The sequence below is a fragment of the Ruegeria sp. BHSB172 genome (assembly GCF_059613165.1).
On the sequence record NZ_JBXWRZ010000003.1, the window covers coordinates 1 to 195,676 of the forward strand.

Below are 195,676 nucleotides of genomic sequence, written 5' to 3' on the forward strand. Positions count from 1 at the left end.
GATCGCGGTTTCCGCGCGCCGGATATCGGCGGGTGGGTCACCCAGAAACAGGCTGCGGCTGGCCGGGCAGTGATAACGGCGATGGCAGCCCGAGATTTCGAAATAGGTCGCCTCGCCCGGTGTCAGCGGACGGTCGTTCCAAGTGATGTGCGAGGCCGAGGCCTCGGCCCCCGAGGGCGCGATGGGCGCAATCGCGGGATAGTCGCCCGCAAGACCCAGCAGCCCGGCGATGCCCGCCGCCTGAACCTCGGCCACGAGCACGTTCTTGGGAACCCCGGCGCGGAACCCGTCGCGCAGCACTGCGTGCATATGCGCGGTCAACTGCCCGGCCTTGCGCATCAAGGCGATCTCGGCCTCGCTCTTGACCGCACGCTGCCAGTTCACCAACCCGGTCGCGTCGATCAGCGCATCGCGGCCGAACGCGGTCTCAAGGATCCGGTGGCTGGCGGCCGAGTAGTAATAATTGTCCATCTCGACACCCAGATGGGTTGTCCAGCCGCGCTCGCGCAGCAGCGATGCCAGCGACTCGACCGGGTGATGGTCGGGGTGCTGCACATGCTCTTCGGGCCAGTCGTGCAGGTCGTTGGGGTCCAGCCAGGTGGTCTGCGCCGCGCCGGGCTTGTCCTGCGTCCGGCCCCACCACAGGGGCGCGCCGTCGCGCGGGACGATCACCATCTGCGGGACGTAGAAGCTCCAGCCGTCATACCCTGTCAGCCAGGCCATGTTCGACGGGTCCGCAACCAGCAGGGTTTCGACACCCCGCTGGGCCATCGCGGAACGGGTCTTGGCCAGCCGCGCCGCGTATTCTTCCGTCGAGAAGGCCAGCGCGGGTGTCAAAGCTCGATCTCCTGCAGGACCTCGGGTTCGATGACGGTCACGCCCGGCAGCCCATCCGCCAGGTCCTTGGCGGATTGTTCCAGGATCGGGAAGGTCCGGTAGTGGCAGGGGATCACCGTCTTGAAGTCGAAATACCGCCGGGCGGCATAGGCGGCGGCTTTCATATCCATCGTGAAATAGCCGCCCGCCGACAGAATGCCGATATCCGGTTTGTAATAGTCGCCGATCCACTCCATGTCGGCCATGATCGTGGTGTCACCCGAGACATAGACCGTATGACCATCAGCCGACAGGATGAACCCCACCTCGGACCCGCCGGCGCGCGGGCCATCGGGTGTGGCGAAGGTCGAGCTGTGCGAGGCCGGCACCATGTCGACCTTGACCCCGTTCAGGTCGACCCGGCCGCCTTTGTTGAAGCCGATGGTCTCGATCCCTTCGGCCTCGGCCCAATGGGCCATGACGTCGTATTGGCCCACCACCGGAATGTTCAGGCGTTTGGCCAGCGGCAGAACGTCGGCGACGTGGTCGAAATGCGCGTGGGTCAGCAGGATATGCGTGGCGCCTTGGATGGCTGCGTCGTGCTGATCCTCGGGCAGCATCGGGTTGCCGCTCAGCCAGGGATCGATCAGCAGGACTTGTCCCGCCGCGTGAATTCGGAAGCTGCCATGCCCCAACCAGATGATTTTCATGAAAGACCCTCCTGAAACCGGTTCAGGGCCAGCCTAGCATCGGCTATGTAAAAATCCATGGACTGGATGCGAGAAATCGACGGCTATTGCGAGCGCCTGTCGCCGGACTATTGGGCCGAACCCGTAAACGCCGTGTCCAACGCGGCCTTTCTGTTGGCGGCATGGGTGATGTGGCGGCGGGTGCGGGGGCAGGGTCTGCCGTTGGCCAACTTGCTGGTCGCCATTCTGGCGGTGATCGGCATTGGCAGCTATCTGTTTCATACCCATGCGCAAGTCTGGGCCGCGCTGGCGGATACGACGCCGATTCTGCTGTTCATCTTGGTCTATATCTACGCGGTGAACCGGGACATCTGGCAGCTATCCACGCCGAAGGCGGTGGCGCTGACGGCCTTGTTCATCCCCTATGCGGCGTTGACCATACCGGTGTTTCAACTGGTTCCCGGGCTGGGCGGGTCGGCCGCATATGCTCCGGTGCCGTTGCTGATCCTGATCTATGCGTATCTTTTGCGCGTGCGCAGGCCGCAGGTGGCCTGGGGTCTGGCGGTCGGAGCTGCGATCCTGATCGCGTCGATCACCTTCCGCGCGCTCGATGCTCCGCTTTGCGCCCGCATCCCGATGGGAACGCATTTTATGTGGCACATCCTGAACGCCACCATGCTGGGCTGGATGATCGAGGTTTACCGGCGGGCCATGACGGATGCGGTCAGTCCGGCAGACGCCGCGCCACGTAGAACCCATAGCTGACAAAGTCGGAATAGGTTTCGTACAAGTCGATCTCGGCCCGTTCGGCATCGACAATGGCTTTGGCCTGCTCGGAATTGCCATGCCGGTCGAGGAAGGCAGGGAAGCTGCGTTGAAGAGGGAGATAGTAATTGTCCATCCAGCAGTCGGTGCCCAGCGGGAAATAGCCGACAGGTTCATAACCGGCCGTCTCGATCTGGCGGATCTTCTGTCCGGCGGTCGCAACTTCGGGATAGGCGGCATCCCAGTGCCGTGTCAGCGGTTCGGGGCGTTGATCGGTCAGCCAGGTCAGCTCGGACACAGCCAGGACACCGCCGGGTTTCAGGAACCGACGCCAGGCGTTCAGACCGTTTTCGAACCCCATGTTGTAAATCGCGCCTTCCGACCAGATCACGTCAAGGCTGGCATCGTCGAAGGGCAGGTCCTCCATCGACGCCTCAACCGTCTGAATCCGGGCCGCCAGGCCCAAGAACTGGGCGCGTCTCTCCAACTCGGCCAGAAAATCCGGCAGGAAATCCACTGCCGTCACCGATGCGCCTAGATGGCGCGCAAGGCAGAAGGCCGCAGCTCCGGTGCCGCAGCCAATGTCGGCGACCTTCAATCCGGGATCGGCTTGAACGTCCGCCAGCTTCAACGCCATTTCCGTTGCCGCGTCGCTGCCGGGGCCTTGCCGGTCGTTGGGCAGGTGCAGGTCGATCAACAATCGCATGTCATCGGTCATGATGTGTCAATCCTTGAAAGCGCGGGCCAGGTCTTCGGGCAGGTCGAACTCGTCCAGCACGCGTCGGCGCGCCTCAGACGACATCTTGCGGGCGGTCTTTTCGACGATGCGCTGAATCTTTTCGCCCGAGTGTTTCGCGGCGAAGGGTGCAAAATACCATTTCAGAAAGACAAAGCAGATCACGTCCTCCAGCGCCTGAACGTCGTCGTCGCGCTTGATGCCCTGTTTGCGCAACATACGGCGGGCGGCGTCGATCTCGGCCTGATCGTAACCGGCCTCGGACATCAACTCGGCCACGACCTGCGCGTGATGCTCGGCTTGGGCCTTGCGCCACGCCAGATAGCCCGCGCGCCCCTCGGGGTAGGCCGAGCGGGCCAGCTTCCAGCGCTCGACATGCTGGCCGCGGGCGGCGATCTGCAATGGCTCTGATGCGTCGGGGAACAGTCGATGCAACTCGGCGCTCATCCGTTCGCCATAAAGCAACGCAGCGGGACGCCCGTCTTCCTGGGTGGGGTCGGCCGAATTGGCTGCGTCGATTGCGTCCAGAACCTTCTGCTTGCGCTCCGTCATGGCACCTCCTGCGTTCGTCAAACGGGTTCGGCAAACCTGGTTGAGCCAGCCCGATACTGCGTGGTGCATGTACGATAAGGCATCGCGCCACAACAAAAAAGCGCCGACCCGTTCAGGGCCGGCGGCGCCACGAGGGCAGGTAGGGGACTGGGCCGGAAAAAAGGGGAAACCGGCCCGATCCAACAGGGAGGCAAGAACGAAGTCAGTTTCGGGGTGAGGTTTTTTCCTGGCTCACCTGATCCGAAGGGTGCTGATCGGGAAAGGTCAGCGTCGGGGTCAGGTCGCCCATCGGGACACCCAGGGCAAAGGCCGGAGCCGCTGCGGTGGCAAAAACTACAGACAGTGCAATCATGGTCGATTTCATCGGCTTCCTCCGAACTGAACTGTTTCGTTTACAGCATAAGGGGATGCAGCACGCGGACTTCAAGTGAAAAGTGAACGAAACGGTTCACTTTTTTGCGTGGCGGGTATTCTGGATCGGTCTGGCCCCGGCGCCGCCCGACCATTCCCGCACGCAGGCGGTCTTGCGACTGCTGCACCAGACGGGTAAATGCCCCTGTAACGCACACGAGGGTTTCCCATGTCGATTGACCAAAGCACCGCCGCCAAGGTGGCCAAACTGGCCCGGATCAAGGTCGAGGATGATGCGCTGCCGGCGCTGGCCTCGGAGTTCAACACGATCCTGGGGTTCATCGAACAGCTGAACGAAGTTGACGTCGAAGGGGTCGAGCCGATGGTCTCGGTGACGCCGATGCGGCTCAAGCGCCGCGAGGACGTGGTGACCGACGGGAGCATGCAGGACAAGATCCTGTCCAACGCCCCCGACGCGCGCGAGGGGTTTTTCGCGGTTCCCAAGGTGGTGGAGTAAGACATGAGCGATCTGAACAAACTGGGCCTTGCCGAGGCCCGCGACGCGCTGCGCAAGGGTGAAACCACCTCGGTCGATCTGACCGAGGCCTGCCTGACGGCCATCGACGCGGCCGACGCGCTCAATGCCTTCGTCCACAAGACGCCCGAGATCGCGCTGGAGCGCGCCAAGGCGGCCGACGAGCGCATCAAGGCCGGCGACGCGCCCGCCATGTGCGGCCTGCCGATCGGCATCAAGGACCTGTTCTGCACCAAGGGCGTGCCCAGCCAGGCGGCCAGCCGCATTCTGGAAGGCTTCAAGCCCGAATACGAATCCACCGTCTCGCAGCAACTGGCCGATGCCGGCGCGGTGATGCTGGGCAAGCTGAACATGGACGAATTTGCCATGGGCTCGTCCAACGAAACCTCGGTCTACGGCAACGCGGTCAGCCCGTGGCGGCGCGGCAATGATGATGCGCAACTGACCCCCGGCGGTTCGTCGGGTGGCTCGGCTGCGGCGGTCGCGGCCGATCTGTGCCTTGCGGCGACCGGCACCGATACCGGCGGCTCGATCCGTCAGCCCGCCGCCTTTACCGGCATCACCGGCATCAAGCCGACCTATGGCCGTTGCTCGCGCTGGGGCATCGTGGCCTTTGCGTCCTCGCTGGATCAGGCCGGACCGATGACCAAGAACGTGCGCGACGCCGCCATCATGCTCGAGGCGATGTGCGGGCACGACCCCAAGGATTCGACCAGCGCCGACATTCCGGTGCCGAATTTCGAGGCGATGCTGACCGGCGACATCAAGGGCAAGAAGATCGGTATCCCCAAGGAATACCGGATGGACGGCATGCCCGCCGAGATCGAAAAGCTGTGGGCGGATGGCGCCGAAATGCTGCGTGATGCGGGGGCCGAGATCGTGGACATCTCTCTGCCGCACACCAAATACGCGCTGCCGGCCTATTACGTGATCGCGCCCGCCGAGGCCTCGTCGAACCTGGCGCGCTATGACGGCGTGCGCTATGGCCGCCGCGCGACGTTGGCGCAGGGCGATGGCATCACCGAGATGTATGAAAAGACCCGCGCCGAGGGCTTCGGCCACGAGGTGCAGCGTCGGGTCATGGTCGGCACCTATGTGCTGTCGGCCGGTTTCTACGATGCCTACTACAACCGCGCGCGCAAAGTGCGGACGCTGATCAAGAAAGACTTCGAGGACGTATTCGCCGCGGGTGTCGATGCGATCCTGACACCGGCAACGCCGTCGGCCGCCTTCGGTCTGGGAGAGATGAAGGAAACCGACCCGGTTCAGATGTATCTCAACGACGTCTTCACCGTGACGGTGAACCTTGCCGGTCTGCCGGGCATCTCGGTTCCGGCCGGGTTGGACAAGCAGGGGCTGCCGCTGGGGCTGCAACTGATCGGCCGCCCGTGGGAGGAAGGCGACCTGCTGAACACCGCCTACGCGCTCGAATCCGCTGCGGGGTTCGTGGCCAAGCCGGGCAAATGGTGGTAACGGTCGGTCGACCCGACCGCTGCAAGAACGGAGCAGTCCGATGCGCAAACTTCTTGTGATTCCCGTGTGCGCCGTCGCCGCCGCTTGCGATACGGTGGCGCCGGTTCAGGGCACGGAGTTCAATACGCCGCAATACCAGGCCCAGCGCGAGGCGCAACTGGCGGGGCAGGGCGCAGCAGGCAATCCGCTGTTGCCGCCCCCAGCCATCTCGCAGGAGCCATGGTCGGCCGAGTCCTCCGCCGTCACCTATTCCACCGATGGCAGCGCCGCGGATATCGCGAATCAAACGGCCGCAGCGCTCGCCAGTACCTCCACCCAGGCACCGGCCCCGGCAACGGTGACGTCGAGCGGCATTTCGCAAGAACAGGATTTTGCCGCGGTCTCCAGCAGCCGCAGCATTCAGGATGACGCCGCCCTGATCGAGAGAAACCGTCAGACCTATGAGGTGGTCGCCCCGACGGCGGTTCCTCAGCGTGGCGCGGACGGCCAGCCCAATATCGTGCAATACGCATTGTCCACTACTAATCCGGTCGGGGCACAGATCTACAGCCGGTCCGGGTTCAACCTTCAGGCCAAGGCGCAACGGAACTGCGCCAAATACCCATCGGCAGATCAGGCTCAGATCGATTTCCTGGCCAGCGGCGGGCCACAACGTGACCGCAAGGGCCTGGACCCGGATGGCGACGGCTTTGCCTGTGGCTGGGACCCCAGCCCGTTCCGCCGTGTCGTCGGCAACTGATCTCTCGCCGATCTGGCACCCATCCCCCAATTTCGGCCCCCGCCGGGATGGGCTGAAGCCATCTCTGGTGGTTCTTCACTACACCGCGATGAACAGCGCCCGAGCCGCGCTCGAGCGTTTGTGCGACCCGGCGTCCGAGGTATCGGCCCACTATCTGATCGGCTGTGACGGAACACTCTGGCAGATGGTTCGTGAAGAGGATCGCGCCTGGCACGCCGGGGTCGGCGAGTGGCAGGGACAGAGCGATATCAACTCCCGCTCGATCGGGATCGAACTCGACAACCGAGGCGATCATCCTTTCGCCCAGGCGCAGATAAGGGCACTCGAGCGGCTTCTGCCGCAGATCATGACCCGTTGGTCCATACCGGCCGCCGGCGTGATCGGTCATTCGGACATGGCGCCGGGGCGCAAACACGATCCCGGGCCACGTTTCGACTGGATACGACTCGAACGTCAGGGGCTGGCCGCGCCGCGCGCTCACGCCGCCCCTTTGTCGCGGCCCGAGGCCCATTACTTCCGCGCCGTGGCCCAAGCCGCCGGCTATACTGCTGCTGTCGATGATGAAACGCTGCTCGCTGCTGTGCGGTTGCGCTTTCGGCCCTGGGGTAGGGGAGGGCTGGCCCCAGAGGACGTGGCTGCATTGCCGCAGCCGCACCGCCTCGCCTGACCAACCTTCATCTGGTCCAAAATATCCCGGGGTTGAATTGGCCGAAGGCCAAGAAGGGGCTGGCCCCTTGTCGCTTCCATTCCTCTCTTGACGTGCCCGGGTCAGGGGCATACCCAATTCAATGCGCGGAGGGCCGGATGGCCGCTGGGGCCTAGGCCCGAGAGGAAAGTCCGGACTCCACAAGGCAACGGTGCCGGGTAACGCCCGGGCGGGGAAACCCGACGGAAAGCGCCACAGAAAACAAACCGCCATGAGACGCCGAAGGTTCGCCTCCGGCAGATCATGGCAAGGGTGAAACGGTGGAGTAAGAGCCCACCGCGCCGCTGGCAACAGCGGCGGCACGGCAAGCCCCACCGGGAGCAATGCCAAATAGGGTCCCCACGCGGGCCGGTCGGCGTCAGCCGATACCGCCGCTAGGCCTGCCTTGGCCGAGAGGGACCGGGTTGGCAGCTCGAGCCGTGCAGCAATGCACGGCCTAGAGGAATGGTCATCGAAGGGGGCAACCCCGGAACAGGATCCGGCTTACAGGCCCTCCGCGCATCCGCTGCCTGCTGGTATTTTCCGGTGGGGACTCAAGTGCTGGCGGGCCGAAAATTCGCCTCGTTTGCTGTCGTTGCAAGAAATTCCAGGCCTCGGCCGGTTTATTCTGGTATCACGTTTCGAATCCGGTTGACTCGGGCGCGCGAGCGGGTAAAAGCGCACGCTCATAGGAATTCAACCGAAAGGCCCCTGCCTTTTCGGACGCAGGAGATAACCATGGCGAAGCCGACGACAATCAAGATCCGTCTGAACTCGACCGCGGGCACGGGCCACTTCTATGTGACCAAAAAGAACGCGCGCACCATGACCGAGAAAATGACCGTGCGCAAATACGACCCGGTCGCTCGCAAGCATGTCGAGTACAAGGAAGGCAAGATCAAGTAATCTGCCTTTTCAGACGCAAGACGAAAAAGGGTCCTGGCGCGGTCAGGACCCTTTCTTGTTTTCAGGCAGGTTGGTCGCCGGTTCGCCCCTTTCGCGCGTTGCAGTGGTGCATCAGCACGCCGGGTATTCTGTTTGCCTGCGGGTTGCTTTTGCGGCCACCCTGGCCATAGGCTTTGGCAAACCTCCACAAAATGTTGAGCGCCATGAAAAAAATCTTGTTGCCTGCCATCGCCGTTCTGACCCTTTCGGCTTGTGAGGATCCTTGGAACCGGCAGGGTGTCGGGTTCACTGGCATTGATGGCGAACCGCGCACCGTGTCCGACGTCAAAGGCGCCGTCGCCTTTACGCCGCCTGCCACCAACGTCCCGGCCGAGCTTGCCCAGCTTCCGACGGTTCAGGTTCAGACGGACCAGGCAGCGTTTGACAAGATCGCCGGCGTGGCCATCGACAACGGCGGGCGTACGGCCGACACCGCAGTGCAACTAGTCGGCAGCAGTACAGACCTCTTCCTGAGCACGGTCAACGTGAACGGCACGCTGTTTGGTGTTGTCCGTACCGCCAGCAATAGCACCAAGGTGGACAACTCGGTAGGTGCGGCTTTCGGGCGTGAGACCGAACGCTTCACGGGCTGTCTGGCCGCTGGCGATGTCTATCGCAAGGGCAACTCCTCGCGCAGTTCGGGCTTTGCGGTTCCGTTGAACTGTAGCTGATCCGAACGAAATCGAACTTGGGTTCAGGGGCTCTGCCGGTGGGCAGGGTCCTTTTCGTTTGGGAGCGGGGCAAAAAAACGGGCCCGGAATGGGCCCGTTTCCTGACAGGATTCTGCCGCTGGTTACTCACGATTTCCAAGCAGTTGCAGCAGGAACATGAACATGTTGATGAAGTCCAGATACAGGTTCAGCGCGCCCATGATCGCGGATTTGCCCAGCCACTCCTGGTCGCCGTGCGCGGCGTGCTGAATGTAGGTCGCCTTGATGTTCTGCGTGTCATAGGCGGTCAGTCCCGCAAAGATCAGAACGCCGATGATCGACACGGCGAACATGATGGCGGGCGACTGAAGGAAAATGTTGATCACCATGGCCACGATCAGGCCGATCACGCCCATCATCAGGAACGTCCCCATTCCCGAAAGGTCTTTCTTGGTGACATAGCCATACAGCGACAGGCCGGCGAAGGCGATCGACGTGATCAGGAACACCTGGGCGATCGAGATGCCGGTGAAGGCCACGAAAATCCAGCTCATGCTCAGGCCCATCACGGCGGCGAAAGCATAGAAGAACAGCTGGGCGCCGGCGGCGCTGAGGCGGTTGATGGCGGCGCCGAAGGCAAACACCATGATCAGCGGGGCGAACATCACGATCCAGCCCAGGATATTCGGGCTGAGCGTGATCGGGTCGCGGAACACCGACAGCAGCTGCGGGCTGGTGCCAACGGCCCAAGCCACCGCAAACGTGATAAGCATGCCCACGGACATCGTGCCGTAGACCTTGTTCATGTGGGCGCGCAGGCCCTCGTCGATCTGGGCAGTGCGTGCGCCGGCCGCCGTGCGGACGGTGTCGAATTGTGCCATTAAGGGTCTCCCTTGAATCCATTCCGATCCGCGATGCGGACCATTCTGACGGCAAATATCGGAGAGTCGGGCGCATGTTTCAAGGGTCTTGGCGGCAAAACCCTCGGAATTGCGAGCAAAATCGGCACCGCCGCCATCGGCGGTGTCAACGCTGCCAAAATGGGGTCAATAGCGGCCCGAGATCCAGATATCCGGCGCATCCCAAAGGGGGCGTGCGGCCTCGGCCTCGGCCTGCGCGCGGGTGACGCCGATATCTTTCAGCAGACGGGCGTCCAGCCGCGCCAGTGCGCGCCGTTGGCGAGGCAAAGAAACAAGGCGCTGCAGCCATCCGGTTTTGCGCGGCGCCGGCGGGGGGCAGGAAATCGCAATTTGGGTCATGTTTATTGTCCTTTTGTCAGGAAGTGATGGGGGTAGAGCATTCAATCAACTTCCTTGATCTATATGGCGGTCTCTGTCATATATGAAAAATGAATGTTTATGAATTGAAGCATAAGGATTGCTGATATGCGAAATCTCGACATCACGACCCTCAGGTCGTTCGTCGCCGTGGCCGATCATGGCGGCGTCACCCGAGCCGCGGGATTTCTGCACCTGACTCAATCGGCCGTGTCGATGCAGCTGAAGCGGCTCGAGGAACTGCTTGGGCTTGAGTTGCTGGACCGGTCGGGCCGGACGATCGCCCTGACGGCCTCGGGCGAGCAACTGCTGGCCTATGCGCGGCGCATGGTATCGCTGAATGACGAGGTGATGTCGAAGCTGACCGATCAGGCCTATGAAGGCGAGGTGGTTCTGGGCGTACCGCATGATATTGTCTACCCGGCAATTCCCCGGGTTTTGCAGCGGTTCAACGCCGACTTCCCCCGTGTGCGCGTACAACTGGTCTCATCGTATTCGATCCAGTTGAAAGAGATGTTCCGGCGCGGCGAATGCGATGTCATTCTGACGACCGAGGCGTCGAATGGCGATGGCGGCGAAACCATCGCCGAACTGCCTTTGCGCTGGATCGGAGCATCGGGCGGGGCGGCCTGGCGCCGTCGGCCCCTGCCGTTGGCGCTTGGCCGCCGTTGTCTGTTCCGGCCGCAGGTCATCGCGGCTCTGGACGCTGCGGGCATCCCCTGGGAACTGTCGGTGGAAACGGAAAACGACCGCACGATCGAGGCCACGGTCAGCGCCGATCTGGCCGTGCACGCGATGCTGGAAGGGACCGAGGCCGCGCATCTGGAAAAGATCGACGCCGGCGGCGCGCTGCCCGAATTGCCGGCCCACATGATCAACCTGTATGGCGGCGACACGGGCCGAGGACCGGTGGTCGAGGCTCTGGCCGACCTGGTCCGCCAGAATTTCCGGATGCTGCGGGGCGGGCCGCTGCGCGCGGTCGCCAGCTGAGCCGGTCAGGGCGTGATGACGACCTTGCCGGTGGATTTGCGCGACCGCAGCAGGTCCATGCCATCGGCCACCTTTGACAAAGGCAGGACATGGCTGACATGCGGTTTGATGCGGCCCTCGGCATGCCAGCGGAACAGGGTTTCAAAGCTGCTGCGCACGATCTCGGGCCGGAACTTCAGATAGCCGCCGATATAGACTCCGATCACCGTCAGGTTCTTGACCATCAGGTGGTTGGCTGGGATTTGCGGAACCTCGCCGCCGGCGAAACCGACCGGCAACAGGCGACCTTCGGGATTGGTGGCGCGAAAGGCGGCCTTGAATACGTCGCCACCGATCGCATCATAGACGACATCCGCACCGCCCAGGTCCAGCACCCGCTGCCGCAGATCCTCGTCCGCATCGATCAGGTGGTCCGCCCCGGCGGCTTTAGCTACGGTCAGCTTGTCGGTGCCGCGTGCCTGCGCGATCACGGTTGCTCCCATCAGCTTGCCGATCTCGACTGCAGTCAGCCCCACGCCGCCGGCTGCGCCGGTCACCAAAAGCGTCTCGCCCGGCTGCAGGCGGGCGCGGTGATCCAAAGCGATGTGGCTGGTGCCATAGGCGATCTGGATCGCAGCGGCTTCTTCGAAGCTGCAGGACGGCGGCAGCATGACGGCCCGGTCGGCGTCGAACACGCCGAATTCCGCCAGCCCGCCTTGCCCCGAATAGACGGCCACACGGTCGCCCGGGACAAGGTGGACGACACCGGGGCCGACGGCGTCCACGACCCCTGCGATCTCGAGCCCCAGCGTGAACGGGGCAGGGGGTGTGTCTTGATAGGTGCCCTTCTGCATCAGGAGGTCGGCAAAGTTAAGGCCGCAGGCGTGGATCTTGACGCGGATCTGTCCGTGGCCCGGCTCGGGTGTTGCGATGTCGTGCAATACGGCCTGGGCTGTGGCCGAGGGAATTTGGTAGGCGAGCAATTCGTGTCCTCCGTGGTCGCGCTCTAGGCAGGGGCAACCGAGTGAGATTGTCAATCTTCAATGGCGGGTAACGTTCCGGACCTGCGCCGAAATTCCCTGATTCAGAGTGATTTGGCACGCCGGAACGAACGTACAACCGTAAAGTTCTGTTGACCGGCTCCGACTCAACCTTCTTGAAAAGAATCGAAAATGGCGCAATGATGGTTTGCAGAAGTGCTGTTTCGGGGGGCATTTCCGGTGTTGAAGGAGTGTTGTCCAGCGGCGGCCGGTATGGCGGTCTCTGTCGCGTTCGCGTTTTCCCGGGCGGTTGTGTGTAAGATAGGAGTGTACCAATGACCCATCATGTGGATGTCCATGTGGGCAAGCGCGTCCGGCATCGTCGCTGGCTGATCGGAATGACCCAGCAGCAACTTGCAGAGCAGGTCGGTATCAAGTTTCAGCAGATCCAGAAATACGAGACCGGTGCCAATCGGATCAGTGCGTCGCGCCTATGGGACATTGCCGAGGCGCTGGATGTGCCGGTCAGCTTTTTCTTCGAGGGTCTCGAAGACACACAGAAATCCGAAAGTGGCAAAAAGTCGGTTCCTGCCGATCTGATGGGCGACAAAGAGGCGCTCGATCTCGTGCGCTCGTACTATGCGATCCCCGAGAACCAGCGCCGCCGTCTGTTCGAACTGGCCCGGGTTCTCAGCGACGTCGCCTGAGCAGAGGCACTTGACTTTGCGCGGTACCCGCCGCACCAGTCGCGTATGTCTGGTACCGTATTGACCGATCTTGAAGTTGCGGAAAAACTGGCCGACGCTGCGCGTGCGGCCATTTTGCCGTTTTTTCGCCGACCCGACCTAGAGACAGCAAACAAGCAGCAGGGTGGCTATGACCCTGTGACCGTTGCCGACCGGGCCGCCGAGCAGGCTATGCGTGAGGTTCTGGCCGAATTTCGCCCCGAAGACGGGATCCTGGGTGAGGAGTTCGGAACCGTCACTGGAAGCTCGGGCCGGATCTGGGTGCTGGATCCGATCGACGGGACCAGGGGGTTTGTCAGCGGAACGCCGACATGGGGTGTGCTGATCGCGCTGGCGGATTCGACGGGGCCGATGCTTGGCGTCATCGACCAGCCCTATATCGGCGAGCGATTCGTGGGGCACGACACGGGCGCCTTCATGACGGGTCCGCTGGGGCAGGTCAGCCTGTCCACCCGAAAAACCGCCGTGCTCAAGGACGCGATCCTGTTCACGACCTTCCCCGAGGTCGGGGCTGACGACGAGGAACGGGCGTTTCGCGCGGTCGCCGAACAGGTGCAACTGACGCGGTACGGCATGGATTGCTACGCCTATGCGCTGCTGGCGGCCGGACAGGTCGATCTGGTGATCGAGGCCGGTCTGAAGCCCTATGACATCCAGGCCCCCATGGCCGTGATCCGGGCCGCCGGTGGCTTGGTCACCGACTGGCAGGGCGGCCCGGCCCATCTGGGCGGGCAGGTGCTTGCGGCGGCCAACCCCGACATCCACGCGGCGGCGCTGGACCTGTTGCGCCGGGTCTGACGCGGCTTGCCGCCCGGTATCTGTCCGGCTAGGGTTCTGCGGCCGGTTCTTCCGCCCGTTTTCCACCGGCGCGACGCACTCTTGTCATGAGACGGGCGAATCTCAGGAGTGCCAGATGACCGAATTCCTACTGAAAAATGCCGATGTTGTTCTGACGATGGACGACGCCCGGCAAGAACTGGCCGGGGCCGACATACTGGTCCGCGATGGGGTGATCGCCGGGATCGGGCATCGCCTTGAAGCCTCGGGCGAGATCCACGATCTGCGTGGCTGCGTGGTCACGCCCGGGTTGGTGAACACGCATCACCACCTGTACCAGACCCTGACGCGCGCGGTCCCGGCGGGGCAGGACGCGTTGCTGTTCGGCTGGCTCAAGACACTCTATCCGATCTGGGCGCGGTTTGGCCCCGAGCATATGTTCGTCTCGGCGCAGATCGGCCTGGCCGAACTGGCCCTGTCCGGCTGCACGCTCAGTTCGGACCACCTGTACCTGTATCCCAACGGTGTGCGGCTCGAGGACACGATCGCCGCCGCATCCGAACTGGGCCTGCGGTTTCACCCCACGCGCGGCGCGATGAGCATCGGTGAAAGCAATGGCGGTCTGCCACCCGATGCGCTGGTCGAATCCGAGTCCGCGATTCTGAACGACATGATCCGCGTGGTCGATGCCTTTCATGATCCGTCCGAGGGGGCGATGTGCCGGGTGGGGCTTGCGCCGTGCTCGCCCTTTTCGGTCAGTCGCGACCTGATGCGTGACACGGCGCTGCTGGCGCGCGACAAGGGCGTGATGCTGCACACTCACCTGGCTGAAAATGACGAGGATATCCGGTATTCCCAGTCCCGATTCGGGTGCCGGCCGGGTCAGTACGCGCAGGATCTGGGCTGGACAGGTCCGGATGTATGGCATGCCCATTGCGTCAAGTTGGATCGGGCCGAGGTCGATCTGTTTGCGCGGACCGGCACCGGGGTCGCCCATTGCCCATGTTCCAATTGCCGGCTGGGCTCGGGCATCGCACCGGTGCGCGCCCTGCGCGATGCCAAGGCCCGCGTGGGGCTTGGTGTCGACGGGTCGGCCAGCAACGACAACGGCAACCTGATGGCCGAGGCACGTCAGGCGGTGCTGCTGCAGCGAGTCGCCAACGGTGCAGACGCCATGTCGGCCCGCGAGGCGCTCGAGATTGCCACGCGCGGCGGCGCCGATGTTCTCAACCGCCCAGATTGCGGCCGTCTGATGCCCGGTAAGCGGGCCGATATCGCGGTATGGGATATCAGCGGTGTCGAAAGTGCCGGCAGCTGGGACCCCGCAGCGCTGCTGCTTGCCGGCCCCAGCCGGGTCAGACATCTGTTCGTCGAAGGGCGGCAGATCGTCCGCGAGGGGCAGATCACCACCATCGACCTGCCGCGGGTGATCGAACGTCAAAACCAGCTTGCGCGCGCGCTGCAGGCGTGAAGCCCGACCCAGAGCGTTGCCTGTCGCACCGCCAGCGGCCTGCGCTGTCGGGCCGCTCAACCCAGCGCCCGGCGCCCTCGGATCCAGACCTGGGCCACCGCCCGGTCGTCGCCCATCATGATTGTGGGAAAGATGGCCTCCCAGATGTCATTCGCGCCCGCAACGCGCTGTGCGATGGCAGGGGTCGAGGACAGGTCGAGCACGACCAGGTCGGCTTCGAGCCCCGGTGTTACATTTCCAATGCGGTCATCCATCCGCAGCGACCGGGCCGAGCCGGCGGTACCCAGCCAAAGCAACTGCGCGGGGTGCAGGGGATGCCCGCGCAACTGGCCGATCTCATAGGCCGCGGCCATGGTCCGCAGCATCGAGAAACTGGACCCGCCGCCGGTATCCGTGGCCAAGCCGATGCGGTGGCCGTCGCGCATCAGCCCGTGCATGTCGAACAGGCCCGATCCGATGAACGTATTCGAGGTCGGGCAGTGAATCAGCGCGGCGTCGACCTCGCGCAGACGATCGCGTTCGCGTGGCTCCAGGTGGATGGCGTGGCCGTACAGCCCACGCGGGCCCAGCAGGCCGAATCTTTCGTAGGTGTCCAGATAGTCGCGGGCCTCGGGAAACAGCGACCGGACCCATTCTATCTCGTCGGTCTGCTCGCTCAGATGGGTCTGCATCAGGCAGTCGGGATGCTCGGCCCAAAGCGCGCCCATCGCTTCCAGTTGCTCGGGCGTCGACGTGGGTGAAAACCGCGGCGTGATGGCATAAGAAATCCGGTCCACGCCGTGCCATCGGTCGATCAGCGCCTTGGACTGGTCATAAGCCGTCTGGGCGGTGTCTCGCAGGCCGTCGGGTGCGTTGCGGTCCATGCAGGTCTTGCCGGCCACCACACGCTGCCCGCGGGCCTGCGCTTCGGTGAAGAACGCATCGACGCTTTCAGGATGGATTGTGCAGAAACTGCACATGGTGGTGGTGCCATGCGCCGTGGTCAGGTCCAGATAGCGCCCGGCGATTTCGGCGGCGTGGTTCGGGTCGCCGAAGGTCATCTCTTCGGGGAAGGTATAGGTGTTAAGCCAGTCGATCAGCCGCTTGCCCCAGCTGGCGATGATCGCGGTCTGGGGGTAGTGCACATGCGGATCGACGAACCCGGCCAAAATCAGGCGCGCGCCATGGTCATGGGTTTCGGCATCGGGATGCGCGGCCGCCAGCGCTTCGGCCGAACCGAGCGCACCGATCCGGCCGTCTTCGATCAGAACGGCCTCGTGCAGCCGGGCGGCCCGGTCGGGGTCAGCCTGGAAGGGCGACTGCTCGAAACTCAGAACACGCCCTTTCAAAAGCGTTTTTTGCGCCATCGGCTTTGATCTCCGGCTGATTGGAACGGTGTCGCAGCATAAGCCTGCGAAAGATGCGGGTAAATTGCGCCATTGTCATTGTTTTCCTGTAGCTGCTTCTTTTATTAGGGGCCAATCCAACGGACGGGGCAGCGCATGACCACAGGCAATGACGAAATCGTGATCGACCAGCCCCGCGACGAAGATGCCTACGCGCTGGATCGCAACACCGTGGCGGCAATCCTGCAGGCTGTCGAGGACGGAGACCGCGATCGGCTGGTCGAGCTGATGGAGCCGCTGCACGCAGCCGACATCGCCGACCTTCTGGAACAGATCAGCCCCCATGACCGCTCGCAGCTTCTGCATCTGTATGACCGCGAGTTCGACGGCGATATACTGTCCGAGCTGGACGAATCCGTGCGTGAAGAGGTCATCGCCGAATTGCGGCCCGACGTGCTGGCCGAGGCCGTCCGTGAGCTGGAAAGCGACGATGTGGTCGATCTGCTGGAAGACCTCGAACAATCGCAGCAAGAGGCCGTTCTGGAGGCGCTCGAACACTCGGAACGGATTGCGGCGCAAAAGGCGTTGTCCTACCCCGAACACTCGGCCGGCCGCCTCATGCAGCGCGAAGTGGTCATGGTGCCCGAACACTGGACTGTGGGGCAGACCATCGACTTCATGCGCGCGCACGAGGATCTGCCGGACCAGTTCTATCATGTCGTGCTGGTCGATCCGCGGCTCAAGCCGGTGGGGCAGGTCACGCTGGGCCGGTTGATGGCGGCGCGGCGCGATACGCCGCTGCGCGACATCGCCGAGGAAGAATTCCACACCATCCCGCTAACCCAGGACGAAGAAGATGTCGCCTATGCCTTCAAGCAGTACCACCTGATCTCGGCGCCGGTGGTCGATGATGACGGGCGGCTGGTCGGGGTCATCACCATCGACGACGCGATGGAGGTTCTGGACGACGAGCACGAGGAAGACATGCTGCGCATGGCCGGCGTGGACGAGGACTCGAGCCTGTCTGACACCATTCTCGAGACGGCGCGCGGGCGGGCGACCTGGCTGTTCATCAACCTCCTGACCGCGATCTTTGCGTCGCTGGTGATCAACATGTTCGCGGAAACCATCGACCAGATGGTCGCGCTGGCGGTACTGATGCCGATCGTGGCGTCAATGGGCGGCAATGCCGGAACCCAGACGATGACGGTGACCGTAAGGGCCATCGCCACCCGCGACCTGACAGCGAATAACGCCCTTCGTGTTTTGTTCCGCGAGATTTCGGTGGGCGCGTTAAACGGCCTGTTTTTCGGATTGCTGATGGCAGTCGTTGCGAGCTTTTGGTTTGGTATCCCGATGCTGGCGGCGGTCATCGGTCTGGCGATGGTGCTGACGCTGGTGGCGGCGGCGCTGGGCGGCATTGTGATCCCGCTGGCGCTGGACCGTCTGAACATCGACCCGGCCTTGGCTTCGGGGCCGTTCGTCACCACGGTGACCGATGTGGTCGGGTTCTTCGTGTTTTTGGGTCTTGCCGCGCAGGTGCTGCTGTGACCGGGTTGGCCGAGATCAAGGCCGCGGCGCGCAAGGCCGCCTTTGCCCGGCGCAAGGCCGCATTCGATACTCGTCCGCCGGGCACGGCCGGCCGCCTGTCCGAGGTGCTGGCGGGGTATCGCGGCGTGCCCCTGTCAGGCTACATGCCGATCCGCACCGAGATCGACCCGCTGCCCGCCATGGCCGAGGCCGCGGCCTATGGGCCGGTCGGCGTTCCGGTTATCCAGGGGGCCGGGCAGCCGTTGCAATTTTCGCGCTGGACACCGGACGGTCCGCTGAAGGACGGCCCGTTCGGTGCGAAGGTGCCCGAGGTCGATGACTATTTCGATCCCGAGATCGTGATCGTACCCCTAGTGGCCTTCGATGCCCGTGGCGGGCGGCTGGGTTATGGCGGCGGGTTCTATGACCGGACGCTTCAGCGGTTGCGTGCCCGGCGCGCGACCTTGGCGATCGGTTTCGCCTTTGACGCGCAAGAGGCCGACAATCTTCCGTTGGAACCCACCGATCAGCCCCTGGACATGGTCGTCACCGAGAGCCGGGTTCTGAGTTTTCGAACCTAGTTCTCGAAATGGGCGCGCAGATAGTCCCAGGCATCGACTTCGGTTCCGTCCGCCAGCACGCAGACACCGTATTCCGAGCCGTCGGCGTTCTTTCGGATGTGATAGTCGCCGCCGTTTTCTATGCAGAAGGTGGCCGCCGGATTGGCCATCGTGGTTTTGGTCTGCGCCTGGGCGAAGGTTGCAACAAGAACCATGGTTGCCGTCACAATAAGTTTTTTCAATGATACCTCCCGAGGTTGCAAATCAATGAGGGCACGTTTGCACGTTTCTGAAATATTGCAAGCTGGTGATGGTCGGGCTTTTACACGGTTCCGCCTTGTTATTGCCGTCTGCTGCGCCTAGGACCGCGATATGAGAATTCTGTTTTTGGGCGACGTCATGGGGCGCGCTGGTCGAACAGCCATCAAGACCCATCTTCCACGCCTGCGCGAGGAATGGCGGTTGGATTTCGTCGTGGTCAATGGCGAGAACGCCTCGAACGGCATGGGCCTGACCGGCGACCATGCCAAGCTGTTGCTGGACTCTGGCGCCGATTGCGTCACGCTGGGCGATCATGCCTTCGACCAGAAGGACATGCTGCAATTCATCGAAAGCGAACCGCGCGTCGTGCGGCCGGTGAACTTTGCCAAGGGCGCGCCGGGGCGGGGCCACCGCCTGTTCACCGCACCCGGCGGCCGCAAGGTCCTGGTGGTTCAGGTGCTGGGGCAGGTCTTCATGAAACGGCCTTTCGACGATCCGTTTTCGGCCATTGAACCGATCCTCAAATCGCACCCGCGCGGCGGGCAGGCGCAGGCCGTCATCGTCGACATGCATTGCGAGGCGACCTCGGAAAAGATGGCCATGGGGCATTACTGCGACAAATGCGCCAGCCTTGTGGTGGGCACCCATACGCATGTGCCCACGGCCGACGCGCAGATCCTGCCGGGCGGTACCGCCTATCTGACCGATGCAGGCATGTGCGGCGACTATGACTCGGTGATCGGCATGGACAAGCAGGAACCGATGCGGCGGTTCATCACAGGCATGCCCAAGGCCCGGTTCACCCCCGCCAATGGCGAGGCCACGCTGAGCGGCGTTTTCGTGGAAACCGATGACCGGGACGGCCAGGCGAAATCGGTCTGCATGGTGCGTGTGGGCGGGCGGCTGCAACAGGCCGGGCCGTGATCGCATGGCGGGCTTGCCCTGTCCGCTGCAATGCTGGAAACTGTGGCTCAGGCACGGTGGCCGGTTAAGGGTTCGGACAGAAGACCACGAATGAATCTCCTTACTTTGTCAGAAACAGGCAGCGCGATTCTGGCGCTGCTGGTCGTCGCGGGCATGTTCATCATGTTCCTGCGCGAGGTCTACCCGGCCGAGGTCGTCGCCATCGGCGGCGTTTCGGTGATGCTGGTCGCCGGGATCCTGCCGTATCAGAATGCGCTGGCCGTACTTTCCAACCCTGCGCCGTGGACTATTGCGGCCATGTTCATCATCATGGGCGCGCTGGTGCGCACAGGGGCTTTGGACGCTTTTACAGTGACCGCGCAGAAACAGGCCCAGGTCAACCCTCGCATCGCGATTGGATTGCTGATGACATTCGTGGTGCTGGCCTCGGCCGTGGTGTCGAACACGCCGGTCGTGGTGGTGATGATCCCGGTCTTCGTCCAGATTGCGCGCACGCTGAACGTGGCTCCGTCCAAGCTGCTGATCCCGCTCAGCTATGCGGCAATTTTGGGCGGCACGCTGACCCTGATCGGCACCTCGACCAACCTGCTGGTCGATGGTGTCGCGCGGGCGCAGGGTCTGCAGCCCTTCACGATCTTCGAGGTCACGCCCCTGGGCATCATCCTGGTGATCTACGGTATGGTCTACCTGCGGTTCATCGCGCCCCGGCTGCTGCCGGACCGCGACAGCATGGCCAGCCTTCTCAGCGACCGGTCCAAGATGAAATTCTTTACCGAGGCGGTCATCCCCCCCGACAGCAACCTGATCGGGCGCGAAGTGACCGGCGTGCAGTTGTTCAAACGCCCCGGCGTGCGGCTGATCGACGTGATCCGCGGCGACGAGTCGCTGCGGCGCAACCTTCAAGGTGTCACCCTGCAGGTCGGCGACCGGGTGGTGTTGCGCACCCAGATGACGGAACTGTTGAGCCTGCAGCGCAACAAGGAGCTCAAGCGCGTCGATCAGGTCTCGGCGGTCGAAACGCGCACCGTCGAGGTTCTGATCACGCCGGGCTGCCGGATGGTGGGGCGCACGCTGGGCGCGCTCCGGCTGCGCCGCCGCTACGGTGTCTATGTGCTGGCGGTGCATCGACGGAACCAGAATATCAGCGGTCAACTGGACGACCTCATCGTCCGGGTGGGTGACACGCTGCTGCTGGAAGGCGCGCCGGCCGATATTCAACGTCTGGCAGCCGACATGGACATGGTTGATGTCACTCAGCCGTCAGCGCGTGCATTCCGGCGTGGACATGCGCCGATTGCGATCGCCGCATTGCTGGGGATCGTGCTGCTGGCGGCGTTTGGGGTCGCGCCCATCCTGTTGCTGTCGATCCTCGCTGTTGCATTGGTTCTGCTGACCGGCTGCATCGACGCGGACGAAGCGTTCTCGTTTGTCGAAGGCCGTCTGCTGGCGCTGATATTCGCCATGCTGGCCATCGGGGCCGCGCTGGACAGTTCGGGCGCGGTTTCGCTGATTGCGAATGCGATTGCCCCGTCCTTTGCCAAACTGCCGCCCTTCCTGATCGTCTGGGCCGTCTACCTGCTGACCTCGGTTCTGACCGAGCTGGTCTCGAACAACGCCGTGGCGGTCGTGGTCACGCCGATTGCCATCGGTCTGGCGCAGGCGGTGGGGGTCGATCCGCGCCCGCTGGTGGTGGCGGTGATGGTCGCGGCGTCGGCCTCGTTCGCCACACCGATCGGGTATCAGACCAACATGATGGTCTATGGCCCTGGCGGGTACCGTTTCACGGACTTCATGAAGGTCGGGATTCCGCTGAACCTGACGGTCGGGCTGCTGGCCTCGTTGATCATCCCGTTTCTCTGGCCGCTTTGAGTTTTGGCGTTATTTCGCCGTTTCTGGACAGCTAGGCTTGCAAACGGCTGCGGCGCCACGATCTTCTAGACAGGAAACCGGCGACGAGGGGATCGAAGAATGAAAATCGCACATACCCTTCTGGCGGGCGCTGCGTTGTGGGCTGTCGTTCTGAGCGCCGCCCAGGCCGGGACCGTCGAGGGAACCGCCACCTACCGCGAACGGATCGCCGTTCCGCCGGGGGCGACCCTGTTCGTCGAGCTGCAGGATGTGTCGCGGGCCGATGCGCCCGCCGTTACTCTTGCCGCGCAACGCTATGCGTTGACGGGCGTGCCTGCGCAGTTCGAGTTGACTTATGACGACGCGTTGATTCAAGACCGACATCGCTATGTGGTGCGGGCCTCGGTGCATCAGGACGGCAAGCTGCTGTTCACCACCGATACCGCTTACCCGGTTCTGACCAATGATGCCGGAAACTCGGTCGATCTGGTCATGGTCAAGGTTTGGGAACGGGGCGCGGCGATGCTTGAGAACACGCAGTGGATCGCAACCGAGGTGAACGGCGTTGCGCTGGACACCGAGAAACGCCCGCAGATTACCTTTGCCGAGGGCGGAGCCTTTGGGGGAACGGGCGGCTGCAACCGGTTCAGCGGACAGGCCGAGATATCGGGCGAGTCGATTTCCTTCCCCGACAACATGGCCGCAACTCTGATGGCCTGCCCGCCGCCGCTGGACGAGGTTGAGCGGGAGTTCCTTGCCGCCCTGCCAAAGGTCGCAAGCTTTGTTCAGCGCGGGGACACGCTGGTTCTGCTTGATGCGACAGGCGAGCCGGTTCTGCAGTTCCGCCGCGACCAATAGTGCCCAAGGGCCGTCAGGCGACGGCCCGCGACCGTCCCGCGTTGCGCCCCGAGAAGATGCAGCCGCCCAGGAACGTGCCCTCCAGCGCGTTGTAGCCGTGATAGCCCCCGCCTCCGAAGCCTGCGACCTCTCCGGCCGCGAACAGGCCCGGCACCACCTGGCCGTCCGCACCGATCATCTGACTGTCCAGATTGGTCTGCAAACCGCCCAGCGTCTTGCGGGTCAGCACATGCAGCTTGACCGCGATCAGCGGGCCGTTTTTCGGATCAAGGAACTTGTGCGGTTTGGCGGTGCGGATCAGCTTGTCACCGCGATAGTTCCGCGCCGCCAGGATCGCCATCATCTGCGCATCTTTCGAGAACGGATTGTCCACCTGTGAATCGCGGGCTTCGATCTGGGCGCGCAGATGTGCCTCGTCGATCAGGCCACCGCCCAGATGGTTCATCCCGTTCACAAGTTCGGTCAGCGTGTTGGCGACCACGAAATCCTCGCCCTTTTCCTTGAACGCTTCAACCGGCGCGGTGGCCTTCGACCCGGACAGGACCCGCTGGCGGATGACCTCCTTCCAACTGCCCGAGGTGAAATCGGGGTTCTGTTCAGACCCGGACAGGGCGAATTCCTTTTTGATGACCTTCTGAGTCAGGACGAACCAGCTGTATTCATAGCCGGTCTTCAGAATTTCGCGCAGAGTGCCCAGCGTATCGAACCCGGGCAGGCAGGGGGGCTGCAGCCGGTTGCCGCGCGCATCGAACCACATGGAACTGGGACCAGGCAGGATGCGGATGCCATGCTCGGGCCAGATCGGGTCCCAATTGCGCACGCCTTCGGTGTAATGCCACATGCGGTCGCCGTTGATGACGTGCCCGCCGGCCTTTTCGCTGATGGCGATCATTCGACCGTCTACGTGGAAAGGCACACCCGCCACCATGTCCTGGGGCGGTTCGCCCAGACGGTCGCGGGGCCAATTCTGGCGAACCATCTCGAAATTGCCGCCGATCCCGCCGGAGGTGACGATGACCGACGGGGCGTAGACTTCAAACTCGCCAATCTCGTCGCGATTGGTCCTGGCGCCGCGCTGCGCCGTATCGTCGGCCAGAACCTCGCCCGAGACGCCCTTGGCCTCGCCGTTCTGCATGATGATGTGGCTGACCTGATGACGGAACTTCAACTGGACCAGGCCGGCACTGACATGGTCGCGGACCCGGCGGATGAAATGCTCCAGCACGCCCGGACCGGTGCCCCAGGTGATGTGGAACCGCGGGACCGAGTTGCCGTGACCGTCGGCATAGGACCCGCCACGTTCCGCCCAGCCGACCACGGGAAACCAGCGCAGGCCCATCTCGTGCAGCCAGGGGCGCATCTCGCCGGCGGCGAATTCGACATAAGCCTCGGCCCATTTGCGGGGCCAGGCGTCCTCGTCCCGGTCGAACTGGGCGCTGCCCATCCAGTCGCGCAGGGCCAGGTCGCGGCTGTCGCGGATTCCCATGCGGCGCTGCTCGGGGGTGTCGACCATGAACAGACCGCCCAGGCTCCAGAAAGCCTGACCGCCCAGGAAATGCTTGGGTTCCTGGTCCAGCACGATCACCTTTTTGCCGCGGTCACCCAGTTCGGCCGCCGCGGCCAGCCCGGCCAACCCGCCGCCCACCACGATCGCATCAGCAGTGTTTTCGGTCATGCTCTGTCCTTTCAGCGGTGGCGGTACCAGGCGATGAACGGGATCGCGACGGCGTACATGGTGATCCCATAGACGGCCGAGGGCAGGGCCAGCGGGCTGAAGCCGCTTTCGGTTCCGGTGATCAGAGCCGCCAGCGTGATGCCCAGGGTCGAGTTCTGGATGCCGGTTTCGATCGAGATGGTCTTGGCCTCATTCCACGACAGTTTCGCCGCCCGCGCCAGCCCCAATCCGATCAGCAGCAGCGCGAGGTTCAGCGAGATCAACCCGGCGCCCATGATGCCCAGATTGTCGACGAAAAGCTGCCAGTTTCCAGCCAGCGCAGCAATCACGATCAGCACGAACAGGATGGTGGCCAGTTTCGAAAGGGGGCCGTCGATCCGGTTGGCAAAACCGGTTGCAAAATGGCGCAGGCCAACGCCGATGGCGACGGGCAGTGTAGTGATCAGGAACATCGCCAGCGCCAGACCGCTGATCGACACTTCGGGTGCGTCCTCGCCCATGAAGTGGTCGATCGACCAGGCCGCCAGCACCGGCACCGTGACGATCGACAACAGGCTGATCACCGCCGTCAGGCTGACCGACAGCGCCACATCGGCCTTCGCCAGTTTCGACAGGATGTTGCTGGTGACACCGCCCGGGCAAAAGCTGAGCAGCATGAACCCGACCGCAATTGCCGGCGGCAGCGCGAACATCTTGACCGTGACGAAGGCCGCGACCGGCAGCAGAACGATCTGGCAGACCGCGCCGATCGCAAACGGATAGCGCCGGTTGATCACGCGCCGGAAATCTGCCGCCTCAAGCCCGATGCCCAGAGACAGCATGATGATGGCCAGCGAAACCGGCAGGCCCACGTTGATAAGAAGATCCAAAACAACCCCTCCCAAAGTCGTTTCGGACCAACCTAAGCGTGCGGTCCCCGGTCAGGCAACCGCGCCGTTGGGTCACCCGTAGCGCTGGGCGAAACGGCGCAGGATTTCGCCGGGCTGCGTGACCTCGGCGGCATGGCAGCGGTCGATCAGCAGTTGGGCGTCCTCGGGGCGGAAATAGCCGTGGTCCTTGTAGATGTGGATGCGCTGTTCAAAGTCCTTGGCGTCGGCTTCGGGGTGAAACTGTGTGGCATAGACATTCTGGCCCCAGCGGATCATCTGGAACGGGCAGGGATCCGACGCAACCAGATGCACGCAGCCCTCGGGCAGGGCCTGCACCGCCTCTTTGTGGCCGACGAAGGCATCAAAGTCGGACTCTAGACCGGCGGTCAGCGGGTCGCGGGCGCCATCCTCGGTCAAGTGGCAGCGCGACGGGCCGACCGGCTCGCCATAACGGTCCTTGCTGACCGGTGCGCCCAGATGCGCGGCCAGAATGCCCAGGCCATAGCAACAGCCCATGAACGGATGATCGCGCGCCGTGATCTGCGGCATCAGTCCCATGATCGCGCCCTCGATCCGGGCATCCATTTGCGATTTGCTGGCCGGGTCGTCGCTGACGCAGCCCGGTCCGCCCCCCACGATCACACCAGCATAGTCGGTGACGTCCAGCGCCTCGGGCAGGGCCTCGCAATCCAGACGGATGCGGTGGGTGCGCTCGGGCGTCAGACCGGACCGGTTCAGGATCGAAGCATATTCGGCGTCCGAGGCATCGGTTTCGGGGCGCAGCTGCAGGATCAGAAAGCATTTCATGCGCTGCCCTTAGCGCGCGGACCGGCGGTCACGCAAGCCCTCACAGCGGCCAGAACACAAGGATCGCCGGGACCGAAACCGCCACGATCAGAATTTCCAGGGGCAGCCCCATGCGCCAATAGTCGCCAAAATGATAGCCGCCGGGCCCCAGGACCAGAGTGTTGTTTTTGTGTCCGATCGGTGTGAGGAATGCCGCCGAGGCGGCCACCGCCACCGTCATCAGGAAGGGATCGGGCGAAACCTCGAGCGTGCGCGCCATCTGGATGCCCACCGGCGCGGCCACGATGGCGGTTGCGGTGTTGTTCAGCACGTCCGACAGCGTCATGGTCACGACCATCAAAACCGTCAGAATAGCCCAAGCCGGCAGGCCGTCGGTCAGTTGAACCAGCGCATTCGCGATCAGTTCCGTCCCGCCCGAGCTTTCCAACGCGCTGCCCAGCGGGATCATCGAGCCCAGCAGAACCACGACCGGCCACTCGATCTGATTGTAGATCTCGGAGATCGGGATGATCTTGGTCAGCACATAGGCGATCACCACAAGCCCCAGCGCGATGGGCAGGTAGATCAGCCCGATGCTGGCGGCCAGAACGGCAGCGGCGAACAAGCCGATGGCCAGCCATGCCTTGTCATTGGCGGTCACGTTCAGGCCGCGTTGGGCCAGAGGCAGGCAGCCCAGCCACTCGGTCACGTCCGCGCCTCGGTCGCGCGGGCACAGCAGAAGCAGAATGTCGCCCGGCTGCACCTCGGTCTTGCGGACCTGTTCGGTGATGCGCCGACCCTGGCGGGAAATGCCCATCAGGATCGTGTTCTGCCGCCAGGCCAGCCCCAGCCCCTGTGCGGTACGACCCGCGATGCGGGCGCTTTCGGGTACGACGACTTCGATCACTTCCAACCCGTCGCCGGCAGCCGTTAGCAGCTCTTGCCGGCGGGCATCCGAGAAATCCAGGTTCAGCGCGGCGCGGAATTCATCCAGCGCCTCGGGGCTGGCTTCCAGCACCAGCGCGTCGCCTTCCTGAAGGATCGCGTTTGCCGCGCGGCCATAGCGGCGTTTGCCCTCCCGGATCAGGCCGATGATGGCGACGTCGGATTTCTCGGCCATCTCGTCCAACTCGGCGACGCGCTTGCCGATATGAGGCGACCCGGCCGGGACCGTCAGTTCAGCGATGTACTCCGCCAGCGTCTCCGAACTCTCGGTCTGTTCGCCGCGGTTTGGGATCAACCGCCAGCCGATCAGGGCGACGAAGGCCAGACCTGCGATGGCCGCCAGCCCGCCAACAGGGGCGAAATCAAACATCTGGAACGGCTCGCCCAGGGTCTCCTGCCGGATTGACGCGATGATGATGTTGGGCGGTGTGCCGATCAATGTGGCCATGCCGCCCAGAATGGTGGCAAAGCTCAGCGGCATCAGCGACAGACCAACGGGGCGCCCGGCCTTGCGCGCGGTCTGAATATCGACAGGCATCAACAGCGCAAGCGCCGCCACGTTGTTCATGAAGGCGGACAGAACGGCTCCGATCCCGCCCATCAGAGCGATATGCGCACCCAGGCTCCGCGAGGCATCGACCAGCGTGCGGGTGATCAGGAACACCGCCCCCGACCGCACCAGCCCGGCCGAGACCACAAGCACCAGCGCCACGATGATCGTGGCCGGATGGCCGAAGCCGGCAAAGGCGCCTTCAACCGGTACAACGCCCAGGATCACGCCGACCATCAAGGCGGCGAAGGCCACGAGGTCATAGCGGAACCGGCCCCACAACAGCAGACCGAATACGGTAATGAACAGTGCAAAGAGAATGATCTGATCCGTTGTCATTCGGCCACCATAGCGGCGCCGGACCGACGGGCAAGTGGGTGTCTTGATCCTTTGCCCCGCAAACGTCTATATGTGCGCCGAATACCAAATCACGATTACGAGGACGCAACATGGCAGGCCATTCCAAATGGGCCAACATCCAGCACCGCAAGGGGCGCCAGGACGCCGCGCGGTCCAAGCTGTTTTCCAAGCTGTCGAAAGAGATAACCGTGGCCGCCAAGATGGGCGATCCCGATCCGGAAAAGAACCCGCGTCTGCGTCTGGCCGTGAAAGAAGCGAAATCGCAGTCGATGCCCAAGGACAACATCGAACGCGCGATCAAGAAGGCCACCGGTGGCGATGCCGAGGCCTATGAGGAAATCCGCTATGAGGGCTACGGCCCCAACGGTGTCGCGGTCATCGTCGAAACCATGACCGACAACAAAAACCGAACCGCATCGAACGTGCGCTCGACCTTCGCCAAGAACGGCGGCAACCTGGGCGAGACCGGCTCGGTCGGCTTCATGTTCGAGCGCAAAGGCGAGGTGGTTTATCCGGCGTCCGCGGGCGATGCCGACACCATTTTCGAGGCCGCCATCGAGGCCGGCGCAGAAGATGTCGAAAGCTCGGAAGACGGCCACATCATCTGGTGCGCCGACACCGACCTGAACGAAGTCGCCAATGCACTTGAAGCGACGTTGGGTGAATCGGAATCGACGAAGTTGGTCTGGAAGCCGACCACCACGACCGAGCTGGGGCTGGAGGACATGCAGCGCCTGATGAAGCTGGTCGAGGCGCTGGAAGACGATGATGACGTGCAGCGCGTCACCACCAATTTCGAAGCCTCTGACGAGGTGATGGCGCAGCTCTGACGCCACCGCATCACGTTGCCAGAAAACCCGGCCCTTGGGCCGGGTTTTTCAGTTCAGAACCTGCTTTGCAGCCTGTTGCACGGCGCGGGTCAGCGGGGTCAGCGCCGGTGCCAGAATACGCCCGACCTGCCAGGTCAGCGGCACGTCCAGCGGGGCGTCCGGCTCGATCTCGCACAGGCGGCCGTCGGCAATGGCGGACCGTACCAGAGGTTCCGGGTTCATTCCCCAACCCAGACCGGCGGCAGCCGCCGTAACAAAGCCGCTCGACGAAGGCAGAAAATGGGTCGGTGGCGACAGGCGCTTGCCGGTCCGGGTCTCGATCCATGCCTTTTGCAGCATGTCCTTGTGGTTGAAGGTCAGGCAAGGCGCGCGAGAGAGGCTGTGCGGCGTCACACCGTCTGCGAACCAGCGCGCGATGAAGGCCGGGCTGGCCGTGGGCAGGTACCGGAGCGCTCCCAACGGCGTTGCCGCGCAGCCGGGCACCGTCTGGCCGCCCACCGTGATAGCCGCGCTGACCTCGCCGCGCCGCAGCCATTCGGCCGAGTGGTCCTGGTCGTCGATCTCCAAATCAAACAGCATTCCGTCCACCGCCGCCATGGCCTCGATGAAAAAGGCCGACAGGCTGTCGGCCGGGACGGCGATGCGGACCCGGGCCGGGCCGTGCCCTGCATCTAGGGCCAACTCACGCCGCAGTTGCGCTTCGAGCAGACCGATATCCTCGGCATGTCTGGCCAGTCTTTGCCCGGCCTCGGTGCCCGTGCAAGGAGTTCCGCGTCGGATCAGGGACAGCCCGATCCGATCTTCCAGCGCCTTGATCCGTTGCGAGATCGCCGAAGGGGTGACCCCCAGTTCATCGGCCGCGGCCTCGAAGCTGCCCCGCCGCAGGATGGCCGCAAGCGCCGCCAGGTGATTCCGGTCGATTTCCATTAGAAGTTCTAATTTATAATTAGCATCTTTAATTTGATAAAAGGCCACTCGGGCTGTAGTCAACACCTGCGACACAGGAGGTTCCATGACGGCATCCATGTTTTCGGGCTTTGCGCTGGGCTTCAGCCTGATCCTGGCCATCGGTGCGCAGAACGCGTTCGTGCTGCGCCAGGGGCTGCGGCGCGAACACGTCTTTGCCCTGTGCCTGACCTGTGCCATCTCGGATGCGATCCTGATCGCCGCCGGTGTTGCGGGCTTTGGCAGCCTTGCACAGGCCGCCCCCTGGTTCGAGCCCATGATGCGTTATGGCGGTGCGCTGTTTCTGACGTGGTACGGGCTGCGCAGCTTGGCCTCGGCCTGGCGTGGCGGAGCGGCACTGGAACTGGCCGAGGGACAGCGCACCAGCCTGCGGGCGGCACTGCTGACGGTTTTGGCCTTCACCTGGCTGAACCCGCATGTCTATCTGGATACGGTGGTGCTGATCGGGTCGATCTCGGCACAATATCCCGACCGGCTGGGGTTCGCGGTGGGGGCGATGTCGGCCAGCTTCGTGTTTTTCTTTTCGTTGGGATACGGGGCGCGGGTGCTTTCGCCAATTTTCGTCCGCCCGCGGGCGTGGCAGGTCCTAGACCTGCTGATCGGGTTGGTGATGCTGGCCATCGCGTGGAAACTGGTGGCGATGTAAGGGCTTGTTCCCCAGCGGCTTTCGGTGTTCAACCAAATCCATGACAGCTCTCGCCGCCCAATCCCGGCCCCTGGCCGGCATGTTCTGGATGTTCACTGCCGGCCTGTCCTTTGTCGGGATGACCGCCCTGGTCAAATCGCTGGGCACCACGATGGACCCGATCCAGGCCGCCTTCCTGCGCTATGCGTTGGGTCTCGTGTTCCTGCTGCCGGCCGCGCGGGCCATCCTGACGACCCGACTGAACCGCCGCAACCTGACGCTGTTTTCGGTCCGGGGCGCCATCCATGCGGTGGGCGTGATGCTGTGGTTCTTTGCCATGACCCGCATCCCGCTGGCCGAGGTCACGGCCATGAACTATCTTACCCCGGTCTATGTGACGCTGGGTGCCGCGCTTTTTCTGGGCGAAACCATGGCCTTTCGCCGCATCGCCGCCGTGCTGGTGGCCATCATCGGGGCCACGATCATCCTGCGGCCGGGATTTCGCGAGATTTCCGCAGGCCACCTGGCCATGCTGGGCACCTCGCTGATGCTAGGGGGGTCATACCTGCTGGCCAAGGCGATGGTGCGGGATGTGCGGCCCTCGGTCGTGGTGGCACATCTGTCGATCTGGACGACGATCTTCCTGATCCCTTTTGCGATCGCAGTCTGGACGCCGCCCAGCCTTCGTGACATCGGCGTGCTGTTCCTGATCGCCAGCTTTGCCACGGCCGGGCATTACTTCATGACACTGGCCCTGCAGGCCGCACCCGTCGCCGTAACTCAGCCGGTCACCTTCCTGCAGTTGATCTGGGCCACCCTGCTGGGCGCGCTGGTCTTTCACGAAGGTGTGGATATCTGGGTGGTCGCTGGCGGCACCTTGATCCTGGGGGCGGTCAGTTTCATCACTTGGCGCGAGGCCGTGCTGAACCGCAGCGGCTTGACGCCGCCCAGCCTTGCGCCCAAGCTTTGACGGTGGTCGCCTTCCCGTTATTGATTGACGAGTCAATAAAAAGGTCTTAGCGTTTTTCCGACATGGGTCATGTTGGGGGCGCGTATGCCGAAGCTTGGAATGGAGCCGATCCGGCGCGATGCTATCGTCAGGGCGACGATCGCCGAGTTGGGCGCGAAGAAATCGCTGGATGTGACCGTCAGCCAGATTGCCAAGCGGGCCGGCATGTCCAGTGCGTTGGCGCATCACTATTTCGGCGGAAAAGACCAGATATTCCTGGCCGCCATGCGCCGCATCCTGGGCGATTTCGGCGCCGAGGCCCGGTCGGAGCTGAAATCCGCCCCGCCGGACCAGCGCGCCCAAGCCATCATCCGCGCCTGTTTTGCGCCGTCCTGCTTTACCCCCGACGTGATCGCCGCGTGGATGACTTTTTACGTCCTAGCTCAAACCAACGATGACGCGCTGCGCCTGTGGCAGATCTATCAGGCACGGATCCGGTCGAACCTGATCCATGCTTTGCGCCCGTTGATGAGGGACCCGGTCGAGGCGGCCGAGAACATGATCGCCCTGATCGACGGTCTGTACATCCGCGCCGCTCTTTCCGCGCCCGAGGAACCGCAACTGGCCGTTTCCCACGCCATGCGCGTCCTGACGACCTTGCTCGAGGCCGAAAAATGACACAACCCAACATTCTGATCCTGATGGTGGATCAGCTCAACGGAACCCTCTTTCCCGACGGTCCCGCCGAGTGGCTGCACGCGCCCAACCTCAAAAAACTGGCCGCGCGATCAACGCGGTTTGCCAACGCTTACACGGCCTCGCCGCTGTGCGCGCCGGGGCGGGCCAGCTTCATGTCCGGCCAGTTGCCTTCGCGCACGGGGGTCTATGACAACGCGGCCGAGTTCCGCAGCGACATCCCCACCTATGCCCATCACCTGCGCCGCGCGGGCTATTACACCTGCCTGTCGGGCAAGATGCATTTTGTTGGGCCCGACCAGTTGCACGGGTTCGAGAACCGCCTGACCACCGACATCTATCCGGCCGATTTCGGCTGGACCCCGGATTACCGCAAACCGGGCGAACGCATCGACTGGTGGTATCACAACATGGGCTCGGTCACCGGGGCCGGCGTGGCCGAGATCACCAACCAGATGGAGTATGACGACGAGGTCGCATTTCACGCCAAGGCCAAGCTGTATGATTTGGCCCGTGGCAAGGATGACCGTCCGTGGTGCGTGACCGTCAGCTTCACGCATCCGCATGACCCCTATGTTGCGCGGCGAAAGTACTGGGACCTGTACGAGGATTGCGAGCACCTGCTGCCGCAGATCCCGGATCTGGGCTACGACAACCAAGACCCGCACGCCAAGCGCATATTCGACGCCAATGACTGGCGCAGTTTCGACATCACCGAAGAAGACATCCGCCGCTCGCGCCGGGCCTATTTCGCCAATATCTCGTACCTGGACGACAAGATCGGCGAGATCCTCGATGTGCTGGAAACCACCCGGCAAGAGGCGATCATCCTCTTCGTCTCCGACCACGGCGACATGCTGGGCGAGCGGGGCCTGTGGTTCAAGATGAACTTCTACGAAGGCTCGGCCCGGGTGCCGCTGATGATCTCGGCGCCGGGCATGCCGGCCGGCCGCATCAACACCCCGGTTTCGACCGTCGATGTGACCCCGACGCTGGGCGCGCTGGCGGGTGTGGACATGGCCGAGATCGCCCCGTGGACCGATGGCGAAAGCCTGGTGCCGCTGGCCAATGGCGCCGAGCGGACGGCGCCGGTCCTGATGGAATACGCCGCCGAGGCCTCCTATGCACCCTTGGTGTCGATGCGCTATGGTAAGTGGAAATACAACCGCTGCGCGCTGGACCCCGAACAGCTCTTCGACCTCGAGGCCGACCCGCACGAGTTGGAGAACCTGGCCGAAAAACCGGAACACGCCGGAACGCTGCAGACCTTGCGCGCCAAGTCCGAGGCGCGCTGGGATCTGGACCGGTTCGACGCCGAGGTGCGCGCCAGCCAGGCGCGCCGCTGGGTGGTTTACGAGGCGCTGCGGCAGGGCGGCTATTACCCGTGGGACTACCAGCCGCTGCAGAAAGCGTCGGAACGCTACATGCGCAACCACATGAATCTGGACAACCTCGAGGAAAGCCAGCGCTTTCCGCGCGGCGAATGACCTCTTTCAAGATTTGAAGAAAAACCCACTGGTGGCAACGCACGGGACATCCCGCGCCACCGGTCGGGGCCAATGGAGACACGACCATGGAAGCAGATTTCGTCATCGTCGGCGCCGGATCCGCCGGATGTGCGATGGCCTATCGTCTGAGCGAGGCGGGGGCCTCGGTATTGGTGATCGAGCATGGCGGCACCGATGCCGGGCCGTTCATTCAGATGCCGGCTGCGCTCAGCTATCCGATGAACATGTCGATCTATGACTGGGGCTATCAGTCCGAGCCCGAACCCTACCTGAACAACCGGCGGCTGGCCTGCCCGCGCGGCAAGGTGATCGGAGGGTCGTCCTCGATCAACGGGATGGTCTATGTGCGCGGCCATGCGCGCGACTTTGATACCTGGGCCGATATGGGCGCAGATGGCTGGTCCTTTGCGGATGTTCTGCCTTATTTCAAACGGATGGAGAGCTGGCACGACGGCGGTCACGGCGGTGACCCGAAATGGCGCGGCAGCGACGGCCCGCTGCATGTGTCGCGGGGGCCGCGCAAGAACCCTCTGTTCAAGGCCTTCGTCGAGGCCGGGCGGCAGGCGGGCTACGAGCTGACCGATGACTACAACGGCGAGAAACAGGAAGGTTTCGGCCCGATGGAGCAGACCGTCTGGAAGGGGCGGCGCTGGTCGGCGGCCAATGCCTATCTGAAGCCCGCGCTGAAACGCCCGAACTGCGATATCGTACGGGGCCTCGCCACGCGCGTGGTGATCGAGGATGGCCGCGCAACCGGGGTCGAACTGATCCGTGGTGGCCGCACGCAGATCGTGCGCGCCCGGCGCGAGGTGGTGCTGGCGGCCTCGTCGATCAACTCGCCCAAGCTTCTGATGCTGTCGGGGATCGGACCGGCTGCGCATCTTGCCGAGCACGGCATCGACGTGGTCGCCGACCGGCCCGGCGTGGGCGCGAACCTGCAGGATCACTTGGAACTGTATATCCAGCAGGCCTCGCTGCAGCCGATCACGCTGTACAAGTACTGGAACCTGTTCGGCAAGGGCCTGATCGGGGCGCAATGGCTGTTTACCAAGACCGGCCTTGGCGCGTCGAACCAATTTGAAAGCGCGGCGTTCATCCGCTCGAGGCCAGGGGTCGAGTATCCGGATATCCAGTACCACTTCTTGCCCATCGCGGTACGCTATGACGGCAAGGCCGCAGCCGAGGGTCATGGCTTCCAGGCGCATGTGGGGCCGATGCGCTCACCCTCGCGCGGGGCGGTGACGCTGCGCTCGGCCAAGCCCGAGGACGCGCCGGTGATCCGCTTCAACTACATGAGCACCGAGCAGGACTGGGAGGATTTCCGTACCTGCATCCGCCTGACCCGCGAGATTTTCGGGCAGGACGCGTTCAAGCCTTATGCGGGCAAGGAGATCCAGCCCGGCGCTGACGTGCAGACCGACGAAGAACTGAACGCCTTCATCGCCGAACATGCCGAAAGCGCCTATCACCCCTGCGGCACCTGTCGCATGGGCCGGGCCGACGACCCGAACGCGGTCGTCGACCCGCAGGGCCGCGTCATCGGGGTGGATGGGCTGCGCGTGGCGGACAGCTCGATCTTTCCGCAGATTACCAACGGCAACCTGAACGCGCCGTCGATCATGGTGGGCGAAAAGATGTCGGATCATTTGCTGGGCAAAGACCCGCTGCCCCGGGCCAATGACCGGCCTTGGATCCACCCGAACTGGCAGACCGCGCAGCGTTAACCTTTCGTAGCAGCATGGGTTGAATGTCCGGCGCCGGCCGGGCATATCGTGCCCATGTTAAGAATTTGTTTAGCATTTGTTCTTTTTGCTGCGACTGCGAATGCCGCTGACATGCTGACGGGCCGTATCAAGGTCATTGATGCCGATACGTGGGACGTGGGCGGCTTGCGTGTCCGCCTGCACGGGATCGACGCGCCTGAACTCGACCAGACCTGCGAGGACCTAAGCGGAGCGATCTGGTCTTGCGGCGCTTGGGTCACGCATGTGGTCCGGCAGAATTTCGGCGACATGCAAGCGGTCTGCATGCGGCGCGATACCGACCGCTATGGCCGGGTCGTCGCGTCTTGCACGGTGCAGGGCGCCGATGCCGGCGCAATGTTGGTGCAGGCTGGTCTGGCCTTCGCCTATCGAAAATACTCGGTTGACTACATCGCCGACGAAAACCGTGCCGCCGCCGCGGGGGTCGGCCTGCACGCCGGAACGGTGCAGGCGCCCTGGTTGTACCGCGGGCAAAAGCGCAAGGTCGCCAGCAAGGGCTGCGACATCAAGGGCAACATTTCATCCAAGGGCGTGCGAATCTATCACATGCCCGGACAAAGGCATTATGCGCGCACCAGGATCAGCCTGGCAAAGGGCGAACGCTGGTTCTGCTCACCCGCAGAAGCGCGCGCGGCCGGATGGCGCGCTGCGCGGCAGTGAAAAAGTCTGCCAGACAATCCGCATCTTGATCCGCGTCAAAGATGAATCTGATCAGAGGCTTTAGACGTTGATGGCAATATCAAGACAAGGAGCGAAAACATATGTCACATACGCCACATGAACTGGCCGAAGAATTTCCCGACAAGGTCAAGTTGATGAGCCAGCTCAAACAGTCGGACGCGCATTTCGCCCGACTGGCGGATGAATACCATGAGGTCAACCGGGCGGTGCATCGCGCCGAAACCAATATCGAACCGATGGAGGAACTGGCCGAAACCGAGTTGCGCAAGAAACGCGCCGCGCTGAAGGACGAGATTTGGGCGATCCTGTCCAAGGCCACGGCCTGACACCGCGCGGGGCGGGTGACCGACCCGCCCCTCGTATTTTCATGTCACCTCGTAGGGCAGAGTGCCGCGGCTGTTCGCGTCGATTGTCAGGCGCCGTTCCAGCGGCGGCACCGACCGTTGGTGGCACGTCTTGCGTTCGCAGATCCGGCAGGAAATGCCGATCGGCTCATAGGCGCTGGCATTGTTGATGTCGAGATGATCGGCATAGACCAACGCCTCGGCGTGGCGCACCTCGCATCCCAGCGCGATGGCATAGCGCCGCACCGGCGCGCCGAAGGACCCCCCTGATTTCGACACGTCCCGCGCCAGCGAGATATAGCGCACCCCGTCCGGCGTTTCGGCCAGCTGCCGCAGGAAATGGCCCGGAGTCTCGAAGGCCCGGTGCACGTTCCACAGCGGGCAGGCCCCGCCGAACCGCGCAAATTGCAGCCGCGTGGCCGAGTGGCGCTTGGTGATCGTTCCCGCCTGATCGACCCGCACGAAGAAGAACGGAATGCCCTTGGCGCCCGGACGCTGCAGCGTGGACAAACGGTGGGCCACCTGCTCGATCGAGGCGCCGAACCTGTTGCTGAGCAATTCCAGATCGTGCCGATAGTCCCTGGCAGCGTTCAGAAAAGCGCCATAGGGCATCAGGGATGCGCCAGCAAAGTAGTTCGCCAGCCCGATCTTGGCGATTGCGCGGGCCTCGCCGCTTTGGAACTTGGCAAAATCCAACGTGGCCTCCAGCAGCTTGTCCTGGCTGATCAGGGCGACCTGAAGCAACAACTGAAAGACCTGCGTCTGCGGCGCCGCACGCGATGACAGGCGCAGGGTCTTGGTCTGACCGTCATAGCTGCGCAGGGCCCGGATATCCTCGAATGTGACCTGAATGCCGCGCTCTGCGAGGCTTTCCAGCGCGGCCTGCCGAATGCCGCCAGGTCCGTCGGCTCGGGCGGCAAAGCGTTCAGCAGCGCGGTCCACCGCATCGATGTAATTGTCGCAATAGTGGAAGAAATCGCGAACTTCCTCCCAGGGGCTGGCCTGAATGCGCGCGTCCTCGCGGCCCAGTGCTTCGTCCAGCGAGGCCAGCCGTTCGTGGGTCTGCCTGTAGGCTCTGTGCAGTTCGATGAAGGCCCGCGCCAGGGCCGGGGCGTTAGAGGCCGTCAGGCGCAGATCGGCCAGCGGTGGCGTGGCATCGGCAAAGACCGGATCGGCCAGCGCCTCGCGCATGTCCGAGACCAGACGCTCGCTGTCGCCGGTGCTCAACTCGGTCACGTCCATGCCGAATTCCTGCGCCAGCGCCAGAACGACGGTGGTCGAGATCGGCCGGTTGTTGTTCTCCATCTGGTTCAGGTAGGGCAGGGACACGCCCAGCTTGGCGGCGAATTCCTTTTGCGTCAGGGTCAGGCGTGTGCGCATTTCGCGCAGCTTGGCGCCAGCATAGAGTTTCTGAGTGGCCATTGGGTGCCTTTGCAATTATTCTGTTTGGCCAGTCTAACTTTGCAAAGCACGCCTCGCAAGTCTCTCACAAGCCGATTTGCCTTTCGCGCCAGATGACCGAACTGATGGCGATGATGGCGAGGACCGAGGTGGCGAGCATCAACCAAAGCAGAGGCATCGCGCCGGTTTCATGCGTCAGCAGGGCTCCAGCCAGCGCGCTGAGTGCCGCCCCGCCGCCCAGCATGATCGCTCCGCTCAACCCCGAGGCGGTGGCCGCCAGGTGTGGGCGCACCGATAGGGCGCCGGCGGTTGCGTTCGGGATGGACATGCCATTGCCGAGGCCTACGAAGGTCATGAAGCCGAAGAAGCTGAGCGCCGAGCCTTTGTCCAAAAGGAACAGGCCCGCCGAAAGGGCGACCCCGATGGCATTCAGCCAGCACCCCCAGCGCACCATCCGGTTGACACCAAAGCGGACCGAGAAGCGCCCACTGATGAAGTTGCCGAAGAAATAGCCCACCGCCGGTGCGCCGAAATAGATGCCGACCTGGGCTGCCGTCAGGCCGAATAGTTCCGAACCGATAAAAGGTGCGCCCCCCAGATAGGCAAAGAACGCCCCCGAGGAGAATGCCGAGGACAGCGAATACCCCCAAAAGCGGGGCGACATCAGCAGTTCGGGATACTCTCGGAACTGCTGGAGCAGGGTTTTACCGCTTTTGGCCGAAGTTTCCCCGAAATCCAGATAGGTCAGCCCGAGCGCCAGCGCCGCTAGCCCGAACGGCAACCAGAAATTGGCTTTCCAGCCAAAACTCTCTTCGAGAATGCCGCCGATGGCCGGCCCGATCATGGGGACCACGGCCATGCCCATGGTGACATAACCGATCATCGAGGCGGCCTGATCCTGATCGTACATATCCCGTACTGCAGCCCGGCTGAGCACGATGCCGACCACGATGACCGCCTGTGCCATGCGAAAGGTCAGGAAGGTCTCGACATTCGGGGCATAGATGCACCCAAGCGTCGCCAGCAGAAACAGCGCCAACCCCCACAGCAGCACCGGCCGCCGACCGGCCTTGTCCGCGATCGGTCCGATCACGATCTGCAGCACCGCATTGACCAGCAGGTACAGCGCGATCGACAACTGCATGATCTTGTAGTCCGCCCGGAAATACTCTGCCATGAAGGGCAGGCTGGGCAGGAAAAGGTTCATGCTGAGCGCACTAAGGCCGGACAGCAGGACCAGTGTCGCAAGTGTCGGAGGGGAACGATCAGCGGAGGTGGATCTGAACTGCATGGTTCACTCTTAGATCGAAGGTCGCGCAAAGGCCATGCCGCACTGGTGAGGTTAGCCAATTTGCAATTTAGTTGCCGCGCATTGCCAATGGTTTGCAAATTTGCCGAAAAGGGCTTTGGGTGACGCAGAGCTGTCTATATTGTCCCTGCAAAATTCACAGGGGACGATCGAGATGAAGGATATCCTGGCCGAGCTGGAAAACCGCCGCGAGAACGCGCGCCTGGGAGGGGGGCAGAAGCGGATCGACGCGCAGCATGCCCGCGGCAAGCTGACGGCACGCGAACGGATCGAGCTGCTGCTGGACGAAGGCAGCTTTGAGGAGTTCGACATGTTCGTGACCCACCGCTGCACCGATTTCGGTATGGAAAAACAAAAACCTGCCGGAGATGGCGTCGTCACCGGCTGGGGTACGATCAATGGCCGCATGGTCTATGTGTTCAGCCAGGACTTTACCGTGTTCGGCGGTTCTCTGTCGGAAACGCATGCGCAGAAGATCTGCAAGATCATGGATATGGCGATGCAGAACGGCGCGCCGGTGATCGGCATCAACGACTCGGGCGGGGCGCGAATCCAGGAAGGTGTCGCCTCGCTGGCGGGCTATGCCGAGGTGTTCCAGCGCAATATCATGGCCTCTGGCGTAGTGCCGCAGATCTCGGTGATCATGGGGCCCTGTGCCGGTGGCGCGGTCTACAGCCCGGCGATGACCGACTTCATCTTCATGGTCAAGGACACCTCGTACATGTTCGTGACCGGCCCCGACGTGGTGAAAACTGTCACCAACGAGGTCGTCACCGCCGAGGAATTGGGCGGTGCGTCGACGCACACCAAGAAGTCCAGCGTAGCCGACGGCGCTTTCGAGAACGATGTCGAGGCGCTGGCCGAGGTGCGCCGTCTGGTGGACTTCCTGCCGCTGAACAACCGCGACAAGCCCCCGGTTCGCCCCTTCTTCGACGAGCCGGACCGCGTCGAGATGTCGTTGGACACCTTGGTGCCGGAAAACCCCAACACGCCCTATGACATGAAGGAACTGATCGTCAAAGTGGCGGACGAGGGCGATTTCTACGAAATCCAGGAGGATTTCGCCAAGAACATCATCACCGGCTTCATCCGGCTTGAGGGGCAGACCGTGGGCGTGGTGGCCAACCAGCCGATGGTGTTGGCCGGCTGTCTGGACATCGACAGCAGCCGCAAGGCCGCGCGATTCGTGCGCTTCTGCGACTGTTTCGAGATCCCGATCCTGACCTTCGTCGACGTTCCGGGCTTTTTGCCCGGCACCAGCCAGGAATATGGCGGGGTCATCAAGCATGGCGCCAAGCTGCTGTTTGCTTATGGCGAGGCGACCGTTCCCAAAGTGACCGTCATCACCCGCAAGGCCTATGGAGGTGCCTACGACGTGATGGCGTCGAAACACCTGCGTGGCGACTTCAACTATGCGTGGCCCACCGCCGAGATCGCGGTGATGGGGGCCAAGGGCGCCACCGAAATCATTCACCGCGCCGATCTGGGCGACCCAGAAAAGATCGCGCAGCACACCAAGGATTACGAGGATCGCTTTGCCAATCCTTTCGTGGCGGCCGAGCGTGGCTTCATTGACGAGGTGATCATGCCGCATTCGACCCGCCGCCGGGTGTCACGGGCCTTTGCCAGCCTGCGCAACAAGCAGCTGAAAAACCCGTGGAAAAAACACGACAACATTCCGTTGTAGGTTGCGGGGCGCAGGCCCCTTGTCCGCCAGACATTCAGGATTGACCGACACCGCAAAACCATATCATGATCCGCCCGACCCGAAACAGAACCGCGCAGGCAGGCTGCCTTGCGCACGCGACCTCGGAAGGAGGAGCCCGCCCACAGCGGGTCCGAGGTCGCGCTCTTTTCGTTCTGGTTTGGGGGTTGGCCGACCCCGTTCAGGCGCAGCCGGGCAACCAGCTGCCCGTACCTTCGGGGCAACCGGTCGAGTTGAGCGAGGTCCTGCTGGACAACAACCCTGGCGAGCTGTGGCTTCGGTTCCGGTTCATCGCACCCAAGATTGGGGGCGAGGTGGGGCGCATCGGCTATGACGTGGCCGCCAAGGACATGCTGCACCTGTGCCAGACGCTGGTCGTTCCCTATGTCGCGCATCACGATTTGCAACCTGCGCGGGTGGTGATTTCGTTGTCCGACAGGCCGATTCAGTTCGGGGATGTCGCCCCGGACGCAACCCAGTTTTTCGAAGCCTACCGGTTGGAACGATCCACCTGTATCTGGGAGGAGCTTTGACCATGACTCGCCCGATTCATCTGCGTCGAGCCCAACTTTGCACTCTTGCGGCTTTGGAGTTGCCCATGACCCATTCTTCCCGATGCGGACGCCCGCACCGGATTCGCTTGACCGCGGCCCAGGTGCCGCCATGTTGAAACACCGCGGTTTTCCCGGCCGGTTGCCCGGCACCGATTTCCAGTTCACGATTCGGCGCGCAAACCCCAAGGGGGTTACGCCCCTAACGCGGCGCGAGCGGTTCCGTGATCGCAAACCGGCCGATCGTCGCGCCGACGCGGCTTTCATGGAGGCCCTGTGGGAGCATTTCGGGGATCAGCCGTTCGAGCGCGGCAATCTGGATGCCGGTCGCCTGAGCTGGCTGTTCGGCCGCGAAGTCGTTCCGGCCGAAGATCCGTTTGATCCTGCCAGTTATGACGCGTTGTTGAAAATAGATGTCGATGTTGCGCGGCAGTCATTTCCCGACATCTTCGACGGAGCGGCCTAGCTGGTGGATCGGGGTGCCACATATCTGACCCGGGACCATACGCGCGGGTTGGCAATGGACTGTCTGCCCGGGGCCGGTGCGCGCGCCGTGATCCTGCAGCGCGGACGCAGTCCCTTCGGCGCAAATTCGCGCGCCTGCGCAGCGCATGGGCAGGTTTCAGCCGGAAATGAAATTGGAAACAATGAACGCTTGGTGATCAAAATTGTCCAATGCAGAATTATGGGGCCGTGCGGCTCGACTTTGCCTGCGTCGCACAAGCACCTACTATTCCGTACCCCTTCCTTCCGCGGGCAGGCCGATCCTTCCCAGTTCGACCTGTCCGCGGTCTTCTCCTCGTCACCGGCGCGCCCTTCGCGGCAAAATCCTGCGCAGGATCCCTGTGGGGCAAGTCTGATATTGAATAGCAGGCCCGGTTTCGGGCAACTGAACGGCAGTTCGTCAAGAAACCAAAAGGGGCAGATCGAATGCGAGCTTCACGAGTCATTCTTGCGTTGGCGGCATGCGCCGGCATCACCGCCTGCGGTGAAACAATCGGAGAACAGGCGATCCTGGGTGGCGGAGTCGGGGCCATCGGCGCCGCCGTCGTCAGCGCGGACCCGATCGTCGGGGCCGCGGTCGGCGCGGCGGGCAATGTGCTGTACTGCAAAACCCAGAACAACTGTTACTGAAACCTTCATTGCGGGGCGCGCGCCGTCCCGTCCACCATTTGACGACACGCCGTTGCGGGGCACCAGCCCGGCAGCGGCGTTTTCGTTTGTCCAGAACACAAAGACAGAGGACGTTCCATGTTCAACAAGATCCTGATCGCCAACCGAGGCGAGATTGCCTGCCGGGTCATCAAGACCGCTCGGAAAATGGGAATCGGCACTGTCGCCATCTACTCGGATGCCGACAAGCACGCGTTGCATGTGGAAATGGCCGACGAGGCGGTTCACATCGGCCCCCCGCCGGCGAACCAGTCCTATATCGTGATCGACAAGGTGATGGACGCCATCCGCCAGACCGGCGCGCAGGCGGTTCACCCCGGCTATGGCTTCCTGTCCGAAAACGCGAAATTCGCCGAGGCGCTCGAGGCCGAAGGCGTCGTATTCGTGGGCCCTCCGAAAGGGGCGATCGAGGCGATGGGTGACAAGATCACCTCGAAGAAGATCGCGCAGGAGGCCGATGTCAGCACCGTTCCCGGATACATGGGCCTGATCGAGGATGCGGACGAGGCGGTGAAGATCAGCCAGCAGATCGGCTATCCGGTGATGATCAAGGCCAGTGCCGGTGGCGGCGGAAAGGGTATGCGCATCGCCTGGAACGACGACGAGGCGCGCGAAGGCTTCCAGTCGTCCAAGAACGAGGCCGCAAGCTCGTTTGGCGATGACCGGATCTTCATCGAGAAATTCGTGACGCAACCGCGCCACATCGAAATTCAAGTTCTCTGCGACAAGCACGGCAACGGCATTTATCTGGGCGAGCGTGAATGCTCGATCCAGCGTCGCAACCAGAAAGTGGTGGAAGAGGCCCCGTCGCCCTTCCTGGACGAGGCGACCCGCCGTGCGATGGGCGAACAGGCCGTGGCGCTGGCCAAGGCCGTGGGCTATGCCAGCGCGGGCACGGTAGAGTTCATCGTGGATGGCGACAAGAATTTCTACTTCCTGGAAATGAACACCCGCCTGCAGGTCGAGCACCCGGTGACCGAGCTGATCACCGGTGTCGATCTGGTCGAACAGATGATCCGCGTCGCCGCGGGCGAGCCGCTGTCGATCACCCAGGACGACGTCAAGCTGACCGGCTGGGCGATCGAGAACCGGCTGTATGCCGAGGATCCCTATCGCAACTTCCTGCCCTCGATCGGGCGGCTGACCCGCTATCGTCCGCCGCAGGAGGTGGCCGCGGGCCCGCTGCTGGAAAATGGAAAATGGCAGGGCGATGCGCCCAGTGGCGAGACAGCCGTGCGCAACGATACCGGCGTCTTTGAGGGCGGCGAGATCAGCATGTATTATGACCCGATGATCGCCAAGCTGTGCACCTGGGCGCCGACCCGCGAGCAGGCGATCGAGGCGATGCGCGTGGCACTGGACAGTTTCGAGGTTGAAGGCATCGGCCACAACCTGCCGTTCCTGTCGGCGGTGATGGATCACCCCAAATTCGTCAGTGGTGACATGACCACCGCTTTCATCGCCGAGGAATATCCCGATGGGTTCAACGGTGTCGAACTGCCCGAAGGCGACCTGCGCCGAATCGCGGCCTCGTGCGCGGCGATGCACCGGGTGGCCGAGATCCGCCGCACTCGCGTTTCGGGCCGGATGGACAACCACGAACGCAAGGTCGGCAAGCGCTGGGTGGTCACGCTGCAGGGGCAGGAATATGCCGTGCAGGTGAATGCAGACCGCGACGGTGCTACGGTCAAGTTCGAGGACGGCGCCGCCCTGCGCGTCAGCTCGGACTGGACACCCGGTGACCAGCTGGCGGTTCTTGACGTGGACGGCAGCCCACTTGTGCTGAAGGTCGGCAAGATCTCGGGCGGGTTCCGTATCCGCAACCGGGGGGCGGACCTGAAGGTGCATGTGCGCCGGCCGCGCGCTGCCGAACTGGCCAAGCTGATGCCCGAGAAACTGCCGCCAGACACCTCGAAAATGCTGCTGTGCCCGATGCCGGGCCTGATCGTGAAGATCGATGTCGAGGTCGGGCAAGAGGTGCAGGAAGGTCAGGCGCTGTGCACGGTCGAGGCGATGAAGATGGAGAACATCCTGCGCGCCGAGCGCAAGGGGGTGGTGTCCAAGATCAATGCCGGTCCGGGCGACAGCCTGGCCGTCGATGACGTGATCATGGAGTTCGAATAACGTCCATGTGCGCTTGCCCGGGAAATGTGGGTTTTGCCCGTTTTGTCGCCATCTGCACCGTCGGTGCGGATGGTGCGGGGGTGGCAGACCCCTTCTGCCGGGCGGGTCTGAGTCGTCAGCGCCCCTCGCGCCGCTCGCGGACTTCGCGCTCGCGCAGGGGGGTCTTGTCGATGGACCGGCTGATCTCGCGCACGCTCCACGGCGTGGGTTTGCGCAGTTTCACCACCCCGTCCTTGTCGACGAAGACCATCGCGAACCCGCGCGGGCGCAGTTGCGTCCGGATTGGGGATCGCGCTGAAGGGTCGGTGTCGGTCAGAACGATGACGTCACGCTCGCGCATCATGTCTTCGCCGTCCTTCAACATCTCGATCTGCTGTTGGAACCGCGGATCGGCCGGGGTGTCTGCAAACACCACGATGGGCCGGTGGGTCCAGAGAAACTCGCTCAGCTCACTGTCGCCGGCGGGGCGGATGAAGGCGTCTTCTTCCGCGGCCGCGCCGTCCGCCGCCCAGGCGGCGAGGGGCAAAAGTGCTGAAAAAACCAAGGTAATCAAGCGTGTCATTGCGTCTCCCGTCATCCTGAATATAGCCTTTGTCCCGGCGAATGCGACCGACGAAATGACTTTGGGCATCAAAAAAGCATGCGCAGCAGCGCAACGATTGCGTGATCGCGGCAGGCACCAATCCAACCGGATGGAGTTTCCTGGTGGCGGGGTGTTGGCATGGAAGTGATTCTGCACTGCGGTGCGCATCGGTGCGCCACGACGAGTTTTCAAGGTTTCATGGCCGCACATGCCCAGGGACTGGAGAACCAGGGGCTAGTGTACTGGGGGCCTGAACGCACGCAGTCCAATGGTCTCAACAGTCTCGACAAACTGACGCCCGACATCTGCGCGGGTTTGCACCAGGAGTTGGATGCATGCAGACGCCAGGGCGCTCGGCAGGTTCTGATCAGTCAAGAGAACTTTATCGGTTCCATGGTTCGGAACTTCGCCTACGCCTCGCTGTATCCAAATGTACTGGAGCGGGGGCAGCTTCTGGCCCAGGCCTTTGGCGGACGGGTTTCGAAGATTGCGCTGAACATCAGGTCGCTGGACATGTACTGGGCGTCGGCTGCGGATTATTTGCTGACCCGCAAGAACACATCGATAGAACCCGAGCGCTGGCAACGCATCGCAAACGGCAAACGGAGTTGGCGCAATGTCATCGCGGATTTGAGCCGTGCGTTCCCGGGCATTCCTTTTCTGGTTTTGCCCTTCGAGGAGTTCTGCGGGCAACAGCACGCACAGCTTGAGGTTCTGACCGGTCTGTCCGTGCCGGACACGGGCCGGCGCTTTGCGCTCAACGGCACATCCCGGCCGGCCGGGCATGGGCTGAACGCCCAGCAGGCCATGAAGCTGTGCATCGACTATGCCGACGATCTCGCCTGGCTGGCCTCGGGCGCCGACGGCCTTGCCGAATTGATAACCCACACGGGAACACATGATCGCGGGACCGCGCCCGCGCAAACAGGATTGGAACAGAGGATATCGACATGACCGATATGAAGGACTGGCGCGCGCTGGCCGAAAAGGAACTGCGGGGGCGCCCCGTCGAGGACCTGACCAAGACAACGCTGGAAGGGATCGCTGTCAAGCCGTTGTACACGCAGGACGACACCGCCGACCTGCCGCACATGCATTCTTTGCCGGGGTTCGCGCCTTTCACCCGAGGGGTGCGGGCCACGATGTATGCAGGCCGCCCGTGGACCATCCGCCAGTATGCCGGCTTCTCGACGGCCGAGGAATCGAACGCCTTCTACCGCCGCAACCTCGCGGCCGGTCAGCAGGGCGTGTCGGTGGCCTTCGACTTGGCCACGCACCGCGGCTACGACAGCGACCACCCGCGCGTGGTGGGTGATGTGGGCAAGGCCGGTGTCGCCATCGACAGCGTCGAGGACATGAAGATCCTGTTCGATGGTATCCCGCTGGATCAGGTCTCGGTCTCGATGACGATGAACGGTGCGGTGATCCCGATCCTGGCCAATTTCATCGTCACCGGCGAAGAGCAGGGCCACGACAAATCGGTCCTGGCGGGCACCATTCAGAACGACATTCTGAAGGAGTTCATGGTCCGCAACACCTATATCTATCCGCCGGAACCGTCGATGCGCATCATCTCGGACATCATCGAATACACCTCGAACGAGATGCCTAAGTTCAACTCGATCTCGATCTCCGGCTACCACATGCAGGAAGCCGGCGCGAACCTGGTGCAGGAGCTGGCGTATACCCTGGCCGACGGGCGCGAATATGTCCGCGCGGCCATCGACGCCGGCATGGACGTGGACAAGTTCGCAGGCCGCCTGTCGTTCTTCTTTGCCATCGGCATGGATTTCTTCATGGAAATCGCCAAGCTGCGCGCCGCGCGTACCCTATGGCACCGGGTGATGACCGAGTTCGGGGCCAAGAACGAACGCTCGAAGATGCTGCGCACCCACTGCCAGACCTCGGGCGTGTCGCTGCAGGAGCAGGACCCCTACAACAACGTGATCCGCACGGCCTATGAGGCGCTGAGCGCGGTTCTGGGCGGCACCCAGTCGCTGCACACCAATGCGCTGGACGAGGCGATTGCGCTGCCCACCGATTTCTCGGCCCGGATCGCCCGCAACACCCAGCTGATCCTGCAGGAAGAGACGGGCATCACCAACGTGGTCGATCCGCTGGCGGGCTCCTACTACGTCGAAAGCCTGACCAATGAGTTGATAGAAAAGGCCTGGGCCCTGATGGAAGAAGTCGAGGAGATGGGCGGCATGACCAAGGCGGTGGCCAGCGGCATGCCCAAGCTGCGGATCGAGGAAAGCGCCGCGCGCCGCCAGGCGATGATCGACCGCGGCGAAGAGGTGATCGTCGGCGTCAATAAGTATCGCAAGGAAAAGGAAGACCCGATCGAGATCCTCGAGGTCGACAACCAGGCCGTCCGTGAGGCGCAGATCGCCCGGCTGGAACGCATCCGCGCGACCCGGGACGAGGCCGCCTGTCAGGCCGCGTTGGACGAACTGACCCGGCGCGCGAAAGAGGGGGGCAACCTGCTGGACGCTGCCGTCGAGGCCGCGCGTGCCCGCGCAACCGTAGGAGAGATCAGCATGGCAATGGAAAAGGAATTCGGCCGTCATCGGGCCGAAGTGAAAACGCTGGCTGGTGTCTATGGCGCAGCTTACGAAGGTGACGAGGGCTTTGCCGCCATCCAGAAATCGATCGAGGAATTTGCCGAGGAAGAGGGCCGCCGCCCGCGTCTTCTGGTGGTCAAGATGGGCCAGGACGGTCACGACCGCGGGGCCAAGGTGATCGCCACCGCGTTCGCCGATATCGGTTTCGACGTGGACGTCGGTCCGCTGTTCCAGACCCCGGCCGAGGCCGCGCAGGACGCGATCGACAACGACGTGCATGTGGTTGGCATCTCGAGCCAGGCGGCAGGTCACAAGACACTGGCGCCGCAATTGGTGGAAGAACTGAAGAAGGCTGGCGCCGAGGATATCATCGTTATCTGCGGTGGTGTCATCCCCCAGCAGGATTATCAGTTTCTGTATGATCATGGGGTCAAGGCGATCTTCGGTCCGGGGACCAACATTCCCGAGGCGGCGCAGGACATCTTGCGCCTGATCCGCGAGGCCCGCGGCTGATCCCAGGTGCAAGGGGGGCTGTCTGCCCCCTCTGCACGATGCCTGCGGCTTCGTACATTCACCCCCGAGGATATTTAGGGCCAGATGAAGTGTGTGGGCCTGGTGTTTCGTGATATCAGGTGGCATGAGGTAGGGGCTGGGAGGTGGAGGCTCGGTCATGGAACTGGATCATCTTGCAGTGGCCGCTGCGACGCTGGAGGAGGCCGTGGCCCATGTTGAGCAAGCGCTGGGCGTGCAGATGGCGCGGGGCGGCAAGCACGCGGCCTTCGGCACGCACAACTATCTGCTTGGGTTGGACGAAGGCCTTTATCTTGAGGCGATTGCGGTAGACCCGCAGGCCCCCGATCCCGGGCGGCCGCGTTGGTTTGATCTGGATCGGTTCGCAGGGCCGCCCAAGCTGAGCAACTGGATCTGTCGGGTTTCCGATTTGCAGGCCGATCTGGATGCGTTTTCGGTTGATGTGGGGCAGGTCCATGACCTTGAACGGGGCGCCTTGCGGTGGAAGATGGCCGTTCCAGAGTCGGGCCGGTTGCCATTTGACAATCTGTTCCCGGCGCTGATCCATTGGCAGGGCGATCTGCACCCGGCGGGGATGTTGCAAGCCAGTAGATGCCATCTTCGACGATTGGTCGTTTTTCATCCGGACGCGCTGACGATGGCGCGATTGCTAGGTCAGCTTGATCGGGTTGTGTTCGACACCGGGCCGGCCGCGTTGCGGGCCGAGTTCGATACACCCCACGGTGTGCGTGTGCTGGAATGATCGTCCGACCGGCTCGGACCCGGGATGCGGTGGCGATCGCGGCGATCACCAATCGGGTGGTTCGGGACACCCTGGCGACCTTTACTACCGAAGAGCGCAGCCCGGCCAGTATTGCCGAGGACATCGCCGCGCGAGGGCCGGCGTTCCAGGTTGCCGAATGGCGGAACCAAGTGGTCGGGTTTGCCACCTATGGCCGGTTTCGCACCGGTCCCGGCTATGACGCCACGCGTGAACACACGATCATGTTGGACCCGCAGGCGCAGGGGCAGGGGGGCGGTCGAAGATTGATGGAGGCTCTGGAACGGGTCGCGCGGGCGGATGGGGTTCATGTTCTGGTTGCGGGGATCTCGGCCGAGAATCCAGCGGCGGTTTCCTTTCATTCGGCTTTGGGGTTCACGCAGGTCGGGCGCATGCCCGAGGTGGGGTTCAAATGGGGCCGATGGCTGGATCTTGTGCTGATGCAGAAAATTCTTCGTCCGAAATGATTGGTCGCACCTGACAGTCCGGTTTGGGCGCGCTAGGGTGCGCCCATGTCGATCTGGTCCCGCATATCCGAGGCGCTGAGCGCGCTGGCCAAGGGCGAAAGCTTGGCAAAGGTTTTCGAAAAGCTGCGCACTCCTCCCGAAAAGTCCGTGGCCTTCGCCATCGCCGTGATCGCGCTGGGGGCGAAGATGGCCAAGGCCGACGGTCAGGTGACGCGCGACGAGGTGACGGCCTTCCGCGAGGTATTCCGCATTCCGCCCGAGGAGGAAGCCGGCGCCGCCCGTGTTTTCAACCTGGCCCGTCAGGACGTGGCCGGCTACCAGGAATATGCCAGCAAGATAGCTCGGATGTTCTCCGAGGACAGCACGACCTTGTGCGACCTGATGGAAGGGTTGTTCCACATAGCCATGGCCGACGGGTTTTATCACCCCAACGAAAACCGGTTTCTTGAGGATGTGGCCCAGATCTTCGGCCAGTCCGAGGCGCAGTTCAAGGCGCTGCGGGCCAGGTTCGTGCCCGATGCGCCCAAGGATCCCTATACGGTTCTGGGCGTCACCCCGGATATGCCGTTGCCGGAAATCCGCAAGGTCTGGCGCAAGCTGGTGAGGGACACCCATCCCGACGCCATGATGGCGCGCGGTGTGCCGGAAGAAGCGATCCGTCTGGCCGAGAAGAAGATGATCGACATCAACCGCGCCTGGGACGAAATCAACGGCGCGCGGGCCTGAGCGATGCGGCTGGCGACCTATAATATCGAATGGTTCGCCAACCTGTTCGATCGCCACGACAAGCTGGTCGTCGATGATAGCTGGTCGGGGCGGCGCAACGTCACCAAGGCACAGCAGGTCGAGGCCATCGCGACGGTTCTGACCGCGATCGACGCGGACGCCATCCTGATCGTCGAAGCGCCCAATACCGGCAGCAGCCAAAACACCGTGCGCGCCCTGCAGGAATTTGCCGAGGTGTTTGGCCTGCGCACCTCGCAGGCGGTGATGGGTTTCCCGAATGACACCCATCAGGAGCTTGCCCTGATGTACGACCCAGACAGGCTCAGCGCCCGTCACGCCCCGATCGGAGACCGCGAGACGGACGGGTTCGCCGGCGACGCGCCCCGGTTTGACGGTGAATTTCGCATCGACCTGGACATCGACGCGACCGAAGACATCGTCCGGTTTTCGAAACCACCGGTGGAACTGGCCGTCAAAACGGTGGACGGGCTCGAGTTTCGGATGATCGGCGCGCATCTGAAATCCAAGGCGCCGCATGGGGCGGACACGCCCGAGCAGGCGATGCGGATTTCGATTGCCAATCGACGCAAGCAGTTGGCCCAGGCGGTGTGGCTGTCGCATCGGGTCAAGGCGCATCTGGCTGCGCACGAACCGGTGGTTCTGCTGGGCGATCTGAATGATGGGCCGGGGCTGGACGAGTTCGAAAACCTATTCGGGCGATCCTCGGTCGAGATCCTGTTGCAAGCCGGCCTGTTTGACCCCCACGCGGCCCAAGCCTGCCGGCCCCGACCGGGGTGGATCCCGTCGACCGCCCGCTTTCCACGGCCTGAAGAGGGCCAATATCTCGAGGCGCTGCTGGACTACATCATGGTCAGCCCCGATCTGAAGGCACGTCGCACGGTCTGGCGCATCTGGCATCCGTTGCGGGACGAGCATTGCTGGAGCGTTCCCGAATTGCGCGAAGCATTGGTCACCGCGTCCGACCATTTTCCGGTCACTCTGGATATCGACCTCTAGCCCTTTCAACCTGATCGTCCGCCCCTTATCTTGGACGCATGAAGCATCTTGTTCTGACCGTTTCGCTCGCTTTGGCTGCCCTGCCTGCCGCCGCGCAGGAGCCTCAAGGCAAATCCCTGATGGAGCAGGGGGCCGAATTGTTCTTTGAGGGGTTGCGCCGGGAACTGGAACCGGCGCTGGAGGATCTGCGCGATCTGGCTGACCAGTTCGGCCCGGCGATGCAGTCCTTCCTGCAGGAGATGGGCCCGGCGCTGGCCGAACTGGCGGCGCAGGTTCAGGATTGGAGCGCCTATGAGGCGCCCGAGATGCTGCCCAATGGCGACATCATCATCCGCAAGAAGCCCGAGCCGCCTTTGCCGGAAAGCCCCGCACCCGAGGCTGAAGAAGACCGACCCGAGGGCGAAGACGTCACGGATATCTGACCGCCCGGGTCATTTCTGGATGATGACGCGCGGTTCGGATTTCAACGCATCGGCCAGCGAGTTGAACCGTGCCTCGGCGACCTCGTTGAACAGCGGGCTGAGCGAACCGGGCAGATACAGTTCAAGCTCGCGTTTCTTTGGGTAGAACCGTAGCTTGCCGATGGCGGCGTCATTCTGCATCCACAGCATTGCCCCGAACCGCATGGCTTTGCCCAGAATCTCGGCCTGTTGCTGGTCTTTCTCGTCCAGCAGGTCATAGAGCGGCGCGAACCGGTTGCCGTGGCGTTTGTTGCGGTATCTGTGTTGCAGCGCCAGACCGATGAAGACCCGTTCGGAATGCTTCAGCCCGCCAAGATTGGCACGGGTTACGTTGTCAAAGCAGACCTCGGCCCGGTAATCAGGGTGGGCGCGCCAGCTGACGTCATGCAGTAGACATGCGGCCTTGATCAATCGGATTCGGGATTGTGGCGCCGACCGGAACAGCGGCATCACGAAATCGAACAGGTGGCGGCCGAAACCCGGCAGTCGGGCGTCCTTCTGCTCGGAAAACCGGCAGGCCTCGATCAGCGGGTCCCGGTCGCGCAGGATTTGGGGCATCTGTTCATACAGAAGCCCTTCGCGTATGCCATAGCTCGAGATGGCGATGTCCTTGGGTTTGAAGGTGCGGATTAGGCGCGACAGCACATCCATCGCATAGGGAACCAGCGCCATGCGCGAGGCCGACACCCCGGCCCGCGACCGCAGCTTTTCGGCGTCGTTTTTTTCGATGAACTTGATCGTCTCGCGAACCTGCTTGGTGGTCATGCGGTATTCATGCAGCACGTTCAGCGGATAGCCACGGCGCAGCATGTCCAGCCGAGCGAAGGCCCGCCAACTGCCCCCCACAAGGAACAGCCGGTCGCGCTGCGGCCCCAGCTTGTCACGCAGGGCCTCCATGGTTTCCTTGATATGTGCCTTGCGCGCCCGTCGCCCGCCCTTGATATCGCGCAGCTTCAGCGGCCCCAAGGGCGAGGTCACGCAGCGCCCGACAGAGTTGCCGCCGATCTCGGCCAGTTCCATAGAGGCGCCACCGATGTCGCAGATCAGCCCGTAGGCACCGGGCCAGCCCAGAAGCACGCCCTGAGCGGACAGCCGGGCCTCTTCCTCGCCGTCGATGACCGACACGTGCAGGCCAGTCTCGGCCCAGACTTGGTCGCAGAAATCGGGGCCGTCCTCGGCCTCGCGCACGGCGGCGGTGGCCACCACATGAAGGCCGGGTAGGTCCAGATCGCGCGAAAGGTGTTCGAACCGGCGCAGGGCGGCCAACGCACGTTCACGCCCGCGCGGGTTCAATCGCCCGGTTTCCGCCAGCCCGGCGCCCAGTTCGCACATCACCTTTTCGTTGTAAAAGTAGGCCGGCGAGCGCGCCGCGCCGTCAAAGATCACCATCCGCACCGAGTTCGACCCGACATCGACCACTCCGACCCGCGACAGGTCGCGAATCCCCGGGTCGTCGAACAATGGTCTTCCGAATGATCCCCAATCCGGAATCCTGGCTGCAATCTGTTCCATGTTCTTCCCCGGGGTCCCTTCCTGCGCAGGATGCGAAATCAGACCCAAACGGTCAATCGCCGGTGATGGTTTCGTCGACGTCCTTGTTCAGCACGCGGACGGCCAGTGCCCGGGTGATTTCGCGCTTTTCCATCAACGCGACGTGATCCAGTTGGGCCACGACCTCGGCGGCGGTCTCGAACCGGCGGTCCATGTGCTTGACCAGATAGGCGATCACCTCGGGGCCGGGGTTCAGTTGCCGGTCCACGAACAGCTTGGCCAGAACCGCGCCCAGCAGCGCATCGTCGGGCGGGTCCAGGGCCACGTGATGCGCGCCCTCGACCCGGCTTTGCAGATCGGCCAGGGGCAGTTCCCAGAACCTCGGCGCCAACCGTCCGGTCATCAGCAGCGCATGCCCTTCCGCCAGAACAAGGTTGTGCAGGTGAAACAAGGTTTTCTGCCGTTCGATGTCGCCCGCGATCATCGGCACGTCCTCGACCGCGACCGGCGACCGCGCCAGGGCGGGCACCAAATCATGGCGCAGGTCTGCCGCCGACACGATCCGCCCCCCGGTTTCGGCCGCCCAGACATGGGCCAAATGGGTTTTGCCGGACCCGGCTGGGCCGGACAGGACCAGCTTGTTGCCTGGCCATGAATTGGCCGAGATCATAACCACCGCCAGCGCATTGGCCGGTGATACAAAAAAATCCTCGCGTCCCAGCGCGGTCTTGGCTGGAAGATCGAAACTCAGTTGTCTGGCCATTTACTCGCTTTCCCGGTCCAGCTCGTCATGCCCCCGGTAGAGGCGGCCTGCCAGATATTGCGAAGTGGCGAAACGTGCAAGCACGCCCAGCGACGCCGCGACCGGAACCGCGATCAACATGCCCACGAATCCGAACAGCGATCCGAAGACCGACAGGGCCAGCAGCAGCCACACCGGGTGCAACCCGACCGAGCTGCCCACCAGCTTGGGGGTCAGTAAATTGCCCTCGACCACCTGGCCGATGGCGAAGATCCCGGCCACCAGGCCGATCGATGCCCAGTCGCCCCAGAACTGGAACAGCGCTAGGCCGATGGCCAGCGTTCCGCCGATAAGGGCGCCCAGATAGGGAATGAAGGTGACCAGCCCCGCGATGAAACCCACGATCAGGCCGAACTGCAGGCCTACGATCATCAGCGCTACCGCATAGTAGGTGCCCAGGATCAGGCAGACCGACCCCATTCCGCGCACGAAAGACGCCAGCACCGCGTCGATTTCCGAGGCCAGACGGCGGATGGTCGGCGCATGGTCACGGGGCAGAAGCTGGTTGATGCGGGCAATCATGTGATCCCAGTCCAGCAGCAAATACACCGCCACCACGGGCACGATCACCAACAACAGCACCACGTTCACGGCCGATCCCACCGAGGCGACGACCGTTTCGAGGATGTCGCCGGACTTTGCCTTGAGGGTTTCGCTCAGCGACATCAGGAATTGATGCGTGTTTGACTCACTGTCCAGAAGCGCGGGAAACCGCTGTTCGACAAAGGCGCGTAGTTGTTGGAACAGGGTGGGCAGGGTTTCGACCAGATCAGCCAGTTGCGTGATCAGCGCCGGAACCACCATCAGGATTATCAGAAGAAAGGTCAGCACGCCGATAATCGTGATCGTTGCGGTCGCCGCCGCACGCGACAGACCCAGGCGCTCTAGCCGATCGGCCAGGGGGTCGAGGAAATAGGCGATCGCGCCGCCGATGACGAAAGGCAGCAGGACATCTCCCAGCAGCCAAAGCACCAACACGAAAACGGCCGCGGCCACGCCCCAATATTTCAGCTGGTCCCGAACCGGCAACGCCATCATGGTCTCCTGTCTGCAGGCCTGTGGTTGTTCTTGGACGATGCAACCTTGTGATGCAAGCGCTTCATGAGACGGGATTTTGGCGTGGCGGACAAGCGGTGCACCGGTTTCGACGTGGTTTGATCAAAGGCACAGCCGCCTGGCCACGAACCGGCGATTGGGTCATTGTCCGATTGCCCCCGGCGGGGCTTTCGCATAATCACGTGTCCGTGGAATTCTCACCTGCAAGGTAAAAACATGCGCCTCAGCCGTTATTTTCTGCCCGTTCTCAAAGAGAACCCCGCCGAAGCCCAGATCGTCAGCCACCGGCTGATGCTGCGCGCCGGGATGATCAAGCAGGCCGCCGCCGGGATCTATTCGTGGCTACCGCTTGGCTTCAAGGTGCTGCGCAAGCTGGAAAACATCGTGCACGAGGAGCAGATCCGCGCCGGGCACATCCCGATCCAGATGCCGATCCTGCAATCGGCCGACCTGTGGCGCGAATCCGGGCGTTATGATGACTACGGCCAGGAAATGCTGCGCATGAAGGACCGGCACGGCCGCGACATGCTCTATACGCCCACGGCCGAGGAACTGGTCACCGACATCTTCCGCGGCCACGTCAACAGCTACAAGGACCTGCCGCTGACGCTCTACCAGATCCAGTGGAAGTTCCGCGACGAGATCCGCCCCCGTTTCGGTGTGATGCGCGGCCGCGAGTTCTACATGAAGGACGGCTACAATTTCGACCTGACGAAAGAGGACGCGCTTCACGCCTACAACCGCCACCTGGTCAGCTATCTGCGCACCTACGAACGCATGGGCCTGCAGGCGATCCCGATGCGTGCAGACAGCGGCCCGATTGGCGGTGACGACACGCATGAATTCCTGGTGCTGGCCGATACCGGCGAATCCGAGGTGTTCTATGACAGCGCGGTCACCGACATCCGTCTTGGCGAGCGCGACATCGACTATGACGACAAGGCTCAGTGTCAGGCGATCATGGAGGAGTTCACCTCGCTCTATGCCCGCACCGACGAGACCCATGACGAGGCCCTGTTCCGGCAGGTGCCCGAGGAACGCCGCCGCAGCGCGCGTGGCATCGAAGTGGGTCAGATCTTCTATTTCGGCACCAAGTACTCCGAGCCTATGGGCGCCACCGTGCAAGGTCCCGACGGCAAGCAGGTTCCGGTGCATATGGGCAGCCACGGCATCGGCGTCAGCCGCCTGATCGGTGCGATCATCGAGGCCAGCCACGACGACAAGGGCATCATCTGGCCCGAGGGCGTGACTCCGTTCCACTGCGGCATCGTCAACCTGAAGCAGGGCGATGACGAGGCCGACGCGGCCTGCGACAAGATCTACAAGGCGCTGACCGCGCTGGGGCTCGAGCCGCTCTATGACGACCGCAACGAGCGGGCAGGGGGCAAGTTCGCCACGATGGACCTGATCGGCCTGCCCTGGCGTATCACCGTCGGCCCGCGCGGGTTGAAGAACGGAGTGGTCGAGCTGACCAACCGCCGCACCGGCGAAAGCGAAGAGCTGAGCCCCGAGGCCGCCGTAACCCGCATTGCCGAGATCTATGAGCGCACCGCCTGATACCGGTGACTCGCCGCTGATCTCGGTGATCACGGCAACTTGGAACCTGCTGTCCCAAGGGCGTCAGGACACGTTTCGTCGCGTCATCGAATGCATGGCGCGGCAGAATTGCGACCGTTCCGAGCACATCATTCAGGACGGAGCATCGTCGGACGGGACGGTCGAATTTATTCAGGACTTGATCGTCAACGCTCCGCGCACGCGCCTGATCAGTGAACCGGACCATGGCCTGTACGACGCAATGAATCGCGGCGTCGAAGCGGCACGCGGCGAATATGTCCTGTTCCTTAATTCCGACGACTCGTTGGCCGCGGATGATCTTCTGAACCGGGCGGCCGAGCGACTGACCGCGACCCGTCCTGACTATCTATTCGGATCAACCCTTCACCGGTCCGCGGACGGCGGCGAAAAGATGGAAAAACGGATGTCGGTCAAGGCCATCCTTCAGCGTATGCCGTTTTGCCATAACTCTGTTTTTCTGCGGCGAGATGTTTTTCAGGAATTGGGGGGACACGACACTCAGTTCCGCATCGCTGGTGATTATGACCTGATGCTGCGGTTGGTTGCCGGGGGCTATCGCGGCGAAAGGATGGATGAGCCGATTTCATTGTTCTGGGACCGCGGCGAGACCAGCGACCAGCAAGCGACGGGACGGGATTATGCCCGCGTCTGGCAACGGTTCTTTGCCGATTATCGCGCGGCACAAGGCTTGGATCTGGATGATTTTGCAGAGTTCTATCGCCGCGGGCATATGCCGGCAAACCTGCTCATCGAGGTGCTGAGGCGCCAGGAAACGCCGCTGCCGATCCGGCGGGCCGCAAAACACAGCCTTGCCAAATCTCTGCGCCGGTCCGTCCAGTTCTGGCGGCGGTACTAGGACCCGCCCGTCGCCGGACGCGCACGAAGCAGTTCACCATCCGCCCTGTCACCTCGGGCGACTACGACGGGGCGACCCATACGACGGACCAGATCCTTCAATTCGATGTCCAGAAACCGCAACCCGCAAAGCCGTTTTCCGGTCGCTCGGTCCATCAGGCACATGCGCCCGCTTTGGAATGCCAGGCGATAGCCTTTTTCACGCAGCGTGTCGGCAAGACCGGCCCAACTGGCCGCGCCGGCAAACAGCGGTCGAATGACGGCCCGCAACAACGCTGCGGTTTCGCAATCCATGTCCTGAGATATGATCGTCGTGGCTGGCGCACCAACCTGTTCAATTTCCTCTTCAATATTCATGAGCGACCCCCGCTCTTTAAAATGTATTCCCCCACAATCAGGGTGCCAAAATTTCTCAAAAGAAGCAAAATGCGAAACAAAGTTGCTGTGAAAATGTTGCATTTCAAGTTCAGTATACTGCATGAACCTCACATTGACTTCATTCCTGAAACAATAAAGACCTGTCTGAGATGGGCTTCACAACCAGTGGTATAATCGTCTTTCACATATCATCTGATGCTGGAATTTGCGCCCGACGGCTGATTCTGCGCCAACGCGGAAAAGCAGATTTGGCGGCAGGTCGAGAAGCTGATACAGCGGCGCCGAGTGATTGTGAAAGGCAACCCGACCGTGCTGAGTTTTGCCACGATAGTGTATTCCAAGGATTACCCGCTGCTCGAGTTGCAGGCGCGTTCCTTTGCGCGATTTGCTGATCCGGCCAAAGTTGCTTCCATCCATGTGGTTCTGAACGACGTGGACGAAACCGCATTGCAGGCGCGTATCGAGCCCATATTAACGGCCTATGGCCCTCTGCAATCCAAGGTTCGGGTGGTCGGGGGCGATGACATTCTGCTTGGGGCAGGTCAATGCGTCAGGCGCTCACTGGGCGACCGGCTTCTGATTGAAGGACGGCACCGTATCCCTTTCGTGCGAAAGGGGGGCTGGCGCGGCAACAACGGATACCGCACGCAACAGGTGCTCAAGCTGGGCGCCGCACGGATCGCCGAGACGGAGCAGATGGTTATCCTGGACACCAAAAACCTGTTTCTGCGGTCTTTCAATGAGGCAGAATTCTTTGCGGATGGCGGAGCTGCCCGGATTCCGTTCATTTCGGTCAACAGCGATTTTCACCGCAACTGGCTGCGGCAGAGCCTGGACGCTTTGCAGGTCACCGTCCCGGACATTGAGGCGTTGAAGACCACGACGTTTTCGACGCCGTTCCCAGTGCGCAGGTCGTTGGTGTTGGAGGTGTTGGACGAGATCAACGAACGCTACGGTTCGGTGCAGTCGCTCTTCGGGTCGCGCCGGAGACCCTCGGAATTCATGCTGCTGAATGCGTTTTGCCTCCGGTCGGATCTGACTTTGCGCCCGTGGTTCGAGGACGCACCCAGCACCGCGCTGGGGCTGTGGCCGACCTATTCGCAACAGAAGCTGGAAGGCCTGATTGCCAGGATCGACGAACCGGAACTGTTGAGCCTCGGCCTGCACAACCGGGCGGTTTCCATGCTGACACCTGAAACCCGAGATCGCTTGTTCGAGGCCTTGGCGCGACGAGGGATTAGTGATCGTGAGACGACCCAGTCTGTGCTGGATGCAACTTCGTCGCTGGCCGGTTGAACGGGCGCGCGCATCCGGAACCGGCTTGACCATCCAGCCAAATCCCGAAAATGTCCCCACCACAGATTTGCCGGAGCAGGAATGGCCAGAACACCCCCTCCCTTTGCCGCCTTCGAATGGAAGATCGCTTGGCGCTATCTGCGCGCCCGGCGTGCCGAGGGCGGTGTAAGTGTGATGACATGGATCTCGTTGATCGGAATCACTCTGGCCGTTTTCGCGCTGATCGCAACGCTGGCGGTCCGGTCCGGGTTCCGGTCCGAATTCGTGGGCACCATTCTTGGGGCCAACGCTCACGTTACAGTTTACTCGGCCGGAGAACTGGACGCGCACGGGCAGGTGGATCGCACCATCGTTGAATACGACGCCATGGCCGAGCGCATCGCGCAGGTGCCGGGCGTTCAACGCGCCGCGCCGTTGGTCAAGGGGCAGGTCCTGATCACAAACCGAGATCGCAGCAGCGGCGCCGAGGTGTTCGGCATCCGCCCCGATGACTTGCTCAACCTGCCCGGCATCGCCCAAAGCGATCAGGCCTATGGCGATCTGTCCCGGTTCGAGGAGGGAATCGCCATCGGCTCGGGCGTGGCCCGCGCCATCGGCGCCACGGTTGGTGATAGGGTCAAGCTGACCACGCCCAACGGGGTCAAAACCGCCTTTGGCACCTCGCCCCGTGTGAATGCCTATGAAGTCGTCTACGTTTTTTCGGCCGGGCGCTATGACATCGACCGCACCCGCGTCTACATGCCGTTTTCCGAGGCGCAGAGCTTTTTCAACCGCGAGGGCGTCGCCGACGAGATCGAGGTTATGGTCGACGGTCCCGAGGACCTGAACCCGATCCTGATCCCGATCCTCGAGGCGGCGGGCGAGCGGGTGCAGATCTGGACGTGGCTGGATGCGTCGGGTGGTTTTCTGCGCGCGCTCGAGGTCGAGGACAACGTGATGTTCATCATCCTGTCGATACTCGTGCTGATCGCGGCGATGAACATCGTGTCAGGCCTGATCATGCTGGTCAAAAACAAGGGCCGCGACATCGGCATCCTGCGCACCATCGGCCTCAGCGAGGGCTCGGTGCTGCGCGTGTTCTTCATCTGCGGTGCGTTCACCGGGATCATCGGCACCGCGATGGGCGTCATTCTGGGCTGCCTGTTCGCGCTCTATATCGACCCGATCTTCTCTTTCGTGAACTACGTGATGGGCGGCGGAGTTTGGGATCCAGCGATCCGCGGCATCTATGCCTTGCCGGCCGAGCTGCACCTGTCGGACGTGCTCAAGGCGGTTGGGATGTCGCTGGGCCTGTCCTTCTTCGTCACCTACTTCCCGGCCCGCCGCGCGGCGCGGCTGAACCCGGTCGAGGCGCTGCGCTATGAATGATGTGACCTTGCGTCTGACCGGCCTGACCAAGACCTATCTGAAAAGCACGCCCGCCGAGTTGCAGGTGCTGCGCGGCGCCGATCTGGAACTGCGCGCCGGCGAGGCGGTGGCACTTGTGGCACCCTCGGGTGCGGGCAAGTCAACCCTGCTGCACATCGCCGGTCTGCTGGATACGCCGGACTCCGGGACGGTCGAAATCGGCGGGCAGGACGCGACCGGCAAAGGCGACCGCACCCGCACCGCGATGCGGCGGCGGGATGTGGGTTTTGTGTACCAGTTCCACCACCTGCTGCCGGAATTCACCGCGCTGGAAAACGTTGTGCTTCCGCAATTGGCGAATGGCGTATCCGAAAGGGCGGCCAAGGCCCGCGCGATGGATTTGCTGGGCCTTGTCGGTGTCGCCGAACGTGCCGACCACCGCCCGGCGGCCCTGTCGGGTGGCGAGCAGCAGCGGGTGGCCTTCTGCCGGGCCCTGGCCAATGAACCGCGTGTCCTGTTGGCGGACGAGCCAACAGGGAATCTGGACCCGGATACCTCGGATCAGGTCTTTGCCGCGCTGATGGATCTGGTGCGCGAGTCGGGCCTGTCGGCGTTGATCGCCACGCACAATGTTGACCTGGCGGCGCGCATGGACCGGATGCTGCGGCTGGACGGGGGTGTGCTCAGGCCAGCTGAGTGATCGCGACACCCACGGCCATCACCGCGATCCCGCCGGCGCGCATTAGGGTCAACGGGGTGATCTGCGCACCGAAAAGGCCGAAATGGTCGATGGCCGCGGTGCTGATCAACTGGCCCAAAAGCACGAAGAACACCGCGTTGCCCACACCGAAATGCGGCGCGACATGGGTGATCGACAGGACGTAGAAGGCAATAAGAACCCCGGCCAGCAACAGGTGCTTCGGCGTGTGCGCGACTTTGGCCACAGCCTGCGTGCCCGGCCCCAGCAGCATCACCATCGCCGAGGCGGCAAAGGCCACGGCAAACAGGATCACCGCCGCGACGGTCGGCGACCCGATCAACTTGCCAAAGGCCGCATTCAGCGCCGCAAGGATTGGCACGCCGATCCCGGCGGCCAGCATGATGGCTGCGTATTGTGTCATTGCCCCGGTCCTTGTCGCCTGTTTCGTTGATCTGGATCATTGCGGCTTGCACCGGTCCGGGCAAGTCTGCGTTTGCCGGACTGGATGGAGGAACGCGATGAAACTGCTGACATTTGCAACGCTGGCTCTGTTGGCCGCCCCGAGCGTCTGGGCGCAGGACGTCGGGACGGGCGAAGAGCTGTACCTGCATCACTGCGCCACCTGTCACGGGCTGGATGCAACCGGCCATGGCCCGATGGCCGGCGTGCTGGTCATCCAGCCCACCAATCTGACGGCGTTGAGCGGCTCGGACGGCGTTTTTCCCACCGAACGGGTGGTTAAACGCATCGACGGGCGCGATCCGCTGGTCAGCCATGGCAGTCCGATGCCGGTCTATGGCCCCTATTTCGAAGGGCAGGACACCGCGATCAAGGCGCCGACCGGCCAACCGATCCTGACCAGCAAGCCCATTGCCGACCTTGTGGCCTATTTGGAGACTTTGCAGGGCGGATGATTCTCAGCGGCAGATGCCCTGAACCTTTGCACCGCTCCAGGGAAGGATCACGTCGCTCTCGCGCCGGTCGCCGGGCAGGGCGGCAAGGTCGAGATACTTGTCCAACATCTCGTGCAGGCGTCGGGTGCGCGGCGCGTTAGGGTCCAGCGCGCGGCAGCAGACATATTCCTCGACGATGGCCCCTTGCTGTTCAAACCCAAAGTCCAGAAAGTCCGCCGAGTTGTCCAGGTCGAACAGGTATGGATCCTTGCGCCCGCCATGCTCGGCCGCGGCGCGCAAGGGGTGATAGCCTGTCACCGCGCGGTTCTGCCACTGCCAGACATGGGTCAGCTCATGCGCCAGCAGCATCGCGGCCACCAGGTTGATCCGATCGGGATAGCTGGCCATGTAGTCTTCGAGATACCAGTCCCGCGTAAAATACACTTGGTTGAACAGGGCCACGGCCGCGGGTTTTCCGGTAACGGTCTCGGTCTTTATGGGGGGCAGAATGCGTTCGCGGCAGGCCAGCCGAGGGCGGGCCTTGCGCTCATAAGTGATCGCAGCCACCGGGGCCCCCTGGACCAGCCGCACTCGATCCAGGTCCAGCGTGTCGCCCTGCACCTGTGCGGCAAAGGCCTTTTCCCGCTCGGTCAGCGGACGACCGCAGGACAGAAGCGTCAGCGCGACAAGGATCAGAGCCAGCCGGATCATGATGTAAGCCTAGCCCGGCAGGGCAGGGCCGCAAGCGGTTTTCAAAGGCTCATGGCCAGAACCCGGCTGATTTCCGTCAGCGACCGGCCCGATTGATCCATCCATGTGTTGAACGCCGTTTGCACGGCGGTCATCGCCCTTTTCGAGGTGGTGGGCTTGTCAATCACCCCTTCGGCGATCAGGCGGGCCGTGACGTCGCGCGACAGGATGAAACTGTCGCGCCCGGCGAACCGCATCGCGTACTGGGCCGAGGCGCCGCCCAGCCGAGATCCGCGCCGGGCCAGCATCTCGAGCAATCCGACATAGTCGGTCGAGGGCCAGCCGCCCAGCACCTTGCCTGCGCCGCCCTCGGCGCGCAGTTCCAGCAGGAAGGCGGCGTTGTCGCGCACCGTGGCGATCTTGGCTCCATTGCGCACGATGCGGGTATCCTGCAGCAACGCGTCGAATTTTTCGTCATCCATGAAGGCGCAGCGCCCTACGTCGAACCCATTGAAGGCGGCTTCGAATCCGTCCCACTTGGCCTCGATGACCTTCCAGTTGAACCCGGCCTGAAAGATGCATTTGGTCAAGATCGACAACCAGCGATCATCGGGCATCCGGGCCAGTTCGTCCGTTGATTTGGGGCGGGTCAGCTTCTGCTCGAGCGCGTCGATCCCGCCGTGCCGATCAGTCGCCAGACCATAGATTTCGTCGAAATGGTGCATGTGTCGACCCTCCGGCCAGAATGTTGCCCGTTTGTTCCTATTTGTGCAACCCTGGCCTGAATAGGGAGGATATTCAAACGGGCTGAGTCCGGGAAAACCCGGTATTTTTTCATGCGCTGCGAAAGAAATGCTCGACAAATGACGGGAATCGGGTTTGTGATTGACTGGTCAATCAATAACCTGCCGTACCGAAACCGGACGCGCGCGGCAGGATCTTGATGTTCCAACCGGAACGGAGGGGAGGCGGGACCGGCAAATGTTTCAAGTCAGTCCAAGTGTTCACTTTTCTTTTCCGGCCAAATTTGTGCATGTTGCGACATGGTCATGTCATCAGGCATGTCACCCGGCGGGCCAATCCTGCCGGGGTGGGCAAAACAAGGAAGACAGGGAGCAAATCCATGAAAAAACTCAGTGTTAGTCTGCTGGCGGTGGTTGCCGCAGGCGCAGTTCACGCGGCCGAGATGGGCGCGGTGGACGAGCCGATCAAACTGGCCATCAACGAATGGACCGGCCAGCACGTGACCACGCATGTCGCGGGCGAGATGCTCGAGGCCGCCGGCTACAAGGTCGAATATGTGACCGCAGGCATGATGAACCAATTCCAGGCGCTGGCCGATGGTGACATCGACGCAACGCTCGAAATCTGGTCGTCGAACGTGTCGGACGAGTATGCCAAGAAGATCGCCGAGGGCACTGTGGTCGAGATCGGTGATCTGGGCCTGGATGCCAAGGAAGGCATCGCGTATCCGGCGCATGTGGCCGATCTCTGCCCGGGCCTGCCGGCTTGGGAGGCGCTGAATGACTGTGCGCAGGTCTTCGCCACCGCAGAAACGCTGCCGATGGGCCGCCTGGTCGACTATCCGGCCGACTGGGGCACCCCTGGCGCCGATCGTATGGTGGGACTGGATGTGCCGTTCAAAGCCGTGCCCGCCGGATCCGAAGGGGCGTTGATCGCCGAGCTTCGTGCCTCGACCGAGCGCAAGTCGCCGCTGTTGATCACATTCTGGCAGCCGCATTGGGCGATGTCGGCCTATGACGTGAAATTCGTCGATCTGCCGCCGGGTGAAGAGGCCTGTTTCACCGATCCGGCCTGGGGCCCGAACCCCAATGCCGTGAATGACTGCGACTTTGCGCCCTCGCGCATCTTCAAGGCCGCCTGGAACGGCATGGCCGACAAATGGCCGGCGGCCTATGAGATCCTGTCGAACTATCAACTGAGCGTCGAGGATCAGCAGCCGATGATGGGCGCGATCGATGTAGATGGTGGCAAGGTCGAAGAGGTCGTGGCCGACTGGATGGCCCAGAATGAAGACAAATGGCGTCCGGTCGTGGACGCGGCAACCAAGTGAGCCGCCTAAGTGACTGACGCGAATACGCCAGCCATTGCCTGCCGGAATCTCTGGCAGGTCTTTGGCCAAGGTGCGGAGAAAGCCCTGACCGACGCGCTGGCTCGGTCAGGGGACGACGCTGAAAAGGCCGCCGCCGAGCTGCGCGAACACGGGTTCATTCCCGCCGTGCAGAACGCCAATTTCGACGTTCGCGATGGCGAACTGTTCGTCATCATGGGGCTGTCGGGGTCGGGCAAGTCGACCCTCATCCGCTGCATCTCGCAGCTGTTGCCAGGGACGGGCGGTGAAATCCGCATTGACGGCGACAACGTGCGCGGTGCGCCCAAGAAGAAACTGACCGAGCTGCGCCGCAGGAAGATGGGCATGGTGTTCCAGCATTTCGGCCTGTTTCCGCACATGACGGTGGCCGAAAACGTGGCCTATCCGCTGCGCGTGCAGGGCGTGGGGCGCAAGGAACGTTTGGCCCGCGCGCAGGAGGTCATCGCGCTGGTCGGTCTCGAAGGCCGCGAAGAGAGTTTTCCGCGGCAATTGTCGGGCGGGCAGAGGCAGCGCGTGGGCATCGCCCGCTCGTTGGCGGTGAACCCCGATATCTGGTTCCTGGACGAGCCGTTCTCGGCGCTGGACCCGTTGATCCGGCGGCAGCTGCAAGACGAATTCCTGCGCATTCAGGCGACGCTGAAAAAATCCATCGTCTTCATCACCCACGACATTGCCGAGGCGCTGAAGCTGGCCGACCGCATCGCGATCATGCGCGACGGCAAGATCGTGCAGATCGGCACGCCCTCGGACATCGTTCTGCGCCCGGTCGACGATTATGTGCGCGAGTTTTCCAAGGACGTTGCCAAGGGCCAGCACGCCAAGGTCGCCTCGGTCATGCATCCAGGCGATGCCGAGCGCGGTCCGGATGACCCTGGCCTGACCGTCAACATGACGCTGGACGCGGCGTTGGCCCGCTGCATGGCCTTGTACGAGCCGGTGCCGGTGCATGACGAAACCGGCGCGATCGTCGGCACGGTAAATCCTTTGGACCTTGCCGCCGCTTTGCAGGTGGATGACGCATGACCGTTGCAGCTGATGTTCCCACGCCCGCGCGGGCGCACCTGACGGCAGGGGCACAGGCGGCGCTGATCACGCTGATCGTCGGAGCGCTGTGCCTGGCGCTTGAGCCGCACGCGCCCTGGCTGGTCAAATGGCCCGCAACGTGGGAGGTGCCGGCCACGCAATGGGTGGGCGCCTTACTCGACTGGTTTCTGAACGCAATCAAACCGGCGGCCCGGCTGTTTTCCGACCTGATGGCCTATCCGATGAACTGGGCTAATTTCGTGCTGGGCCACACGCCCTGGCCGATCCTGATCGGGCTGGTGACGGCACTCGGCTGGTATCTGGGTGGGTTGCCCATGGCGGCGCTGGGCTTTCTGGGCCTAAGCTTCGTGCTGGCCTCGGGCTATTGGGCCGAGAGCATGAACACCTTGGCGCTGGTGGCTGTTTCGGTCCCGGTCGCGCTGATCGTTGGCAGTGCAATTGGCATTCTGGCCAACGAAGTGCCTCGGGTGAAATCAGTGGTTCAGGCGGTGTTGGACATCATGCAGACTGTACCGACCTTTGCCTATCTGACGCCGTTGCTGCTGCTGTTCGGGTTTGGCCCGGTGGTGGGGCTGATCGCCTCGGCCATCTATGCAGCGCCGCCGATGGCGCGCAACGTGATGCTGGGGCTGGAGCGCGTGGAGCCCGAGATCAAGGAAGCCGCCATCATGTCGGGCGGCACCCGGTTCCAGCAGCTGTTCCAGGTGGAAATCCCGGCGGCGGCGACGCAGATCATGGTGGGTGTGAACCAGTGCCTGATGGCGGCCCTGTCGATGGTGATCATCGCAGCGGTCATCGGCGGGTTTAATGACATCGGTTGGGAGGTCCTGCTGACCATGCGCAAGGCGCAGTTCGGTGAATCTCTGCTGGCCGGCATGGTGATCGTTGTCTTTGCCGTGGTGATTGACCGAATGAGCGGCACCCTAGCCACTGAACGCAATCGTCACGACAACCGCGTTGTCTGGGCGGTTATTGGCTTTGCGGTCCTGTTTACGCTGCTGTTCTGGGCGCGGCTGCCCAACCCGTCCGAGCTGACGCTGCTGGATCCGGTCGCGAAGGCGGTGGACACCGGCCTGACAGCCTTTACCCAGAATAACGGGCCGTGGCTGGATTCGCTCAAGAACAACTCGATGTTCTATGTGCTGCTGCCGTTGCGGATCGGTCTGAGTCAGGCGGTTCTGCCCTTTACCTGGGGGTTCCAGTGGACCCCGGGCATGAGCTATGGCCTGTTCGCCGCCGGTGCGGTGATCGCCTTGCTGATGGCGTGGCGTGGGCACCTGACCGGCGGTCTGGTCACGCTGATCCTGATCGGCATGCTCGAGACGGGCATCGCGAATCTGCCATGGCCCTTCGTTCTGACTGGCGTGGCGGCGTTGGGCTGGGTGGCGGGCGGTTGGCGTCTGGCGGCGCTGTCGGTGGCGCTGCTGAGCACGATCCTGATCTCGGGCCTGTGGGAGAGGGCGCTGCTGTCGCTCTATCTCAGCGGTGCGGCGGTGTTCTTCTGCGCCGTCGTCGGCGGGCTGATCGGCCTCGCCAGCGCGGTCTGGTCGCCAGTCTGGAGGATCGTGCGCCCGATCTGCGACATGCTGCAGACGATTCCCCTGTTCGTGTTCCTGATCCCGGTGCTGATGGTGTTCCAGATCGGCGAGTTCTCGGCCTTTCTGGCGATCTGCGCCTATGCGATCGTGCCGATGATCCGCTACACCCGTCACGGGCTGGTCAACACCCCGGACGAGATGATGGAGGCCGCGATCGCCAGTGGAGCGACCGAGTGGCAGATCATGCGCGACGTGCGTGCGCCCTATGCTGCGCCCACGATCCTTCTGGGGCTGAACCAGACCATTCTCTATGCCTTTGCTATGCTGGTGATCGCGGCGTTGATCGGCACGACCGGTCTGGGCCAGTCGATCTATCTGGCGTTGGGGCAGGCGGATGTGGGGCTGGGCATTTCGGCCGGGGCAGCGATGGCCATTCTGGCGCTGATCGCCGACCGCATGGTTCAGGGATTTGCCGAGGAACGCCGCAAGGCGCTGGGCCTGTAACCCCGGATCGGGGGCGGCGCAGCTGCCCCCGACCACACTTGATTTCGGACAAGGCGGGGCCGTTTTCCCCGGTATTCCGGGTGCAAAACAGGCGGATATGACCATGGCCGGTTGGGGCGCTTTTGTTGCTGCACTTCTGATCTTTCTGCTCAGCCACGCCATTCCGGCGCATCCGGCAGTGCGCGGGCGGCTGATCGGGTTGATGGGGCGCGGACCCTATTTCGCGGTCTATTCCGCGCTGTCGCTGGCGGTTCTGGCCTGGCTGATCGTGGCCGCGGCCAACGCGCCCTATGTCGAGGTCATCCCGCCGCTGGCGATCCTGCGCTGGGTGCCTCTGCTGGTGATGCCCGTCGTCTGCTGGCTGGCGGTGGCCGGGCTGGCGGCGACCAACCCGTTTTCCTTCGGCGGGCTGGGAGGTCGCCCGTTCAACCCCGAGCTGTCCGGTCTCCTGCGGACCACCCGCCACCCGATCCTGTTGGCGATAGTGTTGTGGGCGCTGGCGCATCTGCTGGCCAATGGCAGCTTGGCACATGTGGTCCTGTTCGGCCTGTTCGCGGGTTTCGCCTGGATGGGCATGGCCCTGATCGACAGGCGCAAGGCGCGCGAGATGGGGGCCGATTGGCCGCACCTGTCGCGCAACACAGCACGCCTGTCGCTGCGGCTGCCGCGCCCCTGGCCGAGGCCCTGGGTCTGGTTGGTGGCAGGGCTGGCCTATGCCGCGCTGTTGCACCTGCACGCGCCGGTGATCGGAGTGTCTCCGCTGCCTTGATGCGGTGCTGGAAGGGGCGCCTCATGCGTGCTAATTGAAACAACACAATGAAACCCAGAGAGGTCTGCCGATGCACCTGGCCTATGTCACCACTACCGATCGCGGCGCAACCGACCGCCTGCTGAGCGCGGTTGCTGAACGTCTGCTGGCCAAGGGCGCCCGTCTGGCCGGTGTGGTTCAGACCAACTCCGAATGCGCCGACAGCAGCAAATGCGACATGGACCTGCGCGTGCTGCCGGATGGCGAAACCATCCGTATCTCGCAGTCGTTGGGCAGCCAGTCGCGCGGGTGCCGACTGGACCCGGCGGCGTTGGAGCAGGCGGTGGGCTATGTGACGGCGTCTTTGGCCAACCGTCCGCAATTGCTGATCGTCAACAAGTTCGGCAAACACGAGGCCGATGGCCGCGGGTTCCGCCCCGTCATCGCCGAGGCGCTGTCGCTTGATATCCCGGTTCTGGTCGGGGTCAACGGCCTGAACCGTGACAAGTTCGTGGAATTCACCGATGGTGCGGCGCAGGCGCTAGAACCCGATCTGGACGTCATCGAGGCCTGGTTCGACAGCGTCGCCAACCTGCGGCCTGCCGCCGAATAACAGTTTTCCCGACGTAACGTCCTGAAAACCGGTATTGTTCGGTTTCGCCCCGGCTGCAATCCTCTGCTCCGGATGGGAGGAGGATCAGCCATGTGGCAGAACTGGGCAGGCAACCAGACCAGCCAAATACGGCCCAAGCGGCTGACCACGACCGAAGACCTTCAACAGTTGATCGCCTCGGCCGAAACCCTGCGTCCGGTCGGGGCAGGGCATTCCTTCACCCCGCTGGTTCCGGGCGCGCAGCATATCATTGACCTGACAGCCTTAAACCTGCCCCCCGTGACGCGGGTCGAAGGGGAGCGGGCTTGGGTCAACGCCAATGCCCGGCTGCGCGATCTGTCGCCGGCACTGGCCGAGCACGGCAGGGCCTTCCGCAATCTGGGTGATATCAATGTGCAGACCCTGGCCGGCGCGGCAGCCACGGCGACCCACGGCACCGGGCGCACCCTGCCGTGCCTGTCTGCCGAAATCACCGCGGCCCGGCTGATCGGCGCTGGCGGGCAGACCCTGACCACCGACGATATTCCGCTGAACATGGTGCAGGTTTCGCTGGGTCTGCTGGGCATCGTGACCGAGGCACAGATCAACGTCGTGCCGAAATACAATCTGCGCCGTCGGGTGCGTCTGTCCGACCTGCAGGACACACTGGAGCGCATGCACCAGCATTGGGACGAGAACAGGAATTTCGAGTTCTTCTACATCCCCTTCACCGGCGAGACCGTTGAAATCCGGCACGATATCACCGACGCGCCCAAGACCCGCGCGCCGCGCGATCTGGACATGATCGCCGTCAAGGTTCTGAAGCTGGCGCGCAATGCAGGTCGGTTCAGCCCCGGCTCGCGGCGCGCCCTGCTACGTCTGCTGACGCTGGCCCAGTCCGACGAGGACTACGTCGGTGAAAGTTGGCGCGTTCTGTGCAGCGACCGGCACATCCGGTTCAAGGAAATGGAATACCACCTGCCGCCCGAAAACGCCCGGGACGTGCTGTCCGAACTGATTCGGCGGTTGGAGCGTGACCACGCCGACATCTATTTCCCGATCGAGGTGCGCCAGACCGCGGGCGACGACGCCTGCCTGTCACCATTCCAAGGTGGCCCACGGGTATCGGTTGCCATCCACACCGATGCGAAGGAAGGCCATCTGCGCTATTTCGAGGCGATGGAGCCGCTGTTTCTGCAGGCTGGCGGCCGCCCCCATTGGGGCAAGCTGCACAGCCTGACCTATTCCGATCTGTCGCGCCTCTATCCCGATTTCGATGCCTTCTGCACATTGCGTGAACGGCTGGATCCAAAGGGCAAGTTCCTGACGCCCGCACTGGCCCGGATGTTCCGCCCATGACCGCAGAGTATTTCGAACATCTCACCCAAGCGCTGCGCGATCATGGCGTCGACCGGCCGGTTGCCGTCGTCGATATGGACCGGGTCGAGGCGAATTGCGACGCTGCCCGCGCGGGGTTGGGCCACGGCTTGCAGGCCCGGCTTGTGGCCAAATCGCTGCCGTGCCTGCCTCTGCTGGACCATATTCGCGCCCGGATTTCCACAACGGGCCTGATGAGCTTTTCCGAATCCATGCTGTCGGCCCTGCTGGCCGCCGAGCCGGACACCGATCACCTGCTGGGCAAACCGCTGCCGGTCACCGCCGCCCGGCGGATTCTTGAGACGCATCCCGACGCCGCCCGGCGGGTGCAGTGGCTGATCGACGCGCCACAGCGGCTGGACGCGTATCTGTCGCTGGCCGCTGACACGGACCAAACCCTGCGCCTGTCGCTCGAGATCGACGTGGGCCTGCACCGCGGTGGCTTGGCCGCCGATCAGGTCGCAGGCGTTGCGGCGCGGATCGCGGGTCATGCCCATGCCGCTCTGTCGGGGCTGATGGGGTACGAGGTGCATTTGGCCAAACTGCCTGCGTTGCTCCGACGCCGCGCGCGGCGAGCCAGTGCGAAAGCCTATGAGCAGGCGGTCGCTGCGCTTGGGCAGGGGGCGCAGGGGCTGTGCCTGAACACCGGCGGCAGCCTGACCTTCCAAGATCCGGCCACGCGGAGCCCGGCGACCGAGGTCGCCTTTGGGTCGGTTTTGGTGAAACCTTCGGATTTCGACCACGCATCGACGCAGGCGTTTTCGCCCGCTCTGTTCCTGGCCACGCCGGTTCTCAAGGTGATGCCGCGCAACCCGGTGCCGGGGATCGACCTGCCCGGACTGCGCCGGACCAACCTCGCCATTTCCGGTGGGCACTATCTGGCCAGCCCCGTCTGGCCCGACGGGTTCGGCTATTCCGGCGTGTTCGGGCGTTCAAGCAATCAAGAGGTCTGGGTGGGTCCCAAAACAACCAAGGCGCAGCCCGGAGATATCGCCTTGCTGCGCCCCAGTCAGAGTGAAGCGGTTTTGAACCAGTTCGGCACGGTTCTGGCCCTGCGGCAGGGGCAGGTCGTGGCCGAATGGGCCTGCCTGCCCAATTGACGGTCAGATCGCCAGATATTCCTCCCGCAGCTGGGTGTTTTCCAGCACTTCGTCCGCGGTGCCGTCAAACACGATGCAGCCGGTGTCCAGAATGATTGCCCTGTCGGCCAGTTGCAGCGCGCGTACGGCGTTCTGTTCGACGATGATGGTTGTCATGCCCTGCTGCTTGATGTGGATCAGCGTCTTTTCGATCTCGTCCACGATCACCGGGGCCAAGCCCTCATAGGGTTCGTCCAGCAGCAGCACCTTGATGTCCCGGGCCAGCGCGCGGGCGATCGACAGCATCTGCTGTTCGCCGCCCGAAAGAGTCACACCCTCTTGCTTGCGCCGTTCGCCCAGACGCGGGAACAGCTCGTAGATCCGTTCCAGCGACCAGCCGATCGGGGGGGCGATCTGGGCCAGCTGCAAGTTCTCCTCGACCGTCAGGCCTGGGATGATCCGCCGATCTTCGGGCACAAGACCCAACCCGGCGGCGGCGGCCTCGTAGCTGGTCATGTTGTGCAGCGGCTTGTGGTCCAGCCAGATTTCGCCGTGGCGCACCTCGGGCTCGCCCACGCGCGCGATCGAGCGCAGAGTCGAAGTCTTGCCGGCCCCGTTGCGCCCCAGCAGGGCGAGGATCTCGCCCTCGTGGACGTTGAAGCTGACGCCTTGGACGATGTAGCTTTCGCCGTAGTACGAATGCATGTCCCACACCGACAGGAACGCGGGCGCGGTGCTGGCCATGTTGGCGTTTTTCGAAAAGTCAGGTTTCTCGTTCATAGCTTTTCCTCACGCCGCCTCGCCCAGATAGGCTTCTCGGACCTTGGGGTTTCCGCGGATGTTTTCGGGGGTGTCTTCGACCAGCGGCGTGCCCTGCGCCAGAACGGTGATCCGCTCGGCCAGGCTGAACACCACATGCATGTCGTGCTCGATGATCGCGATGGTGATGTCGCGCTCATCCTTGATTTGCTTCAGCAGGTCGATGGTGTTGTTGGTGTCGGCCCGTGCCATACCGGCTGTGGGCTCGTCCAGCAGCAGCAGGCGAGGCTTCTGGCTGAGACACATGCCGATCTCGAGTCGCCGCTTGTCACCGCGCGACAGCGAGGCTGCATGCATGTGCCGTTTGTCGGCCATGTTCATCTCTTCCAGCATGGCCTCTGCCTGTGCGACCACCTCTTTCTCGTTGGCGATGGTCTCGTAGGCGTGCATGCGGAATGCCCCGTCTCGCATCGCGAAGATGGGGATCAGCATGTTCTCCATTACGGTCAGTTCGCCAAAGATCTCGGGGGTCTGGAACACCCGGCTGATGCCCATCTGGTTGATCTGGTACGGCTCGCGCCCCAGCACAGACTGGTTGTCGAACAAGACCGAACCGGTATCCGGGATCAGCTTGCCCACCAGGCAGTTCAGCAGGGTGGACTTGCCCGCCCCGTTGGGGCCGATGATCGCATGGACCGAGTTCTCCTCGACGCTCAGGTTCACGTCCGTCAGGGCCTTGAGGCCGCCGAAGCGCTTGCTGACATCTTTTACTTTCAGAATTGCCATTGACGCGTTCCCTTATTCTGCCGGCTCGGTTTTGCCTTCGCGGGTGTCGTCCCCGCCAACGCTTTTGCGGCGGATCCAGTTCAGCAACCGCTGACCGCCCTCGACCAGCCCGCCGGGCAGGTAGATCACCACCAGCATGAACAGGATGCCCAAGGTCAGGTGCCAGCCCTTGCCGATGAACGGGTGGATGATGAACACCACCGCGTCCTCGAGCCCGTCGGGCAGGAAGGCGAACCAGCCGTGCAGGACGTTGTCGTTGATCTTCGAGAAGATGTTCTCGAAATACTTGATGAAGCCAGCACCCAGAACCGGTCCGATCAGAGTACCGGTGCCGCCCAGGATGGTCATCAGAACGACCTCGCCCGAGGCGGTCCATTGCATCCGCTCGGCGCCGGCCAGCGGGTCCATCGCGGCCATCAGGCCACCGGCCAGGCCGGCATACATGCCCGAGATCACAAAGGCTGCCAGCGTGTAGGGCTTGGAGTTCAGCCCGGTATAGTTCATCCGCTGCTGGTTCGACTTCACCGCTCGCAGCATCATGCCAAAGGGCGAGCGGAAGATGCGGATCGCCAGGTAGAACACCACCATCATGATCACCGCGCACAGATAGTAGCCCGCGTTGAAGTCAAAGCTCCACGCGCCGACATCCATCGTGTAGGTCGCGCGCATCGGCAGGCCGAACAGATGCGGCAGATCGGGCGCATTGGCCCCCTGCAGGATCTGCGGATCGTCGGCATAGACCTGCAGGCCGGTTTCCCCGTTGGTCAGGTTGAACTTGGGGTTCGACAGCACCGAATAGGCCAGCGCAAAGCTCATTTGCGCGAAGGCCAGCGTCAGGATCGAAAAGTAGATCCCCGACCGGCGCAGGCTGACATAGCCGATCAGAACCGAGAACAGCCCGGCGACCACGACGCTCAACGCGATGGCTGGAATGACGTTGTAGCTGAGCAGCTTGAACATCCAAACGGCCGAGTAGGAACCCACACCCAGAAAGGCCGCGTGGCCGAAGGACAGGTATCCGGTCAGGCCGAACAGGATGTTGAACCCGATGGCAAAGATGCCGAAGATCACGAACCGCTGCATCAGGTCCGGATAGCCCGCATTGAACTGTGCCATGGCGCTGTCAGTGGGGAAGGGGTTCAGGATGAAGGGGGCCAGCAGCGTCAGGATTGCGACGACGATCAGCAGGCTTGTGTCTTTCTTGTTCAGTCCCAGCATGGGTTATTCCTCCATCACGCCTTTGCGGCCCATCAATCCCCGCGGACGGGTCAGAAGAACGATGATCGCGACCAGGTAGATGATAATCTGGTTGATGCCCGGGATCGTGGTGGTCGCCCAGGTGGTCGAGGCAAAGCTTTCAAGGATGCCCAGAAGGAACCCGGCCAGAACCGCACCGGGTAGCGAGCCCATGCCGCCGACGACCACGACCACGAAGCTGAGCACCAGAAAGTCCATGCCCATGTGATAGTTGGGCGGGTTCAGCGGCCCGTACATCACGCCCGCGAGGCCAGCCACCGCGGCGGCGATGCCGAACATGATGGTGAACCGGCGGTCGATGTTGATGCCCAAGAGGCCCACGGTTTCTCGGTCGGCCATGCCGGCGCGCACCACCATGCCGAAGGTGGTGAACTGCAGGAAAGAGAACACGCCTCCGATGATCACGACCGCGAACAGGAAATAGACCAGTCGCCAGATCGGATAGATGATGGCATTCGGGTCAAAGCCAAGCGCCACGCCCAGATCGACGGACCCGCTCAGCGCGGCAGGCGGCGGGGTCTGGATCGGGTTGGCGCCGAAGAAATACTTGATGATTTCTTGCAGAACGATGGCCAGGCCGAAGGTCACAAGGATCTGATCTGCATGGGGACGCTTGTAGAAATGCTTGATCAGGCCGCGTTCCATCACGTAGCCGACCATCAGCATGATCGGGATCGCGAACAGGATGGCCAGTGGCACGGACCAGTCGATGATGGTCGCGCCCAGCTCGGGGCCGAACCAGCTTTCGACATAGGGGGTCTTCACCTTCAGCGGGTTGCCCAGAAAGTCGGTCTGGGTCTCATCGACCACCTCGTAGCTGAGGTTGAAGATCTTCTGAAGCGTGACGGCACAGAAGGCGCCGATCATGAACAAAGCCCCGTGGGCGAAGTTCACCACGCCGAGCGTGCCGAAGATCAGCGTCAGCCCCAGCGCGATCAACGCATAGGCCGAGCCCTTGTCCAGCCCGTTCAGAATTTGCAGTAGGATTGCGTCCATTGTCCTTACCTTTGACTGGTCCCGGCAGCTCTCCCCGGTCATGAGACCGGGAAGAGCCGTGTTGCGGACTCAGAGATTTCCTTGTGGAAAATCTCGTGCCGGGGTTATGCGCCCGGGTTGCACTTGCCCAGTTCGCCGCCGGCGAACATCGGGTGGTCGGGTGCGTATTCCACCTGCGCGCGCGGCGTGATCTCGACGATCTCGAGCGTGTCATAGGCGTTGGTCGGGTTCATGTTGCCACGCACGACCAGCACGTCCTTGAAGCACTGGTGGTCGTCGGCGCGGTACAGGGTCGGACCATTGCCCAGCCCGTCGAACTCGAAACCTTCCAGGGCCTCGACGACGCCGCAGGGGTTGAAGGTGCCGGCGCGCTCGCACGCATCCGCATAAAGCAGAACCTGGGCATAGCAGGTCTGAGCCGAGTTCGACGGCGGCTTGCCGTATTTCTCGCCGAAGGACTTCACGAAGGCCTTGGTGCCCTCATCCTGCAACTGCCAGTTCCAGTTCATCGAACCCAGCACGCCCTTGATGTTCTCGCCCGCACCGGCGGCCATCAGTTCCGAATAGAGCGGAACGACGATCTTGAAGTCCTTGCCGTTCACGACCTTGTCGAGCAGGCCGAACTGGATCGCGTTGGTCAGCGAGTTGACCATGTTGCCGCCGTAGTGGTTCAAAACCAGCACGTCCGCGCCCGAGTTCAGAACCGGCGCGATGTAGGACGAGAAGTCGGTCGATGCCAGCGGGGTCTTGACGGTGTTGACCGTCTCCCAGCCCATCGCCTCGGTCGAGGCCACGATCGACTCTTCCTGGGTCCAGCCCCAGTTGTAGTCGGCGGTCAGGTGATAGGCCCGACGGTCGGAACCCATTTCCTTGGCCAGCACCGGCGCCAGCGCCGCGCCCGACATGTAGGCGTTGAAGAAGTGACGGAAGCCGTTCGCCTTCTTGTCCTTGCCGGTGGTGTCGTTGGCATGCGTCAGGCCGGCCATGAAGATCACGCCCGCCTCTTGGCAGAGGCCCTGAACGGCCACGGCCACGCCCGAGGACGAGCCGCCGTTGATCATGATCGCGCCATCTTTTTCGATCATCGACTTGGCCGATGCGCGCGCCGCGTCCGACTTGGTCTGCGTGTCGCCGGTGACGAACTCGACCTTCTTGCCCAGGATGCCGTTGCCTTTCAGCGCCTTCGACGTGAAGGTGTTCAGGCAGCCGCCGTCGCCTTCGCCGTTCAGATGCTCGACCGCCAGCTGCTGCGCCAGCAGTTCGTCATTGCCTTCTTCGGCATAGGGGCCGGTCTGCGGCACGTTGAAGCCCAGCGTGACCGATCCGCCCGTGGGTTCGTTGGTATAGGCCGCGGCCGACGAGGCGGTGAAGATCGTCGGCAGAGCCAGACCGGCGCTTGTGACGGCACCAGATTTCAGCACGCCGCGACGCGTGACAGATTTGTTTGACATGAATTCCTCCCATTCAGCGGGTTGCGCCCTCGGGCTCCTCTTCCGTCGGGTAAAACACAACCTCGCAAGCCGAGTATGGGGGGCAGAAGGAAAATTCCCCAACAAGTGGCTGGAAAGGAAATATTATTTTGTAAAAAAGTGAACTGTCCATCGAGGAGAGTTGTAAAGATCGGCAAGAGGATTCGGATTATCCCGCTGTTGCAAATCGGTTTCCTCGAAAACTTTTGTGCCGTCCGGCGACAGAACCGTCGGTGCCTTCCTACAAGCTTGGCAGGCATTTTGCGGTGTGCAACCGCATGCTTTGCCGCGGCGCGCATGTTTTCCCGGCCATTGACGCAATGTCGGGCGGATTCGCGTCATCCAGACGCGCGCCCCGGACACCATTTCCAACAAGCTCGAGTGGAGATGGTGGGCGACCCTGGAATCGAACCAGGCGTGCGTCTCCGCGAGGGAGTTACAGTCCCCTGCCACACCTTGCGGCCTGTCGCCCACTGTCAGGCGTTGCACCTGACGTGGAGGCGTGATTACTAGCGCTCAAAAGCAGCGTCAACAGGAAAATTTCGCGTTGGCGCAGGAAACATCCTTCCCGGCCCGGAGGCCAGCAAAATGAAGAAACCGAAGTGGGTGATCGAGAAAGAACAGGCGCGCAAAGCGGCGGCGTCCGAAACAGTCTGGCTGTTCGGATTGCACGCCGTGCGCGACGCGCTGATGAACCCCAAGCGGCAGAAACTGCGCCTGATCGTGACCCGCAACGCGCAGGACAAGCTGGCGGATGCGATCTCGGAGGCCGGACTGCAGCCCGAGGTCGTCGACCCGCGCAAGTTCACGGCACCAATCGACCCGGGCTCGGTGCATCAGGGCGCGGCGCTTGAGGTCAAGCCGCTGGAATGGGGGGGGCTTGCCGAGAATTGCATCGGGCGCAAAAACCCTCGGGTGCTGCTGCTGGACCGCGTGACCGATCCGCACAATGTGGGCGCGATTCTGCGCTCGGCCGAGGTTCTGGGCGCCAGCGCGGTCATCGGCACACGCCATCACTCGGCGCCGGAAACCGGTGCCCTGGCCAAGACCGCCAGCGGGGCGCTGGAGCGCCAACCTTACCTGCGGGTGCGCAACCTTGCCGACGCGATCGTCAAGTTGCAGAATATGGGGTTCCTGGTTCTGGGCTTGGATGGTGAGGCCGATCAGACCATCGAGGCGGCGCTGGACGGCCGGCGCGATCAGCCCGTGGCCCTCGTGCTGGGGGCCGAGGGGCCGGGGTTGCGGCAAAAGACCAAGGAAACCGTGGATGAACTTGTCAAAATCGATGCGGCGGGCGGTTTTGGTTCGCTGAACGTCTCAAATGCTGCGGCGATTGCCCTATATGCGTCTCAGCCGCACTGAAAGGAGACAGCCATTCCCGCCCCGTCCAAGATTGCCACATGCTGTTATTGCGGTACCCGCGCCGCACTGGTCCTGAAAGGCCGCGAGCGGCATGAGTTGAGCTGTTCCAGTTGCGGCGCCCCGCTGCATGAGCTCAAGATGCTGCCGCGCAAGAAAGCACCGGAACCCGAGCCGCGCAAGACGGACAGCGTGGCAGTGCGGCGCAACGTGCCGATCAAAAACAAGCGCCGAAAAAAGAAAAAAGGCCTGCTGTATCGTGTGCTCGACGAAGCCTGGGATGTTATCGAGGACGTTTTCGATTGAACGCAGCGTGACACGCGGCTTCACAACTGCGTCAAGGGGGTTTCGCGGCGCGAAAAAAGTTGCATCTTGAAGCGCCTATTGCCCTCAAACTGTGACTGCTATGCTGACTCGACGCTCTGTCCTTACCGGTCTTTCCCTAGCCTGCATGGCCCCGACCACGCTGTGGGCGCAAAAGCGACCGGTGTTCTTTGAAACTGCAAGCGGCGCGATGGCGGGCTTTGATACCGTGTCCTATTTCCGGGACGGTCGCCCCGTTCGGGGCAAGCCAGACATCGTGGTGATGTGGAAGGGAGCGGCGTGGCATTTTGTTTCTCAAGAGAATCGAGAGGCGTTCGAAAGCAATCCACGGGCCTTCGCTCCGCGGTTTGGCGGCTATTGCGCCTTCGCCATGGCACACGGTCAGCTTAGCAGCACGGACCCGACAGCCTGGAAAATTGTGGACGGGCGCCTGTACCTTACACATTCACCCGAGATCGAGAGGGTATGGGAGGCGAACATGGCGGAATACATCCGCAAGGCCGAAGTGAACTGGCCTGACATCTTGTATCGATGACTGGAGAACGTGCGCCGAGATCAAGCTGTCATCACAAAATTGCGCGCAGCCCCTTTTTTTTCCTTAACTCATGCCTAAATGTCACAGTGACCGCGGAATGGAACTGCCGCGGGTCATTTCACTGTCCCTCGTTCCAACAACTGGCGCTCAAGGTATCCTTGGGCGCTTTTTTCTTTTCCAAGTCACGGCTAGGCTGCAGCCATGACTGACTATTCCGATGACTTCCTCAGATCCGTCCTGAAACGCACCAAGGTGGTAGCGGTCGTTGGCGTGTCGATGAATCCGGTGCGGCCCAGCTATTACGTCGCGCGCTACTTGTCGCTCAAGGGGTACAGGGTGATTCCAGTCAATCCCGGCCATTCCGGAGCTGATCTTTTCGGTGAAACCGTTCGGGCTTCGTTGGCCGAAATCTCGGAACCTGTTGACATGGTGGACATTTTCCGCAGGTCCGAAGCCGTTCCCCCGATCGTGGACGAGGCATTGGCCACTTTTCCCGACTTGCGCACGATCTGGATGCAGATCGGTGTCGAAAACGCCGAGGCCGCCGCGGTGGCGCAGGCGCGCGGGGTTGATGTGGTGATGAACCGCTGCCCCAAGATCGAATATCAACGCTTGTTCGGAGAGCTGCGTATGGGCGGGTTCGCCACGGGGATCATCTCGTCCAAGCTCTAGCTGCTCAGTTGACCGCCGCCGGTCTCAGCCGGGCCACCTGCTCTTGCCGTCGTTTCTCCAGCACGATGTCGCGCGGGACCCATTCGTACCGCGAGTCCTTGCGCAAGGGCGCCCAGAAAAGAATCCCGCCATAGCGCCAGGGGTCCAGGACGACTCCATCATACATCGAAGTGCCGCGGCGGCTGATGATCGCCGTGCTGTGATCTATTCGGAACGGGTTGTCGGCATTGGCGATCGCGCGGTGGAGGGTCAGCGTGTGAAACTTCTCTTGGTTCAGGCGGCGTTCCATGTCCTCGGCCCAGTGCCAGCACAGCCCGCGCGGCCGCAGCCCCTTGTTGACCTTGGCATTGTGGATCAGCGGCGGATCGGTGATCTGGTATTCCTGCGCCAGCTGCGCGGTGTAGGCGTAGGCGATTCGAGCCGCGCGCTGGGCCTCTTCGGGGTCCACCTCGGGCCCCAGCGCCCGGATCTGGGCTGCCAGACGCGCGACATCGTCGCTGCGGGCGGGCGGCGCGGACGTGCATGCGCCAAGCCCCAGAATGGCCAGCATCGTCATTGTCCAGATCATGGGTTTGAACATGCCTGCGTCCCTTGTCGACCCTGCGCCCGACAGGCGCTTCGGTCAACCAGTATAGGGCGCGGACGCTATTGGTGAAAGCCGGGTGTCAGCCCCGGTCGCGTGCGGCCTTTTCGGCGATGCCGCTGGTGCCTTGCCGCCTGGCAAGCTCGGCCAGAACGTCCTCCAGCGCCACGTCGCGTGCGGCCAGCATGACCAGCAGGTGATACAGCACGTCGGCGGCCTCGGATGTCAGCCGGTCGCGGTCGCCCTTCACGGCTTCGATGATCGCCTCCACGGCTTCCTCGCCGAACTTCTCGGCGCATTTCTCGGGGCCTTTGGACAGCAGCTTGGCGGTCCAACTGGATTCGGGGTCCGCGCCCTTGCGGGATGCGATCGTGGCGGCCAGATCATCCAGTATGCTCATGTCAGCCTCATGGGGATACCCGCAGCGGCCATGTGTTCCTTGGCCTCGCGGATCGTGTATTCGCCGAAATGGAAGATCGACGCCGCAAGCACCGCGCTGGCCCCACCTTCGGTCACGCCTTCGACCAAGTGGTCCAGATTACCCACGCCGCCCGAGGCGATCACCGGCACGTCGACCGCGTCCGAGATCGCGCGGGTGAGGGGAATGTTGAACCCCGCCTTGGTGCCGTCGCGGTCCATCGATGTCAGCAGAATTTCGCCAGCGCCCTTGGCGACGACGGTTTTGGCAAATTCGACGGCGTCGATGCCGGTAGGTTTGCGCCCGCCGTGGGTGAAGATCTCCCATTTGCCGGGGCTGACGGTTTTGGCGTCGATGGCGCAGACGATGCACTGGCTGCCGAACTGGTCGGCAGCTTCGGCGATCACGTCGGGGTTGGACACGGCGGCCGAGTTGAAGCTGACCTTGTCGGCCCCCGCCAGCAGCAGCGCGCGCACGTCATCCTTGGTACGCACGCCGCCACCCACTGTCAGCGGTACGAAGCACTGCTCGGCCGTGCGCTGAACCACGTCGAACATGGTGCCGCGGTTTTCGTGGGTGGCGTGGATGTCAAGAAAGCAGATCTCGTCAGCGCCGGCGGCGTCATAGGCCTTGGCCGATTCCACCGGATCGCCCGCGTCGCGCAGGCCCACGAAGTTCACGCCTTTGACTACGCGGCCATCGGCGACATCCAGACAGGGAATGATGCGGGTTTTTAGCATGGGGTGGTTATAGCCCTGGGGATTCTGTCGGCGCAATTTGTTTTGGAGGGGCAGGGGGCTGTCTGCCCCCTCTTGGCCTGCGGCCAATTCACCCCCGAGGATATTTCGGGCCAGATGAAGCGGTCAGTCGCGCAATGCTGCCAGCGCTTGGCGCAGATCAAGCGCTCCGTCATAAAGCGCGCGACCTGAAATCGCGCCGTTCAAGTTTGCGCCGCAGTCGCGCAGCGCGATCAGGTCGTCCAGCGAACTGACCCCACCGCTGGCGATCACCGGGATCGAGACTGCCCGGGCCAGGTCGGCCGTGGCCTCGACATTGGGGCCTTGCATCGCGCCGTCGCGGTTGATGTCGGTGTAGATGATCGCCGCCACGCCCGCGTCTTCAAAGCTGCGCGCCAGGTCGGTCACCATCACGTCGGTTTCCTCGGCCCAGCCCTTGGTGGCGACGCGTCCGTTGCGTGCGTCGATGCCGACGGCGACCTGGCCGGGAAAGGCCTTGGCCGCCTGACGGACCAGATCGGGGTTTTCCACCGCAACCGTGCCCAGAATCACCCGGGCCAGCCCTTTGTCCAGCCAGGTCTCGATCGTGGCCATGTCGCGGATGCCGCCGCCCAGCTGGGCCGGTACCTCGCAGGACTTCAGGATCGCCTCGACCGGGGCGGCGTTCACGGGTTCCCCGGCGAAAGCGCCATTCAGGTCCACCAGATGCAGCCATTCACAGCCGGCTTCGACAAACGCGCGGGCCTGGGCGGCGGGGTCTTCGTTGAAGACTGTGGCCTTGTCCATCTCGCCGCGCAGAAGGCGCACGGCCTGGCCGTCTTTCAGGTCGATTGCGGGGTAGAGGATCATGTCGGGCGGCCTTCTCGTGACTGGTACTGGCGCGGGATATGGCACAGGCGGGGCAGGGGATGCAACGCGACGCAAAGTCAATCTTGCCGGAACGGGTGCCGGCGGTCAGACTGCCTGCAAAACAGGGAGGACACCATGAACAAACTTGCTCTGGCCGCTGCTGCGGCGCTGGTCACCATGGCCACTGGCGCACGTGCCGATGACCCGGTCGACGGGCTTTGGAAAACCCAGCCGGGGGATACCGGCGGATATCTGCACGTTTCGATCAGCCCTTGCGGCAGCGCCGTTTGCGGCATCATCGACAGCGCGTTCGACAAGGACGGAAACCAGCAGCTGGATTATGAGAACCTGGGCAAGAACATCATCTGGGACATGGTCGCGGATGGCGGAGGCAGCTACAGCGGCGGCAAGATCTGGGCACCGGACCGGGACAAGACCTACAACTCCAAGATGTCGCTGGACGGTCAGAACAAGCTGACGGTCAAGGGTTGCGTTGCGGGCGGCCTGATCTGTCGCGGCCAGGCCTGGACCCGCGTGCAGTAACCGGTCAGGGGGCCCAAGTCAGGAAGTTTCCGATCATCCTCAGGCCCACATCCTGGCTTTTTTCAGGGTGAAACTGCATCCCGATCATCGTGTCGCGGCCGATTACGGCCGTGACCGGCCCGCCATAGTCCACATGGGCCAGACGCTGCGCCGGATTGGCGACGCGGAAATGGTAGGAGTGGACGAAATAGACATGATCGCCTGAGTTGACGCCGTCGAACACCGGGTGCTCGCTCTCGATCACCAGATCGTTCCACCCCATATGCGGAACCTTAAGCGTTCGGTCCGTGGGCTCGATCCGCACCACGTCTCCGGTCACCCAATTCAGGCCTGGCGTGTCGGTATATTCGCGGCCCGTGGTCGCCATCAGCTGCATGCCGACGCAGATACCTAGGAATGGGCGGCCTTTCTGCTCGACCGCTTCGACCATCGCATCGTGGATGCCCTTGTGCCCGCGCAGCTCGGCCTCGCAGGCGGGAAAGGCGCCGTCGCCGGGCAGCACCAGCCGATCGGCGCGCGCCACCACATCGGCGTCCGAAGTCACGACGACCTCGCCCGCGTCCAGCTCGCGCGCCATGCGTTGAAACGCCTTTTCCGCCGAGTGCAGGTTGCCGCTTTCGTAGTCGATGATCGCGGTCAGCATCTAGAGCGCGCCTTTGGTGGATGGAATCGCATCCCCTTTGCGCGGATCGGTCTCGACCGCTTGGCGCAGGGCGCGGGCGACGGCCTTGAACGCCGCCTCGGCGATGTGGTGACTGTTGAACCCGTGCAACTGGTCGATATGCAGGGTGATGCCGCCATGGGTGGCCAGCGCCTGAAAGAACTCGCGCACCAACTCGGTGTCGAAACTGCCGATCTTGGGTGTCGGCAGGTCCACGTTCCAAACCAGAAACGGTCGGCCCGACAGGTCCAGCGCGCAGCGCACCTGCGCGTCATCCATCGGCAGGTGGCACTCGCCATACCGCCGGATGCCTTTCTTGTCCCCCAGCGCCTGCGTCAGCGCCTGACCCAGCGCGATGCCGGTGTCTTCGACGGTGTGGTGGTCGTCGATGTGATAGTCGCCCTTGGCCCGGATCGTCATGTCGATCAGGGAATGCCGCGCCAACTGGTCCAGCATGTGATCGAAGAACCCCACGCCGGTCTGGTTGTCATAGGTGCCGGTGCCGTCGAGGTTGACCTCGACCGAAATCGCGGTCTCGGCGGTCTTGCGGCTGATCGAAGCTGTGCGCATTGGCGAAATCCTCTTGCTACAGGGGCGCTTATAGACGGGGACGGGCGGGGGATTCCAGTCAGATCGTTTCGGTCGCGGCCAACTGTTGCAAGGGATTGCACCCGGCTGCCCGGCGTGCCAGCTTGCGCGCAAGGAAACAAACAAGGTCATTGCAAATGTCCACCTGCGTCTTCATCCAGATCCGCTGCAAACCCGGCACCACCTACAAGGTCGCCGAAGAAATCGCGCTGCGCGAGATTCATTCGGAGCTGTATTCGACCAGCGGAGAATGGGACTTGCTGCTCAAGCTCTACATCCCCAAGGACCAGGACGTGGGGCATTTCATCAACGAACGGCTGCTGGACATTCCCAACATCGAACGGTCGCTGACCACGATGACGTTCAAGGCGTTCTGACAACGCACACCGATCCGGCCGATATGCGGCTGGGTCGGACCCGACTTTGTGTTCGGAAAAAGCTGACATCTGGAGCGGGCGATGAGATTCGAACTCACGACCCTTACCTTGGCAAGGTAATGCTCTACCCCTGAGCTACGCCCGCAAACAGATATCTTGTATGACCTTTCGGTCCTCGTTGGAGCGGGCGATGAGATTCGAACTCACGACCCTTACCTTGGCAAGGTAATGCTCTACCCCTGAGCTACGCCCGCGCCGTCGAGTGAGGCGTGAACTATAAATTCTGGCGGAAAGCTGCAAGAGGAAAAACGCACGAAAACCGAAAAAATTTTCCGACGGAACAGCGCCGCGCGGCCGTTCAAAACCTGAAACACCCGGCTGAGACGATAGTGGAGGTGAAATGAGGGGCAGGGTCGAGAATTTGAAGCTTGTGGCCTTGGCAGGCGCAATCCTGCTGGCGTTGATGGCCGGTCAGCCGGACAAGCACCGCCAAGATCACAGGGAGTCAAGGGTTGTGATGCAAGTCCGGACACTGGCGTCCAACAGCTGACAGGGTTTCGTCGTCAGACTTTTGCCACTTTCTAAATTTAGTGTATTCGTTAATCTCTATTTGTCCGCAATCCGTGTCGTGATGCGTTCGTCCCGGATAGCTCGGAAGGAGTTAGTGATGCATAAGATTTCTTCAATTTCGCGGGTCGTGGCGACATCGATATTGCTGGCCGGGGCGGTCGGCTTCGTTGCGGTTGTGGCCACGCCTGACATTGCGATTGCCAAGAACGGAAATGGCAACGGCAACGGTGGGGGCAAAGGCGGCGGCAACGATGGCGGCAAGGGCAAAGGAGCCGACAAGGCCGGCGACCGCGGAAGCGCCAAGAGCGGCAATTCCGGGCGCAGCAACGCCAGCAAAGGCAAATCGGGTCAGGGCAAAGGTTTCTTGTCCGGATTGGGGCTGTCCAAGCCCAAAACCGAGCGCAAGTCAGCCAAATCGAATAACCGCAGCACCGGGCAGAACGGGTTCGTGGCGAAACTGGACAACCTGTTCAAAGGGAAAAAGAAGGCCGAGACACCGGTCCGGAAGGCAAGGGTCGCGCCCGTGACTACGGTGGTGGAAGAACCCTATGTCAAACCCAGCAAACACGGCAAGATCGCGTCCGAACTCAAGGGATTGAATGCTGCTCATGCCAGCCAGACGGCTTTGATGAACGCGGCCCCGAACAGCATGCCGGGGAAGCTTTACAGCTATCAGCAGAGCATACTCGGTTTCTCTGGCGCGGCCGAGGATCTTGAACAGCGCGAACGGGAATTGGCCGACCTGCAAGGCTTGACCGACTCTGAGATCGAAGACCAGTTCGCGCCGACCGAGGAAGAAGCCGCCGAAGGCATCACCGCGCAGGAAAAGTATGAAGCCGCCGTGGCCGAGGCCGAACAGGCCGTGACCGAGGCCGAAGACGCGCTGGCCGAGGCTGATGATCCGCGAGAGGCGCTGGACACGCTGACCGGCGGCCGCGACCTGTCGGATCCGGCGTTGCATGAACTGCACGACCTGTTGGGCCTGCCGGCGCCGATCGAGCAGGACGACGAGGTTTCGATCGACGACACGCCGGACCAGTTGCCGCAACAGCCCGTCGCGGAAACCAGCGACGGCTGAACGGGTAGAAACGAAAAAAAGGCGCGCCGTGGGGCGCGCCTTTTTTGTGACGATACTGGTCACTCCAGTTCGATCAGCAGGTCCTTGGCGTCGATCTGGCCGCCGGGCTGGACATGCACCGCCTTCACGGTGGCGTCGCGCTCGGCATGGATGCCGGTTTCCATTTTCATCGCCTCGATGGTCAGCAGAAGGTCGCCTTCCTTGACTTCCTGGCCTGCGGTCACGGCCACGGTCGACACCACGCCCGGCATTGGTGCGCCGACATGGTTGGCGTTGCCCGGCTCGGCCTTCGGCCGCTGAATGGTCGAGGCCTGGACCATCCGGTTGGGCACCCGGATCACGCGGGGCTGACCGTTCAGTTCGAAGAACACCTTCACCTCACCTTTTTCGTCGGTCTCGCTGATCGCCTGGCACCGGATTTCCAGCGTCTTGCCGGGGTCGATCTCGGCCGAGATCTCCTCGCCCGGCTCCATGCCGTAGAAGAATGTCTTGGTCGGCAGGGTGCGCACCGGGCCATAGATCCGGTGACGGCCCATGTAGTCCAGGAACACCTTGGGATACATGAGGTATCCGTTCAGGTCCTCGTCATCGACCTCCTTGCCCTCCAGCAGTTTCGATAGCTCGGCGCGGGTGGCCTCCAGATCGATCGGCGGCAGGTGTTTGCCGGGGCGTTCGGTATTGGGTTTTTCACCCTTCAACACCTTCTTGACGATCTTCTCCGGGAAGCCGCCGGGCGGCTGGCCCAGGTTACCGCGCATCATGTCGATGACCGAGTCGGGGAAGGCGACATCGACATCGGGGTCTTCGACCTGCTCACGGGTCAGACTCTGGCTGACCATCATCAGCGCCATATCGCCCACCACTTTCGAGGACGGCGTCACTTTGACGATGTCGCCGAACATCTGGTTCACGTCCGCATACATCTGCGCCACCTCGTGCCAGCGTTCCTCCAGCCCCATCGACCGCGCCTGCGCCTTGAGGTTGGTGAACTGGCCGCCCGGCATCTCGTGCAGATAGACCTCGGAGGCGGGGGCCTGCAGCCCGGATTCGAAGGCGGCGTACTGGGCGCGCACCGCCTCGAAATAATCGCTGATCTCGCGGATCGCCTTGATGTCCAGCCCGGTGTCGCGGTCGGTGTGGCGCAGGGCCTCGACCACAGTGCCCAGCGTCGCCTGGCTGGTATTGCCTGAGAAGCTGTCCATCGCGCAGTCCACCACGTCCACGCCCGCCTCGCTGGCCGCCAGGATGGTGGCGCTGGCGATGCCGGCGGTGTCGTGGGTATGGAAATGGATCGGCAGGCCGACCTCTTCTTTCAGTGCGCGGATCAGAACCCGCGCGGCGGCGGGTTTCAAGAGACCGGCCATGTCTTTAAGGCCCAGAACATGGGCACCGGCATCGCGCAGTTCTTTGGCCATGCCGACATAGTATTTCAGGTCATACTTGGCGCGGTTCGGATCAAGGATATCGCCGGTATAGCAGACGGTGCCTTCGCAGATCTTGCCGTTCTCGATCACCGCGTCCATCGCCACGCGCATGTTCTCGACCCAGTTCAGAGAGTCGAACACGCGGAACACGTCGATGTTCTTGGCGGCCTGGCGCACGAACTCCTGCACCACGTTGTCGGGATAATTGGTATAGCCCACCCCATTGGCGCCGCGCAGCAGCATCTGGGTCATCAGGTTGGGCATGGCCTCGCGCAGGTCGCGCAGGCGCTGCCACGGGCATTCCTGCAAAAAGCGATAAGCCACGTCGAACGTTGCCCCGCCCCAGCATTCGACAGAGAACAGCTGCGGCAGGTTCGCGGCATAGCTGGGTGCCACGCGGATCATGTCGATCGAGCGCATGCGGGTGGCCAGAAGCGACTGGTGCCCGTCGCGCATGGTGGTGTCGGTGATCAGCAACTGGCGCTGGGCCTTCATCCAGTCGGCCACGGCCTGCGGGCCTTTCTGTTCCAGCAGGTTGCGTGTGCCCATCAGCGGTTCGGCCTTGGGCGCGGGGGGCTTCGGTTCTTTCAGGTCGGCACGCGGGCGCGGGCGATCCTTGGTCTCGGGATGCCCGTTGACCGTGATGTCGGCGATATAGGTCAGAACCTTGGTGCCCCGGTCGCGGCGCTTCTTGAACTGGAACAGCTCGGGCGTCTCGTCGATGAACTTGGTGGTGTATTCGTTCGACAGGAAGGTCGGGTGCTTCAGCAGGTTCTCGACAAAGGCGATGTTGGTTGAAACGCCGCGCACGCGGAACTCGCGCAGGGCGCGGTCCATGCGGGCGATCGCCTTTTCCGGCGTGGGCGCCCAGGCGGTGACCTTGGTTAGCAGCGAGTCGTAATACCGCGTGATCACCCCACCGGCATAGGCCGTGCCGCCGTCCAGCCGGATACCCATGCCCGTGGCCGAGCGATAGGCCGTGATGCGTCCATAGTCGGGGATGAAGTTGTTGAGCGGATCCTCGGTGGTCACACGGGTCTGCAGCGCGTGGCCGTTGAGGCGGATCTCGTCCTGGCTGGCCTTGCCGGTGGCCTCGGCCAAGGTCTTGCCCTCGGCGATCAGGATCTGCGCCTGCACGATGTCGATGCCGGTGACCTCTTCGGTCACGGTGTGTTCGACCTGGACGCGGGGGTTCACCTCGATGAAGTAGAACTTGCCGGTCTCCATATCCATCAGGAATTCCACCGTACCGGCGCATTCATAGTTCACATGCGCGCAGATGCGGCGGCCCAGGTCGCACAGTTCGACGCGTTGTTCTTCGGTCAGATACGGGGCAGGGGCGCGTTCCACGACCTTCTGGTTGCGGCGCTGGACCGAGCAGTCGCGTTCATACAGGTGATAGATCTGCCCGTGCTTGTCGCCCAGGATCTGCACCTCGACATGGCGGGCGCGAGTGATCATCTTTTCCAGATAGCCCTCACCATTGCCGAACGCGGCCTCGGCCTCGCGGCGGCCTTCCAGAACCTTCTCCTCCAACTCGTCTTCGGAATAGATCGGGCGCATCCCGCGGCCGCCGCCGCCCCACGACGCCTTGAGCATCAGCGGATAGCCGATCTCGGCCGCTTCCTTGCGGATCGCGTCCATGTCATCGCCCAGAACCTCGGTCGCCGGGATCACCGGCACGCCGGCGGCAATCGCTACCTTGCGGGCGCTGGCCTTGTCGCCCAGGGCGCGCATGGTTTCAGCTTTGGGGCCAATGAAGGTGATGCCGTTTTGCACGCAGGCATCCACGAAATCGGGGTTTTCCGACAGCAGGCCATAGCCCGGGTGGATGGCGTCAGCGCCGCTTTCCTTGGCGACGCGGATGATCTCGTCGATCGACAGATAGGCCGCGACCGGGCCCAGACCCTCGCCGATGCGATACGCCTCGTCCGCCTTGAACCGGTGCAGGCCCAGCTTGTCCTCCTCGGCATAGACGGCAACGGTGCGTTTGCCCATCTCGTTCGCGGCGCGCATTACGCGAATGGCAATCTCACCCCTGTTGGCGATCAGGATTTTCTTGAAGTCAGTCATGGCAAGTCCCGGTCTTTTGCATTTGGCCGTGTTAATAGACCGAGTTTGCACGCAGATATATCTGTAGTTCTGGGTAGAACCGGCATGTTATCGCTCGCAAACGCCGCCTATTGCGGCGTTTTATGGCACGTGCTGCATCGCGGCATCAATGTTTGCGGTAACATCCGGAAGATCTTTTAGCGTTGCGGCGCCCAATTGTCCCATATTTGCAAGCATATCCTGCCGCAGAATGTCGATGACATGGGTCGGGCCGCGCGCGCCCAATGCTGCAACGCCATAGAGGAAAGCCCGCCCCAGCATGACCAGATCGGCGCCCAAGGCGCGCGCCCGCAGAATATCCAGCCCGCCCGAAACGCCGCTGTCGAAGATCAGCGGCAGGTCGGTCGCGGCGCGGATTGCGGGCAGCATGTCGATGCTGGCCGGCGCGCCATCGAACTGGCGACCACCGTGATTCGACACCCACAGAGCGTCGATCCCGGCCTTCTTCAGCCGCTCGGCATCATCGGGGCGCAGCACGCCCTTTATGATGAGCGGCCCCTGCCAGTGGTCGCGCAGCCACTTGACATAATCCATGCCCGGAGAGGTCCTGAGCAGGTATCCAATATGCGCCGTGGGCGGCAGGTTGGTGGTGCCGTCGATATATTTGTCCAGCGTGCGCATCCGGGGCTTGCCGTGACGCGCCATGCCCCAGGCCCAGGCCGGGCGGGCGGCGATCTGCGCCAGCAGGCGCGGCGTCAGGCGCGGCGGATGGGTCAGGCCCGAGCGGGTCTGCCGTTCCCGGCGCGAGGCCACGGGCACATCGACCGTCAGCACAAGAGTGCCGAACCCGGCGGACCGGGCGCGGTTCAGCAGGTCGGTACGAATCTCGGGGTCCTTGGGCGGGTACAATTGGAACCAGGCGTCGGGGCCGATATGCGGGGCCATGTCCTCGGGGCTTTGGCTGGCGACAGTGGACAGAACATAGGGAATGCCCGCCTGCGCGGCGGCGCGGGCCATCAGCGCTTCGGCTCCAGGCCAGACCAGCCCGCACATCCCGATCGGAGCCATGCCGAAGGGCAGGGGGTAGTCGCGCCCCGAAAAGCGGGTGCCGGTGTCGAATTCCAGCGGGCCTTTCAGGATGGCGGGCAGAAACCCGATGCGGTCCAGCGCCGCCCGGTTGCGTCTGAGCGCGGTCTCAGCCCCGGTGCCGCTGTCGACATAGTCCCAGACAAAGCGCGGCAGCCGACGGCGTGCGCGGCGTTTCAGATCCTCGATCCCCGGATAGGTGCTGTGCAGGTCCATGTCGATTGATCCGACCTGAGGCCCGATTCGGCAAGGGTTTCGGACAGATGCACCCCAAGCCCCGCAGCAATGCAGCCATCGGATGGAAAATCTGAAAGATCGTGCGAACAAGTCGTGAACAAACCCTTTCCCTCGGCGCGCTTCCGGCTTAGTTTGGGCGCATGAGCAGTTTCGATGAAAATGACGCCTTCGAAGGCGCTTCGCTGTCGGCCCGCGCCATGGCCGCGCTTCGGCCCGAGGCGGACTACTTGAATGAATTGAACCCGGCGCAGCGCGAGGCGGTCGAGCTATTGGATGGCCCAATCCTGATGCTGGCCGGGGCGGGAACCGGCAAGACCAAGGCCCTAACCACCCGCATCGCACATCTGCTGAACACCGGGCGGGCCCGCCCGAACGAGATTCTGGCCGTGACCTTCACCAACAAGGCCGCGCGCGAGATGAAGGAACGGGTCGGCCGCCTGCTGGGCCAGCCCGCCGAGGGAATGCCGTGGCTGGGCACCTTCCACTCGATCTGTGTCAAGCTGCTGCGCCGCCATGCGGAACTGGCGGGCCTGAAGTCGAACTTCACCATTCTGGATACCGACGATCAGCTGCGCCTGCTCAAGCAGCTGGTGCAGGCGGCGAACATTGACGACAAACGCTGGCCCGCGCGGATGCTGGCCGGCATCATTGACGACTGGAAGAACCGCGCCCTGACGCCCGACAAGGTGCCCACCGCCGATGCCGGGGCCTACAACAACAAGGGCGTCGAGCTTTATGCCCAATACCAGACTCGCCTGCGTGAGCTGAACGCGGTGGATTTCGGCGACCTGCTGTTGCACATGGTCACCATCTTCCAGACCCACGCGGACGTGCTGGAACAATACCAGCGTTGGTTTCGCTACATCCTCGTGGACGAATACCAGGACACCAACATCGCCCAATACCTGTGGCTGCGGCTGCTGGCGGGCGGGCACAAGAACATCTGCTGCGTGGGCGACGACGACCAGTCGATCTATGGCTGGCGCGGGGCCGAGGTGGGCAACATCCTGCGGTTCGAAAAGGACTTTCCCGGCGCCCATGTGGTGAGGCTGGAACAGAACTACCGCTCGACCCCGCACATCCTGGCCGCCGCCTCGACCGTCATCCGCGGCAATGAAAGCCGTCTGGGCAAGGAGTTGTGGACTGCTGCAAAAAACGGCGAAAAGGTCCGACTGATCGGCCATTGGGATGGCGAAGAAGAGGCCCGCTGGATCGGAGAACAGATCGAAGACCTCGTTAGTGGAAATTCTCCAATAGCTAAACGCAGGCAAAACTCTCGATCAGAACAAATGATGAGGGAAGTGGAGCGTCTTGATGAGCTGGGTGCACTGCGAAAGCTAAATAGCAGAGAGCAGGTACTTGAGCAGCTAAAGGAGCACGACAGCTTCTTTGCGGACGAAGGCTTTTGGGCGGAAGAAAACAACAAGGACCTCGTTTGGGAATTAACAATGCGGAAACGGGAAGGGCTTTCTTTGGAGGAGCCTTTCCAAAAATTTGATCTCGATGAAATCGCCATCCTCGTGCGCGCCAGCCACCAGATGCGCGCCTTCGAGGACCGCTTCCTGACCATCGGCCTGCCCTACAAGGTGATCGGCGGCCCGCGATTCTATGAACGAATGGAGATCCGGGATGCCATGGCCTATTTCCGGCTGGTGGTTTCCCCCGAGGACGATCTGGCCTTCGAGCGGATCGTGAACACCCCCAAGCGCGGCCTGGGCGACAAGGCGCAGCAGACGATCCAGCGCACCGCGCGGGATCATGGCGTGTCACTGGTTCAGGGCGCGCGGATCGCGGTTGAACAAGGGCTGATCAAGGGCAAGGGCGCCGCGGCCCTGCGCGAACTGGTCGACGGGCTGGCGCGCTGGAACGCGATGACCCGCGGCCCCCGGATCGAGATCGAGGATGATGCGGTCATCGACGACGGCACTGCACCTGTTCGCTACGGCCCGCCCGAGGTGTCGCATATCGAACTGGCGCAGATCGTGCTGGACGAATCCGGCTATACCGCGCACTGGCAGAACGACAAGACACCCGAGGCGCCGGGCCGGCTGGAAAACCTCAAGGAACTGGTCAACCAGCTGGACAATTTCGAGAACCTGCAAGGATTCCTGGAGCATGTCAGCCTGGTAATGGACAACGAACAGGACAGCGGTGGGCCCAAGGTCTCGATCATGACCCTGCATGCCGCCAAGGGGTTGGAGTTTCCGGCCGTGTTCCTGCCGGGGTGGGAGGACGGGCTGTTTCCCTCGCAACGGTCGATGGACGAAACCGGTCTTAAGGGGCTCGAGGAGGAACGGCGGCTGGCCTACGTCGGCATCACCCGCGCCGAAGAGGTCTGCACCATTTCCTTCGCCGCCAACCGGCGCGTGTTCGGGCAATGGCAGAACGCGATGCCCTCGCGCTTCATCGACGAGTTGCCCGAGGATCATGTCGAGGTGCTAACGCCTCCGGGCCTATATGGCGGCGGTCAGATGTCGGCAGGCATTGAAACGCGCGCGGCGCAGGCCAACGTCTACAACTCGCCCGGCTGGAAACGGATGCAGGCGCGGCAGGGCCAATACGGCATGTCGCAGCCGCGCGAGTCCCGCAACACCGTGATCGACGCGACCGCCGTCGCCAGCTTCACGCTGGGCGAGCGGGTGTTCCACCAGAAGTTCGGCTATGGCGGCGTGGTCGGGATCGAGGGGGACAAGGTTGAGGTCGAGTTCGACAAGGCCGGGACAAAGAAGGTCGTCGCCCGCTTCCTGACCGCCAAGGACGACGTGCCGTTCTGATCCAGCGGAATGTGCCTGCCGGCACATGCTAGATTTGTTGTTTTGCGCCCGGGCATGCCCGTGGCGCCTTTTTCATGCCCGAAAGAAAAAACGGCGGTTCCCAGGGAGGAGGAGGGGAACCGCCGTTCTTGGCAACATCAGAGCAGGGAGGAGGAGAGCCCTGATGCATCCGAACCCGGGTTTTGCCCGGTATCTGAAGCGCGCGGTGACACCAGGGAGGAGGAGGGGTGCCACCGCGCTCTTTTCACATCGGGAAGGGAGGAGGAGAACCCGATGCATCCGTTCCCGGGTCTTGCCCGGTATCTCGAAGTGCGCGGCGACGTCAGGGAGGAGGAGGACGCCGCCGCGCGCTTTCAACATCAGGGCAGGGAGGAGGAGAGCCCCGATGTATCGGCTTCCGGCAGGTTGGGGCCGGTATAGGGTGCGGCAGCACCAGGGAGGAGGAGAGATGCTGCCGCTTAAATACAGGTCCTATGGGAGGAGAAGTGGACCTGATCTCGTTATTTCGTTGCGCTCAGCGCGCGTACTGTTCCTCGGCGGCCTGCATGGCCAGGCGACGGATCATCGAGCGGTGCAGGCCCAGGTCGGCCAGTTCGCGATCCGACAGCTCGGACAGTTCGTTCAGAGTTTGGCGGTACAGGCGGTACCGTGCGAAACGGGTTTTTGCAGCTTCGATCAGCGACGCGAAGCGGAATGCCGAGGCGCCTTTGACTGCGCTGTTGGTGGATGCGACTGCCATGTTCGTTACCTAATCCGTGTGAGTGACTGCCGCGTGTCCACGGCGTTTTCTTGAAACCGAAAATAAGCGAATGCTGCGGGTGCACAATACCGAGCACTCTCAATGCCGCTATGCAGCAAATGCATAGATTGACGGGAGAATCCTCACTGCAGCCCAAAGATGCCAATAAAATATGGGTTTTTCGCAGATGCCCTGTGTGTGTCACGACGTGGGGCAAAAGCCGCCTTGTCAATTTTGCCAAAAATTTACGCGCGAAAAGTTGAGATTTCAGCGTTCTTGAGATGCCTTGAACTCGGGCAGGCCACATCAATGGGTGTGCATGGGATCAAACGGGAGATGCGGGATTTCGTGGGATCGACCTGGAAAACGGCTTGGTCTGCCGGACTGAGAGGCGCAGTGATTCGGGTCGATCAGGGAGATTTCGCTAAAAAATCCGGTTTTGGTGATGAGCATCTGAAGAAAGTTGGGAATTCATGGGAAAAAGTTCTCAGTGAAGAAATGGTCCATATATTGTGTGCATTGTGAATATGCCTACAAATAGAGGTGCAAATGAGCTGTTTGTAGATTGGTGGAATGAGTGGTATTCCAGTGTGGATTTGGATTCGGAGAAAATTTCTCATTGATTTCCATGAATTCCCATGGCATCCCTTATACATCCGATGAGGACGAGGCACATGGGGCGCCAAACGACCCCGAACCAAATAACAAACAGGTTTCATACAGGCATCTCGCTTTCATCACTCAACAGATCCGGCGCGCGGGCGAGCAGACATCCCCCCAGGTGGCGCGCGCAGCTGGACATCCCGCAAAGCGGGTCAATGCGGCGGGTTGATCAGTGGCAGCAGATCAACCCGCCGTTTTTCATCCGGGGGATACGATTTTTGGTGGGGCGCAAGCGAAAGGGACAGTCGTCTTGGCGCGCAGGTTCAGAGGTGAAAGCCACCACAAGGTGGACGCGAAGGGCAGGGTGTCGATCCCGGCCTCATTTCGCCGCGTGCTCGAGGCCTCGGACCCCAACTGGCAGCCGGGCGGCAATCCCGAACTGGTGATCGTCTATGGCGACCATCGCCGTAAATACCTTGAATGCTATACGATGGAGGCGATCGACGAGGTCGATGCCAAGATCGACGCGCTGCCGCGCGGTTCGATGCAGCGAAAGATGTTGCAGCGCCTGTTCCACGGACAGTCCTTCCCGACCACAGTCGATGAAACCGGACGCCTTGTTCTGCCGGCCAAGCTGCGCAACAAGATCGGGCTTGAGGGCGAGGCGTTCTTCATCGCCGCGGGCGACACGTTCCAGATCTGGAAGCCCGAGACTTACGAGGCCGAGGAACTGGCCGCTACCGAAGAATGGCTGGACGACCTGCCCGAGGATTTCGATCCGATGCAGTTCCTTGATGGCATCGAAGGTGCGTGACGGCATGGCCGGCGCGGATCACACTCCCAGCGACAAGCCCCATATTCCCGTTCTGCTGCGCCCCTTGCTGGACGCGGTCCAGCCGGTTTCGGGCACTTGGCTGGATGGTACCTTTGGTGCGGGCGGATACACGCGAGGGCTGCTTGAGGCCGGCGCCGACAAGGTGATCGGTGTCGATCGGGACCCCTTGGCGTTTGAAATGGCGGCGGATTGGGCAGCGGAATATGGCGACCGGCTGGTGATGCAGCCGGGTGTTTTCTCTCGAATGGATGAATATGCCAGCGACCTTGACGGCGTGGTGCTGGATCTCGGCGTCTCGTCCATGCAGCTGGACCAGGCCGAGCGTGGCTTTTCCTTCATGAAGGACGGCCCGCTGGACATGCGCATGAGTCAGGAGGGCGAAAGCGCAGCCGATCTGGTCAACACCGCCACCGAGGCGCAACTGGCCGACATCCTGTTCCACTATGGCGAAGAGCGCGCCAGCCGTCGCATCGCGCGCGCCATCGTCAAAGCCCGTGCCGAGGCACCCATCACCACCACCCTGCGTCTGGCCGAAATCGTCGAATCCTGTCTGCCGCGCGCCAAACCCGGGCAGTCCCACCCGGCCACGCGGTCATTCCAGGCGCTGCGCATTGCGGTGAATGCCGAATACGAAGAACTGTTTCAGGGCCTGATGGCCGCCGAGCGCGCGTTAAAGCCGGGCGGGCAACTGGCCGTTGTCACCTTCCACTCGGTCGAGGACCGGATGGTCAAACGTTTTTTTCAATCGCGCGCGGGCAAGACCGGCCGTGCCAACCGCTATGCGCCCGAGATCCGGCAGGATCAGCCGCAATTCACGTTGAAGACCCGCAAGGCCATCGGCCCCGATGCGCAGGAGTTGCAGGACAACCCGCGCGCACGCTCGGCCAAGTTGCGGGTTGCTGTTCGTACCGATGCTCCGGCGGGGGAAATTGATGCCCGCGCCATCGGCATGCCCATAATCGGGGGAAAGGCAAGATGAAGAGTATTCTGTTTGCGTTGACTGCCTTGGGCGTTTTCGGGTTGGCCCTGTGGGCCTATCAGGAAAACTACCGCACCCAGCAAGTATTGAAGGAAACCCAGTCCTTGCAGCGCCAGATCGGCGCGGCGCAGGCGCGACTGGCAATATTGCAGGCCGAATGGGCCTATCTGAATCGCCCCGACCGCCTGCGTGAATTGGCCGACTTGAATTTCGAACGTCTGGGCCTGCTGCCGCTGCGCGCCGAGCAATTCGGGCGCGCCGACCAGATCGCCTATGCCGAGGATCCCGACCTGCCCATCGCCGACCCGGTCGAATTGCAGGCGATCACCGACACTCAGGCCCTGGGCGAGGTGCAAATCCCATGACGCGCACACCCCTCCGTCCGCTTGCCCGCATCCTAGAGGCCCGCGCCCGCGGTGAAAACCCCAAGGTGATCGAGCGCGAGAACATCCGCCGCCGCCATGAAGAGATGAAAGACCGCGCCCGCGCCCGCGCCGAGGGGCGGTTGTTGGTTCTGGGCGTGTTCTTCTTTTTGGCCTTCGGTGTCGTGGGGTTCCGCATGGGCGTTTTGGCCACGTCCGAGGCGCAGGAACCCGTCGCCAGCGCCCCCGGCGCCTCGATCGCCATGCAGCGGGCCAATATCGTAGACCGGCACGGGCGGATCCTGGCCACCAATCTGGATACCTATTCGGTTTATGCCCAGCCGCCGCTGATGATCGACCCGATCGGCGCCGCGGAAAAGCTGGCCGCGATCTTTCCCGATCTGGACAAGGACCGCCTGATCAAGGACTTCACCGGCAAGCGCAAATTCCTTTGGATCAAGAAACGCATCTCACCGGAACAAAAGCAGGCAGTTCATGACATCGGCGATCCGGGGATCCTGTTCGGCCCGCGCGAGATGCGGCTCTATCCCAACGGCCGGCTGGCCGCGCATATCCTTGGCGGGTCGGGCTTTGGGCGCGAAGGCGTCTCGGCTGCCGAGGTGATCGGTGTGGCCGGGGTGGAAAAACAGTTCGACGACTATCTGCGCGACCCGGCCAACGGCAACAAACCGCTACAGCTGTCACTGGACCTGACCGTTCAGGCGGCGGTGGAACAAGTTCTGGACGGCGGCATGAAGATCATGAACGCCAAGGGCGCTTCGGCCGTGCTGATGAACGCCCATACCGGCGAAGTGATCGCTGCTGCGTCGCTGCCATCGTTCGACCCGAACGACCGTCCGCGCCCGCCGACCTCGGGGTTCGATCCTTCGGACAGCCCGCTGTTCAACCGCTATGTGCAGGGTGTTTACGAGCTGGGCTCGGTTTTCAAGATCTTCACTGCCGCGCAAGCGGTCGATCTGGGTCTGGTCAATGCCGACACGATCATCGACACCTCCGGTCCGATGAAAATCGGGCGTTTCCCGATCGGCGAATTCAACGGCAAGAATTACGGCAAGATCAGCGTCGCCGATGTGATCGTGCACAGCTCGAACCGCGGCACGGGGCGGTTGGCGCTGCAGATCGGTGCCGAGCGCCAGCAACAGTTCCTGGACGCGCTGGGCATGTTCGACCCCACGCCGTTCGAGATCGTCGAGGCCAAGGGCGGTGTACCGCTCAAGCCCAAGAAATGGGGTGAACTGAGCACCGTCACCATTTCCTACGGCCACGGCCTGTCGACCAGCGCGATGCATCTGGCGGCGGGCTATGCCGCAATCGCCAATGGCGGGCATTATGTCAGCCCCACGATCCTGCGCCGCAATGGGCCGCAATACGGGCCGCGCGTGATGTCGGAAAATGCCGCACAGCAATCGCTGATGATGCTGCGCAGGGTGGTAACGGACGGAACCGCCAGCTTTGGTGACGTGCCGGGTTATGCCGTGGCCGGGAAAACCGGAACCGCCGACAAGCCCAAGCCGCGCGGCGGTTACTATGATGACAAGGTGATCGCTACCTTCGCCTCGGTCTTTCCGGCCTATGACCCGAAATATGTACTGATCGTTGCGCTGGATGAACCGTCGATCCTGGCCTACGGCGAAAAGCGCCGCACGGCAGGCTGGACGGCGGTGCCCGTGGCGGCCGAGCTGATCGGCCGCATCGCGCCGCTGCTGGGCTTGCGTCCGCGGCTTGAGCCTGAGGATCGCGCTGCTATAACGCTGACCTCGAACTAGGCAGTCCGACAGAGGTGGGTCATGGGCGCAAGGTCAAAGAAACTCAGCCAGCTGGCCCTGACCGCGCGCGGCGGTGCCGACCCGGAGATTACAGGGCTGGCCGTGGACAGCCGTCAGGTCAAGGACGGCTTTCTGTTCGCGGCGCTGCCGGGGACGCGCGTGCATGGGGGCGAATTCATCCAATATGCCCTGCGTATGGGGGCTGCCGCCATCCTGACCGATGCCGAGGGCGCGCGGATCGCCGCTGATGAACTGGCCGGCTCGGACGCCGCCCTGGTGGTGGTGCAGGACCCGCGCCAGACGCTGGCCTACAGCGCCGCATTGTGGTTCGGAGCGCAGCCGCGCACCATGGTGGCGGTCACCGGCACCAACGGCAAGACCTCGATTTCGACCTTCGTGCGCCAGATCTGGACCGAGCTGGGCCACATGGCCGTCAATCTCGGCACTACAGGAGTCGAAGGCGCCTGGACGGCACCGCTGGCCCATACCACGCCCGAACCCATCACCCTGCATCGCTGTCTGGCCGAGGCCGCGGTGGCGGGCGTGACCCACGCCGCGATGGAGGCCTCGTCGCATGGGCTGGACCAGCGCCGGCTGGACGGCGTGCATTTGACGGCGGCGGGGTTTTCGAATTTCACCCAGGATCACCTGGACTATCACGCGACGTTCGAGGCGTATTTCGCCGCCAAGGCCGGCCTGTTCGACCGGGTTCTGCCGCAGGACGGAACGGCGGTCATCAACATGGATGACCCGAAAGGGGGCGCGATCCGTGATATTGCGGGATCACGCGGTCAGACAGTTCTGACCGTGGGCAGCGGGGATGTCGACCTTTGCCTTTTGAATCAACGGTTTGATTCCACCGGGCAGGATTTGCGCTTTGCCTGGCGCGGCAAGACCTTCCAGACCCGGCTGAACCTGATCGGTGGGTTTCAGGCCGAAAACGTTCTGCTGGCCTGCGGGCTGGTCATCGCCAGCGGAGACGAGGCTGAACATGTCTTCGACACCCTGCCGCATCTGACTACGGTGCGGGGGCGGATGCAGTTGGCCGCGACCCGCAGCAACGGCGCGGCGGTGTTCGTCGATTACGCACACACGCCCGACGCTGTGATCACCGCCTTGCAGGCGCTGCGCCCGCATGTGATGGGCCGGTTGATCGCCATCGTCGGCGCGGGCGGCGACCGGGATGCGACCAAGCGCCCGCTGATGGGCCGCGCCGCGGCCGAGAACGCCGATATCGTCTTTGTCACCGACGACAACCCGCGCTCGGAAGACCCCGCCGCCATCCGCGCCGCGGTGATGGCCGGGGCCCCCGACGCGACCGAGGTTGCCGACCGGGCCGAAGCCATCCTGCGCGGCATAGATGCATTGCAACCGGGCGATGCGCTGCTGATCGCGGGCAAGGGGCACGAGACCGGGCAGATCGTGGGTGACCAGGTTCTGCCGTTCGATGACGTGGAACAGGCCAGCATCGCCGTGGCCGCACTGGACGGGAGGGTCGCATGACACTCTGGACCGCATCCGAGGCCGCCGCCGCGACGGGCGGACGGGCCACGACCGATTGGCAGGCGCGCGGCGTGTCCATCGATACGCGCACGCTGCAACCGGGCGACCTGTTCGTGGCGTTGAAAGCTGCGCGCGACGGGCATGATTTCGTGGCGCAGGCGCTGGAAAAGGGGGCCGCCGCCGCGCTGGTCTCGCGGGTGCCCGATGGTGTGGCCCACGATGCGCCACTGTTGATCGTCAATGACGTACAGACCGCGCTCGAGGCGCTGGGCCGCGCCGCCCGTGACCGGTGCAAGGCCCGCGTGGTCGGGGTGACGGGCAGTGTCGGCAAGACCTCGACCAAGGAGATGCTGGCGACCATCCTGTCGGATCAGGGCCGCACCCATGCCAGCGTCGCTAGCTACAACAACCATTGGGGTGTACCGCTGACTCTGGCCCGGATGCCGCGCGACACCGAATATGCGGTGATCGAGATCGGCATGAACCACCCCGGCGAAATTGCACCCCTCGCGCGGCAGGCCCGCCCGCATGTGGCGCTGGTCACCACGGTCGCCGCGGTTCACCTCGAGGCGTTCGAGTCGGTTGCCGGCATAGCCCATGAAAAGGCCGCCATCTTCGAAGGATTGGAGGCCGGCGGCGCCGCAATCGTAAACGCCGACCTGGATCATACCGACATCCTGCGCACCTGCGCCGCCCGACATGGCGCTGTGATCGTGGATTTCGGCCGCACCGCGTCGGATTACCGTTTGATTGACGTGACCCAGTCGCCCACAGACATCCACGTGACCGCCGAGGCCTTCGGCCGACCTATTTCCTTCGACGTGCAATCGGCGGGGACGCATTTTGCCATGAACGGCCTGGGCGCGCTTGCCGCCTGTGTCGGGCTAGGTGTCGATCTGGACGCGGCCATTGCCGGCCTGGCCAAATGGGCGCCGGTTACAGGGCGGGGCGTGCGCGAGATGGTGACATTGCCGGATGGCGGGCAGATCGAACTGCTGGATGACAGTTACAATGCCAATCCGACCTCGATGGCGGCGGCGCTGGATGTACTGGCGGCGGCGCAGGGTGCAAGGCGCATCGCCTTTCTGGGCGACATGAAGGAGCTGGGATCACAAGAGCGCGCCATGCACGCAGCGCTGGCGGATGTGCCTGCCATGGTACGGATCGACAAGGTGCATTGCATCGGGCCGCTGATGCAGGCGCTGCACGAGGCCTTGCCCGAGGGCAAGCGTGGCCTGTGGTTTGAAACCAGCGCCGAAATGGCCCGGCATCTACCGGGTCTGGTTCAGGCGGGCGATGCGGTTCTGGCGAAGGGCTCGCTCAGCATGGCGCTGGCACGGATTGTTGACGGGCTGCGGAAAATGGGGCAAGTGGGCGCGCTTGACGCATGACCACCCATGACCGCCGTGTGAGAAAGGCTTTTGGATGCTGTATTGGTTGACCGCCCTGTCGGATGGAGGGGATTTTTTCAACCTCTTCCGCTATATCACGTTCCGCGCAGGCGGCGCCTTTCTGACGGCACTGATCTTTGGCTTTCTGTTCGGCAAGCCGTTGATCAACGTCCTGCGCCGGAAACAGGGCAAGGGCCAGCCGATCCGCGATGATGGCCCCGAAGGGCATTTCTCCAAGGCCGGCACACCCACGATGGGCGGGCTGCTGATCGTGGGGGCACTGGTGACGTCGACCCTGTTGTGGGCGCGTTGGGACAACCCCTATGTCTGGATGGTTCTGTTCGTCACGCTGGCCTATGCGGCCATCGGATTCGCGGACGACTATGCCAAGGTGTCCAAGCAGAATACCAAGGGCGTTTCCGGCAGGATGCGCCTTGCTTTGGGCATCATCATCGCCGCGCTGGCCGCGCTGTGGGCGACTCTGCACCACCCGGAGATGCTGCAGAACCAGTTGGCCGTGCCGATCTTCAAGGACACGCTGATCAATCTGGGTATCTTCTACATTCCGTTCTCGATCGTGGTGATCGTGGGGGCGGCGAATGCCGTTAACCTGACCGACGGGCTGGACGGGCTGGCCATCATGCCCGCGATGATCGCGGCCTCGACTTTGGGTGTGATCGCCTATGCGGTCGGACGCGTCGACTTTACCGAATATCTGGACGTGCATTATGTCCCCGGCACGGGCGAGATCCTGATTTTCACCGCCGCGCTGTTTGGCGGCGGGCTTGGGTTTCTGTGGTACAACGCGCCGCCCGCCGCGGTGTTCATGGGGGATACCGGATCGCTGGCCTTGGGCGGCGCATTGGGCGCCATCGCGGTCGCCACCAAGCACGAGCTGGTTCTGGCCATTGTCGGCGGCCTGTTCGTGGTCGAGGCGCTGAGCGTGATCATCCAGGTGCTGTATTACAAACGCACCGGGCGGCGGGTGTTCCTGATGGCGCCGATCCATCACCACTATGAGAAAAAAGGCTGGGCCGAACCGACCATCGTGATCCGATTCTGGATCATCTCGCTGATCCTGGCGATGATCGGTCTGGCGACGCTGAAAGTACGGTAAGGCTCCCGCCGGGCGCAGCAGGCCTGCGGCCCGCCTGTACCCGTTGGGCCCGGCTCGCGCCAAGGGCGCGAGCCTGACGCCGCCCTTGCCAAGGGTCAATTCTTCGGTACAGGGTGGCGGCGCATTGGCAGATGGAAGAAGGTGCGCGGCATGATCCCGGTCAAAGGGTTTTCAGGACATAAGGTTGCGGTTCTGGGGCTGGGGCGGTCGGGCCTGGCCACGGCGCGCGCATTGCGGGCGGGCGGAGCCGAGCCAGTGTGCTGGGATGACAACCCTGCCGCGCGCGAAAAGGCCGAGACCGAGGGGTTCATGTGTCAGGACCTGCGACGGCAGGGCGCCTTTGACGCGATCGCCACCTTGATCGTTTCGCCCGGCATTCCCCATCTTTATCCCGAACCGAACCCGGTTGTTGCCGCCGCACTGCAGGCTGGCGTACCGGTCGACAATGACATTGGTCTGTTCTTCCGCTCGTTGGGCGGTGCCGAATGGGACAAGTTCGATGTGCCGCCGCGTGTGGTCGCCGTCACCGGTTCGAACGGGAAATCGACCACGGCCGCGCTGATCCACCACATCCTGACCCAGTCGGGGCGCGAGGCGCAGCTGGCGGGCAATATCGGGCGCGGGGTGCTGGATATCGAGCCCGGCGGCGATGGATCGGTGGTGGTGCTGGAACTTTCCAGCTATCAGACCGAACTGGCGCGTGCGCTGACGCCCGACGTGGCGGTGTTCACCAATCTCTCGCCCGACCATCTAGACCGGCACGGGGGCATGGGCGGCTATTTCGCCGCCAAACGCCGCCTGTTCTCCGAAGGTGGCCCTGACCGTGCCGTGATCGGCGTGGACGAGATCGAAGGCGCGTTTTTGGCAGGGCAACTGGCCGAAGGGCCCGGCGACGACCGGGTGATCCGCGTCTCGGTGGCGCGCAAATTGGCCGGCCCGGGCTGGCAGGTCTTTGCCCGCAAGGGATTCCTGTCGGAATATCGCAAAGGGCGGCAGGCCGCTTCGATCGACCTGCGCGGCATCAAGGGCCTGCCAGGCACCCACAACCATCAAAATGCGTGTTCGGCCTATGCTGCCTGCCGCGCGCTGGGGCTGGCGCCCAAGATGATCGAGGACGCGATGCACAGCTATCCGGGTCTGCCGCACCGCAGCCAGATCATCGCTGAGGCGAATGGCGTGACCTTCGTAAACGATTCCAAGGCCACCAATGTCGACAGCGCGGTCAAGGCGCTGGGCGCGTTCAAGAAGATCCGCTGGATCTGCGGCGGGCTTGAGAAAGAGGGCGGCATTGCCGCGCTGAACGACGCGACCGACGAGGTTCTGTGCGCCTATGTGATCGGGCGGGAGGCGGCCGCGTTCGCCATGCAGTTGTCGGTCGAAACCCGCGTCTGCACCACCATGGCCGAGGCGGTGGAGCAGGCCATGTGCGACGCCGCGCCGGGTGAAACCGTACTGCTAGCCCCCGCGGCGGCCAGTTTCGACCAGTACGACAATTTTGAACAGCGCGGCGATGATTTCGTGGCGCAGGTGAAACAGCGGTTGTGATCCCGACATTTGCAATGAACCGCCGATTGCGCCAAGGTGAACCGCCATCGGCTTGACGCGCCTCAAAAATCCAGATTTGCGTCAGGCGAAACAGACACGAGGTCAAAACGATGCCGAACCGTAAGCTTTCCCTTATCCTGCCCGCGCTTCTGACTGTGGCGGCCTGCGCCGATGTCGGCGCGAACTACCAGCCTATCGTCGATGGTCCGGTCAGCCCCAACTACAACGCTGACCTGGCCCAGTGTCAGGCCCTTGCGCGCCAGCAGGGCACCGTCGACGCCAATACCGCGCGCAGTGCCGCGGTCGGTGCGGCCGGGGTGGCCGGCACCAAGGCCATCATCGACGACAGCGCCAGCGATCTGGGCCGTGCGGCCGTGGCCGGTGCATTGGTGGGCGCGGGCGCCAGCGCCATTTCGAACACGCAAAAGCAGGAAGTCATCGTGCGCAACTGTATGCGCGGCCGCGGCTACAACGTCGTAGGCTAAACGCGAGCGGCGATTGCTTTTCCGGCGGCGTGGCCCGAGGACCACGCCCACTGAAAATTGTATCCGCCTAGCCATCCGGTGACATCCACCGCTTCGCCAATCGCAAAGAGGCCGGGGACATCCCTGGCCTCCATCGTTTTGGACGACAGGCCATCCGTGTCGATGCCGCCCAAGGTGACCTCGGCGGTGCGGTACCCCTCGGTGCCCGAGGGGGTCAGCACCAAGTCGGACAGCGCATCGGTCAGTGCCTGCAGTGCCGCATCCGATTGATCGGCCAGGTTGCCTGGCATCGGGATGTGGGTGCTCAGATACTCGACCAGGCGGGCGGGCAGGTGACGTGCCAGTTCGGTGGTCAGTGCCTTGCGGCCCGCGCTTTGCCGCCGCGCGCGGAGCAGGTCCAACAGGGACAACTCGGGGATCAGGTTGACCCGGATCGCCTCGCCCTCGCGCCAGTACGAGGAGAGTTGCAGCACCGCTGGCCCGCTCAGGCCGCGATGGGTGAACAGCAGCGCCTCTTCGAAACTTGCGCGCGTATTCGACAGTCGCGCGGGGACGGAAACTCCGGACAGGTCCTTGAACCGCCCATCCGGAAAGGTGAACGGCACCAAGGCCGCGCGGGTTTCTGTCACGCGCAGGCCGAACTGTGCAGCAATGTCATAGGCCAGCCCAGTCGCACCCATCTTGGGGATGGATTTGCCCCCTGTGGCCACCACCAGGTTGGCACAGCTCAGGTCGTGCCGCGCGCCCTCGCGCTCGACCGATAGGGAAAATCCGGTTTCAGTCTTTCGCAGATCGCGCAGCGACGTATGCAACCACAGCTCGGCGCCCGCGCGGTCCATCTCGGCCAGCAGCATGGCGATGATCTGCTTCGATGAGCCGTCGCAGAACAGCTGCCCCAGCGTCTTTTCATGCCAGGCGATGCCGTGGCGGCCTACGAGGTCGATGAAGTCCCACTGGGTGTATCGTGCCAGGGCCGATTTGCAGAAATGCGGGTTCTGCGACAGAAAGTTCTGCGGCCCGGCGTGGAGGTTGGTAAAGTTGCACCGCCCACCGCCCGAGATGCGGATCTTTTCCCCCGGCGCCTTGGCGTGGTCGATCACCAGAACACGACCGCCGCAATGGGCGGCGCACATCATGCCGGCGGCTCCGGCGCCCAGTATGATCGTGTCAAATCGCATCCCCCGCCCTTGGCGCGGATTGACGCCAATGACAAGAGGAAGAGGCTGGCCTGAGGTGCATTTTCCCTGTAGACTCTTGAACAGATCCCGAAAACGGGACGGTAACGAGGCAGATAGTGGCGGTATCTCATGACTGAGATGGTGTATGGCGCGGTCCAGGACCAGCGCGGTGAACCGATCCTTCCGAAATGGTGGCGGACGATTGACCGCTGGACGATGTCCTGCGTGCTGATCCTGTTTGCGATCGGGCTTTTGCTGGGGCTGGCCTCATCGCCGCCGCTGGCGCAGCGCAACGGGTTCGATCCGTTCCACTATGTCGAGCGGCAGGCGTTGTTTGGATCGCTGGCGCTAATCGCAATGCTGCTGACCTCGATGATGTCGCCCACGTTGGTGCGACGGCTGGCGGTTCTGGGCTTTCTGACGGCCTTCGTGGCGCTGGCCTTTCTGCCGATCTTCGGGACCGATTTCGGCAAGGGGGCGGTGCGCTGGTATTCGCTGGGCTTCGCCTCGGTCCAACCGTCCGAGTTTCTGAAGCCCGGCTTCATCGTCGTGGCCGCCTGGCTGCTGGCCGCGGCGCAAGAAATCAACGGTCCGCCGGGGCGGCTGTGGTCCTTCGCGCTGTGCCTTTCGATCGTGGGCATGCTGGTGATGCAGCCTGATTTCGGTCAGGCCTGTCTAATCCTGTTCGGCTGGGGCGTGATGTATTTTGTGGCCGGCGCGCCGATGTTTCTGCTGTTGGGTATGGCGGGGGCGGTCGTCTTGGGTGGCATGTTCGCCTACGCCAATTCCGAACATTTCGCCCGGCGCATCGATGGTTTCCTGAACCAGGAAGTCGATCCCACCACCCAGTTGGGTTATGCCACCAACGCCATCCGAGAGGGCGGCCTGTTCGGCGTTGGCGTGGGAGAGGGGCAGGTAAAATGGTCGCTGCCCGATGCGCATACCGATTTCATCATCGCCGTGGCGGCCGAGGAATACGGCCTGATCCTGGTGCTGATCATCATCGCGCTTTATGCGCTGATCGTCGTGCGCTCGCTGCTGCGGTTGATGCGCGAACGTGACATGTTCATCCGTCTGGCGGGCACCGGTCTGGCCTGCATGTTCGGTGTGCAGGCGATGATCAACATGGGCGTCGCCGTGCGCCTGCTGCCGGCCAAGGGCATGACACTGCCCTTCGTCAGCTATGGCGGCTCGTCGCTGATCGCGGGCGGCATCGCGCTGGGCATGCTTCTGGCCTTCACCCGCACCCGCCCACAGGGCGAACTGGGCGACATTCTGCGCGGACGGAGCTGATGACGAACCCTTATTTGCTGATCGCGGCTGGCGGAACCGGGGGCCACATGTTCCCCGCTCAGGCGCTTGCTGAGGCCATGGTGAACAAGGGTTGGCGCGTGCGCCTGTCCACCGACGCGCGCGGCGCGCGCTATACGGGCGGTTTCCCGCATTCTACCGAGATTGTCGAGGTGTCCTCGGCCACATTCGCCCGCGGCGGGCTGGCGGCCAAAGCGCTGGCCGGTCCCCGGATCGCGGCCGGAGTTGCCGGGATGACGGCCCAGTTGCTGCGCAACAGGCCGGACGTGGTGGTGGGGTTCGGCGGCTACCCGTCGATCCCGGCGCTGAGCGCGGCGGTGATGCTGCGTCTGCCCCGCATGATCCACGAACAAAACGGCGTTCTGGGGCGTGTGAACCAGCTGTTCGCCACCCGCGTTGCGCATGTGGCTTGCGGCGTCTGGCCCACCGACCTGCCCGAGGGCGCCCACGGTATCCACACCGGCAACCCCGTCCGGGCCGCCGTGCTGGAGCGCGCCGCCGCGCCTTACATCCCGCCCGGAGATTACCCGATGTCGGTGCTCGTGATGGGCGGCAGCCAGGGCGCCCGCATCCTCAGCGACGTGGTGCCCGGCGCCATCGCGGCACTGCCCGAGAGCCTGCGCCGGTACATCCGCGTTTCGCACCAAGCGCGCGAGGAGGATGCCGAGCGGGTCACCGCTTTCTACGCCGAACACGGGATTCTGGCCGAGGTCCAACCCTTCTTCCACGACGTCCCCCGCCGCATGTCCGAGGCGCAACTGGTGATCAGCCGCTCGGGTGCGTCGAGCGTGGCTGACATCTCGGTGATCGGGCGGCCCTCGGTCCTGATCCCCTTTGCTGCAGCAGCAGGCGATCACCAGACCGCCAATGCGCGCGGGCTGGTACAGGCGGGCGCGGCGATCATGATCCCCGAAAAGGCCCTTGACGTTCCCGCCCTGACCGAGCAAATCGCACTGGTTCTGACCAACCCCGAAGCCGCACAGAAAATGGCCCATGCCGCCCTGTCTGTCGGGGCGCCCGACGCGACCGAGCGTCTGGTGGCCCTTGTCGAACAGCTGGCGCAGAAGGAGACCCCATGAATCCAGCAACCAAACTGCCGCAGGATGTCGGACCGATCCATTTCGTGGGCATCGGCGGCATCGGGATGTCGGGCATTGCCGAAGTGCTGCTGAACCTTGGGTATCAGGTGCAGGGATCCGACCTTAAAGCCTCGAAGATCACCGACCGTCTGGCGTCGCTGGGGGCTGAGATTTTTGTGGGTCAGCGGGCTGAAAACCTCGACAATGCCGCGGTGGTTGTCGTTTCGACGGCGATCAAGCCGGGCAACCCAGAACTGGACGGCGCCCGTGCATTGGGCCTGCCGGTGGTGCGCCGTGCCGACATGCTGGCCGAGCTGATGCGGCTGAAATCCAACATTGCCATCGCCGGTACCCACGGCAAGACCACGACCACCACCATGATGGCCGAGCTGATGGTGGCGGGCGATTTCGACCCAACCGTCATCAACGGCGGCGTAATCCATGCTTACGGCTCGAACGCGCGGATGGGGCAGGGCGAATGGATGGTGGTCGAGGCCGACGAATCCGACGGCTCGTTCAACCGGCTGCCCGCGACCATCGCCATCGTGACCAATATCGACCCCGAGCACATGGAGCATTGGGGCGACTTCGACCGGCTGCGCGCGGGCTTTCACGATTTCGTCTCGAACATCCCGTTCTACGGTCTGGCGGTATGCTGCACCGACCATGCCGAGGTTCAGGCGCTGGTGGGCCGCATCACCGACCGCCGCGTGCGCACTTATGGGTTCAACGCCCAGGCCGACGTGCGTGCGGTCAACCTGACCTACAAGGGCGGCATTGCGCATTTCGACATCCACCTGCAATACGAGGACACGGTGATCGAGGGCTGCACCCTGCCGATGCCGGGCGATCACAACGTCTCGAACGCGCTGTCGGCCGTGGCCGTGGCACGTCATCTGGGCATGAAAACCGCTGAAATCCGCGATGCGCTGGCCAATTTCGGCGGCGTCAACCGCCGCTTTACCAAGGTGGGCGAGGTGAACGGCGTCACCATCATCGACGATTACGGCCACCACCCGGTGGAAATCGCGGCGGTGCTCAAGGCCGCGCGTCAGGCGACCGAAGGCCGTGTGATCGCCGTGCATCAGCCGCACCGCTATTCGCGTCTGTCTAACCTGTTCGACGATTTCTGCGCCTGTTTCAACGACGCCGATGTCGTGGCCATTGCCGAGGTCTTCTCTGCCGGTGAGGATCCGATCGAAGGCGCCAGCCGCGATGATCTGGTGCAGGGCCTGATCCGTCACGGCCACCGCCACGCGCGCGCGCTGCTGGACGAAGGCGACCTGGAGCGTCTGGTTCGCGAACAGGCCCGGCCCGGCGACATGGTCGTCTGCCTGGGCGCGGGCACCATCAGTGCCTGGGCCAATGCGCTGCCTGACCGGCTGAAGGTAAAACAAGCCGTTTGACGTTAGCAGGCATTTGGGTGCACAACTTGCGGATGTGTTCCTGCCCTGGCATGTGACTCATTTGCGGAGAGAGCCATGGATTATTCCGTTTTCTTTGCCGCCCTTTGGGTGATCTGCGCCACTGTCGTGGCGCTGTTGCCGATGCGCCTGCAATTTCCGCCGGGCATCGTACTACTGATCTGCGCACCAGTTCTGATCGTCTGGCTTGGCGTGGCCCATGGCTGGTTGATCGGAGCGCTGGCCTTTGCCGGGTTCGTATCGATGTTCCGCAACCCCATCCGGTATTACTGGCGAAAATGGTCGGGCCGCGAGGTGGGGCAATGAGTTGGTCGATCGCACTGGCCGCCCTGTGGGGCGTCGCCGCCAATGTGCTGGCCATGATCCCCAGCAAGGACAACCACTGGACCCGCGCCTATGCGCTGATCGCGGTGGGCATCCCGATCCTGGGCTATGTCACTTACGAAAACGGCCCGTGGGTCGGCCTGTTCGTTCTGGCCGCCGGCATGTCGGTGCTGCGTTGGCCCGTGATCTACCTTGGGCGATGGCTGCGGCGGCGGATTTGAACCTGCGTCTTGGAACGGGCTTGCCACGCCCCACCGAATCCGCGATCTAGCCTCAATGACCACTTTGCCAACGCCTCAAGGCCGCCTGACGCCGAACCGACCTCTGAACGACCTCACCTGGCTGCGTGTTGGCGGCCCGGCGGATTATCTGTTTCAGCCGGCTGACCTTCAGGATTTGCAGGCTTTCCTGCGCGATCTTCCGTCCGAGGTGCCGGTGTTCCCGATGGGCGTCGGCTCGAATCTGATCGTCCGCGACGGCGGGCTGCGGGCCGTGGTGATCCGACTGGGGCGCGGCTTCAACGGCATCTCGGTCGAAGGCACCACAGTCACCGCAGGGGCGGCCGCACTGGATGCGCATGTCGCGCGCAAGGCGGCGGATGCGGGGGTGGACCTCACCTTTCTGCGCACCATCCCCGGTTCCATCGGTGGGGCCGTGCGGATGAATGCCGGTTGCTACGGCAGCTATACGGCGGATGTTCTGAAATCGGCCACCATCGTCACCCGGCAGGGCGAGTTGGTCGAGCTGACGCCGGCCGACCTGAACTTCCGCTATCGCCAGTCCGACCTGCCCGAGGGTGCGGTGTTGGTGTCGGCCACGTTCCAGGGCCCGGCGGGTGACCCGGCTGACCTGCACGCCCGGATGGAGGCGCAGCTGAAAAAGCGCGACGAGACCCAGCCCACCAAGGACCGCAGCGCCGGGTCGACCTTTCGCAATCCGGCCGGGTTTTCCTCGACCGGGCGGGTCGATGATGTGCACGACCTGAAGGCCTGGAAGGTGATCGACGACGCCGGAATGCGCGGCGCCCGACGCGGGGGCGCACAGATGAGCCCCAAGCACTCGAACTTCCTGATCAACACCGGAAACGCCACCGCCGCCGACCTCGAAGGGCTAGGCGAAGAGGTGCGAAAAAAGGTTTACGAAACAAGCGGGATCACGCTAGAGTGGGAAATCATGCGGGTCGGTGATCCGCTGACAGATTAAAGCCCCGACCGTCAGACCAAAACAGGCAAATTCAGGCGACGGATCAAAGGCATAACGAAATACGGACCACCAGATAAGGTCCGGGGACATTGAGGCGCACGAACGTGGGTAGGTCGAGCAGGACAAACCCCAAAGTGGCGGTATTGATGGGCGGCCCCTCGGCGGAACGCGAGGTGTCTCTCAGCAGCGGGCGCGAATGCGCAGCCGCCCTTGTGGGAGAAGGGATCGAGGTCGTCGAACTGGACGCCGGTCCTGACCTTTGTGCGCGCTTGCAGGACATCAAGCCCGACGTTGTCTTCAACGCCTTGCATGGCCGCTGGGGCGAGGATGGTTGCGTGCAGGGTCTGCTGGAGTGGCTGCGAATTCCCTACACGCATTCAGGCGTGTTGGCTTCGGCGTTGGCCATGGACAAACAGCGCAGCAAAGAGGTATTCCGCGCGACCGGCCTGCCGGTGGCCAACAGCTTGATCGTTCCGAAATCGGACGTGATGGCGGGGCACGTCATGCCCGCGCCATATGTGGTCAAGCCCAACAACGAAGGATCGAGCGTCGGGATCTACCTTGTTTTCGAGGGGTCGAACGACCCGCCGCAGCTGTCGTATGACATGCCCGAACAGGTCATGGTCGAGCAATACGTGGCCGGGCGCGAGCTGACGGTCACCGTGATGGGCGACCGCGCCCTGACCGTGACCGAGATCCTGACCGACGGCTGGTATGACTACGACGCCAAATACAAGCCCGGCGGGTCGCGCCACGTGCTGCCCGCCGATATCCCGCCGCGTATCTTCGAGCTGTGCATGGATTATGCCCTGCGCGCGCATCAGGTTTTGGGGTGCCGGGGCGTCAGTCGCACCGACTACCGCTGGGACGACGCCAAGGGCGAAGACGGCCTGTTCCTACTGGAGACCAACACCCAGCCGGGTATGACCCCCACCTCGCTGGTGCCTGAACAAGCCGCGCATCTGGGCATGACCTTCGGTCAGCTCTGCGCCTGGATGGTCGAGGACGCTTCATGCGATCGTTGACTGCCTCGCGCGCGCCGGACGTCTATCGGCCCAAACCCCTTGCGGGGCCGGATGCAACATTTCAGGCTGGCGGCAATGCAAAGGCCCAGTCTGATCCCAAGCTGCGCCTGCGCGGTGGGCGTCTGTTCCGCCGTCGCACCGGGCGTGCCGATCCCGCCCCTTCGCGCCTCAGCTACCGTCTGCAGCGCTGGATGCTGACTCCAGGCATCCGGCGCGGCCTCAAGATCGGTCTGCCTCTGGGCGCTCTGGCCGCCGCCGTTGGTCTGTTCTTTGCCGACGAGACCCGGCGCGAAGCACTGACTGCGCAAGTCGACGGCGTAATCACCGCTTTCCAGGAACGTCCCGAATTCATGGTCAAGCTGATGGCGATCGACGGCGCGGGTTCCGACCTGTCCGATGACATTCGAGAGGTGGTGCCGCTCGATTTCCCCATCAGTTCGTGGGATCTGGATGTCGAGCAGATCCGCGACACGATCACCGGGCTGGATCCGGTGAAGTCGGCCAGCGTGCGGATCCGGCCGGGCGGTATCCTGCAGGTGGACGTGGTCGAGCGTCAGCCGGTCGTCGTATGGCGCACGCGCGAAGGCCTCGAGCTGCTGGACGAAACCGGCGCGCATGTGGCGTCGATCGCCCGCCGGACGGAGCGGCCCGATCTGCCGCTGATCGCGGGCGAGGGTGCTGACAAGCATGTGGCCGAGGCGCTGGAACTGCTGCGCACCGCGCGCGGCCTGGGCGACCGTGTGCGCGGCCTGCTGCGGGTGGGCGAACGGCGCTGGGATCTGGTTCTGGACCGCAACCAGCGCATCATGCTGCCGACCGAGCGCCCGGTGCGTGCGCTGGAGCGGGTTCTGGCAGTGAACGAGGTTCAGGATCTTCTGGAACGGGACGTGGCCGTGGTCGATATGCGGCTCGGGTCGCGCCCGACCATTCGGATGACCGAAGCCGCCAGCGCAGACTGGTGGAATACAAAAGTGACAACGGGTAACGGGCAGTGAATACGATGATGACCGATCTTTATCAGTCTCAGCGCGCGATGCGCCAGATGCGCCAGCAGGCCATGCAGCGGGGGGTGGTCGCGATCCTCGATGTGGGGACATCCAAGATCGCCTGCCTGGTGCTGCGGTTCGACGGAACCGGTCGGCTGAGCGAGGACAATTCGATCGGCTCGCTGGCCGGGCAGACCGGGTTTCGGGTCATCGGCGCGGCCACCACCCGGTCGCGTGGGGTGCGGTTCGGCGAGATCACGGCCATGCAGGAAACCGAACGCGCCATCCGCACAGCGCTGCAGGCGGCGCAGAAGATGGCCGACATCCGGGTCGATCACGTGATCGCCTGTTTCTCTGGGGCCAATCCACGCTCGTATGGACTGGACGCGCAGGTGGACCTGGACGGGCACGAGGTCACCGAGGCCGAGATCGGTCGCGTTCTGAATGCTTGCGACGTGCCCGACTATGGGGCGGGGCGCGAGGTGCTGCATGCCCAGCCGGTGAATTTCGCGCTCGACAACCGCTCGGGCTTGATCGACCCGCGCGGGCAGATGGGGCAGACGCTGGCCGTGGACATGCACATGCTGACCGTCGATGCGGTCGCCATCCAGAACCTGGTGCGCTGCATCAAGCGGTGCGATCTGGAGTTGGCGGGCATTGCCAACTCGGCTTATGTGTCGGGAATTTCGGCGCTGGTCGAGGACGAGCAGGAACTGGGCGCCGCCTGCATCGACATGGGCGGTGGATCGACCGGCGTGTCGATCTTCATTAAAAAACACATGATCTATGCCGACAGCGTACGCATGGGCGGCGATCACGTGACCAGCGACATTTCGATGGGGCTGGGGGTCTCGACCACCATCGCCGAACGGATCAAGACCTTCAATGGCGGCGTTCATGCCACTGGCGCCGATGACCGCGACATGATCGACATCGGCGCGGACACCGGCGACTGGGAACACGACCGACGCACCGTCAGCCGTGCCGAACTGATCGGCATCATGCGCCCCCGCGTCGAAGAGATTCTGGAAGAGGTCCGCCTGCGGCTGGACGCCGCCGGGTTCGACCACATGCCCAGCCAGCAGATCGTGTTGACCGGAGGAGGCAGCCAGATTCCCGGCCTCGATGGGCTGGCCAGCCGCATTCTGGGCCAGCGGGTCCGCCTGGGGCGGCCTCTGCGGGTGCACGGCCTGCCGCAATCGGCCACGGGGCCCGGCTTTTCCTCGGCGGTCGGATTGGCCCTGTTTGCCGCGCATCCGCAGGACGAATGGTGGGATTTCGAAACCCCGGTCGACAGCTCGGCCGTGCGCCCGTTCCGCCGTGCCGTGCGCTGGTTCAAGGACAACTGGTAAGGATGCTCAGCCCGGCCAGGCAAAGCTTCTGGCCGAGCGCATCATAGCCTCCATCGGGGGCGAGAACTTGCGGCCGGGAACGGTGATCATCGCCACCTCCCGGCTCACCTCGGGCTCAGTCAGCGGGCGCTGGACGAGGCCGGGCAGGGTCACCGAATATTCCGGCATGAAGGCAAAACCGATCCCGGCCAGAACCATCGCCTGCACCCAGTCCTCGCGTTCCGAACGAAACCGGGCATACAGCTCGACCCCCTTCGAATCGCAGACCGACATGACCATTTCGCGCAGTTCGCAGGCCAGCCGGTCGACGTAGTCCTGCCCCGAAAGCTCGGCCAGCGTTATGGCGTTCTTGCGCTGCAGCCGGTGCTCGGGCGGCAGAACCACCACATAGCGCTCGGAATAGAGAGGGTGGACGCGGAACCTGTCGCGGATGTCGTCGCCCGCCGTCATCACCACCGCGTCCAGCTCGTCATCGGCCAGAAGGCTCTCCAACTCCGATACTGGGGCTTCCCTGACCGCCAGTTCCATGCCGGGGTGGTCGTGCTTGAAGGCGGCCAGAAATCGCGCCAGCCGCACATGCCCGATCGTCGGCATCACGCCAAGGCGGATCGGTGTCTTTTCCAGCAGGCGAAAGTTGCGGGCCAGAACCCGCGTGGCCTCGGTCTCTTCGAGGATGTGTTCGAGATGCGGCAGCATAGAACGGCCGAACTCGCTGAGCAGGATGCGCCGCCCCTCGCGGTGAAATACCGGCGCGCCCAGCTCCTCCTCCAGCGCCTTGATGCCCTTGGTCAGCGCCGGTTGCGACACGTCGCATTCCTCGGCCGCCTTGGTGAAATTAAGCGTCCGCGCCGCGGTCAGGACATAGCGGATCTGGGACATCTCCATGGCAACCCTCCCCTCGAAGACCACAGGGCAAGGATACAACACCCGGGCCAAACCGTCAGTTATCGAATGATAACGGTGCGCCCATAGTCCCGTGCGCCGGGTTCTGTTGAAATGCCCTCATTGACAGAAACGGTTTGTGAGAGGAGCACGAAATGCCTGTATTCATGGTGGAAAGAAATCTCAAGGGCATCAGCATGGAGGACCTCGCAGGCGCGCAGAAGGCAGCGATCGGGACGGCCGAGACCATGCGCGCCGGCGGTGACCAGATCCGCTATATCCGCTCGACCTTCTCGCCGGGCGACGGCCGTTGCATGTGCCTGTTCGAAAGCGACACGCCCGCCCAGGTGGCGCGGCTCAACGACACTGCCGGCCTGCCATATACCCAGATCGTCGAGGCGCTGGACCTGACTCCCTGAAAAATCAACGATGTGCGGCGGTTTTCGCCGCGCATTTGACCCGATTGCACGGTGACAGGATCAAGAGGCCGTGTTAGAGATTCACTCAGCACCCGGACAAGAGGTGCAGACCGAAGGCCGAGCAGGCTTTCTGAGAGTTCGGATACGTGACCTCCCCCCGCAACCCGGCGTTGCGGGCCGTTGGCGTGTTGTGTTGCCTCAGCTTCAACCCGCAACATCTGCCAGAGTCGGCGAAATACTGCAAGCGCGGGTCTGTTTTCTTCCATATTTTGTGGCAATTTTGCGTTTTTGGCGTGACGTTTGCCAATTCGGATTGTAGGATTGCAGATGGATAGGCAAGAAAATCCCGCATTGGCGGACATATAACAGGCGGACAGAGCATGACATTAAATCTTTCGATGCCCGGGCAGGATGAACTGAAGCCACGGATCACGGTATTTGGCGTTGGCGGGGCAGGCGGCAATGCCGTCAACAACATGATTGAAAAGCAACTCGACGGCGTGGATTTCGTGGTGGCCAACACGGACGCGCAGGCACTGCAGCAAAGCCGCTCTTCGGCGCGGGTGCAGTTGGGCATCAAGGTGACCGAGGGGTTGGGCGCGGGCGCCCGGGCTTCAGTGGGTGCCGCCGCCGCCGAAGAAAGCATCGAGCAGATTGTCGATCACCTGGCCGGCGCGCATATGTGCTTCATCACCGCCGGTATGGGCGGGGGCACCGGCACCGGCGCCGCTCCGATCATCGCGCAGGCCGCGCGTGAACTGGGCGTGCTGACCGTGGGCGTGGTGACCAAACCCTTCCAGTTCGAGGGCGCCAAGCGCATGCGTCAGGCCGAGGACGGCGTCGAGGCGCTGCAGAAGGTTGTTGACACGCTGATCATAATCCCCAACCAGAACCTGTTCCGTCTGGCCAACGAAAAGACCACGTTCACCGAGGCTTTCTCGATGGCCGATGACGTGCTGTACCAGGGCGTCAAGGGCGTGACCGACCTGATGGTACGTCCGGGCCTGATCAACCTCGACTTCGCCGACGTCCGCGCGGTGATGGACGAAATGGGCAAGGCCATGATGGGTACCGGCGAGGCCGAGGGCGAAGACCGCGCCATCCAGGCCGCCGAAAAGGCCATCGCCAACCCGCTGCTGGACGAAATCAGCCTCAAGGGCGCCAAAGGTGTTCTGATCAACATCACCGGCAGCCATGACCTGACCCTGTTCGAACTGGACGAGGCCGCCAACCGCATCCGCGAGGAAGTGGACCCCGAGGCCAACATCATCGTCGGCTCCACTCTGGACCCCGAGATGGAAGGCAAGATGCGCGTATCGGTCGTGGCCACCGGCATCGACGCCAGCGACAGCGCCGCCGAGGCTCCGGCGCCGCGCCGGTCGATGGCAGCGCCGCTGAGCCGCGCCACCTCGGCCGAGCAGGAAGTCCCTGAAGTCGAGGCCCAGCCGCGCCCGGCCGAAGTTGCCGAGGCGGCCGAGAACATCGCGCCGACCCTGTTCGAGTCGATCGAGGAAGTAGAGTTCAAAGAGAGCTTCTACGACTCGGGCACCGAAACCGCGTCGGATGACGATGATCTTCCGCCGCCGGCCTACCAGCCAAGCGCAGCCGAAACCGGGCCGGTGCCCCAGCCGGTCGAGGCTGCAGCCGATCCGGTGCATTCACATGCGCCGGGCACCCCTTCGCCGCAGGCCATGCAGCGGTTGCAGGCCGCGGTCCAGAAAGTGCCGAGCGAGTCGCAGCGCCTGAACGCGCAGCGTCCGCAGGCGTCGGCACAACCGCCGCGCCCTGCGGCTGAGGAGCGGCCGCGTTTCGGCTTCAACCGCCTGATCGATCGGATGACCGGACATGCCTCGGACACCCCCGCGCAACCTGTCCGTCAGCAGCCCGCATTGCGCCAGACTGACGCCACGGCACCTGCGCAAGACGCGGCCGACCCGGATCAGGAACGGATCGAGATACCGGCCTTCCTGCGGCGTCAGGCCAACTGATCGCGGTAACAAATTCTGTGGAAGGGTCGCCGGTTGGCGACCCTTTATTTTTAGTTTTCAGATATTTACACGCGGATCGGCAGGCTTTTGCCGATCGTTCGCAAAACTGTTTCATTCGGTTACAAAGAGTGAGTTGAGGTGCTTCCGGTGCTTCCTTAACTGAGTGGCAACACGGCCGTTTCGGGTCGGACACCGCTCACAGAGGTCCCATTTGCAACAGACGCTCAAATCTTCGGTCACGTTCAAAGGCGTGGGTTTGCATAGCGGCAAGCCCGCGACGATGGTTCTTAAGCCGGCTGCCGCCGGGCACGGTATTTGGTTCAAGCGGACCGATATCGAACTGGGCAATGCAATGATCCCGGCGATCTATGACGTTGTTGAGCGGACCCAGCTGTGCACGCGGTTGGTCAATGATGCGGGCGTCTCGGTGTCTACTGTTGAACATATCATGGCAGCCTTGGCCGGATGCGGCATCCACAATGCCCTGATCGAGATCGACGGCCCCGAAGTCCCGATCATGGATGGCTCGTCGATTGAATTCGTGCGCGGCATCATGTCCAAGGGTGTACGCCGCCAGGCCAGCCCCGTTCTGGCTTACGAGGTGCTCAAGCCGGTCGTCGCCGAGCGCGAGGGCGCGCGGGCGTCGATCCGTCCGGCGGACGGCTTGATCATCGAGTTCCACATCGATTTCGAAGACGTGGCCATCGGACGGCAGGCCAAGATTCTTGACATGCGCAACGGTGCCTTTGCCCGCGAACTTTCCGACTGTCGCACGTTCTGTCGCCGCTCGGATGTCGAAGCGATGCGCGAAAACGGTCTGGCTCTGGGTGGCACACTGGACAACGCTGTCGTGGTGCAGGGCGACTCGGTTCTGACTCCGGGCGGCTTCCGCCGTGCGGACGAAGCCGTGCGTCACAAGATGCTGGATGCGCTGGGGGATCTGTATCTGGCCGGCGGCCCGATCTTCGGCCATTTCGTCGGCGAGAAATCCGGCCACGCGATGACCAACACGCTTCTGCGCAAACTGTTTGAAACGCCCGGCGCGGTGCGCCCGGTTCTGTGCACGCCTGAACAGGCAATGCAATTGCCGGGGCAGGGTCTGGCCTTTGCGGAAATCCCGCAGGTGGCCTGATCTGTCCCGTCTTGGCGACAATTCCGTCGCGGGTCGTTTAAGGCGTTTTGCACCGGAATTTTATATGCTAGACCAAAGCCCAATCCGGGGTTACCCAAAGAGACAAGACGACTAGGATGGGCGGTATGGTTGGCTTCAAGGCGGCAGTCAGGCTTGCGGGCGTGATTCTTCTGGCGGCTACTTTGACGGCATGCGGCAATGCGGGCGGCTTGTTTGGAAACAAGGGGGCCGACCGGTCCCAAAACCTCGAAGGCTATACCCCCGAACAGATTTTCACCCGTGGCGAATTCGAGTTGTCGCAGAATAGGCCGGATGACGCCGCCTGGTACTTCTCGGAAGTGGAGCGCCTGTACCCCTATTCCGAATGGGCCAAGCGGTCGCTGATCATGCAGGCCTTTGCGTTCCATTCGGACAAGAATTATGAGGAAAGCCGCGCCGCCGCGCAGCGGTATATCGACTTCTACCCCACCGACGAGGACGCGGCCTATGCGCAATACCTTCTGGCGCTCAGCTATTATGATCAGATTGACGAGGTCGGCCGCGACCAGGGCCTGACCTTCCAGGCGCTACAGGCCCTGCGAACGGTGATCGAGGTCTATCCCGACAGCGAATATGCCACCTCAGCGGTGCTGAAGTTCGATCTGGCTTTCGACCATCTGGCGGGCAAGGAAATGGAGATCGGGCGCTATTATCTGCGTCAGGATCACTATACCGCCGCAATCAACCGCTTCCGAGTAGTGGTCGAGGATTTCCAGACCACCACCCACACCGCCGAGGCGCTGTACCGCCTTGTCGAGGCCTATCTGGCCCTGGGGCTGGTTGACGAGGCGCAGTCGGCTGGTGCGATCCTTGGCTACAACTACCAGTCGTCCGAATGGTATGATGCGGCTTACAAGCTGCTGACGTCGCGCGGGCTTGAACTCAAGAGCCGCGGCAACAACTGGCTCAGCCAGATCTACCGCCAGACGATCAAGGGCCAGTGGTTGTAATCGCCATGGTCACAGGCTTGGGACGCTGACGACCCGATGCTGCGCGCCCTTGATATCCGCGACATGCTGATCATCGACCGGCTGGAACTGAACTTTCAGCCGGGCCTGAACGCGCTGACCGGCGAGACGGGCGCCGGCAAGTCGATCCTGCTCGACTCTCTGGGCTTCGTGCTGGGCTGGCGCGGGCGGGCCGAACTGGTCCGGCAAGGGGCCGCGCAGGGCGAGGTCGTGGCCGAGTTCGAACTGCCCGAGGGCCATCCCGCCCATGCGATCCTGGCCGAGGCTGGTTTGCCCGGCGGGTCGGAACTGATCCTGCGCCGCGTCAACACTGCCGATGGGCGCAAGACCGCTTGGGTCAACGACCGCCGCTGCTCGGGCGAGGTGCTGCGCGCGCTGTCGGAAACCTTGGTCGAACTGCACGGCCAGCATGATGACCGCGGCCTGCTGAACCCGCGTGGTCATCGCGCTATGCTGGACGCCTATGCCGGGGCCGAGCCGCAATTGACAGCTGTGCGCGCCGCCTGGGCTGAGATGGCGCGCGCCCGCAAAGCCCTGGCCGAGACCGAGGCCGCCGTGGCCGCCGTGCGCAGCGAAGAGGAATTTCTGCGGCATTCCGTTGCCGAACTCGACAAGCTTGATCCGCAGCCGGGCGAGGACGCCGAACTCGACGCCCGCCGCCGGATGATGCAGGGGGCCGAGCGCATCCGCGACGACGTGGCCCGTGCCTTTGCCCTGCTGGGCGGTGACGGGGCCGAAGGGGCGATGGCGGATGCCGTGCGCTGGCTGGAAGGTGTCGCCGACCGGGCCGAGGGCCAATTGGACGAGCCGATCGCCGCCCTGGGGCGTGCCCTGATCGAATTGGGCGAGGCGCAGGATGGCGTAACCTCCTGCCTCGAGGCGCTGGACTTCAACCCTGTCGAGTTGGAGCAGACCGAGGAACGCCTGTTCGCCATCCGCGCGCTAGCCCGCAAACATGACGTGGCGCCAGATGACCTGAGCGGTTTCGCCGACACGCTACGCGCCCGTCTGGGCCAGCTTGAGGCCGGAGACGCCGACCTGGCCGACCGTCGCGCTGCGGTTCAGGCCGCGCAGGCAGCCTACGACGCGGCCGCCGAGGCACTCAGCGCTCTGCGGCGCGAGGCTGCCGGCCGGCTGGACGCGGCGGTAATGGCCGAGCTTGTGCCGCTCAAGATGGAGCGTGCGGTGTTCCAGACCCAGATCACACCCACCGAGTCCGGACCCGAGGGGCAGGACGCCGTGGCCTTTACCGTCGCCACCAACCCGGGCGCGCCGTCGGGTCCGCTCAACAAGATCGCCTCGGGTGGGGAGCTCAGCCGCTTTCTGCTGGCTCTCAAAGTGTGCCTGTCGGGCGACGACAGCGCCCGCACCATGATCTTTGACGAAATCGACCGCGGGGTGGGCGGCGCCACCGCGGACGCCGTGGGCCGCAGGCTTGCGGCGCTGGCGCAGGGCGGGCAGGTGCTGGTGGTAACCCATTCGCCGCAGGTTGCGGCTCGCGCGGCTCATCACTGGCGGGTTCAGAAACACGTGACAGACGGGCAGACCCTGTCCACTGTCCTACCGCTGTCCGAGCCGGACCGGATCGACGAGATTGCCCGCATGGTCTCGGGCGACACCATAACGCCCGAGGCCCGTGCCGCCGCCCGCGCGCTGCTGCAGGCCTGATGCCATCCTGCCGCTGTGTGCCGCGGGCTTCACCAGCTTGCGACTTTTCTCTGCGCAGTGCGTGCGTTACCAAGGGTCATCACCCAACCCCGCCGAGGGACAATGACCCAGTCCACCCGTTCCGTGCTGCACTACCAGCTCCAACAGGCCTTGGCCGCGCTCAAGGACGCCTGGCGGGTCATGCGCCGTCGTGGTCCCAGCCAGGTCCAGTTCTGGTTCATCGCGCTGGCCATCGGCATCGCCGCAGGGTTCATGGCGTTGGGGTTTCGCAAGGGCATCACCGCCTTGCAGGCCTATGTCTACCAGACAGAGGACATCCTGCGCCTGCACAGCCATGCCGAAGGGCTGCCATGGGTCATGATCCTGGTCATTCCCATCGTAGGTGGACTGGTGGTGGGGGTAATCCTGCACCTGTTTACCGATGACGGCCGCGTGCGCTCGGTTGCCGACGTGATCGAAGGCGCCGCCGTCAACGATGGTCGGGTCGAAACCAAGGCCGGCATCGCCTCTTTCCTCGCCTCGCTGATCACGCTCAGCACCGGAGGTTCGACCGGACGGGAAGGGCCGGTGGTGCACATGGCCGGCGTGATCTCGACCTGGGTCAGCAACCGCATCCATGCCGACGGCATCACCGGGCGCGACCTGTTGGGCTGTGCCGTCGCTGCCGCCGTCTCGGCCAGTTTCAACGCCCCTATCGCCGGGGCGCTGTTCGCGCTCGAGGTGGTGTTGCGCCATTTTGCCGTCCATGCTTTTGCGCCGATCGTGATCGCCTCGGTGGCGGGCACGGTCATCAACCGGCTGGAATATGGCGACGTGACCGAATTCATTCTGGAAACGCCGGGATCGTTGCAATTCTACGTCGAGCTTCCGGCCTTCCTGATCCTCGGGCTGGTTTGCGGGCTGGTGTCTGTGGTGCTGATGCGCGCAATCTTCTTTGCCGAGGATTTCGGTAACCACGTCCAGACGCGCCTGTCACTGCCGCGCTGGTTGCGCCCGGCGGTGTCCGGGGCGATGCTGGGGGTTATTGCCATCTGGTTCCCGCATATCATCGGCGTGGGCTACGAAACCACGATCCGCGCCCTGACCGGCGATCTGGTGCTGACCACCGCCATCCTGTTCGCGGTGGTGAAAACCGCCGCCGTCGCCATTACCATGGGCGGACGCATGGGGGGCGGTGTGTTCTCGCCCTCGCTGATGATCGGGGCGCTGACCGGTCTGGCCTTCGGGCTGATCGCGACCGGTCTGCTGCCGGACGTGTCCGGCACGCACACGCTCTATGCCTTCGCGGGCATGGGGGCGGTGGCGGCGGCGGTGCTGGGGGCGCCGATTTCGACCACGCTGATCGTGTTCGAGCTGACCGGAGATTGGCAGATCGGGCTGGCTGTGATGGTATCGGTTTCGATGTCCACCGCGCTGGCTTCGCGGCTTGTCGACAGGTCGTTCTTCCTGACCCAGTTGGAGCGCCGGGGCGTGCATCTGGCGGCCGGGCCGCAGGCCTATCTGCTGGCGATGCTGCGGGCCGGTTCGGTGATGCGCCCGCTGGGTGATCCGCGCTCGATCACCGAAAAACAGGCGCGGGAGCTGATGGATCAGGGGCTTTGCATTCCGGCCAGCGCCACGCTCGAGGCGGCGATGCCTTATTTCGACCGTGACGAGATCGCCTGTCTACCGGTGGTGGTGCCCGAAGACGACGGATCCGAAACCCCGGTGGGAGCGCTTTATCATGTCGATGCACTCAAGGCGTACAACCGCGCGCTGGCCGCCACGGCAGCCGAGGAACATTCGTGACCCTGCGTGGGTGTCAGATCTGCTCGACCTTCACCGATTCGAGCCGGTAGAACGCGATGTAGTCCTTGATTTCAGACACGGCCGGGATCGGGTTCTCATAGCTCCAGGCCGCGTTTTCGGTGACCGAGGATTTGTTGACGATCGAAAAATGCGTGGCGTCGCCCTTGTGCGGGCAGTGGGTCACCTTGTCGGTCTTGTCCAGAAAGGCCATCGCGATGTCGTCGCGCGGGAAATAGATGACCGGCGGCAGATCGCCCTCCGACAGCTCCAGTGCGTTGGTGGTCTCGCCCAGAATGGCGCCGCCTGAACGGACGCACCATTTTCCGGGCGCCTTGCGGATCGTGATATCTGCGGTCATTTCTGCTCCTTCCCTCGTCGTCGCGGCCTTTGATCATTCCGGCCTGAAGTCTACCCGTCCATGTAACACTGTCATGTCACAACGGTGCGGTCGCGGCATCCAACCACAGTTGCGCGTCGGGCGACAGCCTTGGGCGGATCTTTTCCGCAACGTCCCGATGGTAGGCGTTCAGCCAGTCGCGTTCTGCTGCGGTCAGCATGTCGGACACGATCAGGCGCCGGTCGATCGGGACATAGGTCAACGTACGCCAGCACAGCATCGCCCGTTCGCCGTCACCGCCGGACAGGGCGGGCGCTTCTTCCACGACCACCAGGTTTTCCAGCCGGATGCCGAACGCACCCTCGCGGTAATAGCCCGGTTCATTGGACAGGATCATGCCGGGCTGCAGCGGCACATGGCTGACGCGCGACAGGCGCTGCGGGCCTTCATGAACGCTGAGATAGGCACCGACACCGTGACCGACGCCGTGGTTGAAATCCTGACCCGCCTGCCACAACGGAATACGCGCCACACATTCGATGTCACGCCCGGCCAGCCCCACCGGCCAGCGCAGCATCGACATGGCGATCATTCCTTTCAGCACGCGGGTAAAGCAGGCCTTCTCCTCATCGCCGACGCTTCCGATGGCAATCGTGCGGGTGATGTCGGTGGTGCCGTCCAGATATTGCCCGCCGCTGTCCAGAACCAGCAGATGCCCGTCTTCAAGCCGGCTGTCGGTGTCCTCGGTCACCCGATAGTGCATGATGGCGCCATTCGGCCCGGTGCCCGCGATCGTGTCGAACGAGATGTCCTGCAGCGCGTTGTCGCGCCGCCGGTTTTCCTCGAGCCGGGTGACGACCTGGGTCTCGGTCACACTGCCCGGTGCCTGCGCATCCAGCCAGCACAGGGTCTCGATCACCGCCACCGCGTCGCGCAGATGCGCGGCGGCACTGCCCGCGATTTCAGCCGCGTTCTTGCAGGCCTTGGGCAGGGCGCATGGGTCGCCGCCATCCACGGCGCGCTCGGCCAGCACGTCGACCACGGCCTGAGGCACGGTGCCCATGTCCACCTGAACCGCGCCTTCCAACGCGCCGACGGCCTCCAGAAACGCTTCGGGCGGGTGCACCGACACCTGCGGCCCCAGATGTTGGTCCAGCCCGGTCAGCTTCTGCGCCGCCATGAACAGGTCCACCCGCCCATCGGCGTGCAGAATGGCAAACCCGTGCGCTACCGGATTGTAGGCGATGTCAGACCCGCGAATGTTCAGCAGCCACATGATCGAATCCGGCAAGGTGATCACGGCTGCGCTGCGCCCCGCGTCCGCCAGGCTTTTTGCCAGGCGCGTGATCTTGCTCTCGGCGCTTTCGCCCGCGAAGTCCAGCGGATGTGGCTTTGCCGGGTTCATCGGCGGCGCTGGCTGGTCCACCCAGATGCGGTCGACAAGGTTGTCACAGCGCACCAGCTCGATCCCGCTGCCGGCCAGCGCGGCTTGCGTGTCGTGGATCTGTCCCGCCGCGTGCAGCCACGGATCGAACCCCACCTTGCCGCCCTCGGGTAGGTGCCGTTTCAGCCAGTCGGCCAGAGATACTTCGGGCCAGGGCACCGGCGTGAACTCCTCGGCCACCTGCGCCTTGACCTGGGTACGGTAGCGGCCGTCGACGAACACCCCGGCAACGTCGCGTAATGTCACGCAGAACCCAGCTGTTCCAGTGAATCCGGTCAGCCAGGCCAGCCGCTCGTCATGAGGGGCCACATATTCGCCCTGATGCGCATCGGCGCGCGGCACAAGGAACCCGTCCAATCCTTCGCGCACCAACTCAGCTCGCAACGCCGCCAGTCGCGGTGGCCCCTGTTCCGGCCGCGCCGTCACTTCGAAGGATTGGAACATTTGTATCTCCCTCAATCCGAGGCGGGCCATGGCCCACCTCAGTTTGGTTTTTTCAAGAAGGGTCCCGCCCGGGGCAAGGCCTGGCTCAGCCGGCCTTCCGAATGCCCATCACGCGGGCCCGCGCGCGCGGATCGCTGTCGAACAGGGCGGCCAATTGCTCGGTCATCGCCCCGGCCAGCTGTTCCACATCGGTGATCGTCACCGCGCGGTCGTAATACCGGGTCACGTCATGGCCGATCCCGATGGCCAGCAATTCGACCATCTTGCGCTTTTCGACCATGGCGATCACGTCGCGCAGGTGTTTTTCCAGGTAATTCGCCGGATTTACGCTCAGCGTAGAATCATCCACCGGAGCCCCGTCCGAAATCACCATCAGGATCTTGCGCTGCTCGCGCCGGGCCAGCATCCGCCGATGTGCCCATTCCAGCGCCTCACCGTCGATGTTTTCCTTCAGCAGGCCTTCTTTCATCATCAAGCCCAGATTGGCCCGCGCCCGCCGCCAGGGCGCATCCGCCCCCTTGTAGACGATATGCCGCAGATCATTCAGGCGGCCGGGCTGCTGTGGGCGGCCATCGTTCAGCCACGCCTCGCGCGCCTGTCCGCCTTTCCAGGCCCGGGTGGTAAAGCCCAGAATCTCGACCTTCACGTTGCAGCGTTCCAGCGTGCGTGCCAGAACATCGGCACAGATCGCCGCGATGGAAATCGGGCGCCCGCGCATCGATCCCGAGTTGTCCAGCAGCAGCGTCACCACGGTGTCGCGGAATTCGGTGTCTTTCTCGACCTTGAAGCTCAGCGGTGTCGTCGGGTTCGCAACAACCCGCGCCAGCCGACCGGCATCCAAAATGCCTTCCTCGCGGTCGAACTCCCAACTGCGGTTCTGCTGCGCCTGCAGTCGGCGTTGCAGCTTGTTGGCCAACCGGCTGACGGCGCCCTTCAGCGGCTCCAGCTGCTGATCCAGATAGGCCCGTAGCCGCTCCAGCTCCGCGGGTTCGGCCAGCTCCTCGGCGGCGATCTCCTCGTCATGAGTGTTCAGATAGACCTTGTAGTCCGGGTCGGCCTCGGACGCCGGCGGAGGGGCGGGCGGCTCCAGCGGCGCTTCGCCCTCGGGCATCTCGGCCTCTTCGCCCATCTCGTCCTCGGCCATCTCATCCATCGAGACCTGCGCCTGCGACTGGTCTTGCTGCTCTTCCTGCGTCTGTTCAGGAGTGGCGTCGGCGTCCTGCTCGTCCTGTTCGTCCTGGCCGGTGCTGTCGGGGTCGGGCTGCTCCTCGGCCTCTGCCTCGGCCGGGTCCTCCTGGTCTTCGTCCAGTGCGTCCGGGTCTTCGCCCAACTGATCGCCATAACCCAGATCGTCGATCACTTGGCGGGCGAATTTGGCAAAAGCGGTCTGGTCCGACAGGATTTCGTTCAGGTTCTCCAATGTGCCGCCGGCCTGTTCCTCGATAAACCCGCGCCACAGTTCCATGACATTCGCGGCCGCCGGCGGGAGATCGCGCCCCGTGGCCAGGTGCCGGATCAGATAGCCCGCGGCGACGGCCAGCGGAGCCTCGGACGGCTGCTTGCACTGGTCATAGCCCCGCCGCAGCGCCTCGTGGTTGATCTTGACGTCGATATTGCTGGCGGTGCCCGGCATGTCGCGGGCGCCCATGGCTTCGCATCGGGCAGTTTCCATCGCCTCGTACAGATCGCGGGCCATGTCGCCCGGCGGGGCGTAACGGGCATGGGTGGCCTCGTCATGGTACCGGCGCTGCAACGCCAGCGCATCCGCCGTGCCGCGCGCCAGCAAAACCTCTTCGCGCGTCATCCGGCGCGACACTTGAGGCAAGCGCATCGTCTCGCCCGACAAACCCGACGGATCGACGGTGTAGCTGACCGACAGGTCCGGGTCGTCAGCCATCACCTTGGTGGCCTCGGCCAAGGCCTTCTTGAAGGGATCAGCGGGGTTGTCGTTCTTCTGCACCATCTCTCTCAGCCCTCATTCAAGCGCCGCCCGACCGCGACGACTGGCCCCGCCTTCATCTGGCCCAAAATATCCCCGCCGGAGGCATTGCGCCCGGCACGGGCGCAAATCCAGCATTACCCCAAGCTGACGCTTGCGGCGCTTTCCGGCAGTTCCTCATCAAAACACCGCTGATAGAACTCGGCAACCGTCTCGCGCTCCAACTCGTCGCACTTGTTCAGGAACGACAGGCGGAAAGCATAGCCCACGTCGCGGAAGATCTCGGCATTCTGGGCCCAGTTGATCACGGTGCGCGGGCTCATGACCGTGGACAGATCGCCATTCATGAAAGCGGTCCGGGTCAGGTCGGCCACGGTGACCATCTGGCTGACGGTCTTGCGGCCCTTCTCGGTGTTGTAATGCGGCGCCTTGGACAGCACGATCATCACCTCGGCATCGTGACTTAGATAGTTCAGCGTCGCTACCAGCGACCATCGGTCCATCTGCGCCTGGTTGATCTGCTGCACGCCGTGATACAGGCCGGTGGTGTCGCCCAAACCCACGGTGTTGGCGGTGGCGAACAGGCGGAAATAGGGGTTCGGTGTGATGATTTCGTTCTGGTCCAGCAAGGTCAGCTTGCCGTCATGCTCCAGAACCCGCTGGATCACGAACATCACGTCGGCGCGGCCGGCGTCGTATTCATCGAACACGATGGCCACCGGGTTGCGCAGCGCCCATGGCAGGATGCCCTCGTGGAACTCGGTCACCTGTTTGCCGTCGCGCAGCTTGATCGCATCCTTTCCGATTAGGTCGATTCGGCTGATGTGGCTGTCCAGGTTGACGCGAACTGCAGGCCAGTTCAGACGCGCGGCGACCTGTTCGATATGGGTCGATTTGCCGGTCCCATGATAACCCTGGATCATTACCCGCCGGTTGTGCGAGAAACCGGCCAGAATGGCCAGCGTCGTCTCGGGGTCGAACTTGTAGGTCGGATCGATCGCCGGCACACGGTCGCTTTGCTCGGCAAAGCCCTTGACGACCATGTTCGTGTCAATACCGAACACGTCCCGGACCGAGATCTCTTCGGTCGGTTTTGCGTTTATGTCGATTGATCCGTCAGCCATGCGCTTTGTCCTCATTCCTTGGCCCGTTCACCGGGGTCGAGCCCGTGTGTGGTGCAACATATTGCGGGCAAGGGCAAGGGAAAGCCGAGTTTGCCGAAAGAGAACCGGGCGATTGCCTTCGGCGGCCTTCGCGGCTGCATCGCGAACCCGGAAATCTGCACCGTGCAGCGGCGGCGTGGCGCTATTTGTTGACTCGTCAAAAGGAATATCGTGCAGTATGTGCGTTTGTTAGCGAGGTTTCGCCGTGTCATTGGTCATTTCTGGCCCGTCGGTCATTAATTTCCCGTCGGGAGCCGATACGTTTGCCGTCGATTACAATGCCTCACGATCTGTTTCCTGGAGCGTCACAGTGCTTGGTGACGGGCCATTGGATCCGTCCGATTATTCCGTTTCCATCGACGCCAACGGTTTGTTGACCATCGACTTGACACCGGGGGTCGACATTCCTTCGGGTACATCGCTGTCGCTTCGGATCGACGCGACCACCGGCCGCCCCGGAAACGGGAACAATGCAAGCCTTGGCGTGACCGTGAACCTCCCTGCTGGTGTCGTGCCCTGTTTCGTTGCCGGAACCCTGATCGAGACCGCGCACGGACCACGCCCAGTCGAAGATCTTGCCGTTGGCGATCTCGTGCGCACCTCACGTGGAGAATTGCTGCCGATCCTCTGGATCGGGCAACGAACACTGTCAGCAAACCAGCTGGAACTGAGCCCGAATTTCAGACCGATCTGCATAGGCAAGGACGCTTTGGGGCCCGGCAGGCCGTCGCGCGATCTCTACGTCTCACCGCAGCATCGCATCGTGCTCGAAGGGTGGATGGCCGAGCTTCTGTTCGGCGAAGCTCGGGTTTTTGCGGCGGCGGTCCATCTGGTCAACGATGGGACCATTCGCCGGACCCTGCCCAAATCGCCGGTCACCTATTACCACATCGCCTGTCCGCGCCACGCCGTTCTGATCTCGAACGGGTTGCCGACCGAAAGCCTTTATCCCGGCGATATGGTGCTTCAGGCGTTTGGGACAGGGGTGGCGGCCGAGCTGCTGGCCTTGTTCCCTGAACTGGCCCACCCAACCCCTACAGCCGCGTTGCGGACCCGGTTGCCCTGCCTCAAAAGGCGCGAAGCCTCGGTGGCGGGAAAAGCGCTGATCCAGTAGGTCGGCCAGACCTGTCCCGACAAAAAAACCAAAATTAATGCCAACGTGCGCGCTTCGCGGTATGCTTGCAGAGGTTTCAGTGCCGCCCGGACAACGAACGGCCGTGGAATCCACTTTGCTTGAACATTTGAATTAAGGGAGTGAGAACTTGAGAACCTTGAATTGGAAGCGGCGCTTTGCCGGCGCAGTTTTGGGGGTCAGTCTGGCGCTGCCGGCTGCGGCCCAGGACAAGCCTATGAATTTTCTCATCATCTGGGGCGATGACATCGGGTACTGGAACGTTAGCGCTTATAACCAAGGCATGATGGGCTACGAAACGCCCAACATCGACCGGATTGCAAACGAAGGCATGTTGTTCACCCATGCCTACGGGGAACAGTCCTGCACGGCAGGGCGGGCCAGCTTCGTGACCGGCCAGTCCGGTTTCCGGACCGGGCTTCTCAAGGTCGGGTTGCCGGGCGCCAAAGAGGGGATCAGCGAAAAGGACCCCACCATTGCCGAATACATGAAGTCCAAGGGCTACATGACGGGTCAATATGGCAAAAACCATCTGGGCGACCTGGATGAACACCTGCCCACCAACCACGGTTTCGATGAATTCTTCGGCAATCTCTACCACCTGAACGCGGAAGAAGAGCCCGAGAATGTCGATTATCCCAAGGATCCCGCCTTCCGCGAGCAATTCGGCCCACGCGGCGTCATCAAGTCCAGCGCCGACGGCAATATCGAGGATACCGGCCCGCTGACACGCAAGCGGATGGAAACCATCGACGAAGAGGTGACCGCCGGTGCGCTCGACTTCATCGACCGGGCGGTTGAACAGGATAAGCCGTTCTTTTTGTGGTACAATACGACGCGTATGCACATTTTCACGCACCTCAAAGAGGAAAGCCAGGGCGTGACCGGGCTGGGGGTCTACCCTGATGGCATGGTTGAGCATGACAAGATGGTCGGCCAGATGCTGGACAGGCTCGACGAGCTGGGCATCGCTGACAACACGGTGGTGATGTATTCCACCGACAACGGCGCCGAGGTCTTCAGCTGGCCCGATGGCGGTACCACTCCGTTCCGGGGTGAAAAGAACGACAACTGGGAAGGCGGCTATCGCGTTCCGCTGCTGTTGAAATGGCCGGGTGTGATCGAACCGGGGCGCAAGTCGAACCAGATCATCAGTCACCTGGACTGGTTCCCGACGTTCATGGCCGCGCTGGGGGATGCCGACATGAAAGAGGTCATGCTGACCGAAGCACCCTTTGGTGAAGGCAACGAGCCGGTGCACCTGGACGGCTACAACTTCCTGCCATACTTCAAAGGCGAGACCGAAGAAGGCCCGCGCAAGGAGTTTCTCTATTTTTCGGATGGCGGTGACCTGGTGAACCTGCGGTACGGGCCGTGGAAGGTCGTGTTCGCCGAACAGCGGGCACATGGGTTCGATGTTTGGCAGGAACCGCTGACCTTCCTGCGGTTGCCCAAGCTCATAAACCTGTATTCGGACCCGTTCGAACGGGCCGAGCACGAGTCCATCGGCTACTCGCAATGGCGGCTCGAGCGCGCCTTTGCTCTGGTGCCGGCTCAGGCTTTCGTGGCTCAGTTCCTCGAAACCTTCAAGGACTACCCGCCGCGTCAGGAACCTGCCAGCTTCTCGATCGATCAGGTTCTGCAGACGTTGCAGACCAATCAGGGCGGCTGACCCAATTCACAGAAAACATGAAGGGCGCCCAATCGGGCGCCCTTTTTTCATTGAAAGGCTGAGGCTTTACTTGAAATTGCGGCTGTCCTTGATCTGGTCCCAGGCCCAGACCACTTCCTGCAATTGTTCTTCCTGACTTCGGTCGCCGCCGTTCATGTCGGGATGCAGCACCTTGATCAGCTTCTTGTAGGCCTTGCGCACTTCGGCCTTGGTCCAGGTGTCCTTGGCTTCGAGGATCTCGATCGCCCGGCGTTCGGTGGGCGGCAAGCGGCGGCCCGTGGCTTCGCGGCCCCGGTTCTTGGTGGCCTTCTCGCCCAGCACCTGATGCGGGTCCTCGATGCCAAGGCGGGCCCAGGCGCGCGCCTCAGGGTCGCCCATCGGTTTGGTCTCGCGCTCCCACACCTTGTCCTTGGACCGCTGCGCGTTCAGCTCGGCCTCGGTCGTTCCGTCGAAGAAATTCCACTTCTGGTTATACTCGCGCACGTGCTGCTGGCAGAACCAGAAATAGTCATCCAGCACGTCGGGCGCCTTGGGCGCGCGGTATTTCCCCGGTTCGTTACAGCCTTCGTGATCGCAGACGCGGGTCGATGTTTCGGATGCGCCCGACATGCCCCGGCGGCCGCGCGGGTTTTTCTTCTTGGCACTGGACACCGAGATGTCGAAACCGAAGGGATCAGGTTTTACCATGTGCTCATCCTCACGAACGCGTCTTTTCGACTCGGAGGCAGCAGTTTAATCTAAGTGACCGAAAGTAGAAGAGGGGCGCGGCAAATTATTTGTCCACGAGCACGAAAATGACCATGACCGAGGAAATTCGCACCCGCCTGCAGGCGGCTTTCGACCCCTATGAGCTTGAGGTCGTGGACGACAGCGAAAGCCATCGCGGCCATGCCGGGTTTCGCGAAGGCGGCGAAAGCCATTTCAACGTCCGCATCCGCGCCGCGGCCTTTGCCGGTCAGTCCCGTGTGGCCCGCCATCGTGCCGTGCACAAAGCGCTAGGAGACGTCGTGCCGCGCATCCACGCGCTGGCGCTGGACATTGGCGACTGATTGCGCCACGGCCGGCGGAAGGCGATCAGAGCGCTGGCAAGCAACTGGCGCATGCTCGAAATCCGTGCATCCAGCCAGGCGGTGTGGCGGTAATGGTTCAGTTGCCCCGGGTATCTTTTTCGGCCTCGTCCGGCTTGGCCTCGGGGGTGTCTTTGTCCGGCTTCGACGTCAGCGGCGGGTCGTCATTATCCTGCGCGATCGGGGCCGGTGCGTCGGGGCCGGGAACCGGACGCGCCAAGGGAGTATCGTCCTGTTCGGGCGGGGTCAGAAAGGCCTCGGCTTCATCGGCCGGCACTTCGGTCTCGACCGCCCGCCGGAACACCAGAACATTGCGCCAGTTCGTGGTGCTGCCGGTCAGTCCGACCCGCTCTTCGCTGGGCAGCAGTTCGGCGCTCTGATATTCCCAACCTTCCGCGCCCATCTCATTCAATAGCTGCTCGATGGTGACGGCAAACCGGCCCTCGGGCGTTTTGACCCCTTTGGCCTTGGTGCCTTTCTTGGGGGCCGGGACGACCTTGTATTCGTAACGCTGCATACACAACCTCAAAATTGTTGAAGGGGTTATAGCAGCGTGTTCCCCAAACGCCATAGCACCACTTGTATGACGACCGCACTATATAGGCAGATTTTTCCATTTGGATACTCGGTAAAGGTGCATTGATTGACATACTCGCCTGACACGCGTCTACTAATTGACGTTGGGTTAATTAGTTTGGGGGGGTGTTATGGCTCGAGCGATTGCGTATCGCGGCGTTGACATACCGAACACATCTGTATGGTTTGGTTTTGTGCAGGTCGCAAACTCGGGGAGGATCGTTATTTCGGATGGGTTTCGGAAAACGATCTACGAAGGCAGTTTCAGGTATGATGCGGCAGGGCGCGTGTCCGGAACCATGAACAAGATCACCGAGTTTGCGGGTGGTCAGAAACTATACACTGTGACTGGAATTGGCGCGAGTGCCGCAGCGCTGTACAATGCAATCCAGATACAAGCGAACTTTCAAAAAGCGGCAGCAATTGTTCTTGCAAAAAGCGATAGCCTAACCGGTTCGTTGTTTGCTGATAGTATTAAGTCATTTGCCGGAAATGACATCGTCAACGCTCGGGATGGAGACGACACGGTGTGGGCCGGAAGTGGTAACGATGTCGTCCGAGGTGGACTAGGAAACGACACCGTTTTTGGCAACCAAGGCAATGACAGACTAATTGGTCAGGCTGGAGTGGACAAACTCGTCGGACAGTCCGGGAACGATGTCCTTTCTGGCGGCAGTGGCGACGACGTACTGATCGGTGGCGGCGGCAGCGACCGAGTTTATGGCGGTGCCGGCAACGACATTCTGAACGGCGGGAGCGCCGCGGATATTTTGAGAGGCGGCGGCGACAATGATACTCTCATTGGTGGATCTGGTAACGACAACCTAGCTGGGGGTTCGGGAGACGACATCCTGCAGGGCGGTGCCGGTCGTGACATCCTTGCCGGAGGTGCCGGTGCGGACCAGTTCGTATTCAAAGCTGTTTCCGAGTCGCGTGTTGGAGGAACGAAACGGGACGTCGTTACAGATTTCGTTCAAGGGGAAGATGTTATTGATGTTTCCGCTATCGATGCAACGTCGCAACCTTTGGATCAGGCTTTTACGTTTATTGGAGAAGCCGCGTTCTCTGGCACCGAAGGTGAATTGCGTTTCGTCAAAAACACGACAAGCGGAGTTACAGTCGTGAGCGCGGATATCGATGGGGATGGCTCTGCCGATTTCCAAGTTCAATTGACTGGTATCTTCGATCTGAACCAGACGGATTTTATTCTGTAGGGATGTTTCCGCAGCAGCCAGCGTCATTCTTGTTGCAGCGAGAATCATAGATCGCCAACAATGACCGCCCTGACCGACGGTTTTCGTCGCCTATCAGCGCCGAAGGCGATGCCACGATCAAGAACCGTTCGGCAACGGGTAGCTTTCGTTCAATCGAGCCGGGCCCGTGTTTGCAAGACTGTTGACTACAAACCGGACAAACCCAGTTGCCCGGCCTGTACAAACCGAAAGCCCTTATTGGCCCAGCTTCTGCGCAACCAACTGGTTGACTGCCTTGGGGTTGGCCTTGCCGCCGGTGGCCTTCATCACCTGTCCGACGAACCAACCGGCCAGTTTCGGGTTCACCTTGGCCTTCTCGACCTGGGCCGGGTTGGCGGCGATGATCTCGTCCAGCGCAGCCTCGATGGCACCGGTGTCCGTCACCTGCTTCATGCCGCGCTCTTCGACGATCTGCGCCGGGTCGCCGCCTTCTGTATAAACGATCTCGAACAGCTCCTTGGCGATCTTGCCCGAGATGGCGTCCGAGGCGATCAGGTCGATGATTCCACCCAGCTGTGCGGGCGAAACCGGCGAGTCGGTGATGTCGCGGTCGTCTTTCTTCAGGCGGCCAAACAGCTCGTTGATGACCCAGTTCGCGGCCAGCTTGCCGTTGCGGCCCTTGGCGACCTCTTCGAAGTACACCGCCGATTCAACCTCGGCGGTCAGCACTGATGCGTCATAGTCGGTCAGGCCAAAATCGTTGATGAAACGGGCCTTTTTCTCGTCCGGCAGCTCGGGCAGCTTGGCGGCGATGTCATCGACCCAGGTCTGCTCGATTTCCAGCGGCAGCAGGTCGGGATCGGGGAAGTAGCGATAGTCATGCGCCTCTTCCTTGGACCGCATCGAGCGCGTCTCGCCCTTGTCGGGATCATACAGGCGGGTTTCCTGCTCGACCTTGCCGCCGGCCTCGACGATGGCGATCTGGCGACGCGCCTCGACCTCGATGGCTTGCTGGATGAAGCGCATCGAGTTCATGTTCTTGATCTCGCAACGCGTGCCCAGGTACGAAAAGTCCTGCGTTTCCATGTATTTCTCATAGTCGCCGGGGCGGCAGATCGACACGTTCACGTCGGCCCGCAGGTTGCCGTTCTGCATGTTGCCGTCGCAGGTGCCCAGATAGCGCATGATCTGGCGCAGCTTCGCGATATAGGCGGCGGCCTCTTCCGGCCCGCGGATGTCGGGGCGGCTGACGATCTCCATCAGGCAGACGCCGGTGCGGTTGAGGTCGACGAAGGACATGTTCGGATCCATGTCGTGGATCGACTTGCCCGCGTCCTGCTCCATGTGGATACGCTCGATCCGCACCTTGCGCGCGGTGCCGTCGCCCATCTCGACCAGCACTTCGCCTTCGCCCACGATCGGGTGATACAGCTGGCTGATCTGGTAGCCCTGCGGCAGGTCAGGGTAGAAATAGTTCTTGCGGTCAAAGGCCGATTTCAGGTTGATCTGCGCCTTCAGGCCCAAGCCGGTGCGCACGGCCTGGGCCACGCAAAATTCGTTGATCACCGGCAGCATGCCCGGCATGGCCGCATCCACGAAGGACACGTTCGAGTTCGGCTCGGCCCCGAATTTGGTCGATGCCCCCGAGAACAGCTTGGCATTGGACGAGACCTGCGCGTGCACCTCCATCCCGATCACCAGTTCCCAGTCGTGCTTGGCACCGGCGATGGTCTTGGGTTTGGGCAGTTCATAGGTCAAGTCGAGCATGGCGCGCCTCATTTCCGCAGAAGTCTAGGCCTGCGTATTAGGCCCGGACCGTCCAAGGGGCAAGGGGCAAAGGCGCGGGGAGCGCGAATCTCAGGGGGTGTTCAACTGCAGGCCCGAGGGTGTGAAGGTCACGACAGTCCCGTCGCGCAGCTCGTCGCTGAACAGGTCGCTGATGGCGTGCAGGGCGGCGCGGTGTCCTCGCGCGGCGTACCGTTCGGGCGATTGCACTCGGACCGAGTTGTTGAACCCGTTCGCCGCGTGCGCCCAGATCAGCGGGTGCAACTCGGTCAGGTGGTCGCGGATCAACCATTGGGCGGCGTCGGCGATGCGGCTGCGCACCAGAGCGGCCTGTTCGTTCAGACATTTGCCACTTTGCATGATCAGGGCGCAATAGGACGCCAGCAGGTTGACCGTCTGCTGGTCGGGCCTGCGGGCGACGATGTCGGACAGGCCCTGCAGGAAATAGTCGGTGTCCAGGCGGGCACAGGCGATCTCGTCCATCGCGATGGCGTCGAACTGGACCCAGGCGTATCCGCCCGCGCCCCAGATTGATTGTGTGTTGGCTGCGGCGCGCAGGGCCCGCAACTCCAGTTCCTCGTAGCTGCCAAACCAGCGGGGCAGCAGATGGCAGCCCATCGCGCGCATGTGCCGGGGGTTGTACGGATCCAGCGCGATCAACCGTTCATACCGGTCCGCGACGCGTCGGGTGCCGGCCGGTTGCCCGCCCAGCAGGGCACAGTCGGCCGCAGCCATGATCGGGCTGTCGGCTGTTGCTGGCCGCCATCGCGACAGGATGGCACCGGCGCGATCGAAATGTGCCGCGCAGCGGGCCCGGTTCAACGGTGGAAGCGTTGAAACCTGTGCGGTCCCCCGCCATGCCCATGCAAGATCGATATGGGCCAGGGCTACGATCAGCGCGATGATCGGGTCGCCGGGGTGGTCCTGCATCACGCCTTCCAGTTCCGAAATTCCGGCCAGCACATCATACTCGGCAAATGCCTTGCCGTCGGATAACGCATGTTCAACCGCCAGAACCACATCCGAACGTGCGCCGAAGGCCAACAGGTCTGCCACGGGAGCCCCGTCGGGTGCCGTGGCGCGGGTTTGGTCGGCCGTTCGGATTTCGGCGGACAGCTCGGCCCAGCGATCCTGGCGGGCCAGATGGCGGCCCCGATCGATCCGATCCTGTCCGGTTGGCACGTCAGTCTGCGCGACGGGAATGTTCAGCCGGCCGACATGGTGCAGGCAGTCCGCAGCGGGATCGACCTGCGCGACGCGCTGATGCGGCGTAGATTGGAGAAATCCTTTGAGGGGCGCAAGCCCCGCCCTGAAAGACCGGAACATGAGGAACACTCGGACTATTTGAAACTCGTAAAAAACCAAGTCCCAGTCTGCTGGGGAAATGTGCAAAATTCAAGATGTCGGGCGCAGGTGCGCAAAAACGGCGATGGATCAGGTTCAATGGGCCTGGAAACAGCGGTATCGTTTCAGAAAACCGTGAAATGATGCCGGTCGACCCGGAAACCGGCCTGTTGCAGCGCCTGTTCAAGCTGTTTGTGCGGCGGAAGGGCCTCGTCCGGCAGGCGCAACCGCTTGCCGTTGGTCAGCACCATCGAAACGCGCACCGAAAAGTCCCAGCGTGTGTCGAAGCGGAAGAAGTCGATCTCGGTCAGGTCGATCTCGCCCTGCCGTGCGCCCGAATGCCAGCGCAGTTTTGCAGGCCCCAGGTTCAGCCCGGCATCGGTGTCGCGCAGCACGTCCCACAGCGCGGGCAGGGTGCCCAGCGCCAGCAACCCAATCAGCCACCAAGCCGCGTCGAAAATCAGCACAAGTGCCAGCAGCCCCGCATAGACAGCGGCCAGAATGGCGATGCTGCGGGGCGACCGGTTGTGGCGGGTAAAGCGGAACCCAGAGCCTTCGGGCGCCGTCATGCCTCGAGGATGCGCGAGATCATCTCGGTCGTGTCGCGCGACAGGTTCGGGGTTTCGGCGATGCGAGTCAGGTGGGCGCGGATCAGGTCCTGACGGTCGGCGTCATAGCGTTTCCAGGTCTGGAAGGCGGTGCACATGCGCGCAGTGGTCTGCGGGTTGACCGGGTCCAGCCGGATCAGCCAGTCGGCCAGCAAGGCGTAGGACGCGCCGCTGGCATGGTGGAACCCGGCGTGGTTCATTGCCAGTCCACCCATCAGCGCACGGAACCGATTGGGGTTCTTCCAGTTGAAATCGGGATGCTCGGACAGGGCGCGGGCGATCCGCGGCGCATCGTCCGGTGCGGCCAGCGAGGCTTGAAGCCCGAACCATTTGTCCAGAACCAGCCGGTCGTGGTGCCACTGGTCGTAGAATGCCGCCAGTTCCGCCTGACCTTTGCCGGCCCGCAGCAGGCAAGACAGGGCGCTGAGCTGCAGGGTCATGTTGTCGGCCTTGGCATAGACCTCGGCCGCCATGGCGCCGCCGTCCAGCCGGGTGGTCAGCGCCAGCGCGGCGCTGCCCAATGCGCGCTTTCCAGCCTGTTCGGCATCGGGCGAATAGGGGCCGTCCACCAGCGCCTCGGAGTGCAGGCGGGGCAACAGGTCCTGCATATGTTGGGCGGTGGCTTGTCGTAGGGTCTCGACCGCGCGCCAGATCGCCATCGGGTCGGGCGTTTTGCCCTGTTCGTGCAGCGCGGCGGCCAGTTCGGATTGCGTCGGCAGACCCAGCATCAGTGCACGATAGGCCGGGTCCAGATCGGCGTCGCGCAGAACGGCCAGCAAGCCATCCAGATATTCGGCATCGGGGGCCGCGTCCTGTGTGATCATGCGCAGCAAGGTGTCCTGCGCCAGCGTCCGTCCGGCCTCCCACCGGTTGAACGGATCGGTGTCATGGGCCAGCAAAAACGCGCGTTCGGCGTTGGGTCGGTCATGCTCCAGGATCACCGGCGCCGAGAACCCCCGCAGGATCGAGGCGACGGGCCGCGTGGCCAGCCCATCGAAGGTGAAGCTCTGGCGCACTTCGGTCAGTTCCAACACCTCGGTGCCGCGCACCTCGCTGCCATTGGGACCCAGCAGGCCCACGGCCACGGGGATCACCTGCGGCAGCTTCTCGGGTTGGCCGGGCGTGGGTGGGGTGCTCTGGGACAGGGTCAGGGTATAGGTGCCGTCGGCCCAAACCTCCTCGACTCTCACCCGGGGCGTGCCGGACTGGCTGTACCACCGCTTGAACTGGGTCAGGTCGCGGCCGGTCGTGTCCTCGAACACTTTCAGCCAGTCCTCGATCGTACAGGCCTGCCCGTCGTGGCGTTCAAAATACAGGTCCAGCGCCTTGGAATAGGCCTCGTCCCCCACCAGCGTTTTCAGCATGCCGATCACCTCGGCGCCTTTTTCATAGACGGTCGCGGTGTAGAAGTTGTTGATCTCCTGAAAGCTCTCGGGGCGCACGGGGTGCGATAGCGGCCCGTTGTCCTCGGGGAACTGGCGCGCGCGCAGGTCGATCACGTCATGGATGCGCTTGACCGGGGCCGAGCGCATGTCAGAGGTGAACTGCGCGTCGCGGAACACGGTCAGCCCCTCTTTCAGGCACAGCTGGAACCAGTCGCGGCAGGTGATGCGGTTGCCGGTCCAGTTGTGGAAATACTCATGCGCGATGATCGCCTCGATCCGTTCGAAATTGGCATCGGTCGAGGTTTCAGGGCTGGCCAGCACCGCAGACGAGTTGAAGATGTTCAGCCCCTTGTTCTCCATCGCGCCCATGTTGAAGTCATCCACGGCGACGATGTTGAACACGTCCAGATCGTATTCGCGGCCATAGACGTCCTCGTCCCATTTCATTGACCGCTTCAGCGCGTCCATGCCAAAGGCGCATTTGCCCTCATCCCCGGGGCGGACCCAGAGGTTCAGATCCACATGCCGGCCCGAATTGGTGGTGAAGCTGTCGGAATGGGCAACCAGGTCTCCGGCGACCAGAGCGAACAGATAGGCGGGCTTGGGCCAGGGGTCGGTCCATTCGGCCCAGCCTTCGCCCTTGCCCGTCGGGTTGCCGTTGGACAGCAGCACCGGCAGGTCACCGTTGATGCGAACGGTGAAGGTGGACATCACGTCGGGCCGGTCGGGGTAGAAGGTGATCTTGCGGAATCCCTCGGCCTCGCACTGGGTGCAATACATGCCGTTGGACATGTACAGCCCTTCGAGCGCGGTGTTGTTGCCGGGGTCGATCTCGACCTCGGCCTCCCAGATGAACGGCGCGTCGGGGACGCTTGCGGTCAGGCCCTTTTCGGTGACATCGGGGGTGATCGGGGTGCCGTCGATACTGGCGCGGATCAGCTTCAGCTCTTCACCATGCAAAAAGAACGTGCGGTCGGTGGCCTGCGGATTGGGGCGGAACGCGATGCGCGATGTCACGCGCGTTGCATTCGGCGCCAGATCGAAGATCAGGTGAACGCTGTCGACGATGTAACCGAACGGCGAGTAGTCCTTGAGGTAAATCGTTGTGGGGGCGGCGTCACGCATCGGGGGCCTCTGGTGTATGGATGTTGGGCGCGAAGTTAGGTGGATCATGAATTGGCTGCAAGGCGATCGAAGCCACGGGTGGCCCGGGGATGTCGATTTTTGGTAAAAAAATTTTACCAAAAATTGAACGCAGAAGTTGCCTATCGGAAACGCTCGGCTTATTTGGTGAACTAGACCAATGTTACGACAGGGCGGGAGATTCGATTCATGAGCGGCAGACAAGACCGGCACGGGCTGAACGTAGACACGGTTCTGGCCGAATTCATTGAGCAGCAGGCGCTGCCGGGAACCGGGGTGGCCCCCGATGCGTTCTGGGCGGGCCTCGCGCGGATGGTGGCCGAGTTGGGGCCGCAGAACCGCGAATTGCTGGACAAGCGCGCCGAGATCCAAAGCCGGATCGACGCATGGCACCTGGCCCGCAAGGGGCAACCCATCGACATGGCCGAGTACCAAGCCTTTCTGCGCGAAATCGGCTATCTGCTGGATGAAGGCCCCGATTTCCAGATCGACACGGCGAATGTCGACCCCGAGATCGCCGCGACGCCCGGCCCGCAGCTGGTGGTGCCGATCACCAATGCGCGTTTTGCCCTGAACGCGGCCAACGCCCGCTGGGGCAGCCTGTATGACGCGCTCTATGGCACCGACGCAATGGGCGACCTGCCGCAAGGGAGCGGCTATGACGCGGCCCGCGGTGCGCGGGTCATCGCCTGGGCCAAGGCGTTTCTGGACGAGGCAGCACCGCTTGCCCAAGGCAGCTGGGCCGATGTATCCGGTCTGAAGGTCGAAGGCGGCGCATTGGTTCCGGCGCTGGCCGAGCCCGGGAAATTCGTGGGCTTCGGCGGCCGAGCCGAGGCCCCGGACTTCTTACTGCTGAGGAATAACGGCCTGCACATCCAGATCATGATCGACCCGTCCAGCACCATTGGGGCCTCGGACCCGGCGGGCATTTCCGATGTGCGCCTGGAGTCGGCCCTGTCCACCATCATGGACTGCGAAGATTCGGTGGCTTGCGTCGATGCCGAGGACAAGGTCGTGGCCTATGGCAACTGGCTGGGCCTGATGAAAGGCGATCTGACCGAAGAGGTCACGAAGGGCGGCCGGACATTTACCCGCAAACTGTCCGAGGACATCGCCTTTACCCGGCCCGACGGATCGGCCGGTAGCCTGAAGGGCCGATCGCTGATGCTGGTGCGCAATGTGGGCCACCTGATGACCAACCCCGCCGTGCTGGACGCCGAGGGCAACGAAATCGGCGAGGGACTGATGGACGCTCTGTGCACCACGCTGATCGCGATGCACGACCTGCAGCGTGATGGCGGCAACTCGGTCCACGGTTCGGTCTATGTGGTCAAGCCCAAGATGCACGGACCCGAAGAGGTGGCGTTTTCGGTCCGGATCTTCGACATGGTAGAGGACATTCTGGGCCTGCCGCGCAACACCGTGAAACTGGGCATCATGGATGAGGAACGCCGGACTTCGGTAAACCTCAAGGAATGCATCCGCGCCGCGAAATCGCGGGTGGCCTTCATCAATACCGGATTCCTCGACCGGACGGGGGATGAAATCCATACCTCGATGGAGGCCGGGCCGATGCTGCCCAAGGGCGACATGAAGAATACGCCATGGATCCAGTCCTACGAGGATCGCAATGTCGATATCGGGCTGGCCTGTGGCCTGAAGGGGCGGGCGCAGATCGGCAAGGGCATGTGGGCCATGCCCGACCGGATGGGCGAGATGCTTGAGGCCAAGATCGGCCACCCCATGGCCGGTGCGACCTGCGCCTGGGTTCCGTCGCCCACCGCAGCGACCCTGCACGCGACCCATTACCACAAGGTGGACGTCTTGGCCCGTCAGGACGAGATCGCCGCCGGAGGCCCGCGCGGCACGCTGGACGATCTGCTGACCATCCCGCTGCTTGGCGGCCGCAACCTCAGCGACGACGAGATCACCCGCGAGATCGAGAACAACGCACAGGGCATCCTGGGATACGTCGTACGCTGGGTCGATCAGGGCGTCGGCTGCTCGAAGGTGCCCGATATCAACGACGTGGGTCTGATGGAGGATCGCGCCACCTGCCGGATCTCGAGCCAGGCGCTGGCCAACTGGCTGCATCATGACGTGATCAGCGCCGATCATGTGATGGCCGCGATGAAGAAGATGGCCGCAGTGGTTGACCGTCAGAACGCGGACGACCCGGCCTATCTGCCCATGGCACCGGGTTACGACGGCATCGCCTTCCAGGCCGCCTGCGACCTGGTGTTCAAGGGGCGGGTGCAGCCCTCGGGCTATACCGAGCCGGTCCTGCATGCGCGACGGCTGGAACTGAAGGCCCGTCAGGGCTAGAACCGGGACAGACCACCGCAGACAGAGGACAAGATCATGTCGGTTTCACTCAGAAAGGCCCGCACCATCATTCGCAAAACCCTTGAGAAAGGGCGCGAGATGGACCTGAAACCCCTGTCGGTGGTGGTGCTGGACGCTGGCGGCCATGTCATCGCCTTCGAGCGCGAGGACGGCGCGGCCCCCGGCCGGTTCGCGATTGCCCATGGCAAGGCCTATGGATCGGTCATGCTGGGCATGGCAGGCACCGCCCAGATGCAGCGGGCCGAGGCGCAGGCCTATTTCATGGCCGCGGTGAATGGGGTCTATGGCGGTCAGGTCGTGCCGGTGCCGGGCGGTGTGCTGTTGCGCGACCGCAAGGGCGCTGTGATCGGGGCCGTCGGCGTCACCGGCGACACCTCGGACAACGACGTGGTTGCAGCCATGGCCGGGATCGATGCCGCTGGGCTGACCGGCGAGACCTGATCGGTTGGTGCTGCCGTCACGCACGCGGCAGATCGTTCGGGAAATCCGTCCAGCGCTCTGCGGAAATCGGAAACGATATGTGCGTATCTGAACACGTCCTTGCGCCATGGTGCAGGGCGTGTTTTCTTGCACGTTACTGAAGGGGCGGATAATTTCCGACCAGTGCATGTAAAACAGCAAGGTAGCGGAATGTCCCGACCCGTCGTTGGCATCATCGGCAATTCTTATCTGATGAACGACCAGTATCCCACCCATGCCGGTGGAACGATGAATTCGGACGCGGTCGCGAATGTTTCGAACTGTCTGCCGCTGCTGATCCCGGCGGACCCGCGCTATGTCGACGTGGCCGAGCTGCTTGAGGTTTGCGACGGTTTCCTGCTGACCGGTGGCCGCCCTAACGTTCACCCCGAGGAATACGGCGAGCCGGCAACTGACGCGCATGGTGAATTCGACCGGGCGCGTGATGCAATCACCCTGCCGCTGGTGCGGGCTTGCGTGGAACGCGGCCAACCCTTTCTGGGCATCTGCCGAGGGTTCCAAGAGGTCAACGTGGCCATGGGCGGCACTTTGTACCCGGAAATCCGCGATCTGCCCGGCCGGATGAACCACCGCATGCCGCCCGATGGCACGCTGGAAGAGAAATTCGCCCTGCGCCATGTGGTCAAGCTGACGGAGGGCGGGGTTTTTCACCGACTGTTCGGCGCCAGTGAGGTGATGACCAATACGCTGCATGGGCAGGGCATCAAGACGGTGGGCAAGGGCGTGGTGATCGACGGCCACGCGCCGGATGGTACGCCCGAGGCGATCTATATCCAAGATGCGCCCGGGTTTACCCTGTCGGTGCAATGGCACCCGGAATGGGATGCCGCCAATGACCCGGTGTCGCGGCCCCTGTTTCAGGCCTTCGGCGACGCCGTTCGGGCCTGGGCTCGGGGAAACAAGGCTGCACCCTATCAAATGACGGCCTGATTGCCTTCCGGGCTCGTGCTAGGCGACGGTTGTCCGCCAGCTGTTGTTATTTGGGCATGGTGTCAGGAGTATTTTGGTAAGCGACCCCATGGGCGTTGCGAATTCCTTGATGCAACAGCAGGCTGTTGCTGACGTCAGCCCTGTTTCGGCGCAGGCGGCGGTTTTGAGGGAATTTACCGATGTCAAACCTTGGACAATTTGCCTTCCCGGTAGGACGCTGGGTGGTGCCGATGTTCACGGCGGCAGTCTTGTCGTCGGAAGCGTTTGCGCAACAATGCGGTTCTTTGGGCGATTTGGTTTATATTGGACGAACCCGGGACTCTGCCTCTTCGGTTTGGTTGTCTGCAACGGGGCAGGGAAATTTCCGACTGGAAGCCGCCCAAGGCAATTCGACGGTCGACACGTGGAGCAGTTCGCGGAAGGGTGTTCATCTTTCGCTTTCGCCCTTTGTCTCCAATGGTAGCGGTGGCGTTCACCGGCTTTTAAGCAAGGTGGTGCGCCAAATGGCAATGACTGCCTGATTGATACGCAAAACCAGAAACGTGATTGGACCTTGCCGGGCGGGGGTGGGGGTAACGGTGGCGGCAACGGCGGCTCGGGCGGTGGTGGTGTCGCCACGACAGCGGTGCCGCGCACGAGCAGTGGCAATGGCCGACGTGACTACTACCCAAGGTCTGCATGCGTTCAGGAGGCGTCGGGTAAGCTGGACCCGGCGCTGTGCGACCCGGTCGTCGGTCCACCACTGACGCCGGGACGGGAATGGGCGCCGCCCACCCCCTGGAACGTGTAGTCTGATTTCACCTATACCGAAACCCAAGACACTCGGGGCTTTCGGGACACGGATATTTCAGACAGTTATTTCGCAGCGGGTATCGATCGGCTTGTTCGCGAGGACTTGGTGCTTGGCTTTCAGGTCGAATACGAAAACACGAACACGCAAGGCTTCAGTGGTCAGCTTGCGAAGGATGTGAGTGGGGTGTCTGTGGGCCCCTATTTTTCATGGCGCGCCAGCGAAACCTGGGTTTTGACCGGCGTTGCAACATATGGCCGGTTTACAACGGACGTTTCAGTGTTGCAGCTGGATGGCAGCTTTGATCGTTCGCGTTGGCGGGCAAACCTCGAGGCGATCGGCCAGTATGAAGCTGGGGCTTTTGTTTTGCGCCCCTCCCTTGCCTTTGACTACTATGACTATGGGCCGCGGAATTTGAACTGAGCGGTAGCTTGGCGGGAAGTCCCACGAACATCATGAGCGAAGTCGGCGGCGCGCGGTATGGTGCCCTGACACCCGAGTTGGAGATTAGTCGGCCCTTCATGACCTCGAGATCCATCATGTCGCCTTACGTTTCAGTCAGCGCATCTTACTGGATAGACCGGGTAAATTTTGGTTTTGAAACGGCGGGGGCTGAATTAGACGATCTGACCTGGGCCACACGTCTGGGTGTGCGGGCGCAAGCCAGCGATGCCGTGTTTCTCGAAGCCTCGGTCGGATACCTGAGCCTGTTCGAGGCCGATCTCGATTCAACCGAAGCGTCCATCTATCTTTCTGTGAACTTTTAGCCCCTGTGCGGTCACGCTTGAAAAAGACCGGCTAGGGCGATCATGCCGGTCTTTTTCATTTCATACCAGAAGGTTGAACTGTTTGTTGAGCGGCAGGGATCGGGCGCGCTGGCCGGTCAGGTCAAACAGCGCGTTGCCCAGCGCCGGCATCGAGGGCGGCGTGCCGGGTTCGCCCGCTCCACCCATGAAGCGATTGGTTTCCAGAACCTGAACCTCGACCTGCGGCGCGGTGTGCATGCGCAGCGCGTCATAGTCGTGGAAGTTCATCTGCTCGACCTCGCCGTCGGCAAAGGTGATTTCGCCATAGCATGCCGCCGACAGGCCATACATCATGCCGCCGAACATCTGCGCCTTTACGTTATCCGGGTCCAGCGCCAGCCCCATGTCGCAGGCGATCCAGGCCTTGCTGATACGGATGGTGCCGTCTTCGTCCACCACCTCGATCACCTGCGCGACCGGGGTACCGAAGCTGTAGGTGAAGGCCACGCCGCGCCCCACGCCATCTGGGGTCTTGCCCGTCCAGCCGGACATGTCGCGCACCGCCTCAAGGCACCCGGCCGAGGGCGCATGTTCGTCGCGCATCAATTCCAGCCGGAACTCCAGCGGGTCGCGTCCGGCGGCATGGGCCATCTCGTCGATGAAGGTCTCGTGGAAGAAGCCGTTGTGGCTGTTGCCGACCGAGCGCCAGAAACCTACAGGGATCTTCAGTTCGGCGATGTGGCCGCTCATGCGATAGTTCGGCACCGCGTAGGGCTGATTGAAGAACCCTTCGACCAGCACCTTGTCCGGGCCGGCGCCGGGCATTCCGGTGTAGCGCTCGACGGCTTGCTGCGTGCAGGACTGCGCTGCGACCGCACCGTCGATGAGCACTGCCTTGCCATCCTGAACCGCGCCGCGCATCCGCGCCATCGCACCGGGGCGGTAGTAGTCGTGACGCATATCCTCTTCGCGACTCCAAGTCGTCTGGACCGGAGTGCCGGGCACCGCCATGGCAACCTTGGTTGCGATTTCGCCGAAATCCAACTCTCCGCGGCGACCGAACCCGCCACCCAGATAGGTGGTGTGGATTTGGACTGCTTCGGTATCCAGACCCGCGGTGTTGGCAACGCGGAACTGGATCAGCGTGGGGGCTTGGTTCCCGCACCACAGTTCCAAGGCGTCGCCGGTAAACAGCGCGGTGGCGTTCATCGGTTCCATCGTGGCGTGGGCCAGGTAGGGGACAGTGTATTCAGCTTCGATCACTGTTGCGCCTTCGGGAACGGTGCTGACATCGCCGTCATCGCGCATGGTCGAGTTGGGATCGGCGTCGAAGGCCTTGGCGATCTCGGTAAAGATGGCTTCGGTTTCAGGGGGATAGGGGGCCTCGCCCCAATCGACGTCGATGGCCTCGACCGCCTGGTTTGCCAGCCAGGTGTTGGTGGCAATCACCGCAACGCCATTGCCAAGATCGACGATCTTTTCGACGCCCGGCATCGCGCGGGCGGCGCTGTCGTCAAAGCCGTACATCTGACCGCCGAGCCTGGGGTTCATCCGCACGCTGGCGAATTTCATGCCCGGAAGGCGCACGTCAACGCCGAACTGGGCCGTGCCGGTGGCCTTTTCCACCATGTCAAGACGCGGCAGGGTCCGGCCCAGATAACGCCATTCAGACGGGTCGCGCAGGGGCGCCTCAATCGGATCCATCTGCGCCACGTCGGCAGCCAGCTCGGTATAGGCGATTTTGCTGCCATCAGGCGCGATGACGTGGCCCGAGCCGGTTTTCAACTGGTCGCGGTCAATGCCCAGCCGGTCGGCAGCCGCCTGTTTCAACGTTTCGCGGGCCGAGGCGCCGGCCGCGCGCATCCGCTCGAACCCGTCCTTCATCGAGGTCGAGCCGCCGGTGACCTGCAGGCTGAGCGCCTTGCCGATCACGCCCAGGGCCTCTCCCAGGTTGTGCTGGAAGTTCGAGACGTCATAGCCCTTGTTGGGCAGGCTCTCGCCGATCAAGGCCGAGTTGTAATAGGCCGCCGCCGCAGGCCCGTGCAGAACGGTGACCTGATCCAGATCCACGTCCAGTTCTTCGGCGATCAGGGCGGCCCAGGTGGTTTTCACGCCCTGGCCCATCTCGGCGCGGGGCGCAAACAGGGTCACGCCATTCTGATCGATCAGGATGAAGGGGTTCAGGGCCGCTTCGCCCTCGCCCGGCTTCAGCGGGTTCTTGGCGGGGCGATTGACGTAATAAACGCCGAAGGCCACGCCGCCGACGATGGCGGCAGACCCGATCAGGAAAGTGCGGCGCAGGATTTTTCCGATGCTGGCCATGGATCAGGCCTCCTTCAGCTTGGCGGCGGCGTCGTGGATCGCGGCGCGGATGCGGGGGTAGGTGCCACAGCGGCACAGGTTGCCCTGCATCGCCTCGTCGATCTCGGCATCCGTGGGGGCGGGGTTTTCGGCCAGCAGCGCGGCGGCCTGCATGATCTGCCCCGACTGGCAATAGCCGCATTGCGCGACCTGGTGGTCGACCCAGGCCTGCTGGATCGTGGCTAGGTTGTCGGGCGTTCCCAATCCTTCGATCGTGGTGACCTCGCCCCAGACATCCGACAGGGCGACTTGGCACGAGCGGACGGCTTCGCCATCGATATGCACCGTGCAGGCTCCGCAGGCGGCCACCCCGCAGCCGAACTTGGTTCCGGTCAGGCCCACCTCATCGCGCAGCACCCACAACAGGGGCACGTCGTCTGGAAGATCGACCTGATGCGTCTTGCCGTTGATCGTCAGCGTGGTCGCCATGGCGCACCTCTTTTGGCTGTGGCTAGTTGGTGACATAATTTATGAAAAATGTCAGTGCGTCAATTGACAATTTCGCGCGAAACTGTCAGAGGTCAATTCATGGCGGAAAAACTGGATGATACACGGGCAAAGGCGATCCTGACTTCGGCGTTTCAGGCCTTTTCCGCCTATGGGTTCCGCAAGACCTCGATGGACGACATAGCGCGTGGCGCGGGCATGTCCCGTCCGGCGGTCTATCTGCACTACAAGAACAAAGAGGCCATCGTTCGCAGCCTGACGCAGGCGCATTACGCCGAAAAAATCGCGGCGGTGGCGCAGGCGTTGCAGGGCGAGGGAACGGTGTCGGAAATTCTGGCGCGGGCGATTGACGCGCAAATCGCCGGGATGGCGGCCATCCTGGCCTCGCCGCATGGGCTTGAAATGCTGGATACCAGCAAGTCCACCGCTGCCGACATCGTGGCCGAGGGTGAGGCGGCGCTGGCGGATCTCTACGCCGAATGGCTGAAGCGCGAACTGGCGGCGGGTCGAGTGCGACTGCCGGACGGTCCGGCCGAGACCGCGCGGACCATCACCGCCGCGCTGAAGGGGATCAAGATGACCGCCTCGAACGCCGAGGAGTTCGAGCAGCGCATCGCCCAGCTGACCGCGCTGATCGGCGCGGGGCTTGAGGTCAGGTAACCCGCTGCCGGATCTTGTATTCCGGTTTGTCCCACAAACGGTTTTGCATGATGTCCGCCAGGACCTCTACGGCGCGCGTCACGTCGCCTTCGTCGATATACAGCGGCGTGAAGCCGAACCGCATGATGTCGGGCGCGCGGAAATCCCCGATCACGCCGCGGGCGATCAGGGCCTGCATCGCCGCGTACCCGTCGGCAAAACGGAACGAGACCTGGCTGCCGCGCATTGCGGGGTCGCGGGGGCTGGCCAGTTCCAGATCGGGGCAGGTGGCCTCGACCTGCTGGATAAACTGTTCGGTCAGAGCGATGGACTTCGCGCGCACATCATCCATGTCGGCCATGTCCCAGATATCCATCGCGGCGGCCAGCGCGGTCATCTGGATCACCGGCGGCGTGCCGACGCGCATGCGCTCGATGCCTGCGCCGGGGCGATAGTCCAGGTCGAAGGCAAAGGGGGCCTCGTGTCCCAGCCAGCCCGACAGGGCCGGGCGCGCGGTGTCGGCCCATTTCGGCGCGACATAGATGAAGGCGGGGGCGCCCGGACCACCGTTGAGGTATTTGTAGGTGCACCCCACCGCAAAATCGGCGTTGCACCCGGCCAAGTCCACCGGGATGGCCCCGGCAGAGTGGGCAAGATCCCACACCGTGATGACGCCGCGTGCATGGGCCAGCTCGGTCAGCGCCTTCATGTCATGCATGCGGCCGGTGCGATAGTCGACCTCGGTCAGCATCAGCACGGCGACTTCATCGGTAATGTGCTCTGCCACGGCCTGGGGGTCCACGACCCGCAGCTCGTACTCCTCGCCCAGCGAGCGCAGCAGCCCGTCAGCCATGTAAAGATCGGAGGGAAAGTTGCCATTGTCGGACAGGACCACCTTGCGCCCCGGGTTCAGCTCCAATGCCGAGGCAACCGCCTGATAGACCTTGATCGACAGCGTGTCGCCCACCACGACCGTGCCGGACGCGGCGCCGATCAAGCGGCCGATCCGATCGCCCAGGTCGGTCGGCATACCCATCCATCCGGCCTTGTTCCACCCGGTGATCAGCATCTGGCCCCATTCCTCGGTCAGCATTTTCTGCACCTTTGCGGCCGCCGCCTTGGGCAGAGGGCCCAGCGAATTGCCGTCCAGATACAGAACTCCTTCCGGCAGGTTGAACATGGCTTTGGTGGCGGCGAAATCGGTCATGCTGGATCCCTAGGGTTTTTCTTCTTCGATCTGGGGGTATCGGATCGACGCTGGACTGTCCATGATCGGGTGGTCAGGGGTCGATAGCCCGATTTCGGGTTGCGACACCTTGGGGTTTTGCCATCCTGTCCTGAAAACGGTAGGACGTAAGTCGGAAGCGACAATCTGCCCGTGATTGTCGCGACAACGAAGGGATGCGAATGCGCCGTATCGACTTACCGCCACTGTGGCTTGTGGGCTTTGCGGCACTGGCTTGGTTGCAGGGCCGCTATCTGTCGTTCGGCCTTTCGCTGGAAGGCTGGTTCACGGACCTGCTGAGCGGGCTGTTGATCGGTGCAGGCATCCTGCTGGCGGTTCTGGCAATCGTCGAATTCCGCCGCCACCGTACGACGGTCATTCCGCATGAAACACCCTCGGCGCTGGTGCAGTCGGGCATTTACAAGCGCAGCCGCAATCCGATCTATCTGGGCGATGTCCTGATCCTTGCCGGGTTGATCCTGCGCTTTGATGCCGTGTTGTCGATGGTGTTGGTTCCGGTCTTCGTCTGGGTGCTTGAACGGCGGTTCATCCTGCCCGAGGAAACCCGCCTTCGCCGCATCTTCCGTGCGGATTTCGCGCGCTACGAACGCAAAACCCGGCGCTGGATCTGAGATGCGCCGACCCGTGACACAACGTAATGAATGCTGCGCTTGCGAAATAATGTTGCGCGGGATACATGATTGCTTAACAGGAAATACCGATCAGCCGCTCGGACAGAGTGATAATTAGGGGGACTTGCCGGTGAAAATAGGCACGCCAAAGGAAATACTAAAGGGCGAGAACCGGGTCGCGATGACTCCGGAGTCGGCCGTTCAGTTGCAGAAACTGGGCTATGACTGCGCGATCGAGAAAGGGGCCGGCGCGGCCGCCGGGTTCTCGGACGAGGCTTACGAGGCCGTCGGGGTTGAGATCGTCAAGACCGCGGCTGCGCTGTGGAAAACGGCCGACATCATCGCCAAGGTGCGCGTGCCCACCGAAACCGAACTCAAGCGTCTGACCAAGGGCAAGACGCTGATCTCGTTCTTCAACCCGGCCGGGAACGAAGAAGGGATGGAACTGGCCAAGGAAAAGGGCGCCAACGTCATCGCGATGGAGATGGTGCCCCGCATCAGCCGCGCGCAGAAGATGGATGCGCTGTCGTCGATGGCCAACATCGCCGGCTATCGCGCCGTGATCGAGGCGGGCAACAATTTCGGCCGGTTCTTCACCGGTCAGGTCACCGCCGCGGGCAAGGTGCCGCCGGCCAAGGTTCTGGTCGTGGGCGCCGGCGTGGCCGGTCTGGCCGCGATCGGCACGGCCGTCAGCCTGGGTGCTGTGGTCTATGCGTTCGACGTGCGCCCCGAAGTGGCCGAACAGGTCGAATCCATGGGCGCCGAGTTCGTCTATCTGGATTTCCAGGACGATCAGGACGGCGCGGAAACCGGCGGCTATGCCAAGCCTTCCAGCCCCGAGTTCCGCGAGGCGCAGCTGGCCAAGTTCCGCGAGATGGCGCCCGAAATGGACATCGTCATCACCACGGCGCTGATCCCCAACCGCGAGGCGCCCGAGCTGTGGACCGAGGACATGGTTCAGTCGATGAAACGCGGCTCGGTCATCGTGGACCTCGCGGCCGAGAAGGGCGGCAACTGCAAGCTGACCGTTCCGGACGAAAAGATCGTTACCGACAATGGCGTCACCATCATCGGCTATACCGACTTCCCCAGCCGCATGGCGACGCAGGCCTCGATGCTGTACGCCACCAACATCCGGCACATGATGACCGATCTGACGCCCAACAAGGACGGGCAGATCGTTCACGACATGGAAGACGACGTGATCCGCGGAGCGACCGTGACCCACGAAGGGCAGATCACCTTCCCGCCACCACCGCCCAAGGTGCAGGCCATCGCGACCAAACCCAAGGCCGAGGTCAAGGAACTGACGCCTGAAGAAAAGCGCGCGCAAGAGATCGCGGCCTTCAAGGCGCAGACGAAACAGCAGGTGACGCTGCTGGGCGTGGGCGGTGCGCTGATGCTGTTGGTGGGGCTGGTGGCTCCGGCCAGCTTCATGCAGCACTTCATCGTTTTCGTGTTGTCGGTCTTCGTAGGCTTCCAGGTAATCTGGAACGTCAGCCACAGCCTGCACACGCCGTTGATGGCGATCACCAACGCGATTTCCTCGATCATCATCGTGGGAGCGTTGATGCAGATCGGGTCGGGGTCTTTCCTCGTCATTCTGCTGGCGGCGCTGTCAATCTTCATGGCCGGGATCAACATCTTCGGCGGTTTCCTCGTAACCAGGCGCATGCTCGCCATGTTCCAGAAATCTTAAGGAGGCCGGGCACATGGAATTTGGCTTCACCACCGCCGCCTATGTCGTTGCGGCTGTTCTGTTCATCCTTTCGCTCGGCGGTCTGTCGAACCAGGAAAGCGCCAAACGCGCGGTCTGGTACGGCATCGTCGGCATGGCGCTGGCGGTGTTCGCCACGCTGGTCGGCCCCGGATCGGGCCTGTGGCCACTGTCGCTGCTGCTGATCATCGGCGGCGGCCTGATCGGTCAATACGTGGCGCAGCGCGTCCAGATGACTGAGATGCCGCAGCTTGTGGCCGCCATGCACTCGCTGGTGGGTCTGGCGGCCGTATTCGTCGGCTACAATGCCCATTTCGAGATCAAGAACGTCGCCGAAGTCTTTGCGATCGTTGACGCGGCCAAGGATGCCGACCTGTCGGATCTGGGGGCCTTCGCGAAACTGATCGCCAAGAAAACCCCGGCCGAGCTGGCCATTCTGCATGTCGAGCTGTTCCTGGGCATCTTCATCGGTGCGATCACCTTTACCGGTTCGGTCGTGGCCTATGGAAAGCTGGCCGGCAAGGTCACCTCGGCGGCAACCAAGCTGCCGGGCGGGCATGCGCTGAACGCGGCGGCGGCCGGCCTCTCGCTGATCTGTCTGATCTGGTACACCGCTTCGGGTGGCTTCTTCCCGCTGTTCCTGATGACGCTGGCGGCGCTGTTCATCGGTTATCACCTGATCATGGGCATCGGCGGTGCCGACATGCCGGTGGTAGTGTCGATGCTGAACAGCTATTCGGGCTGGGCTGCGGCGGCTATCGGTTTCTCGCTGGGGAACGACCTGCTGATCGTGGTCGGTGCGCTGGTTGGCTCGTCGGGTGCGATCCTTTCCTACATCATGTGCAAGGCGATGAACCGCCATTTTGTCAGCGTGATCCTGGGCGGCTTCGGCGGCCCGCAGGGCGAACAGATGGCCGTGGAAGGCGAACAGGTGGCCATCGACGCCGAAGGTGTCGCCGCAGCGCTGAACGATGCCGACAGCATCATCATCGTGCCGGGGTATGGCATGGCGGTGGCACAGGCGCAGCAGTCGGTTAGTGAACTGGTGCGCAAGCTGCGCGCCAAAGGCAAGAACGTGCGCTTTGCCATCCACCCCGTTGCGGGCCGCCTGCCGGGCCACATGAACGTGCTGCTGGCCGAGGCCAAGGTACCCTATGACATCGTGCTGGAGATGGATGAGATCAACGATGATTTCCCGGACACGGACGCTGTCATTGTCATCGGCTCGAACGACATCGTGAACCCGGCCGCGCAGGAAGACCCGAACTCGCCCATCGCGGGGATGCCGGTGCTCGAAGTGTGGAAGGCCAAGCAGGTGATCGTCTCGAAACGCGGGCAAGGCACCGGGTATTCGGGTATCGAAAACCCGCTGTTCTACAAGGAAAACACCCGCATGTTCTATGGCGACGCCAAGCAGTCGCTGGACAAGCTGCTGCCAATGATCGACTGATCCGCGGCCCATATCCTTGGAAAAGGCGCCCCTCGCGGGCGCCTTTTTCCGTTTCAGGGTATGATGCCACAGCAACCCCCAACGGCACGAGGTGTTCCATGCAGAAGGTAAACGGCATTGGCGGTGTGTTCTTTCGCGCCCGTGATCCGAAGGCTCTGTCGCAATGGTACGAGGCCCATCTGGGCGTCAACCACTATGACCCTGTCCCGTGGAAGCAGCGCGAAGGCTACACCGTTTTTGCCCCTTTCGCCGAAGATACGGACTATTTCGGTGATGCGGCGCAACAATGGATGATCAATTTCCGCGTCGACGATCTGGCGGCCATGGTCGACCAACTGCGCGCGGCTGGAATCGCGGTGGAGACCCGAGACGAATGGAACAGCGAGATCGGAACATTCGCCCGCTTGAACGACCCCGAGGGCAATCCGATCGAGCTCTGGCAGCCAAATCAATGAGATAGCCGGCTTGTATACCGCGGTATCCATGTAAGTATATGAAATAAAATGAGAATTGATGAAATCAGCCGGTGTCGTATAGTGCCCGGAACACAAGGAGCCGTTCATGACGCCAATCGAGGATCATCCGCTGCGCTATACGTTAGCCAATGAATTGCACGCGCGGCCGTTCCCCGTTGCGCAGGCCCCGTGCACGGTTGTCTTCCTTGCGATCAAAAAACCGGTCGCCGCGGTGGCGCGCGACCGAGCCGAAGATATGGCCCACCTGATCGACCTGTTGGACCGCCACGGGGCACAGCATCCGCAGCCCGATGCCACCCACTATGCCGGCCAGATCGGGCGGCATTGGTTGAAGTGGGAGCACCACACGGAATTCGTGACCTACACGGCCATCACTCAGAATGTCAGCGAGCGCGCCTTCAACCCCGCCGATTTCGAGGTATTCCCCCCCGACTGGCTGATGGCCAGTCCGGGGCAGCGTGTGACCTCGATCATGCTGCGGGTGGTGCCGCGCCCGGATGACGGGGCCACGCAAGCCGCGCTGGCGGACTGGTTCGAACCCGAAAGCTTGGCTGTGTCACAGGTGCTGGACGACTCGGCGATCTGCGCCAGCGATTTTCGCATCGACCCGGCGGGCCACATGCGGTTTGCCCTGTTCGTGTCCGAGGGCACCGGGCGCAGGCGCACCGGCCGGATCATCCAACGCCTGTGCGAGATCGAGACCTACAAGGCGATGTCCATGTTGGGCTTTGCCCGGGTCAAGGCCCTGATGCCCCAGATCGGCGAGTTGGACCGGCAACTGACCCAGCTGATGGGCGAGATGACCAAGGACACGACCCATCCTGACGATCTGTTGCCGCAATTGCTGGCCACGTCGACCGAGCTCGAGACGCTGTCGGCGCGTTCGGCTTTTCGCTTTGCCGCGACGGGGGCCTATGAGGCCATCGTGCACCAGAGAATCGAGGCGCTGCGCGAGGATCGCTTTCACGGGCGTCAGACATTCGCCGATTTCATGATGCGCCGCTATGACCCGGCCATGCGCACGGTAAAGGCGACCGAACGGCGACTGCAGGCGCTTTCGGACCGGGCCATTCGCGCCGGTGACCTGCTGCGAACGCGCGTCGATGTCGAGCGCAGCGCGCAGAACCAGGCTTTGTTGGAGAGCATGGACCGCCGGGCGGATCTGGCGCTGCGCCTGCAGCACACGGTCGAGGGTCTTTCAGTGGTGGCCATCAGCTATTATGCCGTGTCACTGGTCAGTTACCTGCTGTATCCGTTGACCAAGGCGGGGATCAGCAAGGGGATGTTGACCGCAGGCGTGACGCTGCCTGTTGTGGCGCTTGTCTGGTTGGCCGTGCGCCGTATCCGCCGCAAGCTGGAATAGGGCGGCTTGCCAACCCGCACGGCGCCTGTATTGCTGCAAGGCAGGCAATTCACTGGTGGGGCAGGGCAAATGATCGGATTGGTTTCAGCCTGGCGGGCCGTGGCCGCCATGTTCATCCTGAACGGCGCCCTGTTCGGCATCTGGGCCTCGCGCATTCCGGCCGTCCGTGACCGTCTGGGGCTGAGCCACGAAGAGCTGGGCTATGGCCTGCTGTTCATGGCGGCTGGGGCGGTGTGTTCCTTTCCAGTCACCGGACGCCTGACCGACAGGTTCGGAGCGGTGACAGTGACGCGGGTGATCGCGGTTTTGTACACAGCATCACTGATCCTTCTTGCGGCCGCCGACAGCTTCGCCATGCTGGCTGCGTTCCTGTTCATCTTCGGGGCCTTCCACGGCTCGATGGATGTGGGCATGAACGCCTGGGCCGCCGAGGTCGAGCAGGCCTACGCCAAACCGGTGATGTCCTCGTTCCACGCGATGTGGAGCCTCGGCGCCGGGTTGGGAGCGCTCAGCGGCTACGGCGCGGTTCAGCTGCAGCTTGACGTGTTGCCACATTTCTTGCTGGCCGGCGGGGCAACCGTGGCGCTGGCGCTTGCCCTGTCTTGGGTCCGATGGACGTCGCGGCGGGTGCAGTCCGACGGCAACGCCATCTTTGCCTTGCCCAGCGGGGTTCTGGTTCTGGTCGGGCTGACCGCGATGTGCGGCGCGTTGGGCGAGGGCGCGGTGGCCGATTGGAGCGCCATCTTTCTGCGGGATGTCACGGGTGTGGCTGAAAGCGTTGCGGCATTGGGCTATGCCGTCTTTTCGGTGTCCATGGTTGCAGCTCGGCTCCTGGGTGGGCTCGTGATAGCCCGGTTCGGCCCGGTGCCGGTGGCCCGGGTCAGCGGAGCCTGCGCGGCCTTGGGCGTGTTCCTGGTGGTATCGGCCGGGGGGGCGGTCGGGGCGCTGGCTGGATTCGCGATGATGGGCGTGGGCTATGCGGTGATCATGCCGCTGGCCTTCAGCCGAGCCGCGAACGACCCGCATGTCCCGCCGGGGCAGGCCATCGCCAGTGTCGCCACTTTGGGGTACGGAGGTCTTCTGATCGGTCCGCCGCTGATCGGGCTTCTGGCGGGGATCTTATCACTGCGGCTGGCCTTTGGCGTCCTGCTGCCGCTGGCAGTTGTGATCGTTGTGTTGGCCGGCGCGCTTCGGCGCGCCGACTGACTTTTGTTCAGCGTCCGCGGATCCGCGGATCGAGCGCATCGCGCAAGCCGTCGCCCAGATAGTTCACGCTGAGAACGGTCAGCGAGATCGCCAGGCCGGGCCAGAACACACGCTCGGGGTATTGCTGCAGATAATCAACACCATCGAACAGCAGCCGGCCCCAGGTGGGGAAATCAGGCGGGAAGCCCAGCCCCAGGAAGGACAGCGCGCTTTCGGTGATGATCGCCGTGGCGATGCCCAGCGTGGCCGACACCATGATCGGAGACAGTACGTTGGGCAGGATATGCCGGGTGATGATCTGCGTGTTGCTGGTGCCGATCGAGCGGGCGGCCAGAACGAATTCGCGTTCCTTGATCGCCAGAACGTCGCCGCGCACGATCCGCGCCGTAGGCATCCACGAGGTGATGCCGATGGCGCAGACGATCAGGATGAAGATCCCACGCTCGAGCCCGAACGCAGCGGACAGAGGCTCGCGGAACAGCAACATCATCACCAGCAGCAGCGGCAGCAGCGGCAGGGCCAGGAACAGGTCGGTCAGGCGCATCAGCGGCCCGTCTAACCGTTTGAAGAACCCGGCGACCACGCCGATGAACGACCCAAGAAACAGCGCCAGCAGCATCGCGGTGATGCCGACCGAGACCGAGGTCTGCCCCCCCGACATCATCCGGGCCAAGATGTCCCGGCCCAGCTGATCGGTACCGAACGGATGGGCCCAGCTGGGCCCCTGGTTGCGGGCACGGATGTCGATCTGGGTCGGGTCGATGGTCCACAGGAACGGGCCAAGATAGACGGCCGCGACGATGAAGATGAACAGCATCGCGCCGATCATGGCGCCCTTGTGGGTCTTGAACTGGTCCCACACGTCGCGCCACTGGCTGCGGGGCGGGGCGGTGAATTCCTCGACCACGTCCGCGGCGGGCAGAGCGGTCGAAGCGGGCGCAAGCCCTTCGTCGGGGACAAAGCGATCCTTGTCAGTCATAGCGGATCCTCGGGTCCAGAATGCCATAGAGAACGTCGGCGATCAGGTTGAACAGGACGATCAGCACGGCAAAGATGAAGGTCAGGGTCTGCACCATCGGCAGGTCGTTGGCCTGGATGGCGCCGATCAGCAGCTGTCCGATGCCGTTCACCTTGAATACCTGCTCGGTAATGATGGCGCCGCCGAAGATCGACGGAATCCCCAAGGCGATCACGGTGACCACCGGGATCATCGAGTTGCGCAGGACATGCACCATGACGACGGTGTACTCACTCAAGCCCTTGGCGCGGGCGGTACGGACGTAGTCCTGGTTCAAGTTGTCCAGCATCGAGGCGCGCATGAACCGGCTGAGCTGCGCGGTGATCTGCAGCGCCAGCACCATCACCGGCATGATCATCTGTTTCAGCTGAACGACGAAGCTGTCCCAGTCATTGACCACATGCGTCGTGTCATAGATCGACGGGAACCAGCCCAGCTGGACCGAAAAGATCACGATCACCAGCACCCCCGAGAAGAACGGCGGGACCGAGAAGCCGACCATCGACACGAAGGTGCCCATCTGGTCGAACCATGAATACTGGCGATAGGCCGAATAGATGCCGATGGGCAGCGCGATCAGGATGGCGACCACATAGGCGGTGCCGACAACCCACAGGGTCTGCGGGATGCGCTGAACGACGATGTCCATGACGGGCGAGCGGGTCTGCCACGAAATCACCCGCAGGTCACCTTCGGAAAAGGTAGTGCCAAAAATGTGATCGACCAGAACCTGAGGTTCAATCCAGAAGAACTGCACGATCCATTTCCAGAACCGGACATGCATCGGCTGGCCGAGGCCAAGCGCCTCGCGCATCTTCTCTTTGACTTCGGGCGGAACGGTCAGCGGAACCTGCGCCATCGGGTCGCCGGGGGCGAGTTCGAGCAGCAGGAAAATGACGAGACTGATGAACAACAGCGTCGGAACGGCCAGGATCAGTCGTCGAATGGTGAAGTTGAGCATTCAAAGGCGCCTTTGTGCATGCGTCTTTTCGTTGGGGTGGATGCAGGTAACCGCGCCCCGATAGACACCGGGGCGCGGCAGTGCAAGCCTGACGCTTAGGAACCGGTCTTGCGGTACCAGTCAGCGATGTTCCACAGCTCGCTGTCCCACACGTTCAGAACGACGCCACCCAGCGTGTTCGAATGTGCCGACAGGCGGCCACGGTGCACCAGCGGGATCATCGCGCCGCCCATTACGGCCATGTCGTTCAGCTTTTTCGCGATCTCGGCGCGGGCTTCCAGGCCGGCGGTCTGGGCCAGCTGGGCATGCAGCGCGTCATATTCCGGGTCGCACCAGCGCGAGATGTTCTCGCCCTGCCACTGAGTGTCCGGACGCGGAGCCTTGTCGCACAGCATGTTGCCCAGATACGACTGCGGATCTGTGCCGTTGAAGGTGTTGGCGTACATTTCAACGTCGGCATAGAACTTCTGGAACGTGTCGGGCGAGCCCGGATCACCACCGAAGAAGACCGAGGCGTTGATGTTGCGCAGTTCGGTTTCGATGCCGATCTGGCTCCACCATTCCTTGATCAGCGCCTGGAAGTCCTGACGGACGGCGTTGGTCGAGGTCTGGTATACAACTTTCAGCGGAACACCGTCTTTTTCGCGGATGCCGTCGCCGTTGGTATCGACGATCCCGGCATCATCCAGCAGCTTCTTCGCGCCTTCGATGTCCTGCTTGTCGCAGGTCATGGTGGTCGAGTTGAACGCGGCCGGAGCCGGCACCCAGTTGCAGGTAACTTTGCCTGCCTGGCCATAACCGATCTCAACCAGCAGCGGACGATCGATTGCCAGCGACATGGCGTTGTACACCGCCGGGTCGGTCAGGAACGGGTGCGGGTGCTTGGCCGTCGAACGTTCGCCTTCCGGCAGTTCGGGGGACGGGTTGGTCTGGTTCAGCATGATGCGCTCGACCAGCGGGCCAAAGCCTGCCACCGGAGTGCCCTTGCCGCCTTCTTGCATTTGCGCGATCACTTCGGGCGCCAGCTGCAGGTTCCAGGCATAGTCGAACTCGCCGGTTTCCATCACGGCGCGACCCGCAGCGGTTGCATCGCCGCCGCCCTTGAACGTCACTGTCGCAAAGGCAGGCTTGTTCGGATCACGATAGTTGTCGTTGGCTTTGAAGGTGATCACGTCGTTCGGCTTGAACTCGGTGACGACAAACGGGCCGGTGCCGATCGGATTGAAGTTCTGTTCGGTGCATTCCGGCGCCTTGGCGCCCATGCAGTTTTCGAACTGGGCCTTCTGGATGATCGGGCTTTCCCCGCCAACGAACGGGCCATAGGGGAAGGGGGTCGGCTTCTCGAAGGTGACCTTGACGGTCAGATCGTCGAGCGCCTCGACGCTGGTGACGCCTTCGAACTTGGTCACCTGCGCACATCCGCCCTCCGGGTCCATGCAGTAGTCGGCGGTGAACTTGACGTCCGCCGCGGTGAAGGGCGAGCCGTCCGACCAGGTGATGCCGGGCGCGATCTTCCAGGTGATCGAGGTCAGATCCTCGCTGACACCGCCGTTTTCGACTGTGGGGATTTCGGCCGCCAGGTAGGGCACCATGTTGCCGTCCTGGTCATAGCGGGCCAGCGGTTCGATCACCAGCGAGGCCGCCTCGACATCCTTGGTGCCACCCGACAGGAACGGGTTCAGGATCGAGGGCGCCTGCCAATAGATGATGCTGACATTGCCGTCCGATCCGCGCTCGGCCATGGCCATCGGGGCCATCGCCGTGCTTGCAATCGCACCGAGCAAAAGGGCTTTGATTTTCATCATACACTCCATGTTGGACACATTCGTGTCTCGATTATTCCGCAAGGCCTGCGGACTTGGCGTTGCCGCGCGTGGGGCAAGCTGCTGTAACGAAAAGAAAAAAGGTTTCGCTTATTGCGGCCTGCACAGGTTTTCCGGCGCGGTTACGCGGGGTATCGAAACAGAGTTTTGGAAAATTGCAAGCCTTGCCGCAGCGAAATCGGGCAATGGGTTTGACTTTTCCCACTTCGCCGCCTTAGCGTTTGGCACTCAAATCGAACAAGCCCTCAAGGAGAGCGCGCGCGTGCTGGACCAGCCTATTGCCGATATCAGAAAACTTCGCGTCGAGTTTCAGACCAAGGATGGACCGGTCGTCGGGGTCGAGGATGTCTCGTTCGAGGTCCATCCGGGCGAAACCGTCTGCATCGTGGGCGAATCGGGGTCGGGCAAATCGGTGTCGTCGCTGTCGCTGATGCGGCTGGTGGAATTCGGCGGCGGCAAGATCGCGGGGGGCGAACTGCTGTTCGACCGACGCGACGGGCGCAAGCTGGATCTGGCCAAGTCCGATCAGGACCTGATGAAGCAGATTCGCGGCAACGAGATCGGGATGATCTTCCAGGAACCGATGACCGCTTTGAACCCGGTCTTCACCGTGGGCCGACAGCTGACCGAGGGCCTGCGGATCCACAAAAACATGTCCAAGGCACAGGCCGAGGCGCGCGCGCTGGAGCTACTCAAGCAGGTCCGCATCCCCGAGCCCGAGCGGCGCCTCAAACAGTACCCGCACGAATTGTCAGGCGGGATGCGACAGCGGGTGGTGATCGCCATGGCGATGGCCTGCGAGCCGCGCCTGCTGATCGCCGACGAGCCGACGACGGCACTGGACGTGACGATCCAGGCCGAGATCTTGGCCCTGATGGACCGGCTCAAGCGCGAAACCGGCACGGCGGTCATGTTCATCACCCATGACATGGCCGTGGTCGCCCAGATGGCCGACCGCGTCGTGGTCATGTATCGCGGCAACAAGGTCGAAGAGGGCACCGTCACCGAGATTTTCGAAAACCCCCGACACGACTACACCAAGGCCTTGCTGGCCGCGGTGCCCAAGCTGGGCGAGATGCGCGGCAAATCCGCGCCCGAACCGATGAAGCTGCTGGGAGTCGAGGGCCAGAACATCGCTCCGATTCCCGGAACCGAGGACGTGCTGCTGACGGTCCGCAACCTGACCACGCGCTTCCCTGTCAAGGGCGGGCTGCTGCGCCGCACGATCTCGAACGTGCACGCGGTCGAGGATGTATCGTTCACTCTGAACCGGGGTCAGACGCTGAGTCTGGTCGGTGAATCCGGCTGCGGAAAGTCCTCGGCGGGGCGGTCGATCCTGCGGTTGGTCGAGCCGCTGTCGGGCGAGGTGGACCTCGATGGCGTCGACATCATGAAACTGGACCAGAAGGGCCTGCGCAAGGCCCGGCTGGACATGCAGATGATCTTTCAGGACCCGTTCGCCTCGTTGAACCCGCAGATGCAGCTGGTCGATCAGGTCGCCGAGCCGATGCGCAATTATGGCGTGGCCTCGGGGTCGGAATTGCAGGACCGTGTGGCGCAGCTGTTCGACAAGGTGCACCTGCCGCGCAGCTTCATGCGCCGGTACCCGCACGAGATGTCGGGCGGCCAGCGCCAGCGTATCGCCATCGCGCGCGCCCTTGCGTTGAACCCCAAGCTGATCATCGCCGACGAGGCCGTTTCGGCACTAGACGTATCGGTGCAGGCGCAGGTGCTGAACTTGATGATGGAACTGCAGTCCGAACTGGGGCTCAGCTATCTGTTCATCAGCCACGACATGGCCGTGGTTGAACGCGTCAGCCACCATGTCGGGGTGATGTATCTGGGCCGGATCGTCGAACTGGGCCCGCGGGCGCGGGTGTTCGAGAACCCTCAGCACCCCTATACCCAGGCGCTGATGAAGGCGGTGCCGATCGCGGACCCGAACCAGCGAAAATCGGAAAAAGACCTGAATTTCAAACCGATCCCGTCGCCCATTCATCCGATCGACTATCAGCCCGCGCCGTCTGAATACCGTGAGGTCGAGCCGGGGCATTTCATTCTGACCACCGACAGCGGGTATTGATCCCGATGGCGCGGCGCCTGACACCGCTCGAGATCATGACGCGGCTGATTGCGTTCCCGACGGTCAGCCGCGACAGCAACCTGCCTCTGATCGACTGGGTCGGGGACTATCTGGCAAGTCATGGCATCGAAGCCCACCGCTGGCCCGATCCCGACCAGCCGCACAAGGCGGCTCTGTTTGCCCATGTCGGGCCTTGGGACGAAGGTGCCGTCGTTCTGTCAGGTCATACCGACGTGGTGCCGGTGGACGGGCAGGCCTGGGACAGCGATCCCTTCACGGTCACCGAGCGCGAAGGCAAGTATTTCGGGCGCGGCACCTGCGACATGAAAGGGTTCGACGCGCTGGCGATCTGGGCATTGGTCGAGGCGCATCACGCGGGCGTGGCTCGCCCGCTGCAACTGGCGTTGAGCTTTGACGAAGAGGTCGGCTGTACCGGCGCTCCGCCGATGATCGCGGCGATGCAGAAGGTTCTACCCAAGGGCTCGGCGGTGATCGTGGGGGAACCGTCGATGATGCAGGCGGTGACCGGGCACAAAGGCAGCTATGGCTATGACACGCATGTGGTGGGCTACGAGGTCCACAGTTCGCGCCTGCACGAAGGGGTGAATGCCATCATGCAGGCGGCCCCCTTGATCGACTGGGCCAATCAGCAGAATGCAAAGAACATGGCCGCGCAACCCGGCGCGCTGGCGGCGGTGTTCGACCCCCCTTGGACGACGTGCCATGTGGGCATGATCCGGGGTGGGACGGCGCATAACATCACGGCCAAGGATTGCTGGTTCATGATGGATTTCCGCGTGGTGCCCGGCGAAAGTGCCGCCGCATGGCGCGACGCCTATTTTGCGCAGGTGCGCGCGGTCGAGGCGCGGATGCAGCAGGTCCGCCCCGAGACGCGGATCGACGTGACGCCCAGCTTTGCTGTTCCCGCGCTGGTCCCCGAACCCGAGGGCGAGGCCGAGGCTCTGGTCCGCTCGCTGACCGGCGACAACGCGACCCATGTCGTCAGCTATGGCACCGAGGCGGGGCAGTTCCAGGAGGCCGGCTATTCGGCCGTGATCTGCGGGCCGGGCGACATCGCCCAGGCGCACAAGCCCGACGAATTCATAACCGTTGCCCAGTTCAATGCCGGGCACCAATTCATGCAGCGGTTGGTTCAGAAACTGGCCGCCTGATTTTTTTGTCCCAGCCCAAGGCTTTAGGCTTGGATGTTGGTAGTGGAGGAAACGTGCATGCCCGTCAGAAACCGTTTTGCCGAATTGCATCCCGAAATCACCGCGTGGCGGCGTGACATTCACCAGAACCCCGAGATCTTGTACGACACCCACCGCACCAGCGCGCTGGTTGCGGAAAAGCTGCAGGAATTCGGCTGCGACGAGGTGGTGACGGGGATTGGCCGCACCGGTGTGGTCGGCGTGATCAAAGGCAAGGTCGACACCAAGGGCCGGGTGATCGGCCTGCGGGCCGACATGGACGCGCTGCCCATGCAGGAGCAAACCGGGCTCGACTATGCCTCGCAAACGCCGGGGGCCATGCATGCCTGCGGCCATGACGGACATACGGCAATGGTTCTAGGGGCCGCGAAATACCTGGCCGAGACACGCAATTTCGACGGCACGGCGGTGGTGATCTTTCAACCGGCCGAAGAAGGCGGGAACGGCGCCGAAGCGATGTGTCGGGACGGGCTGATGGACCGTTTTGGCATCCAGGAGGTCTATGCCATGCACAACGTGCCGGGCCTGCCCACGGGGCAATTCGCCATCCGCTCGGGGCCGTTGCTGGCGGCGGCGGACGAGTTCGACATCCATCTGGAAGGGCGCGGCGGGCATGCGGCCAAGCCGCACGAAACGGTGGACACCACCGTCATGCTGTCGCACCTTGTGGTGGCGCTGCAGACCATCGTGGCGCGCAACGCCGATCCGACTCTGCAGGCGGTGCTGTCGGTCACCTCGGTCGAGACATCTTCGACCGCGTTCAACGTGATCCCGCAAGCGGCGCGCGTGCGTGGCACGGTGCGCACCCATTCCAACGAGATGCGCGACCTGATCGAGCGCCGCCTGACCGAGGTCACGCAGAGCGTCGCGGCCGCGATGGGCGGAACTGCGCAGGTAACCTATACCCGTGGCGTGCCGGTGACGATCAACGCCGAAGTGCCCACACAGCACGCCGAGGCAGCAGCCATCGCCGTGGGCGGCAGCTGCCTCGAGGCACCGATGGTAATGGGCGGCGAGGATTTCTCGTTCATGTTGCAGGAACGGCCGGGTGCGTTCATAGTTCTGGGCAATGGTGACAGCGCCGGGCTGCATCACCCTGAATACGATTTCAATGACGAAATCATTCCGATTGGATGCTCATGGTTTGCCGAAATGGTCGAAAGCCGGATGCCGGCGGCCTGAGGCTTTGAAGGAGAGAGAAGACGAAAATGCCAGTCAAGAACCGATTTGCCGAATTGCAGGACGAAATCACCGCATGGCGACGAGATCTGCACGAAAACCCCGAAATCCTGTTCGAAACACACCGCACCAGCGCGGTGGTGGCGGAAAAGCTGAAGGAATTCGGCTGCGACGAAGTGGTCACGGGGATTGGCCGCACCGGGGTGGTCGGCGTGATCAAAGGCAAGGCCGACACCAAGGGCCGGGTGATCGGCCTGCGGGCCGACATGGACGCGCTGCCGATCCACGAGGCGACGGGCCTCGACTATGCTTCGAAAACACCGGGGGCAATGCATGCCTGCGGCCATGACGGACATACCGCCATGCTGCTCGGCGCGGCGAAATACCTGGCCGAGACCCGCAACTTCGATGGCACCGTGGTGTTGATCTTCCAGCCCGCCGAAGAGGGCGGAGGTGGCGGCCGCGAGATGTGCGAGGACGGCCTGATGGACCGCTGGAACATCCAGGAGGTTTACGGGATGCACAATTGGCCGGGCAAGCCGGTCGGCAGCTTTTCGATCCGGCCGGGGGCTTTCTTTGCGGCGACCGACCAGTTCGACATCACTTTCGAGGGGCGGGGCGGGCACGCAGCCAAGCCGCACGAGACGGTGGACACGACCGTAATGGCGGCGCAGGCCGTTCTGGCGTTGCAGACCATCGCGTCGCGCAATGCCGATCCGATCGATCAGGTCGTCGTCTCGGTCACCTCGTTCGAGACCTCGTCCAAGGCGTTCAACGTGATCCCGCAGAAGGTGCAGATCAAGGGCACCGTACGCACCATGAGCAGCGAAATGCGCGACCTGGCCGAAAAGCGGATCAAGGAAATCTGCGCGGGCGTCGCGGCCACGTTCGGCGGCACTGCCGACGTGACCTACATGCGCGGCTATCCCGTCATGGTGAACAGTGACGAACAGACCGATTTTGCGGCCCAAGTGGCCAAGTCGGTCTCGGGCGATTGCGAGGTCGCACCGTTGGTCATGGGCGGCGAGGATTTTGCCTACATGCTGGAAGAGCGCCCCGGAGCCTATATCCTGGTCGGCAATGGCGACACGGCGATGGTTCACCACCCGGAATACAATTTCAACGACGAGGCGATCCCTGCCGGGTGCAGTTGGTGGGCCGAGATCGTCGAACAGCGGATGCCCGCAGCCTGATTCCGTAGCGGGGGCGCAGGCCCCCGCTGCCGTTTGCGGTCAGGGGCCTGCGCCCTCCAGGCCCAGTTTGTCACATAGCGTACCAACAACCGCATCCAGAGCCGATTTCTGGGTATTCACGCAGGACTGCGCCGCCGCTTGCGCTGCTGCCAGCGCCGATCTGTCCGACAGCCAAAGCGCGACTGCCCCGCTCAGGTCCGAGGCCGAGAACACTTCGACCGCGCCACCGCTGTCCACCAGCGGGGCAAATGTCTCGGCGAAATTGTAGTAACCCCGTCCGGTGATCACCGCGGCCCCGGCCTGTGCGGGTTCGAACGGGTTGTGGCCGCCAATCTCTTTCAGCGACCCGCCCAGAAAAACGATCGGGCACAATGCGTACCACGTTCCGGTTTCGCCCAGCGTATCGGCCACATAGACCTGTGTGTCGCGGGTGATCGGCTGCCCGGCGCTACGCAGGGCGTGGCTTTGACCCGCAGCATCAACAAGGGCGCAGACCTCGCCCCGCCGTTCAGGGTGACGGGGGATCAGCAGCAGCAGCAGATCGGGCCAGCGGTTCAGCAATTCGGCATGGGCGGCCAGAACGGTCTCTTCCTCGCCTGCATGGGTCGAGCTGGCGATCCAGACCGGCCGCGCGCCGATCTGGGCGCGGATCTGCGTCAGCATGTCTTGATCCACCGGCAGCGGATCGGACATGGCCTTGAGGTTGGTTCCGGGTTGCACCCGATCGACGGGCGCCCCCATGGCGATCAGGTTTGCGGCCGTGCGGTCGTTTTGCGTCAGGAACAGGCGGAACTGGCTCAGGACATAGCGGGCGGTGTCGGGGCGCTTCTTCCACCCGGCCACCGATTTCTCGGACAGGCGTGCGTTCAGCAGGGCCAGGGGCGTCCCGCGCCGGGCGGTCTCGACGATCAGTCGTGGCCAGATCTCGCTTTCGACAAAGACGCCGGCATCGGGCCGCCAGTGATCCAGAAACCGCGCCACCGGGCCAGCGCTGTCCAGCGGGGGGTATTGGTGGCGGGTGCGCGGCGGCAGACGTTTTTCCACCAGCGAAGCCGAGGTCGGGGTGCCAGAGGTGATCAGGAACTGCGCATCGTCGATCCGTTCGCTCATGCGCTTGATCAGGCTCAGAACCGACAGGCTCTCACCCACGCTGGCCGCATGAAACCAGATCAGCCGACCGTCGGGGCGGGGCTGGCTCGCATGGCCCAGCCGCTCGCGCTGACGGATTTCAGAAACACCCGCCGACTGCAGCTTGGCGCGAACGGTGCGCCAAGCCAGCGGCATGGCGAGGGATGTCAGCGCGCAGTACACGCGGTACAGCGCCGTGGGTCGCCCCGACAAGTCTGACATGTCAGCCGCCCGTGTGGCTCATGTGACGGCTCATCTGGCCATCGATCTTTTGGCGGGAATAGTCGAAATCATGGCCCTTGGGCTTGAGGGTGATCGCCGCCCGGATCGCCTGTTCCAACGGCTCTTCGCTGTCGGGGTGGTCGCGCAGGGGCGCGCGCAGGTCGGCCATGTCCTCTTGCCCCAGGCACATGTACAACTCGCCCGTACAGGTCAGGCGTACCCGGTTGCAGCTTTCGCAGAAATTATGGCTAAGCGGTGTGATGAAGCCGATCTTCTGCCCGGTTTCCTCCAACCGGACATAGCGCGCCGGGCCGCCCGTGCGCTCGGCCAGATCGGTAACAGTATAGTGGTTTTCGTACTCGGCCCGCACGTCTTTCAACGACCAGTATTGATCCAGCCGATCCTCGTTGCCGATGTCACCCATGGGCATGACCTCGATCCAGGTCAGGTCCATGTCGCGCTCGGCGCACCATCGTGTGATCTTGGGCAGTTCTTCCTCGTTGAACCCTTTCAGGGCCACCGCGTTGATCTTCACGCGCAACCCCGCCTTCTGCGCGGCATCGATTCCGCCCAAGACCTGTTTCAGCCGCCCCCAGCGGGTGATCTGGGCGAACTTGTCTTCGTCCAGCGTGTCGAGCGAGACATTCACCCGCCGCACCCCGGCGGCATACAGGTCGTCGGCGAACCGGGCCAGTTGCGAACCATTGGTGGTCAGTGTCAGCTCTTTCAGCGCGCCGGTGTCCAGATGCCGGGTCATCGAGTCGAAGAAACTCATGATCCCACGGCGCACAAGCGGTTCGCCCCCGGTGATCCGCAGTTTTTCCACGCCCAGCCGGATGAAGGTCGAGCACATCCGGTCCAGTTCTTCCAGCGTCAGCAGCTCTTTCTTGGGCAGAAAGGTCATGTTTTCCGACATGCAATAGACACAGCGGAAATCGCAGCGGTCCGTGACGGAGACGCGGAGATAGGTGATTGCGCGGGCAAACGGATCGATCAGCGGAGCAGTCATGCTCAATAGGTAAAGCGGGTAATGCGATACGGCAAGTCGCAACTGCGCTCGAGGGGTGGAACACGGGCGCGGGCAGGGGTAGGTTGGTTGCATGCGATACCTGTTTATCCTCCTTCCTGCGTTTCTGACCGGCTGCGATGCGGTGCGGCAGACCTTGGACCGGTCGCCAGAAACGCCGACCGTTAAACCGGATGCGGTGGTCACGGAAACCGAGGTCGTCGCGGCACAGCCCGTTGCGGCGGCGCAACCCGGTTGGAGCGGTGCGAAACGCACGATCGCGGGGCTAGGCGATCCGAACAAACCGGGGCGCTGGCTGGAAACGCCATTGGTGCAGGTCGAGCGGAATGGCAGGGTCGTGGTGACGAAGACCGGGGCGCAGGCCTATGTGACGCTGGTTCCCGCGTCGGGCCCCGAGGGCGGCGGCGGGCGGCTCTCGCTCGAGGCGATGCGCGCTCTGCTGGTACCGTTTGACGAGCTGGTCGAGCTGGACGTCTATTCCGATTGACTTTTCAGGTACTTGCCGGCCTCTTTGCGAGCAAAGGGCTTCATCGCATCACCGTGCGCGGCCAGAAACGCCCGGACCCGGTCGGGGTCATGTTTCGACAGGTCGCGCAGCCACCAGGCCACCGCCTTCTGGATGAACCAGTCGCGATCGGGGACATAGCCGGCGGCCCAACTCAGAATACGGTCGCGGCGCTGCAGATCTTCGGGCTTGGGGTGGTTCTGCTTGGTCCAGGGCAGGGTGGCGACCAGTGCCGCGCGTCGGGTCCACATGTGATCCGAGGTGGTCCAGCTTTCGACCTGATCCAGCCGCGAAGGGTCAGCCCACAGGCGCTTTTGCATGGCCATGCTGGCATGATCGGCGACCGCCCAGGCGTCGAAATCGGGCAGCCAGCTTTGCAGCAGGTCCCAAACCGCCTGATCGGGACGGATGCGCGCCTGCGTCAGCAGCTTGGCGGCTGCCAGCCGCGCCTCGTGGATGTTGGTCTGCCACAGCTGATCGGCCAGCGCGACACGGGCGTCCACGTCCATCTGCTGCCGCCAGCTCTTGGTCAGATCATTCAGCACAGGGTTCGGTACGCCAAGATAGGGGCGATCGACCTTGTGATAGGCCGCCATCTGGGTGGCTCGGTCCGGGTCGGCATGCGCCTTGATCTGGTCCAGAGGGCTTTCCGGCATGACGGCTTACTCGACCGTGACGGATTTCGCCAGGTTACGCGGCTGGTCCACATCGGTGCCCTTGGCGACGGCCGTGTGATAGGCCAGCAGCTGCGCGGGCACCGAATACAGGATCGGCGCGACCGAGGCGTGGGCATGCGGCATACGGATCGTGCTCCAGACCCCGTCTTTGGCATCGGCGATCCCGTCGTCGTCCGAGACCAGAATGACCTTGCCCTTGCGCGCCATGACCTCTTGCATGTTCGACACGGTCTTGTCGAACACCGCATCGCGCGGGGCCATCACCACCACCGGCATGTGCTTGTCGATCAGGGCGATGGGGCCATGCTTCAGCTCGCCCGAGGCATAGCCTTCGGCGTGGATATAGCTGATTTCCTTGAGTTTCAGCGCGCCTTCGAGGGCCAGCGGGTACATCAGGCCGCGTCCCAGGAACAGAACGTCGCGCGCCTCGGACAGGCGCTGCGCGGATTTCCGGATCGCCTCCTCCTGGTCCAGCGCGGCGTTCAGCAGCGTCGGCAGGCCGCGCAGCGCCGCGGCGTGATCGGCCAGCGCATCGTCGTCCAGCGTGCCCCGGTCGGCCGCGGCCTTGAGCGCCAGCATCAGCAGAACGCTCAGCTGGCAGGTGAAGGCCTTGGTCGAGGCAACGCCAATCTCGACCCCGGCATGGATGGGCAGCGCCACGTCGCTTTCCCGCGCGATCGAGCTTTCGGGGACATTGACCACCGACACGATCTTGTCAGCCTTGCCCTCGCAATAGCGCAGCGCGGCCAGGGTGTCGGCGGTTTCGCCCGACTGGCTGACGAACAGCGCCAGCGTGCGGTCAGTGATTGGCGGTTCGCGATAGCGGAACTCGCTGGCGATATCGACCTCTACGGGCATCCGGGCCAGTTGCTCGAACCAGTATTTTGCGGTCAGGCAGGCATAGAAGGCCGTGCCGCAGGCCACCATGGTCAGGCGGTCCAGCTTGGAGAAATCAAGATCCGCATCCGGTAGAACCACCCGGTCGCTGCCGGTGGGCAGGTACGAGCGGATCGCCTCGGCCACCACCACCGGCTGTTCGGCGATTTCCTTGGCCATGAAATGCTTGTGTCCGCCCTTGTCGGTTCGGGTCTGATCCAGCTGGATCTTGCGGATCTCGCGATTTGCGATTTCGCCCGCCTCGTTGCGGATCTCGATCGAATTGCGGGTGACCACGGCGCGGTCGCCTTCCTCCAGATAGGTGATCCGGTCGGTCAGCGGCGCCAGCGCGATGGCGTCCGAGCCGACGAACATCTCGCCATCTCCGTGCCCGATGGCCAGCGGCGAGCCCTTGCGGGCGGCGACGATCAGGTCATCCTCGCCGTCGAACAGGAAGGCCAGCGCGAAGGCGCCTTGCAGCCGGTCGATGGTCTTGAAGGCGGCCTCGACCGGGCCCAGCCCCGATTTCATGTAGAATTCGGTCATCAACGCGACGGTTTCGGTGTCGGTCTCGGTCTGGAAATCGATTCCGTTCTCAGCCAGTTCGGCCCGCAGCTCGCGATAGTTTTCGACAATGCCGTTGTGGACCACGGCAACCGGTCCGGCCTGATGCGGGTGCGCGTTGCTGACCGAGGGTGCGCCATGGGTCGCCCACCGCGTGTGCCCGATGCCCGACTTGCCAGGCAGGGGGTCATGCACCAGCAGGTCGCTGAGATTGACCAGCTTGCCCACCGCGCGCCGACGGCCCAGCTTGCCGCCGTTTATGGTTGCGATGCCCGCACTGTCATAGCCGCGGTATTCCAGCCGTTTCAGTGCTTCGACCAGAATGGGCGCCGCTTCGTGCTTGCCCAATACGCCAACAATTCCACACATTTACTCAGGCTCCCTTGTCCCGGCGTGCCTTTTTCGCCTTCAGCATCTCGAACAGCTTGCGGGCATAGCCCGGCTTGTTTTCCTGTTTGGCGCGACCCACCGCCAGGGCGTCGGGTTCGACGTCGCGGGTCACGATGGTGCCGGTGGCCGTCATCGCGCCGCTGCCCACGGTGACCGGGGCCACCAGCATAGTGTTCGAACCGACAAAGACGTTCTCGCCGATCGTCGTGCGGTGCTTCATCACGCCGTCATAGTTGCAGGTGATGGTGCCCGCGCCGATATTCGTACCCGCGCCCACCGACGCATCGCCGACATAGCTGAGGTGATTGACCTTGGCGCCCTCGTCGATCTGGGCATTCTTGATCTCGACGAAATTGCCAATACGCGTGTTCTCGGCCAGTTCCGCCCCAGGGCGCAACCGGGCATAGGGGCCGACTATGGCGCCGCGGCTGACATGGCAGCCTTCCAGGTGCGAAAACGCCCGGATCGTCGCGCCGCTTTCGACGGTGACACCGGGGCCGAAGACCACGTTTGGTTCGATCACCGTGTCGCGGCCGATCACCGTATCGGCGGCCAGATAGACCGTCTCGGGGGCCATCAGGGTGACGCCCAGATCCAGCAACTCGGCCCGGGCGCGGGCCTGGAACACGGCGTCGGCGGCGGCCAGATCAGCGCGCGAGTTCACGCCCAGCGTCTGCGCCTCGTCGCACGAAACGGCGGTGACCTTCAGGCCGCGGTCGCGCGCGATCTCGACCACGTCGGTCAGATAGTATTCGCCCGAGGCGTTGTCGTTTCCGACCGCGTCGATCAGGTCGAACAGGGTGCCCGCGTCACAGGCCAGAAGGCCTGAGTTGCAGAAGGTTATGGCGCGTTCTTCATCTGAAGCATCCTTGAACTCGACGATCCGCTCCAGGGCGTCGCCGTTCATCACCAAACGGCCGTACCGGGCCGGGTCGGCGGCCTCGAAGCCAAGGATCACCAGATCGTTGTCAGCCCGCGCGGCGATCATGCGCTCCAGCGTGTCGGGCTGCAGAAACGGGGTGTCGCCGTACAGAACGACCACGTCGCCGATGAACCCGTCCAGCGCCTCGCGCGCTTGGGCGACGGCATGGGCGGTGCCCAACTGTTGGTCCTGCACGACGATGCGCGCGTCTTCATCCTCGGCCTGCGCGACCTTGGCCACCGCCTGCGAGCCGTGGCCGGTGACGATGACCGTGCGTTCGGGTGCCAGGACCGAACCGGCGCGCATGGCGTGCACCAGCATCGGAACCTGGGCGATCGGGTGCAAAACCTTTGGGATGTCCGAATTCATCCGGGTGCCTTTTCCGGCGGCAAGGATGACAAGGGCAGTGCTCATGAATGCGTTTTCTCTTTTGTTTTGTCGCGGTCCGTTTTATCCGCTGGGGGCAGGGGCGCAAGCCGTTCGGCCATCAAACAAGATTGCCGTTTGCAACACGACATGGCGGAAAACTGCCGAGCAAGGAGACAAAATGCGCACGGTCATCTTCGATCTGGACGGGACTTTGGCCGATACGTCGGGCGATCTGCTGGCGGCGGCGAACCATTGTTTCCGGCAGATGGGGCATGGTGATGTGCTGGTGCACGGGCAGGATGCTGCGGTGGCTTTGCGCGGCGGGCGGATGATGCTGACCCATGGGCTGAAACGCGTGGGCGCCTATGACGAAGAGACCGTGAACGCCTATTACCCGGTCCTGCTCGAGGCCTATGGACAGGCTATCGACACCCACACCACCTTCTATCCCGGCGCGCTGCAGGCGGTCGAAGCGCTGAAAGCCGCCGGATACGGTGTCGGCATCTGCACCAACAAGCCCGAGGCGCTGGCCGAGCTGCTGATGACACGGCTGGGCGCGCGGGCGCTGTTCGGCTCGCTGGTGGGGGCGGATACGCTGCCGGTGCGCAAGCCCGACCCCGCCCCGCTGCGTGAAGCCGCGCGCCGGGCCGGGGGACATCCCGACCACTGCATCCTGGTGGGCGACTCGGATACCGACAGGAACACGGCCCGTGCCGCCGGGGTGCCGTCGATCCTTGTGACCTTCGGCCCGTCAGGCGATGACATGGCTGCGCTGCAGCCCGAGGCGCTGCTGCACCATTTCGACGATCTGCCCGCAATCGTCGCCGAGCTTGTGGGCGCGGCGGCCTGATCTCTTGACCCGCGCTGCGACTGGCCTCACAAACGACGCCATGACCGAGCGATTTTCTGGCAGTTTCACCCAGCAGGAGCCAATCCCCGACGCGGCGATCGAGGCGGCGCTGGCCGTTCTGCGCCACGGGCGGCTTCACCGCTACAACGTGGCCCCCGGAGAGGTGAGCGAAACCGCCCTTCTGGAACAGGAATTTGCCGTGCAGATGGGGGCGAAATACTGTCTGGCCGTGTCGTCGGGCGGCTATGCGCTGGCCACGGCCCTGCGTGCCGTGGGTGTCCAGCCGGGGGACGCGGTTCTGACCAACGCCTTCACGCTGGCCCCTGTGCCGGGGGCGATTGCTTCGGTCAATGCGCGCCCGGTTTTTGTGGGCGTGACCGAGGGGCTGACCATCGATCTGGACGATCTGGCGGCCAAGCTGGACCGCGCCAAGGTTTTGATGCTCAGCCACATGCGCGGGCATCTGTGTGACATGGACCGGTTGATGCAGATGTGCGACGCAGCCGGGGTGACGGTGATCGAGGATTGCGCCCACACGATGGGCGCCGTCTGGCGTGGGCAGTTGTCCGGCCGGCAGGGAGCGATCGGCTGCTATTCCTGCCAGACCTACAAACATGTGAACTCGGGCGAGGGTGGTCTGTTGATCACCGATGACGAGATGCTGGCGGCCAAGGCCACGATGCTGTCGGGCTCGTACATGCTGTATGAACGCCACCTTGCGGCGCCGGCTCCCGAGGTTTTCGAGCGGATCAAGTACACCACGCCAAACGTGTCGGGGCGGATGGACAATCTACGCGCGGCGATCCTGCGCCCCCAGTTGCGCAATCTGGACCAGCAGGTACGGCGCTGGAACGAACGCTATGCCGAGATCGAAGCGGGCCTGCGCGGCACGCCCGGCCTGACCATCGTCGAGCGGCCTGCGGAGGAAAGATATGTAGGCTCGTCGATCCAGTTCCTTCTGCTGGATTGGGCGTCTGAGCAGATCGCCGAGGTTTTGAGGCGCTGCGCCGATCGCGGGGTCGAGTTGAAGTGGTTCGGCGGGGCCGAGCCAACCGGGTTTACCTCGCGCTATGACAGCTGGCGTTATGCCGAGTCGGAACGGATGCCCGAGACCGACCGGATTCTGCGCGGGGTCATCGACATGCGCGTTCCGCTCACCTTCTCGCTGGACGATTGCCGCCTGATTGCCGGCATCATCCGCGCCGAGGTCGGCGCCGTTTTCCAACAGTAATTCAATAGAGTGCGCCATGCGGCGCACGCCCGAACCCTGCAAAAGCCACCCGAGGGGCGGCTTTTTCATTTGGGTCACGCGATGATTGACCGCGAGGGGAAAGGTCTGTATCAGTTTATTGAACACCTGTTCATTAACGCGAGAGAGGAGAGCGCGGATGTTCACGGCGACAATGCAATTCGATCTGGGTGAAGATGTGAACGCGCTGCGCGAGATGGTGCACCGCTGGGCGCAGGAGCGGGTCAAGCCGATGGCGGCCGAGATCGACAAGACCAACGCCTTTCCCAACGAACTGTGGAAGGAAATGGGTGACTTGGGGCTGCTGGGCATCACCGTGCCCGAGGAATACGGCGGGGCGGGCATGTCTTACTTGGCCCATGTCGTGGCTGTCGAGGAGATCGCGCGGGCCTCGGCCTCGGTTTCGTTGTCCTACGGGGCGCATTCCAACCTGTGCGTCAACCAGATCAAGCTGAACGGCAACGAAGAGCAGAAGAAGAAATACCTGCCGCGCTTGGTTTCGGGCGACCATGTGGGCGCACTGGCCATGTCCGAGGCCGGTGCCGGGTCGGACGTGGTCTCGATGAAGCTGCGCGCCGAAAAGCGCAATGACCATTACCGCCTGAACGGCAACAAATACTGGATCACGAACGGCCCGGATGCCGATACGCTGGTCGTCTATGCCAAGACCGACCCGGAGGCCGGGTCCAAGGGCATCACGGCCTTCCTCATCGAGAAAGAGATGAAAGGGTTCTCGACCTCGCCCCATTTCGACAAGCTGGGGATGCGCGGGTCGAACACGGCCGAGCTGATCTTTGAAGATGTCGAGGTGCCGTTCGAGAACGTTTTGGGCGAAGAGGGCAAGGGCGTTGCCGTGCTGATGTCAGGCCTCGACTATGAACGGGTGGTTCTGGCCGGGATCGGTACCGGAATCATGGCAGCCAGTCTGGACGAGATCATGCCTTACATGGCCGAGCGCAAGCAGTTCGGCAAACCGATCGGAACCTTCCAGCTGATGCAGGGCAAGATCGCCGACATGTACACGGCGATGAACTCGGCGCGTGCCTACATCTATGAGGTGGCCAAGGCCTGTGACCGGGGCGACGTGACCCGTCAGGATGCGGCGGCGTGCTGCCTCTATGCGTCCGAGCAGGCGATGGTTCAGGCCCATCAGGCGGTGCAGGCGATGGGTGGGGCCGGATTCCTGTCGGATGCGGCGGTCAGCCGGATCTTCCGCGATGCCAAGCTGATGGAGATCGGCGCGGGCACCAGCGAGATCCGCCGGATGCTGATCGGCCGTGAGCTGATGAACGAGATGCTATGAAGAAAAACGCCTCGCCGACGAGGTCACGGCGAGGCGTATCCGATCGAAGGATCAGAAGCGATGGACGTAGGACACGCCAACCAGCCACGGATCGACCTCGGCCTTGCCGATGTTCGCGCCGTTCAGCGTGACGTCCGAGTCGATGTCGAACCAGCGGACGTTCAGGCGAACCGCGCCCTTGTCCGTGACCATGTAGTCCAGACCGGCTTGCAGCGACACGCCGAACGAGTCGTCGACCTTGAGATCGCCCAGCGGCGATTCCTCGTCGAAGAAGATGGTGTAGTTCAGACCGGCACCGACATAGGGCTTCCAGGCACTGTTGGTCGGGAAGTGATAGTTCAGCGACAGGGTGGGCGGCAGGTGCTTGACGCTGCCGGCATCGACGCTTCCGCCCAGCGTGACGTCATGCTTGAACGGGGTTGCGGCCAGCAACTCGATGCCCAAGTTGTCGCGGATGAAATACTCGGCGGTGAAGATCGGGCGGGTGTCCGAGTCGATGTCGGTGCTAAATCCGGCCAGCGTACCGTTGTCGGATTTCGGGTCCAGGTACCCGATGCCGATACCCAAGGTCCAGTCGCCCTCCGACTGGGCGAAGGCGGGGGCCGACAGGGCGGCGACGGCGGCGGAAAGCGCGAGGATGGCGAGTTTCTTGGTCATTTTCATGCCTTTGGGTTAGTTGACGCGCCCAGTGTTTCAGGTCGGTCGGGTCGGGACACTGATCTGAGTCAAAATCTGCCTTTTGTTTTGTTTGAGAAAATGCGTTCAAGGCATAAGAAATTAAGGGGTAAATCCATTGCATCCCACTAGACGCATACCAGGTTTGCACCGGGGTGGGGGCTGGGTGATTCCGCCCGGGTTGAACATGGCGCGTCAGTGCCTCTCGCAGCCAGCCGAGCAGGTGGCTATCCTTGATCTATCTTCTGTGGTTACGACCGAGATCACCTATGGTGAACTTGAACAAATGACCGATCGGCTGGCGCGCGGGTTGCTCCGCAGAGTGCAACCCGGCGACCGGGTCGGCGTGCTGCTCAGTCAGTCACCGTGGTGCGCGGCCGCGCATCTGGCCATCTGGAAGATAGGGGCAATCTCGGTGCCGTTGTTCAAGCTGTTCAAGCGCGATGCCCTAGCCTCGCGCATCGGCGATGCGGGGGCCGGGTATGTGCTGACCGACGGCGAGGGCGCCGATATGTTGGGCGATCTGGCGCAGCCGCTGATCGTGTCAGAACTGGGGGCGGACGGGCCCGCCGTGGATTTTGCTGACACCGGTCCCGAGGACCCGGCGGTGCTGATCTATACCTCGGGCACGACGGGCAAGCCCAAGGGGGCGCTGCATGGGCACCGAGTGCTGACTGGGCATCTGCCGGGCGTGTCCATCAGCCACAACCACCTGCGTGCGGGCGACTGCCTGTGGACACCGGCCGACTGGGCCTGGATCGGCGGGTTGTTCGACGTGCTGATGCCGGGGCTGGCGCTGGGCATTCCGGTCGTCGCTGCGCGGCTCGACAAGTTCACCCCCGAGGCCTGCGCGGAGGTGATCAAGCGCGGCGGCGTGCGCAACGTGTTCTTTCCTCCCACGGCGCTGCGGATACTCAAGGCTGCGGATATAGATATCCCCGGCCTGCGGTCCGTGGCCTCGGGTGGCGAGCCACTCGGCGCGGAAATGTTGGCGTGGGGGCAGCGGGCCTTTGGCCTGGCGATCAACGAATTCTACGGCCAGACCGAATGCAATATGGTCGTCTCGTCCTGTGCCGAGGATTTCCCCGCGCGCCCGGGCTGTATCGGCAAGCCAGTGCCGGGCCACGAGGTCGCGGTGATCGACGCCGCAGGCAAGCCGACCGACGCCGAGGGTGATGTGGCCATCCGGCGTGGCTCGGCCTCGATGCTGCTGGAATACTGGAACAACCCGCAGGCCACGGCCGAGAAGTTTCGCGGCGATTGGCTGGTCACCGGTGACCGCGGCGTGTGGGAGGGCGACTATCTGCGCTTTGTCGGCCGCGAGGATGACGTGATCACCTCGGCGGGATACCGCATCGGCCCGGCCGAGATCGAGGATTGCCTGCTGACCCATCCGGCGGTGGCCACCGTGGGCGTGGTCGGCAAACCCGACCCGCTGCGGACCGAGATCGTGAAGGCCTATGTGGTGCTGAAACCGGGGTCCGAGGCCTCGGAACAAGAGCTACAGGATTGGGTCAAGGACCGTCTGGCACATTATTCCTACCCGCGAGAGGTGGCTTTTGTGCAAGACTTGCCTTTGACCGTGACGGGGAAAGTCATTCGCAAGGAATTGAAACGTCGCGCGTCCGAGGAGATGTGCCATGGCAGATAAATCCAGCGTCCGGACCGGAGTCGAGTTCAGCGCGACCGTCATCGCGGTTATTGGGGCCTTTTGGGCCGGAAAGACCTATTTCGAAACCTGGATGCGAGACACGATCGACAAGGCGGTCGAAGAAAAGGTTGCCGTCATCGAAAAACTGCAAGTGGCTGATCTGCTGATTTTTTACGGCTACCCGGACGAGGCCATATCGGAATTGCGCAAGATCGCCGGTCGGGTCGCCAGGCTGGATGCCGAAGATAAACGCAGGATCGCGTTTTATGACAACTATCTGGATGCGGTGGCCGACTCGGAGGGCACGCTGAAATACGAACCGGAAATCCGGATGCTGCACGACGTCTTCAGCAACGAGATGCAGACCGATGGCTGGCATGACGAGAAGCTGGCCTATGTCGCGATGTTCCTGCCTGAGGCGCAGGCGGATGACGGGTATTTCGGTCGTCAGGTCGTTGGGCGGCTCAAACTCGCGGTCAACCAATACGAGGCAGACGACGACTATGAGAGCCTTGGGAGCGCCTATCGCAACCTGTCGCTGGCCTATCTGTGCCGCGGAGAACAGGACAAGGCCGTCGAGGCGATGGAAATGGCGGCCGAGATGCAGCCGTTCGAATATTATTTCATGGTTCCGATGTGGGATCTCGAGGATTTCCTCGAAGAGCCGGAAATCAAGAAGCTGGACACCGTCTGCTCCAGCAACGTGTCGCAGGGCTATGCGCGCATCATGCAGAGCTTTGGCGTCAGCGAAAACCCCGTTCGCGAATTTCTGAGAGAGTATACCAGATGAAGCTGCGATCTTCCGCTTTGCCCTCGTCCGATGGCTTTAAGCAAAACCGTGCCGCGCACCTTGAGGCGTTGGCGCAGATCTCTGACGCCGCCGAGGCCGCGCGCATGGGCGGGGGCGAGAAATCGCGCGAACGCCATGTGTCGCGGGGCAAGATGCTGCCCCGGCGGCGGGTGGCGAACCTGCTGGACCCGGGGTCTCCGTTCCTGGAAATCGGCGCGACGGCGGCGCATGGCATGTATGACGGTGCGGCCCCTTGTGCCGGTGTCATTGCGGGCATCGGCCGGGTGCAGGGGCAAGAGGTCATGGTGGTCTGCAACGACGCCACCGTGAAGGGCGGCACCTATTATCCGATGACGGTCAAAAAGCACCTGCGCGCGCAGGAGATCGCCGAGGAAAACCATCTGCCCTGCATCTATCTGGTCGACAGCGGCGGCGCGAACCTGCCCAACCAGGATGAGGTCTTTCCCGACCGCGACCATTTCGGCCGCATCTTCTACAACCAGGCACGGATGAGCGCCAAGGGCATCCCGCAGATTGCTGTGGTGATGGGCTCGTGTACCGCGGGCGGCGCCTATGTGCCGGCCATGTCCGACGTCACGATCATCGTCAAGGAACAGGGCACGATCTTTCTGGCCGGCCCGCCGCTGGTCAAGGCGGCGACGGGCGAGGTCGTCAGCGCCGAAGACCTGGGCGGCGGCGACGTGCACACGCGCCTTTCGGGTGTGGCCGATTATCTGGCTGAGGATGATGCCCACGCGCTGGCTCTGGCCCGCCGAGCCGTTGGCTCGTTGAACCGGAACAAGCCGCAGACGGTGGATTGGGCCAGCCCCGAAGACCCGGCCTATGACCCCGAGGAAATCCTGGGCGTTGTCCCGGCCGATCTGCGCACGCCGTACGACATCCGCGAGGTGATCGCGCGCTTGGTCGATGGCTCGCGTTTTGACGAGTTCAAGCCTCGGTTCGGCGAGACGCTGGTGACCGGCTTCGCCCATGTCAAAGGCTGCCCCGTCGGGATCATCGCCAACAACGGCGTGCTGTTTTCCGAGGCCGCGCAGAAAGGCGCGCATTTCGTGGAACTGTGCAGCCAGCGCAAGATCCCGCTGGTTTTCCTGCAAAACATCACCGGGTTCATGGTGGGCCGCAAGTACGAGAATGAAGGCATCGCGCGCCATGGCGCCAAGATGGTGACCGCCGTGGCCACCACAAGCGTGCCCAAGATCACCATGCTGGTGGGCGGCTCTTTCGGGGCCGGGAACTATGGCATGGCGGGGCGCGCCTATCAGCCCCGTTTCCTGTGGACGTGGCCGAATAGCCGTATCTCGGTCATGGGTGGCGAGCAGGCCGCCGGTGTTCTTGCAACGGTCAAACGCGACGGGATCGAACGGCAGGGCGGCACATGGTCGGCCGAGGAAGAGGCCGAATTCAAACGCCCGACGCTCGAGATGTTCGAGGAGCAGTCGCACCCGCTCTATGCTTCTGCCCGGCTGTGGGATGACGGCATCATTGACCCGCGCAAAAGTCGCGATGTGCTGGCCCTGTCGATGAGCGCCGCACTGAACGCACCCATCGAGGACACGCGCTTTGGCGTGTTCCGGATGTAGAAGGGGCGGTTCGATGCTGGAAAGTTTGAAAGAAAGATACCCTGGGGCCGAGACTTTTCAGTTCGGCGACAGCCGGGCATTGTGCGACGACTTGCTGGCTCTGGTCCGCTCGGGGCGCAAGACCGCGACATGTGGCGCGTTGCGTACCTTTGCGGCGGGTGGCGAGGCAATGCCGCAGGTTGGCCGCCGCGACATCGCTTTGGACTGGGACGGACAGCCCGCGCTGGTCATCGAAACGGTCGATGTGACGGTCCGGCGCTATTGCGAGGTGGACGAGGCGTTTGCCCTGGCCGAGGGCGAAAACGACAGCCTGAAAGGCTGGCGCGAGGATCATCGCAGATATTTCGAAAGAAACGGCGGCTTCGACCCAAGGATGGAGTTGGTCTGCGAACGGTTTCGCCTTGTGGAAGATCTGGCAGGGAAAGGGTAACGGCCATGTTTGACAAGATCCTGATCGCCAACCGGGGCGAGATTGCCTGCCGGGTCATCGAAACTGCGCACAAGATGGGCGTGGCCTGCGTTGCCGTGTATTCAGATGCGGACGCGGCCGCCAAGCATGTGCAGATGGCGGATGAGGCCGTGCATATTGGCGGAGCGGCTCCGGCCGACAGCTATCTGAAAGGCGACGTGATCATTCAGGCCGCGCTGGACACCGGCGCGCAGGCGATCCACCCAGGGTACGGGTTTCTGTCCGAGAACCCCGATTTCGTAGATGCAGTTCAGGCGGCGGGCCTGATCTTCATCGGCCCCTCGGCGGATGCAATCCGCAAAATGGGTCTGAAGGATGCCGCCAAGGCGTTGATGGAGCAGGCTGGCGTCCCGGTCGTGCCCGGCTATCACGGCGATAACCAGGACCCCGAGCATCTGGCCGGTGCGGCCGACACGATCGGCTATCCGGTTCTGATCAAGGCGGTGGCCGGCGGTGGTGGCAAGGGGATGCGGCTGGTCGAGAAACCCGCGGATTTCGCGGCCGCCCTGGACAGTGCCCGGGGCGAGGCCAAGACCGCCTTTGGCAATGATGCCGTTCTGGTCGAGAAATTCGTGGCCAAGCCCCGCCATATCGAGGTTCAGGTCTTTGGCGACGGCACCAATGCCGTGCATCTGTTCGAGCGTGACTGCTCGCTGCAGCGCCGCCACCAGAAGGTGATCGAGGAAGCACCGGCCCCCGGAATGACGCCCGAGATGCGCGAAGCGATGGGCCGGGCGGGCGTGCGCGCGGCCGAGGCCATCGGCTACAAGGGCGCTGGCACCGTGGAGTTCATCGTCGATGCCTCGGACGGTCTGCGCCCCGACCGCTTCTGGTTTATGGAGATGAACACCCGCCTGCAGGTCGAACACCCGGTGACCGAGGCCATCACCGGCATCGACCTGGTCGAATGGCAGTTGCGGGTTGCGGCGGGGGAAAGCCTGCCCAAGCGGCAAAGCGAACTGTCGATCAACGGCCATGCCTTCGAGGCCCGGCTCTATGCCGAGGACGTACCCAAAGGGTTCCTGCCCGCGACGGGCACCCTGACCCATCTGGAGTTTCCGCACGGCTGCCGCGCCGACAGCGGCGTGCGGGCGGGCGACACGATCAGCCCATGGTATGACCCGATGATCGCCAAGGTGATCGTGCACGGCCCGACCCGCGCGGTGGCATTGGAACAACTGCACCGCGCGCTGCGCCAAACGCAGGTGGCGGGAACCGTCACCAACCTGTCTTTCCTGGGCGCACTGACCCGGCACGCCGGGTTTGCGGCAGGCGATGTCGATACCGGGTTGATCGGCCGCGATCTGGACGATCTGGTGCGCGAAACCGCCGTCAGCCCGGCAATGACCGTTGCGGCCGCGATGGCCGCGACCGGACTGGACAAACCCGCCGAGGACACCGGGTTTACCCTCTGGGCCCCGCTGCACCGGGCGCTTCAGCTGAAGCGCGACGGCGAGGTTCTGGATCTGGACGTCCAGGTCGCAGGGCCGGACCGGCAGGACTGGCAGGTGGGCGGGACCACCGTGATCGCCGAACGGGTCAATGGCCGCTGGATCATCGACGGCCAGCCGATGCCGCCGGTTGCGATTGCAGGCCACGATGTCACCGTGTTCGACGCCTATGGCGTGAGCTTCGAGGTACTGGACCCGCTGGACCGCGACGTCAGCGCCGCCGGTGATACCAACGTGGTCGAGGCTCCGATGCCTGGGCTGGTCAAGGCGGTATTCGCCGCGCCGGGACAGGCGGTGAAGGAGGGCGACCGGCTGGCCATCCTCGAGGCGATGAAGATGGAGCATTCGCTGCTGGCCGCCCGCGACGGTGTCGTGGCCGAGGTTCTGGCCGAGGCCGGATCGCAGGTCGAGGCCGGCGCGGCGCTGGTCCGGCTGGAAGACGACTGAAACCCTGAACGCCCGCCCTGAACGGGGCGGGCCGGGACTGAACAGGAGGGCACCGCCATGGCGGAACGTGTCGAGATTTTCGAAGTGGGGCCGCGCGACGGGCTGCAGAACGAAAAGCGCGAAATCCCGGTTTCCGAGAAGATCGCGCTGGTCGACTGCCTCAGCCGGGCGGGGTTCAGCCGGATCGAGGTGGCCAGTTTCGTTTCGCCCAAATGGGTGCCGCAGATGGCCGGCAGCGCCGAGGTTCTGGCCGGGATCACCCGCGCCCCCGGCGTGCGCTATGCCGCGCTGACCCCGAACATGCGCGGCTATGAGGACGCGCTGGCTGCCGGGGCGGATGAAATCGCGGTGTTTGCCTCGGCCTCCGAGGGGTTTTCCAAGGCCAACATCAACGCGACCATCGCCGAATCCATCGAGCGGTTCGTCCCGATCCTCGAGGCGGCGCGCCATATCGACCTGCCGGTGCGGGGATACGTCTCTTGCGTGACCGACTGCCCCTATGACGGGCCGACGCCGCCTGCCAAAGTGGCCGAGGTGGCCGACCTGCTGTTTTCGCACGGCTGTTACGAGATCTCGCTGGGCGACACGATCGGCCAGGGGACACCCGACAGCATCGCACGGATGCTGCTGGCGGTGCGTGAATATGTGCCCGCGACCCGCCTGGCCGGGCATTTCCACGACACCAACGGGCGCGCGATTGACAATATAGACGCTTCGCTTGCGCTGGGCGTCCGGGTGTTCGACGCAGCCGTGGGCGGATTGGGCGGCTGCCCCTACGCACCGGGCGCGGCCGGGAATGTGGCCACCGAAGCCGTGGCCGCGCATCTGGAGCGGCTGGGCTATGACACCGGACTGGACGCCGCCGTGCTGAACGAAGCGGCGGAAATGGCCCGCGCAATGCGGGCGGGATAAGAGGCTGACATGTTTGAGACCATCTCGATCTCCACCGACCCGCGCGGGGTTGCCACGCTGACGCTGAACCGGCCGGAAAAACACAACGCGATGTCGTCGCAGATGATCGCCGAACTGACCCGGGCCGCCGCGCAACTGGGGAAAACCGACGACGTGCGTGTCGTAGTTCTGACCGGCGCGGGCAAGAGCTTCTGCGCTGGGGGTGACTTGGGCTGGATGCAGGCCCAAATGGCCGCCGATCCCGAGACCCGCTTTGTCGAGGCACGCAAGCTGGCCGAGATGCTGAACGCCCTGAACACCCTGCGAAAACCGTTGATCGGCGCGCTTCAGGGCAACGCCTTTGGCGGTGGCGTGGGCATGGCCGCGGTCTGCGACGTGGCCGTCGGCGTGGACAGCCTGAAGATGGGGCTGACCGAAACCCGGCTGGGGCTGATTCCGGCCACCATCGGCCCCTATGTCATCGCCCGCATGGGCGAGGCCCGCGCGCGGCGCGTGTTCATGTCGGCCCGTCTGTTCGACGCGGCCGAGGCGGTATATCTTGGTCTGCTCGCGCGGGCCGTTCCGGCGGATGAGCTGGATGCCGCGATCGAAGCCGAAGTGCAGCCCTATCTGTCCTGTGCGCCGGGCGCCGTGGCCTCGGCCAAGGCGTTGGTTCGGGACCTCGGGCCGCGCATCGACGACGCGGTGATCGACCACACGATCCGGGCGCTGGTCGACCGATGGGAAACGGACGAGGCGCATGAGGGAATCAGCGCTTTCTTCGACAAGCGAAAACCTTCATGGAATAGTGAGGTTTGACCGTCCGCGACCATTTGAAGCCAAGGGCTTGCGCCTAGTGCAGCGCTGGGCGTTGGCAAGCCGAATATTCGGTGCCATGCGCGCTTGTGCTCGGTTGACCCTCTGACCCCGCGCGGATAGAGAATGTCCAGTCAACACGCCAATTGACGGCGCGTCTCGTTCGGGATGCGCAGGAAAGGAGCCACTCGTGGAAGAGCTGTTGCGGGAATATCTCCCGATCCTGGTGTTTCTGGCCGTCGCCGTGGGCCTTGGAATCGTCCTGATTCTGGCCGCCGTCGTTCTGGCAGTCCGCAATCCCGACCCCGAAAAGGTCAGCGCCTATGAATGCGGGTTCAACGCGTTCGACGATGCGCGGATGAAGTTCGATGTCCGATTCTATCTGGTTTCGATCCTGTTCATCATCTTCGACCTTGAGATTGCGTTCCTGTTTCCCTGGGCCGTGGGCTTCAAGGATATCAGCGATGTCGGCTTCTGGTCGATGATGGTGTTCCTGGGCGTTCTGACCATCGGCTTTGCCTATGAATGGAAGAAGGGGGCCTTGGAATGGGAGTGATGACGGGTGCAAACACCGCGGGCGTTGACAAGGAAGTCGCCACCCAGGCCCTGAACGCCGAGTTGCAGGACAAAGGGTTCCTGCTGACCTCGTCCGAGGACATCATCAACTGGGCGCGCACCGGCTCGCTGCACTGGATGACCTTCGGCCTGGCCTGCTGCGCGGTCGAGATGATGCACACCTCGATGCCGCGCTACGATGCCGAACGCTTCGGCATCGCGCCGCGTGCATCCCCGCGCCAGTCGGACGTGATGATCGTGGCAGGCACTCTGACCAACAAGATGGCGCCGGCTCTGCGCAAGGTCTATGATCAGATGCCCGAGCCGCGCTATGTCATCTCGATGGGATCCTGCGCCAATGGCGGCGGGTATTACCACTATTCCTATTCGGTGGTGCGCGGCTGCGACCGCATCGTTCCGGTGGACATCTACGTTCCCGGCTGCCCGCCGACCGCCGAGGCGCTGCTGTATGGTCTGTTGCAGTTGCAACGCAAGATCCGCCGCACCGGCACCATCGTGCGCTGAGGAGGAACCCTGATGAGCGAAGCACTCAAGGAACTTGGCGCACTGATCGAAATCAAGCGGCCCGACTGCGTCCTGTCATGGGACGTCAGCTTTGGTGAGTTGAGCGTCGATGTGGCCCCGTCGAACCTGGTTGAATTCGTCGAGTATCTGAAGTCTGACCAGAACTGCAAATTCTCGACCCTCGTCGACATCACCGCCGTGGACTATCCCGAGCGGGCCAAGCGGTTCGACGTCGTCTATCACTTCCTCTCGATGTATCAGAACCATCGCATCCGGCTGCGGGTCTCGGTCCGCGAGGACGAGATGGTGCCCTCGATCGTCGATGTGCACCCGTCCGCCAACTGGTTCGAGCGCGAAGTGTTCGACATGTTCGGCATCCTGTTCTCGGGCCATCCGGACCTGCGGCGCATCCTGACCGACTACGGGTTCCGGGGATACCCACTGCGCAAGGATTTCCCGACCACCGGTTACACCGAGGTTCGCTATGACGAGGCGCAGAAGCGCGTGGTCTATGAGCCAGTCTCGCTGGTTCAGGAATTCCGCCAGTTCGACTTCATGAGCCCGTGGGAGGGTGCGAATTACATTCTGCCGGGGGACGAAAAGCAGGAGACCAAGTAAATGGGCGGCATCTGGTGGCTGATCCTTTCGGCGCTGACCATCATCCCGATGGTCAAGCTTCTGCCGTTTTTCGGGATCAACAAATACTGGGCGCTGGCCTGTCTGGTTCCCTTCGGCACGATCGCCCTTTTGTGGTGGATGGGTCTGAAGCTGCAGGAACTGGAGCGCCGCTGAGATGCTGACGATGCTTGGAGAACTGGTTGTAATTGGGGCTCTGGGCGCGTTGTTGGCCGGGGCGGCGGTGAAAGCGGCAGACGCCGAAAGGGTCCGGGTTCGGGCCGAGGCAAAGAAGAAAAACCGGGGGCGGCGCTGAGGCCCTCGCTTGCCGGACCGGTCCGGCACGAACGGAACAGCCGGGGTTGATCCCCGGACAGGAGAGACACGATGATGGATGGCGGCAAGGGCTTCGAAGACGCTCTGACGGGCGAACAGAAGATCCGCAACTTCAACATCAATTTCGGCCCGCAGCACCCTGCGGCCCATGGCGTTCTGCGTCTGGTGCTGGAACTGGACGGCGAGATCGTCGAACGCTGCGACCCGCATATCGGCCTGCTGCACCGTGGCACCGAAAAGCTGATGGAAAGCCGGACCTATCTGCAGAACCTGCCGTATTTTGACCGTCTGGATTACGTGGCGCCGATGAACCAGGAACACGCCTGGTGCTTGGCCATCGAAAAGCTGACCGGGGTCGAAGTGCCGCGCCGCGCCTCGCTGATCCGGGTTCTGTATTCCGAGATCGGGCGCATCCTGAACCACCTGCTGAACGTGACGACACAGGCGATGGACGTTGGCGCGCTGACCCCGCCGCTATGGGGCTTCGAAGAGCGCGAAAAGCTGATGGTGTTCTATGAGCGCGCCTGCGGCGCCCGCCTGCACGCCGCCTATTTCCGCCCCGGTGGCGTTCACCAGGACCTGCCGCCCGAACTGCTTGACGATATCGAGGCCTGGAGCCATGCTTTCCCCGCTGTTCTGGATGATATCGACGGCCTGCTGACCGAGAACCGCATCTTCAAACAGCGCAACTGCGATATCGGTGTCGTAACCGAGGATGACATCCAGAAATACGGATTCTCGGGCGTGATGGTGCGCGGATCGGGCCTGGCCTGGGACCTGCGACGCGCGCAACCCTATGAATGCTACGACGAATTCGAGTTCCAGATTCCCGTCGGCAAGAATGGGGACTGCTATGACCGCTATCTCGTCCGCATGGAGGAGATGCGCCAGTCGGTGTCGATCATTCGTCAGGCCATCTCCAAGCTGCGCGACTGCCCCGGAGACGTTCTGGCGCGCGGCAAGATCACCCCGCCGAAACGCTCGGACATGAAGACCTCGATGGAAAGCCTGATCCATCACTTTAAGCTGTACACCGAAGGCTTCCACGTTCCGGCGGGCGAAGTCTATGCCGCCGTCGAAGCGCCCAAGGGCGAGTTCGGCGTCTATCTGGTCGCCGACGGCACCAACAAGCCGTACCGCGCCAAGCTGCGCGCGCCGGGCTATCTGCACCTGCAAGCCATGGACCACGTCGCCAAGGGCCACCAGCTGGCCGACGTCGCCGCGATCATCGGCACAATGGATGTCGTATTTGGAGAGATTGACCGCTAATGCTCCGCCGCCTGCACCCCGAACAACCCGAAAGCTTTGCCTTCACGCCCGCCAATCTGGACTGGGCCAAGGCTCAGATTACCAAGTACCCCGAGGGCCGTCAGGCCAGCGCGGTCATCCCGCTGCTGTGGCGCGCGCAAGAGCAGGAGGGCTGGCTCAGCCGCCCGGCCATCGAATATGTGGCCGAGATGCTGGACATGTCCTACATCCGGGTGCTTGAAGTTGCATCCTTCTACTTCATGTTTCAACTGCAACCAGTTGGTTCCGTTGCGCATATTCAGGTTTGCGGCACCACGTCCTGCATGATCTGCGGGGCCGAGGATCTGATCGCGGTCTGCCGCGAAAAGATCGCGCCCAAGCCTCATCAGCTGTCGGCGGACGGCAAGCTGAGCTGGGAAGAGGTCGAATGCCTGGGGTCGTGCTCGAACGCGCCGATGGCGCAGATCGGCAAGGACTACTACGAGGATCTGACCGCCGAGAGCTTTGCCCGCATCATCGATGATCTGGCTGCCGGCAAGGCGCCGGTTCCGGGTCCGCAGAACGGGCGCTATGCCGCCGAGCCCAAGGGCGGCTTGACCAGCCTGAAACAGTACGAGGCCGGCAAGTCCAAGTACAATGCCAGCGTTCAACTGGCCGCCGATCTGGGTGATACGGTCAAGCGCATCGATGGGACCGAGGTTCCGATCCTGACGCCATGGCTGGGCAAGGACGGCAAGGCCGCCGGCGCGAAAGCCGCGCCCAAGCCGCCCAAGGCGGCGGACCCGGGCAAGCCCGCGGCCCGTCAGGCCGCGCCCAAGAAATCCGCCAAGGCCGAGCCATCTTCGCCCGAGGGCGCCGCAGCTAGGCCCGCAACCGCCGAGACTCAGCCCGAAACGCTGACTGGTCCTCGTGGCGGCAAACCCGACGATCTGAAGCTGCTGAAGGGCGTAGGCCCGAAGCTCGAGCAGACGCTGAACGAACTGGGCTTTTACCACTATGACCAGATCGCGGCCTGGACGCCCGAACAGGTGGCCTGGGTAGATGCAAGGTTGAAATTCAAGGGCCGGATCGAACGCGACGGCTGGATCGAACAGGCGGCCAAGTTGGCGGCCGGCGAGGAAACCGAATTTGCCAAACGTGCCAAGAAAGAAGGCACTTACGAAGACTGAGAGACGGTGCCCGATACGGGCATCGGAGTGTGATGGACAAGGACAAGGAACAGGCCATCGCCCGCAAGGGCCGACATATCGGCGTGGTCATCGCGGTGACCATGCTGATGTGGCTTGCCGTGACCCTGTTCATCGGCCCGGCGCTGGAACTGCCGGGACGCTATGCGCTGCTGTTTGATTTCGCCGCGATCGCGGCTTTCATCTATGCGGGCGTCAACATTTTTCAACTCTGGCGCATGCGTCAGGACAGCCAAAGGTAACACGCGATGCTGAAGGATCAGGACCGGATCTTTACCAACATCTACGGGATGCACGAGCGCACGCTGAAGGGCGCCCAGGCCCGCGGGCATTGGGACGGCACCGCTGACCTGATCGCTAAAGGGCGCGACTGGATCATCCAGACGATGAAGGATTCGGGATTGCGCGGGCGTGGCGGCGCGGGCTTTCCGACCGGTCTGAAATGGTCGTTCATGCCAAAAGAAAGCGATGGCCGTCCGTCTTACCTTGTTGTGAACGCTGACGAATCCGAACCGGGCACCTGCAAGGACCGCGAGATCATGCGCCACGATCCGCACACGCTGATCGAAGGCTGCCTGATCGCGTCGTTCGCGATGAACGCGCATACCTGCTACATCTACATCCGGGGCGAGTACATCCGCGAGCGCGAGGCGCTGCAGGCCGCCATCGACGAGGCCTATGACGCCGGCCTGCTGGGCAAGAACGCGGCCGGCTCGGGCTGGGATTTCGACCTGTTCCTGCACCACGGCGCTGGCGCCTACATCTGCGGCGAGGAAACCGCGCTGCTGGAAAGCTTAGAAGGCAAGAAGGGCATGCCGCGCATGAAGCCGCCGTTCCCGGCGGGGGCGGGTCTGTATGGCTGCCCGACCACGGTGAACAACGTGGAATCCATTGCCGTCGTGCCCACGATTCTGCGCCGCGGTGCCGACTGGTTCGCCGGTTTCGGCCGCCAGAACAACGCGGGCACCAAGCTTTTTGCGATCTCGGGTCACGTCAACAACCCCTGCGTGGTCGAAGAGGCGATGTCGATCAGCTTCGAAGAACTGATCGAGACCCATTGCGGCGGCATCCGCGGTGGGTGGGACAACCTGTTGGCCGTGATCCCCGGTGGCTCGTCCGTGCCTTGCGTGCGCGGCGAGAACATGCGCGATGCGATCATGGATTTCGACTATCTGCGCAACGATCTGGGCTCGGGGCTGGGAACGGCGGCTGTGATCGTGATGGACAAGTCCACCGACATCATCAAGGCGATCTGGCGCCTATCGAAATTCTACAAGCACGAAAGCTGCGGCCAGTGCACGCCCTGCCGCGAAGGCACGGGCTGGATGATGCGCGTGATGGATCGCCTTGTCCGCGGCGAGGCCGAGCTGGAAGAGATCGACATGCTGTTCGAGGTGACCAAGCAGGTCGAAGGCCACACGATCTGTGCACTGGGGGACGCGGCCGCATGGCCGATCCAGGGCCTGATCCGCAACTTCCGCGAAGAAATCGAAGACCGCATCAAGGCCCGCAAATCGGGCCGTATGGGTGCGATGGCGGCGGAGTAGATCCGATGGAAGTATATTCCGAATACTCGCACGCGATTGCCGCGCTGGTGATCTTTACGCTGGTGGTCCTGCTGCTGGCGCCGTTCTCGGCGCTGGCCAAGCAGGGCAAGGGCCTGGCGCCAGGGGCGACGCCGGAACAGAACTATGCCGACAGTGCCTATCGTCTGAACCGCGCCTATCTTAACGGAACCGAAACTCTGCCCGCGTTCCTGACCGTGACTCTGGCGGCCATGCTGCTGGGGGTCAGCCCGGTCTGGGTGAACTGGCTGGCCTCGATCGCCTTGGTGGCGCGTCTGGTGATGCTGGTGGTTCATATCCGCGGCATTGGCAAACCGCACAGCGGCCTGCGAAGCGTTCTGTACGTTGTGGCCTGGGCATGCATGGCTGTGCTGGGCGTCATGGCTTTGGTGGCGGCGATCTGATGGCAAGGCTGATCCCTATTCTTGCCCGTGGTTGGGCCATTGCTCCGTTGACCGGTGTTTTGGCGGTTCTGGCGGTGCTGTCGGCCTGCGGTGGCAAGGCCGAGGATCGCGTGCTGTTCGATGGGCAGGCATTTCGCTCCAAGGCGAAGGCGGTCGACAAGAAAAGGTCGCCGGCCGATTTCACCGTGACGGTCAAGGGCGTGTCGGCTTCGTTGGACGGCGCGCGCGAAGCGGGGCGCTATGAGGCCACGCGGTTCTGTGTGCAGAATTTCGGGTCTTCCCGCATCGCCTGGAAAATCGGACCGGATGCCGAGCCGCAGACTCTGCGGATCGACAATGACAGCCTGACTTTTGCCGGGAAGTGTCAGCGGCCATGACCCATGCCATGTCATATCAGGTTCCGGCAGGCCGCGCGTTATTGCATAGCGGTCGAGGGAAGTGTCGTCTTGGGGAACCCAAGACGAAAGGATATGTCATGAAAGCTGCGAAACTTGCCGCCGTTGCCTGCGTCGTCGCGCTGCCTGCCGTGGCCGGAGCCAAACCGCCCTTGCGCGAAGTTAAAGAGATCGACGACTCGCTCTACTACATCGCCATCGCCAACGAGATTTCAGAAATCTGCCCGACAATCAGCGGGCGTCGTCTGAAGGCGATAGGCGTGATGTGGGGGCTGCGATCCAAAGCGAACCAGCTGGGATATTCGGATGCCGAGATCCGGGCCTATGTGGAATCGGATGCAGAAAAGGCGCGGATGCGCGCCAAGGGCGAGGCATACCTGGCTCAGAACGGCGTAAGCTATGCCGACACCGAAACTTTCTGTGCGCTGGGGCGCAGGGAAATCGAAAGAAACAGCGCCATTGGCGTGTATTTGAGGGCGAACTAGACCATGTCTGACCTCCGCAAGATCGTGATCGACGACAAGGAAATCGAAGTCGATGGTGCAATGACCCTGATCCAGGCCTGTGAACAGGCCGGGATCGAAGTGCCGCGTTTCTGCTATCACGAGCGCCTGTCGATCGCAGGCAACTGCCGCATGTGCCTTGTCGAGGTCGTGGGCGGCCCGCCCAAGCCCGCCGCCTCGTGCGCCATGCAGGTGCGCGATCTGCGCCCGGGGCCGGAAGGCCAGCCGCCGGTAGTCAAGACCAACTCGCCCATGGTCAAGAAGGCCCGCGAAGGCGTGATGGAGTTTCTGCTGATCAACCACCCGCTGGATTGCCCGATCTGCGACCAGGGCGGTGAATGCGATCTGCAGGATCAGGCGATGGCCTATGGCATCTCGGCCAGCCGGTTTCGCGAGGCCAAGCGCGCGGTGGACGATCTGGATCTTGGGCCGCTGGTGGGCACCGCCATGACCCGCTGCATCAGCTGCACCCGTTGCGTCCGCTTCACCACCGAGGTGGCGGGGGTCGATCAGATGGGGCAGACCGGTCGGGGCGAAGACGCCGAGATTACGACCTATCTGAACCAGACGTTGGACTCGAACCTTCAGGGCAACATCATCGACCTGTGTCCGGTGGGCGCGCTGACGTCGAAGCCTTATGCGTTCACCGCCCGTCCGTGGGAGCTGACCAAGACCGAATCAATCGACGTGATGGATGCTCTGGGCTCGAACATCCGGGTTGACACCAAGGGCCGCGTCGTGATGCGCATTCTGCCACGCAACCATGACGGCGTGAACGAAGAGTGGATTTCCGACAAGACACGCTTTGTCTGGGACGGGCTGCGCCGCCAGCGGCTGGACACGCCCTATATCCGCGAGAACGGCCTTTTGCGCCCGGCCAGCTGGACCGAGGCGCTTGCGGCCGCGGCGGACGCGATGAAGGGCAAGACCGTGGCCGGCCTTGTCGGCGACCTGGTTCCGGTCGAGGCCGCCTTTGCCCTGAAGCAGATGATCGAAGGGCTGGGTGGTAAGGTCGAGTGCCGAACCGACAATGCCCGCCTGCCCATCGGCAACCGCTCGGGCTATGTCGGAAATGTGGCGATCGAAGAGATCGATACCGCGAAAGAGATCATCCTGATCGGCACCAACCCGCGGCACGAAGCCCCGGTGCTGAACGCGCGCATCCGCAAGGCGTGGCTGGCCGGGGCCACGGTCAAGGTGATCGGTCCGGCGGTGGATCTGACCTATGACTATGACCATTTGGGTGAGGACCGCGCGGCTCTGGCCAAGGCAAAGGCAGGCAAGGATGCCATCGTGATCGTCGGGCAGGGCGCCGTGACCGAGGCCGACGGCCTAGCCGTTCTGGCTGCGGCCCAGGCCTTGTCGGGCCGCCTGTTCGTGCTGCACACGGCTGCGGCGCGGGTTGGTGCGATGGATGTGGGCGCCGTCACCGAAGGAGGAATCGAGGCAGCGATCGATGGGGCCGAGGTGATCTACAACCTCGGGGCCGACGAAATCGAGATCGAGGACGGCCCCTTCGTGATCTATCAGGGCAGCCACGGTGACCGCGGTGCCCACCGCGCGGACATCATCCTGCCCGGAGCCGCCTATACTGAGGAAAACGGGCTGTTCGTGAACACCGAAGGCCGCCCGCAATTGGCGATGCGCGCCGGGTTCGCCCCGGGCGAGGCCAAGGAAAACTGGGCGATCCTGCGGGCGCTTTCGGCCGAGCTGGGGCAGGCGCTGCCTTACGACTCGCTGGCGCAGCTGCGCACGGCGCTGGTCGCGGCGGTGCCGCATCTGGCGCAGATCGACCAAGTGCCCGAGAACGAAATGCAGCCGCTCGAGGCCGGGTCGTTGGGGCAGGCGACCTTCCGAACTGTGATCAAAGATTTCTATCTGACCAACCCGATCGCGCGGGCGTCGCAGCTGATGGCAGAGCTTTCGGCGCTGGCCAAGGCGCGCGGCAACCAGAAGATCGCGGCGGAATGAGTCTGGCGGCGTTCATACGGCAGAACAACGGCGCGCCGTTGCCCGCCGGCTCGTATGACGGGGCGGCGGCCGCGTCGTGTGCGCGACCGTTGAAACGGAAGAAAAAAGGTGGCGTACGGGCGGCGGATGCTGTTTACACCGACACGCCAAACCAACCGCTTGCGGTGCGAGTCTCTGGCCGTCGGGCTGGGCTTGGCGGCCACGGCGGCAAACGGAATACCCACGGTGTGAGGACCAATGGCTGAATTCTTTGACACCCCGGGCGGAATAGCCCTGATCATAC

The 195,676-nt window shown here is 63.1% G+C and carries 190 protein-coding genes, 3 tRNA genes, 1 other RNA gene and 1 pseudogene; 128 read left to right on the forward strand and 67 right to left on the reverse strand.

Annotated elements, in window-relative coordinates; genetic code table 11:
- Both AC2FM3_RS02060 and AC2FM3_RS02065 read right to left on the reverse strand, forming a co-directional pair.
- Window positions 1-837, reverse strand: an 837-nt coding sequence (locus AC2FM3_RS02060; RefSeq protein WP_496678673.1) for a M24 family metallopeptidase, incomplete at its 3' end; no start/stop codon positions are given.
- Window positions 834-1,526 (reverse strand): metal-dependent hydrolase, encoded by a 693-nt coding sequence (locus AC2FM3_RS02065; protein ID WP_496678675.1) that lies wholly within the window; start codon window positions 1,524-1,526, stop codon window positions 834-836. The genes AC2FM3_RS02065 and AC2FM3_RS02060, both read right to left, overlap by 4 nt.
- A gap of 57 nt (window positions 1,527-1,583) precedes the next feature.
- Here AC2FM3_RS02065 and AC2FM3_RS02070 point away from each other — a divergent pair, with 57 nt between their 5' ends.
- A complete protein-coding gene (locus AC2FM3_RS02070) occupies window positions 1,584-2,270 on the forward strand; it encodes a ceramidase domain-containing protein (RefSeq protein ID WP_496678677.1) in 687 nt (228 codons plus the stop codon).
- On the opposite strand, the gene AC2FM3_RS02075 is transcribed toward AC2FM3_RS02070, so the two are convergent.
- The 3 genes from AC2FM3_RS02075 to AC2FM3_RS02085 form a co-directional block, all read right to left on the reverse strand.
- Entirely contained in the window at window positions 2,230-2,988 is a 759-nt protein-coding gene (locus tag AC2FM3_RS02075; RefSeq protein ID WP_496678678.1) for a class I SAM-dependent methyltransferase, read from the reverse strand. The genes AC2FM3_RS02070 and AC2FM3_RS02075 overlap by 41 nt on opposite strands.
- Before the next feature lie 6 nt (window positions 2,989-2,994).
- Window positions 2,995-3,558: a DUF4202 domain-containing protein gene (locus AC2FM3_RS02080; protein WP_496678679.1), complete on the reverse strand. Its 564-nt coding sequence runs from the start codon at window positions 3,556-3,558 to the stop codon at window positions 2,995-2,997.
- 202 nt (window positions 3,559-3,760) lie between these two features.
- Window positions 3,761-3,922, reverse strand: coding sequence for a hypothetical protein (locus AC2FM3_RS02085; RefSeq protein ID WP_496678680.1), 162 nt, complete (start codon window positions 3,920-3,922; stop codon window positions 3,761-3,763).
- A gap of 216 nt (window positions 3,923-4,138) precedes the next feature.
- On the opposite strand from AC2FM3_RS02085, the gene gatC reads away from it, so the two are divergent.
- The 7 genes from gatC to AC2FM3_RS02120 all read left to right on the forward strand — a co-directional run bounded on the left by gatC (window position 4,139) and on the right by AC2FM3_RS02120 (window position 8,957).
- Entirely contained in the window at window positions 4,139-4,426 is a 288-nt protein-coding gene (gene gatC / locus AC2FM3_RS02090) for an Asp-tRNA(Asn)/Glu-tRNA(Gln) amidotransferase subunit GatC (RefSeq protein WP_496678682.1), read from the forward strand.
- Window positions 4,427-4,429: 3 nt separating this feature from the next.
- Window positions 4,430-5,917 (forward strand): Asp-tRNA(Asn)/Glu-tRNA(Gln) amidotransferase subunit GatA, encoded by a 1,488-nt coding sequence (gene gatA, locus AC2FM3_RS02095; protein ID WP_496678684.1) that lies wholly within the window; start codon window positions 4,430-4,432, stop codon window positions 5,915-5,917.
- 40 nt (window positions 5,918-5,957) lie between these two features.
- Window positions 5,958-6,656: a hypothetical protein gene (locus AC2FM3_RS02100; protein WP_496678686.1), complete on the forward strand. Its 699-nt coding sequence runs from the start codon at window positions 5,958-5,960 to the stop codon at window positions 6,654-6,656.
- On the forward strand, window positions 6,595-7,323 hold the full coding sequence (locus AC2FM3_RS02105; RefSeq protein WP_496678687.1) for an N-acetylmuramoyl-L-alanine amidase: 729 nt from the start codon (window positions 6,595-6,597) through the stop codon (window positions 7,321-7,323). The genes AC2FM3_RS02100 and AC2FM3_RS02105 overlap by 62 nt, the downstream gene beginning before the upstream one ends.
- Before the next feature lie 125 nt (window positions 7,324-7,448).
- Window positions 7,449-7,864, forward strand: an RNA gene (gene rnpB / locus AC2FM3_RS02110) — RNase P RNA component class A.
- A gap of 215 nt (window positions 7,865-8,079) precedes the next feature.
- Window positions 8,080-8,247: a 50S ribosomal protein L33 gene (rpmG, locus tag AC2FM3_RS02115; RefSeq protein WP_005630270.1), complete on the forward strand. Its 168-nt coding sequence runs from the start codon at window positions 8,080-8,082 to the stop codon at window positions 8,245-8,247.
- A 191-nt stretch (window positions 8,248-8,438) separates the two neighbouring features.
- A complete protein-coding gene (locus tag AC2FM3_RS02120; protein ID WP_496678690.1) occupies window positions 8,439-8,957 on the forward strand; it encodes a hypothetical protein in 519 nt (172 codons plus the stop codon).
- Between the two features lie 122 nt (window positions 8,958-9,079).
- Here AC2FM3_RS02120 and AC2FM3_RS02125 read toward each other — a convergent pair whose 3' ends face one another.
- Both AC2FM3_RS02125 and AC2FM3_RS02130 read right to left on the reverse strand, forming a co-directional pair.
- The gene (locus AC2FM3_RS02125) at window positions 9,080-9,817 is read right to left on the reverse strand and encodes a Bax inhibitor-1/YccA family protein (RefSeq protein WP_496678691.1); all 738 of its coding nucleotides are present in this window, start codon (window positions 9,815-9,817) and stop codon (window positions 9,080-9,082) included.
- A 165-nt stretch (window positions 9,818-9,982) separates the two neighbouring features.
- A complete protein-coding gene (locus tag AC2FM3_RS02130) occupies window positions 9,983-10,195 on the reverse strand; it encodes a DUF1127 domain-containing protein (RefSeq protein WP_496678693.1) in 213 nt (70 codons plus the stop codon).
- Window positions 10,196-10,321: 126 nt separating this feature from the next.
- Between AC2FM3_RS02130 and AC2FM3_RS02135 the strand changes: the two genes are divergently transcribed.
- Window positions 10,322-11,203, forward strand: a complete 882-nt coding sequence (locus AC2FM3_RS02135) for a LysR family transcriptional regulator (protein WP_496678694.1) — start codon at window positions 10,322-10,324, stop codon at window positions 11,201-11,203.
- Window positions 11,204-11,208: 5 nt separating this feature from the next.
- Here AC2FM3_RS02135 and AC2FM3_RS02140 read toward each other — a convergent pair whose 3' ends face one another.
- A complete protein-coding gene (locus AC2FM3_RS02140) occupies window positions 11,209-12,165 on the reverse strand; it encodes an NADPH:quinone oxidoreductase family protein (RefSeq protein ID WP_496678696.1) in 957 nt (318 codons plus the stop codon).
- Between the two features lie 332 nt (window positions 12,166-12,497).
- Between AC2FM3_RS02140 and AC2FM3_RS02145 the strand changes: the two genes are divergently transcribed.
- From AC2FM3_RS02145 to AC2FM3_RS02155, 3 genes are all read left to right on the forward strand, one after another.
- Window positions 12,498-12,869 carry a helix-turn-helix domain-containing protein gene (locus AC2FM3_RS02145; RefSeq protein WP_149774650.1) on the forward strand — a complete coding sequence of 124 codons (372 nt, stop codon included), beginning with the start codon at window positions 12,498-12,500 and terminating at the stop codon, window positions 12,867-12,869.
- Between the two features lie 45 nt (window positions 12,870-12,914).
- Window positions 12,915-13,706, forward strand: coding sequence for a histidinol-phosphatase (gene hisN / locus AC2FM3_RS02150; RefSeq protein ID WP_496678698.1), 792 nt, complete (start codon window positions 12,915-12,917; stop codon window positions 13,704-13,706).
- Window positions 13,707-13,821: 115 nt separating this feature from the next.
- Window positions 13,822-15,156, forward strand: a complete 1,335-nt coding sequence (locus AC2FM3_RS02155) for an 8-oxoguanine deaminase (RefSeq protein ID WP_496678700.1) — start codon at window positions 13,822-13,824, stop codon at window positions 15,154-15,156.
- A gap of 56 nt (window positions 15,157-15,212) precedes the next feature.
- Here AC2FM3_RS02155 and guaD read toward each other — a convergent pair whose 3' ends face one another.
- Window positions 15,213-16,502 carry a guanine deaminase gene (gene guaD, locus AC2FM3_RS02160; RefSeq protein WP_496678701.1) on the reverse strand — a complete coding sequence of 430 codons (1,290 nt, stop codon included), beginning with the start codon at window positions 16,500-16,502 and terminating at the stop codon, window positions 15,213-15,215.
- A gap of 135 nt (window positions 16,503-16,637) precedes the next feature.
- Between guaD and mgtE the strand changes: the two genes are divergently transcribed.
- Window positions 16,638-18,032 carry a magnesium transporter gene (gene mgtE, locus AC2FM3_RS02165; RefSeq protein WP_496678702.1) on the forward strand — a complete coding sequence of 465 codons (1,395 nt, stop codon included), beginning with the start codon at window positions 16,638-16,640 and terminating at the stop codon, window positions 18,030-18,032.
- The gene (locus AC2FM3_RS02170) at window positions 18,029-18,592 is read left to right on the forward strand and encodes a 5-formyltetrahydrofolate cyclo-ligase (RefSeq protein ID WP_496678704.1); all 564 of its coding nucleotides are present in this window, start codon (window positions 18,029-18,031) and stop codon (window positions 18,590-18,592) included. Before mgtE ends, AC2FM3_RS02170 begins: the two co-directional genes overlap by 4 nt.
- On the opposite strand, the gene AC2FM3_RS02175 is transcribed toward AC2FM3_RS02170, so the two are convergent.
- Window positions 18,589-18,813, reverse strand: coding sequence for a putative hemolysin (locus AC2FM3_RS02175; RefSeq protein ID WP_496678705.1), 225 nt, complete (start codon window positions 18,811-18,813; stop codon window positions 18,589-18,591). The genes AC2FM3_RS02170 and AC2FM3_RS02175 overlap by 4 nt on opposite strands.
- 130 nt (window positions 18,814-18,943) lie before the next feature.
- Between AC2FM3_RS02175 and AC2FM3_RS02180 the strand changes: the two genes are divergently transcribed.
- The 3 genes from AC2FM3_RS02180 to AC2FM3_RS02190 all read left to right on the forward strand — a co-directional run bounded on the left by AC2FM3_RS02180 (window position 18,944) and on the right by AC2FM3_RS02190 (window position 22,462).
- Window positions 18,944-19,756, forward strand: a complete 813-nt coding sequence (locus AC2FM3_RS02180) for a TIGR00282 family metallophosphoesterase (protein ID WP_496678706.1) — start codon at window positions 18,944-18,946, stop codon at window positions 19,754-19,756.
- A gap of 90 nt (window positions 19,757-19,846) precedes the next feature.
- Window positions 19,847-21,625: an SLC13 family permease gene (locus AC2FM3_RS02185; protein ID WP_496678708.1), complete on the forward strand. Its 1,779-nt coding sequence runs from the start codon at window positions 19,847-19,849 to the stop codon at window positions 21,623-21,625.
- 99 nt (window positions 21,626-21,724) lie between these two features.
- On the forward strand, window positions 21,725-22,462 hold the full coding sequence (locus tag AC2FM3_RS02190) for a YbaY family lipoprotein (protein WP_496678709.1): 738 nt from the start codon (window positions 21,725-21,727) through the stop codon (window positions 22,460-22,462).
- A 13-nt stretch (window positions 22,463-22,475) separates the two neighbouring features.
- On the opposite strand, the gene AC2FM3_RS02195 is transcribed toward AC2FM3_RS02190, so the two are convergent.
- The 4 genes from AC2FM3_RS02195 to AC2FM3_RS02210 all read right to left on the reverse strand — a co-directional run bounded on the left by AC2FM3_RS02195 (window position 22,476) and on the right by AC2FM3_RS02210 (window position 27,626).
- Complete coding sequence (locus AC2FM3_RS02195) at window positions 22,476-24,137, reverse strand: FAD-binding dehydrogenase (protein WP_496678710.1); 1,662 nt, start codon at window positions 24,135-24,137, stop codon at window positions 22,476-22,478.
- 11 nt (window positions 24,138-24,148) lie between these two features.
- Window positions 24,149-25,006 (reverse strand): bile acid:sodium symporter family protein, encoded by an 858-nt coding sequence (locus AC2FM3_RS02200; RefSeq protein WP_496678712.1) that lies wholly within the window; start codon window positions 25,004-25,006, stop codon window positions 24,149-24,151.
- A gap of 72 nt (window positions 25,007-25,078) precedes the next feature.
- Complete coding sequence (locus AC2FM3_RS02205; RefSeq protein ID WP_496678714.1) at window positions 25,079-25,813, reverse strand: glutamine amidotransferase; 735 nt, start codon at window positions 25,811-25,813, stop codon at window positions 25,079-25,081.
- Window positions 25,814-25,853: 40 nt separating this feature from the next.
- Window positions 25,854-27,626: an SLC13 family permease gene (locus AC2FM3_RS02210; RefSeq protein ID WP_496678716.1), complete on the reverse strand. Its 1,773-nt coding sequence runs from the start codon at window positions 27,624-27,626 to the stop codon at window positions 25,854-25,856.
- Between the two features lie 110 nt (window positions 27,627-27,736).
- Here AC2FM3_RS02210 and AC2FM3_RS02215 point away from each other — a divergent pair, with 110 nt between their 5' ends.
- Window positions 27,737-28,477 carry a YebC/PmpR family DNA-binding transcriptional regulator gene (locus AC2FM3_RS02215; protein ID WP_496678717.1) on the forward strand — a complete coding sequence of 247 codons (741 nt, stop codon included), beginning with the start codon at window positions 27,737-27,739 and terminating at the stop codon, window positions 28,475-28,477.
- Window positions 28,478-28,525: 48 nt separating this feature from the next.
- Here AC2FM3_RS02215 and AC2FM3_RS02220 read toward each other — a convergent pair whose 3' ends face one another.
- Entirely contained in the window at window positions 28,526-29,404 is an 879-nt protein-coding gene (locus tag AC2FM3_RS02220; RefSeq protein ID WP_496678719.1) for a LysR family transcriptional regulator ArgP, read from the reverse strand.
- Window positions 29,405-29,489: 85 nt separating this feature from the next.
- Between AC2FM3_RS02220 and AC2FM3_RS02225 the strand changes: the two genes are divergently transcribed.
- The 7 genes from AC2FM3_RS02225 (at window position 29,490) to AC2FM3_RS02255 (ending at window position 35,991) form a co-directional block, all read left to right on the forward strand.
- Window positions 29,490-30,089 (forward strand): LysE/ArgO family amino acid transporter, encoded by a 600-nt coding sequence (locus AC2FM3_RS02225; protein ID WP_496678721.1) that lies wholly within the window; start codon window positions 29,490-29,492, stop codon window positions 30,087-30,089.
- A gap of 40 nt (window positions 30,090-30,129) precedes the next feature.
- Window positions 30,130-31,038: a DMT family transporter gene (locus AC2FM3_RS02230; protein ID WP_496678723.1), complete on the forward strand. Its 909-nt coding sequence runs from the start codon at window positions 30,130-30,132 to the stop codon at window positions 31,036-31,038.
- Window positions 31,039-31,122: 84 nt separating this feature from the next.
- Window positions 31,123-31,695 carry a choline-binding transcriptional repressor BetI gene (gene betI / locus AC2FM3_RS02235; RefSeq protein WP_496678724.1) on the forward strand — a complete coding sequence of 191 codons (573 nt, stop codon included), beginning with the start codon at window positions 31,123-31,125 and terminating at the stop codon, window positions 31,693-31,695.
- Window positions 31,692-33,200, forward strand: coding sequence for a choline-sulfatase (gene betC / locus AC2FM3_RS02240; RefSeq protein WP_496678725.1), 1,509 nt, complete (start codon window positions 31,692-31,694; stop codon window positions 33,198-33,200). The genes betI and betC overlap by 4 nt, the downstream gene beginning before the upstream one ends.
- Before the next feature lie 86 nt (window positions 33,201-33,286).
- Window positions 33,287-34,945: a choline dehydrogenase gene (gene betA / locus AC2FM3_RS02245; protein ID WP_496678726.1), complete on the forward strand. Its 1,659-nt coding sequence runs from the start codon at window positions 33,287-33,289 to the stop codon at window positions 34,943-34,945.
- 54 nt (window positions 34,946-34,999) lie between these two features.
- The gene (locus AC2FM3_RS02250; protein ID WP_496678728.1) at window positions 35,000-35,644 is read left to right on the forward strand and encodes a thermonuclease family protein; all 645 of its coding nucleotides are present in this window, start codon (window positions 35,000-35,002) and stop codon (window positions 35,642-35,644) included.
- Between the two features lie 101 nt (window positions 35,645-35,745).
- Window positions 35,746-35,991 carry an HP1242/YdcH family protein gene (locus AC2FM3_RS02255; protein ID WP_496678730.1) on the forward strand — a complete coding sequence of 82 codons (246 nt, stop codon included), beginning with the start codon at window positions 35,746-35,748 and terminating at the stop codon, window positions 35,989-35,991.
- 39 nt (window positions 35,992-36,030) lie between these two features.
- On the opposite strand, the gene AC2FM3_RS02260 is transcribed toward AC2FM3_RS02255, so the two are convergent.
- A complete protein-coding gene (locus AC2FM3_RS02260) occupies window positions 36,031-37,431 on the reverse strand; it encodes a helix-turn-helix domain-containing protein (RefSeq protein ID WP_496678732.1) in 1,401 nt (466 codons plus the stop codon).
- Window positions 37,432-37,495: 64 nt separating this feature from the next.
- Window positions 37,496-38,701, reverse strand: coding sequence for a multidrug effflux MFS transporter (locus tag AC2FM3_RS02265; protein ID WP_496678733.1), 1,206 nt, complete (start codon window positions 38,699-38,701; stop codon window positions 37,496-37,498).
- 172 nt (window positions 38,702-38,873) lie between these two features.
- Here AC2FM3_RS02265 and AC2FM3_RS02270 point away from each other — a divergent pair, with 172 nt between their 5' ends.
- The 5 genes from AC2FM3_RS02270 (at window position 38,874) to AC2FM3_RS02290 (ending at window position 44,272) form a co-directional block, all read left to right on the forward strand.
- The gene (locus AC2FM3_RS02270; protein ID WP_496678735.1) at window positions 38,874-40,406 is read left to right on the forward strand and encodes an acyl-CoA carboxylase subunit beta; all 1,533 of its coding nucleotides are present in this window, start codon (window positions 38,874-38,876) and stop codon (window positions 40,404-40,406) included.
- 185 nt (window positions 40,407-40,591) lie between these two features.
- Window positions 40,592-40,957: a DUF6497 family protein gene (locus AC2FM3_RS02275; protein WP_496678737.1), complete on the forward strand. Its 366-nt coding sequence runs from the start codon at window positions 40,592-40,594 to the stop codon at window positions 40,955-40,957.
- Window positions 40,958-41,087: 130 nt separating this feature from the next.
- The gene (locus AC2FM3_RS02280; RefSeq protein WP_496678739.1) at window positions 41,088-41,441 is read left to right on the forward strand and encodes a hypothetical protein; all 354 of its coding nucleotides are present in this window, start codon (window positions 41,088-41,090) and stop codon (window positions 41,439-41,441) included.
- 464 nt (window positions 41,442-41,905) lie between these two features.
- On the forward strand, window positions 41,906-42,109 hold the full coding sequence (locus tag AC2FM3_RS02285) for a hypothetical protein (RefSeq protein WP_149774774.1): 204 nt from the start codon (window positions 41,906-41,908) through the stop codon (window positions 42,107-42,109).
- A gap of 117 nt (window positions 42,110-42,226) precedes the next feature.
- A complete protein-coding gene (locus AC2FM3_RS02290) occupies window positions 42,227-44,272 on the forward strand; it encodes an ATP-binding protein (protein WP_496678741.1) in 2,046 nt (681 codons plus the stop codon).
- 115 nt (window positions 44,273-44,387) lie between these two features.
- Here the strand turns inward: AC2FM3_RS02290 and AC2FM3_RS02295 are convergent, their stop codons facing one another.
- Window positions 44,388-44,834, reverse strand: a complete 447-nt coding sequence (locus tag AC2FM3_RS02295; protein WP_496678743.1) for a DUF4174 domain-containing protein — start codon at window positions 44,832-44,834, stop codon at window positions 44,388-44,390.
- Window positions 44,835-44,993: 159 nt separating this feature from the next.
- Between AC2FM3_RS02295 and AC2FM3_RS02300 the strand changes: the two genes are divergently transcribed.
- The 7 genes from AC2FM3_RS02300 to AC2FM3_RS02330 all read left to right on the forward strand — a co-directional run bounded on the left by AC2FM3_RS02300 (window position 44,994) and on the right by AC2FM3_RS02330 (window position 51,342).
- On the forward strand, window positions 44,994-45,809 hold the full coding sequence (locus AC2FM3_RS02300; RefSeq protein WP_496678745.1) for a hypothetical protein: 816 nt from the start codon (window positions 44,994-44,996) through the stop codon (window positions 45,807-45,809).
- Window positions 45,806-47,932, forward strand: coding sequence for a methylmalonyl-CoA mutase (scpA, locus tag AC2FM3_RS02305; protein WP_496678746.1), 2,127 nt, complete (start codon window positions 45,806-45,808; stop codon window positions 47,930-47,932). The genes AC2FM3_RS02300 and scpA overlap by 4 nt, the downstream gene beginning before the upstream one ends.
- Before the next feature lie 157 nt (window positions 47,933-48,089).
- A complete protein-coding gene (locus AC2FM3_RS02310) occupies window positions 48,090-48,692 on the forward strand; it encodes a VOC family protein (protein WP_496678748.1) in 603 nt (200 codons plus the stop codon).
- On the forward strand, window positions 48,689-49,177 hold the full coding sequence (locus tag AC2FM3_RS02315) for a GNAT family N-acetyltransferase (protein WP_496678749.1): 489 nt from the start codon (window positions 48,689-48,691) through the stop codon (window positions 49,175-49,177). Before AC2FM3_RS02310 ends, AC2FM3_RS02315 begins: the two co-directional genes overlap by 4 nt.
- Before the next feature lie 45 nt (window positions 49,178-49,222).
- Window positions 49,223-49,903, forward strand: coding sequence for a TerB family tellurite resistance protein (locus AC2FM3_RS02320; protein WP_496678751.1), 681 nt, complete (start codon window positions 49,223-49,225; stop codon window positions 49,901-49,903).
- Window positions 49,904-49,906: 3 nt separating this feature from the next.
- Window positions 49,907-50,920: an endonuclease/exonuclease/phosphatase family protein gene (locus tag AC2FM3_RS02325; RefSeq protein WP_496678753.1), complete on the forward strand. Its 1,014-nt coding sequence runs from the start codon at window positions 49,907-49,909 to the stop codon at window positions 50,918-50,920.
- A 38-nt stretch (window positions 50,921-50,958) separates the two neighbouring features.
- Window positions 50,959-51,342 (forward strand): hypothetical protein, encoded by a 384-nt coding sequence (locus AC2FM3_RS02330; RefSeq protein ID WP_496678755.1) that lies wholly within the window; start codon window positions 50,959-50,961, stop codon window positions 51,340-51,342.
- A 9-nt stretch (window positions 51,343-51,351) separates the two neighbouring features.
- Here the strand turns inward: AC2FM3_RS02330 and AC2FM3_RS02335 are convergent, their stop codons facing one another.
- Genes AC2FM3_RS02335 through AC2FM3_RS02345 form a run of 3 tightly spaced genes read right to left on the reverse strand, consistent with a single transcriptional unit; the run spans window position 51,352 to window position 54,709 of the window.
- On the reverse strand, window positions 51,352-52,893 hold the full coding sequence (locus AC2FM3_RS02335) for a Ppx/GppA family phosphatase (RefSeq protein ID WP_496678757.1): 1,542 nt from the start codon (window positions 52,891-52,893) through the stop codon (window positions 51,352-51,354).
- A 52-nt stretch (window positions 52,894-52,945) separates the two neighbouring features.
- On the reverse strand, window positions 52,946-53,635 hold the full coding sequence (locus AC2FM3_RS02340) for an HdaA/DnaA family protein (protein ID WP_496678758.1): 690 nt from the start codon (window positions 53,633-53,635) through the stop codon (window positions 52,946-52,948).
- Window positions 53,636-54,709, reverse strand: coding sequence for an AI-2E family transporter (locus tag AC2FM3_RS02345; protein ID WP_496678760.1), 1,074 nt, complete (start codon window positions 54,707-54,709; stop codon window positions 53,636-53,638).
- Window positions 54,710-54,946: 237 nt separating this feature from the next.
- On the opposite strand from AC2FM3_RS02345, the gene proS reads away from it, so the two are divergent.
- Window positions 54,947-56,287, forward strand: a complete 1,341-nt coding sequence (proS, locus tag AC2FM3_RS02350) for a proline--tRNA ligase (RefSeq protein ID WP_496678761.1) — start codon at window positions 54,947-54,949, stop codon at window positions 56,285-56,287.
- Entirely contained in the window at window positions 56,271-57,164 is an 894-nt protein-coding gene (locus AC2FM3_RS02355) for a glycosyltransferase family 2 protein (RefSeq protein WP_496678763.1), read from the forward strand. The genes proS and AC2FM3_RS02355 overlap by 17 nt, the downstream gene beginning before the upstream one ends.
- Here the strand turns inward: AC2FM3_RS02355 and AC2FM3_RS02360 are convergent.
- Window positions 57,161-57,643 (reverse strand): hypothetical protein, encoded by a 483-nt coding sequence (locus tag AC2FM3_RS02360; protein ID WP_496678765.1) that lies wholly within the window; start codon window positions 57,641-57,643, stop codon window positions 57,161-57,163. The two genes, AC2FM3_RS02355 and AC2FM3_RS02360, sit on opposite strands and share 4 nt — an antisense overlap.
- A 183-nt stretch (window positions 57,644-57,826) precedes the next feature.
- Here AC2FM3_RS02360 and AC2FM3_RS02365 point away from each other — a divergent pair, with 183 nt between their 5' ends.
- The 3 genes from AC2FM3_RS02365 (at window position 57,827) to AC2FM3_RS02375 (ending at window position 60,884) form a co-directional block, all read left to right on the forward strand.
- Window positions 57,827-58,837: a DUF6492 family protein gene (locus tag AC2FM3_RS02365; RefSeq protein ID WP_496678767.1), complete on the forward strand. Its 1,011-nt coding sequence runs from the start codon at window positions 57,827-57,829 to the stop codon at window positions 58,835-58,837.
- 81 nt (window positions 58,838-58,918) lie between these two features.
- The gene (locus AC2FM3_RS02370) at window positions 58,919-60,205 is read left to right on the forward strand and encodes a lipoprotein-releasing ABC transporter permease subunit (protein WP_496678769.1); all 1,287 of its coding nucleotides are present in this window, start codon (window positions 58,919-58,921) and stop codon (window positions 60,203-60,205) included.
- Window positions 60,198-60,884, forward strand: a complete 687-nt coding sequence (locus AC2FM3_RS02375; RefSeq protein WP_496678770.1) for an ABC transporter ATP-binding protein — start codon at window positions 60,198-60,200, stop codon at window positions 60,882-60,884. Before AC2FM3_RS02370 ends, AC2FM3_RS02375 begins: the two co-directional genes overlap by 8 nt.
- Here AC2FM3_RS02375 and AC2FM3_RS02380 read toward each other — a convergent pair.
- Entirely contained in the window at window positions 60,868-61,305 is a 438-nt protein-coding gene (locus tag AC2FM3_RS02380; protein ID WP_496678772.1) for a DMT family transporter, read from the reverse strand. The genes AC2FM3_RS02375 and AC2FM3_RS02380 overlap by 17 nt on opposite strands.
- Before the next feature lie 97 nt (window positions 61,306-61,402).
- Here AC2FM3_RS02380 and AC2FM3_RS02385 point away from each other — a divergent pair, with 97 nt between their 5' ends.
- Window positions 61,403-61,798: a c-type cytochrome gene (locus tag AC2FM3_RS02385; protein ID WP_496678774.1), complete on the forward strand. Its 396-nt coding sequence runs from the start codon at window positions 61,403-61,405 to the stop codon at window positions 61,796-61,798.
- A 3-nt stretch (window positions 61,799-61,801) separates the two neighbouring features.
- Here AC2FM3_RS02385 and AC2FM3_RS02390 read toward each other — a convergent pair whose 3' ends face one another.
- Together AC2FM3_RS02390 and AC2FM3_RS02395 are read right to left on the reverse strand one after the other, a co-directional pair.
- Window positions 61,802-62,488 carry a hypothetical protein gene (locus AC2FM3_RS02390; RefSeq protein WP_496678775.1) on the reverse strand — a complete coding sequence of 229 codons (687 nt, stop codon included), beginning with the start codon at window positions 62,486-62,488 and terminating at the stop codon, window positions 61,802-61,804.
- A gap of 41 nt (window positions 62,489-62,529) precedes the next feature.
- Window positions 62,530-63,192 (reverse strand): DNA-3-methyladenine glycosylase I, encoded by a 663-nt coding sequence (locus tag AC2FM3_RS02395; RefSeq protein WP_496678777.1) that lies wholly within the window; start codon window positions 63,190-63,192, stop codon window positions 62,530-62,532.
- Window positions 63,193-63,590: 398 nt separating this feature from the next.
- On the opposite strand from AC2FM3_RS02395, the gene AC2FM3_RS02400 reads away from it, so the two are divergent.
- The 7 genes from AC2FM3_RS02400 to AC2FM3_RS02430 all read left to right on the forward strand — a co-directional run bounded on the left by AC2FM3_RS02400 (window position 63,591) and on the right by AC2FM3_RS02430 (window position 71,483).
- Window positions 63,591-64,541 (forward strand): ABC transporter substrate-binding protein, encoded by a 951-nt coding sequence (locus tag AC2FM3_RS02400; RefSeq protein WP_496678778.1) that lies wholly within the window; start codon window positions 63,591-63,593, stop codon window positions 64,539-64,541.
- Between the two features lie 9 nt (window positions 64,542-64,550).
- Complete coding sequence (locus tag AC2FM3_RS02405; protein ID WP_496678780.1) at window positions 64,551-65,603, forward strand: quaternary amine ABC transporter ATP-binding protein; 1,053 nt, start codon at window positions 64,551-64,553, stop codon at window positions 65,601-65,603.
- On the forward strand, window positions 65,600-67,666 hold the full coding sequence (locus tag AC2FM3_RS02410; RefSeq protein WP_496678781.1) for an ABC transporter permease: 2,067 nt from the start codon (window positions 65,600-65,602) through the stop codon (window positions 67,664-67,666). Before AC2FM3_RS02405 ends, AC2FM3_RS02410 begins: the two co-directional genes overlap by 4 nt.
- 103 nt (window positions 67,667-67,769) lie before the next feature.
- On the forward strand, window positions 67,770-68,435 hold the full coding sequence (locus AC2FM3_RS02415; protein WP_496678782.1) for an NnrU family protein: 666 nt from the start codon (window positions 67,770-67,772) through the stop codon (window positions 68,433-68,435).
- A 70-nt stretch (window positions 68,436-68,505) separates the two neighbouring features.
- Entirely contained in the window at window positions 68,506-69,027 is a 522-nt protein-coding gene (locus tag AC2FM3_RS02420; protein ID WP_496678947.1) for a DUF2478 domain-containing protein, read from the forward strand.
- Window positions 69,028-69,117: 90 nt separating this feature from the next.
- Complete coding sequence (locus AC2FM3_RS02425; protein ID WP_496678784.1) at window positions 69,118-70,365, forward strand: D-arabinono-1,4-lactone oxidase; 1,248 nt, start codon at window positions 69,118-69,120, stop codon at window positions 70,363-70,365.
- Window positions 70,362-71,483, forward strand: coding sequence for an alanine racemase (locus AC2FM3_RS02430; RefSeq protein WP_496678786.1), 1,122 nt, complete (start codon window positions 70,362-70,364; stop codon window positions 71,481-71,483). Before AC2FM3_RS02425 ends, AC2FM3_RS02430 begins: the two co-directional genes overlap by 4 nt.
- 3 nt (window positions 71,484-71,486) lie before the next feature.
- On the opposite strand, the gene AC2FM3_RS02435 is transcribed toward AC2FM3_RS02430, so the two are convergent.
- The 7 genes from AC2FM3_RS02435 to AC2FM3_RS02465 form a co-directional block, all read right to left on the reverse strand.
- Window positions 71,487-72,242 carry an ABC transporter ATP-binding protein gene (locus AC2FM3_RS02435; RefSeq protein ID WP_093964811.1) on the reverse strand — a complete coding sequence of 252 codons (756 nt, stop codon included), beginning with the start codon at window positions 72,240-72,242 and terminating at the stop codon, window positions 71,487-71,489.
- A 9-nt stretch (window positions 72,243-72,251) separates the two neighbouring features.
- A complete protein-coding gene (locus tag AC2FM3_RS02440; RefSeq protein ID WP_496678788.1) occupies window positions 72,252-73,007 on the reverse strand; it encodes an ABC transporter ATP-binding protein in 756 nt (251 codons plus the stop codon).
- 12 nt (window positions 73,008-73,019) lie between these two features.
- On the reverse strand, window positions 73,020-74,225 hold the full coding sequence (locus AC2FM3_RS02445) for a branched-chain amino acid ABC transporter permease (protein ID WP_496678790.1): 1,206 nt from the start codon (window positions 74,223-74,225) through the stop codon (window positions 73,020-73,022).
- Window positions 74,226-74,228: 3 nt separating this feature from the next.
- The gene (locus AC2FM3_RS02450) at window positions 74,229-75,260 is read right to left on the reverse strand and encodes a branched-chain amino acid ABC transporter permease (protein WP_170340251.1); all 1,032 of its coding nucleotides are present in this window, start codon (window positions 75,258-75,260) and stop codon (window positions 74,229-74,231) included.
- A gap of 104 nt (window positions 75,261-75,364) precedes the next feature.
- A complete protein-coding gene (locus AC2FM3_RS02455; protein WP_496678792.1) occupies window positions 75,365-76,711 on the reverse strand; it encodes a substrate-binding protein in 1,347 nt (448 codons plus the stop codon).
- Window positions 76,712-76,834: 123 nt separating this feature from the next.
- Window positions 76,835-77,071 carry a hypothetical protein gene (locus AC2FM3_RS02460; protein WP_496678794.1) on the reverse strand — a complete coding sequence of 79 codons (237 nt, stop codon included), beginning with the start codon at window positions 77,069-77,071 and terminating at the stop codon, window positions 76,835-76,837.
- A gap of 46 nt (window positions 77,072-77,117) precedes the next feature.
- Window positions 77,118-77,201: transfer RNA gene (locus AC2FM3_RS02465), tRNA-Tyr, on the reverse strand.
- A 116-nt stretch (window positions 77,202-77,317) separates the two neighbouring features.
- Between AC2FM3_RS02465 and rlmB the strand changes: the two genes are divergently transcribed.
- The 4 genes from rlmB (at window position 77,318) to AC2FM3_RS02485 (ending at window position 79,619) form a co-directional block, all read left to right on the forward strand.
- Window positions 77,318-78,091, forward strand: coding sequence for a 23S rRNA (guanosine(2251)-2'-O)-methyltransferase RlmB (gene rlmB, locus AC2FM3_RS02470; protein WP_496678796.1), 774 nt, complete (start codon window positions 77,318-77,320; stop codon window positions 78,089-78,091).
- 12 nt (window positions 78,092-78,103) lie between these two features.
- On the forward strand, window positions 78,104-78,394 hold the full coding sequence (locus AC2FM3_RS02475; protein ID WP_496678949.1) for a hypothetical protein: 291 nt from the start codon (window positions 78,104-78,106) through the stop codon (window positions 78,392-78,394).
- 145 nt (window positions 78,395-78,539) lie between these two features.
- Window positions 78,540-78,947, forward strand: a complete 408-nt coding sequence (locus AC2FM3_RS02480) for a YHS domain-containing (seleno)protein (protein WP_496678798.1) — start codon at window positions 78,540-78,542, stop codon at window positions 78,945-78,947.
- A gap of 201 nt (window positions 78,948-79,148) precedes the next feature.
- Window positions 79,149-79,619, forward strand: coding sequence for a CoA-binding protein (locus tag AC2FM3_RS02485; RefSeq protein ID WP_496678799.1), 471 nt, complete (start codon window positions 79,149-79,151; stop codon window positions 79,617-79,619).
- Between the two features lie 4 nt (window positions 79,620-79,623).
- On the opposite strand, the gene AC2FM3_RS02490 is transcribed toward AC2FM3_RS02485, so the two are convergent.
- The 4 genes from AC2FM3_RS02490 to hisA form a co-directional block, all read right to left on the reverse strand.
- Window positions 79,624-80,199, reverse strand: coding sequence for a hypothetical protein (locus tag AC2FM3_RS02490; RefSeq protein WP_496678800.1), 576 nt, complete (start codon window positions 80,197-80,199; stop codon window positions 79,624-79,626).
- Between the two features lie 85 nt (window positions 80,200-80,284).
- Complete coding sequence (locus tag AC2FM3_RS02495) at window positions 80,285-80,602, reverse strand: phosphoribosyl-ATP diphosphatase (protein ID WP_496678801.1); 318 nt, start codon at window positions 80,600-80,602, stop codon at window positions 80,285-80,287.
- Complete coding sequence (gene hisF / locus AC2FM3_RS02500; RefSeq protein WP_496678803.1) at window positions 80,599-81,360, reverse strand: imidazole glycerol phosphate synthase subunit HisF; 762 nt, start codon at window positions 81,358-81,360, stop codon at window positions 80,599-80,601. The genes AC2FM3_RS02495 and hisF overlap by 4 nt, the downstream gene beginning before the upstream one ends.
- Before the next feature lie 123 nt (window positions 81,361-81,483).
- Window positions 81,484-82,206, reverse strand: coding sequence for a 1-(5-phosphoribosyl)-5-[(5-phosphoribosylamino)methylideneamino]imidazole-4-carboxamide isomerase (gene hisA / locus AC2FM3_RS02505; protein WP_496678804.1), 723 nt, complete (start codon window positions 82,204-82,206; stop codon window positions 81,484-81,486).
- 135 nt (window positions 82,207-82,341) lie between these two features.
- Here hisA and AC2FM3_RS02510 point away from each other — a divergent pair, with 135 nt between their 5' ends.
- Window positions 82,342-82,749 carry a DUF2147 domain-containing protein gene (locus tag AC2FM3_RS02510; RefSeq protein WP_496678805.1) on the forward strand — a complete coding sequence of 136 codons (408 nt, stop codon included), beginning with the start codon at window positions 82,342-82,344 and terminating at the stop codon, window positions 82,747-82,749.
- A 4-nt stretch (window positions 82,750-82,753) separates the two neighbouring features.
- On the opposite strand, the gene hisH is transcribed toward AC2FM3_RS02510, so the two are convergent.
- Window positions 82,754-83,392: an imidazole glycerol phosphate synthase subunit HisH gene (gene hisH / locus AC2FM3_RS02515; RefSeq protein ID WP_496678807.1), complete on the reverse strand. Its 639-nt coding sequence runs from the start codon at window positions 83,390-83,392 to the stop codon at window positions 82,754-82,756.
- Window positions 83,393-83,980, reverse strand: coding sequence for an imidazoleglycerol-phosphate dehydratase HisB (gene hisB / locus AC2FM3_RS02520; protein WP_496678809.1), 588 nt, complete (start codon window positions 83,978-83,980; stop codon window positions 83,393-83,395). It lies immediately after the preceding gene.
- A gap of 155 nt (window positions 83,981-84,135) precedes the next feature.
- On the opposite strand from hisB, the gene AC2FM3_RS02525 reads away from it, so the two are divergent.
- On the forward strand, window positions 84,136-84,375 hold the full coding sequence (locus AC2FM3_RS02525) for an Lrp/AsnC ligand binding domain-containing protein (protein ID WP_149774720.1): 240 nt from the start codon (window positions 84,136-84,138) through the stop codon (window positions 84,373-84,375).
- A 70-nt stretch (window positions 84,376-84,445) separates the two neighbouring features.
- Here AC2FM3_RS02525 and AC2FM3_RS02530 read toward each other — a convergent pair.
- Together AC2FM3_RS02530 and AC2FM3_RS02535 are read right to left on the reverse strand one after the other, a co-directional pair.
- Window positions 84,446-84,520 (reverse strand) — tRNA-Gly (locus tag AC2FM3_RS02530).
- Window positions 84,521-84,554: 34 nt separating this feature from the next.
- Window positions 84,555-84,629: transfer RNA gene (locus AC2FM3_RS02535), tRNA-Gly, on the reverse strand.
- A 413-nt stretch (window positions 84,630-85,042) separates the two neighbouring features.
- Here AC2FM3_RS02535 and AC2FM3_RS02540 point away from each other — a divergent pair.
- Window positions 85,043-86,023 (forward strand): hypothetical protein, encoded by a 981-nt coding sequence (locus AC2FM3_RS02540; RefSeq protein ID WP_496678810.1) that lies wholly within the window; start codon window positions 85,043-85,045, stop codon window positions 86,021-86,023.
- A gap of 59 nt (window positions 86,024-86,082) precedes the next feature.
- On the opposite strand, the gene AC2FM3_RS02545 is transcribed toward AC2FM3_RS02540, so the two are convergent.
- Together AC2FM3_RS02545 and AC2FM3_RS02550 are read right to left on the reverse strand one after the other, a co-directional pair.
- Window positions 86,083-89,520 carry a pyruvate carboxylase gene (locus tag AC2FM3_RS02545; RefSeq protein ID WP_496678811.1) on the reverse strand — a complete coding sequence of 1,146 codons (3,438 nt, stop codon included), beginning with the start codon at window positions 89,518-89,520 and terminating at the stop codon, window positions 86,083-86,085.
- Window positions 89,521-89,640: 120 nt separating this feature from the next.
- Entirely contained in the window at window positions 89,641-90,801 is a 1,161-nt protein-coding gene (locus tag AC2FM3_RS02550) for an alpha-hydroxy acid oxidase (RefSeq protein ID WP_496678813.1), read from the reverse strand.
- 161 nt (window positions 90,802-90,962) lie between these two features.
- On the opposite strand from AC2FM3_RS02550, the gene AC2FM3_RS02555 reads away from it, so the two are divergent.
- Window positions 90,963-93,596: an ATP-dependent helicase gene (locus AC2FM3_RS02555; RefSeq protein ID WP_496678815.1), complete on the forward strand. Its 2,634-nt coding sequence runs from the start codon at window positions 90,963-90,965 to the stop codon at window positions 93,594-93,596.
- Window positions 93,597-94,110: 514 nt separating this feature from the next.
- On the opposite strand, the gene AC2FM3_RS02560 is transcribed toward AC2FM3_RS02555, so the two are convergent.
- The gene (locus AC2FM3_RS02560) at window positions 94,111-94,335 is read right to left on the reverse strand and encodes a DUF1127 domain-containing protein (protein WP_496678817.1); all 225 of its coding nucleotides are present in this window, start codon (window positions 94,333-94,335) and stop codon (window positions 94,111-94,113) included.
- 159 nt (window positions 94,336-94,494) lie between these two features.
- Between AC2FM3_RS02560 and AC2FM3_RS02565 the strand changes: the two genes are divergently transcribed.
- The 10 genes from AC2FM3_RS02565 to AC2FM3_RS02610 all read left to right on the forward strand — a co-directional run bounded on the left by AC2FM3_RS02565 (window position 94,495) and on the right by AC2FM3_RS02610 (window position 104,942).
- Window positions 94,495-94,860 (forward strand): hypothetical protein, encoded by a 366-nt coding sequence (locus AC2FM3_RS02565; protein ID WP_496678819.1) that lies wholly within the window; start codon window positions 94,495-94,497, stop codon window positions 94,858-94,860.
- A gap of 424 nt (window positions 94,861-95,284) precedes the next feature.
- The gene (gene mraZ, locus AC2FM3_RS02570) at window positions 95,285-95,752 is read left to right on the forward strand and encodes a division/cell wall cluster transcriptional repressor MraZ (RefSeq protein WP_496678821.1); all 468 of its coding nucleotides are present in this window, start codon (window positions 95,285-95,287) and stop codon (window positions 95,750-95,752) included.
- A gap of 4 nt (window positions 95,753-95,756) precedes the next feature.
- Window positions 95,757-96,752 (forward strand): 16S rRNA (cytosine(1402)-N(4))-methyltransferase RsmH, encoded by a 996-nt coding sequence (rsmH, locus tag AC2FM3_RS02575; RefSeq protein ID WP_496678950.1) that lies wholly within the window; start codon window positions 95,757-95,759, stop codon window positions 96,750-96,752.
- Window positions 96,749-97,117, forward strand: a complete 369-nt coding sequence (ftsL, locus tag AC2FM3_RS02580) for a cell division protein FtsL (RefSeq protein WP_496678822.1) — start codon at window positions 96,749-96,751, stop codon at window positions 97,115-97,117. Before rsmH ends, ftsL begins: the two co-directional genes overlap by 4 nt.
- Window positions 97,114-98,901 carry a peptidoglycan D,D-transpeptidase FtsI family protein gene (locus tag AC2FM3_RS02585; protein WP_496678824.1) on the forward strand — a complete coding sequence of 596 codons (1,788 nt, stop codon included), beginning with the start codon at window positions 97,114-97,116 and terminating at the stop codon, window positions 98,899-98,901. Before ftsL ends, AC2FM3_RS02585 begins: the two co-directional genes overlap by 4 nt.
- A gap of 21 nt (window positions 98,902-98,922) precedes the next feature.
- Window positions 98,923-100,404 (forward strand): UDP-N-acetylmuramoyl-L-alanyl-D-glutamate--2,6-diaminopimelate ligase, encoded by a 1,482-nt coding sequence (locus AC2FM3_RS02590; RefSeq protein ID WP_496678826.1) that lies wholly within the window; start codon window positions 98,923-98,925, stop codon window positions 100,402-100,404.
- Window positions 100,401-101,795 carry a UDP-N-acetylmuramoyl-tripeptide--D-alanyl-D-alanine ligase gene (locus tag AC2FM3_RS02595; RefSeq protein WP_496678827.1) on the forward strand — a complete coding sequence of 465 codons (1,395 nt, stop codon included), beginning with the start codon at window positions 100,401-100,403 and terminating at the stop codon, window positions 101,793-101,795. The genes AC2FM3_RS02590 and AC2FM3_RS02595 overlap by 4 nt, the downstream gene beginning before the upstream one ends.
- 34 nt (window positions 101,796-101,829) lie before the next feature.
- Window positions 101,830-102,912 carry a phospho-N-acetylmuramoyl-pentapeptide-transferase gene (gene mraY / locus AC2FM3_RS02600; protein ID WP_496678829.1) on the forward strand — a complete coding sequence of 361 codons (1,083 nt, stop codon included), beginning with the start codon at window positions 101,830-101,832 and terminating at the stop codon, window positions 102,910-102,912.
- A 150-nt stretch (window positions 102,913-103,062) separates the two neighbouring features.
- Entirely contained in the window at window positions 103,063-104,457 is a 1,395-nt protein-coding gene (murD, locus tag AC2FM3_RS02605) for a UDP-N-acetylmuramoyl-L-alanine--D-glutamate ligase (protein WP_496678830.1), read from the forward strand.
- 110 nt (window positions 104,458-104,567) lie between these two features.
- The gene (locus AC2FM3_RS02610; protein WP_496678832.1) at window positions 104,568-104,942 is read left to right on the forward strand and encodes a glycine zipper family protein; all 375 of its coding nucleotides are present in this window, start codon (window positions 104,568-104,570) and stop codon (window positions 104,940-104,942) included.
- Here AC2FM3_RS02610 and AC2FM3_RS02615 read toward each other — a convergent pair.
- Window positions 104,939-106,120, reverse strand: coding sequence for a BaiN/RdsA family NAD(P)/FAD-dependent oxidoreductase (locus AC2FM3_RS02615; RefSeq protein ID WP_496678833.1), 1,182 nt, complete (start codon window positions 106,118-106,120; stop codon window positions 104,939-104,941). The two genes, AC2FM3_RS02610 and AC2FM3_RS02615, sit on opposite strands and share 4 nt — an antisense overlap.
- A 129-nt stretch (window positions 106,121-106,249) precedes the next feature.
- Here AC2FM3_RS02615 and ftsW point away from each other — a divergent pair, with 129 nt between their 5' ends.
- The 9 genes from ftsW (at window position 106,250) to ftsA (ending at window position 114,824) form a co-directional block, all read left to right on the forward strand.
- A complete protein-coding gene (ftsW, locus tag AC2FM3_RS02620) occupies window positions 106,250-107,413 on the forward strand; it encodes a putative lipid II flippase FtsW (RefSeq protein ID WP_496678834.1) in 1,164 nt (387 codons plus the stop codon).
- Complete coding sequence (locus AC2FM3_RS02625) at window positions 107,413-108,510, forward strand: UDP-N-acetylglucosamine--N-acetylmuramyl-(pentapeptide) pyrophosphoryl-undecaprenol N-acetylglucosamine transferase (RefSeq protein WP_496678836.1); 1,098 nt, start codon at window positions 107,413-107,415, stop codon at window positions 108,508-108,510. The genes ftsW and AC2FM3_RS02625 overlap by 1 nt, the downstream gene beginning before the upstream one ends.
- Window positions 108,507-109,916 carry a UDP-N-acetylmuramate--L-alanine ligase gene (gene murC / locus AC2FM3_RS02630; protein ID WP_170371540.1) on the forward strand — a complete coding sequence of 470 codons (1,410 nt, stop codon included), beginning with the start codon at window positions 108,507-108,509 and terminating at the stop codon, window positions 109,914-109,916. Before AC2FM3_RS02625 ends, murC begins: the two co-directional genes overlap by 4 nt.
- 75 nt (window positions 109,917-109,991) lie before the next feature.
- Window positions 109,992-110,240 carry a DUF2484 family protein gene (locus AC2FM3_RS02635; protein WP_490359448.1) on the forward strand — a complete coding sequence of 83 codons (249 nt, stop codon included), beginning with the start codon at window positions 109,992-109,994 and terminating at the stop codon, window positions 110,238-110,240.
- Complete coding sequence (locus AC2FM3_RS02640) at window positions 110,237-110,479, forward strand: DUF2484 family protein (protein WP_170357288.1); 243 nt, start codon at window positions 110,237-110,239, stop codon at window positions 110,477-110,479. Before AC2FM3_RS02635 ends, AC2FM3_RS02640 begins: the two co-directional genes overlap by 4 nt.
- A 55-nt stretch (window positions 110,480-110,534) precedes the next feature.
- Window positions 110,535-111,461: a UDP-N-acetylmuramate dehydrogenase gene (gene murB / locus AC2FM3_RS02645; protein WP_496678838.1), complete on the forward strand. Its 927-nt coding sequence runs from the start codon at window positions 110,535-110,537 to the stop codon at window positions 111,459-111,461.
- A 104-nt stretch (window positions 111,462-111,565) separates the two neighbouring features.
- Window positions 111,566-112,486 (forward strand): D-alanine--D-alanine ligase, encoded by a 921-nt coding sequence (locus AC2FM3_RS02650; RefSeq protein WP_496678840.1) that lies wholly within the window; start codon window positions 111,566-111,568, stop codon window positions 112,484-112,486.
- On the forward strand, window positions 112,474-113,481 hold the full coding sequence (locus AC2FM3_RS02655; RefSeq protein WP_496678842.1) for a cell division protein FtsQ/DivIB: 1,008 nt from the start codon (window positions 112,474-112,476) through the stop codon (window positions 113,479-113,481). The genes AC2FM3_RS02650 and AC2FM3_RS02655 overlap by 13 nt, the downstream gene beginning before the upstream one ends.
- A gap of 8 nt (window positions 113,482-113,489) precedes the next feature.
- Complete coding sequence (gene ftsA, locus AC2FM3_RS02660) at window positions 113,490-114,824, forward strand: cell division protein FtsA (RefSeq protein ID WP_496678843.1); 1,335 nt, start codon at window positions 113,490-113,492, stop codon at window positions 114,822-114,824.
- A 6-nt stretch (window positions 114,825-114,830) separates the two neighbouring features.
- Here ftsA and AC2FM3_RS02665 read toward each other — a convergent pair whose 3' ends face one another.
- A complete protein-coding gene (locus AC2FM3_RS02665) occupies window positions 114,831-115,709 on the reverse strand; it encodes a LysR family transcriptional regulator (RefSeq protein ID WP_496678845.1) in 879 nt (292 codons plus the stop codon).
- Between the two features lie 152 nt (window positions 115,710-115,861).
- Between AC2FM3_RS02665 and AC2FM3_RS02670 the strand changes: the two genes are divergently transcribed.
- The 6 genes from AC2FM3_RS02670 to AC2FM3_RS02695 all read left to right on the forward strand — a co-directional run bounded on the left by AC2FM3_RS02670 (window position 115,862) and on the right by AC2FM3_RS02695 (window position 123,708).
- Window positions 115,862-116,125: a DUF4242 domain-containing protein gene (locus AC2FM3_RS02670; RefSeq protein WP_068347630.1), complete on the forward strand. Its 264-nt coding sequence runs from the start codon at window positions 115,862-115,864 to the stop codon at window positions 116,123-116,125.
- Window positions 116,126-116,505: 380 nt separating this feature from the next.
- Window positions 116,506-118,113 (forward strand): cell division protein FtsZ, encoded by a 1,608-nt coding sequence (gene ftsZ / locus AC2FM3_RS02675; protein ID WP_496678847.1) that lies wholly within the window; start codon window positions 116,506-116,508, stop codon window positions 118,111-118,113.
- A gap of 211 nt (window positions 118,114-118,324) precedes the next feature.
- A complete protein-coding gene (lpxC, locus tag AC2FM3_RS02680) occupies window positions 118,325-119,245 on the forward strand; it encodes a UDP-3-O-acyl-N-acetylglucosamine deacetylase (RefSeq protein ID WP_496678848.1) in 921 nt (306 codons plus the stop codon).
- A gap of 125 nt (window positions 119,246-119,370) precedes the next feature.
- Window positions 119,371-120,234 carry an outer membrane protein assembly factor BamD gene (locus AC2FM3_RS02685; RefSeq protein WP_149774745.1) on the forward strand — a complete coding sequence of 288 codons (864 nt, stop codon included), beginning with the start codon at window positions 119,371-119,373 and terminating at the stop codon, window positions 120,232-120,234.
- Between the two features lie 36 nt (window positions 120,235-120,270).
- Window positions 120,271-121,920: a DNA repair protein RecN gene (gene recN, locus AC2FM3_RS02690; RefSeq protein ID WP_496678851.1), complete on the forward strand. Its 1,650-nt coding sequence runs from the start codon at window positions 120,271-120,273 to the stop codon at window positions 121,918-121,920.
- A 102-nt stretch (window positions 121,921-122,022) separates the two neighbouring features.
- The gene (locus AC2FM3_RS02695) at window positions 122,023-123,708 is read left to right on the forward strand and encodes a chloride channel protein (protein WP_496678853.1); all 1,686 of its coding nucleotides are present in this window, start codon (window positions 122,023-122,025) and stop codon (window positions 123,706-123,708) included.
- 13 nt (window positions 123,709-123,721) lie between these two features.
- On the opposite strand, the gene AC2FM3_RS02700 is transcribed toward AC2FM3_RS02695, so the two are convergent.
- From AC2FM3_RS02700 to cobS, 4 genes are all read right to left on the reverse strand, one after another.
- Window positions 123,722-124,066, reverse strand: coding sequence for a DUF427 domain-containing protein (locus tag AC2FM3_RS02700; protein WP_496678854.1), 345 nt, complete (start codon window positions 124,064-124,066; stop codon window positions 123,722-123,724).
- A gap of 76 nt (window positions 124,067-124,142) precedes the next feature.
- Window positions 124,143-125,933, reverse strand: coding sequence for an aminopeptidase P family protein (locus AC2FM3_RS02705; RefSeq protein WP_496678856.1), 1,791 nt, complete (start codon window positions 125,931-125,933; stop codon window positions 124,143-124,145).
- A gap of 85 nt (window positions 125,934-126,018) precedes the next feature.
- Window positions 126,019-127,896, reverse strand: a complete 1,878-nt coding sequence (gene cobT / locus AC2FM3_RS02710; RefSeq protein ID WP_496678857.1) for a cobaltochelatase subunit CobT — start codon at window positions 127,894-127,896, stop codon at window positions 126,019-126,021.
- Window positions 127,897-128,009: 113 nt separating this feature from the next.
- Window positions 128,010-128,996, reverse strand: a complete 987-nt coding sequence (cobS, locus tag AC2FM3_RS02715; RefSeq protein ID WP_496678859.1) for a cobaltochelatase subunit CobS — start codon at window positions 128,994-128,996, stop codon at window positions 128,010-128,012.
- Window positions 128,997-129,363: 367 nt separating this feature from the next.
- On the opposite strand from cobS, the gene AC2FM3_RS02720 reads away from it, so the two are divergent.
- Window positions 129,364-130,149 carry a Hint domain-containing protein gene (locus tag AC2FM3_RS02720; RefSeq protein WP_496678861.1) on the forward strand — a complete coding sequence of 262 codons (786 nt, stop codon included), beginning with the start codon at window positions 129,364-129,366 and terminating at the stop codon, window positions 130,147-130,149.
- Window positions 130,150-130,384: 235 nt separating this feature from the next.
- Complete coding sequence (locus AC2FM3_RS02725) at window positions 130,385-131,839, forward strand: arylsulfatase (protein ID WP_496678862.1); 1,455 nt, start codon at window positions 130,385-130,387, stop codon at window positions 131,837-131,839.
- A 66-nt stretch (window positions 131,840-131,905) separates the two neighbouring features.
- Here AC2FM3_RS02725 and AC2FM3_RS02730 read toward each other — a convergent pair whose 3' ends face one another.
- On the reverse strand, window positions 131,906-132,526 hold the full coding sequence (locus AC2FM3_RS02730; RefSeq protein ID WP_149774752.1) for a J domain-containing protein: 621 nt from the start codon (window positions 132,524-132,526) through the stop codon (window positions 131,906-131,908).
- 107 nt (window positions 132,527-132,633) lie between these two features.
- Between AC2FM3_RS02730 and AC2FM3_RS02735 the strand changes: the two genes are divergently transcribed.
- On the forward strand, window positions 132,634-132,888 hold the full coding sequence (locus AC2FM3_RS02735; RefSeq protein ID WP_490360767.1) for a BolA family protein: 255 nt from the start codon (window positions 132,634-132,636) through the stop codon (window positions 132,886-132,888).
- 97 nt (window positions 132,889-132,985) lie between these two features.
- Here the strand turns inward: AC2FM3_RS02735 and AC2FM3_RS02740 are convergent, their stop codons facing one another.
- Window positions 132,986-133,423 carry a DUF4177 domain-containing protein gene (locus AC2FM3_RS02740; protein WP_496678864.1) on the reverse strand — a complete coding sequence of 146 codons (438 nt, stop codon included), beginning with the start codon at window positions 133,421-133,423 and terminating at the stop codon, window positions 132,986-132,988.
- 358 nt (window positions 133,424-133,781) lie between these two features.
- Between AC2FM3_RS02740 and AC2FM3_RS02745 the strand changes: the two genes are divergently transcribed.
- Window positions 133,782-134,696 (forward strand): calcium-binding protein, encoded by a 915-nt coding sequence (locus AC2FM3_RS02745; RefSeq protein ID WP_496678865.1) that lies wholly within the window; start codon window positions 133,782-133,784, stop codon window positions 134,694-134,696.
- 234 nt (window positions 134,697-134,930) lie between these two features.
- On the opposite strand, the gene gatB is transcribed toward AC2FM3_RS02745, so the two are convergent.
- Together gatB and AC2FM3_RS02755 are read right to left on the reverse strand one after the other, a co-directional pair.
- Window positions 134,931-136,442 carry an Asp-tRNA(Asn)/Glu-tRNA(Gln) amidotransferase subunit GatB gene (gene gatB / locus AC2FM3_RS02750; protein WP_496678867.1) on the reverse strand — a complete coding sequence of 504 codons (1,512 nt, stop codon included), beginning with the start codon at window positions 136,440-136,442 and terminating at the stop codon, window positions 134,931-134,933.
- Window positions 136,443-136,532: 90 nt separating this feature from the next.
- The gene (locus AC2FM3_RS02755) at window positions 136,533-137,516 is read right to left on the reverse strand and encodes a hypothetical protein (RefSeq protein WP_496678869.1); all 984 of its coding nucleotides are present in this window, start codon (window positions 137,514-137,516) and stop codon (window positions 136,533-136,535) included.
- Window positions 137,517-137,546: 30 nt separating this feature from the next.
- On the opposite strand from AC2FM3_RS02755, the gene AC2FM3_RS02760 reads away from it, so the two are divergent.
- Window positions 137,547-137,948, forward strand: coding sequence for a hypothetical protein (locus AC2FM3_RS02760; protein WP_496678871.1), 402 nt, complete (start codon window positions 137,547-137,549; stop codon window positions 137,946-137,948).
- Here AC2FM3_RS02760 and AC2FM3_RS02765 read toward each other — a convergent pair.
- Together AC2FM3_RS02765 and pepN are read right to left on the reverse strand one after the other, a co-directional pair.
- On the reverse strand, window positions 137,930-138,373 hold the full coding sequence (locus AC2FM3_RS02765; protein WP_496678872.1) for a hypothetical protein: 444 nt from the start codon (window positions 138,371-138,373) through the stop codon (window positions 137,930-137,932). The genes AC2FM3_RS02760 and AC2FM3_RS02765 overlap by 19 nt on opposite strands.
- The gene (gene pepN, locus AC2FM3_RS02770) at window positions 138,370-140,922 is read right to left on the reverse strand and encodes an aminopeptidase N (RefSeq protein WP_496678873.1); all 2,553 of its coding nucleotides are present in this window, start codon (window positions 140,920-140,922) and stop codon (window positions 138,370-138,372) included. The genes AC2FM3_RS02765 and pepN overlap by 4 nt, the downstream gene beginning before the upstream one ends.
- Window positions 140,923-141,129: 207 nt before the next feature.
- Between pepN and AC2FM3_RS02775 the strand changes: the two genes are divergently transcribed.
- The 6 genes and pseudogenes from AC2FM3_RS02775 to AC2FM3_RS02800 all read left to right on the forward strand — a co-directional run bounded on the left by AC2FM3_RS02775 (window position 141,130) and on the right by AC2FM3_RS02800 (window position 146,253).
- The gene (locus tag AC2FM3_RS02775; RefSeq protein ID WP_496678875.1) at window positions 141,130-143,265 is read left to right on the forward strand and encodes a malate synthase G; all 2,136 of its coding nucleotides are present in this window, start codon (window positions 141,130-141,132) and stop codon (window positions 143,263-143,265) included.
- A 36-nt stretch (window positions 143,266-143,301) separates the two neighbouring features.
- Entirely contained in the window at window positions 143,302-143,727 is a 426-nt protein-coding gene (locus AC2FM3_RS02780; RefSeq protein ID WP_496678876.1) for a GlcG/HbpS family heme-binding protein, read from the forward strand.
- A 189-nt stretch (window positions 143,728-143,916) separates the two neighbouring features.
- Window positions 143,917-144,696, forward strand: a complete 780-nt coding sequence (locus AC2FM3_RS02785; RefSeq protein ID WP_490360757.1) for a gamma-glutamyl-gamma-aminobutyrate hydrolase family protein — start codon at window positions 143,917-143,919, stop codon at window positions 144,694-144,696.
- A gap of 179 nt (window positions 144,697-144,875) precedes the next feature.
- Window positions 144,876-145,217 (forward strand): hypothetical protein, encoded by a 342-nt coding sequence (locus tag AC2FM3_RS02790; protein WP_496678878.1) that lies wholly within the window; start codon window positions 144,876-144,878, stop codon window positions 145,215-145,217.
- Between the two features lie 296 nt (window positions 145,218-145,513).
- Window positions 145,514-145,909: pseudogene (locus AC2FM3_RS02795) on the forward strand (autotransporter outer membrane beta-barrel domain-containing protein); the annotation flags it as partial.
- A gap of 32 nt (window positions 145,910-145,941) precedes the next feature.
- Window positions 145,942-146,253, forward strand: a complete 312-nt coding sequence (locus tag AC2FM3_RS02800) for a hypothetical protein (RefSeq protein ID WP_496678880.1) — start codon at window positions 145,942-145,944, stop codon at window positions 146,251-146,253.
- Window positions 146,254-146,313: 60 nt separating this feature from the next.
- Here AC2FM3_RS02800 and AC2FM3_RS02805 read toward each other — a convergent pair whose 3' ends face one another.
- Window positions 146,314-148,554, reverse strand: a complete 2,241-nt coding sequence (locus AC2FM3_RS02805; RefSeq protein WP_496678882.1) for a xanthine dehydrogenase family protein molybdopterin-binding subunit — start codon at window positions 148,552-148,554, stop codon at window positions 146,314-146,316.
- Window positions 148,555-148,557: 3 nt separating this feature from the next.
- Window positions 148,558-149,022, reverse strand: coding sequence for a (2Fe-2S)-binding protein (locus tag AC2FM3_RS02810; protein ID WP_496678884.1), 465 nt, complete (start codon window positions 149,020-149,022; stop codon window positions 148,558-148,560).
- Between the two features lie 99 nt (window positions 149,023-149,121).
- On the opposite strand from AC2FM3_RS02810, the gene AC2FM3_RS02815 reads away from it, so the two are divergent.
- The gene (locus AC2FM3_RS02815; RefSeq protein WP_496678885.1) at window positions 149,122-149,700 is read left to right on the forward strand and encodes a TetR/AcrR family transcriptional regulator; all 579 of its coding nucleotides are present in this window, start codon (window positions 149,122-149,124) and stop codon (window positions 149,698-149,700) included.
- Here AC2FM3_RS02815 and kynU read toward each other — a convergent pair.
- Window positions 149,693-150,886: a kynureninase gene (gene kynU, locus AC2FM3_RS02820; protein ID WP_496678887.1), complete on the reverse strand. Its 1,194-nt coding sequence runs from the start codon at window positions 150,884-150,886 to the stop codon at window positions 149,693-149,695. The genes AC2FM3_RS02815 and kynU overlap by 8 nt on opposite strands.
- Before the next feature lie 200 nt (window positions 150,887-151,086).
- Here kynU and AC2FM3_RS02825 point away from each other — a divergent pair, with 200 nt between their 5' ends.
- From AC2FM3_RS02825 to AC2FM3_RS02850, 6 genes are all read left to right on the forward strand, one after another.
- Window positions 151,087-151,536: a methyltransferase family protein gene (locus AC2FM3_RS02825; RefSeq protein WP_496678888.1), complete on the forward strand. Its 450-nt coding sequence runs from the start codon at window positions 151,087-151,089 to the stop codon at window positions 151,534-151,536.
- Window positions 151,537-151,666: 130 nt separating this feature from the next.
- The gene (locus AC2FM3_RS02830) at window positions 151,667-153,235 is read left to right on the forward strand and encodes a Re/Si-specific NAD(P)(+) transhydrogenase subunit alpha (protein ID WP_496678890.1); all 1,569 of its coding nucleotides are present in this window, start codon (window positions 151,667-151,669) and stop codon (window positions 153,233-153,235) included.
- A gap of 13 nt (window positions 153,236-153,248) precedes the next feature.
- A complete protein-coding gene (locus AC2FM3_RS02835; RefSeq protein WP_496678892.1) occupies window positions 153,249-154,703 on the forward strand; it encodes an NAD(P)(+) transhydrogenase (Re/Si-specific) subunit beta in 1,455 nt (484 codons plus the stop codon).
- A 98-nt stretch (window positions 154,704-154,801) separates the two neighbouring features.
- Window positions 154,802-155,158 carry a VOC family protein gene (locus AC2FM3_RS02840; protein WP_496678893.1) on the forward strand — a complete coding sequence of 119 codons (357 nt, stop codon included), beginning with the start codon at window positions 154,802-154,804 and terminating at the stop codon, window positions 155,156-155,158.
- Between the two features lie 106 nt (window positions 155,159-155,264).
- Complete coding sequence (locus tag AC2FM3_RS02845; RefSeq protein WP_496678895.1) at window positions 155,265-156,542, forward strand: DUF3422 family protein; 1,278 nt, start codon at window positions 155,265-155,267, stop codon at window positions 156,540-156,542.
- Window positions 156,543-156,611: 69 nt separating this feature from the next.
- Window positions 156,612-157,748 carry an MFS transporter gene (locus AC2FM3_RS02850; protein WP_496678897.1) on the forward strand — a complete coding sequence of 379 codons (1,137 nt, stop codon included), beginning with the start codon at window positions 156,612-156,614 and terminating at the stop codon, window positions 157,746-157,748.
- A 7-nt stretch (window positions 157,749-157,755) separates the two neighbouring features.
- Here AC2FM3_RS02850 and AC2FM3_RS02855 read toward each other — a convergent pair whose 3' ends face one another.
- The 3 genes from AC2FM3_RS02855 to AC2FM3_RS02865 form a co-directional block, all read right to left on the reverse strand.
- The gene (locus AC2FM3_RS02855; protein ID WP_496678899.1) at window positions 157,756-158,727 is read right to left on the reverse strand and encodes an ABC transporter permease; all 972 of its coding nucleotides are present in this window, start codon (window positions 158,725-158,727) and stop codon (window positions 157,756-157,758) included.
- Window positions 158,720-159,727, reverse strand: coding sequence for an ABC transporter permease (locus tag AC2FM3_RS02860; protein WP_496678900.1), 1,008 nt, complete (start codon window positions 159,725-159,727; stop codon window positions 158,720-158,722). The genes AC2FM3_RS02855 and AC2FM3_RS02860 overlap by 8 nt, the downstream gene beginning before the upstream one ends.
- 95 nt (window positions 159,728-159,822) lie before the next feature.
- The gene (locus AC2FM3_RS02865; RefSeq protein ID WP_496678901.1) at window positions 159,823-161,529 is read right to left on the reverse strand and encodes a peptide ABC transporter substrate-binding protein; all 1,707 of its coding nucleotides are present in this window, start codon (window positions 161,527-161,529) and stop codon (window positions 159,823-159,825) included.
- A 283-nt stretch (window positions 161,530-161,812) separates the two neighbouring features.
- Between AC2FM3_RS02865 and AC2FM3_RS02870 the strand changes: the two genes are divergently transcribed.
- From AC2FM3_RS02870 to AC2FM3_RS02885, 4 genes are read left to right on the forward strand one after another with little or no spacing between them, the layout of a single operon-like run.
- The gene (locus AC2FM3_RS02870) at window positions 161,813-163,633 is read left to right on the forward strand and encodes an ABC transporter ATP-binding protein (protein WP_496678903.1); all 1,821 of its coding nucleotides are present in this window, start codon (window positions 161,813-161,815) and stop codon (window positions 163,631-163,633) included.
- Between the two features lie 5 nt (window positions 163,634-163,638).
- Window positions 163,639-164,805 carry an acetylornithine deacetylase gene (gene argE, locus AC2FM3_RS02875; RefSeq protein WP_496678905.1) on the forward strand — a complete coding sequence of 389 codons (1,167 nt, stop codon included), beginning with the start codon at window positions 163,639-163,641 and terminating at the stop codon, window positions 164,803-164,805.
- Window positions 164,806-164,862: 57 nt separating this feature from the next.
- Window positions 164,863-166,026, forward strand: a complete 1,164-nt coding sequence (locus AC2FM3_RS02880) for a M20 aminoacylase family protein (protein ID WP_496678907.1) — start codon at window positions 164,863-164,865, stop codon at window positions 166,024-166,026.
- 26 nt (window positions 166,027-166,052) lie between these two features.
- Window positions 166,053-167,216 (forward strand): M20 aminoacylase family protein, encoded by a 1,164-nt coding sequence (locus tag AC2FM3_RS02885; RefSeq protein WP_496678909.1) that lies wholly within the window; start codon window positions 166,053-166,055, stop codon window positions 167,214-167,216.
- A gap of 39 nt (window positions 167,217-167,255) precedes the next feature.
- Here the strand turns inward: AC2FM3_RS02885 and AC2FM3_RS02890 are convergent, their stop codons facing one another.
- Both AC2FM3_RS02890 and moaA read right to left on the reverse strand, forming a co-directional pair.
- Window positions 167,256-168,566 (reverse strand): 3-deoxy-D-manno-octulosonic acid transferase, encoded by a 1,311-nt coding sequence (locus AC2FM3_RS02890; protein WP_496678911.1) that lies wholly within the window; start codon window positions 168,564-168,566, stop codon window positions 167,256-167,258.
- Window position 168,567: 1 nt separating this feature from the next.
- On the reverse strand, window positions 168,568-169,575 hold the full coding sequence (gene moaA / locus AC2FM3_RS02895) for a GTP 3',8-cyclase MoaA (RefSeq protein WP_496678912.1): 1,008 nt from the start codon (window positions 169,573-169,575) through the stop codon (window positions 168,568-168,570).
- A gap of 91 nt (window positions 169,576-169,666) precedes the next feature.
- On the opposite strand from moaA, the gene AC2FM3_RS02900 reads away from it, so the two are divergent.
- Complete coding sequence (locus AC2FM3_RS02900) at window positions 169,667-170,080, forward strand: hypothetical protein (RefSeq protein WP_496678913.1); 414 nt, start codon at window positions 169,667-169,669, stop codon at window positions 170,078-170,080.
- Here AC2FM3_RS02900 and AC2FM3_RS02905 read toward each other — a convergent pair.
- From AC2FM3_RS02905 to glmU, 3 genes are read right to left on the reverse strand one after another with little or no spacing between them, the layout of a single operon-like run.
- Entirely contained in the window at window positions 170,068-170,754 is a 687-nt protein-coding gene (locus AC2FM3_RS02905) for a DNA alkylation repair protein (protein WP_496678915.1), read from the reverse strand. The two genes, AC2FM3_RS02900 and AC2FM3_RS02905, sit on opposite strands and share 13 nt — an antisense overlap.
- Before the next feature lie 6 nt (window positions 170,755-170,760).
- Window positions 170,761-172,584, reverse strand: coding sequence for a glutamine--fructose-6-phosphate transaminase (isomerizing) (glmS, locus tag AC2FM3_RS02910; protein ID WP_496678917.1), 1,824 nt, complete (start codon window positions 172,582-172,584; stop codon window positions 170,761-170,763).
- Between the two features lie 4 nt (window positions 172,585-172,588).
- On the reverse strand, window positions 172,589-173,941 hold the full coding sequence (gene glmU, locus AC2FM3_RS02915) for a bifunctional UDP-N-acetylglucosamine diphosphorylase/glucosamine-1-phosphate N-acetyltransferase GlmU (RefSeq protein WP_496678918.1): 1,353 nt from the start codon (window positions 173,939-173,941) through the stop codon (window positions 172,589-172,591).
- Window positions 173,942-174,074: 133 nt separating this feature from the next.
- Here glmU and AC2FM3_RS02920 point away from each other — a divergent pair, with 133 nt between their 5' ends.
- From AC2FM3_RS02920 to AC2FM3_RS02930, 3 genes are all read left to right on the forward strand, one after another.
- Window positions 174,075-174,746 (forward strand): HAD-IA family hydrolase, encoded by a 672-nt coding sequence (locus tag AC2FM3_RS02920; RefSeq protein WP_149776861.1) that lies wholly within the window; start codon window positions 174,075-174,077, stop codon window positions 174,744-174,746.
- A 40-nt stretch (window positions 174,747-174,786) separates the two neighbouring features.
- The gene (locus AC2FM3_RS02925; protein ID WP_496678920.1) at window positions 174,787-175,977 is read left to right on the forward strand and encodes a DegT/DnrJ/EryC1/StrS family aminotransferase; all 1,191 of its coding nucleotides are present in this window, start codon (window positions 174,787-174,789) and stop codon (window positions 175,975-175,977) included.
- A gap of 157 nt (window positions 175,978-176,134) precedes the next feature.
- Window positions 176,135-177,298 carry an isovaleryl-CoA dehydrogenase gene (locus tag AC2FM3_RS02930; protein ID WP_496678921.1) on the forward strand — a complete coding sequence of 388 codons (1,164 nt, stop codon included), beginning with the start codon at window positions 176,135-176,137 and terminating at the stop codon, window positions 177,296-177,298.
- 51 nt (window positions 177,299-177,349) lie between these two features.
- Here AC2FM3_RS02930 and AC2FM3_RS02935 read toward each other — a convergent pair whose 3' ends face one another.
- The gene (locus AC2FM3_RS02935) at window positions 177,350-177,955 is read right to left on the reverse strand and encodes an OmpW/AlkL family protein (protein ID WP_496678923.1); all 606 of its coding nucleotides are present in this window, start codon (window positions 177,953-177,955) and stop codon (window positions 177,350-177,352) included.
- A gap of 205 nt (window positions 177,956-178,160) precedes the next feature.
- On the opposite strand from AC2FM3_RS02935, the gene AC2FM3_RS02940 reads away from it, so the two are divergent.
- The 19 genes from AC2FM3_RS02940 to nuoG all read left to right on the forward strand — a co-directional run bounded on the left by AC2FM3_RS02940 (window position 178,161) and on the right by nuoG (window position 195,393).
- On the forward strand, window positions 178,161-179,624 hold the full coding sequence (locus AC2FM3_RS02940) for an AMP-binding protein (RefSeq protein WP_496678925.1): 1,464 nt from the start codon (window positions 178,161-178,163) through the stop codon (window positions 179,622-179,624).
- Window positions 179,614-180,414, forward strand: coding sequence for a hypothetical protein (locus AC2FM3_RS02945; protein ID WP_496678926.1), 801 nt, complete (start codon window positions 179,614-179,616; stop codon window positions 180,412-180,414). The genes AC2FM3_RS02940 and AC2FM3_RS02945 overlap by 11 nt, the downstream gene beginning before the upstream one ends.
- Window positions 180,411-182,015: a carboxyl transferase domain-containing protein gene (locus AC2FM3_RS02950; RefSeq protein ID WP_496678927.1), complete on the forward strand. Its 1,605-nt coding sequence runs from the start codon at window positions 180,411-180,413 to the stop codon at window positions 182,013-182,015. The genes AC2FM3_RS02945 and AC2FM3_RS02950 overlap by 4 nt, the downstream gene beginning before the upstream one ends.
- Window positions 182,016-182,028: 13 nt before the next feature.
- Window positions 182,029-182,445, forward strand: a complete 417-nt coding sequence (locus AC2FM3_RS02955; RefSeq protein WP_496678929.1) for an ASCH domain-containing protein — start codon at window positions 182,029-182,031, stop codon at window positions 182,443-182,445.
- Between the two features lie 5 nt (window positions 182,446-182,450).
- Window positions 182,451-184,382 carry an acetyl/propionyl/methylcrotonyl-CoA carboxylase subunit alpha gene (locus tag AC2FM3_RS02960; RefSeq protein ID WP_496678931.1) on the forward strand — a complete coding sequence of 644 codons (1,932 nt, stop codon included), beginning with the start codon at window positions 182,451-182,453 and terminating at the stop codon, window positions 184,380-184,382.
- 57 nt (window positions 184,383-184,439) lie between these two features.
- A complete protein-coding gene (locus AC2FM3_RS02965; RefSeq protein ID WP_005984063.1) occupies window positions 184,440-185,294 on the forward strand; it encodes a hydroxymethylglutaryl-CoA lyase in 855 nt (284 codons plus the stop codon).
- Between the two features lie 9 nt (window positions 185,295-185,303).
- A complete protein-coding gene (locus AC2FM3_RS02970) occupies window positions 185,304-186,092 on the forward strand; it encodes a crotonase/enoyl-CoA hydratase family protein (protein WP_496678932.1) in 789 nt (262 codons plus the stop codon).
- A gap of 187 nt (window positions 186,093-186,279) precedes the next feature.
- Entirely contained in the window at window positions 186,280-186,645 is a 366-nt protein-coding gene (locus tag AC2FM3_RS02975; protein ID WP_093964903.1) for an NADH-quinone oxidoreductase subunit A, read from the forward strand.
- A complete protein-coding gene (locus tag AC2FM3_RS02980) occupies window positions 186,636-187,169 on the forward strand; it encodes a NuoB/complex I 20 kDa subunit family protein (protein WP_093964904.1) in 534 nt (177 codons plus the stop codon). The genes AC2FM3_RS02975 and AC2FM3_RS02980 overlap by 10 nt, the downstream gene beginning before the upstream one ends.
- 12 nt (window positions 187,170-187,181) lie before the next feature.
- Window positions 187,182-187,787 carry an NADH-quinone oxidoreductase subunit C gene (locus AC2FM3_RS02985; RefSeq protein WP_496678933.1) on the forward strand — a complete coding sequence of 202 codons (606 nt, stop codon included), beginning with the start codon at window positions 187,182-187,184 and terminating at the stop codon, window positions 187,785-187,787.
- Window positions 187,788-187,961 carry an NADH dehydrogenase gene (locus tag AC2FM3_RS02990; protein ID WP_068347518.1) on the forward strand — a complete coding sequence of 58 codons (174 nt, stop codon included), beginning with the start codon at window positions 187,788-187,790 and terminating at the stop codon, window positions 187,959-187,961. It abuts the gene before it with no gap.
- Between the two features lie 213 nt (window positions 187,962-188,174).
- The gene (locus tag AC2FM3_RS02995) at window positions 188,175-189,389 is read left to right on the forward strand and encodes an NADH-quinone oxidoreductase subunit D (protein ID WP_496678951.1); all 1,215 of its coding nucleotides are present in this window, start codon (window positions 188,175-188,177) and stop codon (window positions 189,387-189,389) included.
- The gene (locus AC2FM3_RS03000; protein ID WP_496678935.1) at window positions 189,389-190,537 is read left to right on the forward strand and encodes an NADH-quinone oxidoreductase subunit E; all 1,149 of its coding nucleotides are present in this window, start codon (window positions 189,389-189,391) and stop codon (window positions 190,535-190,537) included. Before AC2FM3_RS02995 ends, AC2FM3_RS03000 begins: the two co-directional genes overlap by 1 nt.
- Window positions 190,538-190,569: 32 nt before the next feature.
- The gene (locus tag AC2FM3_RS03005) at window positions 190,570-190,797 is read left to right on the forward strand and encodes a DUF5337 domain-containing protein (protein WP_496678937.1); all 228 of its coding nucleotides are present in this window, start codon (window positions 190,570-190,572) and stop codon (window positions 190,795-190,797) included.
- A gap of 6 nt (window positions 190,798-190,803) precedes the next feature.
- Entirely contained in the window at window positions 190,804-192,102 is a 1,299-nt protein-coding gene (nuoF, locus tag AC2FM3_RS03010; RefSeq protein ID WP_496678939.1) for an NADH-quinone oxidoreductase subunit NuoF, read from the forward strand.
- A 5-nt stretch (window positions 192,103-192,107) separates the two neighbouring features.
- Entirely contained in the window at window positions 192,108-192,524 is a 417-nt protein-coding gene (locus tag AC2FM3_RS03015) for an MAPEG family protein (RefSeq protein WP_496678940.1), read from the forward strand.
- Entirely contained in the window at window positions 192,524-192,901 is a 378-nt protein-coding gene (locus AC2FM3_RS03020) for a hypothetical protein (protein WP_496678942.1), read from the forward strand. Before AC2FM3_RS03015 ends, AC2FM3_RS03020 begins: the two co-directional genes overlap by 1 nt.
- Complete coding sequence (locus AC2FM3_RS03025) at window positions 192,898-193,404, forward strand: DUF5333 domain-containing protein (RefSeq protein WP_496678944.1); 507 nt, start codon at window positions 192,898-192,900, stop codon at window positions 193,402-193,404. The genes AC2FM3_RS03020 and AC2FM3_RS03025 overlap by 4 nt, the downstream gene beginning before the upstream one ends.
- Window positions 193,405-193,407: 3 nt before the next feature.
- A complete protein-coding gene (gene nuoG / locus AC2FM3_RS03030; RefSeq protein WP_496678945.1) occupies window positions 193,408-195,393 on the forward strand; it encodes an NADH-quinone oxidoreductase subunit NuoG in 1,986 nt (661 codons plus the stop codon).
- The last annotated feature ends 283 nt before the right edge of the window (window positions 195,394-195,676 follow it).

What these genes read in the sequence shown, in the direction of transcription:
- AC2FM3_RS02080 (WP_496678679.1), bottom strand. Translation starts at nt 3,558, where the DNA reads ATGACGGAGCGCAAGCAGAAGGTTCTGGACGCAATCGACGCAGCCAAT.
- AC2FM3_RS02730 (WP_149774752.1), bottom strand. Translation starts at nt 132,526, where the DNA reads ATGGTAAAACCTGATCCCTTCGGTTTCGACATCTCGGTGTCCAGTGCC.
- AC2FM3_RS02300 (WP_496678745.1), top strand. Translation starts at nt 44,994, where the DNA reads ATGGAAGTGATTCTGCACTGCGGTGCGCATCGGTGCGCCACGACGAGT.
- AC2FM3_RS02865 (WP_496678901.1), bottom strand. Translation starts at nt 161,529, where the DNA reads ATGAAAATCAAAGCCCTTTTGCTCGGTGCGATTGCAAGCACGGCGATG.
- AC2FM3_RS02700 (WP_496678854.1), bottom strand. Translation starts at nt 124,066, where the DNA reads ATGACCGCAGATATCACGATCCGCAAGGCGCCCGGAAAATGGTGCGTC.
- AC2FM3_RS02625 (WP_496678836.1), top strand. Translation starts at nt 107,413, where the DNA reads ATGACGAACCCTTATTTGCTGATCGCGGCTGGCGGAACCGGGGGCCAC.
- AC2FM3_RS02190 (WP_496678709.1), top strand. Translation starts at nt 21,725, where the DNA reads ATGAAAATCGCACATACCCTTCTGGCGGGCGCTGCGTTGTGGGCTGTC.
- AC2FM3_RS02210 (WP_496678716.1), bottom strand. Translation starts at nt 27,626, where the DNA reads ATGACAACGGATCAGATCATTCTCTTTGCACTGTTCATTACCGTATTC.
- AC2FM3_RS02655 (WP_496678842.1), top strand. Translation starts at nt 112,474, where the DNA reads ATGCGATCGTTGACTGCCTCGCGCGCGCCGGACGTCTATCGGCCCAAA.
- gatC (WP_496678682.1), top strand. Translation starts at nt 4,139, where the DNA reads ATGTCGATTGACCAAAGCACCGCCGCCAAGGTGGCCAAACTGGCCCGG.
- AC2FM3_RS02920 (WP_149776861.1), top strand. Translation starts at nt 174,075, where the DNA reads ATGCGCACGGTCATCTTCGATCTGGACGGGACTTTGGCCGATACGTCG.
- AC2FM3_RS02725 (WP_496678862.1), top strand. Translation starts at nt 130,385, where the DNA reads ATGAATTTTCTCATCATCTGGGGCGATGACATCGGGTACTGGAACGTT.
- murC (WP_170371540.1), top strand. Translation starts at nt 108,507, where the DNA reads ATGAATCCAGCAACCAAACTGCCGCAGGATGTCGGACCGATCCATTTC.
- betC (WP_496678725.1), top strand. Translation starts at nt 31,692, where the DNA reads ATGACACAACCCAACATTCTGATCCTGATGGTGGATCAGCTCAACGGA.
- AC2FM3_RS02560 (WP_496678817.1), bottom strand. Translation starts at nt 94,335, where the DNA reads ATGGCAGTCGCATCCACCAACAGCGCAGTCAAAGGCGCCTCGGCATTC.
- AC2FM3_RS02230 (WP_496678723.1), top strand. Translation starts at nt 30,130, where the DNA reads ATGACAGCTCTCGCCGCCCAATCCCGGCCCCTGGCCGGCATGTTCTGG.
- AC2FM3_RS02425 (WP_496678784.1), top strand. Translation starts at nt 69,118, where the DNA reads ATGTGGCAGAACTGGGCAGGCAACCAGACCAGCCAAATACGGCCCAAG.
- AC2FM3_RS02420 (WP_496678947.1), top strand. Translation starts at nt 68,506, where the DNA reads ATGCACCTGGCCTATGTCACCACTACCGATCGCGGCGCAACCGACCGC.
- scpA (WP_496678746.1), top strand. Translation starts at nt 45,806, where the DNA reads ATGACCGATATGAAGGACTGGCGCGCGCTGGCCGAAAAGGAACTGCGG.
- AC2FM3_RS02485 (WP_496678799.1), top strand. Translation starts at nt 79,149, where the DNA reads ATGACTGACTATTCCGATGACTTCCTCAGATCCGTCCTGAAACGCACC.
- AC2FM3_RS02695 (WP_496678853.1), top strand. Translation starts at nt 122,023, where the DNA reads ATGACCCAGTCCACCCGTTCCGTGCTGCACTACCAGCTCCAACAGGCC.
- gatA (WP_496678684.1), top strand. Translation starts at nt 4,430, where the DNA reads ATGAGCGATCTGAACAAACTGGGCCTTGCCGAGGCCCGCGACGCGCTG.
- hisN (WP_496678698.1), top strand. Translation starts at nt 12,915, where the DNA reads ATGTCTGGTACCGTATTGACCGATCTTGAAGTTGCGGAAAAACTGGCC.
- AC2FM3_RS02790 (WP_496678878.1), top strand. Translation starts at nt 144,876, where the DNA reads ATGTCAAACCTTGGACAATTTGCCTTCCCGGTAGGACGCTGGGTGGTG.
- AC2FM3_RS02860 (WP_496678900.1), bottom strand. Translation starts at nt 159,727, where the DNA reads ATGCTCAACTTCACCATTCGACGACTGATCCTGGCCGTTCCGACGCTG.
- AC2FM3_RS02955 (WP_496678929.1), top strand. Translation starts at nt 182,029, where the DNA reads ATGCTGGAAAGTTTGAAAGAAAGATACCCTGGGGCCGAGACTTTTCAG.
- AC2FM3_RS02315 (WP_496678749.1), top strand. Translation starts at nt 48,689, where the DNA reads ATGATCGTCCGACCGGCTCGGACCCGGGATGCGGTGGCGATCGCGGCG.
- AC2FM3_RS02825 (WP_496678888.1), top strand. Translation starts at nt 151,087, where the DNA reads ATGCGCCGTATCGACTTACCGCCACTGTGGCTTGTGGGCTTTGCGGCA.
- AC2FM3_RS02925 (WP_496678920.1), top strand. Translation starts at nt 174,787, where the DNA reads ATGACCGAGCGATTTTCTGGCAGTTTCACCCAGCAGGAGCCAATCCCC.
- AC2FM3_RS02900 (WP_496678913.1), top strand. Translation starts at nt 169,667, where the DNA reads ATGCGATACCTGTTTATCCTCCTTCCTGCGTTTCTGACCGGCTGCGAT.
- AC2FM3_RS02155 (WP_496678700.1), top strand. Translation starts at nt 13,822, where the DNA reads ATGACCGAATTCCTACTGAAAAATGCCGATGTTGTTCTGACGATGGAC.
- AC2FM3_RS02905 (WP_496678915.1), bottom strand. Translation starts at nt 170,754, where the DNA reads ATGCCGGAAAGCCCTCTGGACCAGATCAAGGCGCATGCCGACCCGGAC.
- AC2FM3_RS02565 (WP_496678819.1), top strand. Translation starts at nt 94,495, where the DNA reads ATGCCAATAAAATATGGGTTTTTCGCAGATGCCCTGTGTGTGTCACGA.
- AC2FM3_RS02880 (WP_496678907.1), top strand. Translation starts at nt 164,863, where the DNA reads ATGCCCGTCAGAAACCGTTTTGCCGAATTGCATCCCGAAATCACCGCG.
- AC2FM3_RS02460 (WP_496678794.1), bottom strand. Translation starts at nt 77,071, where the DNA reads ATGACGCGAATCCGCCCGACATTGCGTCAATGGCCGGGAAAACATGCG.
- AC2FM3_RS02495 (WP_496678801.1), bottom strand. Translation starts at nt 80,602, where the DNA reads ATGAGCATACTGGATGATCTGGCCGCCACGATCGCATCCCGCAAGGGC.
- AC2FM3_RS02815 (WP_496678885.1), top strand. Translation starts at nt 149,122, where the DNA reads ATGGCGGAAAAACTGGATGATACACGGGCAAAGGCGATCCTGACTTCG.
- AC2FM3_RS02970 (WP_496678932.1), top strand. Translation starts at nt 185,304, where the DNA reads ATGTTTGAGACCATCTCGATCTCCACCGACCCGCGCGGGGTTGCCACG.
- AC2FM3_RS02545 (WP_496678811.1), bottom strand. Translation starts at nt 89,520, where the DNA reads ATGACTGACTTCAAGAAAATCCTGATCGCCAACAGGGGTGAGATTGCC.
- AC2FM3_RS02260 (WP_496678732.1), bottom strand. Translation starts at nt 37,431, where the DNA reads ATGGCCACTCAGAAACTCTATGCTGGCGCCAAGCTGCGCGAAATGCGC.
- AC2FM3_RS02360 (WP_496678765.1), bottom strand. Translation starts at nt 57,643, where the DNA reads ATGCAGTATACTGAACTTGAAATGCAACATTTTCACAGCAACTTTGTT.
- AC2FM3_RS02615 (WP_496678833.1), bottom strand. Translation starts at nt 106,120, where the DNA reads ATGCGATTTGACACGATCATACTGGGCGCCGGAGCCGCCGGCATGATG.
- AC2FM3_RS02705 (WP_496678856.1), bottom strand. Translation starts at nt 125,933, where the DNA reads ATGTTCCAATCCTTCGAAGTGACGGCGCGGCCGGAACAGGGGCCACCG.
- AC2FM3_RS02390 (WP_496678775.1), bottom strand. Translation starts at nt 62,488, where the DNA reads ATGATCCGGCTGGCTCTGATCCTTGTCGCGCTGACGCTTCTGTCCTGC.
- AC2FM3_RS02335 (WP_496678757.1), bottom strand. Translation starts at nt 52,893, where the DNA reads ATGGAACAGATTGCAGCCAGGATTCCGGATTGGGGATCATTCGGAAGA.
- AC2FM3_RS02320 (WP_496678751.1), top strand. Translation starts at nt 49,223, where the DNA reads ATGTCGATCTGGTCCCGCATATCCGAGGCGCTGAGCGCGCTGGCCAAG.
- gatB (WP_496678867.1), bottom strand. Translation starts at nt 136,442, where the DNA reads ATGCTCGACTTGACCTATGAACTGCCCAAACCCAAGACCATCGCCGGT.
- AC2FM3_RS03015 (WP_496678940.1), top strand. Translation starts at nt 192,108, where the DNA reads ATGGAAGTATATTCCGAATACTCGCACGCGATTGCCGCGCTGGTGATC.
- AC2FM3_RS02205 (WP_496678714.1), bottom strand. Translation starts at nt 25,813, where the DNA reads ATGAAATGCTTTCTGATCCTGCAGCTGCGCCCCGAAACCGATGCCTCG.
- AC2FM3_RS02370 (WP_496678769.1), top strand. Translation starts at nt 58,919, where the DNA reads ATGGCCAGAACACCCCCTCCCTTTGCCGCCTTCGAATGGAAGATCGCT.
- AC2FM3_RS02510 (WP_496678805.1), top strand. Translation starts at nt 82,342, where the DNA reads ATGAACAAACTTGCTCTGGCCGCTGCTGCGGCGCTGGTCACCATGGCC.
- AC2FM3_RS02345 (WP_496678760.1), bottom strand. Translation starts at nt 54,709, where the DNA reads ATGGCGTTGCCGGTTCGGGACCAGCTGAAATATTGGGGCGTGGCCGCG.
- ftsZ (WP_496678847.1), top strand. Translation starts at nt 116,506, where the DNA reads ATGACATTAAATCTTTCGATGCCCGGGCAGGATGAACTGAAGCCACGG.
- AC2FM3_RS02330 (WP_496678755.1), top strand. Translation starts at nt 50,959, where the DNA reads ATGAAGCATCTTGTTCTGACCGTTTCGCTCGCTTTGGCTGCCCTGCCT.
- betI (WP_496678724.1), top strand. Translation starts at nt 31,123, where the DNA reads ATGCCGAAGCTTGGAATGGAGCCGATCCGGCGCGATGCTATCGTCAGG.
- AC2FM3_RS02745 (WP_496678865.1), top strand. Translation starts at nt 133,782, where the DNA reads ATGAACAAGATCACCGAGTTTGCGGGTGGTCAGAAACTATACACTGTG.
- mraY (WP_496678829.1), top strand. Translation starts at nt 101,830, where the DNA reads ATGCTGTATTGGTTGACCGCCCTGTCGGATGGAGGGGATTTTTTCAAC.
- AC2FM3_RS02285 (WP_149774774.1), top strand. Translation starts at nt 41,906, where the DNA reads ATGCGAGCTTCACGAGTCATTCTTGCGTTGGCGGCATGCGCCGGCATC.
- AC2FM3_RS02270 (WP_496678735.1), top strand. Translation starts at nt 38,874, where the DNA reads ATGAAGGATATCCTGGCCGAGCTGGAAAACCGCCGCGAGAACGCGCGC.
- AC2FM3_RS02085 (WP_496678680.1), bottom strand. Translation starts at nt 3,922, where the DNA reads ATGAAATCGACCATGATTGCACTGTCTGTAGTTTTTGCCACCGCAGCG.
- AC2FM3_RS02810 (WP_496678884.1), bottom strand. Translation starts at nt 149,022, where the DNA reads ATGGCGACCACGCTGACGATCAACGGCAAGACGCATCAGGTCGATCTT.
- AC2FM3_RS02430 (WP_496678786.1), top strand. Translation starts at nt 70,362, where the DNA reads ATGACCGCAGAGTATTTCGAACATCTCACCCAAGCGCTGCGCGATCAT.
- AC2FM3_RS02415 (WP_496678782.1), top strand. Translation starts at nt 67,770, where the DNA reads ATGGCCGGTTGGGGCGCTTTTGTTGCTGCACTTCTGATCTTTCTGCTC.
- cobT (WP_496678857.1), bottom strand. Translation starts at nt 127,896, where the DNA reads ATGGTGCAGAAGAACGACAACCCCGCTGATCCCTTCAAGAAGGCCTTG.
- AC2FM3_RS02540 (WP_496678810.1), top strand. Translation starts at nt 85,043, where the DNA reads ATGCATAAGATTTCTTCAATTTCGCGGGTCGTGGCGACATCGATATTG.
- AC2FM3_RS02525 (WP_149774720.1), top strand. Translation starts at nt 84,136, where the DNA reads ATGTCCACCTGCGTCTTCATCCAGATCCGCTGCAAACCCGGCACCACC.
- AC2FM3_RS02740 (WP_496678864.1), bottom strand. Translation starts at nt 133,423, where the DNA reads ATGCAGCGTTACGAATACAAGGTCGTCCCGGCCCCCAAGAAAGGCACC.
- AC2FM3_RS02765 (WP_496678872.1), bottom strand. Translation starts at nt 138,373, where the DNA reads ATGACGGCGCCCGAAGGCTCTGGGTTCCGCTTTACCCGCCACAACCGG.
- AC2FM3_RS02265 (WP_496678733.1), bottom strand. Translation starts at nt 38,701, where the DNA reads ATGCAGTTCAGATCCACCTCCGCTGATCGTTCCCCTCCGACACTTGCG.
- hisA (WP_496678804.1), bottom strand. Translation starts at nt 82,206, where the DNA reads ATGATCCTCTACCCCGCAATCGACCTGAAAGACGGCCAGGCCGTGCGC.
- AC2FM3_RS02395 (WP_496678777.1), bottom strand. Translation starts at nt 63,192, where the DNA reads ATGCACCATTTCGACGAAATCTATGGTCTGGCGACTGATCGGCACGGC.
- AC2FM3_RS02930 (WP_496678921.1), top strand. Translation starts at nt 176,135, where the DNA reads ATGTTCACGGCGACAATGCAATTCGATCTGGGTGAAGATGTGAACGCG.
- AC2FM3_RS02105 (WP_496678687.1), top strand. Translation starts at nt 6,595, where the DNA reads ATGGCGACGGCTTTGCCTGTGGCTGGGACCCCAGCCCGTTCCGCCGTG.
- kynU (WP_496678887.1), bottom strand. Translation starts at nt 150,886, where the DNA reads ATGACCGATTTCGCCGCCACCAAAGCCATGTTCAACCTGCCGGAAGGA.
- AC2FM3_RS02180 (WP_496678706.1), top strand. Translation starts at nt 18,944, where the DNA reads ATGAGAATTCTGTTTTTGGGCGACGTCATGGGGCGCGCTGGTCGAACA.
- rpmG (WP_005630270.1), top strand. Translation starts at nt 8,080, where the DNA reads ATGGCGAAGCCGACGACAATCAAGATCCGTCTGAACTCGACCGCGGGC.
- AC2FM3_RS02965 (WP_005984063.1), top strand. Translation starts at nt 184,440, where the DNA reads ATGGCGGAACGTGTCGAGATTTTCGAAGTGGGGCCGCGCGACGGGCTG.
- AC2FM3_RS02735 (WP_490360767.1), top strand. Translation starts at nt 132,634, where the DNA reads ATGACCATGACCGAGGAAATTCGCACCCGCCTGCAGGCGGCTTTCGAC.
- hisB (WP_496678809.1), bottom strand. Translation starts at nt 83,980, where the DNA reads ATGCGCACAGCTTCGATCAGCCGCAAGACCGCCGAGACCGCGATTTCG.
- AC2FM3_RS02070 (WP_496678677.1), top strand. Translation starts at nt 1,584, where the DNA reads ATGGACTGGATGCGAGAAATCGACGGCTATTGCGAGCGCCTGTCGCCG.
- AC2FM3_RS02410 (WP_496678781.1), top strand. Translation starts at nt 65,600, where the DNA reads ATGACCGTTGCAGCTGATGTTCCCACGCCCGCGCGGGCGCACCTGACG.
- AC2FM3_RS03005 (WP_496678937.1), top strand. Translation starts at nt 190,570, where the DNA reads ATGGACAAGGACAAGGAACAGGCCATCGCCCGCAAGGGCCGACATATC.
- AC2FM3_RS02455 (WP_496678792.1), bottom strand. Translation starts at nt 76,711, where the DNA reads ATGTCAAACAAATCTGTCACGCGTCGCGGCGTGCTGAAATCTGGTGCC.
- AC2FM3_RS02850 (WP_496678897.1), top strand. Translation starts at nt 156,612, where the DNA reads ATGATCGGATTGGTTTCAGCCTGGCGGGCCGTGGCCGCCATGTTCATC.
- murD (WP_496678830.1), top strand. Translation starts at nt 103,063, where the DNA reads ATGATCCCGGTCAAAGGGTTTTCAGGACATAAGGTTGCGGTTCTGGGG.
- AC2FM3_RS02665 (WP_496678845.1), bottom strand. Translation starts at nt 115,709, where the DNA reads ATGGAGATGTCCCAGATCCGCTATGTCCTGACCGCGGCGCGGACGCTT.
- AC2FM3_RS02960 (WP_496678931.1), top strand. Translation starts at nt 182,451, where the DNA reads ATGTTTGACAAGATCCTGATCGCCAACCGGGGCGAGATTGCCTGCCGG.
- AC2FM3_RS03025 (WP_496678944.1), top strand. Translation starts at nt 192,898, where the DNA reads ATGACCCATGCCATGTCATATCAGGTTCCGGCAGGCCGCGCGTTATTG.
- AC2FM3_RS02120 (WP_496678690.1), top strand. Translation starts at nt 8,439, where the DNA reads ATGTTGAGCGCCATGAAAAAAATCTTGTTGCCTGCCATCGCCGTTCTG.
- AC2FM3_RS02805 (WP_496678882.1), bottom strand. Translation starts at nt 148,554, where the DNA reads ATGGCCAGCATCGGAAAAATCCTGCGCCGCACTTTCCTGATCGGGTCT.
- AC2FM3_RS02935 (WP_496678923.1), bottom strand. Translation starts at nt 177,955, where the DNA reads ATGACCAAGAAACTCGCCATCCTCGCGCTTTCCGCCGCCGTCGCCGCC.
- AC2FM3_RS02555 (WP_496678815.1), top strand. Translation starts at nt 90,963, where the DNA reads ATGAGCAGTTTCGATGAAAATGACGCCTTCGAAGGCGCTTCGCTGTCG.
- rlmB (WP_496678796.1), top strand. Translation starts at nt 77,318, where the DNA reads ATGAAGAAACCGAAGTGGGTGATCGAGAAAGAACAGGCGCGCAAAGCG.
- AC2FM3_RS02945 (WP_496678926.1), top strand. Translation starts at nt 179,614, where the DNA reads ATGGCAGATAAATCCAGCGTCCGGACCGGAGTCGAGTTCAGCGCGACC.
- ftsW (WP_496678834.1), top strand. Translation starts at nt 106,250, where the DNA reads ATGACTGAGATGGTGTATGGCGCGGTCCAGGACCAGCGCGGTGAACCG.
- AC2FM3_RS02985 (WP_496678933.1), top strand. Translation starts at nt 187,182, where the DNA reads ATGAGCGAAGCACTCAAGGAACTTGGCGCACTGATCGAAATCAAGCGG.
- AC2FM3_RS02855 (WP_496678899.1), bottom strand. Translation starts at nt 158,727, where the DNA reads ATGACTGACAAGGATCGCTTTGTCCCCGACGAAGGGCTTGCGCCCGCT.
- AC2FM3_RS02480 (WP_496678798.1), top strand. Translation starts at nt 78,540, where the DNA reads ATGGCCCCGACCACGCTGTGGGCGCAAAAGCGACCGGTGTTCTTTGAA.
- ftsA (WP_496678843.1), top strand. Translation starts at nt 113,490, where the DNA reads ATGACCGATCTTTATCAGTCTCAGCGCGCGATGCGCCAGATGCGCCAG.
- AC2FM3_RS02885 (WP_496678909.1), top strand. Translation starts at nt 166,053, where the DNA reads ATGCCAGTCAAGAACCGATTTGCCGAATTGCAGGACGAAATCACCGCA.
- AC2FM3_RS02220 (WP_496678719.1), bottom strand. Translation starts at nt 29,404, where the DNA reads ATGGAAATCGACCGGAATCACCTGGCGGCGCTTGCGGCCATCCTGCGG.
- AC2FM3_RS02585 (WP_496678824.1), top strand. Translation starts at nt 97,114, where the DNA reads ATGACGCGCACACCCCTCCGTCCGCTTGCCCGCATCCTAGAGGCCCGC.
- AC2FM3_RS02445 (WP_496678790.1), bottom strand. Translation starts at nt 74,225, where the DNA reads ATGCTGGGACTGAACAAGAAAGACACAAGCCTGCTGATCGTCGTCGCA.
- AC2FM3_RS02835 (WP_496678892.1), top strand. Translation starts at nt 153,249, where the DNA reads ATGGAATTTGGCTTCACCACCGCCGCCTATGTCGTTGCGGCTGTTCTG.
- recN (WP_496678851.1), top strand. Translation starts at nt 120,271, where the DNA reads ATGCTGCGCGCCCTTGATATCCGCGACATGCTGATCATCGACCGGCTG.
- AC2FM3_RS02145 (WP_149774650.1), top strand. Translation starts at nt 12,498, where the DNA reads ATGACCCATCATGTGGATGTCCATGTGGGCAAGCGCGTCCGGCATCGT.
- AC2FM3_RS02440 (WP_496678788.1), bottom strand. Translation starts at nt 73,007, where the DNA reads ATGGCAATTCTGAAAGTAAAAGATGTCAGCAAGCGCTTCGGCGGCCTC.
- AC2FM3_RS02135 (WP_496678694.1), top strand. Translation starts at nt 10,322, where the DNA reads ATGCGAAATCTCGACATCACGACCCTCAGGTCGTTCGTCGCCGTGGCC.
- rsmH (WP_496678950.1), top strand. Translation starts at nt 95,757, where the DNA reads ATGGCCGGCGCGGATCACACTCCCAGCGACAAGCCCCATATTCCCGTT.
- AC2FM3_RS02590 (WP_496678826.1), top strand. Translation starts at nt 98,923, where the DNA reads ATGGGCGCAAGGTCAAAGAAACTCAGCCAGCTGGCCCTGACCGCGCGC.
- AC2FM3_RS02130 (WP_496678693.1), bottom strand. Translation starts at nt 10,195, where the DNA reads ATGACCCAAATTGCGATTTCCTGCCCCCCGCCGGCGCCGCGCAAAACC.
- AC2FM3_RS02635 (WP_490359448.1), top strand. Translation starts at nt 109,992, where the DNA reads ATGGATTATTCCGTTTTCTTTGCCGCCCTTTGGGTGATCTGCGCCACT.
- ftsL (WP_496678822.1), top strand. Translation starts at nt 96,749, where the DNA reads ATGAAGAGTATTCTGTTTGCGTTGACTGCCTTGGGCGTTTTCGGGTTG.
- AC2FM3_RS02185 (WP_496678708.1), top strand. Translation starts at nt 19,847, where the DNA reads ATGAATCTCCTTACTTTGTCAGAAACAGGCAGCGCGATTCTGGCGCTG.
- AC2FM3_RS02785 (WP_490360757.1), top strand. Translation starts at nt 143,917, where the DNA reads ATGTCCCGACCCGTCGTTGGCATCATCGGCAATTCTTATCTGATGAAC.
- AC2FM3_RS02640 (WP_170357288.1), top strand. Translation starts at nt 110,237, where the DNA reads ATGAGTTGGTCGATCGCACTGGCCGCCCTGTGGGGCGTCGCCGCCAAT.
- mgtE (WP_496678702.1), top strand. Translation starts at nt 16,638, where the DNA reads ATGACCACAGGCAATGACGAAATCGTGATCGACCAGCCCCGCGACGAA.
- AC2FM3_RS02280 (WP_496678739.1), top strand. Translation starts at nt 41,088, where the DNA reads ATGTTGAAACACCGCGGTTTTCCCGGCCGGTTGCCCGGCACCGATTTC.
- proS (WP_496678761.1), top strand. Translation starts at nt 54,947, where the DNA reads ATGCGCCTCAGCCGTTATTTTCTGCCCGTTCTCAAAGAGAACCCCGCC.
- AC2FM3_RS02250 (WP_496678728.1), top strand. Translation starts at nt 35,000, where the DNA reads ATGTTAAGAATTTGTTTAGCATTTGTTCTTTTTGCTGCGACTGCGAAT.
- nuoG (WP_496678945.1), top strand. Translation starts at nt 193,408, where the DNA reads ATGTCTGACCTCCGCAAGATCGTGATCGACGACAAGGAAATCGAAGTC.
- AC2FM3_RS02940 (WP_496678925.1), top strand. Translation starts at nt 178,161, where the DNA reads ATGGCGCGTCAGTGCCTCTCGCAGCCAGCCGAGCAGGTGGCTATCCTT.
- betA (WP_496678726.1), top strand. Translation starts at nt 33,287, where the DNA reads ATGGAAGCAGATTTCGTCATCGTCGGCGCCGGATCCGCCGGATGTGCG.
- nuoF (WP_496678939.1), top strand. Translation starts at nt 190,804, where the DNA reads ATGCTGAAGGATCAGGACCGGATCTTTACCAACATCTACGGGATGCAC.
- AC2FM3_RS02215 (WP_496678717.1), top strand. Translation starts at nt 27,737, where the DNA reads ATGGCAGGCCATTCCAAATGGGCCAACATCCAGCACCGCAAGGGGCGC.
- AC2FM3_RS02385 (WP_496678774.1), top strand. Translation starts at nt 61,403, where the DNA reads ATGAAACTGCTGACATTTGCAACGCTGGCTCTGTTGGCCGCCCCGAGC.
- AC2FM3_RS02380 (WP_496678772.1), bottom strand. Translation starts at nt 61,305, where the DNA reads ATGACACAATACGCAGCCATCATGCTGGCCGCCGGGATCGGCGTGCCA.
- AC2FM3_RS02100 (WP_496678686.1), top strand. Translation starts at nt 5,958, where the DNA reads ATGCGCAAACTTCTTGTGATTCCCGTGTGCGCCGTCGCCGCCGCTTGC.
- AC2FM3_RS02670 (WP_068347630.1), top strand. Translation starts at nt 115,862, where the DNA reads ATGCCTGTATTCATGGTGGAAAGAAATCTCAAGGGCATCAGCATGGAG.
- AC2FM3_RS02595 (WP_496678827.1), top strand. Translation starts at nt 100,401, where the DNA reads ATGACACTCTGGACCGCATCCGAGGCCGCCGCCGCGACGGGCGGACGG.
- AC2FM3_RS03000 (WP_496678935.1), top strand. Translation starts at nt 189,389, where the DNA reads ATGCTCCGCCGCCTGCACCCCGAACAACCCGAAAGCTTTGCCTTCACG.
- AC2FM3_RS02310 (WP_496678748.1), top strand. Translation starts at nt 48,090, where the DNA reads ATGGAACTGGATCATCTTGCAGTGGCCGCTGCGACGCTGGAGGAGGCC.
- AC2FM3_RS02400 (WP_496678778.1), top strand. Translation starts at nt 63,591, where the DNA reads ATGAAAAAACTCAGTGTTAGTCTGCTGGCGGTGGTTGCCGCAGGCGCA.
- AC2FM3_RS02550 (WP_496678813.1), bottom strand. Translation starts at nt 90,801, where the DNA reads ATGGACCTGCACAGCACCTATCCGGGGATCGAGGATCTGAAACGCCGC.
- AC2FM3_RS02950 (WP_496678927.1), top strand. Translation starts at nt 180,411, where the DNA reads ATGAAGCTGCGATCTTCCGCTTTGCCCTCGTCCGATGGCTTTAAGCAA.
- pepN (WP_496678873.1), bottom strand. Translation starts at nt 140,922, where the DNA reads ATGCGTGACGCCGCCCCCACAACGATTTACCTCAAGGACTACTCGCCG.
- AC2FM3_RS02195 (WP_496678710.1), bottom strand. Translation starts at nt 24,137, where the DNA reads ATGACCGAAAACACTGCTGATGCGATCGTGGTGGGCGGCGGGTTGGCC.
- hisF (WP_496678803.1), bottom strand. Translation starts at nt 81,360, where the DNA reads ATGCTAAAAACCCGCATCATTCCCTGTCTGGATGTCGCCGATGGCCGC.
- glmS (WP_496678917.1), bottom strand. Translation starts at nt 172,584, where the DNA reads ATGTGTGGAATTGTTGGCGTATTGGGCAAGCACGAAGCGGCGCCCATT.
- AC2FM3_RS02325 (WP_496678753.1), top strand. Translation starts at nt 49,907, where the DNA reads ATGCGGCTGGCGACCTATAATATCGAATGGTTCGCCAACCTGTTCGAT.
- AC2FM3_RS03020 (WP_496678942.1), top strand. Translation starts at nt 192,524, where the DNA reads ATGGCAAGGCTGATCCCTATTCTTGCCCGTGGTTGGGCCATTGCTCCG.
- AC2FM3_RS02840 (WP_496678893.1), top strand. Translation starts at nt 154,802, where the DNA reads ATGCAGAAGGTAAACGGCATTGGCGGTGTGTTCTTTCGCGCCCGTGAT.
- AC2FM3_RS02780 (WP_496678876.1), top strand. Translation starts at nt 143,302, where the DNA reads ATGTCGGTTTCACTCAGAAAGGCCCGCACCATCATTCGCAAAACCCTT.
- AC2FM3_RS02450 (WP_170340251.1), bottom strand. Translation starts at nt 75,260, where the DNA reads ATGGACGCAATCCTACTGCAAATTCTGAACGGGCTGGACAAGGGCTCG.
- AC2FM3_RS02980 (WP_093964904.1), top strand. Translation starts at nt 186,636, where the DNA reads ATGGGAGTGATGACGGGTGCAAACACCGCGGGCGTTGACAAGGAAGTC.
- AC2FM3_RS02990 (WP_068347518.1), top strand. Translation starts at nt 187,788, where the DNA reads ATGGGCGGCATCTGGTGGCTGATCCTTTCGGCGCTGACCATCATCCCG.
- AC2FM3_RS02065 (WP_496678675.1), bottom strand. Translation starts at nt 1,526, where the DNA reads ATGAAAATCATCTGGTTGGGGCATGGCAGCTTCCGAATTCACGCGGCG.
- AC2FM3_RS02435 (WP_093964811.1), bottom strand. Translation starts at nt 72,242, where the DNA reads ATGAACGAGAAACCTGACTTTTCGAAAAACGCCAACATGGCCAGCACC.
- murB (WP_496678838.1), top strand. Translation starts at nt 110,535, where the DNA reads ATGACCACTTTGCCAACGCCTCAAGGCCGCCTGACGCCGAACCGACCT.
- AC2FM3_RS02775 (WP_496678875.1), top strand. Translation starts at nt 141,130, where the DNA reads ATGAGCGGCAGACAAGACCGGCACGGGCTGAACGTAGACACGGTTCTG.
- AC2FM3_RS02255 (WP_496678730.1), top strand. Translation starts at nt 35,746, where the DNA reads ATGTCACATACGCCACATGAACTGGCCGAAGAATTTCCCGACAAGGTC.
- moaA (WP_496678912.1), bottom strand. Translation starts at nt 169,575, where the DNA reads ATGACTGCTCCGCTGATCGATCCGTTTGCCCGCGCAATCACCTATCTC.
- AC2FM3_RS02225 (WP_496678721.1), top strand. Translation starts at nt 29,490, where the DNA reads ATGACGGCATCCATGTTTTCGGGCTTTGCGCTGGGCTTCAGCCTGATC.
- AC2FM3_RS02290 (WP_496678741.1), top strand. Translation starts at nt 42,227, where the DNA reads ATGTTCAACAAGATCCTGATCGCCAACCGAGGCGAGATTGCCTGCCGG.
- glmU (WP_496678918.1), bottom strand. Translation starts at nt 173,941, where the DNA reads ATGAGCACTGCCCTTGTCATCCTTGCCGCCGGAAAAGGCACCCGGATG.
- AC2FM3_RS02125 (WP_496678691.1), bottom strand. Translation starts at nt 9,817, where the DNA reads ATGGCACAATTCGACACCGTCCGCACGGCGGCCGGCGCACGCACTGCC.
- AC2FM3_RS02845 (WP_496678895.1), top strand. Translation starts at nt 155,265, where the DNA reads ATGACGCCAATCGAGGATCATCCGCTGCGCTATACGTTAGCCAATGAA.
- cobS (WP_496678859.1), bottom strand. Translation starts at nt 128,996, where the DNA reads ATGGCTGACGGATCAATCGACATAAACGCAAAACCGACCGAAGAGATC.
- AC2FM3_RS02995 (WP_496678951.1), top strand. Translation starts at nt 188,175, where the DNA reads ATGGATGGCGGCAAGGGCTTCGAAGACGCTCTGACGGGCGAACAGAAG.
- AC2FM3_RS02610 (WP_496678832.1), top strand. Translation starts at nt 104,568, where the DNA reads ATGCCGAACCGTAAGCTTTCCCTTATCCTGCCCGCGCTTCTGACTGTG.
- AC2FM3_RS02490 (WP_496678800.1), bottom strand. Translation starts at nt 80,199, where the DNA reads ATGTTCAAACCCATGATCTGGACAATGACGATGCTGGCCATTCTGGGG.
- hisH (WP_496678807.1), bottom strand. Translation starts at nt 83,392, where the DNA reads ATGCTGACCGCGATCATCGACTACGAAAGCGGCAACCTGCACTCGGCG.
- AC2FM3_RS02890 (WP_496678911.1), bottom strand. Translation starts at nt 168,566, where the DNA reads ATGTCAGACTTGTCGGGGCGACCCACGGCGCTGTACCGCGTGTACTGC.
- AC2FM3_RS02800 (WP_496678880.1), top strand. Translation starts at nt 145,942, where the DNA reads ATGAGCGAAGTCGGCGGCGCGCGGTATGGTGCCCTGACACCCGAGTTG.
- AC2FM3_RS02340 (WP_496678758.1), bottom strand. Translation starts at nt 53,635, where the DNA reads ATGGCCAGACAACTGAGTTTCGATCTTCCAGCCAAGACCGCGCTGGGA.
- AC2FM3_RS02075 (WP_496678678.1), bottom strand. Translation starts at nt 2,988, where the DNA reads ATGACCGATGACATGCGATTGTTGATCGACCTGCACCTGCCCAACGAC.
- AC2FM3_RS02295 (WP_496678743.1), bottom strand. Translation starts at nt 44,834, where the DNA reads ATGACACGCTTGATTACCTTGGTTTTTTCAGCACTTTTGCCCCTCGCC.
- AC2FM3_RS02355 (WP_496678763.1), top strand. Translation starts at nt 56,271, where the DNA reads ATGAGCGCACCGCCTGATACCGGTGACTCGCCGCTGATCTCGGTGATC.
- AC2FM3_RS02375 (WP_496678770.1), top strand. Translation starts at nt 60,198, where the DNA reads ATGAATGATGTGACCTTGCGTCTGACCGGCCTGACCAAGACCTATCTG.
- argE (WP_496678905.1), top strand. Translation starts at nt 163,639, where the DNA reads ATGGCGCGGCGCCTGACACCGCTCGAGATCATGACGCGGCTGATTGCG.
- AC2FM3_RS02685 (WP_149774745.1), top strand. Translation starts at nt 119,371, where the DNA reads ATGGTTGGCTTCAAGGCGGCAGTCAGGCTTGCGGGCGTGATTCTTCTG.
- guaD (WP_496678701.1), bottom strand. Translation starts at nt 16,502, where the DNA reads ATGGCGCAAAAAACGCTTTTGAAAGGGCGTGTTCTGAGTTTCGAGCAG.